This window comes from Pseudomonas oplopanacis, from assembly GCF_057128725.1.
In genome coordinates, this window is record NZ_JBSKHV010000001.1 from 624,400 (window position 1) to 852,845 (window position 228,446).

General features: G+C 58.6%; 208 protein-coding genes, 9 tRNA genes, 1 other RNA gene and 3 pseudogenes (2 of these 221 only partly in view). 92 read left to right on the plus strand and 129 right to left on the minus strand.

All coding sequences use genetic code 11. From position 1 onward, the window contains the following. From ACWKV5_RS02965 to ACWKV5_RS02975, 3 genes are all read left to right on the plus strand, one after another. Positions 1-310: the end of an asparaginase gene (locus tag ACWKV5_RS02965; RefSeq protein ID WP_123434415.1), read on the plus strand. The gene continues 779 nt to the left of window position 1, outside the view; only the last 310 of its 1,089 coding nucleotides appear in the window; its start codon lies off the left edge, out of view; its stop codon occupies positions 308-310. Positions 311-479: 169 nt separating this feature from the next. Next, on the plus strand, positions 480-770 hold the full coding sequence (locus ACWKV5_RS02970; RefSeq protein ID WP_483840103.1) for a DUF1654 domain-containing protein: 291 nt from the start codon (positions 480-482) through the stop codon (positions 768-770). 4 nt (positions 771-774) lie between these two features. Beyond that, the gene (locus ACWKV5_RS02975) at positions 775-1,464 is read left to right on the plus strand and encodes an endonuclease (protein ID WP_483840104.1); all 690 of its coding nucleotides are present in this window, start codon (positions 775-777) and stop codon (positions 1,462-1,464) included. 67 nt (positions 1,465-1,531) lie between these two features. Here the strand turns inward: ACWKV5_RS02975 and ACWKV5_RS02980 are convergent, their stop codons facing one another. Next, complete coding sequence (locus ACWKV5_RS02980) at positions 1,532-1,897, minus strand: SPOR domain-containing protein (protein ID WP_483840105.1); 366 nt, start codon at positions 1,895-1,897, stop codon at positions 1,532-1,534. 250 nt (positions 1,898-2,147) lie between these two features. Between ACWKV5_RS02980 and csrA the strand changes: the two genes are divergently transcribed. Beyond that, positions 2,148-2,342 (plus strand): carbon storage regulator CsrA, encoded by a 195-nt coding sequence (csrA, locus tag ACWKV5_RS02985; protein ID WP_007938114.1) that lies wholly within the window; start codon positions 2,148-2,150, stop codon positions 2,340-2,342. A 189-nt stretch (positions 2,343-2,531) separates the two neighbouring features. Here csrA and ACWKV5_RS02990 read toward each other — a convergent pair whose 3' ends face one another. After that, positions 2,532-2,987, minus strand: a complete 456-nt coding sequence (locus tag ACWKV5_RS02990; protein ID WP_483840106.1) for a DUF2214 family protein — start codon at positions 2,985-2,987, stop codon at positions 2,532-2,534. A 457-nt stretch (positions 2,988-3,444) separates the two neighbouring features. Between ACWKV5_RS02990 and ACWKV5_RS02995 the strand changes: the two genes are divergently transcribed. After that, the gene (locus ACWKV5_RS02995; RefSeq protein WP_483840107.1) at positions 3,445-4,197 is read left to right on the plus strand and encodes a carbonic anhydrase; all 753 of its coding nucleotides are present in this window, start codon (positions 3,445-3,447) and stop codon (positions 4,195-4,197) included. A gap of 62 nt (positions 4,198-4,259) precedes the next feature. Here ACWKV5_RS02995 and ACWKV5_RS03000 read toward each other — a convergent pair whose 3' ends face one another. After that, positions 4,260-4,454, minus strand: a complete 195-nt coding sequence (locus ACWKV5_RS03000) for a hypothetical protein (RefSeq protein ID WP_483840108.1) — start codon at positions 4,452-4,454, stop codon at positions 4,260-4,262. Positions 4,455-4,516: 62 nt separating this feature from the next. After that, the gene (locus ACWKV5_RS03005; RefSeq protein ID WP_483840109.1) at positions 4,517-4,939 is read right to left on the minus strand and encodes an RDD family protein; all 423 of its coding nucleotides are present in this window, start codon (positions 4,937-4,939) and stop codon (positions 4,517-4,519) included. A gap of 461 nt (positions 4,940-5,400) precedes the next feature. Here ACWKV5_RS03005 and ACWKV5_RS03010 point away from each other — a divergent pair, with 461 nt between their 5' ends. Then, complete coding sequence (locus ACWKV5_RS03010) at positions 5,401-5,610, plus strand: hypothetical protein (RefSeq protein ID WP_483840315.1); 210 nt, start codon at positions 5,401-5,403, stop codon at positions 5,608-5,610. 602 nt (positions 5,611-6,212) lie between these two features. On the opposite strand, the gene ACWKV5_RS03015 is transcribed toward ACWKV5_RS03010, so the two are convergent. From ACWKV5_RS03015 to ACWKV5_RS03030, 4 genes are all read right to left on the minus strand, one after another. Beyond that, on the minus strand, positions 6,213-7,388 hold the full coding sequence (locus tag ACWKV5_RS03015; protein WP_483840110.1) for an alginate O-acetyltransferase AlgX-related protein: 1,176 nt from the start codon (positions 7,386-7,388) through the stop codon (positions 6,213-6,215). A gap of 9 nt (positions 7,389-7,397) precedes the next feature. Next, complete coding sequence (locus tag ACWKV5_RS03020) at positions 7,398-8,834, minus strand: MBOAT family O-acyltransferase (protein ID WP_483840111.1); 1,437 nt, start codon at positions 8,832-8,834, stop codon at positions 7,398-7,400. Between the two features lie 93 nt (positions 8,835-8,927). Further along, positions 8,928-9,440, minus strand: coding sequence for a lysis system i-spanin subunit Rz (locus ACWKV5_RS03025; protein WP_483840112.1), 513 nt, complete (start codon positions 9,438-9,440; stop codon positions 8,928-8,930). Further along, complete coding sequence (locus ACWKV5_RS03030) at positions 9,437-9,970, minus strand: glycoside hydrolase family 19 protein (RefSeq protein WP_483840113.1); 534 nt, start codon at positions 9,968-9,970, stop codon at positions 9,437-9,439. Before ACWKV5_RS03030 ends, ACWKV5_RS03025 begins: the two co-directional genes overlap by 4 nt. A 141-nt stretch (positions 9,971-10,111) precedes the next feature. Between ACWKV5_RS03030 and ACWKV5_RS03035 the strand changes: the two genes are divergently transcribed. Beyond that, positions 10,112-11,149, plus strand: coding sequence for a class I SAM-dependent methyltransferase (locus ACWKV5_RS03035; RefSeq protein WP_483840114.1), 1,038 nt, complete (start codon positions 10,112-10,114; stop codon positions 11,147-11,149). A gap of 80 nt (positions 11,150-11,229) precedes the next feature. Here ACWKV5_RS03035 and ACWKV5_RS03040 read toward each other — a convergent pair whose 3' ends face one another. The 6 genes from ACWKV5_RS03040 to ACWKV5_RS03065 form a co-directional block, all read right to left on the minus strand. Continuing rightward, a complete protein-coding gene (locus ACWKV5_RS03040; protein ID WP_483840115.1) occupies positions 11,230-11,607 on the minus strand; it encodes a tail fiber assembly protein in 378 nt (125 codons plus the stop codon). A 12-nt stretch (positions 11,608-11,619) separates the two neighbouring features. Beyond that, the gene (locus ACWKV5_RS03045; protein WP_483840116.1) at positions 11,620-12,228 is read right to left on the minus strand and encodes a gp53-like domain-containing protein; all 609 of its coding nucleotides are present in this window, start codon (positions 12,226-12,228) and stop codon (positions 11,620-11,622) included. A gap of 3 nt (positions 12,229-12,231) precedes the next feature. Then, a complete protein-coding gene (locus ACWKV5_RS03050) occupies positions 12,232-12,822 on the minus strand; it encodes a YmfQ family protein (RefSeq protein ID WP_483840117.1) in 591 nt (196 codons plus the stop codon). Positions 12,823-12,831: 9 nt separating this feature from the next. Then, positions 12,832-13,644: a baseplate J/gp47 family protein gene (locus tag ACWKV5_RS03055; protein ID WP_483840118.1), complete on the minus strand. Its 813-nt coding sequence runs from the start codon at positions 13,642-13,644 to the stop codon at positions 12,832-12,834. A 12-nt stretch (positions 13,645-13,656) separates the two neighbouring features. Then, entirely contained in the window at positions 13,657-13,851 is a 195-nt protein-coding gene (locus ACWKV5_RS03060; RefSeq protein ID WP_483840119.1) for a hypothetical protein, read from the minus strand. A gap of 94 nt (positions 13,852-13,945) precedes the next feature. Beyond that, positions 13,946-14,758: a hypothetical protein gene (locus ACWKV5_RS03065; RefSeq protein WP_483840120.1), complete on the minus strand. Its 813-nt coding sequence runs from the start codon at positions 14,756-14,758 to the stop codon at positions 13,946-13,948. Between the two features lie 50 nt (positions 14,759-14,808). On the opposite strand from ACWKV5_RS03065, the gene ACWKV5_RS03070 reads away from it, so the two are divergent. After that, positions 14,809-15,732 (plus strand): DNA cytosine methyltransferase, encoded by a 924-nt coding sequence (locus tag ACWKV5_RS03070; RefSeq protein WP_483840121.1) that lies wholly within the window; start codon positions 14,809-14,811, stop codon positions 15,730-15,732. Here ACWKV5_RS03070 and ACWKV5_RS03075 read toward each other — a convergent pair. After that, positions 15,716-16,522, minus strand: a complete 807-nt coding sequence (locus ACWKV5_RS03075; RefSeq protein WP_483840122.1) for a hypothetical protein — start codon at positions 16,520-16,522, stop codon at positions 15,716-15,718. The genes ACWKV5_RS03070 and ACWKV5_RS03075 overlap by 17 nt on opposite strands. Positions 16,523-16,612: 90 nt before the next feature. Between ACWKV5_RS03075 and ACWKV5_RS03080 the strand changes: the two genes are divergently transcribed. Further along, positions 16,613-17,119 carry a DUF4406 domain-containing protein gene (locus ACWKV5_RS03080; protein ID WP_483840123.1) on the plus strand — a complete coding sequence of 169 codons (507 nt, stop codon included), beginning with the start codon at positions 16,613-16,615 and terminating at the stop codon, positions 17,117-17,119. 7 nt (positions 17,120-17,126) lie between these two features. Here the strand turns inward: ACWKV5_RS03080 and ACWKV5_RS03085 are convergent, their stop codons facing one another. Then, positions 17,127-17,558, minus strand: a complete 432-nt coding sequence (locus ACWKV5_RS03085; RefSeq protein WP_483840124.1) for a hypothetical protein — start codon at positions 17,556-17,558, stop codon at positions 17,127-17,129. Positions 17,559-17,665: 107 nt separating this feature from the next. Between ACWKV5_RS03085 and ACWKV5_RS03090 the strand changes: the two genes are divergently transcribed. The 5 genes from ACWKV5_RS03090 to ACWKV5_RS03110 all read left to right on the plus strand — a co-directional run bounded on the left by ACWKV5_RS03090 (position 17,666) and on the right by ACWKV5_RS03110 (position 20,643). Continuing rightward, positions 17,666-18,034, plus strand: a complete 369-nt coding sequence (locus tag ACWKV5_RS03090; protein ID WP_483840125.1) for a hypothetical protein — start codon at positions 17,666-17,668, stop codon at positions 18,032-18,034. Continuing rightward, on the plus strand, positions 18,031-18,435 hold the full coding sequence (locus ACWKV5_RS03095; RefSeq protein ID WP_483840126.1) for a hypothetical protein: 405 nt from the start codon (positions 18,031-18,033) through the stop codon (positions 18,433-18,435). The genes ACWKV5_RS03090 and ACWKV5_RS03095 overlap by 4 nt, the downstream gene beginning before the upstream one ends. A 308-nt stretch (positions 18,436-18,743) precedes the next feature. Continuing rightward, positions 18,744-19,238 (plus strand): hypothetical protein, encoded by a 495-nt coding sequence (locus ACWKV5_RS03100; RefSeq protein WP_483840127.1) that lies wholly within the window; start codon positions 18,744-18,746, stop codon positions 19,236-19,238. Between the two features lie 35 nt (positions 19,239-19,273). Beyond that, complete coding sequence (locus ACWKV5_RS03105) at positions 19,274-19,507, plus strand: hypothetical protein (RefSeq protein ID WP_034134173.1); 234 nt, start codon at positions 19,274-19,276, stop codon at positions 19,505-19,507. Then, positions 19,507-20,643, plus strand: a complete 1,137-nt coding sequence (locus tag ACWKV5_RS03110; RefSeq protein WP_483840128.1) for a tyrosine-type recombinase/integrase — start codon at positions 19,507-19,509, stop codon at positions 20,641-20,643. The genes ACWKV5_RS03105 and ACWKV5_RS03110 overlap by 1 nt, the downstream gene beginning before the upstream one ends. Before the next feature lie 98 nt (positions 20,644-20,741). Here ACWKV5_RS03110 and ACWKV5_RS03115 read toward each other — a convergent pair. Then, a tRNA-Val gene (locus ACWKV5_RS03115) sits at positions 20,742-20,818 on the minus strand. A gap of 183 nt (positions 20,819-21,001) precedes the next feature. Here ACWKV5_RS03115 and ACWKV5_RS03120 point away from each other — a divergent pair. Further along, positions 21,002-22,285 carry an NAD(P)/FAD-dependent oxidoreductase gene (locus ACWKV5_RS03120; RefSeq protein ID WP_483840129.1) on the plus strand — a complete coding sequence of 428 codons (1,284 nt, stop codon included), beginning with the start codon at positions 21,002-21,004 and terminating at the stop codon, positions 22,283-22,285. 49 nt (positions 22,286-22,334) lie between these two features. Here the strand turns inward: ACWKV5_RS03120 and ACWKV5_RS03125 are convergent, their stop codons facing one another. The 24 genes from ACWKV5_RS03125 to truA all read right to left on the minus strand — a co-directional run bounded on the left by ACWKV5_RS03125 (position 22,335) and on the right by truA (position 46,422). Then, on the minus strand, positions 22,335-23,306 hold the full coding sequence (locus tag ACWKV5_RS03125) for an XdhC family protein (RefSeq protein WP_483840130.1): 972 nt from the start codon (positions 23,304-23,306) through the stop codon (positions 22,335-22,337). Between the two features lies 1 nt (position 23,307). Next, a complete protein-coding gene (locus ACWKV5_RS03130; protein ID WP_483840131.1) occupies positions 23,308-24,543 on the minus strand; it encodes a c-type cytochrome in 1,236 nt (411 codons plus the stop codon). Between the two features lie 2 nt (positions 24,544-24,545). Continuing rightward, positions 24,546-25,085 (minus strand): (2Fe-2S)-binding protein, encoded by a 540-nt coding sequence (locus ACWKV5_RS03135; RefSeq protein WP_046026867.1) that lies wholly within the window; start codon positions 25,083-25,085, stop codon positions 24,546-24,548. Continuing rightward, positions 25,078-27,909, minus strand: coding sequence for a xanthine dehydrogenase family protein molybdopterin-binding subunit (locus ACWKV5_RS03140; protein ID WP_483840132.1), 2,832 nt, complete (start codon positions 27,907-27,909; stop codon positions 25,078-25,080). The genes ACWKV5_RS03135 and ACWKV5_RS03140 overlap by 8 nt, the downstream gene beginning before the upstream one ends. Positions 27,910-28,172: 263 nt before the next feature. After that, a complete protein-coding gene (locus tag ACWKV5_RS03145) occupies positions 28,173-28,955 on the minus strand; it encodes an IucA/IucC family C-terminal-domain containing protein (RefSeq protein WP_483840133.1) in 783 nt (260 codons plus the stop codon). Beyond that, entirely contained in the window at positions 28,952-29,743 is a 792-nt protein-coding gene (locus ACWKV5_RS03150; protein WP_483840134.1) for an ABC transporter ATP-binding protein, read from the minus strand. The genes ACWKV5_RS03145 and ACWKV5_RS03150 overlap by 4 nt, the downstream gene beginning before the upstream one ends. A 12-nt stretch (positions 29,744-29,755) precedes the next feature. Continuing rightward, positions 29,756-30,787 carry a FecCD family ABC transporter permease gene (locus ACWKV5_RS03155; protein ID WP_483840135.1) on the minus strand — a complete coding sequence of 344 codons (1,032 nt, stop codon included), beginning with the start codon at positions 30,785-30,787 and terminating at the stop codon, positions 29,756-29,758. Beyond that, on the minus strand, positions 30,780-31,769 hold the full coding sequence (locus ACWKV5_RS03160) for a FecCD family ABC transporter permease (RefSeq protein WP_483840136.1): 990 nt from the start codon (positions 31,767-31,769) through the stop codon (positions 30,780-30,782). Before ACWKV5_RS03160 ends, ACWKV5_RS03155 begins: the two co-directional genes overlap by 8 nt. Further along, a complete protein-coding gene (locus ACWKV5_RS03165) occupies positions 31,766-32,710 on the minus strand; it encodes an ABC transporter substrate-binding protein (protein ID WP_483840137.1) in 945 nt (314 codons plus the stop codon). The genes ACWKV5_RS03160 and ACWKV5_RS03165 overlap by 4 nt, the downstream gene beginning before the upstream one ends. A 2-nt stretch (positions 32,711-32,712) precedes the next feature. Beyond that, complete coding sequence (locus ACWKV5_RS03170; RefSeq protein WP_483840138.1) at positions 32,713-35,136, minus strand: TonB-dependent siderophore receptor; 2,424 nt, start codon at positions 35,134-35,136, stop codon at positions 32,713-32,715. A 67-nt stretch (positions 35,137-35,203) separates the two neighbouring features. After that, complete coding sequence (locus ACWKV5_RS03175; protein ID WP_483840139.1) at positions 35,204-36,154, minus strand: FecR domain-containing protein; 951 nt, start codon at positions 36,152-36,154, stop codon at positions 35,204-35,206. Next, positions 36,151-36,660 (minus strand): sigma-70 family RNA polymerase sigma factor, encoded by a 510-nt coding sequence (locus tag ACWKV5_RS03180; protein WP_483840140.1) that lies wholly within the window; start codon positions 36,658-36,660, stop codon positions 36,151-36,153. The genes ACWKV5_RS03175 and ACWKV5_RS03180 overlap by 4 nt, the downstream gene beginning before the upstream one ends. A 320-nt stretch (positions 36,661-36,980) precedes the next feature. Beyond that, positions 36,981-37,057 (minus strand) — tRNA-Asp (locus tag ACWKV5_RS03185). 92 nt (positions 37,058-37,149) lie between these two features. Next, positions 37,150-37,226 (minus strand) — tRNA-Asp (locus ACWKV5_RS03190). Positions 37,227-37,279: 53 nt separating this feature from the next. Then, positions 37,280-37,355 (minus strand) — tRNA-Val (locus ACWKV5_RS03195). Between the two features lie 225 nt (positions 37,356-37,580). Then, complete coding sequence (locus tag ACWKV5_RS03200) at positions 37,581-38,357, minus strand: SDR family oxidoreductase (RefSeq protein WP_483840141.1); 777 nt, start codon at positions 38,355-38,357, stop codon at positions 37,581-37,583. Further along, complete coding sequence (locus ACWKV5_RS03205) at positions 38,354-39,565, minus strand: O-succinylhomoserine sulfhydrylase (protein WP_483840142.1); 1,212 nt, start codon at positions 39,563-39,565, stop codon at positions 38,354-38,356. The genes ACWKV5_RS03200 and ACWKV5_RS03205 overlap by 4 nt, the downstream gene beginning before the upstream one ends. Before the next feature lie 67 nt (positions 39,566-39,632). Beyond that, positions 39,633-41,138: an amidophosphoribosyltransferase gene (gene purF / locus ACWKV5_RS03210; RefSeq protein ID WP_046026886.1), complete on the minus strand. Its 1,506-nt coding sequence runs from the start codon at positions 41,136-41,138 to the stop codon at positions 39,633-39,635. Positions 41,139-41,179: 41 nt separating this feature from the next. Further along, positions 41,180-41,740, minus strand: a complete 561-nt coding sequence (locus tag ACWKV5_RS03215) for a CvpA family protein (protein WP_046026887.1) — start codon at positions 41,738-41,740, stop codon at positions 41,180-41,182. A gap of 99 nt (positions 41,741-41,839) precedes the next feature. After that, on the minus strand, positions 41,840-42,493 hold the full coding sequence (locus tag ACWKV5_RS03220) for an SPOR domain-containing protein (RefSeq protein WP_483840143.1): 654 nt from the start codon (positions 42,491-42,493) through the stop codon (positions 41,840-41,842). Beyond that, positions 42,477-43,784, minus strand: coding sequence for a bifunctional tetrahydrofolate synthase/dihydrofolate synthase (folC, locus tag ACWKV5_RS03225; protein WP_483840144.1), 1,308 nt, complete (start codon positions 43,782-43,784; stop codon positions 42,477-42,479). The genes ACWKV5_RS03220 and folC overlap by 17 nt, the downstream gene beginning before the upstream one ends. Then, the gene (gene accD, locus ACWKV5_RS03230) at positions 43,781-44,701 is read right to left on the minus strand and encodes an acetyl-CoA carboxylase, carboxyltransferase subunit beta (RefSeq protein ID WP_027921583.1); all 921 of its coding nucleotides are present in this window, start codon (positions 44,699-44,701) and stop codon (positions 43,781-43,783) included. The genes folC and accD overlap by 4 nt, the downstream gene beginning before the upstream one ends. 209 nt (positions 44,702-44,910) lie before the next feature. Beyond that, positions 44,911-45,534, minus strand: a complete 624-nt coding sequence (locus ACWKV5_RS03235) for a phosphoribosylanthranilate isomerase (protein WP_483840145.1) — start codon at positions 45,532-45,534, stop codon at positions 44,911-44,913. A 63-nt stretch (positions 45,535-45,597) separates the two neighbouring features. After that, positions 45,598-46,422, minus strand: coding sequence for a tRNA pseudouridine(38-40) synthase TruA (gene truA / locus ACWKV5_RS03240; protein WP_483840316.1), 825 nt, complete (start codon positions 46,420-46,422; stop codon positions 45,598-45,600). 187 nt (positions 46,423-46,609) lie between these two features. On the opposite strand from truA, the gene ACWKV5_RS03245 reads away from it, so the two are divergent. After that, positions 46,610-47,269 (plus strand): M24 family metallopeptidase, encoded by a 660-nt coding sequence (locus tag ACWKV5_RS03245; RefSeq protein ID WP_483840317.1) that lies wholly within the window; start codon positions 46,610-46,612, stop codon positions 47,267-47,269. Positions 47,270-47,363: 94 nt separating this feature from the next. On the opposite strand, the gene ACWKV5_RS03250 is transcribed toward ACWKV5_RS03245, so the two are convergent. The 7 genes from ACWKV5_RS03250 to leuC all read right to left on the minus strand — a co-directional run bounded on the left by ACWKV5_RS03250 (position 47,364) and on the right by leuC (position 56,769). Beyond that, entirely contained in the window at positions 47,364-49,988 is a 2,625-nt protein-coding gene (locus ACWKV5_RS03250; RefSeq protein WP_483840146.1) for a FimV/HubP family polar landmark protein, read from the minus strand. 208 nt (positions 49,989-50,196) lie between these two features. Then, the gene (locus tag ACWKV5_RS03255) at positions 50,197-51,207 is read right to left on the minus strand and encodes an aspartate-semialdehyde dehydrogenase (RefSeq protein ID WP_483840147.1); all 1,011 of its coding nucleotides are present in this window, start codon (positions 51,205-51,207) and stop codon (positions 50,197-50,199) included. A gap of 254 nt (positions 51,208-51,461) precedes the next feature. Continuing rightward, positions 51,462-52,574 carry an aspartate-semialdehyde dehydrogenase gene (gene asd / locus ACWKV5_RS03260; RefSeq protein WP_027921588.1) on the minus strand — a complete coding sequence of 371 codons (1,113 nt, stop codon included), beginning with the start codon at positions 52,572-52,574 and terminating at the stop codon, positions 51,462-51,464. A gap of 66 nt (positions 52,575-52,640) precedes the next feature. Further along, positions 52,641-53,723, minus strand: coding sequence for a 3-isopropylmalate dehydrogenase (leuB, locus tag ACWKV5_RS03265; RefSeq protein WP_483840148.1), 1,083 nt, complete (start codon positions 53,721-53,723; stop codon positions 52,641-52,643). Positions 53,724-53,789: 66 nt separating this feature from the next. Further along, on the minus strand, positions 53,790-54,557 hold the full coding sequence (locus ACWKV5_RS03270) for a class I SAM-dependent methyltransferase (RefSeq protein WP_483840149.1): 768 nt from the start codon (positions 54,555-54,557) through the stop codon (positions 53,790-53,792). Between the two features lie 137 nt (positions 54,558-54,694). Further along, the gene (gene leuD / locus ACWKV5_RS03275) at positions 54,695-55,339 is read right to left on the minus strand and encodes a 3-isopropylmalate dehydratase small subunit (protein ID WP_483840150.1); all 645 of its coding nucleotides are present in this window, start codon (positions 55,337-55,339) and stop codon (positions 54,695-54,697) included. Positions 55,340-55,350: 11 nt separating this feature from the next. Further along, positions 55,351-56,769, minus strand: coding sequence for a 3-isopropylmalate dehydratase large subunit (leuC, locus tag ACWKV5_RS03280; protein ID WP_483840151.1), 1,419 nt, complete (start codon positions 56,767-56,769; stop codon positions 55,351-55,353). Between the two features lie 147 nt (positions 56,770-56,916). Between leuC and ACWKV5_RS03285 the strand changes: the two genes are divergently transcribed. The 3 genes from ACWKV5_RS03285 (at position 56,917) to ACWKV5_RS03295 (ending at position 62,982) form a co-directional block, all read left to right on the plus strand. Continuing rightward, a complete protein-coding gene (locus ACWKV5_RS03285) occupies positions 56,917-57,807 on the plus strand; it encodes a LysR family transcriptional regulator (protein ID WP_483840152.1) in 891 nt (296 codons plus the stop codon). Positions 57,808-57,890: 83 nt separating this feature from the next. Next, positions 57,891-61,169: a sensor domain-containing protein gene (locus ACWKV5_RS03290; RefSeq protein ID WP_483840153.1), complete on the plus strand. Its 3,279-nt coding sequence runs from the start codon at positions 57,891-57,893 to the stop codon at positions 61,167-61,169. A gap of 121 nt (positions 61,170-61,290) precedes the next feature. After that, entirely contained in the window at positions 61,291-62,982 is a 1,692-nt protein-coding gene (locus ACWKV5_RS03295; protein WP_483840154.1) for an Hsp70 family protein, read from the plus strand. Here ACWKV5_RS03295 and ACWKV5_RS03300 read toward each other — a convergent pair. The 12 genes from ACWKV5_RS03300 to gltX all read right to left on the minus strand — a co-directional run bounded on the left by ACWKV5_RS03300 (position 62,979) and on the right by gltX (position 72,432). Further along, positions 62,979-65,681 carry a DUF805 domain-containing protein gene (locus ACWKV5_RS03300; protein ID WP_483840155.1) on the minus strand — a complete coding sequence of 901 codons (2,703 nt, stop codon included), beginning with the start codon at positions 65,679-65,681 and terminating at the stop codon, positions 62,979-62,981. The two genes, ACWKV5_RS03295 and ACWKV5_RS03300, sit on opposite strands and share 4 nt — an antisense overlap. Continuing rightward, a complete protein-coding gene (locus tag ACWKV5_RS03305; protein WP_483840156.1) occupies positions 65,678-66,373 on the minus strand; it encodes a DUF1266 domain-containing protein in 696 nt (231 codons plus the stop codon). The genes ACWKV5_RS03300 and ACWKV5_RS03305 overlap by 4 nt, the downstream gene beginning before the upstream one ends. 188 nt (positions 66,374-66,561) lie before the next feature. Next, the gene (locus ACWKV5_RS03310; protein ID WP_483840157.1) at positions 66,562-67,008 is read right to left on the minus strand and encodes an Hsp20 family protein; all 447 of its coding nucleotides are present in this window, start codon (positions 67,006-67,008) and stop codon (positions 66,562-66,564) included. A gap of 120 nt (positions 67,009-67,128) precedes the next feature. Beyond that, positions 67,129-68,088, minus strand: coding sequence for a tRNA dihydrouridine synthase (locus tag ACWKV5_RS03315; RefSeq protein ID WP_483840158.1), 960 nt, complete (start codon positions 68,086-68,088; stop codon positions 67,129-67,131). A 71-nt stretch (positions 68,089-68,159) separates the two neighbouring features. Beyond that, positions 68,160-68,609, minus strand: coding sequence for an acyl-CoA thioesterase (locus tag ACWKV5_RS03320; RefSeq protein WP_483840159.1), 450 nt, complete (start codon positions 68,607-68,609; stop codon positions 68,160-68,162). A gap of 48 nt (positions 68,610-68,657) precedes the next feature. Continuing rightward, positions 68,658-69,491: an alpha/beta fold hydrolase gene (locus tag ACWKV5_RS03325; protein ID WP_483840160.1), complete on the minus strand. Its 834-nt coding sequence runs from the start codon at positions 69,489-69,491 to the stop codon at positions 68,658-68,660. 31 nt (positions 69,492-69,522) lie between these two features. After that, the gene (locus ACWKV5_RS03330) at positions 69,523-70,062 is read right to left on the minus strand and encodes a TetR/AcrR family transcriptional regulator (protein ID WP_310260239.1); all 540 of its coding nucleotides are present in this window, start codon (positions 70,060-70,062) and stop codon (positions 69,523-69,525) included. Positions 70,063-70,246: 184 nt separating this feature from the next. Beyond that, positions 70,247-70,322 (minus strand) — tRNA-Glu (locus tag ACWKV5_RS03335). An 80-nt stretch (positions 70,323-70,402) separates the two neighbouring features. Further along, a tRNA-Ala gene (locus ACWKV5_RS03340) sits at positions 70,403-70,478 on the minus strand. A gap of 52 nt (positions 70,479-70,530) precedes the next feature. Beyond that, positions 70,531-70,606, minus strand: a tRNA-Glu gene (locus ACWKV5_RS03345). Positions 70,607-70,685: 79 nt separating this feature from the next. Beyond that, a tRNA-Ala gene (locus ACWKV5_RS03350) sits at positions 70,686-70,761 on the minus strand. Positions 70,762-70,950: 189 nt separating this feature from the next. Beyond that, on the minus strand, positions 70,951-72,432 hold the full coding sequence (gene gltX, locus ACWKV5_RS03355; RefSeq protein ID WP_219095866.1) for a glutamate--tRNA ligase: 1,482 nt from the start codon (positions 72,430-72,432) through the stop codon (positions 70,951-70,953). A 219-nt stretch (positions 72,433-72,651) separates the two neighbouring features. Here gltX and ACWKV5_RS03360 point away from each other — a divergent pair, with 219 nt between their 5' ends. Further along, positions 72,652-73,701 (plus strand): HlyD family secretion protein, encoded by a 1,050-nt coding sequence (locus tag ACWKV5_RS03360; RefSeq protein ID WP_483840161.1) that lies wholly within the window; start codon positions 72,652-72,654, stop codon positions 73,699-73,701. Further along, on the plus strand, positions 73,691-75,241 hold the full coding sequence (locus ACWKV5_RS03365) for an MDR family MFS transporter (RefSeq protein ID WP_483840162.1): 1,551 nt from the start codon (positions 73,691-73,693) through the stop codon (positions 75,239-75,241). Before ACWKV5_RS03360 ends, ACWKV5_RS03365 begins: the two co-directional genes overlap by 11 nt. Positions 75,242-75,360: 119 nt before the next feature. Here ACWKV5_RS03365 and uvrB read toward each other — a convergent pair whose 3' ends face one another. After that, positions 75,361-77,376, minus strand: a complete 2,016-nt coding sequence (gene uvrB / locus ACWKV5_RS03370) for an excinuclease ABC subunit UvrB (protein ID WP_483840163.1) — start codon at positions 77,374-77,376, stop codon at positions 75,361-75,363. Between the two features lie 338 nt (positions 77,377-77,714). Here uvrB and ACWKV5_RS03375 point away from each other — a divergent pair, with 338 nt between their 5' ends. Both ACWKV5_RS03375 and ACWKV5_RS03380 read left to right on the plus strand, forming a co-directional pair. Further along, positions 77,715-78,911: an amino acid aminotransferase gene (locus ACWKV5_RS03375; protein WP_483840164.1), complete on the plus strand. Its 1,197-nt coding sequence runs from the start codon at positions 77,715-77,717 to the stop codon at positions 78,909-78,911. 234 nt (positions 78,912-79,145) lie between these two features. Then, positions 79,146-79,346, plus strand: a complete 201-nt coding sequence (locus ACWKV5_RS03380; RefSeq protein ID WP_483840165.1) for a hypothetical protein — start codon at positions 79,146-79,148, stop codon at positions 79,344-79,346. On the opposite strand, the gene ACWKV5_RS03385 is transcribed toward ACWKV5_RS03380, so the two are convergent. Beyond that, positions 79,343-79,573 carry a hypothetical protein gene (locus ACWKV5_RS03385; protein WP_483840166.1) on the minus strand — a complete coding sequence of 77 codons (231 nt, stop codon included), beginning with the start codon at positions 79,571-79,573 and terminating at the stop codon, positions 79,343-79,345. The two genes, ACWKV5_RS03380 and ACWKV5_RS03385, sit on opposite strands and share 4 nt — an antisense overlap. Positions 79,574-79,801: 228 nt before the next feature. Between ACWKV5_RS03385 and ACWKV5_RS03390 the strand changes: the two genes are divergently transcribed. The 11 genes and pseudogenes from ACWKV5_RS03390 to ACWKV5_RS03440 all read left to right on the plus strand — a co-directional run bounded on the left by ACWKV5_RS03390 (position 79,802) and on the right by ACWKV5_RS03440 (position 90,092). Further along, a tRNA-Asn gene (locus ACWKV5_RS03390) sits at positions 79,802-79,877 on the plus strand. A 933-nt stretch (positions 79,878-80,810) separates the two neighbouring features. Then, complete coding sequence (locus tag ACWKV5_RS03395) at positions 80,811-81,476, plus strand: methyl-accepting chemotaxis protein (RefSeq protein ID WP_483840318.1); 666 nt, start codon at positions 80,811-80,813, stop codon at positions 81,474-81,476. A gap of 12 nt (positions 81,477-81,488) precedes the next feature. Continuing rightward, on the plus strand, positions 81,489-81,857 hold the full coding sequence (locus ACWKV5_RS03400) for a response regulator (RefSeq protein ID WP_027921610.1): 369 nt from the start codon (positions 81,489-81,491) through the stop codon (positions 81,855-81,857). A gap of 22 nt (positions 81,858-81,879) precedes the next feature. Beyond that, positions 81,880-82,206 (plus strand): STAS domain-containing protein, encoded by a 327-nt coding sequence (locus ACWKV5_RS03405; protein WP_483840167.1) that lies wholly within the window; start codon positions 81,880-81,882, stop codon positions 82,204-82,206. Between the two features lie 23 nt (positions 82,207-82,229). Then, the gene (locus tag ACWKV5_RS03410) at positions 82,230-84,437 is read left to right on the plus strand and encodes a chemotaxis protein CheA (protein WP_483840168.1); all 2,208 of its coding nucleotides are present in this window, start codon (positions 82,230-82,232) and stop codon (positions 84,435-84,437) included. Between the two features lie 194 nt (positions 84,438-84,631). Beyond that, positions 84,632-86,056, plus strand: a pseudogene (locus tag ACWKV5_RS03415) (PAS domain S-box protein); the annotation flags it as partial. 138 nt (positions 86,057-86,194) lie between these two features. Continuing rightward, positions 86,195-87,076: pseudogene (locus ACWKV5_RS03420) on the plus strand (methyl-accepting chemotaxis protein); the annotation flags it as partial. A 12-nt stretch (positions 87,077-87,088) separates the two neighbouring features. Continuing rightward, complete coding sequence (locus ACWKV5_RS03425) at positions 87,089-87,619, plus strand: chemotaxis protein CheW (protein WP_483840169.1); 531 nt, start codon at positions 87,089-87,091, stop codon at positions 87,617-87,619. A gap of 105 nt (positions 87,620-87,724) precedes the next feature. Further along, positions 87,725-88,534, plus strand: coding sequence for a CheR family methyltransferase (locus tag ACWKV5_RS03430; RefSeq protein ID WP_483840319.1), 810 nt, complete (start codon positions 87,725-87,727; stop codon positions 88,532-88,534). Further along, positions 88,531-89,050, plus strand: a pseudogene (locus ACWKV5_RS03435) (chemotaxis protein CheD); the annotation flags it as partial. The gene ACWKV5_RS03430 and the pseudogene ACWKV5_RS03435, both read left to right, overlap by 4 nt. Then, the gene (locus ACWKV5_RS03440) at positions 89,022-90,092 is read left to right on the plus strand and encodes a protein-glutamate methylesterase/protein-glutamine glutaminase (protein ID WP_483840170.1); all 1,071 of its coding nucleotides are present in this window, start codon (positions 89,022-89,024) and stop codon (positions 90,090-90,092) included. The pseudogene ACWKV5_RS03435 and the gene ACWKV5_RS03440, both read left to right, overlap by 29 nt. A 21-nt stretch (positions 90,093-90,113) precedes the next feature. On the opposite strand, the gene sorB is transcribed toward ACWKV5_RS03440, so the two are convergent. From sorB to ACWKV5_RS03455, 3 genes are all read right to left on the minus strand, one after another. Next, positions 90,114-90,761, minus strand: a complete 648-nt coding sequence (gene sorB / locus ACWKV5_RS03445; protein ID WP_483840171.1) for a SorB family sulfite dehydrogenase c-type cytochrome subunit — start codon at positions 90,759-90,761, stop codon at positions 90,114-90,116. 9 nt (positions 90,762-90,770) lie between these two features. Further along, complete coding sequence (gene sorA, locus ACWKV5_RS03450) at positions 90,771-92,030, minus strand: SorA family sulfite dehydrogenase catalytic subunit (protein WP_483840172.1); 1,260 nt, start codon at positions 92,028-92,030, stop codon at positions 90,771-90,773. A gap of 250 nt (positions 92,031-92,280) precedes the next feature. Further along, entirely contained in the window at positions 92,281-93,798 is a 1,518-nt protein-coding gene (locus ACWKV5_RS03455) for a nucleobase:cation symporter-2 family protein (protein ID WP_483840173.1), read from the minus strand. A 256-nt stretch (positions 93,799-94,054) separates the two neighbouring features. Between ACWKV5_RS03455 and ACWKV5_RS03460 the strand changes: the two genes are divergently transcribed. Next, complete coding sequence (locus ACWKV5_RS03460; protein WP_483840174.1) at positions 94,055-94,336, plus strand: BrnT family toxin; 282 nt, start codon at positions 94,055-94,057, stop codon at positions 94,334-94,336. 3 nt (positions 94,337-94,339) lie between these two features. Further along, on the plus strand, positions 94,340-94,672 hold the full coding sequence (locus ACWKV5_RS03465) for a BrnA antitoxin family protein (RefSeq protein WP_483840175.1): 333 nt from the start codon (positions 94,340-94,342) through the stop codon (positions 94,670-94,672). A 33-nt stretch (positions 94,673-94,705) separates the two neighbouring features. Here the strand turns inward: ACWKV5_RS03465 and ACWKV5_RS03470 are convergent, their stop codons facing one another. Both ACWKV5_RS03470 and ACWKV5_RS03475 read right to left on the minus strand, forming a co-directional pair. Then, entirely contained in the window at positions 94,706-95,533 is an 828-nt protein-coding gene (locus tag ACWKV5_RS03470; RefSeq protein ID WP_483840176.1) for an arylamine N-acetyltransferase family protein, read from the minus strand. Positions 95,534-95,644: 111 nt separating this feature from the next. Beyond that, a complete protein-coding gene (locus ACWKV5_RS03475) occupies positions 95,645-96,439 on the minus strand; it encodes an exodeoxyribonuclease III (RefSeq protein WP_483840177.1) in 795 nt (264 codons plus the stop codon). Between the two features lie 177 nt (positions 96,440-96,616). Between ACWKV5_RS03475 and ACWKV5_RS03480 the strand changes: the two genes are divergently transcribed. Together ACWKV5_RS03480 and ACWKV5_RS03485 are read left to right on the plus strand one after the other, a co-directional pair. After that, positions 96,617-97,201, plus strand: a complete 585-nt coding sequence (locus ACWKV5_RS03480) for a GNAT family N-acetyltransferase (protein WP_483840320.1) — start codon at positions 96,617-96,619, stop codon at positions 97,199-97,201. A gap of 175 nt (positions 97,202-97,376) precedes the next feature. Continuing rightward, positions 97,377-97,682, plus strand: coding sequence for a hypothetical protein (locus tag ACWKV5_RS03485; RefSeq protein WP_483840178.1), 306 nt, complete (start codon positions 97,377-97,379; stop codon positions 97,680-97,682). A gap of 47 nt (positions 97,683-97,729) precedes the next feature. Here the strand turns inward: ACWKV5_RS03485 and ACWKV5_RS03490 are convergent, their stop codons facing one another. The 4 genes from ACWKV5_RS03490 to ACWKV5_RS03505 form a co-directional block, all read right to left on the minus strand. Beyond that, positions 97,730-99,136, minus strand: coding sequence for a DUF1254 domain-containing protein (locus tag ACWKV5_RS03490; RefSeq protein WP_483840179.1), 1,407 nt, complete (start codon positions 99,134-99,136; stop codon positions 97,730-97,732). Between the two features lie 141 nt (positions 99,137-99,277). Further along, the gene (locus ACWKV5_RS03495; RefSeq protein WP_483840180.1) at positions 99,278-100,849 is read right to left on the minus strand and encodes a sensor domain-containing diguanylate cyclase; all 1,572 of its coding nucleotides are present in this window, start codon (positions 100,847-100,849) and stop codon (positions 99,278-99,280) included. A gap of 65 nt (positions 100,850-100,914) precedes the next feature. Further along, positions 100,915-101,706 carry an aldolase gene (locus ACWKV5_RS03500; RefSeq protein ID WP_483840181.1) on the minus strand — a complete coding sequence of 264 codons (792 nt, stop codon included), beginning with the start codon at positions 101,704-101,706 and terminating at the stop codon, positions 100,915-100,917. 18 nt (positions 101,707-101,724) lie between these two features. After that, entirely contained in the window at positions 101,725-102,429 is a 705-nt protein-coding gene (locus ACWKV5_RS03505; protein ID WP_483840182.1) for a haloacid dehalogenase type II, read from the minus strand. Positions 102,430-102,537: 108 nt separating this feature from the next. On the opposite strand from ACWKV5_RS03505, the gene ACWKV5_RS03510 reads away from it, so the two are divergent. Both ACWKV5_RS03510 and ACWKV5_RS03515 read left to right on the plus strand, forming a co-directional pair. Then, a complete protein-coding gene (locus tag ACWKV5_RS03510) occupies positions 102,538-103,386 on the plus strand; it encodes a LysR substrate-binding domain-containing protein (RefSeq protein WP_483840183.1) in 849 nt (282 codons plus the stop codon). A gap of 99 nt (positions 103,387-103,485) precedes the next feature. After that, on the plus strand, positions 103,486-103,953 hold the full coding sequence (locus tag ACWKV5_RS03515) for a hypothetical protein (protein ID WP_483840184.1): 468 nt from the start codon (positions 103,486-103,488) through the stop codon (positions 103,951-103,953). Positions 103,954-103,987: 34 nt separating this feature from the next. On the opposite strand, the gene ACWKV5_RS03520 is transcribed toward ACWKV5_RS03515, so the two are convergent. After that, positions 103,988-105,739 carry a L,D-transpeptidase family protein gene (locus tag ACWKV5_RS03520; RefSeq protein WP_483840185.1) on the minus strand — a complete coding sequence of 584 codons (1,752 nt, stop codon included), beginning with the start codon at positions 105,737-105,739 and terminating at the stop codon, positions 103,988-103,990. Positions 105,740-105,820: 81 nt separating this feature from the next. Between ACWKV5_RS03520 and ACWKV5_RS03525 the strand changes: the two genes are divergently transcribed. Further along, the gene (locus ACWKV5_RS03525) at positions 105,821-106,525 is read left to right on the plus strand and encodes a murein L,D-transpeptidase catalytic domain family protein (protein ID WP_483840186.1); all 705 of its coding nucleotides are present in this window, start codon (positions 105,821-105,823) and stop codon (positions 106,523-106,525) included. Between the two features lie 201 nt (positions 106,526-106,726). Continuing rightward, positions 106,727-107,512 carry a transporter substrate-binding domain-containing protein gene (locus ACWKV5_RS03530; RefSeq protein WP_483840187.1) on the plus strand — a complete coding sequence of 262 codons (786 nt, stop codon included), beginning with the start codon at positions 106,727-106,729 and terminating at the stop codon, positions 107,510-107,512. 67 nt (positions 107,513-107,579) lie between these two features. On the opposite strand, the gene ACWKV5_RS03535 is transcribed toward ACWKV5_RS03530, so the two are convergent. Then, complete coding sequence (locus ACWKV5_RS03535) at positions 107,580-107,798, minus strand: hypothetical protein (RefSeq protein ID WP_483840188.1); 219 nt, start codon at positions 107,796-107,798, stop codon at positions 107,580-107,582. A 286-nt stretch (positions 107,799-108,084) separates the two neighbouring features. On the opposite strand from ACWKV5_RS03535, the gene ACWKV5_RS03540 reads away from it, so the two are divergent. Further along, the gene (locus tag ACWKV5_RS03540; RefSeq protein WP_483840189.1) at positions 108,085-108,690 is read left to right on the plus strand and encodes a transglycosylase SLT domain-containing protein; all 606 of its coding nucleotides are present in this window, start codon (positions 108,085-108,087) and stop codon (positions 108,688-108,690) included. Between the two features lie 73 nt (positions 108,691-108,763). On the opposite strand, the gene ACWKV5_RS03545 is transcribed toward ACWKV5_RS03540, so the two are convergent. Next, positions 108,764-109,423: a hypothetical protein gene (locus tag ACWKV5_RS03545; protein WP_483840190.1), complete on the minus strand. Its 660-nt coding sequence runs from the start codon at positions 109,421-109,423 to the stop codon at positions 108,764-108,766. Positions 109,424-109,603: 180 nt separating this feature from the next. On the opposite strand from ACWKV5_RS03545, the gene dusA reads away from it, so the two are divergent. Beyond that, positions 109,604-110,599, plus strand: a complete 996-nt coding sequence (gene dusA / locus ACWKV5_RS03550; protein ID WP_483840191.1) for a tRNA dihydrouridine(20/20a) synthase DusA — start codon at positions 109,604-109,606, stop codon at positions 110,597-110,599. Between the two features lie 59 nt (positions 110,600-110,658). On the opposite strand, the gene ACWKV5_RS03555 is transcribed toward dusA, so the two are convergent. Next, the gene (locus ACWKV5_RS03555) at positions 110,659-111,492 is read right to left on the minus strand and encodes an undecaprenyl-diphosphate phosphatase (protein ID WP_483840192.1); all 834 of its coding nucleotides are present in this window, start codon (positions 111,490-111,492) and stop codon (positions 110,659-110,661) included. A 497-nt stretch (positions 111,493-111,989) separates the two neighbouring features. Here ACWKV5_RS03555 and ACWKV5_RS03560 point away from each other — a divergent pair, with 497 nt between their 5' ends. The 4 genes from ACWKV5_RS03560 to ACWKV5_RS03575 all read left to right on the plus strand — a co-directional run bounded on the left by ACWKV5_RS03560 (position 111,990) and on the right by ACWKV5_RS03575 (position 115,981). After that, on the plus strand, positions 111,990-112,730 hold the full coding sequence (locus ACWKV5_RS03560; RefSeq protein ID WP_483840193.1) for a winged helix-turn-helix domain-containing protein: 741 nt from the start codon (positions 111,990-111,992) through the stop codon (positions 112,728-112,730). Positions 112,731-112,759: 29 nt separating this feature from the next. Next, complete coding sequence (locus ACWKV5_RS03565) at positions 112,760-113,521, plus strand: EAL domain-containing protein (protein WP_483840194.1); 762 nt, start codon at positions 112,760-112,762, stop codon at positions 113,519-113,521. 28 nt (positions 113,522-113,549) lie between these two features. Further along, entirely contained in the window at positions 113,550-114,224 is a 675-nt protein-coding gene (locus ACWKV5_RS03570) for a winged helix-turn-helix domain-containing protein (RefSeq protein WP_483840195.1), read from the plus strand. 362 nt (positions 114,225-114,586) lie between these two features. Further along, a complete protein-coding gene (locus ACWKV5_RS03575; protein WP_483840196.1) occupies positions 114,587-115,981 on the plus strand; it encodes an undecaprenyl-phosphate glucose phosphotransferase in 1,395 nt (464 codons plus the stop codon). 178 nt (positions 115,982-116,159) lie between these two features. Here the strand turns inward: ACWKV5_RS03575 and ACWKV5_RS03580 are convergent, their stop codons facing one another. From ACWKV5_RS03580 to galE, 6 genes are all read right to left on the minus strand, one after another. After that, positions 116,160-118,238 carry a YjbH domain-containing protein gene (locus tag ACWKV5_RS03580; RefSeq protein WP_483840197.1) on the minus strand — a complete coding sequence of 693 codons (2,079 nt, stop codon included), beginning with the start codon at positions 118,236-118,238 and terminating at the stop codon, positions 116,160-116,162. Next, the gene (locus ACWKV5_RS03585; protein ID WP_483840198.1) at positions 118,235-118,996 is read right to left on the minus strand and encodes a capsule biosynthesis GfcC family protein; all 762 of its coding nucleotides are present in this window, start codon (positions 118,994-118,996) and stop codon (positions 118,235-118,237) included. The genes ACWKV5_RS03580 and ACWKV5_RS03585 overlap by 4 nt, the downstream gene beginning before the upstream one ends. Further along, on the minus strand, positions 118,993-119,658 hold the full coding sequence (locus tag ACWKV5_RS03590) for a YjbF family lipoprotein (protein WP_483840199.1): 666 nt from the start codon (positions 119,656-119,658) through the stop codon (positions 118,993-118,995). Before ACWKV5_RS03590 ends, ACWKV5_RS03585 begins: the two co-directional genes overlap by 4 nt. Before the next feature lie 14 nt (positions 119,659-119,672). Beyond that, positions 119,673-120,782: a polysaccharide biosynthesis/export family protein gene (locus tag ACWKV5_RS03595; protein WP_483840200.1), complete on the minus strand. Its 1,110-nt coding sequence runs from the start codon at positions 120,780-120,782 to the stop codon at positions 119,673-119,675. An 87-nt stretch (positions 120,783-120,869) separates the two neighbouring features. Beyond that, positions 120,870-121,109, minus strand: a complete 240-nt coding sequence (locus ACWKV5_RS03600; RefSeq protein WP_483840201.1) for a hypothetical protein — start codon at positions 121,107-121,109, stop codon at positions 120,870-120,872. Between the two features lie 136 nt (positions 121,110-121,245). Further along, on the minus strand, positions 121,246-122,268 hold the full coding sequence (gene galE / locus ACWKV5_RS03605; protein ID WP_483840202.1) for a UDP-glucose 4-epimerase GalE: 1,023 nt from the start codon (positions 122,266-122,268) through the stop codon (positions 121,246-121,248). 308 nt (positions 122,269-122,576) lie between these two features. Between galE and galU the strand changes: the two genes are divergently transcribed. After that, positions 122,577-123,410, plus strand: a complete 834-nt coding sequence (gene galU, locus ACWKV5_RS03610; protein WP_483840203.1) for a UTP--glucose-1-phosphate uridylyltransferase GalU — start codon at positions 122,577-122,579, stop codon at positions 123,408-123,410. Between the two features lie 71 nt (positions 123,411-123,481). Continuing rightward, positions 123,482-123,889, plus strand: coding sequence for a mannose-1-phosphate guanylyltransferase (locus ACWKV5_RS03615; protein WP_483840204.1), 408 nt, complete (start codon positions 123,482-123,484; stop codon positions 123,887-123,889). Positions 123,890-123,893: 4 nt separating this feature from the next. On the opposite strand, the gene ACWKV5_RS03620 is transcribed toward ACWKV5_RS03615, so the two are convergent. From ACWKV5_RS03620 to ACWKV5_RS03655, 8 genes are all read right to left on the minus strand, one after another. Then, positions 123,894-125,030 carry an SGNH/GDSL hydrolase family protein gene (locus ACWKV5_RS03620; protein ID WP_483840205.1) on the minus strand — a complete coding sequence of 379 codons (1,137 nt, stop codon included), beginning with the start codon at positions 125,028-125,030 and terminating at the stop codon, positions 123,894-123,896. A 13-nt stretch (positions 125,031-125,043) separates the two neighbouring features. Further along, a complete protein-coding gene (locus ACWKV5_RS03625; protein ID WP_483840206.1) occupies positions 125,044-126,081 on the minus strand; it encodes an acyltransferase family protein in 1,038 nt (345 codons plus the stop codon). A gap of 12 nt (positions 126,082-126,093) precedes the next feature. Continuing rightward, a complete protein-coding gene (locus ACWKV5_RS03630) occupies positions 126,094-127,197 on the minus strand; it encodes a hypothetical protein (RefSeq protein ID WP_483840321.1) in 1,104 nt (367 codons plus the stop codon). Beyond that, positions 127,197-128,417, minus strand: coding sequence for an MATE family efflux transporter (locus tag ACWKV5_RS03635; RefSeq protein ID WP_483840207.1), 1,221 nt, complete (start codon positions 128,415-128,417; stop codon positions 127,197-127,199). The genes ACWKV5_RS03630 and ACWKV5_RS03635 overlap by 1 nt, the downstream gene beginning before the upstream one ends. Continuing rightward, positions 128,414-129,526, minus strand: coding sequence for a polysaccharide pyruvyl transferase family protein (locus ACWKV5_RS03640; RefSeq protein ID WP_483840208.1), 1,113 nt, complete (start codon positions 129,524-129,526; stop codon positions 128,414-128,416). The genes ACWKV5_RS03635 and ACWKV5_RS03640 overlap by 4 nt, the downstream gene beginning before the upstream one ends. Before the next feature lie 15 nt (positions 129,527-129,541). Continuing rightward, positions 129,542-130,624: a glycosyltransferase gene (locus ACWKV5_RS03645; RefSeq protein ID WP_483840209.1), complete on the minus strand. Its 1,083-nt coding sequence runs from the start codon at positions 130,622-130,624 to the stop codon at positions 129,542-129,544. A gap of 105 nt (positions 130,625-130,729) precedes the next feature. Continuing rightward, positions 130,730-132,958 (minus strand): polysaccharide biosynthesis tyrosine autokinase, encoded by a 2,229-nt coding sequence (locus tag ACWKV5_RS03650; RefSeq protein WP_483840322.1) that lies wholly within the window; start codon positions 132,956-132,958, stop codon positions 130,730-130,732. Positions 132,959-133,002: 44 nt separating this feature from the next. Beyond that, positions 133,003-133,443, minus strand: a complete 441-nt coding sequence (locus ACWKV5_RS03655) for a low molecular weight protein-tyrosine-phosphatase (RefSeq protein WP_027921658.1) — start codon at positions 133,441-133,443, stop codon at positions 133,003-133,005. Between the two features lie 271 nt (positions 133,444-133,714). Between ACWKV5_RS03655 and ACWKV5_RS03660 the strand changes: the two genes are divergently transcribed. Then, positions 133,715-134,686 (plus strand): glycosyl hydrolase family 5, encoded by a 972-nt coding sequence (locus ACWKV5_RS03660; protein WP_483840210.1) that lies wholly within the window; start codon positions 133,715-133,717, stop codon positions 134,684-134,686. A gap of 19 nt (positions 134,687-134,705) precedes the next feature. Here ACWKV5_RS03660 and ACWKV5_RS03665 read toward each other — a convergent pair whose 3' ends face one another. Then, positions 134,706-135,110 (minus strand): hypothetical protein, encoded by a 405-nt coding sequence (locus tag ACWKV5_RS03665; protein ID WP_483840211.1) that lies wholly within the window; start codon positions 135,108-135,110, stop codon positions 134,706-134,708. A gap of 284 nt (positions 135,111-135,394) precedes the next feature. Here ACWKV5_RS03665 and tal point away from each other — a divergent pair, with 284 nt between their 5' ends. Continuing rightward, the gene (gene tal / locus ACWKV5_RS03670; RefSeq protein WP_123434332.1) at positions 135,395-136,321 is read left to right on the plus strand and encodes a transaldolase; all 927 of its coding nucleotides are present in this window, start codon (positions 135,395-135,397) and stop codon (positions 136,319-136,321) included. A gap of 73 nt (positions 136,322-136,394) precedes the next feature. Here tal and rssC read toward each other — a convergent pair whose 3' ends face one another. Further along, entirely contained in the window at positions 136,395-136,877 is a 483-nt protein-coding gene (gene rssC / locus ACWKV5_RS03675) for an anti-sigma factor antagonist RssC (protein WP_007943680.1), read from the minus strand. Further along, the gene (gene rssB, locus ACWKV5_RS03680) at positions 136,877-138,058 is read right to left on the minus strand and encodes a two-component system response regulator RssB (protein WP_007943679.1); all 1,182 of its coding nucleotides are present in this window, start codon (positions 138,056-138,058) and stop codon (positions 136,877-136,879) included. The genes rssC and rssB overlap by 1 nt, the downstream gene beginning before the upstream one ends. A 276-nt stretch (positions 138,059-138,334) precedes the next feature. Here rssB and ACWKV5_RS03685 point away from each other — a divergent pair, with 276 nt between their 5' ends. Continuing rightward, positions 138,335-138,634 carry a PilZ domain-containing protein gene (locus tag ACWKV5_RS03685; RefSeq protein ID WP_483840212.1) on the plus strand — a complete coding sequence of 100 codons (300 nt, stop codon included), beginning with the start codon at positions 138,335-138,337 and terminating at the stop codon, positions 138,632-138,634. Positions 138,635-138,693: 59 nt separating this feature from the next. Here ACWKV5_RS03685 and ACWKV5_RS03690 read toward each other — a convergent pair whose 3' ends face one another. Beyond that, entirely contained in the window at positions 138,694-139,383 is a 690-nt protein-coding gene (locus tag ACWKV5_RS03690; protein ID WP_483840213.1) for an MlaA family lipoprotein, read from the minus strand. Positions 139,384-139,584: 201 nt separating this feature from the next. Between ACWKV5_RS03690 and pcrP the strand changes: the two genes are divergently transcribed. Together pcrP and ACWKV5_RS03700 are read left to right on the plus strand one after the other, a co-directional pair. Further along, positions 139,585-140,205, plus strand: coding sequence for an HAD superfamily inactivated hydrolase PcrP (pcrP, locus tag ACWKV5_RS03695; RefSeq protein ID WP_483840214.1), 621 nt, complete (start codon positions 139,585-139,587; stop codon positions 140,203-140,205). Between the two features lie 109 nt (positions 140,206-140,314). Beyond that, positions 140,315-140,578, plus strand: a complete 264-nt coding sequence (locus ACWKV5_RS03700; protein WP_483840215.1) for a DUF4404 family protein — start codon at positions 140,315-140,317, stop codon at positions 140,576-140,578. Between the two features lie 172 nt (positions 140,579-140,750). On the opposite strand, the gene queF is transcribed toward ACWKV5_RS03700, so the two are convergent. Both queF and copI read right to left on the minus strand, forming a co-directional pair. Further along, positions 140,751-141,581: an NADPH-dependent 7-cyano-7-deazaguanine reductase QueF gene (gene queF, locus ACWKV5_RS03705; RefSeq protein ID WP_483840216.1), complete on the minus strand. Its 831-nt coding sequence runs from the start codon at positions 141,579-141,581 to the stop codon at positions 140,751-140,753. Positions 141,582-141,642: 61 nt separating this feature from the next. Then, positions 141,643-142,167, minus strand: coding sequence for a copper-resistant cuproprotein CopI (copI, locus tag ACWKV5_RS03710; protein WP_483840217.1), 525 nt, complete (start codon positions 142,165-142,167; stop codon positions 141,643-141,645). Between the two features lie 155 nt (positions 142,168-142,322). Here copI and ACWKV5_RS03715 point away from each other — a divergent pair, with 155 nt between their 5' ends. Both ACWKV5_RS03715 and ACWKV5_RS03720 read left to right on the plus strand, forming a co-directional pair. Continuing rightward, complete coding sequence (locus tag ACWKV5_RS03715; RefSeq protein ID WP_483840218.1) at positions 142,323-143,003, plus strand: heavy metal response regulator transcription factor; 681 nt, start codon at positions 142,323-142,325, stop codon at positions 143,001-143,003. Beyond that, positions 143,003-144,352 carry a heavy metal sensor histidine kinase gene (locus ACWKV5_RS03720; protein ID WP_483840219.1) on the plus strand — a complete coding sequence of 450 codons (1,350 nt, stop codon included), beginning with the start codon at positions 143,003-143,005 and terminating at the stop codon, positions 144,350-144,352. Before ACWKV5_RS03715 ends, ACWKV5_RS03720 begins: the two co-directional genes overlap by 1 nt. Positions 144,353-144,474: 122 nt before the next feature. On the opposite strand, the gene ACWKV5_RS03725 is transcribed toward ACWKV5_RS03720, so the two are convergent. The 3 genes from ACWKV5_RS03725 to ACWKV5_RS03735 form a co-directional block, all read right to left on the minus strand. Then, complete coding sequence (locus ACWKV5_RS03725; protein ID WP_483840220.1) at positions 144,475-145,719, minus strand: lipoprotein-releasing ABC transporter permease subunit; 1,245 nt, start codon at positions 145,717-145,719, stop codon at positions 144,475-144,477. A gap of 62 nt (positions 145,720-145,781) precedes the next feature. Further along, complete coding sequence (gene lolD, locus ACWKV5_RS03730) at positions 145,782-146,465, minus strand: lipoprotein-releasing ABC transporter ATP-binding protein LolD (protein ID WP_483840221.1); 684 nt, start codon at positions 146,463-146,465, stop codon at positions 145,782-145,784. Positions 146,466-146,472: 7 nt separating this feature from the next. After that, positions 146,473-147,723 (minus strand): lipoprotein-releasing ABC transporter permease subunit, encoded by a 1,251-nt coding sequence (locus ACWKV5_RS03735; RefSeq protein WP_123434322.1) that lies wholly within the window; start codon positions 147,721-147,723, stop codon positions 146,473-146,475. Positions 147,724-147,817: 94 nt separating this feature from the next. On the opposite strand from ACWKV5_RS03735, the gene ACWKV5_RS03740 reads away from it, so the two are divergent. Together ACWKV5_RS03740 and ACWKV5_RS03745 are read left to right on the plus strand one after the other, a co-directional pair. After that, positions 147,818-148,396 carry a PilZ domain-containing protein gene (locus ACWKV5_RS03740; protein WP_027921674.1) on the plus strand — a complete coding sequence of 193 codons (579 nt, stop codon included), beginning with the start codon at positions 147,818-147,820 and terminating at the stop codon, positions 148,394-148,396. Between the two features lie 14 nt (positions 148,397-148,410). Then, positions 148,411-149,133 (plus strand): glycerophosphodiester phosphodiesterase, encoded by a 723-nt coding sequence (locus ACWKV5_RS03745; RefSeq protein WP_027921675.1) that lies wholly within the window; start codon positions 148,411-148,413, stop codon positions 149,131-149,133. Positions 149,134-149,175: 42 nt separating this feature from the next. Here ACWKV5_RS03745 and sthA read toward each other — a convergent pair whose 3' ends face one another. Together sthA and ACWKV5_RS03755 are read right to left on the minus strand one after the other, a co-directional pair. Then, positions 149,176-150,570, minus strand: a complete 1,395-nt coding sequence (sthA, locus tag ACWKV5_RS03750; RefSeq protein ID WP_007907752.1) for a Si-specific NAD(P)(+) transhydrogenase — start codon at positions 150,568-150,570, stop codon at positions 149,176-149,178. Between the two features lie 208 nt (positions 150,571-150,778). Continuing rightward, positions 150,779-151,768 (minus strand): FAD:protein FMN transferase, encoded by a 990-nt coding sequence (locus ACWKV5_RS03755; RefSeq protein ID WP_483840222.1) that lies wholly within the window; start codon positions 151,766-151,768, stop codon positions 150,779-150,781. 216 nt (positions 151,769-151,984) lie between these two features. Here ACWKV5_RS03755 and tcuC point away from each other — a divergent pair, with 216 nt between their 5' ends. After that, positions 151,985-153,283 carry a tricarballylate/proton symporter TcuC gene (gene tcuC / locus ACWKV5_RS03760; RefSeq protein WP_483840223.1) on the plus strand — a complete coding sequence of 433 codons (1,299 nt, stop codon included), beginning with the start codon at positions 151,985-151,987 and terminating at the stop codon, positions 153,281-153,283. Between the two features lie 139 nt (positions 153,284-153,422). Here tcuC and ACWKV5_RS03765 read toward each other — a convergent pair whose 3' ends face one another. Then, positions 153,423-154,886 (minus strand): glyceraldehyde-3-phosphate dehydrogenase, encoded by a 1,464-nt coding sequence (locus ACWKV5_RS03765; protein WP_140667082.1) that lies wholly within the window; start codon positions 154,884-154,886, stop codon positions 153,423-153,425. 363 nt (positions 154,887-155,249) lie between these two features. Here ACWKV5_RS03765 and mfd point away from each other — a divergent pair, with 363 nt between their 5' ends. From mfd to ACWKV5_RS03780, 3 genes are read left to right on the plus strand one after another with little or no spacing between them, the layout of a single operon-like run. After that, entirely contained in the window at positions 155,250-158,699 is a 3,450-nt protein-coding gene (mfd, locus tag ACWKV5_RS03770) for a transcription-repair coupling factor (protein ID WP_483840224.1), read from the plus strand. 10 nt (positions 158,700-158,709) lie between these two features. Beyond that, entirely contained in the window at positions 158,710-159,276 is a 567-nt protein-coding gene (locus ACWKV5_RS03775; protein WP_483840225.1) for a CsiV family protein, read from the plus strand. Between the two features lie 11 nt (positions 159,277-159,287). Continuing rightward, positions 159,288-161,981 (plus strand): SNF2-related protein, encoded by a 2,694-nt coding sequence (locus ACWKV5_RS03780; RefSeq protein WP_483840226.1) that lies wholly within the window; start codon positions 159,288-159,290, stop codon positions 161,979-161,981. A 140-nt stretch (positions 161,982-162,121) separates the two neighbouring features. Here the strand turns inward: ACWKV5_RS03780 and ACWKV5_RS03785 are convergent, their stop codons facing one another. The 3 genes from ACWKV5_RS03785 to ACWKV5_RS03795 form a co-directional block, all read right to left on the minus strand. Next, the gene (locus ACWKV5_RS03785; protein WP_483840227.1) at positions 162,122-162,859 is read right to left on the minus strand and encodes an S-methyl-5'-thioinosine phosphorylase; all 738 of its coding nucleotides are present in this window, start codon (positions 162,857-162,859) and stop codon (positions 162,122-162,124) included. 12 nt (positions 162,860-162,871) lie between these two features. Next, a complete protein-coding gene (gene nagZ / locus ACWKV5_RS03790) occupies positions 162,872-163,882 on the minus strand; it encodes a beta-N-acetylhexosaminidase (RefSeq protein WP_310260441.1) in 1,011 nt (336 codons plus the stop codon). Between the two features lie 158 nt (positions 163,883-164,040). Then, the gene (locus ACWKV5_RS03795) at positions 164,041-164,748 is read right to left on the minus strand and encodes a TetR/AcrR family transcriptional regulator (RefSeq protein ID WP_483840228.1); all 708 of its coding nucleotides are present in this window, start codon (positions 164,746-164,748) and stop codon (positions 164,041-164,043) included. 229 nt (positions 164,749-164,977) lie between these two features. Between ACWKV5_RS03795 and lexA the strand changes: the two genes are divergently transcribed. Continuing rightward, complete coding sequence (gene lexA, locus ACWKV5_RS03800; protein WP_007944149.1) at positions 164,978-165,586, plus strand: transcriptional repressor LexA; 609 nt, start codon at positions 164,978-164,980, stop codon at positions 165,584-165,586. A gap of 10 nt (positions 165,587-165,596) precedes the next feature. Further along, positions 165,597-166,070, plus strand: a complete 474-nt coding sequence (sulA, locus tag ACWKV5_RS03805; RefSeq protein ID WP_483840229.1) for an SOS-induced cell division inhibitor SulA — start codon at positions 165,597-165,599, stop codon at positions 166,068-166,070. Between the two features lie 106 nt (positions 166,071-166,176). Here sulA and ACWKV5_RS03810 read toward each other — a convergent pair whose 3' ends face one another. From ACWKV5_RS03810 to ACWKV5_RS03840, 7 genes are all read right to left on the minus strand, one after another. Next, on the minus strand, positions 166,177-166,410 hold the full coding sequence (locus tag ACWKV5_RS03810; RefSeq protein WP_027921686.1) for a hypothetical protein: 234 nt from the start codon (positions 166,408-166,410) through the stop codon (positions 166,177-166,179). A gap of 152 nt (positions 166,411-166,562) precedes the next feature. After that, positions 166,563-167,087 (minus strand): DUF6586 family protein, encoded by a 525-nt coding sequence (locus tag ACWKV5_RS03815; protein ID WP_483840230.1) that lies wholly within the window; start codon positions 167,085-167,087, stop codon positions 166,563-166,565. A gap of 141 nt (positions 167,088-167,228) precedes the next feature. After that, entirely contained in the window at positions 167,229-169,856 is a 2,628-nt protein-coding gene (topA, locus tag ACWKV5_RS03820) for a type I DNA topoisomerase (protein WP_483840231.1), read from the minus strand. Between the two features lie 114 nt (positions 169,857-169,970). After that, on the minus strand, positions 169,971-170,207 hold the full coding sequence (locus ACWKV5_RS03825) for a DUF1653 domain-containing protein (protein ID WP_007953059.1): 237 nt from the start codon (positions 170,205-170,207) through the stop codon (positions 169,971-169,973). Between the two features lie 99 nt (positions 170,208-170,306). Next, positions 170,307-171,482: an acetyl-CoA C-acyltransferase FadA gene (gene fadA / locus ACWKV5_RS03830; protein WP_007944141.1), complete on the minus strand. Its 1,176-nt coding sequence runs from the start codon at positions 171,480-171,482 to the stop codon at positions 170,307-170,309. A 32-nt stretch (positions 171,483-171,514) separates the two neighbouring features. Continuing rightward, positions 171,515-173,662, minus strand: coding sequence for a fatty acid oxidation complex subunit alpha FadB (gene fadB, locus ACWKV5_RS03835; RefSeq protein ID WP_027921690.1), 2,148 nt, complete (start codon positions 173,660-173,662; stop codon positions 171,515-171,517). Between the two features lie 538 nt (positions 173,663-174,200). After that, the gene (locus ACWKV5_RS03840) at positions 174,201-174,638 is read right to left on the minus strand and encodes a hypothetical protein (protein ID WP_010456364.1); all 438 of its coding nucleotides are present in this window, start codon (positions 174,636-174,638) and stop codon (positions 174,201-174,203) included. A 104-nt stretch (positions 174,639-174,742) separates the two neighbouring features. Here ACWKV5_RS03840 and ACWKV5_RS03845 point away from each other — a divergent pair, with 104 nt between their 5' ends. Then, positions 174,743-175,180 (plus strand): universal stress protein, encoded by a 438-nt coding sequence (locus tag ACWKV5_RS03845; RefSeq protein ID WP_483840232.1) that lies wholly within the window; start codon positions 174,743-174,745, stop codon positions 175,178-175,180. A gap of 183 nt (positions 175,181-175,363) precedes the next feature. On the opposite strand, the gene ACWKV5_RS03850 is transcribed toward ACWKV5_RS03845, so the two are convergent. After that, on the minus strand, positions 175,364-177,283 hold the full coding sequence (locus ACWKV5_RS03850; protein WP_483840233.1) for an ATP-binding cassette domain-containing protein: 1,920 nt from the start codon (positions 177,281-177,283) through the stop codon (positions 175,364-175,366). Between the two features lie 213 nt (positions 177,284-177,496). Here ACWKV5_RS03850 and ACWKV5_RS03855 point away from each other — a divergent pair, with 213 nt between their 5' ends. Continuing rightward, complete coding sequence (locus tag ACWKV5_RS03855) at positions 177,497-179,425, plus strand: transglycosylase SLT domain-containing protein (RefSeq protein WP_483840234.1); 1,929 nt, start codon at positions 177,497-177,499, stop codon at positions 179,423-179,425. 70 nt (positions 179,426-179,495) lie between these two features. Here the strand turns inward: ACWKV5_RS03855 and ACWKV5_RS03860 are convergent, their stop codons facing one another. Next, positions 179,496-181,280 carry an ABC transporter transmembrane domain-containing protein gene (locus ACWKV5_RS03860; protein ID WP_483840323.1) on the minus strand — a complete coding sequence of 595 codons (1,785 nt, stop codon included), beginning with the start codon at positions 181,278-181,280 and terminating at the stop codon, positions 179,496-179,498. Positions 181,281-181,533: 253 nt separating this feature from the next. Between ACWKV5_RS03860 and ACWKV5_RS03865 the strand changes: the two genes are divergently transcribed. Beyond that, entirely contained in the window at positions 181,534-181,713 is a 180-nt protein-coding gene (locus tag ACWKV5_RS03865) for a PA1571 family protein (RefSeq protein WP_027921696.1), read from the plus strand. A gap of 114 nt (positions 181,714-181,827) precedes the next feature. Here ACWKV5_RS03865 and pdxB read toward each other — a convergent pair whose 3' ends face one another. After that, a complete protein-coding gene (gene pdxB / locus ACWKV5_RS03870) occupies positions 181,828-182,970 on the minus strand; it encodes a 4-phosphoerythronate dehydrogenase PdxB (RefSeq protein ID WP_483840235.1) in 1,143 nt (380 codons plus the stop codon). A gap of 335 nt (positions 182,971-183,305) precedes the next feature. On the opposite strand from pdxB, the gene ACWKV5_RS03875 reads away from it, so the two are divergent. Further along, the gene (locus ACWKV5_RS03875) at positions 183,306-184,715 is read left to right on the plus strand and encodes an MATE family efflux transporter (protein WP_483840236.1); all 1,410 of its coding nucleotides are present in this window, start codon (positions 183,306-183,308) and stop codon (positions 184,713-184,715) included. Here the strand turns inward: ACWKV5_RS03875 and tusA are convergent. Continuing rightward, a complete protein-coding gene (tusA, locus tag ACWKV5_RS03880) occupies positions 184,712-184,963 on the minus strand; it encodes a sulfurtransferase TusA (RefSeq protein WP_007945068.1) in 252 nt (83 codons plus the stop codon). The two genes, ACWKV5_RS03875 and tusA, sit on opposite strands and share 4 nt — an antisense overlap. 106 nt (positions 184,964-185,069) lie before the next feature. Then, positions 185,070-186,143, minus strand: coding sequence for a 23S rRNA (cytidine(2498)-2'-O)-methyltransferase RlmM (gene rlmM, locus ACWKV5_RS03885; RefSeq protein ID WP_483840237.1), 1,074 nt, complete (start codon positions 186,141-186,143; stop codon positions 185,070-185,072). Positions 186,144-186,353: 210 nt separating this feature from the next. Here rlmM and acnA point away from each other — a divergent pair, with 210 nt between their 5' ends. The 3 genes from acnA (at position 186,354) to ACWKV5_RS03900 (ending at position 191,708) form a co-directional block, all read left to right on the plus strand. Continuing rightward, entirely contained in the window at positions 186,354-189,095 is a 2,742-nt protein-coding gene (gene acnA / locus ACWKV5_RS03890) for an aconitate hydratase AcnA (RefSeq protein ID WP_483840238.1), read from the plus strand. A 152-nt stretch (positions 189,096-189,247) separates the two neighbouring features. Then, on the plus strand, positions 189,248-190,039 hold the full coding sequence (locus tag ACWKV5_RS03895; RefSeq protein WP_483840239.1) for a lysostaphin resistance A-like protein: 792 nt from the start codon (positions 189,248-189,250) through the stop codon (positions 190,037-190,039). A 103-nt stretch (positions 190,040-190,142) separates the two neighbouring features. Beyond that, positions 190,143-191,708, plus strand: coding sequence for a methyl-accepting chemotaxis protein (locus tag ACWKV5_RS03900; RefSeq protein WP_483840240.1), 1,566 nt, complete (start codon positions 190,143-190,145; stop codon positions 191,706-191,708). Between the two features lie 204 nt (positions 191,709-191,912). On the opposite strand, the gene ACWKV5_RS03905 is transcribed toward ACWKV5_RS03900, so the two are convergent. After that, the gene (locus ACWKV5_RS03905; protein ID WP_483840241.1) at positions 191,913-192,590 is read right to left on the minus strand and encodes an alpha/beta family hydrolase; all 678 of its coding nucleotides are present in this window, start codon (positions 192,588-192,590) and stop codon (positions 191,913-191,915) included. Between the two features lie 98 nt (positions 192,591-192,688). Between ACWKV5_RS03905 and ccoN (ACWKV5_RS03910) the strand changes: the two genes are divergently transcribed. From ccoN (ACWKV5_RS03910) to ACWKV5_RS03995, 18 genes are all read left to right on the plus strand, one after another. Beyond that, positions 192,689-194,113, plus strand: a complete 1,425-nt coding sequence (gene ccoN, locus ACWKV5_RS03910; RefSeq protein WP_140667107.1) for a cytochrome-c oxidase, cbb3-type subunit I — start codon at positions 192,689-192,691, stop codon at positions 194,111-194,113. A gap of 10 nt (positions 194,114-194,123) precedes the next feature. Then, complete coding sequence (ccoO, locus tag ACWKV5_RS03915) at positions 194,124-194,732, plus strand: cytochrome-c oxidase, cbb3-type subunit II (RefSeq protein WP_483840242.1); 609 nt, start codon at positions 194,124-194,126, stop codon at positions 194,730-194,732. A 3-nt stretch (positions 194,733-194,735) separates the two neighbouring features. Then, positions 194,736-194,936 carry a cbb3-type cytochrome oxidase subunit 3 gene (locus ACWKV5_RS03920; RefSeq protein WP_483840243.1) on the plus strand — a complete coding sequence of 67 codons (201 nt, stop codon included), beginning with the start codon at positions 194,736-194,738 and terminating at the stop codon, positions 194,934-194,936. Further along, positions 194,933-195,886, plus strand: coding sequence for a cytochrome-c oxidase, cbb3-type subunit III (gene ccoP, locus ACWKV5_RS03925; protein WP_483840244.1), 954 nt, complete (start codon positions 194,933-194,935; stop codon positions 195,884-195,886). The genes ACWKV5_RS03920 and ccoP (ACWKV5_RS03925) overlap by 4 nt, the downstream gene beginning before the upstream one ends. Positions 195,887-196,368: 482 nt before the next feature. After that, positions 196,369-197,811, plus strand: coding sequence for a cytochrome-c oxidase, cbb3-type subunit I (gene ccoN, locus ACWKV5_RS03930; RefSeq protein ID WP_483840245.1), 1,443 nt, complete (start codon positions 196,369-196,371; stop codon positions 197,809-197,811). Beyond that, entirely contained in the window at positions 197,811-198,419 is a 609-nt protein-coding gene (ccoO, locus tag ACWKV5_RS03935; protein WP_054054085.1) for a cytochrome-c oxidase, cbb3-type subunit II, read from the plus strand. Before ccoN (ACWKV5_RS03930) ends, ccoO (ACWKV5_RS03935) begins: the two co-directional genes overlap by 1 nt. A gap of 5 nt (positions 198,420-198,424) precedes the next feature. Continuing rightward, positions 198,425-198,610 (plus strand): CcoQ/FixQ family Cbb3-type cytochrome c oxidase assembly chaperone, encoded by a 186-nt coding sequence (locus ACWKV5_RS03940; protein ID WP_003175465.1) that lies wholly within the window; start codon positions 198,425-198,427, stop codon positions 198,608-198,610. Next, positions 198,607-199,590 (plus strand): cytochrome-c oxidase, cbb3-type subunit III, encoded by a 984-nt coding sequence (gene ccoP / locus ACWKV5_RS03945; RefSeq protein WP_483840246.1) that lies wholly within the window; start codon positions 198,607-198,609, stop codon positions 199,588-199,590. The genes ACWKV5_RS03940 and ccoP (ACWKV5_RS03945) overlap by 4 nt, the downstream gene beginning before the upstream one ends. Before the next feature lie 175 nt (positions 199,591-199,765). Continuing rightward, positions 199,766-200,020 carry a type II toxin-antitoxin system Phd/YefM family antitoxin gene (locus ACWKV5_RS03950; RefSeq protein WP_483840324.1) on the plus strand — a complete coding sequence of 85 codons (255 nt, stop codon included), beginning with the start codon at positions 199,766-199,768 and terminating at the stop codon, positions 200,018-200,020. Further along, positions 200,020-200,430: a PIN domain-containing protein gene (locus ACWKV5_RS03955; RefSeq protein ID WP_483840247.1), complete on the plus strand. Its 411-nt coding sequence runs from the start codon at positions 200,020-200,022 to the stop codon at positions 200,428-200,430. Before ACWKV5_RS03950 ends, ACWKV5_RS03955 begins: the two co-directional genes overlap by 1 nt. Positions 200,431-200,636: 206 nt before the next feature. Next, a complete protein-coding gene (ccoG, locus tag ACWKV5_RS03960; protein WP_483840248.1) occupies positions 200,637-202,052 on the plus strand; it encodes a cytochrome c oxidase accessory protein CcoG in 1,416 nt (471 codons plus the stop codon). A gap of 11 nt (positions 202,053-202,063) precedes the next feature. Next, positions 202,064-202,603, plus strand: a complete 540-nt coding sequence (locus tag ACWKV5_RS03965; protein WP_123434286.1) for a FixH family protein — start codon at positions 202,064-202,066, stop codon at positions 202,601-202,603. A gap of 57 nt (positions 202,604-202,660) precedes the next feature. Continuing rightward, positions 202,661-205,111, plus strand: a complete 2,451-nt coding sequence (locus tag ACWKV5_RS03970; RefSeq protein ID WP_483840249.1) for a heavy metal translocating P-type ATPase — start codon at positions 202,661-202,663, stop codon at positions 205,109-205,111. Positions 205,112-205,135: 24 nt separating this feature from the next. Further along, positions 205,136-205,354, plus strand: coding sequence for a cbb3-type cytochrome oxidase assembly protein CcoS (gene ccoS / locus ACWKV5_RS03975; RefSeq protein WP_027921715.1), 219 nt, complete (start codon positions 205,136-205,138; stop codon positions 205,352-205,354). After that, positions 205,347-206,030 (plus strand): sulfite exporter TauE/SafE family protein, encoded by a 684-nt coding sequence (locus ACWKV5_RS03980; RefSeq protein ID WP_483840250.1) that lies wholly within the window; start codon positions 205,347-205,349, stop codon positions 206,028-206,030. The genes ccoS and ACWKV5_RS03980 overlap by 8 nt, the downstream gene beginning before the upstream one ends. 191 nt (positions 206,031-206,221) lie before the next feature. After that, on the plus strand, positions 206,222-207,604 hold the full coding sequence (gene hemN / locus ACWKV5_RS03985) for an oxygen-independent coproporphyrinogen III oxidase (RefSeq protein WP_483840325.1): 1,383 nt from the start codon (positions 206,222-206,224) through the stop codon (positions 207,602-207,604). A gap of 139 nt (positions 207,605-207,743) precedes the next feature. Beyond that, positions 207,744-208,478, plus strand: coding sequence for a fumarate/nitrate reduction transcriptional regulator Fnr (gene fnr, locus ACWKV5_RS03990; RefSeq protein WP_483840251.1), 735 nt, complete (start codon positions 207,744-207,746; stop codon positions 208,476-208,478). A gap of 80 nt (positions 208,479-208,558) precedes the next feature. After that, positions 208,559-209,107: an adenine phosphoribosyltransferase gene (locus tag ACWKV5_RS03995; RefSeq protein ID WP_027921719.1), complete on the plus strand. Its 549-nt coding sequence runs from the start codon at positions 208,559-208,561 to the stop codon at positions 209,105-209,107. Between the two features lie 115 nt (positions 209,108-209,222). Here the strand turns inward: ACWKV5_RS03995 and ACWKV5_RS04000 are convergent, their stop codons facing one another. The 5 genes from ACWKV5_RS04000 to dnaX form a co-directional block, all read right to left on the minus strand. Further along, a complete protein-coding gene (locus ACWKV5_RS04000) occupies positions 209,223-210,371 on the minus strand; it encodes an acyl-CoA dehydrogenase family protein (protein WP_483840252.1) in 1,149 nt (382 codons plus the stop codon). 183 nt (positions 210,372-210,554) lie between these two features. Then, entirely contained in the window at positions 210,555-211,157 is a 603-nt protein-coding gene (recR, locus tag ACWKV5_RS04005) for a recombination mediator RecR (RefSeq protein WP_483840253.1), read from the minus strand. A gap of 65 nt (positions 211,158-211,222) precedes the next feature. Continuing rightward, positions 211,223-212,257 carry an NADP-dependent oxidoreductase gene (locus ACWKV5_RS04010; protein ID WP_483840254.1) on the minus strand — a complete coding sequence of 345 codons (1,035 nt, stop codon included), beginning with the start codon at positions 212,255-212,257 and terminating at the stop codon, positions 211,223-211,225. Between the two features lie 259 nt (positions 212,258-212,516). Continuing rightward, a complete protein-coding gene (locus tag ACWKV5_RS04015; RefSeq protein WP_027921723.1) occupies positions 212,517-212,855 on the minus strand; it encodes a YbaB/EbfC family nucleoid-associated protein in 339 nt (112 codons plus the stop codon). A 66-nt stretch (positions 212,856-212,921) separates the two neighbouring features. Then, positions 212,922-214,991, minus strand: a complete 2,070-nt coding sequence (gene dnaX, locus ACWKV5_RS04020) for a DNA polymerase III subunit gamma/tau (protein ID WP_483840255.1) — start codon at positions 214,989-214,991, stop codon at positions 212,922-212,924. A 143-nt stretch (positions 214,992-215,134) separates the two neighbouring features. On the opposite strand from dnaX, the gene ACWKV5_RS04025 reads away from it, so the two are divergent. Continuing rightward, a complete protein-coding gene (locus ACWKV5_RS04025; RefSeq protein WP_483840256.1) occupies positions 215,135-215,884 on the plus strand; it encodes a substrate-binding periplasmic protein in 750 nt (249 codons plus the stop codon). 140 nt (positions 215,885-216,024) lie between these two features. Here ACWKV5_RS04025 and ACWKV5_RS04030 read toward each other — a convergent pair whose 3' ends face one another. From ACWKV5_RS04030 to ACWKV5_RS04060, 7 genes are all read right to left on the minus strand, one after another. After that, positions 216,025-217,725 carry a putative bifunctional diguanylate cyclase/phosphodiesterase gene (locus tag ACWKV5_RS04030; protein WP_483840257.1) on the minus strand — a complete coding sequence of 567 codons (1,701 nt, stop codon included), beginning with the start codon at positions 217,723-217,725 and terminating at the stop codon, positions 216,025-216,027. A 311-nt stretch (positions 217,726-218,036) separates the two neighbouring features. Beyond that, an RNA gene (ffs, locus tag ACWKV5_RS04035) (signal recognition particle sRNA small type) lies at positions 218,037-218,133 on the minus strand. A 160-nt stretch (positions 218,134-218,293) separates the two neighbouring features. Further along, complete coding sequence (locus ACWKV5_RS04040; protein ID WP_483840258.1) at positions 218,294-219,460, minus strand: zinc-binding metallopeptidase family protein; 1,167 nt, start codon at positions 219,458-219,460, stop codon at positions 218,294-218,296. A 209-nt stretch (positions 219,461-219,669) separates the two neighbouring features. After that, entirely contained in the window at positions 219,670-222,027 is a 2,358-nt protein-coding gene (ligA, locus tag ACWKV5_RS04045; RefSeq protein ID WP_483840259.1) for an NAD-dependent DNA ligase LigA, read from the minus strand. 213 nt (positions 222,028-222,240) lie between these two features. Next, positions 222,241-223,095 (minus strand): cell division protein ZipA, encoded by an 855-nt coding sequence (gene zipA / locus ACWKV5_RS04050; protein ID WP_027921742.1) that lies wholly within the window; start codon positions 223,093-223,095, stop codon positions 222,241-222,243. A gap of 258 nt (positions 223,096-223,353) precedes the next feature. Continuing rightward, the gene (gene smc, locus ACWKV5_RS04055) at positions 223,354-226,842 is read right to left on the minus strand and encodes a chromosome segregation protein SMC (RefSeq protein WP_483840260.1); all 3,489 of its coding nucleotides are present in this window, start codon (positions 226,840-226,842) and stop codon (positions 223,354-223,356) included. 2 nt (positions 226,843-226,844) lie between these two features. Further along, positions 226,845-227,504: a GntR family transcriptional regulator gene (locus tag ACWKV5_RS04060; RefSeq protein WP_483840261.1), complete on the minus strand. Its 660-nt coding sequence runs from the start codon at positions 227,502-227,504 to the stop codon at positions 226,845-226,847. Between the two features lie 267 nt (positions 227,505-227,771). On the opposite strand from ACWKV5_RS04060, the gene xdhA reads away from it, so the two are divergent. Next, positions 227,772-228,446, plus strand: partial view of a xanthine dehydrogenase small subunit gene (xdhA, locus tag ACWKV5_RS04065; protein WP_483840262.1) — the start only. Its footprint extends 780 nt past the window's final position; 675 of the gene's 1,455 nt are visible here — the first part of the coding sequence; the start codon lies at positions 227,772-227,774; its stop codon lies beyond the right edge, outside the window.

Below are 228,446 nucleotides of genomic sequence, written 5' to 3' on the forward strand. Positions count from 1 at the left end.
CACGGCGTACAAGGCACTGGCTCAGTCCGGCGCCAAGGCGATCATCCACGCCGGCACCGGCAATGGCTCGGTGTCCTCGCGCGTCGTTCCGACCTTGCAAGCCCTGCGCAAGGATGGCGTGCAAATCATTCGTTCGTCCCACGTCAACGCAGGCGGTTTCGTACTGCGCAATGCCGAACAGCCTGACGACAAATACGACTGGGTGGTTGCGCACGACTTGAACCCGCAAAAAGCCCGCATCCTGGCCATGGTTGCACTGACCAAGACCAACGACAGCAAAGAACTGCAACGGATGTTCTGGGAATACTGATTCGCCCTCGCCTGACCGGTCCTGGTCGGGCTCGCTCTTGACCACTCGTCAGCGTTGACGAGTGGTTCACGCCCCAGGCAAAACTCCGATAAAAGTTTTCCCCTCTTCCTACACCAAACGGTAAAAACCGCTGTCAGAGGATTTTCTTGAATTTTAAGCAGTTGCGAAAATGCTTACAGTTAAATACTGTATGCACGTACAGCTTAATAAGGATAACCCTGTGGCCACCACCCCTGCTTCTCCTGACACCTATGCACGCATGGGTCTGCGCGTTCAGAAAATCATCAATTCCCCCACCGCTCAAAAAGCCAAGGCAGCACTGATCTTCCGCCTGCCGGACGAACCGGTGGATGAGTGGGAGCAGTTGCTCGAAGAAATCGATGAGAACGACAACGTCACCCTCGCCTATCGCGACGATGGCGGCGTGCAGATTTTCTGGGTTGTGCCGAAGGAAGATTGAGTCAATGAGTGTCCGCTGGTTTGCTTTGCTGTTTTTGTTCGTCACTTTCGGAGCTCTGGCTGGCGCCCCACGCACCTTCAGCGAAGCCAAAAAAGTCGCCTGGAAACTGTATGCACCGCAATCCACCGAGTTCTATTGCGGCTGCAAATACACCGGCAACAAGGTGAACCTGGCTGCCTGTGGTTATGTGCCGCGCAAAAACGCCAAGCGCGCGTCCCGCATCGAGTGGGAGCACATTGTCCCGGCGTGGCAGATCGGCCATCAACGCCAGTGCTGGCAGGCCGGTGGGCGCAAGAACTGCACCCGTTACGATCCGGTATTCCAGAAGGCCGAAGCCGATTTGCACAATCTGGTGCCGAGCATTGGCGAGGTGAACGGCGACCGCAACAACTTCAGTTTTGGTTGGCTACCGGCGCAGACCGGTCAATATGGCTCATGCCTGACCCAGGTCGACTTCAAGGCCAAGAAGGTCATGCCCCGCCCTTCCATTCGCGGCATGATCGCCCGGACTTATTTCTACATGAGCAAGCAGTACGGCTTGAAGCTGTCGAAACAGGATCGCCAACTGTACGAGGCCTGGAACAAAACCTATCCGGTTGAAGCCTGGGAACGTCAGCGCAACCAGAGCGTGGCGTGCGTCATGGGTCGCGGTAACGAGTTTGTCGGGCCGGTGAACATGAAAGCCTGCGGCTGATTGCCCGCAGGAAAGTCAAAAGGCCTCGGTGTAAAACCCGAGGCCTTTTGCTTTTCCAGCCACTGCGTTATTGAGCCGCAGGATGCTCAATTACCAGCAATTCGACATTCTGTTTCTTGGCCCGCACCAACGCCGCAGCCACTTCTGCCTGCTTGGCCTCCGCCTCGGCTTTTGAACTGAATGGCCCCATCAGAATGCGCGTCTTGCCGTTTTCCACGATGACGTTGGAGACGAAGCTGTGTTCAATCAGCCAGCCACTCAGATCACTCACCGCCTGGGGTGTTTCGCCTCGCACTTCGAGGTCCCATTGCGGCCCGCTTGTCGCTGCAGGAGCGGAAACGACTGCCGGCTTCGTTTTTTGAGCGTCAACACCCTTCCCTTCACCGCATCCAGCCAGCGCCAATACAGCAATTACCAAGACCATTTTGCGCACAACGGTTCCCTCTGAATGCCAAAAGCGGCGATTTTAACATTCATGAATACTTCCCGAGTGCCGCAAAATGGGCACAAAACAACGAGATTGATGGTTGCGGCCTCTGTATAGTTACGCCTTGGGAATTAATGCAGCATCTGCGCGTCAGAAAGAGGCACCCAAACTGTGAGACTTCGCACTAATCTATACATACCACCGACCTCTGCACTGTTCGAATCAGGTGCCCTACAAAGCAATCAAGGAGAAGACCATGCTGATACTCACCCGCAAAGTCGGTGAAAGCATAAATATTGGTGACGACATTACGATCACCATTCTGGGCGTGAGCGGCCAGCAAGTCAGGATCGGCATCAACGCCCCGAAAGACGTTGCAGTGCACCGTGAAGAAATTTATCAACGCATTCAGGCTGGCCTCACCGCGCCAGACAAGCCACAAACCCCCTGAATCCTGTTGCAGTCAGTAGCCAGCCCGTTCGCCCCGAACATCGGCTGGCTAAAGATTCGAGCGCCGCAATGCCCGCCGGCTCGCTCACCCTCTCCCGCCAAAAAATGAAGCCGATACTACCGGCATGTCCCATGCCATGGCTGTCAGACGTTTCCGAATAAACCCGAGGAAGTACGTGATCGCACTCGGCTAACCAAAGATTACCCCGCGCGCCATTCCCGTCGCCGCGATAACCATCAGCAACACTAGCAAGCCTTCGACATGACTGAAACGAGCAAACAGTTTTGCCCGACCGGTATCGATCGTCGCGCCACGCCCCAGTGCAATCCGCCATTTGATCAGCGCCACCATCGGGGCAATTTCAAGCAGCAGGATCAGCACGAAAAGCGTCATCTTGAGGTGGAACAGTGGCTGATGAAGGTAGTAATCGGTGCCTTTCTCGTACCCGCCAAAGGCTCGCATCCCCCCGGTAATCAGGAGGATGACTGCAGAGATTCCCCACAGGTTATCGGCCATCAGCACGCGACGAGCTTCCCCTGTCCCGGCCGCCAGGCGACTGAATGCCGTGCCTCGGGTCAAAACCGCCCAGAATGCCAGCACAACAGCCAGCAAATGAATTGCTGCAAGAGACCAATGAACCAGCATCGATGTACCCCCATCAGACCGAGTTTGAGTATGGCCAGACAGTAGTAGCCCAAAAAACCGAGGGTTGCCCGATTCGGGCGGGTATACGAAGGGGGCAGGACAAATTTCAGGCAAAAAAAAATCCCAAGCAGCTGATGGAAGCTTGGGACTTAAAAATGCATAAACCGTGGTGGTGAACGCGGGGCGATAATATCCCAGCAACTCACTTGTAACAATATATTTTCGACCACCGGTTGGTTAAAAAAAACCGTAAGCCATTAAATATCCACACTTTTTTCATGGGACATGAGTAAGACTCTGGCTAAGCAAAACCATCGCGAACCAAACCAACAGACCTGAAAACAGCACCAGAAACATTACGTCACAGACCGGCTAGACTCCACCACACAAGAGCTGAAGGCTTCTGAAAGCACTCGCTTTTGACAGCAAGCCCCCCTTTCACCTGAGTACACAAGCCATGTGTGAATCATGTGATTCAAAACCGCTTCAAAACGCGGGTGGTCGCCGTCAGTTCCTGAAGTATGCCGGCCTCGGTGCAGGCGCCCTGCTACTGGCTGGCGCCCTGCCTGACCAACTCCTCCAGGCCGCCGAGAAAACGGCGGCGCCCCCAAAGCCGCAAAACTCAATCAACCCCGACATGGCCCTTCAAAGGCTAATGGAGGGAAACGAGCGGTATGTTTCCGGCACCTCCAAGACCCATGACTTCAAGGCTGAACGAGAAGCCCTGGTCACAGGCCAGAACCCGTTCGTGTCGGTACTCAGTTGTTCTGACTCTCGTATCGCTCCCGAGTACGCTTTTGACACTGCCCGGGGAGATCTTTTCGCCATACGTATCGCCGGCAACTTCGTCACTGACGAAGGTTTGGCCAGCCTCGAATACGCAGTCGCGGTGCTTGGTTCACCACTGATCCTCGTGCTCGGGCATGAAGACTGCGGTGCGATTAATGCGGGTATCAAAGCGGTAAAAGATCACACCGTTTTTCCTGGCCACATCCCGAAACTGACTGAGGCACTCAAGGGCTCTATCGAGACGGTACTCAAGGAACCTGGGAGCCTTCCCGCTAATGCGGTAGCGCAAAACGTCAAAGACTTGGTCAAGCGACTAAAAAATGCTTCCCCCCTGCTGACTGACGCCCTCAGCAAAGGCACGCTGAAAGTAGTGGGCGGCGTTTATCGCCTGGCAACCGGAAAAGTAGACCTGATCGCCTGATTCGAACAACGGTCTTTGACATAGCCAGACGTGAAAAGCCCAGCGCAATGGCTGGGCTCTGGTTACCTTCTGTTTTCCATCATCTTGTCTGCGAGCGCCTTGGCTCTTTCGATCAACAGGTTCTGCCTGTCTTCGTGAGTAGCCCCACCCACGACCGGCGCCGTCAGGTTGCTCTCCGCAATCAACGCAGCGCAGAAGTACTGATCCCAAACAGCTCTGCCTTCAGATGCCTGTCTTTTCATTTCGTCGGCGATCATATGCGGCTCCTTTTGATGAGGTAGCACCGCCAGTTTACGCCTCAATTGCTGCAAACCGCCTCTTACCTGGATCGAATCACGATCGTAGAAGCGAGCATATCGCCGAGTCGTTTTCGCGAACCAAAGAATATAAAGATCCAGTCAAAAATACTCAGGAACGGCGTGGTGATATTGCGCACAAATGATTGATAAAGATTGCAGTTAAGGTAGCTGCGCTCATCAATCACGGACATACCCAGCAATTTTTTACCAACACTTTGACCATTGGGCATTGCATCGGAAAACAGGTAATAACCCGCACCCGCGCCCAGCGCCAGGATGCCGACCACGGTGGGTGGCAGACCTATGAAGTCGCCCATTCGACCGGCAAACAGGAACAGAAAGAAAGTGATGAGTGAGTCAATCATTTGCCCTCCCCACCGACGCCCCAAGCCTGCCAGGTTTTTTGGCTTTTGATATTCGTTTTGAATGTTGCTGACTTCCATGCGTGAGCGCCTGTTGGTTTTTGGTTACAGGCGTATCGGCATCAGGTTAGCAACATTTAATTGCTCATCAATAAAAAGGCTGAGATTGGAGGTGAGGCGAGGAAAAGGTGTAGCGAGGTGGGGATTACAAAAATTTTGTAATCCGCGACAACAAAAAAGGGCCCACCTTTCGGTGAGCCCTTCTAGACCGCCCAGCAGAGCGGATTTTGTTTGGTAGGCGCGATTGGACTCGAACCAACGACCCCCACCATGTCAAGGTGACCCCGAAACCCATGCAAGCATATGATCTATAAAGAAAAATAGGTGTTTTAAAACAGGTAAAAAACCGCAGTACCACTCTATAAGAATCAACAACTTAGCGTTGTATATTCCTACAGTGCTTCCCCTCTCCGGCGTCCTGCCAAAGTTCTCCCGCCACTCATTTCCACTGCTACGCTGTCCCCTTCCACGGAGAATTCGCGATTCCAAATTCAGACCTGCTCCCTTCCCTGCTGTTCAAGATCAACGAAAACCAACTCGCCCTTGAGGCAGCCATCATGGAACTGACACTTTGGGTAGAGCAGCGCGGTGCGACCGAGGTCGGTGGCAATGTGCGAGGCGCCTTGGAAACGATCGACAAGAACGAAGAGTTTATCAAGATGACTCTCGCGGTACTCATAACGCCGGATTGATCGGCCCCCCGGACCTGAGGGGATGGTGTTCAACCCGCTCACCAAAAAATACAAAAAATGCTCATAGCCACGCCGATGGTAAATATTCCAAATCCACACACGACACTAAGAAAAAGCGAGTGCTTAACCATGGCTCGAAACTCCGGTTCCGTCATCAACGAATCATTGAGTGTGAGCACCTGAGCAATATCCACGCCAGTGGGAGTGGACAGGTTTAGGACCAACGATTTTGATGATAAATCTCTTCAGTCGTGATGAATTCCCCAACTATGGGGGTTAACCCATCCTATATTTTGGGGTCCCCCGAACCTTACCAGCTCATTTTCACCGTTCCGGGCGGTCAATTGCGGCATCAAAGCCTGGGATGCCGTATAGAAATCAAGCAAGGCCTTTACAATCAAGGCCTTGATCCACAAAAAGACCATAAAAAGCAGCGCCTTTTGCGACTCTTTAGAACCCAATAAACATTGGTCCAAACGGTTGCGTTTTGGGGAAGAATTCTCGCTGAAAATCCCACCTCCGGCGTTCTGCCGACCGAGCACAATCACACATCCCTGCACCACTACGACTGCGCATAGAGGCACCCTGACCGCTGCCGCAGCTCATTTCAGATCAAGGTCAGCCATCACGTTCATGGAGTTGCGAGCTCCTGTCTCGATTACCACAAGCACGACCGCGTCAGGCTTAAACCTCTCGATGAGATCCGTACGGAAAAATCCATCCTGCACATGCGCCATCACGATCGTATCGAAGTGCTCCTTGAGGAACGGGAGGAGCTCGGTAGTAAACGAGTCTCTGAGGAGAAGGATCGTTTTCCCTGTGTTGGCATTTGTGTGAAGTACTTGCGGCGCCATCCAGCTGTGGCTGTCGCTCAAGTACGTAGTTTTATTTCGTTCATGAGGAAAGGCTTTCACGAAGGAAACACGGTCATGTGGAACAAAATCCGAGATACCAAGCATCAACGATAGATCCCTGGGAATCATGGCATGCGGAAGCACAGACGGACTAAAAGCAGACAAGGGTAATGGATACATCCCTAAGAAATCTTTAGAAATCCTCGTCATTAACTGTGTGTAGCCAAGATAGGCACCTAAACCCGTCCAGTGCGTATCGTATTCGTCATAGAGTTTCTGACTACCCTTCTCCCTTAACATCAGTGCACGCGGATCTATGATCTGATCGTACCCTGCAGCCTTGGAAGCGTTAAGTATTTCATCAACTTCAGTGTTAACTCTGACGCTAGGCATCCATTTAGGTCTGTGCTCGGGATAAATATCCTCCTTGACAGGCGCTATCATTACGTAAAATTTTGTATCCCTGCGCTTCAAATACTCCACACGTTGACGTAGCCCGTCCACCCAGTAGCCAATGCTTGCCTTATCGAGCATCAACTTACCTGACATGATTGCCATATGGGTGCTGTCGTCATAAAAAAGCCATCCATTCTGGCCGACTATTATCTTATTTGAACCTGAATACCCGAGCTTATACCTGAAGTAATTCAAGCCGGATATCAGGTATGTACGAAGTGGAAACCGATCCATTGCAAACGAATCAAGTTGAGCCGGCAGTACAGACCAATCCGAGATGCTTCTTGGAACTTCAGGAGCTCCAGCCAGCACTCTATTCTCTGCAATATCAGGCTCATTAATATTAAGCAAAGGGAACAAATGGACCGCAGCGATTATCGCCACCACACAGGCAATTAGTGACCACCATTTATGAGCAGACGCTGCCTGCTCCGACACCAAGGCATTGCTAATAGAAGCATCGTTCATTTTAGCGCCTCAGAATCGAAAGTATAGGAATGGGTTCAATGTGCTACTGGCAAGTAGAAACATACAAAAAACCAGGCCGCCCATTAACATAAAGGTAGGTAACGCATGAACGTCCGCAGCATCACGCCCATGCATGCCAGGCTCCGTAGAGCCGCTGACTCTACTCATCTTAAACAACCCACAGATCCACGGCATCACCGGGAATGAAAGGATTGAGCCCACAATTAACGCCAGGACTGTTTCAGGAGTCATCCAGACCATATAGGGTTGCCACGCAGGCTCCCGAGCACCAAAACCCACAAGAGCCTTGATAATCACCCATGCCTCGTCAAAGCTGTTAGCTCTGAAATATACCCAGCCAACCATTACCACGGCCATCGTGTAGGCTCGTGTAAGAATGACCGGGGAGACATCGAGAACGCGCTTTAAGAAAACTCTTTCAAGCACTACGAACAGTCCGTGAAACATACCCCAAAAAATGAATGTCCAAGCCGCACCATGCCAAAGGCCGGTTACGAAAAACACAATTAACAGGTTTCGAATTGTGGCGACTTCCCCGCCACGACTCCCACCCAGTGGGATATAGATATAATCTCGAAACCAAAACGAAAGCGACATATGCCACCGCCGCCAAAATTCTGTAATCGACTTTGCAGAATATGGATAATCGAAGTTCTTGGGAAACCTAAAACCCAGCATAAAGGCTAGGCCAATTGCCATGTTTGAATAACCGCAAAAATCAAAGTAAATCTGCAATGTATATGCAAGAGTTCCTATCCAAGCAATAGCTGTGGTCACTCCCGTAGGATCAAGGCTAAACAGGTGATCCGCAGCGGGCGCAACAGAGTTGGCAATCATTACTTTCTGGCAAAGGCCAACGATAAAATATTGAATACCAAGGCCGATTTTATCTGCACCTACTTTCCTGCTGTGCAGCTCGCCTTCGATATCTGTATAGCGAACAATAGGACCAGCCACCAAGTGCGGAAACATCATCACATAGGTCGACAACCTAACAATACTGTTTTCCGGAGCGATTGTTTTCCTATGGACTTCTACCAGATACGATACCAATTGGAAAATAAAAAAGGATATGCCCAGCGGCAAATGCACACCAAGATGCGGAGATTCAAACCCTATGACCTTCGATAAAATATCTACCAGAAACTGGCTATATTTAAAAAAACCAAGAACTACTAAGTTTGCTACAACAGCCCCAGCGAGCAGCCATACCCTGCTTCGCCCAGAGGATTCACCTATTTTTTTTCCGGCCCAAAAGTTCATTGCTAGCAGCGCAATTAGCAGAAAGAGGTATAGCCCCTCCCCCCAAACATAAAAAATTGCACTTGCCGTTAGCAGAACGGCATTCTTAGCCCCCGTCAAATAATAGAGCAATAGAAAAACTGGCAGAAAATAAAATATGAATACAACCGAACTGAAAACCATTACCTGGGCATTCCATTGTCAATTTTCGCGCAAATTTATCACAAAACTGTACGGTTCTCTCAACATAAACGAGCCTCACCATAGATAAGCGACTCAGCGACACACACTCTCGACATACGACTGCAAAGCTTTCAGGGCTGCTTGGTCGGCGATGATTCCTGCGCGGATTGAAAGAACAGTTGATCCAGCAGCTGCAGAGAGTTCGAAGGTGCTTGCATCGCCCAGGCTGGCGCCGACGGCGGTACCGGACAGGTTGGTACCACCGGCACTACAACTTCCCGCGAGGCGCATCCGGCGAGCGCCAGAAACGATATCAGTGCGGAGCTTGTCATTTTCAGCGAGCGCATGGGTCTTGTCCTCTTGGGCCTTTTGATCGAGAGCGGCAAGGGCCTGTTCTTGGGCCTGCTGCTTTTCCAGTGCCTGGCGCGCCTGAACGGTCGCGCCATTGGCAATCGTAGTCATGTCGGCCTGATGAGCGACGGCCTGATCTGAGAGTTCTTTATCGTACTTGTTGGCCTGCCACTGCCACGCACCGGCCGCCCCACAGCAGATCAAAACCAGTGCGAGCGCCAACAAACCAAGCAACTTTGCGACTTGAGCGTTCATTGCAGCACCTTCAGCGCAGCGCTATAGAACGCCTGGCGTCCTGCCAGGCCGTTCGTGCCACCGTTGATGCGACGGGTAATGGTTACGAATGATCCAGTGTCTGCCAGCGTGTTCAGCCCTTTGGTCGCCCAGAACCAGGCTGCCGACATGCAGGCGTAGTGCGGTTTCTCCAGCAGCTCTGGTTGGCTGATTAGGTCCGCGCCCAGCGCCTCGCCGCACGCCGCGTAGTTCGCCCGGCCAGTGATCTGGATCAGGCCCCGTCCGCGGTACTTGAGGCCATCGCCAGCCACAGTATTTCCAAGGTCGTTGCGCCCTTCGTATCCGACCTGCTGGGCGGTCGGCCCCCAAATTTCGCGCACGTAACGCAGCTGGCCTGACTCATGACCGACCTGAGCGATGAATGCAGCTACGCGCTTTTGACCAATGATCTGGAAACGGTCCATGGCCGTATTTAGGGCTGGTGCAAAAACGCCGGCTTTGGCGCCGGCGTTCGGGAGGATCTGCAATAGCTGCTGTTGCGTGATGGGCATGCTTTTCTCCAGACAAAAAATGCCCGCTCAATGGCGGGCACTCAAAATCGTTGTATTGGCAAAAAAGGAATTGTTCTGCTTAGCTAACGGGTTATGCAAATTTGATTTATTGGAAAATTATTCAAAGGAAGAAGCCCCCTGATGCTATCCCTCCTGGCAGCTGTTAAGCGTGTGATAAAAAACGATACGAACTGGGCTGCTGGTTTTTTTACCACTCATCTAATCGATCTAGGCTCGACCGACGTTCGTCTGCGCGGCATCCAGATGCCAGAGCCCGAGGTGGGAGAGGAAAAAATAGGGCTATCAGAACAGTTTTTAGCCAACGCAGAGCAATACCATGCGCGGTACTCCGCCAGTGACGACTCGACTATGCATTTCCGCAACGCACTCGCAGAGGCGGACTGGAAACCTTCTGAAAACCTGACAATCTTGGACATCGGGACCGGCTCGGGCGCCAACTCGGTAATCCCGTCACTTCGGATATTCGAAGGGTGCAAGATTGTAGCAACTGACCTTTCCCCGGACTTGCTGGCATTACTCCATCACTATCTTGAAAGTGAAAAACTGAGTTCACGAGTTGCATGCATCTGCACGGACTCTATGAACAATCACTTCAAGGATGGAGCGTTCGACGTAGTTATTGGGTCCGCCATACTGCACCACCTAATCGACCCTGAGGCAGCTATTCGTACCGCATTCAAGGCGTTGAAACCTGGCGGCATTGCAATGTTCATCGAGCCGTTCGAGGGATTTTCATTGTTGGCGCACGCTTTCAATCGGATCATGTCTGATGCAAATGAAAGCGACCGACAACTTCCCGATAATGCTCGATCCTTCCTCAAGGCTATATGCATCGACCTTGACGCAAGGAAAGGAACCGACAAGAGCGATATAAAATTTCGCTACATGGACGACAAGTGGTTGTTCACGCGCACCTATATCGATGCGACCAGCCGGAGAGCAGGTTTTAAGAGCGCGAGAATTGTGCCTTACTTGACGCCAGATGCATCGCGGCACTATCGGAGTAGCACCGAGATCCTAATGCGTTGTAGCGGCCTTGATCCACAAGCATTACTGCCAGCATGGGCCTGGGAAAACATTGATAGCCTTGACCGACTTTTTTCCCCAGAGATGAAACGCGATGCTCTTCTCGAAGGGACAATAATACTTCATAAATAACAGGCCTAACATCAAACAATATAAATTGTCCCCCTATTTAGCTGGCCAACTTCTTTCACCAACCTAATCTTTTTTAACCGTTACAGTCGAACCGGCCATTCAATCCCATTCGGAAATCTTGGCTGTGCAGGCACATCCCGCAGCGCTTGGCGATATTCCTTAATCGCTGCCAGAGATGCCGCGCTATGGGGATAGTCCTGCATCACCAAGTAATCCGTTTCCATGAGCAGCGTGTCGCGCTCCCCGCGTGCTATTGCCGCTAGCTCTTCAGTGGTTGGGGTTGGAGCATCAGACAGGACTGGGTAGCCATCCTTATTACAGGTAATGACTAGCCCTTGTGACGCCCCTTGAAGTATCGATTTGTAGTCATCAGTGGCAACTTCAACAGCATCTAAAGGAAGATCCTCGAAGAGAGCGCCATCATAAAAACCCTTTGCGATTTTGCTGTAGTACATCATGCGATTACCCTCTTAACGGCCGATTGCAAGCCAAAAAATGCCAATAGCGACAGCAGCACCCGAACCGTTTGACGCAAAAAAACTTCCATTTGCCAATCCTGCACTTGCAGTCACAATTGCCGGAGTAACCACAGAGGCATTGGCAGAACCAGACGCGTGCACAACCACATTTGGAAACGCCGTTGGCCATGTAACAAAAACGCCACCGCCAGCCGAAGTGCTCGCGCTACCCCACTGAAAGATAAAGCCACCCAGCCAGCTTGGAAGCGCGACGTATCCGTTTGCACCAATATTGAAAGACACGCCCTTTCGTAATTTTTTCGGCGTGACGATAGTGGAATCATCGACGCCTGCATCCGTCAGAGTTTGCGTTGCAATTTTGGATACGCCCGCAACTAACTCTGTCGCCAGTTTTCCTGCGATACCTTTGATGGCTGCTAACAGTTGGTTCTGAGTCCCTTTTACTGGCGCAATGGACTGATCAGAGAGGACGCTAACAATTTCCTCTTGAACATCGTTCGCCCAGTCGTCAGTGACCATGGTGGCTTGGATGCCAGCAACCGGGTCTCCGTCCGTAAATCGGTTGTCAACAGTGGCGCCAGGACCATCAATTCTGTGCATGCGTCATTCTCCATACGCGAAGAGCGCGATCGTGTGCGCGGGCTTCAATTGATTTAATTTGCATTCGAGGGTGTCGTTGCCCCAAGTTCTCAGCCGCTCGCCAACCGCCGATTGACCAACTCGAAAGCTGGTCACGGATACTTCTGGAGCCCTGACCAACCATGTGAAAGCCCAGGCGCCGTTGGTGAGAGCTTCACTGACCCGCGAGCGACCAACCCTGAATGGTCTGAAAGTTTCGATCGTTACCGTGTAGCCAAGGGCTGCGGCGATCTCAACAAAGTAAGCAGCGGACTGGCCGCCAGTGCTGGTGAGCTTTGCCAGTAACGCGTTTTTCCGTCCCTGGAGCGTTTCTTCCAATACTCCAGAACATTTGTCCGGCAGCCCCGCCACGCGCTCCCAATCACCGAGCAATTCGTTTGTGCTGGCAGGGTTTGCCTCGACCGGCAGGGCTTCGCCTCGGCCGTCTACGCGGGCCAGCTCGATAGACATACCGTCGAGTAGGTCATGCAGTTTGGTCCCGGCTTCCCTAGGGAATGCCTGACCGGGAGGCAGCAGCGTTTTTAGCTGCTCCAAGTAGTCGGCAGCTGTCGGCATTACGCCTCCTTAAAAGCTGGAGAAGGTGATTGTTCCAGGAACGGCCATATGCCCGATGGAATGAGCTACGTCGGCAGTCGGAGACGTGATGGCGTTATCGGACTCGCCCGCTGCTGTAGAAACCGCTTCCCGGAGTCGGCTGATCAGGATCGGGCCTCCCGGCTTCGAGTCTCGGACAATCAAGTCCGCGACTTCGGCCCGAACAGCGGCCTGCTCTGCAGCAGTGTTCGGGGAAAGCTTCACCGTCATGTTGAGCGGGTCGGCGATTGGCGCAGCTACAAACACTTCAGCGGTCACGGGACAGCGAGCATTGATATAGGCCTGCACCTCCGCGACCTTTGTTGGATTCGGAATGATGTTGGTCTCACCGTCGCAGACGAATAGAACGGTTACGGTGCCAGCACCCATTTGCAGCGGATAAACCCAGACCCGCGTAACACCAGGCACTTCAAGCGCCCACAGTTCGTAGTCGGATTCAGCTCCGCCATGAGGTGGTTGTCGGATTCGTTTCAGCAACCGACTGAGAAGTTGAGGGTCGGTTTCAACGTCAATCCCCCCATCAATCGCGGTTGCGGCTGATCCAGTCGATTGCACGCCTGCCACGGGCGACAGAAGAAAAAGCGGTGTGCCGGCTGAAGCGTCGCCAGCGGCGCCCGCTTCAACTGCCACTACCGTCGGCTGCAGCGTTGTGCCGGTGAATGTGCCGTCTGCCAGCATGCGATATTGCACACCGTCCTGGCGCTGGAGAATCGTCCCAGCAGGCAGTGTTGAAGTAAGTATGTCAGGCCGGGTGACCGGCCTAATCACTGTCGCATCAGTCACGGAGGGCGGCGCTTAACCCAGCCGTAATCTCAGTTCCATTAAATAATCACCGGCGGCTCCTCGCCGCTCAAGACCACCAGGCGCATCAGCTCTCATTAGGGACGCAAGCGCCTCTTCAATTGCAACATCGGAAAACGTTGTTCCGGATCGTTTCAGCACTGCCAGTAGCAGGTGCTCAATAGCATCTATTTGTGCTTGGTTCGACATTCGTACTCCCCTAATCCGGCCCATGCCGGGCCGAACACAAATACCTCACCCCAACGAATCACGCCAGTCCGCGAGAAGACAAAGAAAAATTTTCTTAAGGCTTGTCGATGGGAACGGCAATCTCGTTACATTTTTTAATGACGGCAGCAGCCTGCTGGATACCCGCGTCGTCCGTCGAGGCACCGGAAATAGTGTGATGAATTTCAGTTATTATCTTTTCTTCAAGCTCCTCTATCAGATAGTGATAACTCGAAGCGCCAAACTTATCAATGAAGTCAGTTTGATGTGGAAGCACAAGCTTTAACACTTCTGACGTTTTCTTAAAATCAAGAACATCTGCCCCAAGCCCATGCTTTATAGAAAATGCGCGCATGACAGCCTGCATCATTACAGTCGCGTATGCGGAATAAGATGCCCACAACATCGGTGAAACGAAAGGACGCGCCTTTGATGGAACAATCTGAGTTTTCAAAAATTGGGGATCTATCTGCTCATCTAGAATCTCGACAAGTTTACGGATATTTGTATCGTGCTTAGCCGCCTCCGCCACTACTTCGAATTTTATAACCGACATCCAAATAGATACAATCTTAAATGCACCTAGGGACACTACTGAAGCCCACAACTCATCACAGGCTTCCATTCTTTTTTTGTCCAGCAACAACTGCCGGCTTGATATGGCTGAAAGAGCTCCGCTTCGCAACGCAGTAATTTCCACCTCATTACTTCGTAGTTTTGCCTTGAAAGACTCTTCTGACTTCCGCAAATCAAACTTATAACTTTCAAGCAAATGGGCATATTCGCTTTCAACCGACTTCGTCAGCCTTGTAATTATCAAGTTCCTAGCAAGCCAAAGCACTAAAGAAACCAGAGCTGCTGACCCTCCAATATTCAAAAGTATATCCATGCGTGCGCCCCCCAAATGTGAATTCTCAACTATATCCGGGAGATTCCCTCATGCCCACAGCAATCGATTTGTTCGCCGGTCTCGGCGGATGGTCTACCGGTGCCCGCAATGCCGGGATCGACGTCATCTGGGCCGCCAATCACTGGCCTGTCGCGGTTGAGTGGCACAGCGCCAACCACCCGGACGCCATTCACATCTGCCAAGACCTGCATCAGGCGGACTGGTCGAAGGTGCCGGCCCACGACATCATGCTTGCTTCGCCTTGTTGCCAGGGGCATTCGAAGGCGCGAGGCAAGAAGTCCGGTAACGCTCAGCACGACTCGTCGCGCTCGACAGCCTGGGCGGTTGTATCGGCCGCCGAATTCCACCGGCCTGAAGTGGTGCTGGTCGAGAACGTCGAAGAGTTCACGGACTGGGCCCTGTACCCAGCGTGGTCGCAGGCTATGGCCGCGCTCGGTTACATGCTCGCGCCGCATGTCGTTGATTGCGCCGATCTCGGCGTACCACAGCACCGCGTTCGCCTGTTTCTGGTCTGCACCCGAAGCAAGGCGCCGCTGAACCTTCAGCTTCACCAGCGCCGGCATGTTCCAGCCTCATCCTTCATCGATTTCGACGCGGGCAAGTGGAGCAAGGTCGAGAAGCCAGGCCGCGCTGAATCGACGCTGCTCCGCGTGAAGAATGGCCGGGAGCGCTTCGGTGATCGATTCATCATGCCCTACTACGGATCAGGCTCGGGCCTGACTGGTCGCAGTTTGGAGCGCCCGATCGGCACCATCACCACCCTGGACCGGTGGGCCTTGGTGCGCGGCGACGAAATGAGAATGCTGTCGGCGAATGAGGCACTGGCCGCCATGTCGTTTCCAGCCGACACGAAGCGGCCGGACAATCATCGGCTCACCATGCACATGGCCGGCAACGCGGTACCGCCACTGGCCGGACAGCGAATTATCGAGGCCCTTAAGGCTGCTGCGTAGAATCAGGAGAAAAGAGCCGTTGTAGCCTCGGCGGGGCATAAGAAATTACGGGGCACGAAGAAAGATCACGAGCAAAAAAATAGTTTGAAGACCGGCTTATCGCAACTCTATTTACAACGGCAACTTCATCCCTAGTAATAATGGAGTTCGGCTGATCCGCCATAAGTGCAACTGTAGGAGCCAACGGAATAATCATCATATCTTCGAAGCAATCGGGAACGATAAATTCACCATCAACAGTTCGAATTATCCCCCACTGCATGTTCATATTTGATTGTAGAAACGAATCCATGTATCTCATCACATGAATTCCTGCGGCGAATCGGCCCGGCATCACGCCGTCTCTGAAGAATATGGTGTGATGCTTTTCCAGAAGTTCTTGCTGATCGACAGTTAAAAATTCACCAGCAATGCCGTTCACGGATATGTCATCTAATCCGTGCATAAGGAAACGATGCCTGGTTCGCCATAGCGAATAAAACTCTTCAACCACTCGTTTCTGAAAGTGCCCTATGACGGTTACAGCACCTGATTCAATCCCTCTGACTAACGCTTGAAATTCGTCTTCGATCTGCTTGCCAATAAATGCTTCTGTTCTTTGATCCCAAACTCTCTTAGCACAAAAAAACTCATTAGAAGATCTCAGCGGAATAACTTTCCCTTGACTCTTGCTAAAGACAGAAACGAATCCATTGGAATCATAAAATCTTTCGATACTCGCTCGTGGAAATACATGTTGTTTGATAGTTAGGTTATGAGGATTTCCTTTCTGAGGCTTTTCGTACTTCATTTCCTTTTCACCTTCTGCCTAGCTAATCGCTCACTCTAGCTGATTCCTCAATACCCCACCGCCCGGGCATGCCCCGGCATAGGACGCCCCATGCCCACCGAAAACCGAAATCACCCTGAAGATCATGCCGCGATTGAGCAGTTGCACCAGCAATACGTCGGCAAGATTGAGCGCTTCTCTGATGAGTTAATGGTGTTTCAAGACGCCGCCTATGCGATGGGCCTGGATCGTGGCGCAGAGTTGACCAAGGCACCTGGCGTGACACTCGCCGCTGCCCGCGCCAACCACCTGTACCTGGCCGGGCCCATGACGGGCTTCGAAGACTTCAACTTCCCCGCCTTCAACAAGATTGCGGCCGATCTGCGTGTACGGGGCTACATCATTGAGAACCCTGCTGAGCACGGCGTCATAGAGGACGCTGAATGGGCTGACTACATGGACTACGACCTGACACGCCTGGGCCTATGCGGAATGGTCGCGGTCTTGCCCGGGTGGGAAAACTCGAAAGGTGCCCGACTCGAAGTGCACATCGCCCGCGAGCTCGGAATGCCGGTAGTGAATGCCCATGATCTGGTATCGATGGAGATTGCAGGATGAGCGAGATTCACTCTGAATCTAAATCCGCCTGGATGCGGGCAGCAACGCTAGGCGCCCAGTTTTGGCCAGTAATTTGATACGTTGAACGCTTTTTGCTGACGACTCGAATCGAATAACTCTGTGCTGTTGGCGTCACTGGCGTAACGAACAACCCGACAACTTCTCCCCATGTAGCCATGCCAGCAGGTGCTTCAGATTTAATCACTCCTGCATCTTTATTCATTTCGACTATCGCCAAATTTGTGCTCATTGCGCTTACGGAAGATTTCCAAACCTCATTGTAGGTTTTATTGGAAACATTAACGGTAATGCCAGTATCAGAAGGTTGAAGTCCTTCAACTGTGGAACACGCAGAAACGCTAAGGATCACAGCACCGCAGGCTAAAGCCTTTCCGAACACATTAATCACGATAAATTCCTTGTTGAAATGCTCAATCAATAGGGAAGTAAATCCAGCAACCAAAGCGCCCTAGAAGCTTCGCAGAAATCTTAAAAAAATCCACCCTCCCCTCCAAAGTCAGCCGCTATAGCGGCAAGGACGAAGTCATGCCTGAAGAAAGTGATTTGCCCTGGTCTGGAGACGGTCCGCCGCCCGTTGGAACGGTTTGTGAAGTCGATGGATCAGCCGGCGAATCAGGGTTTGGTTCATGCACCATCCTCTACTCATCGAGCAATGTGGTGGTGTGGCAATACATCGGAACTGATTTCGACAACTGCTCGTATGTCGGCGAGCGCGAGTTCCGCCCGAACGGCGCTACCGCCGAGCAACACCGGCAGAACCTTGCGCGCGAGTTGTTCGAAACGATGATCCCCAACGAAAACCATCGCGTGCCATGGGCAGGCGTTAACCAGCAGTTCAGGGATGACTTCCTTCGGGCCATTGATGCGGGCTACCGCAAAGAGGTACAGCCATGAGCCGTAGCGGATACAGCGACGATTGCTGCGGATGGGATCTGATCTGCTGGAGGGGCGCCGTCAAGTCAGCGCTCAGAGGCAAGCGCGGGCAGGCCTTCCTGGCTGAACTGCGCGATGCACTGGACGCCATGCCGGGCAAACGCCTGATCGCCGACTCTCTGGTGGTTGAAGGCGAGTTCTGCACCATCGGCGTGGTTGGGGCAAAACGCGGCGTGGATATGGCAGCGCTCGATCCGGATGACCGAGAAGCCGTAGGTGAGGCGTTTGGCATCAGCCCCGCCATGGCTTCGGAAATCGTTTTCATGAACGACGAGGGAAGCTGGCAGGCAGAGACACCGGAGCAGCGATGGGTGCGCATGCGCAAATGGGTCGAGTCGAACATCAAGCAGGTGACGCCATGATCGCCCTCGCCTGGTTCGCCTACGTTTACTGCTACAAGGGGCCTCGGTGAAACGGGGAAACTCAATTATTCTTCTGTATCCATCCAACCAACAATAATGTGCTCCCTGAGACGAATAAGCCAAACGCCAAGTAACCGACCCTCCCGTCTCTAAGCAGTTGGTTCAGGCAAACGCCGAGTCCGAAAATAGCCAATAGACCCCCAGTGATAATCATTGGGTTTCGAATCGCCTTATCCATCGCCACCTCCCGCTCAAGATCTATTTCATTAAACCATATACCTGCCGGTGAACGGCGGGCGAGGAATCCCATGCCTGCAAACTGCGAATACAGCATGACCCGGGGCGATGCCGTCGAACTGGCTGGCATTGCTCAATTCGATTTGGCAATGCGCCGTGAGGCGCTCACCGGTTACCTGCAAAGAAACGGTTCGCTGCGTCTGGTCGAACTCCTGGCCCAGTTTATCGGCATGGCCAACTCGGTGGCAGCGAACTGCGCGGAGATGAGCGACCAGGTGCTGATCGAGGAATGCGGTGTGCATCCCGACAAATTCACCAGCGTGAATCTTCCAACCATCATCGGGGCCTGCCAAGGCGTCCAGATCGCCAGCAAGTGCGATCCGAAAGGCGCGTGCCATGGGTGCGCCTACAGGTTGGGATCAATTGCCAATCAGTCACCGATTACTACCGGCGATGCCGAGTTCATGGCTCACGACCGAAAAGGCTTCATGTGCCACGCACACCTGGATGAACAGGGCGAGCCCACGAAGTTCTGCGTCGGCCATGCCAAAGCAGCCACCCAATAACCACCTTCTGCCGCCACGCGGCGCGGAGCATCATCATGGCAAAAGTTCTGGCCCAAATTACGGTCAAGTTGCCGCGCCTCATGGAGGCAGGCGAATACAGAAAGCTGCGTTACGTAGGCGGCAAACCAAGTCTGCAACAGTTGAAAAAATGGATTGAGGAAGGCGAAGTGATTGGAGAGGTAAAAGGCGGAATGTATTTCGTCGATGTTCAGGCCGCGGTGATGGGTTCAAGCGACCCACTGCTGGCCAAGATGCTGGAGATAGGCTGATGGCTGCCCGGCCGCGCACGCTTCAAAACAGGAAGCTTCCGCCAAACCTTTACCCAAACGGAAAGTATTGGCGGTACCGCAACCCCGTCACCGGAGTGATGACCAGCATCAACCGCCCATTGGAAGAGGCAATCAAACTGGCTCGGGCTGCCAACCTGAAGTTCGCGGAGCTGGTGGTTGATGACGGTTCGCTTCTTGCCCTCCTGACTGGTGACCGACTGCCGATCGTGAGCAACCTGCTGCAGCGCTTCACGGATGAATGGTTGGTGGATAAGGGATATGCCGCACGCACGCTCGAGGAGATCAAGTTCAAGGTTGAGCGATATCGGCAAGACCTGGGCGATCGGCTGATTGGGCAAATGGACGTGCTGGCCATGGCCGAATACCTCGACCAGTTCAGCAACAACGCCTACACGAAGCACCGCGGTCTGTGGGTCCAGATCTTCGCCTTCGCTGTGGCCAAGGGCCTGGCAGAACGCAACAACGCCGAACTGACGCTGGTGAAGAAAGAGGCGGAGAAGAAACGCCAGCGGCATACGCTCGACGGACTGAAATCGATCATCGACGCGGCGACCACCCCGCCTTGGCTAAAGCGCGCGATTCGCCTGGCACTCGCCAGCCTTCAGCGGCGTGAGGACATCGTCACCTGGTTGAAGTCTGCTGCCGACATGGACAAGAACACGCTGACGGTGTCACCCGGGAAGACCCAAGGCTATGACAATCCAGTTCACCTGAAGATCACCATGGGCGCGGCGCTGCGCGAGGTTGTCGGTGAGTGCATGCGATCGCCGATCGTATCGCCGTACCTCATCCACTACAAGCCCAAGGCCCGGCGCCGGGAACAGATCGACGCAAAGGACCACTGGACTTCGGTGACCCCAGACTACTTGACCAAAGAGTTCAGCAAGGCCCGGGATGCAGCGCACGCCTACGACCATGTGCCGGCCGGTGAGCGCCCCACTTTTCACGAGATTCGCGCTTTAGGGGCATGGCTTTACGAGCAGCAGAATTTCCCACAGGAATACATTCAGGCTTTGATGGGGCACGCGGACGAGAAGATGACGAAGCACTATCAAGAGGGGCACGACGAAAAGAAGATCGAGTACCTGGAGGTGGGCGCCGAATTGGCGTTCTGAGGTGGGGGTTTTGCAAAAGTTTTGCAAATCGCAGAAGGCAAAAAGGGGTCACCGTTTCCGGTGCCCCCTCTAGACCGCCCAGCAGAGCGGATTTTGTTTGGTAGGCGCGATTGGACTCGAACCAACGACCCCCACCATGTCAAGGTGGTGCTCTAACCAACTGAGCTACGTGCCTGCTGTGAGGCGGCATTCTACGGAATTCCGGAGGGGTGTCAACACCTTTTTTCGAGCTAACCCTATGAATATGCAAAATATTTAATTTTGCGGCTTCGACGAAGATTTTCCGGTAGCTGGCGGTCGATTTTTAACTCGGGTAGGATCAAGGCACTCGTAAAATATATTAAACAGAGGCAGCAGGATGGCGAACACTCCCTACCCAGAGTCCTATTACGCCGCATCGGCCAATGCGGTTCCGCCGCGCCCGGCTTTGCAGGGTGAAGTAGAGACGGATGTCTGCGTGATCGGCGCCGGTTACACCGGTCTGTCCTCTGCCCTGTTTCTGTTGGAGAACGGTTTCAAGGTAACGGTTCTGGAAGCGGCCAAGGTTGGTTTTGGCGCATCGGGTCGTAACGGCGGTCAGATCGTCAACAGCTATAGCCGCGATATCGATGTGATCGAGCGCAGCGTTGGTCCCAAGCAAGCGCAGTTGTTGGGGCAGATGGCGTTCGAGGGTGGGCGGATCATTCGTGAGCGGGTCGCCAAATATAATATCCAGTGCGACTTGAAGGACGGCGGTGTGTTCGCGGCCATCACGTCCAAGCAGATGGGTCATCTGGAATCGCAGAAGCGCCTGTGGGAGCGTTTCGGTCATACGCAGCTGGAGCTGATGGATCAGCGTCGTATCCGTGAAGTGGTGAATTGCGATCAATATGTCGGCGGCATGCTCGACATGAGTGGCGGGCACATTCATCCACTGAACCTGGCGCTGGGCGAAGCGGCGGCCGTCGAGTCGCTCGGCGGCACTATTTATGAGCAGTCGCCAGCGGTGCGCATCGAGCGCGGCGCGAGTCCGGTGGTGCATACGCCAGAGGGCAAGGTCAGGGCCAGGTTCATCATCGTGGCGGGCAATGCCTACTTGGGCAATCTGGTGCCGGAACTGGCCGCAAAGTCGATGCCTTGCGGGACACAGGTCATCACCACCGAACCGCTGGGCGAGGAATTGGCGAACAACCTGCTGCCGCAGGATTACTGCGTCGAGGACTGCAATTACCTGCTCGACTATTACCGTCTGACGAGCGACAAGCGGCTGATCTTTGGTGGCGGCGTGGTGTATGGCGCGCGGGATCCGGCGAACATCGAGGCGATCATTCGACCGAAGATGCTCAAGGCGTTCCCGCAGCTCAAGGACGTGAAAATCGACTACGCCTGGACCGGCAATTTCCTGCTGACCCTGTCGCGTCTTCCGCAGGTCGGACGGATCGGCGACAACATCTACTATTCCCAAGGTTGCAGCGGCCATGGCGTGACGTACACACACCTGGCGGGCAAAGTGCTGGCCGAGGCGTTGCGAGGTCAGGCGGAGCGTTTTGATGCGTTTGCTGATCTGCCGCACTACCCGTTTCCCGGCGGACAATTGCTGCGCACACCGTTTGCGGCGTTGGGCGCCTGGTACTACGGGCTGCGGGACAAATTCGGATACTGATACAAAAAAGGGGCCGCTGAATGCGGCCCCTTTTTTGTAGGAGCGGTGTTTACAGCTTGTCCCGTTCAATGCCGCTGCGGATTCGCAGAATGTCGGCGAGTACCGCAAGGGCGATTTCAGCCGGTGTCTTGCTGCCCAGGTTCAAACCGATTGGCGCATGAATTCGCGCCAGCTCGGCCTCCCCCAGACCACCAATCCTGCGCAACCGCTCAAAGCGCTTTTGCGAGGTCTGCATGGACCCCATCACACCGATGTAAAACGCCTCGGTGCGCACCGCTTCCATCATCGCCAGGTCATCGATGCGCGGATCGTGGGTCAACGCCACCACCGCCGTGTCGCTGTGGCAACCGCCGTCAGCAATGAACACCGAGGGCAACTGACGACGAATCTCGACGTTTTCCAGCACCACGCCTTCCAGCACCTCGTCGCGCGGATCGCAAAGAATCACTTCGAAACCCAACCCGACGGCGAACTCTGCACACGCCTGCGCAACCGAGGAATACCCGGCCAGCAACAAGCGCTGGGCCGCACCGATCCGCACGCGCACCCGGTCGATCTCACGCTCGATGCGCACGCCCTGCTCGCGATCATCGAACAGGCTGCGCGCACCGCTGGCCAGATCGACTTCGCGGATCAGCCGACGCTGACCCAACAGCGCCGATTCCAGTTCTCGCAGATGCGCCTGAACCTCGCAATCCGGCTCAAGGTTCTCCACCAGCACATCGAGCACACCGCCACAGGGCAAACTCACCCGAGAGCGCGGATCATCCCCCTCGCCATAACGCACGACGCTGACCGCCTCCAGAAACGCGCCCTCGGCGACTCGCTCGAGAAAGTCCTCCTCGACACAGCCACCCGACAGCGAACCGATCCATTGCCCGTCAGCGTTCACCGCCAGCAGCGAACCCGGCGCACGCGGTGCCGAGCCGTAGGTGGCGAGCACCGTGCACAGCCAGACGCGCTGGCCGGCCGACGACCATTGCAGTGCCCGGCGCACGACTTGCAGATCGAGATGCTGCATGTCAGTGCGCCTTGTGCTCGAGCGGCGGCGCATCAGCCCGCAACTTCTGCACGTCGCTCACCGCCAGATCTGCCGGCTGACCACCCCAACCCTGACGCAGGTAGTTCAGCAGATCCGTCAGTTGCTCGTGACTGAGCTTCTCGGCGAACCCTGGCATCGGCTGCATGTGTTCGAACCCGGCAAACTTCTGCTCGCCGATACCGTCGTCGATCACCCGCACAAGGTTGCGTGGATCTTCCAGGCGCAGCGTGGTGTTGCCGCGCATGGCCACCGCGATGTGCGGCTTGCCCTCGCCACCGACCGCGTGGCAACCGGCGCAGACGTTCAGGTATTCCTGACGGCCGCGTTGGGCGCTGGCCGTGAGCTTGTCCAGCGGCACGTCAGTCAGCACCTTGGCCTGTGGCGGTTGATCGCCGAGCAGGAAGGTCGCCATCGCCGCGAGGTCCGGGTCATTGAGGCCCTGGGTGCTGTTGTGGAACACCGGGAACATCTCGTTGAACATCGTGCCCTGGGCGCTCATGCCGTGCTTGAGGAACGAGCTCAGGTCCTGATGGTTCCAGCCGCGAGCCGCCAGGTCATTGGCCAACAGGCTCGGTGCCAGATAGCCATTGAGCAGGCCGCCGGTCAGGCGCTTGTCCTGTTGCATCGCACCCGGCAAACCGCGCGGGGTGTGGCATTCGCCGCAGTGACCGAGCACGTCGACCATGTACTGGCCGCGCTTGAAAGCATCGCTTTTACCCTCGGTGGACGAAAGCTGCACGTCCTTGCCGTAGAGCATGTTCCAGCCCATCAGGCCCAGGCGCACGTTGAACGGAAAGCTCAGGCTGGTGACCGGTGCTGCACGCTCGATCGGCTCGACGGTTTTCAGGTACGCGTGAATCGCATCCGAGTCGTCACGCGGGATCAGGTGATACGAGGTGTACGGCATTGCCGGGTACAGGTTGGCGCCATCGCGGCGCTTGCCTTCGGTCAGCGCGGCGAAGAATTCGTCATCGTTATAGAGGCCGATGCCGTGCTCTTTACTCGGGGTGATGTTGGTGCCGTAAATCGTACCGAACGGCGAGACAATCGGCAGACCGCCCGCGTACGGCGCGCCACCCGGCGCGGTGTGGCAGGCCATGCAGTCAGCGGCACGGGCGAGGTATTCGCCGCGCTTGACCTGATCTTCCGCGTGCGCCAGCAACACCGGCGCAGCCAGACCGACCGCCAACGCCAGGCGGGAAAGTAGTTGCTTCATGCTTAACCCTCCTTGACCAGGCCGAGATCGGTCAGCACGTTGCGCGTTGCGCTGTAGTAACGCACGTAGCCTGTGCAGCGGCAGATGTGGTGACCGAGGCTGTCCTCGATGACTTTTTCCAGCTGGCTTTTGACGATCGGCTGACGCTGCAGCTTCTCCACAAGCACCGTCGCGGCATTCACAAAACCCGGTGCGCAGTAGCTGCACTGGAAAGCAAATTCGTCGACGAAGCGCTGCTGGATCGGGTTCAGCTCAGTGACTTTGCCTTCCTCGTCGCGTTTCGCGTGGCCTTCGATGGTCCGCACTTTTTTGCCTTCAAAGTAATGCGCGCCGGTGATGCAGGTGCGCACTTCTTCGCTGGTGCCGTCCGGGTTATCGACGATCACCACGCAGGCGTGGCAGATGCCTTGGCCGCAGCCCAAACGCGAGCCGGTTAGGTTTTTGTATTCGTGCAGATAATCGATCATCGGCAGGTCATCAGGGATGTCCACCGGGCCGACGGATTGACCGTTGAGGGTCAGTTGAAGCGGACGGTTAGCCATTGAGGGCCTCCTTGATGCGTGCAGAAGTGATAGGCAGGTCGCGGACCCGTTTGCCGATGGCGTGTGCCACAGCGTTACCGATGGCACCGACCACCGGGATCATCACCACTTCGGCGATGCCCTTCGATGGATCGCTCGGCGACAGCGGCGGCAGGATTTCAGCCGTCTGCTTCCAGACCGCCACGTGGCGCGCCATCGGCAAGCGGTAACGGTTGAAGTTCCAGTCACCCTCCCCCGGCCCGCCTTCGTACAGCGGCATCTCTTCCATCAGCGCATGGCCGATGCCCATGGCGATCCCGCCTTCGATCTGGCCCTTGACCAGTTCTTCCACCAGCACCCGACCGCACTCGACCCACGAGTGATGGTTGAGCACTTGCACTTCGGCCGAACCTTTGTTGACCTTCACTTCCACCAGCGTCGCGACCGGGCTGTAGTAAGTCACCGCCGCGTTGTTCAACTGGGTGTCCGGGTAGTGCACGTTCTGGCGATCCAGCAGGTGGAAACCGGCGCTGTTCATTTGCGCCTTTTTCACGCTCGGTGCGCCATCGCCGTACTTGACTGCCAAGCCGTCGAGCGGCAGACGTTCACGCACGCCGTCAATGCTGAACTCGGCCTCGGCCCAGCTCCAGCGGTTGAAGCCGTGCACGGTCGCGCCGGTGACCAGGCCCTTCTCGTGAGCGTGCTTGGCCAGCTGTTCAAAGCTCAGCGGCTGCATGCCGTTGGCGGTGAGTTTGCCGTCGACCCAATGTGCATCTTCGCGACGCACCACGTAAGGATTCGCCGAGCCGCCGTAAGGGCCCTGGCTCCAGATCTGCAACGCCGCCGGCCACAAACCGTGGTTAAACAGCACGCGCGCCGCTTCACGGGTGGCGTGGCTGAAGTAGTAGGCGGAGTTAGTGGCCGACGACGCCGACGCGATCTTGCCAACCCAGCGCGGGTTGCGCAGCAGGCTGTCCTGTTCGGCCTGACTCATGATGTAAGGGTTGCCGCCGCTGATCAGCTGCAACTCTTTCCATTCGGTCTCGCCAGTCTTCACTTCCGTCGCCGCGATGCCGAGGAAATCGGCCACAACCAAGGCTTGCGAGGTCGACATGCCGGTGCCGATTTCGATACCGATGTGGCGCAGGGTGATGTGCCCTTGAGCGGTGAATTCGATGCTCGCCATCGGCGCTTCGGAGCCCGTGCCGAAGTCTTTTTGGCAGATGCCGAAACCGATGCCGTACCAGTTATCCGGATCCTGCGCTTCGCGCTGCTTTTTGATCGCGGCGCGGTTTTTCCAGACGTCGTGAACGGCGGCTTTGTCGAGAATCTCGTGCAAGCGCAACGCACCCGCCGGCACTGCGCCTTGGGTGTTTTTCATGCCCGAGAGCATGGCGTTTTTCTTGCGCAGGTCGATGGCGTCGATGCCAAGGCGATCGGCAATTTCGTCGACCATCATCTCGGTGGACGCCATGCTTTGCAGGGTGCCGTAACCCCGCATCGAGCCGGCTTCAACGGCGCGGGAATGATAGGCGGTAACCTGCAAATCGTTCTGCGGCATGTAGTAGATCGACTGCGCGGCCGTGGCGCCAACGGCGGCCACGGAGGGGCTGTAGTTGACTCGGCCACCGCCGTCGACGCTCATTTCGGCGCGGAAAATCTTGAAGCTGTGATCGGTCTTGTCCACGGCCAATTGGTAGCGGATGTCGAACGGATGACGCTTGATGCCGCTCTGGAATTGCTCATAGCGGTCATTGGCCAGACGCACTGGCACACCGGCGCCATACAACGCCGCGAGGGCCGCGTAGTAGACGAAAATGTTGTGGTCTTTGGAACCGTAACCCACGGTGTAACCCGGGTGCATGTTCAGGTTCGCCAGGCCGAAGCGCGACGGCGCGATCATTTTCGCGGTCTCGGTCGCTGCCTCCAGTGGGCACTGGGTCGCCACCACGAAATGCAGGGTCTTGGTCGCCGGGTCGTACCAGCCGTTGCCGTTGTCCGGCTCCATCGCGGCGGGTTCGATCGATGGGGTTTTGTAGCGCTCGTCGAACACCAGCCAGTTGTCTGGCGGCGTGTCGATCTGCTGTTTCATGCGATCGGCGTAGAACAACCCACGCTCGGTCAGATTGCCGTGCAGGTTCGGTTGGGAATTCCACACCGGGCGACGGTTTTTCAGCATCGGGAACAGGATCGAATCCTTGAGGCTGGCGAATTCGTCTTCGTCCGCCGAGGTCGCCCCGCCCACACGCACATAGCGGAAGCTGCCGTAAGGATCGCCTTCGTAGAACGGCACTTGAGCACCGTAACGAATCGCTTTGTCATTGAATTTGAGTTTGGCCTTGGCCTGGCGGAAACGCTCGAAGTCGTTCCAGATCAGAATGGCCACCGGGTGACCGATGAACATCGGCACCTTGCCTTCCGGCAGCAACGGATCCGGCGCGTGCTCTTCCGGGAAGACGATGCCGTCTTTCTCCAGGTCAGCGGCGGTGACGATGCGGTCAGGCTGCAAGTCGGCGCCAAGCCACGACAGGTCCATGCCCGCGTAGATGCGGTCGGCCTTGATGGTTTTCAGCAGCATGGCGTGGCCTTGCTGCTGCGGCCAGCCCGGCATGTCCTTGGCGCGGATGTCGCGGGCAAAGACTTTGCTGCCGCAGACCTTCGACAAGGCATCGTTACGCGAGCGTGCCTTGCCGTTGTTGCCGAGCCATTGCTCGGACGGCACGGTCACGCTGTTTTCCATCAAGGCGGCGAGCGCCTGACTGCTGAGCGGCGTGAGCGTCACGCTCACACCTGCCACCAGCCCGCCCTGAAGGAACGAGCGCCGGGATATTTCACGGTTGGACATGGATCATCCTCTGGGCGGTTATGGGCCCGCCCTTTTGGTTACGTACTGGAATTCTTGAGTCTAGCGGAAGCCCTTTTTGACGATGCAAAGGGCTGAATTTGCCAGCGCAAAGCTGACCGAAAGGTTAAGTTTATAGACTTAAACCCTTACGGCAAACAAAAAACTGACCAGCGAATCAAAAAACTGCGACTTTGCGACGCAGCCGATCGATGAACCGTTCCAGAGCGGGCTGACCCGTCAGTGGCGAGGGATGACCTGGTAACTCATCGACATTTCCCCGGACGCAGCAATGGGCAGGTCGAACAGTATTCAGCGGGCTCGGTGGCGAGGTAGTAGAAGCAACAGGTTCGGCGAAAGCGAATGCTGCGTTGACCGTCGTCCAGCAGCGTGGGCGGTCGGCGGAAATGGCTCAACGGGTTGTAGTCGAGGCCGAACAGCGCGGGCTCGGCGTGTGTCAGCAGCCAATTGAAATCCGCTTCACAGCGCTGACGCACTGACAGGTCATCGATTTTCGCCATGCGCTTTTCATACAGCGAATACACGCGCACCGCCGTGTTTTCCCAGAGGATGCGTCGGGAAACACCCGTGACTCGGTTGAAGGTTTGCCACAAGGGTTTCAGCAGTCCAGCGAACAGCCCCTGCACCAACGCGTCCCGCCAGGCCTCGCGTTCATTGGCCCCGTACGTCAACGGCTGACCGTGATGCAGCGGCATCGAAGACGTCCACAGCCCGCCATCGTGGCCGTACTCAATCACCGTATTGTCGAGCGTCAGCAACAGCCCTTTGTCATACACCGACATTGCATACAAACACGCGCCGGTCGCCAGAAACGACAAGCGCTTGCCCAGCAGCGAGGCCGTGATCGCCCGGGTCGACGAGCCGATCACCGGGCCCAGGAGGTCCAGCAGTTGTTCGCACACGCCCTCCTGCAACAAGTCCCGGGCCACCAACGAATGCACCGGATCACGCTCGTCGCTGTCCTTGAGCCGCAGTCCACCGGACAACACCGCCCATTCCGACGCCGTGAAATAACGCGCCAGACTCATTGCGGTAATTCCCGGCCAAACGGAATACACAAGGGCGTCCCGAAGAATGGATCGGGAATGATCCGGCAGTTGAGGTCGAACACGGTTTTGACCAGGGACTCGGTCAACACCTCATCGGGTCTGCCCTGGGCAAACGCCGTCCGGTTATGCACCGCCACCATGTGGTCGGCGTAACGACAGGCCAGGTTGAGGTCGTGCAGCACCATGATGATGGTTTTGTTTTCGAGCCGGTTGAGGTCGCGCAACAGGTCCAGCACTTCGATCTGGTGCGCCAGGTCGAGGAACGTGGTCGGTTCGTCGAGCAGCACGATGCCGGTGTCCTGGGCCAGGGTCATGGCGATCCACGCACGCTGGCGTTGCCCGCCGGACAATGCGTCCACCGGTCGATCCGCCAGGGCCTGCAAACTGGTTTGCGCCAGTGCGCGGTTGACCATGGCTTCGTCTTGCGCCGACCACTGTTGCATCCAGCTCTGATACGGGTAACGTCCAAGCGTCACCAACTGCCGGACGGTGATGCCCTCCGGCGCGCTGGGGGTCTGAGGCAAAATGGCCAACTCCCGGGCCACCGCCGCCGTGGACTTTTGCTGGATATCCACACCGTTGAGAATCACCGAGCCCTGCTGTGGTTTCAGCAGTCGGGCGAAGGATTTGAGCAAGGTGCTTTTGCCGCAGCCGTTGCTGCCAATCAATACCGAAATCTTGCCCTTGGGCAGTTGCATGTCCAGCGCGTCAATAATCACCTGGCGCTGATAACTCAGGGTCAGGCCGCGACTTGCAATCGACGTCATACGTTGAATTCCTTAATGACGTTGTTTAATCAACAAATAGAGAAAAAAGGGTGTGCCCAGCACGGCGACAAAAATGCCGGCCGGCAGATCCAGCGGCAAAAACAGTACACGCCCGACCAGGTCGGCCAGCACCACAAGGTTCGCCCCGACCAGCGCCGACATCACCGCCTCACCGCCAAAACCCGGAGCCACCAGACGCTTGGCAATGTGCGGCGCAATCAACCCGACAAACGCAATCGCTCCACCCCAGGCAATCGCCGCACCGGCCAATGCCACACTCACCAGCAACAAACCGGCGCGTAACCACTGCACGCGCACACCGATGCCCCGGGCCAGAGCGTCATCCAGTTGTTGCACCCTCACCTGTCGGGCCAACAGCACCAGCAACGGCAAAATACCCAACAACCAGCGACCCAACGCCAGCGGTTCCGGCCAACTGGCGCCATACACACTGCCGGTCAGCCAGACATAAGCCGACAGGGTCGTGGTCAGCGGGCTGAAGACCAGAATGAAGGTGGTCGCGGCGGTCAACATCGCGCTGATGCCGACGCCTATCAACACCAGTCGCAGCGGTGACGCCCCCTGTTTCCACGCCAGCAGATAGATCGCCAATGCCGCCAGCCCCGCACCGAGCATTGCCGCCAACGGCAGATACTGTTGGCCCAGCGCGACAGAGAAAAACGACAAATACAGCACCGCCGCCGCACTGGCGCCGCTGGTGATTCCCAACAAGTCAGGTGACGCCAGCGGGTTGCGGATGATGCTTTGCAGAATCAACCCCGATACCGACAACGCCGCCCCCACCAACGCGGCCAGCAGCATGCGCGGAAAGCGCAATTGTTCGACGATGAAGGTCAGGCTGGCGTCCTGATCCGACAGCAATATGCGCAACACCTCAAGCGGCGACAGCATGACTTTGCCCAAGGACAGCGAGCCGAGCATGATCAGCGCCGTCACCAGTAACGCCGCCAGCAACCGCCACAACGTGGCAACATTGATCCGCCGGGAAAACCCGCTACGGCGCCAGGTCAGGACCTTATCCATAACGACTTCCACGTCGCGCCAACAGAATGAAAAACGGTGCGCCGAACAACGCCGTCATCACGCCCACCGGCACTTCCTGAGGCAGGATCAACACCCGCGACAAGGTATCCGCCAGCAGCAGGACAATCGCGCCGAGCAGCGCGCACCCGGGCAGCAACCAGCGATGATCGATGGACAACCCTTTGCGCACCATGTGCGGCACCAGCAACCCGATAAACCCGATGCTGCCGGCCAATGCCACGGCACTGCCCGCCAGACAGACCACCAGCACGCTCATCAGCAGCCGGATCAAACCGGTTCGCTGACCCAGGCCGGTGGCGATCTCCTCGCCTGCGTCAAGCACGTTGACCTGCCCCGCCAACAACATCGCGCCGAACAACCCAAGTACGCCACACAACAGCAATGGCGCGGCAACCGACAGACTGCGCTCGGTCAGCGAGCCGGCCAGCCAGAACAGCACCGTATCCAGCCCATCCTGATTGACCACCAGCAACGCCTGGCTGAACGCGGAGAACAACGCCGCCATCGCCGCACCCGCCAGCACGATGCGCAATGGGCTGAGACTGCCCTGCCCCATGTTGCCAATCAGCCACACCAGACTGCCAGCGACGGCCGCGCCGAGGAACGCGCACCACAGCCAGGCATCCGGGGATGACAGGGAAAACAGCGAAGAACACAGGATGATAAAAAACGTCGCACCGGCGTTGATCCCGAACAACCCGGGGGACGCCAGCGGATTGCGCGTCAGCGCCTGCATCAAGGCGCCTGCCACTGCCAGACTTGCGCCCACAGCCATCGCCATCAAGGTGCGCGACAGGCGCGTGGTGGTCACCAACACATGACTGACGCTCAGCGGATCGGGATGCACAAACGCGACGGCAATGTCCGACAACGGAATCCAGGTCGCGCCGACCGCCAGGCTCAGCACGCCGCTGATCAGCAACACGACGCCAGCCATCCACAGTTTCAAACCATTGCTCATGAGGCCACATCCGCCGTGACCAGCCGCGCAACGTCATCAAGCATCAGGTTAGCTCCCAGCATTCCGCCCGACAGGCTCCAGGCCACGCCATCGACCCGCCACACCTGTCCCTGTTGCGGCGCACGCATTTGCTGCCACAGCGGATGCCGCACCAGGCTTTCATAGTTGCGCTGTACGGCCGGTTTCTCGGCGCGCAGGAAGACAAAGAAAATGTCGGCATTCACCACCGCCAGACTCTCCTTGCTAGTGAGTTTGATCGATACCCCGTTCGCGGCCCGACTGGCCTCGCTCCAGTCGAACCCCAGCTCGGTGATCACCGAACCTGGAAAACTGGCCGGCAAATAACTGCGGATATGGTCCTCGCGGACATCCAGAATCGATACCGTGGGCGGCCAGCGGCCAGCAAACTTCTGCTGCAGTTGCTGGCGCAGTTGCGCCGTGCGCAGGTGCCATCGGTTCAACACCTCGTCGGCGCGCTGCTGGCGGTGCAAGGCAACGCCCATCAGCGCCAGGGTCTTTTTGAACTCGAAGACTTCCTCCAGCATCACCACCGGGGCGATCTGCTTGAGCAACGGTGCGATGCGTTCATGGCGAAAGCGCGAGGCGATGATCACGTCCGGCTTCAGCAGCGCGATGTCCTCAAGGCTCGGCTGGGTCTCCAGCCCGACATGGGGCACTGGCTCAAGCGCCGACCGCAGATAGCGATAGGTGGGCTTTTCACTCCAGGAGTCGACGATGCCGCACGGTGTGATGCCCAACGCCACGGCGCTGTCGGTGGCGCCCTGAAACAGCGTGATCACCCGCAGCGGCGCGGCCTCGGTCTGCGCCCACGCCGAAGGAGCAAACCTGAGTGCAAGCACACCCAACGACAGGCGCAGCAGCGTACGCCTCGAAGGTGTGTTGATGTGTTCGTTCTTGAGCGGGCCCGACAGGCTTGGCATGCTCAGAAGTCGACCGTGGCCGAAAGGAGGTAGGTGCGCGGGGTCGCGAGCGTCAATCCAGGCTCGCTGTCATCCGAAGCCCCGGCAGAACTCCAGTAGCGCTTGTCGGCTACGTTCTCGACATTGGCACGCAGGGTAATGTTCTTTTCCTCGACCTTGAAGGCGTAGCGCGCGCCGACATCGAAACGCGTCCAGGCATCGATTTCCTTGTCATTGGACTGGTCCAGATACTGCGAGCTGGAATAGATGCCGCGGCTGGTCAGGGTCAGGCCTTGCACGCTCGGCACGTCCCACTCGGCGCCCAGGCTGACGTTGTATTGCGGCGTCGCCGGCGCGCGGTTGCCGTCAAAGGTGCCGTTGGCGGTGTTGGTCAACTCGCTGTCGATGTACATGACGCCGCCGAGCAGGCGGAAGCCTTTGAGCGGCTCACCGAACACACTGACTTCAACACCGTTGTTTTCGCGCTTGCCGTTCGGGCCGAACACGCGCGTGGTGGCGTTGGTCTCGTAGGCCGGCTGCTTGATCCGGAACACCGCGGTGGTGATGGCGAACGCCCCCGCGTCGTACTTGGCACCGACCTCGACCTGCCGACTGATGAACGGCGGGAAGATCTCGTCCTCGTTGATCGAAGTCGACGGCGCAATCTTGCCCTGGCTCAGGCCTTCCATGTAGTTGGCGTACAGCGACAGCTTGTCGGTCGCCTTGAACAGGATGCCGCCCGACGGCGAAACCTTTTCCTCATCGTAGGCCGTGTCGCCTTTGACATCGTCCGTCCAGTCGTCAACCTGCACGCGCTGCCAGCGAGCGCCGAGGGTCAGCAACACGCGGTCATCGAAGAAACCCAGCGTGTCGGCCAACGCCACGCTGCTGGAGCGGTTCTCGGTATACACCTTCGAATCGAATCGCGTGGGAATGTTGGGCGTCCGTGTTTCCACGGGGTGGTAGATATTGCTGGGCGCGGCGGCATAACGGGCGCCGCCGTTTTCGAAGTCCATGTAGAAGTAGCTGGCAGCCAAGTTGATTTCATGGCTCACCGGGCCGGTATGAAACCAGTTGCGCACACCGGCATTGGCCGTCCGGACATTTTCGTCACGGGTGAAGTCACGTGGAAGAACGCTGAAATCGCCCGCGTTGTTGGTGACCGCGACGGCGTGCCGGAGAAAGTCATGATCACTCTTGCGCGCGCCCACACCGCCGTACAGCATCACGGAATCGCTGACATCGAATTCGCCGGCCACCGTCCCGAAGGTGTCCCTGGTACGCGCTTTGCTCCATGGCTGCGCATAGTTGTGGCGAACGTCGCTGGCATGCGGTACCTGCGCGCTGGCGCCCACTTGCACGCGCTCCTGCGGGGCGTCGGTATCACGCTCGGTATGCCCGACGTCGGTCGAGAGCCGCAGTCGTTCACCACGAAAATCCAGGCCCAGCACAGCCATGTCGCGATCGACACTCTGGTGATCCCATTCAGTGTCGCCAGACTGCTTCACGCCGTTGAAACGAACACCGAACATGCCATCTTCACCAAAGCGCCGCCCCACATCCACGGCCCCGCCGATCTGGTTGTCGGACGCATAGCTGGTGGTGAACGAAGTGATGGGCGCGTCGGTGGCGCGCTTGGGCACCACGTTGATCCCGCCACCCACGCTGCCCCGCGGCGAGATGCCGTTGATCAGCTGGCTCGGCCCTTTGAGGATGTCGACGCGGTCGGCCATTTCCATGTCGATCGTGTACGTCGGCAGGACACCGTAGAGACCGTTGTAGGAGACATCGCTGTTGAACAGGCTGAGCCCGCGAATGGTGAACTGCTCATACCGCCCGCCAGCCGGGTTGGTAGCGCGAACCGAAGGATCGCTGGCGATGAGGTCGCCCAAGGTACGAGCCTGCAGGTTTTTCACCGTTTCACTGGTGTAGGTGGTCTCACTGAACGGCGTTTCCATGAAGTCTTTAGAGCCCAGCAAGCCTTGCGACCCACGGCGCGCGACTTGCCCACCGGCATACGGATCACCATGCGTCGTGTCCGCAGCCGCGAAAATCGAGGTGGCGCCCAGTTGCAGGGTGCTGCCTGTTGGCGCCGGGGTCAGCATATAAGCTTGCTCGCCCACCGGCTGCAGTTGCAGACCGGAACCCTGAAGCAGCTGGGCAAAGCCCTCCTCCACCGCAAAGTCACCGGAAAGACCGGGGCTGGTGCGCCCGCTCACCAGTCCTGGCTCCACCGACAGATTGACGCCAGCCAGCCCCGCGAAACGGGTCAACGCAGCGCCGAGGCTACCGGCCGGCACCTGATAGCTGCGGCGCGACGCGTCTTCGGCCCAACCGGCAGTCATGAACAATGGACAGGCACTCAGGCTCAATAACAGACTCAAGTGCAACAACGGGCGCAACCTGGATGGAGCCAGATGCGTACTCCCAGGCATCACGAGGGGCATTGAGAATCTCTCTGATTTCGTTTCACTTGCCTTGAATGACAAGCGACACGAAAAAAGGGGACACGCTTTAAACACTATTTTTGCGCGACACCAGCGTGACCCAATAACGCGTACGCGAATGCACCTCCAGCGGCAAGCTCGCCTCCAGCAGCGCCAGGATGCGATCAGTGTCTTCCAGGCGAAAACTGCCGGTGATGCGCAGCGATTCCAGTGCTGGCTCCCAACGCAACACACCCGGACGATAAGTGCTGAGTTCGCGCAGAAAATCCCCCAAGGGTTGGTTCTGCGCCATCAGCACACCGTCACGCCAGCCTGGGGCCAGCACGTCGAATGGTTCCACAGCGCTGGCACCGGCCGCTTGAAGGCTGACTTGCTGGCTGCCGAGCAACGAAAAGACCGGCCCGTGCAGAGGCTGCAGCTGCACCGAGCCTCGAAGCACTGACACCTTGCAGCCCACCGGCCCCTGACGAACGCACACTTCGCTCTGACTGACGATCACTTGCCCGAAGCGCGTGAGGATTGTCAGCGGCGAAGTCCCGGGCACATTCAGCGCGATTTCGCCTTCCAGCAGTTTCAGACGCCGGTTCTTCAGGTCGATATCGACGGCACTGGCCGTGTTCAGTTGCACAGAGCTGCCATCAGCCAACTGGATTTTTTTGCTTTCCCCTGTGGCGGTGCGCAGGTCCGCACTCCAGACATCCAGAGGCAATTGTCGACTGATCAGCCACGCGGTCGGCACCAGCGCCACCGCCCCGACGGCGCGCTTGAGCACCGTGCGTCGACTGGCTTGCGGCCGGTCCAGGCTGGCCATGGCCAGGGCCGATGGCAGGTCGGCAAAGCGTTGACGCAAGAGTTGCGCTTTCTGCCAGGCCTGCTCGTGACTGGAATGGCTATCGCGCCAGCACTGCAACTGCGCCCGATCCCGCTCGTTGGCGTAGCCGGATTCCATGAGGGCCAACCATTGTGCGGCGGCCCGCACGACTTGTCGGGCTTCAGCCGAAGGTGCCGAACCGCTCACAGTTCCACCAGCAGGCAATGTTCATAGGCTTGAGCCATGTAGCGCTTGATCGTGCGTTCCGAGACTTGCAGTCGCTCAGCGATCTCTTGATAACCCAGGCCTTCCAGCTGACTCCAGAGAAACGCCCGTCGGACCGGCCTCGGTAATCCATCGAGCAATTCGTCGAGGGCTTGCAGGGTTTCCAGCAGAATCCAGCGCTGCTCGGGGGACGGTATGCAGTCCTCGGGCAGCAACGCCAATGCATTGAGGTAGGCCTGCTCCAGGCTGCGACGTTTATAGAAGTTGGTCAGCAGCCGCTTGCCGACGGTTGCCAGGTAGGCGCGAGGCTCCTGGAGGTCGGCGATGCGCTGGGTGCTGGCGAGTAAACGCACGAAGGTATCCTGGCTCAGGTCCGCCGCATCGCAACCATTGCTCATCCGTCTTCTCAACCAGCCTTCGAGCCAGCTCCGGTGATCGCGATACAGGTCGTGGAAGGTTTGCTCAGGCGGCATCGCTGCATCACTCATCTAAAGAAAACCCTGCGCGAAGAAATATTTTAAATGCGACTCATTCTAATTAGTGTTGTGAGTTCAAACCAAGCCCTTTGTGTGAGTTACACCCGGTAAATGCTTGAATTTTTGAATGACAGGCAGGTAGTTCGGCCGCGCAGGCACCAGTACATCGGGGCTGCGGGTTAATTGAGGGGAAAAGAGAAAAAGCCAAATCGCAGACACAAAAAACCCCGGTCTTTCGACCAGGGTCTTTGCTATCGACTCAAAGTAAGCACTGGCATGACCAGCGTCTTTCTTTGTAGCTCCAAGGCGTTCAGTGGGCCTTGAAGCAGATATGGCGCAGCGGACGGGACTCGAACCCGCGACCCCCGGCGTGACAGGCCGGTATTCTAACCGACTGAACTACCGCTGCGTATCGCTTTGGACTTTCATCCAAGTAACTCGTCTGATTGAAAACTCAGAAGCTTTTCAATCTCGAACCAGATAAATCTGACTCGGAAAATATGGCGCAGCGGACGGGACTCGAACCCGCGACCCCCGGCGTGACAGGCCGGTATTCTAACCGACTGAACTACCGCTGCGCGTCGGTGGAGGCATTTCAGCCTACCTCTTGCTTTCGCAAGTATCTCGGAAGTGGTGGGTGATGACGGGATCGAACCGCCGACATTCTGCTTGTAAGGCAGACGCTCTCCCAGCTGAGCTAATCACCCGTTTGCATCTCCGAGGCCGCGAAATTTACGCAGGTACCGAACCTAAGTCAATAGCAGGATTGAAGTTTTTCTGAAAAAGACAAAACTGTGTCATTCCGCCCCCGGGTCGCAAACCGTCAGACCGCTTTCGCGAGCAGGCTCGCTCCTACAGTGGACCGCGTTTGTGCGACCAACTCGATCTGATGCGGGAGCGAGCCTGCTCGCGATGAAGCCAATGCCTCAGCGCTATTCGCTGTAAATCATCTTCTTGGTCATGCCACCGTCAACCACAAACTCCTGGCCCGTGACGAACCCGGCATTCTTGGACAGCAACCAGGCCACCATCGCCGCGACGTCTTCAACCGTCCCTACCCTGCCCGCCGGATGCTGGGCATGATCGGCGTCGGTCAGTGGCTCGGCACGCCGCACAGCAGGGTCACGGGTATCGATCCAGCCCGGACTGACCGCATTCACACGGATTTCCGGCCCAAGGCTGATCGCCAAGGCGTGAGTCAGCGCCAACAGCCCGCCCTTGCTCGCCGCATAAGCCTCTGTGTCGGGTTCCGACTGCCCGGCGCGGGTCGAGGCCAGGTTGACGATCGCACCGCTGTGCGCGCGCAGATACGGCGCACAGTGCTTGGCCAGCAACATCGGCCCGCTGAGGTTCACCGCCAACACACGATTCCAGTAAGCCAGATCGAGGCTTTCCAGGGTGATGTTGTGCGGATCGGCCACCGCGGCGTTGCACACCAACGCATCCAGGCGCCCGAACTGCCCCAGCACCTCGGCAACACCCAGTGCCACCTGCCCTTCGTTCGAGACGTCCATGGCGATAAACCAGGCATTGTCGCCCAGCACCTTCGCCACTTTCGAACCCCGCACCCGATCCAGGTCGCTCAGCACCACCTGCCAGCCTTCGCTGATCAGCCAGGCCGAGATTCCCAGACCGATGCCGCGCGCCGCGCCGGTGACCAGAGCAACACGACCATTGGACCCGGAGGTCGGCGTGGACAACTCGATCACAAGGCAGCCAACCCGCGCGCCAGGTCGGCTTGCAGGTCAGCCACGTCTTCCAGGCCGACCGCAATGCGGATCAGGCTGTCACGAATGCCCGCGGCTTCACGCTCTTGCGGCGCCAGACGGCCGTGGGAGGTGGTGCTCGGGTGCGTAATGGTGGTCTTGGTATCACCGAGGTTGGCCGTGATCGAAATCAGTCGGGTCGCATCGATAAAGCGCCAGGCGCCCTCTTTACCACCTTTAACCTCAAAGCTGACCACCGCGCCGAAACCTTTCTGCTGACGCTGGGCGAGTTCGTGCTGCGGGTGGCTTTTCAGGCCGGCGTAATGGACTTTCTCGATGCCGTCCTGCTGCTCCAGCCACTCGGCCAGTTGCTGGGCGTTGGCGCAATGCGCCTTCATCCGCAGATTCAGGGTTTCGAGGCCCTTGAGGAAGATCCAGGCATTGAACGGGCTCAAGGTCGGCCCGGCAGTGCGCAGGAAACCGACGACTTCTTTCATCTGTTCGCTGCGACCGGCGACGACACCGCCCATGCAACGGCCCTGGCCGTCGATGAACTTGGTTGCCGAGTGCACGACGATGTCCGCGCCCATCTTCAGCGGCTGCTGCAGCGCCGGGGTGCAGAAGCAATTGTCGACCACCAGCATCGCGCCTTTGGCGTGAGCGATTTCAGCCAGCGCGGCGATATCCACCAGCTCGGCCAACGGGTTGGATGGCGACTCGACAAAGAGCAATTTGGTGTTGGCCTTGATTGCCGCGTCCCAACCGGACAAGTCCGCCAGAGGCACGTAATCGACTTCGATACCGAAGCGCTTGAAGTACTTTTCGAACAGGCTGATGGTCGAACCGAACACGCTGCGCGAAACAATCACATGATCGCCCGCGCTGCACAGGCTCATCACCACCGCCATGATCGCGGCCATGCCGGTGGCCGTGGCCACGGCTTGCTCGGCGCTTTCCAGCGCGGCGATGCGCTCTTCGAACGCACGCACGGTCGGGTTGGTGTAGCGCGAGTAAACGTTGCCCGGCACTTCACCGGCAAAGCGTGCCGCTGCGTCGGCAGCGGTACGGAAAACGTAGCTGGAAGTGAAGAACATCGGATCACCGTGTTCGCCTTCCGGCGTGCGGTGCTGACCGGCGCGTACGGCCAGGGTATCGAACGCTACGCCATCGAGGTCGCTGTCCAGCCGACCGGCATCCCAATCCTGACTCATGCTCTCACTCCTTAACTTTATTCTTGATCAGTAGATACAAAACCGGCCCCTCAGGGCCGGTAGAAACTCAGTTGTTGTACAGATCGATGATCGCACTGACTGCCTGCGTCTTGACCTTGGAGGCATCGTTACGTGCCTGCTCGATCTTGTTCAGGTAAGCCTCGTCGACGTCGCCGGTGACGTATTGGCCATCGAACACCGCGCAATCGAACTTGTCGATCTTGATCTTGCCGCCACCGACCGCTTCGATCAAGTCAGGCAAGTCCTGATAGATCAACCAGTCAGCGCCGATCAGGTCGGCAACGTCCTGGGTCGAACGGTTGTGGGCGATCAGCTCGTGAGCGCTCGGCATGTCGATGCCGTAGACGTTCGGATAACGAACGGCCGGTGCGGCGGAGCAGAAGTAGACGTTTTTGGCGCCGGCTTCGCGAGCCATCTGGATGATCTGCTTGCACGTCGTGCCGCGAACGATCGAGTCGTCCACCAGCATCACGTTCTTGCCACGGAATTCCAGTTCGATCGCGTTGAGCTTCTGGCGTACGGATTTTTTCCGTGCGGCCTGGCCCGGCATGATGAAAGTCCGGCCGATATAGCGGTTCTTCACGAAGCCTTCGCGGAACTTGACGCCTAGGTGGTTCGCCAGCTCCAGGGCCGCGGTGCGGCTGGTGTCCGGGATCGGGATGACCACGTCGATGTCGTGCTCAGGACGTTCGCGCAGGATCTTCTCGGCGAGCTTCTCGCCCATGCGCAGACGAGCCTTGTAGACAGAAACGCCGTCAATGATCGAATCCGGACGCGCCAGGTAGACGTGTTCGAAGATGCACGGGGTCAGGGACGGGTTGGTCGCGCACTGGCGGGTGTGCAGCTTGCCGTCTTCAGTGATGTAGACCGCTTCGCCTGGTGCCAGGTCGCGAATCAGGGTGAAACCGAGCACGTCCAGGGAGACGCTTTCGGAGGCGATCATGTACTCGACGCCTTCGTCGGTGTGACGCTGGCCGAAGACGATCGGGCGGATGCCGTGCGGGTCACGGAAACCGACGATGCCGTAACCGGTCACCATCGCCACGACTGCGTAGCCACCGACGCAACGGTTGTGCACGTCAGTCACAGCGGCGAACACGTCTTCTTCGGTTGGCTGCAACTTGCCGCGCTGGGCCAGTTCGTGCGCGAACACGTTCAGCAGGACTTCCGAGTCGGAGTTGGTGTTGACGTGGCGCAGGTCAGATTCGTAAATCTCCTTGGCCAGTTGTTCAACGTTGGTCAGGTTACCGTTGTGCGCCAACGTGATGCCGTAAGGCGAGTTGACGTAGAACGGCTGAGCTTCGGCCGACGTCGAGCTGCCTGCGGTCGGGTAACGCACATGGCCAATGCCCATGTGGCCGACCAGACGCTGCATGTGACGCTGATGGAACACGTCACGCACCAGGCCGTTGTCCTTGCGCAGGAATAACCGGCCATCATGGCTGGTCACGATACCGGCAGCGTCCTGGCCGCGGTGCTGGAGGACGGTTAGCGCGTCATACAGCGCCTGATTGACGTTCGACTTACCGACGATACCGACGATGCCACACATGCGACGCAACCCCTACTTAATGGATCTGAACTGAACAACACTCACTGAGGCGTTTTGGCCATCGGCAAGAGTTGCTCCTTGAACGGTATCTCAGCGGGTACGCTGATACCGCTGGCAAGCCACTGACTGCTCCACCCGAGAATCAGGTTTTTGGACCAATCTGCAACCAATAGAAATTTTGGCACGAGCTGTGACTCTTTCCACCACCCGTCCTGCTGTACCGGCCCCAGGCTCAACAGCCCGACCGCCACGACCACCAGCAATACGCCACGCGCGGCGCCGAAGGCCATGCCGAGGAATCGATCGGTCCCGGATAGCCCGGTGACGCGAACCAACTCGCCGATAAGATAATTGATCATTGCGCCTACGATTAACGTGGCGACAAACATGATGGCACAGCCCGTGATTACACGAGCCGACGGTGTTTGAATGTATCCGGCGAGGTACTCGGACAATGAACCACCGAACATCCAGGCAACGGCTCCTGCGATGATCCAGGTCACCAGCGACAGTGCTTCTTTGACGAAGCCGCGGCTCAAACTGATCAATGCGGAGATGGCGACGATTGCAACGATCGCCCAGTCAACCCAGGTAAATGGCACAGTGCAGCCTACAGACGGATAAGGCGGCGCATTTTAGCAGAGCGCAGGGATATCGGTAAGCTGCGATTGTCAGTGCTTTTCAAATCGGCGTGATAGTTTTTACCCGCGCTCAGGCTGGAAACGCACGACGAAGCCCTTGAGCTTCTTCTGGCGGTCCAGCAAGTCACGCAAACGGTCGGCTTCGGCGCGCTCGATCAGCGGACCGACAAACACTCGATTCTTGCCATCAGAGGATCGGATGTAAGCGTTGTAACTCTGACTGCGCAGGTCTTTCTGCAGGCTTTCAGCACCTTCTCGGCTCGAAAGACTCGCCACCTGAACCGACCAGCTGACCGACAGGCCGTTGGCGTCGATACGGCTTTGCGTGGTGTCAGGCTTGCCCGGCGCGGCCGCGATCGGCTGCGTCGGTGGCGTCGTGGACTTCGCGGCTGGCGCAGGAGCAACAGGCTTGGCAACAGGCGCAGGTGCTACAGGGACAGCCGTCGCAACGGGTGCCGTCGGCGCTTCTTGCTGAGCGATTTCATCGTCACTTGGCACCGGCTCTTGAGGCAGCGCTTGCGGCTCAGGCACCACGACTGGCTCGACCTGCACTTGCGGCACCGCCGGGGCATGCGGTGCAGTGGGGGCGTCGACCACCACCTGACGCTGCTCATCCTGACGGGAAAACAGCATCGGCAGGAAAATCACCGCCAGTGCCACCAGCACCAGCGCGCCAACCATGCGTTGTTTGTAGGCCTTATCCAGCAATGCCATTTGCCGCTTCCTCCGTGGAGCGCCGGGCCAGCCATTCAAGGGCCTCGGCGACACAATAAAATGATCCGAACAACAGAATTTCGTCGTCGCTCGTCGCCAGCGCGCTCTGCCCTTCCAGGGCTGCCGCCACGCTGTCATAGGACGTTACCGATGCGCCAACGTTCTGCAACGCAGCCTGCAAATCGGCAACCGGTCGCGCTCGCGGGGAATCCAGCGGCGCAACGGCCCAGTGCTGGACACTAGCATTCAATTCACCGACAACACCATCCAGATCCTTGTCAGCCAGCAAACCGAACACCGCCAACCGCTTGCCGACCGGTGGTCGACTGGCCAGGCGCCGTGCCAGATATTCCGCCGCATGCGGGTTATGCCCTACATCCAGCAGCAGGTTCAAACGCTTGCCCTGCCAGTCAAACTGACGGCGGTCGAGACGCCCCACCACCCGCGTCGCTTTCAGCGCCTCAATAATCTGCGCATCGACCCACGGCAACCCGAGCAGCAGATACGCCTGCAACGCCAGCGCCGCGTTTTCCATCGGCAGATCAAGCAACGGCAGATCGCGCAGTTCGACCATACGCCCTTGAGCATCCAGGCCGCGCCACTGCCAGTTGTGATCGGTCACGCCGAGGTCAAAATCGCGGCCACGCAGGAAAAACGGGCAAGCCAGCTCGCGCGCCTTGTCCAGCAGGGGTTGTGGAGGATTCAGATCGCCACAGAGCGCAGGCGCGCCCTGACGGAAAATGCCGGCCTTTTCAAAGGCCACGGACTCACGGGTATCACCCAGATAGTCGGCATGGTCGACGCCGATGCTGGTGACCAGCGCCATGTCGGCATCAACCACGTTGACCGTGTCCAGGCGCCCGCCCAGGCCGACTTCCAGCACCACGGCATCAAGCCCGGCCTGCTGGAACAGCCAGAATGCCGCCAGGGTGCCCATTTCGAAGTACGTCAGGGACGTGTCGCCACGGCCGGCCTCGACAGCCGCAAAGGCTTCGCACAGCTCGGCGTCAGTGGCTTCGACGCCATTGACCTGCACCCGCTCGTTGTAGCGCAGCAGGTGCGGAGAGTTGTAGACACCCACGTTCAGGCCTTGCGCCCCCAGCAACGAAGCCACGAATGCGCAGGTAGACCCCTTGCCGTTGGTGCCGGTGACCGTGATCACCCGAGGCGCCGGCTTGCCCAGTCCCATGCGGGACGCTACCTGTTGCGAGCGCTCCAGGCCCATGTCGATGGCCGAAGGGTGCAACTGCTCAAGGTAGGCGAGCCACTCGCCAAGGGTACGCTCGGTCATATGTTCGCAGGTACCGGCGGAACCACGATCGGCTCGATTGGCGCGGCGACGAATTTCGGCGTCGGCAGGCCCATCATTTGTGCCAGCAGGTTGCCCAGACGCGGACGCAGCTCCTGACGGTGAATGATCATGTCGATCGCGCCGTGTTCCAGCAGGAACTCGCTGCGCTGGAAGCCTTCCGGCAGTTTTTCACGCACGGTTTGCTCGATCACGCGCGGACCGGCAAAGCCGATCAGGGCTTTCGGCTCACCGACGATCACGTCGCCAAGCATCGCCAGGCTGGCGGAAACACCACCGTAGACCGGGTCGGTCAGCACGGAGATGAACGGAATGCCTTCTTCACGCAGACGCGCCAGTACCGCCGAGGTCTTGGCCATTTGCATCAGGGAGATCAGGGCTTCCTGCATCCGCGCGCCACCGGAAGCGGCGAAGCAGATCATCGGGCATTTGTTTTCCAGGGCGTAGTTGGCGGCGCGAACAAAACGCTCACCGACGATGGCACCCATCGAACCACCCATGAAGGAGAATTCGAACGCCGACACCACGACCGGCATGCCCAGCAAGGTGCCGCTCATGGAGATCAGTGCGTCTTTTTCGCCGGTCTGCTTCTGGGCAGCGGTCAGGCGATCCTTGTACTTCTTGCCGTCGCGGAATTTCAGACGGTCAACCGGCTCCAGGTCCGCACCCAGTTCGGCACGGCCTTCGGCGTCAAGGAAGATATCAATGCGGGCGCGCGCGCCGATACGCATGTGGTGGTTGCACTTGGGGCAAACGTCCAGGGTCTTTTCCAGTTCCGGACGATACAGCACAGCCTCGCAAGACGGGCATTTGTGCCACAGACCTTCAGGCACCGAGCTCTTCTTGACCTCGGAACGCATGATCGAAGGGATCAGTTTGTCTACTAACCAGTTGCTCATGCTTTCTTTCTCCAGTACCGGCGGCCCGAACGCTCTGGTTCGCAGCCCCGCGTATGCCCTTGAGCTAAATTCATGTGTGTGGCGATGGTCGGTGGATGGCCGGGTCAGCGAAACGCGACCTGCGTACAACCCATCAACCCTCAGCCGTGCCTGCTTTGTGCAGCGCAGTGCATTTTGGGACGGCGGCAGTCTGCCAGCCGTCACATCCTCTATGTACTAGTGCGTACAGCCTTGATGAACGCTTGAATCTTTGCGTGATCCTTGATGCCCTTGCTCGCCTCTACCCCACCGCTGACATCCACCGCATAAGGCCGGACCCGGGCAATCGCCCCGGCGACGTTATCGGGGGTCAAGCCGCCCGCCAGAATGATCGGCTTGCTCAAGCCTTGCGGTATCAGAGACCAGTCGAAAGCTTCACCGGTTCCGCCCGGCACACCTTCAACGTAGGCGTCGAGCAGGATTCCGCTGGCACTTGGGAACGCATCGCAGGCTGCCGCGATGTCGTCTCCGGCCTTGACCCGCAGTGCCTTGATGTATGGCCGGTGCCAGCTTTCGCAATCGACGGCCGTTTCGTCGCCATGGAACTGCAACAGGTCCAGCGGCACGGCATCGAGCAATTCGCCCAATTCGCAGCGGCTGGCGTTGACGAACAAACCCACGGTGGTGACGAACGGCGGCAGCGCCTTGATGATGTCGCGCGCCTGCTGGAACGTCACGGCCCGCGGGCTCTTGGCGTAGAACACAAATCCGATGGCATCGGCCCCGGCCTCGACCGCCGCCAACGCATCTTCTATGCGGGTAATCCCGCAAATCTTGCTGCGAACGGCTGACATGTCGATAAATCCTCAGGGCAATTCCGGGAAAGTCCCGGATGGTAACAAATGCGTTCGAGGGCGTCAGCCGTCAAGTTCCGTGAAACCGGTCAGGAAGTGTGGGCCGATGTAACGCTCGGGCAATTCGAACTCGTCACGGTACTCGACCTGCACCAGATACAGGCCAAACGGATGTGCCGTGACCCCGCCGGAACGGCGAATGCGGCTTTCCAGCACGTCCTTCATCCACTCCACCGGGCGCTCGCCGGCACCGATGGTCATCAGCACGCCGGCAATGTTACGCACCATGTGGTGCAGGAACGCGCTGGCGCGAATATCCAGCACGATCATCTTGCCGTGACGGGTGACGCGCAGATGATGCAATTCCTTGATCGGCGATTTGGCCTGGCACTGCCCGGCACGGAACGCACTGAAATCATGCGTGCCGACCAGGTACTGCGCGGCCTCGGCCATGCGCTCGACGTCCAGCGGGCGGTGGTTCCAGGTGATTTCTTCGTTGAGGTGCGCCGGGCGGATCTGATCGTTGTAGATCACATAGCGGTAACGCCGGGCAATGGCCTTGAATCGCGCATGGAAATGCGCCGGCATGACCTTGGCCCAACTGACGCTGACGTCGTGCGGCAAATTGATGTTGGCACCCATGACCCAGGCCTTCATCGACCGTTCGACCTGGGTATCGAAATGCACCACCTGGCCACAGGCATGCACGCCCGCGTCGGTTCGCCCGGCGCACAGCAGCGACACCGGTGAGTCGGCGACTTTGGACAAGGCTTTCTCAAGGGTTTCCTGCACCGTGAGCACACCGGAGGCCTGGCGCTGCCAGCCGCGATAACGCGAGCCTTTGTATTCAACGCCCAATGCGATCCGGTAAAAGCCGTCGGCCGCCATTTCTGCGGCCGGATTATCTATATTTGCCAAGGGGTGCAGCCTGCTGATCTACGCAAAGGCGGGCATTATAAGGCCGCCGGACCGAGACGCCAGAGGCCTGTGTCTTTTGCGCCATTGCATCGCACCGGCGGTCTTCGCTATATAGAAAATTACACAATGAAAAAAAACACACTACCGAGACCTGATGATGACCGCGATTCTCAAAGAAGCCGTCGGCCCGGCTTATAGCCTGGAAGGCATGCTCCACGCCAAACGCAAGACCTGGGAAGCCATCGATGAAATGGCCCGGCGCATCGCACCCGGCATGCGCGAATCCGAAGCCATGTCGATGAGCCTGCAAGTGCTGAACGAACTGGGCATGGACCGGATCTGGCACCCGTCGAAGATCCGCTTCGGCGAGAACACCCTGAAAACCTTCAAGCAACCCTCCGAAGGTGATCCGGTACTGGCCGAGAACGATATTTTCTTTATCGACCTCGGGGTGGTCTGGGACCGCCATGAAGGCGATTCGGGTGCGACGTTCATTGTCGGCGACGACCCGGAAATGAAGGCGTGCGCGGCGGCAGCAAAGACCTTGTTCGATCAGGTTCACGATTACTGGCGCACCCATCAGGTCGCCGGTCCCGAGCTGTACCGCTATGCCGACGAACAGGCGACGGCGATGGGCTGGAAGTTGAACCTGGAGATCAAGGGACATCGGGTCAGCGATTTTCCCCATGCGATCTATCGGGCCGGGGATCTGGGGAATTTCGAGGAATGCCCGAATGTCGGGTTATGGATTCTGGAAATCCAGATTGCGCACCCTACCCGGCCGTTTGGGGCGTTTTATGAGGATTTGCTGTCCTGATCCGAAATAGCCATCGCAAGCAGGCTCACTCCTGCATTGAAACAAAAACGGCAGCCTCAATGGGCTGCCGTTTTATTTACTGCTGACGGATCACTCAAGCCAGACGCGAAAGCATTTCCTTGGCTTCGCTCTTCTGCCCGGCATCACCCTCGGTCACCACCTCATTGAGGATGTCCCGAGCGCCGTCGTTGTCGCCCATGTCGATGTAGGCCTGCGCCAGATCGAGTTTGGTAGCGACTTCATCTGTACCGGAGAGGAAGTCGAAGTCCGGCTCATCCGCTGCCGAAGCCATGGCGTCTTCTGCGGTGAAACGCGGCTCGCCAATGCTCTGGGACAGACGATCCAGTTCGGCGTTGACGTCATCCAGTTCTGCTTCAAAGTCATCCGGAACATCAGCGACGACAGGCTTGGCCGGGGCCGGGGCCGCGTCCATTTCATCGGCCAGCGACAGGTCAAAATCGGCAGGCAATTCCAGATCGTCCTGTGGCACTTCAGGCGCAACCGGAAAATCTTTCACGCCTTCGTCCAGATCCAGCAGGAAGTCGTCTTCAGCGAGAATCGCCGGCGACGGCTGGGCGCCCAGGTCCATGTCCAGATCGAAGTCCGACAGGTCGTCGAGGTTTTCCTTGATGTCGGTTTGCTGCTGCAGCACCGATTCAAAGCTCAAATCGTCATCCAGCGGGAACTCGTCCAGCTCGGTCGACGCGTCTGCCTCAGGCGCAACCACAGCCGGGGAAGCGGCTTCCAGGTCGTCGAGGCTCAGGTCGAACGCGCTGTCGAAGTCGTCATCGGCTGCGGCCGGTGCTTGCGGCTCGTCGAGCAGCAGGTCCTTGACGTACTGCGCATCCAGTTCCGCGGCGATGGCTGCGGCGGCCAGCCCACTGGCGGCAACCACGGCCATGGCCGGGAAGCGCGTCTTGAGTTTTTCGACCTGGGCGAAGTTGTCACCGTTAGCGACCAGTTGGCGCTCCTGACCCACGAACGCGTCACGGTCGCCCTGCTGACCGTAGACTTCCATCAGCTTCAAACGCAGGTCACTGCGCTGCGGCTCTTGCTTGATGCCATCTTCCAGCAACGCGGCAGCCTGGTTCAGACGCCCCGCAGCAATGTGCGATTGCGCCTTGGCCAGCACGTCGTCATCACGCTCGCCAGCCGGCGACACCAGAGGCGCCGCAATGGGCGTAGTCATCACAACCGGTGCAACCACGGGTGCAGGCGTCGGCGTGGGAGCAGGTGCTGGCGTCGGCGCAGTGGCGAGCTTCACGCTAGGCGGCGGCACTTCCAGACCTTCGAAGCTGCTTTCCGGCAGGTCGTTGTCAAAGGACATGTTCTGTTCTTCAGACAACGCACGGGCCATGCGCAGGTGTTTCTCGGCTTCTTGCTGGGCTTTGCGGCGACGTGCCAGCAACAGCAGCAAGAGCGCCAGCACCACCGCACCGCCACCAATCAAACCCAGCAGGATCGGGTTGGTCAGCAGTTCGTTGAACTTCTGGTCGTCGGAGACCGCTGGCGTCGGCTCGATTGGCGGCTCGGCAGGTGCCGGTGTCGCTTCAGGTGCCGCCGCCGGAGCAGGCGCTACCTCAGCCGGTGCCGGCGCAGGGTTTGCTGCCAATTCAGCCGACATGGCCGGAGCAGTCGCTGCAGCAGGTGCACCCGCCGCGCCTTCGGCTTGCATCTTGGCCAGTTGATTGTTCTTCAGCTCGATCAGTTTTTGCAGCTTGTCCAGCTGGCTTTGCAGATCGGTCATGCGGCTTTTCAGTTCAGCGTTGTCACGACGGGTCGTGTCGAGGCTTTCCTGGGTCACAGCCAACTTGTTGCTCAGGTTCTTGGCATCGCCTGCGGCGCCTTTACCACTGGCCTTGCCGGATTCGGCAGAGACCAGGCTCAGTTTGTCCTTGGCAGGTTCTGCACTGGTGGCGTCAGCACGACCGCGCTTGGTGGCATCAAGCTGTTGCTGCCCGGTGCCGGGTTTCGCCACATAACGACGACCCTGGCGCCACGCGGTGTTCTGCGCGGCCACTTCTGCGATTGCCTTGGGTTGCGGCAGCGTGGTGGCTTGCGCCTGATCCGGCATGCGCAGCACCTGACCGGTTTTCAGCCGGTTGATGTTGCCGTCGATAAAGGCATCCGGGTTCAGCGCCTGGATGGCCAGCATGGTTTGCTGAATCGAACCACCGTTGCGCGCCTTCGCAGCGATTTCCCACAGGGTATCGCGCGGCGTAGTGGTGTGTTGAGCCGGGTTGGACGCGCCGGTCACCGGAGCCGTAACGTTTGAAGTCGGCGCTGGCTGCGCAGCCGCTTCAGCGGTCTGCGGCGAGAATTTGGACGGATCGAGCAGTACGCTGTAATCGCGCAACAGGCGACCGTTAGGCCACATGACCTGAACCAGGAATTTCACCATCGGTTCGGACAAAGGCTTGCTGGAGGTCACACGCAGGATGCTTTTACCGCTGGCGTTGAGCACAGGGGTGAAGGTCAGGTCATTGAGAAATGCCTGGCGGTCGACACCGGCCTTGGCGAAATCTTCCGGCGAGGCCAGGCTCGGCACCACTTCGGCGGCCGTAAGGTCCTTGACGTCGAGCAGCTCGATTTCCGCCACCAGGGGTTGGTTCAGCGTCGACTTCAGGGTCAATTCCCCGAGCCCGAGGGCATGCGCCATACCGGATGACAGCGCCGAGGCGGCCGCAATTGCTAACACCAGTTTGCGAACTTGAACCATAGCCTCATCCTTTGTTTGAACATTCCTCGGCCAGCGAGAAGGTATTGATAGTCGCTGCCGTAAGGCATTGCGCGCGGCGTCGAAGTGTCATCGCGCGCGATCATTTCTTGCCTGCCCCGGAAAGACCCGTCGGGTGGCTTTCCTTCAGCAGTGCGGCCAAGCATAGCGCCCGGCTAGAATCATTCTGTGAATTGTTGCCAAGTATCTTTTACAGCAGGTCTTTTATCAACAATTCAGCCACCTGCACAGCATTGAGCGCGGCGCCTTTGCGTACGTTATCTGACGTCAGCCACAAATTAAGTTCCGACAGGTCGTCGACACCGCTGCGAACCCGACCGACGTACACCACGTCCTGGCCCACCGCGTCACCCACCGCGGTCGGATAATCGCCGGCCTCAACCAGCTCGATACCGGGTGCATCTTCCAGCGCCGCGTTGACTTTCGCCAGGTCGACAGCGCTCGTTGACTGCAAGGTCACGCTAAAGCTATCGCCAAAAAACACCGGGGCTTGAATGCAAGTGATGGAAATCTTTAATTGAGGCTGCGAAATGACCTGACGCAACTCACGCACGAAGCGTTTTTCCAGCAGTGTATGGCCCTGCTCATCCGGTTTGCCGACCTGTGCCAACAGGTTGAACGCCATTTGCCGATCGAAGAAAGTCGGCTCCAGCGGACGCACGTTGAGCAGCTCGGCAGTTTGCCGGGCCAGCTCTTTCACCGCTTCGCGACCTTGGGCGGAGACCGCCAGGCTGGCGGTGACGTTGACCCGCTGCAGATCAATAACCGAAAGCAACGGCGCCAGCACCACGGCCAGGGTGGTGGCCGACGGGCTTGGGCTACCGATCAGGAAAGGCTTTTTCAACGTCGTGAGGACTTCGGCATTGGCTTCTGGCACCACTTGCGGCGCCTGGTCGGCCGGCAAAGCGCCAGACAAGTCGATCACCGAGCAACCGGCAGCGGTCGCGCGTGAGGCGAAACTGAGCGTCACCGCCGGGCCGGCTGCGAAAAACACCAACTGGACTTTGCTGAAATCGAATTCATCAACTTCCCGCACCCGCACGTTCTTGCCTCGAAACGGCACCGAATGGCCGGCCGATTCGCTGCTGGCCAGCAGGTGCAAGTCGCCGACCGGGAAGTCGCGTTCTTCAAGAATCTGCACGAGCGTTTCGCCGACAGTACCGGTGGCGCCGACTACGGCGATATCAAAGGACTGGCTCATGGTTCTACCTCAGGCGAAACGGGGGGAGCGGCACTTTACCGGGTGGGTGGCGTGCAGGCAATTCGGCTGGGATCTGCGGTGCCTGGACTGACGCCTTCGCGAGCAGGCTCGCTCCCACATTAGACCGCGACCCACTGTGAGAGCGAGCCTGCTCGCGAAGGGGCCGGTACAGACAACTCATCGACATCAGACCACCGGGAATAAAAAAACCCGCACCTCTTTCAAGGTACGGGTTCTTTCATTGCTTCAACCGATCAACGCTCAAGCAGAATTCGCAGCATGCGACGCAGCGGTTCGGCCGCGCCCCACAGCAGCTGGTCGCCGACGGTGAACGCACCGACGAATTGCGAACCCATGTTCAGCTTGCGCAGACGGCCCACCGGCACGTTCAGGGTGCCAGTGACTTTCGTCGGGCTCAGTTCCTGAATGCTGATGTCGCGGTTGTTCGGCACCAGTTTGACCCAAGGGTTGTGCTGGCTGATCAGCCCTTCGATGTCGGCGATCGGTACGTCTTTGTTCAGTTTGATGGTCAGCGCCTGGCTGTGGCAGCGCATGGCGCCGATGCGCACGCAGATGCCATCGACCGGGATCGGGCTCTTGAAGCGACCAAGGATCTTGTTGGTCTCGGCCTGGGCCTTCCACTCTTCGCGGCTCTGACCGTTCGGCAGTTCCTTGTCGATCCAAGGGATCAGGCTGCCAGCCAGCGGTACGCCGAAGTTTTCGGTCGGGTACGCTTCGCTGCGCATGGCTTCGGCCACACGACGGTCGATGTCGAGGATCGCGCTGGCCGGGTCGGCCAGTTGATCGGCGACAGCGGCGTGGGTCGCGCCCATTTGCTTGATCAGTTCACGCATGTTCTGCGCGCCGGCACCGGAGGCCGCCTGATACGTCATGGCGCTCATCCACTCGACCAGACCGGCTTCGAACAGACCGCCCAGGCCCATCAGCATCAGGCTGACGGTGCAGTTGCCGCCGATGTAGTTCTTGGTGCCCGCATCCAGCTGCTGGTCGATGACCTTGCGGTTGACCGGGTCCAGGACGATGACCGCGTCATCCTGCATGCGCAGGCTGGAAGCGGCGTCGATCCAGTAACCCTGCCAGCCGGCTTCACGCAGCTTTGGGAACACTTCGCTGGTGTAGTCGCCACCCTGGCAGGTCAGAATCACGTCGAGGGTTTTCAGCTCTTCAATGCTGTAAGCGTCCTTGAGCGGAGCAATGTCCTTGCCCACGGACGGGCCTTGGCCACCGACATTGGAAGTGGTGAAAAACACCGGCTCGATAAGATCGAAATCCTGCTCTTCCAGCATCCGCTGCATGAGCACGGAACCGACCATACCGCGCCAACCGATCAGACCTACACGTTTCATCGCAACTACACCTTCTTGAAATGTGGGCCGCTGCTTTGTATTGAATTTCGCAGCGGGCCCGAGAGATTACAGATTCCGCAGCGCGGCGACTACTGCGTCGCCCATTTCCTGCGTACCGACTTTAGTGCAACCCGCCGACCAGATGTCGCCTGTGCGCAGGCCTTGGTCCAGCACCAGGCTCACGGCTTTCTCGATGGCATCGGCTGCAACCTGCTGGTTGAAGCTGTAACGCAACATCATCGACACCGACAAAATGGTTGCCAACGGGTTAGCGATGCCCTTGCCGGCGATGTCTGGTGCCGAACCGTGGCAAGGCTCGTACATGCCCTTGTTGTTGGTGTCCAGGGACGCCGACGGCAGCATGCCGATGGAACCGGTGAGCATCGAGGCCTGGTCGGACAGGATGTCGCCGAACATGTTGTCGGTGACAATCACGTCGAACTGCTTCGGTGCACGCACCAGCTGCATGGCGGCGTTGTCGACGTACATGTGGCTCAGCTCGACTTGCGGGTAATCCTTGGCCACTTCCTCGACGATTTCACGCCACAGCTGGCTGGACGCCAATACGTTGGCCTTGTCCACCGAGCACAGCTTCTTGCCGCGCACCATGGCCATGTCGAAGCCGACGCGGGCAATGCGGCGGATTTCGCTTTCGCTGTACGGCAGGGTGTCGTAGGACTGACGCTCGCCGTTTTCCAGGGTACGGGTGCCGCGTGGCGCGCCGAAGTAGATACCGCCGGTCAGCTCACGGACGATCAGGATGTCCAGGCCGGCGACGATTTCCGGCTTCAGGCTCGACGCTTCGGCCAGTTGCGGGTACAGGATCGCCGGACGCAGGTTGCCGAACAGGCCCAGTTGCGCACGGATTTTCAGCAGGCCGCGCTCAGGGCGGATGTCACGCTCGATGGTGTCCCATTTCGGGCCGCCCACGGCACCCAGCAGCACAGCGTCGGCAGCGCGGGCGCGCTCCAGGGTTTCGTCAGCCAATGGCACGCCGTGCTTGTCGATGGCGGCGCCACCGATCACGTCGTGGCTCAGCTCGAAGCCCAGGGCGAACTTGTCGCTGGCCAATTCCAGCACCTTGACCGCTTCGGCCATGATTTCCGGGCCAATACCGTCACCTGGGAGAATCAGAATCTGCTTGCTCATGCTTTCCTCATGTCATCAGTCGGTGCGCCCCTGGGGCACACCCGGAAAAATTCTATCGATCGGTGGCTATCTTTCTACAAACAGCACCAGTACATCGGTACTGAACGAACCATCGGCCTCAATCTCGAAATATTCGCGCACTTCGTTGCCCATCGACTGCTGCAATTCGCGGATGGCGGCACGCATCACTTCAGGTGTACGCATGCGCTCAACCCAGGAGGTGTACTCCAGACGCAGGCGTTGGCGCGTAGTGCTTCGGGTATGCAACCCCGCTTCGCTGACCTGACGCAACCACTCGCCGGCGGAATAATCGCGCACATGGCTGGTGTCGCGCAGCACTTCGACGCTTTGCAGGTAAGTGTCGAACAACGGGCTGCCCGGTGACAACACGTCGACGAACGCCGCCACGCCGCCCGGCTTCAGCACTCGACGCACTTCCCGCAGCGCCAGGCCGAGATCGCTCCAATGGTGCGCCGAATATCGGCTGAACACGAAGTCGAACTCACCATCGGCGAACGGCAGGCGCTCGGCGGCACCGAGGACCGTCGATACATTGCTAAAGCCACGATCAACGGCAGCACCGGCGACCACGTCGAGCATTTGCTGCGACAGGTCGTAGGCCACCACTTCCTTGACCAGCGAGGCCACGTGAAAACTCACGTGACCGGCACCGCAACCCAGGTCCAGTACCCGAGCATCGCCCTGCCCGGCCAGTTCGGCCTGTAGCAGCGCGAATTCGGTACCTTGAGCGTGAACGGCGCTGCTCAGGTAGGCCGAGGCCTGTTCACCGAATTGCTTTTGGACTACCTGGGTGTGCTGGGCGGTGCTGGTCATAGTTATGTCCTGATATTTGTGTTGTCTGATCTGCCGTCTTCGCGAGCAGGCTCGCTCCCACATTTGTAATGCATTCCAAGGTGGGAGCGAGCCTGCTCGCGAAGAGGCCCGCCATGACTACATCAATCTCGAATCAATCAAGCGTCGCGAAACAACCAGGGCTGGCTCGCCCGGTGCTTGGCTTCAAACGTCGCAATCGCTTCATGGTCCATCAACGTCAGGCCGATATCGTCCAGGCCGTTCAACAGGCAATGCTTGCGGAACGCATCGATCTCAAACTTATGCACCTTGCCATCCGGACGGGTCACTGTCTGGGCTTGCAGGTCGACCTGCAACTGGTAGCCCGGATTCGCTTCAACCTGCTGGAACAGTTCATCAACCTCAGCGTCGCTCAAGATGATCGGCAACAAGCCGTTCTTGAAGCTGTTGTTGAAGAAGATGTCGGCGTAGCTCGGCGCGATGATGCTGCGGAAACCGTATTCTTCCAGTGCCCACGGCGCGTGTTCACGGCTGGAGCCGCAACCGAAGTTCTCACGGGCCAGCAACACGCTGGCGCCTTGATAACGTTCGGCGTTGAGGACGAAGTCCTTGTTCAGCGGACGCTTGGAGTTGTCCTGATACGGCTGCCCCACATCCAGGTAACGCCACTCATCGAACAGGTTCGGACCAAAACCGGTGCGCTTGATCGACTTCAAGAATTGCTTCGGGATGATCTGGTCGGTGTCGACGTTGGCACGATCCAAAGGCGCGACAAGACCAGTGTGCTGGGTAAAAGCTTTCATGCTGCGCTCCTTTAGATCAATTCACGGACGTCGACGAAACGACCGTTTACAGCAGCGGCGGCGGCCATCGCCGGGCTGACGAGGTGGGTACGACCACCGGCGCCCTGACGGCCTTCGAAGTTGCGGTTGGAGGTCGACGCGCAGTGCTCGCCGGACTCCAAACGGTCCGGGTTCATCGCCAGGCACATCGAGCAACCCGGCTCGCGCCATTCAAACCCGGCTTCAAGGAAAATCTTGTCCAGGCCTTCGGCTTCGGCCTGCGCCTTCACCAGGCCCGAGCCCGGCACGACGATGGCTTGCTTGATGGTCGACGCGACTTTGCGGCCCTTGGCGATGACGGCGGCGGCGCGCAAGTCTTCGATCCGCGAGTTGGTGCAGGAACCGATGAACACGCGATCCAGCTGAATGTCGGTGATCGCCTGATTGGCGGTCAAACCCATGTATTTCAAGGCGCGCACGATCGAATCGCGTTTGACCAGGTCCATTTCCTTCGCCGGGTCCGGCACGTTCTGATCCACGGCCAAAACCATCTCAGGCGAGGTGCCCCAGCTGACTTGCGGCTTGATCTGGGTCGCGTCGAGCTCGACGATGGTGTCGAACTGGGCGTCTTTATCCGACACCAGGTCCTTCCACGCTTCGACGGCCAAGTCCCATTCCGCGCCTTTCGGGGCGAATGGACGGCCCTTGACGTAGGCTACGGTTTTTTCGTCAGCAGCCACCAGGCCTACGCGAGCGCCGGCCTCGATGGACATGTTGCAGATGGTCATGCGGCCTTCAACGGACAAGTCGCGAATCGCGCTACCGGCGAACTCGATGGCGTGGCCGTTACCGCCGGCGGTGCCGATCTTGCCGATCACGGCGAGGACGATGTCCTTGGCAGTCACGCCGAACGGCAATTGGCCTTCGACCGACACCAGCATGTTCTTCATTTTCTTGGCGACCAGGCACTGAGTGGCGAGCACGTGCTCGACCTCGGAAGTGCCGATACCGTGAGCCAGGGCGCCGAATGCACCGTGGGTCGAGGTGTGGGAGTCGCCGCAGACCACGGTCATACCGGGCAATGTCGCGCCCTGCTCCGGGCCGATGACGTGGACGATGCCCTGGCGAATGTCGTTCATCTTGAATTCGACGATGCCGTATTCATCGCAGTTGTCGTCGAGGGTCTGAACCTGCAAACGCGAGACCTGGTCGACGATCGCTTCGATGCCGCCCTTGCGCTCCGGGGTGGTCGGTACGTTGTGGTCCGGGGTCGCGATGTTGGCATCGATGCGCCAAGGCTTGCGCCCGGCCAGACGCAGGCCTTCGAAGGCTTGCGGCGAGGTCACTTCGTGGATGATGTGACGATCGATATAAATCAGCGCAGAGCCATCGTCGCGCTGTTTGACCAAGTGCGAATCCCAGAGCTTGTCGTAGAGCGTTTTGCCGGCCATCAGACGGTTCCTCATCAGCTTGTTTCTATGCCCCGGGCCTTGAACGTTTCAATAACCCTTTGGCTTGTGAGGCTGATCCTAGGGGGTTACATTAAATAACTCAAATTCATATTTTTTATGCTTTGGATAACCAACTGGAATACAACAATGGATCTGGCCAACCTCAATGCCTTTATCGCAATTGCCGAGACCGGCAGCTTCTCCGGCGCCGGCGAGCGGCTGCACCTGACCCAACCGGCCATCAGCAAACGCATCGCCGGGCTGGAGCAGCAATTGAAGGTGCGTCTGTTTGATCGCCTGGGCCGCGAAGTCGGCTTGACCGAGGCCGGCCGCGCCCTGTTGCCACGGGCCTATCAGATTCTGAATGTGCTGGACGACACCCGACGCGCCCTGACCAACTTGACCGGCGAAGTGTCCGGCCGCCTGACCCTGGCTACCAGTCACCACATCGGCCTGCACCGTTTGCCGCCCTTATTAAGGGAATTCACCCGGCGTTACCCACAAGTGGCGCTGGATATCCAGTTCCTCGATTCGGAAGTGGCCTACGAAGAAATCCTCCATGGCCGCGCAGAACTGGCGGTGATTACCCTGGCGCCAGAGCCCCATTCGCTGGTCAAGGCGACACCGGTGTGGGACGACCCGCTGGATTTCGTGGTCGCCCCGGAGCATTCGCTGATCAGCAACGGCCCGGTCACCCTGGCCGACATTGCCCTGCACCCGGCGGTTTTCCCCGGCGGCAACACCTTTACTCATCACATCGTGCAGCGATTATTTGAGGCGCAGGGCCTGACGCCGAACATCGCCATGAGCACGAATTATCTGGAAACGATCAAGATGATGGTCTCGATCGGCCTGGCCTGGAGCGTGTTGCCGCGTACGATGCTCGATGATCAGGTTGCACGAATACCTTTGCCGGGCATACAACTGACTCGCCAGCTAGGCTATATCTTGCACACCGAAAGGACGCTATCGAATGCGGCAAGGGCTTTCATGGCTTTGCTGGATGCACAACTCGATTTGCCAGGGACTCATGGCTAACGTGTGCTACGCCTATATAGCCGCGAAACTATAGCCGCGAAACCCTGCGCTTAACGCTCATTTCCGCCCAAGGCCTGCTGCCAATGCCGAAATCTGTTGACCGTGTTCCGCCGATGCCGCGTATCCAGGCGCTCGACCCAAAAAGGTCCGAGCTGAGTTGGGAAAGCGCGCCACAATTGCTCGCCGCCCTCAACGGCGCGCGGTTGGGGGCCTGGTATTGGGACATCGAACGTGGGCAGATCAGCTGGTCGCGGGGGACTCAGGCACTGTTTGGTTTCGATCCGCACCTGCCATTGCCCGAGGACCTGGAATACCTCGATTTGCTGCCGCCGGAAGACCGGGCGAAAACCGTCCGCGCGTTCCATGCGGTGATTGCCGGCGCGCCGCTTGAGCAAGCGATGCACCATCGCATCCGCTGGCCCGATGGCAGCCTGCACTGGCTGGAAATCAGCGGCAGCCTGCTGCCGGACAAACACGGCCGGCCACGCATGATCGGGGTGATCCGCGAGATCACCCATCAGCGCCAGCGCGAACAAGCCCTGAGCAGCTCGGAAAAACGCTTCGCCACGCTGTTTCACCTGTGCCCGAACATGGTGTTGCTGACCCGCCAGGAAGACGGCCTGATCACCGAAGCCAACCAGTATTTCGAAAGCCTGTTCGGCTGGTCTGTGCAAAACGCGATAGGCCGCACCACGCTGGAACTGGGCCTGTGGGTGCACCCGGAACAACGAGCCAAACTGGTCGCTGCCACCAAGGCCAAAGGCGAGTTGATCAGCATGGAGGTGCAGTTTCGCGCCAGCAACGGGCAGGTCCTCGATGGCATCCTCAGCGCGCAAAAAGTCGAACTCGAGGGCCAGCCGTATCTGCTGAGCACCTTCCTCGACACCACCGAACGCAAAGTCGCCGAACAAGCCCTCAAGGACAGTCAGGAACGCCTCGATCTCGCCCTGGACTCGGCGCAGCTTGGCACCTGGGACTGGCACATTCCCAGCGGCATGCTCTACGGCTCTGCGCGGGCCGCGCAATTGCACGGACTGGAAGCCAAGCCGTTCCATGAATCCTTCGATGAATTTTTTGAAGGCGTACCCGGTGAAGAGCGCGACACCATGCGCGACGCCTACCGCAGCCTGCGCGAAGGCCCGGCCGGCAATTATCAGCTGACCTACCGTGTACAACTGCCGGACGGCAGTTCGCGCTACCTGGAAAGCCGCGCCCGCCTCTACCGCGATGAAAACGGTTTCCCGCTGCGCATGGCCGGCACCTTGCTCGACATCACCGATCAGGTTGAGCGCGAACAAAAACTGGTGGCATCAGAAGAGAAATTCGCCACGCTGTTCCAGGTCAGCCCGGACCCGATTTGCGTGACGCGCCAGGACACCGGCCAGTTCATCGAGATCAACTCCAGCTTCACCCAGACCTTCGGCTGGAGCGCCGCCGAAGTGATTGGCCGCAGCGCCGACGAGATTGGCCTGTGGGACGCCTCGGCAAAAAGCCTGCAACGAATCGAACAGGTCATCCGCGAACAAGGGCTGAACAATGTCGCCATCGTCGCCCAGCACAAGGACGGGCAATCGCTGACCTGCGTGATTTCCAGCCGCCAGATCAACGTCGATAACCAACCCTGCATCGTCACCACCTTGCGCGACATCACCCAGCAACAACGCTCTGAAGCGGCGCTCAAGGCCAGCGAAGAGAAATTCGCCAAGGCGTTCCACTCCAGCCCCGACGCCATCACCATTACCGAGCGCGACACCGGACGCTACCTGGAGGTCAACGACGGCTTCTGCCGCCTGACCGGCTATCGAGCGCAAGAAGTGGTTGGTCGTACGGTGTATCAAGTGGGCATCTGGGCCGAAGAGAAACAACGTTCGGCGTTGCTCGCCGAGCTACAACTCAAGGGCCGGGTGCATCACCAGGAAATGCTCGGGCGCAATAAACGCGGGGAGTTGCTGACCGTCGAAGTCTCGGTCGAGCCGATCACCCTCAACGAAACCGCCTGCCTGTTGCTGACCGCCCGCGACGTCAGCCTGCTGAAAAACGCCGAAGCGCAAATTCGTCACCTGGCCTACCACGACCCCCTGACCAACCTGCCCAACCGCGCGCTGCTGATGGATCGCCTGAGCCAGCAGATCGCCCTGCTCAAGCGCCATAACCTGCGCGGTGCGCTACTGTTCCTCGACCTCGATCACTTTAAGCACATCAACGACTCCCTCGGTCACCCGGTCGGCGATACCGTGCTGAAAATCATCACGGCGCGGCTGGAAGCCAGCGTGCGCATGGAAGACACCGTGGCGCGGCTGGGTGGTGACGAATTTGTGGTGCTGCTCAGCGGCCTGGAAGGTTCGCGCAACGAAGTCAGCGCCCAGGTCCGGGAACTGGCCGACACCTTGCGAGAACTGTTGTCAGAACCGATGTTCCTCGATGGCCAGCGCCTGCAAGTGACGCCGAGCATCGGCATCGCGCTGATTCCCGACCACGGCTCGACCCCGACCGACCTGCTCAAACGCGCCGACATCGCGCTGTATCGCGCCAAGGACTCGGGCCGCAACACAACGCAGATGTATCACAACACCATGCAGAAGGCCGCCAGCGAACGCCTGCGCATGGAAACCGATCTGCGCCTGGCCCTTTCACGGGGTGAATTCCATGTGCACTACCAACCGCAGATCGACGCCCGGGGCAATCGCATTGTCGGCGCCGAAGCGCTGGTGCGTTGGGACCACCCCGAACTCGGGCCGCAATCACCGGCCGAGTTCATCAAGGTGTTGGAAGACAGCGGACTGATTCTCGAAGTCGGCACCTGGATCATCGATGAGGCCTGCGGGGCTTTCAAGAAACTGGTCGCCAAAGGCCTGGTCAACCCGCTGAGTTTCAGCCTGTGCGTGAACATCAGCCCAAGGCAATTTCGGCAAACCGATTTCGTCGAACGCATCGAACACAGCCTCACCAGCCACGGCTTGCCCTGCTCGCTGCTGAAACTGGAAATCACCGAAGGCATCGTCATCCAGAACCTGGAAGACACCATCAACAAAATGCGTCGCCTGAAAAAACTCGGCGTGAGTTTCGCGATGGATGACTTCGGCACCGGGTACTCCTCGTTGACCTACCTCAAGCGTTTGCCGGTCGACACATTGAAGATCGATCAGTCGTTTATTCGTGACGCCACGACTGATCCGAACGACGCGGAAATCATCCGCGCGATTGTCGCCATGGCGCGGAGTCTGGAGCTGAAAGTGATTGCCGAAGGGGTGGAGACGGCGGAGCAACTGGAGTTTTTGCAGGGCTTGGGCTGCCATTTCTACCAAGGGTATTTGCATAGCCGGCCGTTGCCGGTGGAAGAGTTTCAAAAACTCCTGAAATAATCAGGGACGGGGCACTGATGCACCGAACGATGGAGATGTTCGGTAACAGATGCCCCAATTGCCAGCTTTTCTCTCAACCTGTACGGTCGCGTTTTTTTGTACCGCCTCAAAGAGATCAACCATGCAGGATGCAACCCTTCCCCGCCCGGCCTTGCTGGGTATCGACCTTGGGACCACCAATAGCCTGATCGCCGTCTGGCAGGGTGGTCGGGCACAGTTGATTCCCAACGCCCTCGGCGATGTCCTGACTCCATCAGTAATCAGCCTTGATGAGGACGACAGCATTCTGGTGGGCAATGCTGCCCGCGCACGCCTGACCACCCACCCTGGACGCACAGTGGCAGCGTTCAAGCGGTTCATGGGCAGTGACAAAAAGTTCGAATTGGGCGGGCGGCAATTCAGCCCAGAAGAACTTTCTGCGCTGGTGATCGGCTCGCTCAAGCAAGATGCCGAAGCCTGGCTGGGCCACCCGGTGCACGAGGCGGTGATTTCAGTGCCGGCGTATTTCAGCGACGAGCAACGCAAGCGGACGCTGTTCGCCGCCGAACTGGCCGGCCTGACCGTATCGCGTCTGATCAACGAACCGACCGCTGCCGCCATGGCTTACGGGCTGCATGAGCAGAAATTCGAGCGCACGCTGATTTTCGACCTGGGCGGCGGTACGTTCGACGTGACGGTGCTGGAATATGCATTGCCACTGATCGAAGTGCACGCCTCCACCGGCGACAACTTTCTCGGCGGCGAAGACTTCACTGCCGCGCTGTTGCAGGCCTGCCTGAAACACTGGCAACTGACCCCGGCAATGGTCGATGCGCAAAGCATGGCCAGCCTCGGTGATACCCTTGAGCAGCTCAAATGCAAACTCGGCGAAGGCACTCAACACCTGAGCTGGCGCCACGCCGACAAAACCTTCGAATGGTCACTGGACGAAGCGGCGGCGGTAAAAGTCTGGGAACCGTTGCTGGCGCGCTTGCGCGCGCCGATCGAACAAGCGCTGCGCGATGCCCGACTCAAGCCCCGCGACCTCGACAGCCTGGTGCTGGTCGGCGGCGCCACGCGCATGCCGGCGGTGCAGCAAATGGTCGCCACGCTGTTCGGGCGCCTGCCTTACCGGCATCTTGATCCGGATACCATTGTTGCGCTGGGAGCGGCGACGCAAGCGGCGTGCAAGGCGCGCGACGGTGCGGTTGAAGAGTTGATTCTGACGGATGTCTGCCCGTATACGCTGGGGATTGCGACCATGCGTGGCGAAGACATCAAAGGTGCCTTCTCGCCCATCATCGAACGTAACACCATCATTCCGACGTCAAGGGTGGAGCGCTATTACACCACCCAGCCTAAGCAATCGCTGCTGCGCATCGCCGTGTATCAGGGTGAACGGCCGTGGGTTTGCGACAACATTCTGATTGATGCTTTCGATGTGACGTTGACGCCCACTGAACACATCCAGGAGCTGGACGTACGCTTCAGCTATGACATCAACGGTTTGCTCGAAGTCGACGTCACCCTGCTCGAAACCGGCGAGCGTCACAGTCACAGCATCGACCGCAGCCCCACCGGTCTGGACGAGCAAGCGCGTCGCGACAGCCATAACCGGCTGTCGACCCTGAAAGTCCATCCACGCGATGCGCTGCCCAACCGCACGTTGCTCGCCCGTCTGGAGCGAGCATGGATGCAAAGCCTCGGCACGCAACGCGAGCACATTGCCGAATGGCTGCACAACTTCACCACCGTGCTCGGCGGCCAGCAACCCTCGGAAATTGCCAGCCATCGCTCAGAGCTGAACAAGGCGCTGGATCAACTGCGTCTCTAACCGTTGAGCCGCCGCAAGGCAGCCTGCAAGCCGCCGGACAGCATTTCGGAATCGCCGCTGTCCGGCGGCACACCATAGCGGTTGGGCAACTTGTCACCGGGAAAGCCGAACAGCAGCAACGGCAGGAATGGCAGAACCGGCGTCAGCGCCATGAAGATCAGCAACGTCGGAATGCCCCGGCCCATGTCGTGCAAGCGGCGCAGAATAGCGCCGAACACCAGCAGCACGCCCAATAGCAGGATAAGAATGCCTGCGCCCGTAGTGCCACTGATCAGCCCTGCCACCGGCGCAATCACCACACACCCCAAGACCTGAGCGATAAAAGCCTTGCGCCCCAACCGCGAGCCTAGACGCCAGATCGCTGTCGCCGGTACCGGCTGCACATCGCTTTTCGCCAGCAGTAATCGTTCCGACCAGGACAATATCGCGCAAAGGGCCAGGCGCAACCCGACACTGTTCTGCGCATCGTCCTTGCCCTGTTGCAGTTGGCGCAGGACGCGCGTTTTCGGCACCCCGGCAGCGCCATAGCGAATCAAGCCCTTGAGCGCATCCAGCGCTTCATACGCCAGCAGTTTGTCGACACCAAAATCGGTCAGCACTTTGCGCGGCGGCCACACCGGTTCGCCTTTGATCAAACCGTCGCGGAAGCCTTCGAACCAATCGTCTTCACAACTGACCGCCGCGATCGATTGCAACAATGCGCGATGCTGCTCGGCACTCAGGCTCGGGTCGTGATAGAGCACGCCCCAGAACATCATCAAACCCAGCAAATCGTCGCCACAGGCAGCACGATCGCTTTCAAGGCAGGTGTAAAGCAGGGTATTGGCCGGTAACCGCGTGCTGTCGAGTGCCTGCTGTACGCTGAACAATTGCTGCACCAAAAAGCCATGTACCGGGTCATTGCCTTGCAGCCATCCGAGCAAACCATCGCAACTGCCCTGCTCACGCTGCAAGCGCCGCAACAAAGGTTGCAGGCGACTCAAGGGATGGGCGGGATTGAAAGGTAGGCGCTCCACGCACTGCGCATCAATCATTTGCAGCCAGCGTTCGGGCTGGTCCAGCAATGCCAGCAAGAACAGGGTCTGCGAGTGCCACTCCCAAGTGGCCTCACCCAGCCCGACCGGCGGCAACTGAATCCCGCGCCGGCTTAACTGCAGAATCAAGTCGAGTTCGGACAAGTCGCAGTCGTCTTTGACCGCTGCCAGCTTGAACGCGTCTGCCAGTCGTTCCAGCGCAGCGTCGTTGTAAGGCCGCAAGCGACGCAGCCACAGCCGACAGACCTTGTGCGGCTCGCCGTCGGTCAGCACCTGCGGCAATGGCCGTGAACCTGAATCCGCTTCGCCGAAAGCACTCATGGCCAGCGCAATCGGTGCCTCGCCCAGCCAGCGCAGGTGTTGCTCAGCCTGATATTTGAACCCGCTCATCACCAGGCTTTCGAGGGCATCGATCGGCAGCGGTGCATCCACGATCTGCTGCAACAACGCCGTATCACCCCGATGCAGCGCCCAGGCGTGGCGATACAGATGCAGTAATCGGCTGTCGGCATTTTCGCCCAGCAATTGCGCGAGCAATGGCAGGTCATCACCGCTCATGCGCCAATCGACAAAACTTTGCGCAAGGCTCTCAAGCTTCAACCGTCCGACACCCAGCCAACGGTTCAGCGTCTCGGGGTGTTGTGACGGACAGCCATACACCTGGGCGTCATCGCCAAGATCCTCTGGCCAGTCCAAAATACCCTGCAGGCGATCGAATGCCTGAATCAGCAGGGGCAGAAAAGTCGGCTGGCGCTTGGCACACAGCTCCAGCAGACGACTTTCCGCCATCGGATGGCGATGCTCGTTCCACAGCCTGATCCAGCACGGCAATGCCTGATCGTCCCGCCACAGCAGACTGTTCTGGCACGCCAACAGGTAAAGCCAGTCGACATCATCCGGTGCGGCAAGCTGCTGTTCGATACAGCACTGCAAAAACATCGGCCCGCCAATACCTGCCTGAGTGAACTGCACCAACAGACGCTTGAGAAACGCGGCATCATCCGGCAACGGCAGACAGGTATGCTGACTGGCGAAGTCGGCGAACTCTTGAAGTGGGCGCTGGTTGAAGATGAAGTCGAGGCTACGGGCGTACCACAGCGATTCAGTCTGGGCTGCCTCAGACCATGTGCTCATCAGATCCGTATCAAACGGGTCCGGCGTTTCGATTCGCTGGAGAAAGACCCCCACCTGATGTGCGTCGTCGAAGCCCAGATCCAGCAACTGTTGATCCCAGGCCATACGTTTGGCCAACAGATTCGCGCAACGGTACGACAACGGACCGGCGTCGGCCATCCGGTGGTACAGGCCCCAGCTGACTTCATCGAGCACGTCCAGCGACAGCTCATCCAGCCCTCGGACAAAGGCCTGCCACGCGGCGAAATTGAACCGGCGCGCGGGATCATCCAGCAGCTCGCAGAACTCCCCGAATACCGGAGGGACCTCAACCACAGGCTGCTCAGAGGCTTGGGACTGGTACTCGTCCTCGGGCTCTTCTTCTTCGTCCTCTCGAGCCAGGCGCATGGCCTTTTCGTAGGCCATGCGCAGCGCCTGAAAGCCTTGCGGGTCGGTCTCCGGGTGATGCGCTGGCAAACGTGCGCGGTAGGCATTGCGGATCAGGTTTTCGTCAGTGGTAGGCTCGATGCCCAAGCGAATCCAGCAACTCATGACCAGTCGAACTCCTTGAGCGATGCCGGACGTGACGGCTGATCAATTTCCATGTGCCACGGTAAATCAGCCAGAAACTGAGGAATGTTCTCGGCAAGGCCGCGGGCAATCCGCACATTAAGGGCATTGGCGCCTTGTCGATCGAGTTCGCGCGCAAGCTCATCGTCGCTGGCGCTCAGGCACGACCAAAAGGTCCGGCCCACCACAAAACCGTCGAAGTAAGCCATCCAGCTACCGTAGTGAAATTGCGCTCTGAGGGCCAAACGACTGTGCAGCCAATTGCTTTCGTCCAGATCGACCCACTGATTGCGCACCGCACAACGCAATAGAAAACCCATGCGGCCATAGTCCCAGGACAAAATCCCGCCCGGCCCGCAACTGCCGAACGTGCGACTGGCAAACTCATGCAGGATGCGTTCGCGGGGACTCAGGTCGTCGAGCAAAGCCTGCCATTCACTCGGCAGACAGCGCTGCCACGCCAGATAGGCCGCGCTGAGGTGCTTGGCATGGCCGTCGTCGGTCATCCGCTCGAGCATGTCGAACAATTGCCCACGGTCATCGATACCCCAACTGTCCTGCAGATCGATGTAGCGATCATTGCAGAACGCGGGGTCGTCGTAGCTGGCGCCGGTATTGATCGCCGCCATGGGTGCAGACAGGGCGCACAGCCAGCGCTGTTGAATCTCGTCCATGAAAAAAGGCTCCAGGCCGACCGGTGAGGAATGGAGGTCGGCAAAACTGCGGCGGATTGTAGAGAAACCGCCGCCAGCGGCAAAGTCGCACAGCGGTTTTCTTGCGCGCACAAAAAAGGCCCCGACGTATCGGGGCCTTCATTCAGCGGCTCATCGCCCGTTCAGACGATTGTGTTGCGGCACATGACTCAGTGCTGCAACGCCGGTTTCTGCGTCCCGTTGATCGGGATGCGTTTGGCTTTCGCCTCTTCCGGGATCACCCGCAACAGGTCGATGCTCAGCAGACCGTTGCTCAGATCGGCAGCCTTGATCTCGATGTGATCGGCCAGGCGGAAGGACAGCTTGAACGCACGCTGGGCGATGCCCTGGTGCAGGAAGGTCACACCTTCGTTGGCATCACGCTTGCCGCCACTGATGGTCAGCACACCTTTCTCCACTTGCAGGTCCAGGTCTTCTTCCTGGAAACCGGCTGCGGCGACGACGATGCGGTATTGATCATCACCGTGTTTTTCCACGTTGTATGGTGGGTAGGTGCTGCCTGGCTCGTTGCGCAGGGCGGTTTCGAACAAGTCGTTGAAACGGTCGAAGCCTACCGAGGAACGGAACAGAGGGGCCAAGGAAAATGCAGTAGTCATGGGTCAAATCTCCTGAAAACAATCAGCAAGGTTTTTTATCTCCGCGACCCGAATTCGGCATCGCGTAACCCTTAGATAGGGACCGCTGATAGCATTTCAAGAGACTTTTTTCAGATTTTTTTACGCCGCTTCGGCGACTGTCAGACCGAGCAAACGGCTGACTTGATCCAGCTCGGTCTCACGCCGCAGCACGGTAAACAACTCCACTGCTTCGGGATAATTGCGCGTCAGCATTGCCAGCCATTGCTTCAAGCGACCCGGCGATTGGCGGGCTGTCATCTGCGCCTTGGCTTGCAGCCAGAAGTCCTGGATCAGCGGCAACAGCTCGGCCCAGGTCATCTCGACCACTTCTTCACCGGCTCGCGCTGCCGCGATTTGCCGGGCCAGGTCCGGGCGCGAGACCAGGCCGCGACCGAGCATGATGTCTTCGACGCCGCTGATCTCGCGGCAACGACGCCAGTCTTCGACGCTCCAGATGTCGCCATTGGCAAACACCGGCACCTTGACCACCTCTTGCACGCGCGGGATCCACTCCCAATGCGCTGGCGGTTTGTAGCCATCGGTCTTGGTCCGCGCATGCACCACGATGTGTGCTGCGCCGCCTTCAGCCAAAGCCGTGGCACAGACCAGCGAACCGTCGGGGCTGTCGAAGCCCAGACGCATCTTGGCCGTCACCGGGATGTGCGCAGGCACCGCGCGACGCACGTGCTCGACGATTTCGTTGAGCAGTTCAGGCTCTTTGAGCAACACCGCGCCGCCACGGGATTTGTTGACGGTCTTGGCCGGGCAACCGAAGTTCAGGTCGATGACTTCAGAGCCCAACTCACAGGCCAGCGCGGCGTTTTCTGCCAGGCACACTGGATCAGAACCGAGCAGTTGCACACGCAGAGGCACGCCGGACGCGGTGCGGGCACCGGTCAGCAGTTCGGGACCGAACTTGTGGTAGTAGGCAGGCGTGAGCAACTGATCGTTGATCCGGATAAACTCGGTCACGCACCAATCGATCCCGCCCACACGGGTCAGCACGTCCCGCAGGATGTTGTCGACCAACCCCTCCATGGGCGCCAAAGCAATTTGCATGAAAAACACACTCGACGAAAAACGTGCGGCAGTTTACTGGATTGCGCGGGGAATCTGCAGAACATCCCACATTAGATGTTGGTCGTATCTAACATTTGTAACGCCGGGCCGTAGCCCTCGATGAACTCCGGCGGCATGCGCTTGGGCTTGCCGGTCGACAGTTCGATGCAGACGAACGTGGTTTGTGCGCGCAGTAACGTGGTGTTGTCGCGCGGGCGTTTCAACTGGAAGTGTCGGGTCATTTTCAGGCGCTGATCCCAATCGACGATCCAGGTCGCCAACTGCAACTCATCATCTTCGTAGGCGGCGGCCAGGTAATCGATCTCGTGCCGCACCACCGCCATCGCCCTGTCCAGTCGCCGATATTCGACCAGATCAAGGCCCAGACGCTGCGAGTGGCGCCAGGCGCAACGCTCGAGCCATGTCACGTACACCGCGTTATTGGCGTGACCCAGCCCGTCGATGTCCTCGGCGCCCACTTGCAGATCAATGATAAATGGCGTTGCCCGATCCCAGCTCATGCCCCACTCCCGGTCAGATAATGTCGACCGGGGCAGTGTAACGGATGCTTACGCCGATTGGCGCGATTGCAGGCTGCGACCGGCCAGGAGTGATAACACGCCATCAATGACCCGGGGATCGGCCAGCACTTTCTGATGGCCGCCCTCTTCGAGACGCAGCAAGCGGCTGTCAAACCAGGCTTCGTGGATCAGTTGCGATTCCTTGACCGACACAAAGCAGTCATCTTCGGCATGGACGATCAGGCCCGGCATGTCGAGCTGATAGTGCGCCACGTCCATCGCTGCGGCGCGCATGCCGACGTCTTTCTCGACCTGACGGATGAAGGCCGAACGCGCCTTGGGCGGCAGTCGCACGTACTTGGCAAAGCCACGCAGCACGCCGAGAATCCGCGCCGGAGCGGCGATGGTGACCAGGGTTTCGGTGCGCAAACCCAATTGGACGGCGAGCATCGCACTGGCGCCGCCCATCGAATGACCGATGACCGCTTGCAGCGGCGGCAATTCGGCGGCGGCTTCGAGCATGGCCCGGGCAAACAGCACGACGTTCGCCTCTTCACCCGGTGAACGACCATGCGCGGGACCATCGAGGGCGACCACGCTGTAACCCGCATCGACGAGTGCAGTGATAATGCTGGCGAACTGCGTCGGCCGCCCTTCCCACCCGTGCATCAGCAATACGGCAGGGCCTTGACCCCAGCGCAGCGCCGAGAGCCCAAAGCGCAGCGTGATACGTTCGGACTTCGCCAGCAGCGGCAACTCCCAATCACGCGGAGGCAGTTCTCGCGGGCTCATGAATGCCAGTCGCATTCTGCTCGCGACCAGTTGTGGTGCGAACCAGCCCAAGGTGCCATTAACGCCACGAACCCACTTCAACGTGCTCATCGCTCTCACTCCTCAGGCCAATGCCTTCAGGTCACAGCACCGCCGATTTGGCGGCGCGCAGCAATCGATCGGACAACTCTCCCGGCCCCAGCGCGCGGGCCAGCGCCAAACCACCCACCATCAAGGCCATGTCAGCCAAGGCTTTGTCAGTGTCTTCCGGGCTGGCCGCCAACTGCGCGACCATCATTTCCACATGCTCATTCAGTGCGACACGAAACGCGTCCGGCAGCCGCCCCAACTCGCCGACCGAAGCCGGAATCGGGCACGCCGACTCAGAAGAGTCACGGTGTTTACGCGACAGGTAAAACGCCGCCACCAAGGCGCGACGCTCTTCGCCGGTCAACTCGGCATCCATGTCGGCGATCAGGCCTCGACGGTGACCGAGCAACTGCTGGAACGCTTCCAGCATCATTGCGTCCTTGCTTTCGAAGTGCGCATAAAAGCCGCCGACGGTCAGGCCGGCTGCGCCCATCACTTCGCCAACGCTCGGTTCTGCCGGGCCGCGCTGAATCAGCGCTGCGCTGGCAGCCTTGAGGATGCGTTCGCGGGTTTGAGCTTTTTTATCGTTCATCGTTGCCTCCGAATATTACGACTAGAATATTATTCTCATAATAATTTTTCGCAAGTCGTGGATGTGACCGCTGGTCTGAAGAACAGTTTGAAAGAAATTGGGGGATTTGGCCAAACGCCAGACAAACAAAAGGGCCATTCAATAATTGAATGACCCTTATAAAATCCCGCAGAGCGGGTAATCGTGGCGTCCCCTAGGGGACTCGAACCCCTGTTACCGCCGTGAAAGGGCGGTGTCCTAGGCCACTAGACGAAGGGGACGCAAAACCTTCTATACAACTGATCAGTGCTGAGAGCTGATCGATTCAAGGCCGGTGTGGCCAGACCTTGAACTGTAAAATTGGTGGAGCTAAACGGGATCGAACCGTTGACCTCTTGCATGCCATGCAAGCGCTCTCCCAGCTGAGCTATAGCCCCGATTTATCGCCTGGCGGCGGAGCAGCATCTTGCGACACTGCTTCTGTAAAACTGGCGTCCCCTAGGGGACTCGAACCCCTGTTACCGCCGTGAAAGGGCGGTGTCCTAGGCCACTAGACGAAGGGGACGCAAACCCTTCTATACAACAGATCAGCGCTGAGTGCTGATCGCTTCAAGGCCGGTGTGGCCAGACCTTGAAGTGTAAATTGGTGGAGCTAGACGGGATCGAACCGTCGACCTCTTGCATGCCATGCAAGCGCTCTCCCAGCTGAGCTATAGCCCCTCATCGCTGAGGACGGGGCGAATCTTAATGGCGGATCGAAAAGCTGTCAAACTTATTTTTAAAATATTTCAAAGTTTTTTGCCGACATAACAATCACTTACCGCCCTCCCCCCGGAAAATCAGGGGGAGCGCCGAAGATCGCGATCAAATGATCGCGCCCTTCGGCGGTTGCTGCAGGGTCAAACGTCCTCAGGCGATGTTGCCCAAGAGTTTTTCCCATTCCTTGTTTTCTTTCTTCGACACGCCGCCCAGCAGGTCAATCGCCTGACGCAGACGGAAACGAGTCAGGTCCGGACCGAGGATTTCCATCGCATCCAGCACCGACACCGAGCTGGCCTGCCCCGTGATCGCCGCGAACATCAGCGGCATGGCGTCACGCAGCTTCAGTTCCAGCGATTCGACCACTGCCTGAATCGTCGCGGTGATGCTGTCCTTTTCCCACTGACGCAGGCTTTCCAGCTTCCACAGGATCAACTGCATCAACTGACGAACCTGATCGCCCGACAGCTTCTTGGACTCGAACAGCTTGGCATCCGGATTCACACCACCGGCAAAGAAGAACCCGGCCAGCGGAGCCACTTGGCTGAACGTTTCAACCCGGCCCTGAACGTGCGGCGCGATCTTCATCATGTACTCAGGGTTCAGCGCCCAGGTTTGCAGGCGCGAAGCGAACTCTTCCACTGGCAGGTCACGCAACCACTGGCCGTTGAGCCAGGACAGCTTCTCGACGTCGAAAATCGGTCCGCCCAGCGAGACACGGCTCAGGTCGAAATTGTCGACCATTTCCTGCAACGAGAATTTCTCGCGCTCGTCCGGCATCGACCAGCCCATGCGCCCCAGGTAGTTGAGCATCGCTTCCGGCATGAAGCCCATACGCTCGTAGAACGTTACCGAGGTCGGGTTCTTGCGCTTGGACAGCTTGCTCTTGTCCGGGTTACGCAGCAGCGGCATGTAGCACAGCTCCGGTTGTTCCCAGCCGAAGTACTCGTAAAGCAGGATCAGTTTCGGTGCCGATGGCAGCCACTCTTCGCCGCGCAGGACGTGGGTGATGCCCATCAGGTGGTCGTCGACCACGTTGGCCAGGAAGTACGTCGGCAGGCCGTCGGTCTTCATCAGCACTTGCATGTCCATGCGATCCCACGGGATCTCGACGTCGCCACGCAGCATGTCCGGCACCACGCACACGCCTTCGCTCGGCACTTTCATGCGGATTACGTGAGGTTCGCCAGCGGCCAGCCGGCGCGCGACTTCTTCCTTGGACAGCAACAACGCACGGCCGTCGTAACGCGGGGTTTCGCCGCGAGCCATTTGCTCGGCGCGCATCTGGTCCAGTTCTTCGGCGGTGCAGAAGCACGGGAAGGCATGGCCCATTTCAACCAGTTGCTGGCAATACTTCTGATAGATATCGCCGCGCTCGCTCTGACGGTAAGGACCGTGCGGGCCGCCGACGTCCGGGCCTTCGCTCCAGTCGATACCCAACCAGCGCAGAGCGTCGAAAATCTGCTGTTCGGACTCGCGGGTCGAACGCAACTGGTCGGTGTCTTCGATCCGCAGGATGAACTCACCGCCATGCTGCTTGGCAAAGCAGTAGTTGAACAAAGCGATGTAAGCGGTACCTACGTGGGGGTCCCCGGTAGGCGATGGCGCGATGCGCGTGCGGACGGTGGTCATGGCAAGTCTCGAATGAAGATAAATCAAAGGGCGAATGGTAACAGGCGATACCCGCCCGGCTCCAGTGAGCAGGGCATTTAAGCCAAGTTTGCGCCTACAACGCGCGTATCCCCGGGTGAATGGCCGAATATCAGCCGATGGCATTTACCGCTTGTCGGCTGTATGACAGATTCACCAGCTGATAACTTTCCTTACAATTTCTCGACTACAGTCTGCCCCATGCCTGCCCAACTCAAGCGTCGCCTGTTTATTTTCCTGTTGCTCGTCCTGCTGATTGCCGGGGGTTTCTTTGCCCAGTGGTTCTTCAAGGGACGGTTTTATGAAAGCACCGACAACGCCTATGTCCAGGGCGAGATCACCCGTGTCTCGAGTCAGTTGGGCGCGCGCATCGACCAAGTACTGGTGCACGACAACGAGCACGTCGAGAAAGGCCAGCTGCTGATCAAGCTCGAAGGCGCCGATTTCGACCTCGCCGTCGACCGCGCCAACGCGACACTCGCCACCCGCCAGGCCGAACGCCTGCAAGCGCAAAGCAAACTGACCCAGCAATCGAGCCTGATCGCCGCCAGCGAAGCGCAGGTCGCGTCCAGCCAGGCCAGCCTCGGCCGCTCGCTGATCGATTTGACCCGCGCCCAGACCTTGCGCAAACCCGGCTACATCTCGGAAGAACGGGTGACCACCCTCTCCGCCGACAACCACATCGCGCGCTCGCAAGTGGCCAAGGCCCAGGCCGACGCACAGGGCCAACGCCAGCAGGTCAACGCCCTGAATGCCGAGATCAAGCGCCTCGACGCGCAGATAGCCAACGCCAAGGCCGACCTCGCACAAGCCGAACTGAACCTGACCCGCAGCGAAATCCACGCGCCGATCAGCGGCCTGATCGGCCAGCGCGCTGCCCGCGAGGGCCAAGTGGTGCAGGCCGGCGCGTATTTGCTGTCGATCGTCCCGGACCAGGACATCTGGATTCAGGCCAACTTCAAGGAAACCCAGATCGGCCACATGCAGCCCGGCCAAAGCGCCGAGCTGACCTTCGACGCCTACAGCGACACGCCGATCAAGGCACGCGTCGACAGCCTGTTCGCCGCGTCGGGCGCGCAGTTCAGCCTGTTGCCACCGGACAATGCCACCGGCAACTTCACCAAAGTCGTACAACGGATTCCGGTAAAACTGACGTTCGACGCGGACAATCCGCTGCGCGGCAGGATCCGCCCGGGCATGTCAGTCACCGCCAAAGTGAACATCAAAGACGCCCCTGGCGATGGCCGGTGATCAACTGATCCGCCCGGTCGGCGAACCGACCCGGCGGGACTGGATCGCAGTCATGAGCGTGATGCTCGGCGCCTTCATGGCCGTGCTTGATATCCAGATCACCAACTCCTCGCTCAAAGACATTCAGGGCGCCCTGTCGGCCACCCTGGAGGAAGGTTCGTGGATTTCCACCTCGTACCTGGTGGCGGAAATCATCATGATTCCGCTGACCGCCTGGCTGGTGCAATTGCTCTCGGCGCGGCGACTGGCGGTGTGGGTTTCACTGGGATTCCTCGCCTCCTCGCTGCTGTGTTCCATGGCGTGGAGCCTGGAAAGCATGATCGTCTTCCGCGCCATGCAAGGCTTTACCGGCGGCGCGCTGATCCCGCTGGCGTTCACCCTGACGCTGATCAAACTCCCGGAACATCACCGCGCCAAAGGCATGGCCATGTTCGCCATGACCGCCACCTTCGCGCCTTCCATCGGCCCGACGCTGGGCGGCTGGCTGACCGAGAATTGGGGCTGGGAATACATCTTCTACATCAACGTGCCGCCGGGCCTGATCATGATCGCCGGCCTGATGTATGGCCTCGAAAAGAAGGAAGCGCACTGGGAGCTGCTCAAAAGCACCGATTACATGGGCATTCTCACCCTTGGCGTCGGACTCGGTTGTTTGCAGGTGTTTCTGGAGGAAGGCCATCGCAAGGACTGGCTGGAATCGAACCTGATCGTAACCCTGGGCAGCATTGCGCTGATCAGCCTGATCACCTTTGTGATCGTGCAGTTTTCCAAGCCCAACCCGCTGATCAACCTCGGCATCCTGCGCAACCGCAACTTTGGCCTGTCGAGTATTTCCAGCCTGGGGATGGGGGTCGGGTTGTACGGCTCGATTTATCTGTTGCCGTTGTATCTGGCGCAGATCCAGAACTACAACGCCCTGCAGATCGGCGAAGTGATCATGTGGATGGGCGTGCCGCAGCTGTTTCTGATTCCGCTGGTGCCCAAGCTGATGAAGTACATTTCGCCGAAGTGGCTGTGCACGCTGGGATTCGGCTTGTTCGGGCTGGCGAGTTTTTCATCGGGGGTGCTGAACCCGGACTTTGCCGGACCGCAGTTCAATCAGATCCAGATCATCCGCGCGCTCGGCCAACCCCTGATCATGGTCACTATTTCGCTGATCGCCACCGCGTACATCCTGCCGCAGGACGCGGGCTCGGCGTCGAGCCTGTTCAACATCCTGCGCAACCTCGGCGGCGCGATTGGCATCGCCCTCCTCGCCACGCTGCTGGATGCGCGAACCAAGACCTACTTCGATTACTTGCGCGAAGCCATCGTGCCGAGCAATCCACAGGTGGCCGAGCGGCTGGCGTCAATGGCGGACCGGTTGGGCAATGAGACGGCGGCGCTGGGGAAAATCAGTGAGATTGCGCATCAGCAGGCGTCGATCATGGCTTACAACGATGCGTTTCACTTTGTCGGGATTGCGTTGGGGGTGAGCATGCTCGCAATCTTGCTGACCAAGAAATTGCCGGAGGGGATTAAGGCTGGGGAAGCACACTAGTCAAGACCTGCGGAGCTCAGGCGACCGTTTTCGCGAGCAGGCTCGCTCCCACAAGGTTCAGTGTAATCCCTGTGGGAGCGAGCCCGCTCGCGAAGAGGCCATCCCAGGCACTGCAAAATTCAGACAGTGATCAACCGCTCCCGCAACTTGCCAATCTCATCACGCATCTGCGCCGCCGCTTCAAACTCCAGATCACGCGCCAACGCGTACATCTTCTCTTCCAGGGCTTTGATACGCTTGGCGATCTCACCCGGCGAGCGCAATTCCGCTTCGTACTTGGCGCTCTCCTCGGCAGCCTTGGCCATGCCTTTGCGCTTCTTGCTGCGCGAGCCTGGCACGGTGGCACCTTCCATGATGTCGGCGACGTCCTTGAACACACCCTTCGGCGTGATGCCGTTGGCCAGGTTGAAAGCGATCTGTTTGTCGCGACGACGCTCGGTTTCGCCGATCGCCCGCTCCATGGAACCGGTGATGCGATCAGCGTACAAAATTGCCCGACCATTGAGGTTACGCGCCGCCCGGCCGATGGTCTGGATCAGTGAGCGCTCGGAACGCAGGAAGCCCTCCTTGTCCGCATCAAGAATCGCCACCAGCGACACTTCCGGCATGTCCAGGCCTTCGCGCAGCAGGTTGATCCCCACCAGCACGTCGAACGTACCGAGGCGCAAATCACGAATGATTTCGACCCGCTCCACGGTGTCGATGTCCGAGTGCAGGTAACGCACGCGAACGCCGTGGTCGGCCAGGTAATCGGTCAAGTCTTCGGACATGCGCTTGGTCAAGGTCGTGACCAGCACCCGCTCTTCGAGCGCGACACGCTTGCCGATTTCCGAGAGCAAGTCGTCGACCTGGGTCAACGCCGGGCGGATTTCGATCTGAGGATCGACCAGCCCCGTCGGACGCACAAGCTGCTCAACGACACGCCCCGCATGTTCCGCCTCGTAATTGCCGGGCGTCGCCGAGACGAAAATCGTCTGCGGGCTGATGCTTTCGAACTCGTCGAAACGCATCGGCCGGTTATCCAGCGCCGACGGCAGGCGGAAACCGTATTCCACCAGCGTTTCTTTACGCGAACGGTCGCCCTTATACATGGCGCCAACCTGCGGCACGCTGACGTGGGATTCGTCGATGACCAGCAAGGCGTCGGCCGGCAGGTAGTCGAACAACGTCGGTGGCGCCTGGCCCGATTCACGGCCGGACAGGTAGCGCGAGTAGTTTTCGATACCGTTGCAATAGCCCAACTCGAGGATCATTTCCAGGTCGAAGCGCGTGCGTTGCTCCAGACGCTGGGCCTCAACAAGCTTGTTGTTGGTGCGCAGATAATCCAGACGCTCCTGCAACTCGACCTTGATCCCTTCGACGGCACCGAGCAGGGTTTCTCGTGGCGTTACGTAGTGGCTTTTCGGATAGAACGTGAAGCGCGGCAGCTTGCGGATCACTTCGCCGGTCAGTGGATCGAAGGCTGACAGGCTCTCGACCTCGTCATCGAACAGCTCGATGCGGATCGCTTCGAAGTCGGATTCGGCCGGGTGGATGTCAATCACATCGCCACGCACGCGGAAGGTCGCACGGGCGAAGTCCATGTCATTGCGGGTGTATTGCAGGTCCGCCAGGCGACGCAGCAAGGCGCGCTGATCGAGTTTGTCGCCGCGATCCACGTGCAACACCATCTTCAAATAGGTTTCCGGGCTGCCCAGACCGTAGATGCATGAGACGGTGGTGACGATGATCGCGTCTTTGCGCTCCAGCAACGCCTTGGTCGCGGACAGACGCATCTGCTCGATGTGGTCGTTGATCGATGCATCCTTCTCGATGAAGGTGTCCGACGACGGCACGTAGGCTTCGGGCTGGTAGTAGTCGTAGTAGGAAACGAAGTATTCGACGGCGTTGTTCGGGAAGAACGCCTTGAACTCGCCATACAACTGCGCGGCCAGGGTCTTGTTTGGCGCCAGCACCAGGGTCGGACGCTGCACTTGCGCGATCACGTTGGCGATGCTGAAGGTCTTGCCGGAACCGGTCACACCGAGCAACGTCTGGTGCGCCAGCCCGGCTTCGATGCCCTCGACCATCAGGCGGATGGCTTCCGGCTGATCGCCGGCGGGCTCGAAGCGGGTGACTAGCTGGAATTCAGACATTCGATACCCCTGGGGTCGCGCCTGTCCGGCCAAACCGGACAGCAACGAGAAAGACCGCAAACGACCGACGTCGCCCGAGGAAAAAACTGGATTGTGCTCAATGTGGAGTCGATTGCCTGCTCTTTCAAGGCAAACGTCCTACATCCCGTGAATCCTTTGACGACGGCAATCGACTAACGGTCGAAAAATAATCGGAAAAACTTAGCTGAAAAGCCGAAACGGCTGTCGCCATCGGTCGCCGATGGCCTCTATACTAGCTCCCCGTTTGTGCACCGCTCTAGTGCATTCGGCTGGAGCGCCACACGTCCCTCCACTCTCCATTCAGAGCCGCCGCAAAAATGAGCCTGTTCTCCGCTGTCGAAATGGCACCACGCGATCCAATCCTGGGCCTCAACGAAGCATTCAACGCCGATACCCGTACCAACAAGGTCAACCTGGGAGTCGGTGTTTACTGCAACGAGGAGGGGAAAATTCCACTCCTGCGCGCCGTTGTCGAAGCCGAGACGATTCGCGTCGCTCAACACGCTTCCCGTGGCTACTTGCCAATCGACGGTATCGCCGCCTACGACCAGGCTGTGCAGAAACTGCTGTTCGGCAATGACTCGCCACTGATCGCCGCTGGCCGCGTCATCACCACCCAGGCTGTGGGCGGTACCGGTGCGCTGAAAATCGGCGCCGACTTCCTCAAGCAACTGCTGCCGAACGCCGTCGTGGCGATCAGTGACCCAAGCTGGGAAAACCACCGCGCCCTGTTCGAAACCGCTGGTTTCCCGGTGCAAAACTACCGCTACTACGACGCCGCGACCCACGACGTAAACCGCGTCGGCCTGCTCGAAGACCTGAACGCCCTGCCCGCAGGCTCGATCGTTGTGCTGCACGCCTGCTGCCACAACCCGACCGGCGTGGACCTGAGCCCGGCGGACTGGAACAACGTGCTGGAAGTGGTTAAAGCCAAAGGCCACGTGCCGTTCCTCGACATGGCCTACCAAGGCTTTGGCGACGGCATCGACGAAGACGCCGCCGCAGTGCGCCTGTTCGCTGAATCGGGCCTGACCTTCTTCGTATCGAGCTCGTTCTCCAAATCGTTCTCGCTGTACGGCGAGCGCGTTGGCGCCCTGTCGATCGTCAGCGAATCGAAAGAAGAAAGCGCGCGCGTGCTGTCGCAAGTCAAACGCGTGATCCGCACCAACTACTCCAACCCGCCAACCCACGGTGCAAGCATCGTCGCCGCTGTATTGAACAGCCCGGTATTGCGCGCCCAGTGGGAAGAAGAACTGGCTGAAATGCGTCTGCGGATTCGCGGCATGCGCATCCAGATGGTCGACACCCTGGCAAAAAACGCCCCGCAGCGTGACTTCAGCTTCGTCGGCCGTCAGCGTGGCATGTTCTCTTACTCCGGCTTGACGGTTGAGCAAGTCACCCGCCTGCGCACCGAGTTCGGCATCTACGCCCTGGACACCGGCCGCATCTGCGTGGCGGCGTTGAACCAGAGCAACATCGACGCAGTGACCAAGGCGATCGTTGCGGTGATCTGAGTCATCGAGTAGTAAAAAAAACGGGAAGCCCTTGGGCTTCCCGTTTTGTTTGCTTCAGATAATTCCCAGCGCAGCGAACGAGCGCTCTAGACTGCACGCAGATCAAATGTGGGAGCGAGCCTGCTCGCGAAGTCGTCGTGTCAGACAACATCAATGTTGAATGCAATGCCCCTTCGCGAGCAGGCTCGCTCCCACAAGTTTTGTGTACACCCGAGAATTCTGACGAGAACCCACATGAAAAACGATGACCTACGCGCCGACCGCGATGAGCTGGACGACTTCGTCCCTCGCACCCCGGCCAAACGCGGGAATAACCTGGTACTGCAAGTCGCTGCGGGTGTGTTTCTCGGCGGCCTGGCCTTGTGGCTGGTGCAACTGGCCGCCACAACGCTCTACGCCAAAATGATGCTTGGCACTTTTACGTTCGGCGGTTAAGCCAGTTCAGTAGCACGCTGGCTGGCGGCGTCGTCATAGGCGACATAGAGCGACTCGGCAATCTGACTCTTGATCGCCTTGGCACTCTCCAGGCCCAGAACAAACCCTTCAGCCTTGCCACCGGCACGGTTCAGATCCTCGACCGTGCCGGCCTGCGTGATTGCGTCGAGCAGTTTTTCGGCGTGAGGGCCGACACCTTTGGGCAAGCTGATCTGAGCGATGCTCATGCGAACACCCCGTTGGTGTGAGGTGCAAGGATTGAATGGTTCATGGCGCATACCTGTTTCGGCGAATGGCCGGTAGCGCGTGTGACCACTTCCGGGCAGCCATGGTAGACCTCTGGGACGATTCTGGTAACCGCCCACGGTCGATAAACCACCGTCTGTCCCGACGAATCGCTCAAGTTGCTATCAGGCGCTTGACTTCTCTTTTTGAATCAGTAACATAGGCGCCATTCCGCGATAGCTCAGTTGGTAGAGCAAGTGACTGTTAATCACTGGGTCCCTGGTTCGAGTCCAGGTCGTGGAGCCATCTAGATACACAAAAAAGGTCAGCGCTTAGCTGGCCTTTTTTTGTGCCTGTTTATTGAGTTATCCAACTCGCCCCTGCGCTCCGCCCTTCCCCGCAATGCAATTAACAACCCCTCGCAGTCACGCTGAAAATTAGCAACCAGCACTAAATAAAACATTGGCTGACGCGGTTGCTTCCTTGCAAAAGGGTGGCCTACTGCTATCGTCCAAGACAGCAACAATTTGTATTAGTTCCAAAGCAATATGACCTGTCGCCAGCGATGGCCAAGCCGTTGAATTTGCAACGATTCAGCTGCAAGCACAGGGGCAGGCACTTCGCTATCGGTGACACATTTTGCCGCTCGAATGGAGCGATTTGAATAAGGACCAGCGCTTGTCTTCCTATGACTTTGACCGCAATTATTCCTCCGTTCGACCTGATTTCACCCCCTTGATTTGGCCCGTCCTGGCCATTGCCTCGGGCGGTGCTGTGTCGCTACTGGCCTTTGCCGGGATGGCAGCACCGCAAGTGACGGCCGCCCTGATTCTGCTCGCCTGCGGCGGCGGTGCCAGTGCCTGGATTGTCCGCGTTCAGCGCAAGCTATTCGACCAGGCACTGAGCCACGCCCATGCCAGCAGCCTGAGCCAACATCAGGCCGCCAGTGCCGCGTCCGCAGCCAACGGTCTGGAGGCCGTGTGCCTGGAAGCGGTGCCGATCTGGACCAAGCAGATCGAGAACTCCCGCAGCCAGACCGAGCAGGCCATCGTCACGCTGAGCCAGCGCTTCTCAGGCATCTACAGCAAGCTGGAAGAAGCCGTGCAGACTTCGCAGCAAGCGGCTGAAGGCCTGGCCGGCGATGCCCAGAGCGGCGCGGTGGTGGTGCTCGCGCAGAGCGAAACGGAACTGACGCAGGTGGTCAATTCCCTCAAGGCCACGCAACTGAGCCGCGACGAGATGCTGGAACAAGTGCGCAGCCTCACCGACTACACCGGCGAACTGCTGAGCATGTCTAAAGAAGTTGCGGCGATTGCTGCGCAAACCAATCTCTTGGCGCTGAATGCCGCGATTGAAGCCGCTCGAGCAGGCGAAGCCGGCCGTGGTTTCGCCGTGGTGGCCGATGCCGTGCGTAGCTTGTCGAGTCTCTCCAGCGACACCGGGAAAAAGATGTCGGCCACCGTCGGCATCATCAACAGCGCCATCACCCGACTGGTCGAAGTCGCCGACAACACTTCGGCGAATGACCAGCACTCGGTCTCCGCCTCCGAAGCCAGCATTCAACATGTACTGGATCGTTTTCACAGCATTACCCAGCGCCTGTCGGGCTCTACCGAGTTGCTGCAGCAAGAGAGCGTCGGCATCCGTGACGAAATCAGCGAGGTCCTGATCGGCCTGCAGTTCCAGGATCGCGTCAGCCAGATCCTCTCCCATGTTCGCGACAACATGCAGGCCTTGCACCAGCACTTGCAGAACGGCCAGCGCAATCCGGATCAATTGGAACAGATCGATGCCCGTGCCTGGTTGGCGAGCATGGAGCTGACCTACGCCACCGATGAGCAGCGACAAATCCATCACGGACACAGTTCCAGCGCCGCCAAGGAACAGGAAATCACTTTCTTCTAGCAGGAGAGCAGCATGGCTAAAACCGTAATGGTCGTCGACGATTCCAGCAGCGTACGCCAGGTGGTCAGCATTGCCTTGAAAGGGGCTGGCTACGACGTGATCGAGGCCAGCGATGGCAAAGATGCGCTGACCAAGCTGAACGGACAGAAAATCCACCTGATGATCAGCGATGTGAACATGCCCAACATGGATGGCATCACGTTGGTCAAGGAGGTGAAGAAGCTGGCCAACTACAAGTTCACCCCAATCATCATGCTGACCACCGAATCCCAGGAAGCGAAGAAACAGGAAGGCCAGGCTGCCGGGGCCAGGGCCTGGGTGGTCAAGCCTTTCCAGCCGGCACAGATGCTGGCCGCCGTCGCCAAACTGATCCTGCCTTGATCGACCGAGCCCGGAGGCGAGCATGAACATCCGCGTAGCCACACTGAATGGCCTGTGCCAGTTGCATATCGAAGGCGAGATGAACATCTATACCGCGGCCGAATTCAAGGCACAGCTATTGCCCCACCTGGCCGGGCCTGGCGAGCTGGAAATCGACCTGTCCCAGGTCAGCGAGATGGACGGCGCCGGCATGCAGCAGCTGTTGCTGGCCAAACGCGAAGCCACGCGCGTCGGCACGACCTTGCGCCTGGCTGGGCACAGCCGCTCGGTATTGGAAGTCTTCGACCTGTGCAACCTCGCCGCTTTCTTTGGCGACCCTCTGGTTATTTCCAACTCGGCCGCTAGCTGACCTCAGCGCAAAAGGAATTCAGCGTGAGTATAAATCTCGATCAAGCCCTGCAAACCTTCATCGCCGAAGCCCGCGAACTGCTACAGGATATGGAAGAGTCGTTGCTGCGACTGGAGAGCGAACCGGGCGACAGCGACACCCTGGGCGCCATCTTTCGAGCAGCGCACACCATCAAGGGGTCGGCCGGGCTGTTCGGCCTGGAGCCGGTTGTTGGCTTCACTCATATTGTCGAAGACGTGCTCGATCGTGTGCGTGACGGCGCGGTCGGTATCAATAGCGAATTGGTCGCCCTGCTGTTGGAATGCGGCGACCACATGCTGGAGCTGGTCAACGTGGTTGCCGCCCAAGGCGGTCAGCTGGATACCCCGGCACAGACTCGGGAAAGCGGCCTGCGCCAACGCCTGAACACCTACCAGGTCATCACGCTTTCGCTGGAGCCATCCGCCACTGCCGTTGCGCCGTTCAATACCGATTATCTGACCGAGGTTTGCGCGGATGACAGCGTGGCCTCCGACCTCTGGCACATCTCCCTGCGCTTCGGCCAGGAAGTGTTGCGCAACGGCATGGACCCGCTGTCGTTCCTGCGCTACCTCAACAGCCAGGGCGAGATCGTCCGCATCTCTACCCTCGCCGATGGCATGCCGCAGGCCGATGCGATGGATGCCGAAGCCTGTTACCTGGGCTTCGAGATTGACTACCAGTCCACGGCGGACAAAGCAGCCATCGCCGAAGCCTTCGACTTCGTGCGCGACGATTGCCTGATCCACATCCTCCCGCCGCACAGCAAGATCGCCGAATACATCGAGCTGATTGATCGACTGCCAGAAGATGCGGCCCGTCTGGGAGAGCTCCTGGTCAGCAGCGGCGCCCTGACCCCGCAAGAACTGGAAAAGGCCCTGCACGAACAAAGCGCCCCTATCGAAGCAAACACCCCGGCTGCCCCCCTGGGCGAGATCCTCGTCGAGCAGCGTTCGGTGACGCCCGCACTGGTGCAGGCTGCCCTGAACAAGCAAAGCCAGATTCAGGAGAGCAAGAACAAAGAGAACCGCTACGTTCGCGTGGATGCGGACAAGCTGGACGAGCTGATCAACCTGGTCGGCGAGCTGGTGATCGCGGGAGCCGGCGCCAACCTGCTGGCTCAGCGCAGCCACAACGACGCCTTGCAGGAAGCCGGTTCCCGGGTCTCAGGCCTGGTCGAGGAAATCCGCGACAGCGCCCTGCGCCTGCGCATGGTGCCGATCGGCGACACCTTCAACCGCTTCCAGCGGGTGGTGCGCGATGTCAGCCTCGAATTGGGCAAGGATATCGATCTGCAGATCAGCGGCGCCGACACCGAGCTGGACAAGACCGTGGTGGAAAAGATCGGCGATCCCTTGATGCACTTACTGCGCAACGCCATGGATCACGGCATTGAATCGCCCGAGGTTCGCCAGGCAGCGGGCAAACCGCTGACAGGCACGCTGAGCCTCAACGCCTACCACGACTCCGGCAGCATCGTCATCGAAATCGTCGACGACGGCGCCGGACTCGACCGCGAGCGCATCCTCCACAAGGCCCGCGAGCGCGGCCTGCTCACCGCCACCGCCACACCGTCCGATCAGGACATCTACAACCTCATTTTCGAGCCGGGTTTCTCTACCGCGGCGACCGTCACCAACCTCTCCGGCCGTGGCGTCGGCATGGACGTGGTCAAGCGCAACATCACCGCCCTGCGCGGCAGTGTCGACCTCGACAGCCAGGCTGGCCGAGGCACCCGGGTGCGAATCCGCCTGCCACTAACCCTGGCGATCATCGATGGCTTTCTGGTTGGCGTCGGTCAGGCCACTTACGTGGTGCCTCTGGACATGGTGCAAGAGTGCCTGGAGTTGACCGACGAAGATCGCCAAGCCACCCGCGAGCGCAGCTACCTGAACTTGCGTGGCGAAGTGTTGCCGCTGGTGTACCTGCGTGAACAGCTCAACGCGGAGGGCAGCCCGGGCCGGCGCGAGAACGTAGTGGTGGTGCGTTGCGGCGAGCAGAAAGCCGGTTTGGTGGTGGACGAATTGCAAGGTGAATTTCAGACCGTGATCAAACCGCTGGGCAAGCTGTTCAGCGCCCTGCGCGGCATCGGCGGCTCGACCATTCTGGGCAGCGGTGAGGTGGCACTGATTCTCGATGTACCGAATTTGCTGCAACAGGTCACCCAACAACAGGCACACACCCACCTGCAACCGGCGTTGGCTGAAGCCTGAATACCAACTTGAAAAACACCGTTGATGAACGTGCAAAGCGCCGATTCAAGGGGAACTGACGCGTGTCGAACAAGGGGCGCATGACTGACCTGCTCAATAACATCTGAAGCGATGCAACAGGCCACAGAATAAAAAATTGAACTTCATTGGGAGTTGTCATGAATCAGGCTAATCAATCAATGGTCACCCGTTTTATGAATCGATTCAGCTATAACCAGGAAGAACGGCTTAAAGAGCAAGCGCTGTTATCGGATTTAAAAGGGCAAATTGACGCGCTCAACAAAGCACAGGCCGTCATTGAGTTCTCGCTCGATGGCAGAATTTTGCACGCCAACGACAACTTCTTGAACACGCTGGGCTACACCCTGGCCGAGATCAAGGGCCAACACCACAGCATGTTTGCCGATCCGGCCTACAGCGCTTCGCCTGAATATCGCCTGTTCTGGGACAAACTCGGGCGTGGTGAATTCGATGCCGGCGAGTACAAACGCATCGGCAAGGGTGGCAAGGAAATCTGGATACAAGCCTCCTACAACCCGATCATGGACACGGACGGCAAGCCCTTCAAAGTCGTCAAATACGCGACCGACATTACCCAGAGCAAGTTGCAGGCCGCCGACTTCGCGGGCCAACTTGGCGCCATTGGCAAGGCGCAAGCGGTGATCGAATTCTCGCTCGACGGCAAGATTCTGCACGCCAACGACAACTTCCTGAACACGCTGGGCTACACCCTCGCCGAGATCAAAGGGCAACATCACAGTATGTTTGCCGACCCCGCCTACCGCGCCTCGACTGAATATCGTCTGTTCTGGGAAAAGCTTGGGCGCGGTGAGTTCGATGCCGGCGAGTACAAACGCATCGGTAAAGGTGGCAGGGAAATCTGGATACAAGCCTCTTACAACCCGATCATGGACATGAACGGCAAGCCCTTCAAAGTCGTCAAGTATGCGACTGACATCACCCAGAGCAAGTTGCAAGCCGCCGATTTCGCCGGCCAACTCAGCGCCATCAGCAAGGCACAAGCGGTGATCGAGTTCTCGCTCGATGGCAAGATTTTGCACGCCAACGACAACTTCCTGAACACGCTCGGCTACACCCTGGCCGAGATCAAGGGCCAACATCACAGTATGTTTGCCGACCCGGTCTACCGCGCCTCTGCGGAATACCGCGTGTTCTGGGACAAGCTCGGGCGCGGTGAATTCGATGCCGGCGAATACAAACGCATCGGCAAAGGTGGCAAGGAAATCTGGATACAAGCCTCCTACAACCCGATCATGGACATGAACGGCCAGCCCTTCAAAGTCGTTAAATATGCCACCGACGTGACGGCGCAGGTCAATGCCAACAACATGCTGGTACAGGCGGTAGAGCAAGCCCAGCATGTCACTTCGGCGGCGAAGGATGGCGATCTGAGCCAACGCATCCCCCTGGAAGGCAAGAGCGGCCCGATTCAGGTGCTGTGCGCCGGCGTCAACTCGCTGATGGAAACCACCGGGGTCATTTTCTCTGACGTGGGACGACTGTTTGGTGCCATGTCGCAGGGCGACCTTGAACAACGTATCACCCGCGAATATTCGGGTGTCTTTGGCCAGGTCAAAGACGATGCGAATGCCAGCTGTGACGCACTCTCGAACGTCATCGAGGACGTCAGTCGTGTTTTCAGCGGGCTGGCCAATGGTGACCTTGGACAGCGCATCACGCGAGAATCGACCGGTATCTTTGCTCAGGTCAAAGACGACGCGAATTCCACGGCAGAGAAGCTGACCACGATTATCGAGGATGTCAGTGCCGCGGCTGACGCGTTGGTCACCGCCTCCGAACAGGTCAGCGCTACCGCCCAGTCCATGAGTCAGGCCACCAGCGAACAGGCGGCCAGCGTCGAGGAAACCAGCGCGTCGATCGAGCAGATGAGCGCGAGCATCAATCAGAACACCGAAAACGCCAAGGTCACCGACGGCATGGCCAGCAAGGCCTCCAAGGAAGCCACCGAGGGCGGTGATTCGGTACAACAGACGGTCGCCGCGATGAAACAGATCGCCCAGCGCATCGGCATCATCGACGACATTGCCTACCAGACCAACCTGTTGGCGCTTAACGCCGCCATCGAAGCGGCGCGGGCGGGCGAGCATGGCAAAGGCTTTGCCGTCGTCGCCGCCGAGGTACGCAAGCTCGCCGAACGCAGCCAGGTGGCAGCGCAGGAGATCGGTCAGTTGTCCTCCAGCAGCGTGGAAATGGCTGAGAAGGCCGGCAAACTGCTCAACGAAATGCTGCCCTCGATCAACAAGACCTCGGACCTGGTTCAGGAGATCAGCGCAGCGTCGGAAGAGCAATCTTCCGGGGTGGCACAGATCAACACGGCCATGAACCAACTGAACCAGATCACCCAGCAAAATGCTTCCAGCAGTGAAGAACTGGCGGCCACCGCCGAGGAGATGAGCAGCCAGGCCGAGCAACTGCAACAGGCGATGAGCTTCTTCGCCCGCGAATCCGATGTCAGCGACAGCCCGCACAAGGCGGTCGCGCACAGGACGCAGGCGCCGGGCAAAAAACCGCCATTACCTCCCAAGCACCTGCCCCACCGGGCGGCCACTCACTACGCGCTCAGCAACGTCGCAGAAGCCGAATTCACTCGGTTTTAACGGGAGGTCAGCATGGGTGCACTGATGAATACAAATCGACCCGAGGCCATCCACCAGGAGGAAGCGCAGTACCTGACCTTCCTCCTGGGCGGCGAGATGTTTGCCATCGGCATTCTCGGGATCAAGGAGATCCTCGAGTACGGCAACATCACCAGCGTGCCGATGATGCCCGCCTTCGTCCGTGGGGTGATCAACCTGCGCGGTGCGGTGGTGCCGGTGGTGGACCTGTCGGCGCGGTTCGGCCGGCAAAAATCCGATGTTACCCGGCGTTCGTGCATCGTCATTATCGAGGCCGACTCGGACGCCGGCACTCAGGATGTGGGGCTGATGGTGGATGCGGTCTCGGCGGTACTGGAAATCCCCGCCGGTGAGATCGAACCGGCGCCCAGTTTCGGCGCGCGGATACGGTCCGACTTCATCAGCGGCATGGCCAAGGTGGCCGGCAAGTTCGTCATCGTCCTCAACGCCGACCGCGTGTTGTCGGTCGACGAGATGGCGAAGTTGTCCGAGGTCGGCGCACTGGCGGACGCCGCGTCGGGCTAGCGGCCCGGCCGGCTGATCATCGACCCTGGTCGAGGCGCGTGGTGCGCCTCGACCTTGATCGATTGTGCATTGCAACGTCGTTCCCGGACCTGGCAAGGATGTTTGATCGTGAATGCAGAAACGCTCAAGGATAGCGAGTTCAAGCAGTTCCAAAGCTGGCTGTATCGTGCCGCCGGCATCAACCTGAGCCCCGCGAAAAAAGCACTGGTTGCCGGGCGCTTGTCCAAACGTTTGAAGCACCATCAACTGAACAGCTACGGCGACTATTTCCAGATGATCATGGGCCATGGGTCCTCTGCAGAATTGCAGATTGCCCTGGACTTGCTCACCACCAACGAAACTTATTTCTTCCGCGAACCCAAGCATTTCGATTTCCTGCGCCAGCAGGTTTTACCCAAGGTCGCTCCGGGCAAAACCTTCCGTTTGTGGAGCGCCGCCAGCTCTTCCGGCGAGGAACCCTACAGCCTGGCCATGACCCTGGCCGATGGCCTGGGCAGTACCCCTTGGGAAATCATCGGTTCCGACATCAGCAGTCAGGTGCTGGCCAAAGCCCGCACAGGGCACTACCCGATCGAGCGCGCCAGCCACATTGCGCATCCCTTATTGGCCAAGCATTGCCTGAAGGGAACCGGCAGTCAGGAAGGCACGTTCCTCATCGAACGTAGCCTGCGCAGCCGGGTGCACTTCATGCCGATCAATCTCAACGAAACACTGCCCGATATCGGCGAGTTCGAAGTGATTTTCCTGCGCAACGTGATGATCTATTTCGATCAGGAGACCAAGCGCAAGGTGGTCGCGCGCATGCTGCCACGGCTCAAACCCGGTGGCTATTTCATCGTCAGTCATTCGGAAAGCCTGAACGGCATTACCGATGCCCTGAAACTGATCTCACCCTCGATTTACCGCAAACCATGAACAGCCCCCTCGGCAGCAATGAGATTTTCCTGCAGCCCGGCGAGTTCTATTTCGACGGTGCGGCCACCCGTATTCGCACACTGCTGGGTTCCTGCGTCGCCATTACCCTGTGGCACCCGGCGCGCATGATCGGCGGCATGTGCCACTACATGCTGCCGAACCGGCAGAAGCCCGGCGGGCCACTCGACGGCAAATATGCCGACGAGGCCATGGCGCTGTTTCTGCTGGAGGTGGCCCGCCACCACACGCGGCCCGAGGATTACCAGGTCAAGCTGTTCGGCGGCGGCACGATGTTCCCCGGCTACAGCGAGGAAAACAGCGTCGCCCACAGCAATATCAACGCCGCACGCCAGTTGGTCACGCGCCATCATTTGCGCCTGAGCGCCGAGGATTTAGGACGCAACGGGCACCGCGACGTGATCTTCGACATCAGTAGCGGCCATGTCTGGGTCCGCCATCAAGACTTGAACAAGAGCGAAAAGCGCCTATGAAAAAAATCAGGGTTCTGCTGGTCGACGACTCTGCCGTGGTACGCCAGGTAGTGCTGGCGCTGCTGGAGCGCGAGCCGGATATCCAGGTGATTGGCGCCGCCTCCGACCCTCTCTTCGCCATGGACAAAATGGCCAAGGAGTGGCCCGACGTGATTGTGCTGGACGTGGAAATGCCGCGCATGGACGGCATCACCTTCCTGAAGAAAATCATGGCCGAGCGCCCCACTCCGGTGGTGATCTGCTCAACGCTCACGGAACGAGGCGCGGAAACCACGCTCCAGGCCCTTGCTGCCGGGGCTGTGGACATCATTACCAAGCCCAAGGTCGGCCTGAAAGGTTTCCTCGAACAATCCTCCGCCGAGCTGGTGGCGGCAGTCAGGGCCGCCGCGCAGGCCAACGTCAAGCAACTGGTCAGGAACGCCGCAGCGATTACGCCGGTGGGCGCCAAATTGAATGCCGACGCCATTCTGCCGCCTTCCAGCGGCCAGGCCATGGCGCAAACCACGGAGCGGATTGTCGCCATCGGCACTTCCACCGGTGGCACCCAGGCACTGGAATTAGTGCTGACAGCGCTGCCACGGGTTTCCCCGGGCATCGTCATCGTGCAGCACATGCCGGAAAAATTTACCGCCTCGTTTGCTGCGCGCTTGAACACGCTGTCGCAGATAGAAGTGCGCGAAGCGAAGAACAATGACCGGGTGATTCCCGGCCTGGCCCTGATCGCCCCCGGCGGCAAGCACATGCTGCTCAAGCGCAGCGGCGCCTACTACCATGTCGAGGTTGTCGATGGCCCACTGGTCAACCGTCATCGCCCTTCCGTGGACGTGCTGTTTCGTTCGGTGGCCAAGTTCGCCGGGAAAAACGCCACCGGCATCATCATGACCGGCATGGGTGATGACGGTGCCCGTGGCTTGAAGGAATTACATGAGACCGGCGCACGCACCTACGCTCAGGATGAAGCCAGTTGCGTGGTGTTTGGCATGCCCAAAGAGGCGATCAAATTGGGTGGAGTGGATCGGGTGATCGCTCTGGACGACATCCCCAGAGCGATCACCAATGGCAGGTAACGCGCGTTGTTGACAGGGAACTTACTGCTGCAGGATGAACGTGCTCAGCGTGTGCAGATCATCCGGGCTTAACTGCGCGAAAGGCGGCATCGGAATGTCCCCCCATTTGCCGGCGCCGCCGTGTTGAATGCTCGACGTGACCTTGGCCAGTGCCTGCGGGTCGTTGGCGTACTTGGCCGCCACCTCGTGATAGGCCGGGCCTACGATCTTGTGATCGAGGGCGTGGCAGGACAGACAAGCGTTGCCCTGTAGCAAACCCATTGCATCGACTTTGGCCACGGGCGCTGCCGGAGGCTGGCTTGCCGATGGGTTCGAGGCTGCCTGCACCTCGGCATCGTTCGCATGGGCACTGCCGTAAGTGACCGCCAGGTAAGCGCCGATAATGCTCACATCCTGATCGCTGATCGGCGCCCCGTACACGTGCTGCATCTTGCCCGCTTCACCCGTCCATTGCGCCAGGCTCATGCCGGGAGGCTGGAAGCTGATGTAATCGGCGGAATGGCAGGTGGAGCATTTCTGCTGGGCCAGTTGATAGCCAGGCAGCGCACTGGGTTTGAACACCGCCGTTTCAGGCGGCAGCGTGATCGAGAGCGGCGCTGCGCCAACCAGGCCAATCCAGCCAACCTGAGCCGCGCACAGCAAAGTGGTCATGCGTTTCATGAGTTTCATGCGGGCCCCTCAGGCGACAGTCACGTGGCTGGTTTCTACGACGTGGCGGCGGTAGCCGGCCGGGTTCCAGTCGGCTTGCAGCGGCTGCGTCTCGCCCGCACTGTTACTGGCTCGCACCATCAACTGCGTGGCGCCCTTGCTGGTAAAGGTGATCGGCAGCGTCCACTCCCGGAAGGAGAAGCGGCCAAGGTCCTGACCTAGCTTGGCTTCGCGCCAGCTCTTCCCGCCGTCGATGGAAATTTCCACCTTGTTCACGCCTGCGCCGCCGTCGAACGCGATGCCCTTGAGCACCACGCTTTTTTTCAGCGGCAATACATCGCCATGTTTAACGCTGGTGATGAAGCTGCGCACCGGCAGTTTGGAAATCGGCTTGGTTTGCGCCGCCGTGGTGCCGGGGGCGATGCAGAAACAATCGTTGTCCGGCACCCGGTAACCTTTGGCCATGAAAAAACCGTCGTAGGTGTGGTCGACGACTTCGATCTCGCTCAGGTGCTTGACCCAGTACGTACCGAAATACCCAGGCACCACCAGACGTATCGGGTAACCATTGAGGAATGGCAGATCTGTGCCGTTCATCGACCAGGCGATCATCGGCTCACCGTCCATGGCATGACTGATGTCCAGCGCCTTGATGAACTCCGGCGTGCTTGGCAACACGGGCTTATCGAGCCCACGGAAGGTCACCTGTTTGGCGTCGGTTTTCACACCGGCCTTTTCCAGTACCACCTTGAGCGGGACACCCACCCAGCGCGCATTGCCCATTGAACCGTTGCCCAATTGCGCGCCGAACACACGCGGCATCGAGAAGCCGCGGCTGTTACCCGAACATTGATTGACGGCCACCACTTCAACCGGCTCGGCGAGGGCTTTCAACTCCGACAGGGAGAGGGACAGCGGCGTGTTGACCGAGCCCTTGATCGTCAGACGGTAGGTGTCCGGATCGATGCTGGTAGGGAAATTGGCCAAGTGATAACGCACGAAAAAGGCGTCATTGGGTGTGATTGGCCCTTCATTGAAAACAGGGAACGGCGTCTCAAGGTGCGGCGGGCGGGTGGTCACCAGGGTCAACGGGCGCTTTTGCGGGTATTGCACCAACGGCCTTGGGCCGGCAGCAAAGGTGACTTCTTCGGCGGTTTCGTCGGCGACCTTGGTTTTGTCGGCTGCCTTGGCAAGGCTTGCCAACGGAGATGCCGCAAAAGCCAGGACGAAGGCATCGCGTAGAACACGCCGGCGGCTCGGCTTGCTGTTGTCTATAAAACTGAACTTCATTCTGCGCTCTCTATAATTGTTTTACTGAGATGCAACTGACCGCTCTCCCCCACCAGGCTTGATGTGAAAACGGGGTTTCGCAGGGAAACCAGTATCGTCACGAGCACGCCGACTGCTTTTCATTTGACGTCAGTGACTTCACATTTGACGACAAGTCCTCTTGGCCCGCACCGTCGCCAGAGCGTAGTCCAGGCAATAAAAAAGGCGTCCCGAAGGACGCCTTTTTCATATTTCCATGCCTTGAGTGTTGTCAGACATGTTCACTGCTTTTCGCCTGCGCTGCACGCGGTTCGCCATGTCCATGGTCCGCCTCCACCACCGGGATTTCTTTCCCGTCGCAATCATGCAGCTTGCCTTCGCTGAAGTAATCCCCTTCACGCAATGCTGCCAGATCCTGGTAACGCAGCACCCGTTCAGTACCGGCCGCGAACACCGACTGCTGATCCGAGTTACCGGCCGTGAGGTGGTTGAAGGTCAGGTTCAGCACAATGGCCATGATCGCTGACGAGCTGATGCCCGAGTGGAAAATGGTCGCGAACCAGCTTGGGAAGTGATCGTAGAAGTTCGGTGCAGCAATCGGGATCATGCCGAAACCGATGGAGGTGGCGACGATGATCAGGTTGACGTTGTTGCGGTAATCAACCTTGGACAGGGTACGAATACCGCTGGCCGCCACGGTGCCGAACAGCACAATACCGGCGCCGCCGAGGACCGACGTCGGCACTGCAGCGATGACCCGGCCCATGAAGGGCAGCAAGCCGAGGATCACCAAAAACAAACCGCCCGTGGCAACCACGAAGCGGCTCTTGATCCCGGTCACCGCCACCAGCCCGACGTTCTGGGCGAAAGCGCTTTGGGTGAACGAACCGAAGATCGGCGCGATCATGCTCGACAGCATGTCGGCGCGCAGGCCGTTACCCAGGCGCTTGGAGTCGACTTTGGTGCCGATGATTTCACCGACGGCGAGGATGTCCGCAGAGGTTTCCACCAACGTCACCATGACCACGATGCACATCGACAGGATGGCGGCGAAGTGGAAGGTCGGCATGCCGAAATGGAACGGCGTCGGGAAGCCGAACATCGGGCCCTGGGTGACAGACGAGAAGTCCGCCATGCCGAGGAACACCGCGATGACTGTGCCGATGACCATCGCCAACAGAATCGACAACCGGGAGATGGTCGCGCTGCCGATCTTGCTCAGCAGCAGGACCAGCACCAGCGTCACCGCCGCCAGACCGATGTTCGCCATGCTGCCGAAGTCCGGCGCATGGCTGTTGCCGCCCATGGCCCAGCGTGCCGCCACCGGCATCAACGTCAGGCCGATGGTGGTGATCACAATGCCCGTGACCAGCGGCGGGAAAAACTTGGTGATGCGCGAGAACACCGGCGTGATCAACAAGCCAATCAACGACGCGGCAATCACCGCACCGAGAATCGACTGAAACCCGCCCTCCCCGCCACTGCTGACAATCGCCACCATGGTCGCGACGCCAGAGAACGACACGCCCTGTACCAGCGGCAACTGACAACCGAAAAACGGTAAACCAAGGGTCTGCAGTAACGTCGCCAGCCCCCCTGCAAACAATGAAGCAGCAATCAACAATCCGATGTCCGCCGGCGAGAGCCCGGCCGCCTGACCAATGATCAAAGGCACCGCAACGATGCCGCCGTACATGGTCAGAACATGTTGCAGGCCGTAAGCCATATTCGCGCCGATCCCAAGGTTTTCATCCTCGGGCCGTTGGTGTGAAACATGGGGCGTTTTCATAGTTAGGGGGTTCCCTGGTTTTTGTTATGCGCACACTGTATGCAATACTCAGGACAAATGTCTATAGAGTTGTATACAACCCATCGGTCAGATTATGGACAGGTGTCCATTCAGGCGTTATCTGTGCGGCTTGCTGGCTCCTCAAAATTTTTGAAATACATCGTTATCACCGGTTTACCCATTCCCCACTAGGCTTCTGCATTCCAAGCGACCGCCGGCACGGACGCCCCTCGCTTATACATATAAAGTATGCATAATGAAGTCATTCGAAATTCAGTTTCACAAGGCAAAAAACGCAGCCAACAAATTAAAGCACCAAGGCATCAGCCTTTCAGAAACGGAGCCGGTTTTCTATGACGAGCGAGCGCTTGCGTTTCAAGACCTCCACCATGATGAAGAAAGGTGGGTCATCATGGGAATGGATGCCAAAGGTCGCCTGTTGGTCGTTGCGTATACCTATCGAGATCCGAATTTCGTCCGAATCATTTCCGCGCGCATCGCTACCAAAAACGAGTGTCGCCGGTACATGGAGGATTGACCGATGAAAGATGAATACGACTTCAGCAATGCCAAGCGTGGTGCCATAGCCACCAGCAAAGGCAAAACCCGAATCACCATCATGCTGGATGATGCCGTCATAGAGGCGGCTCGCTCCCTCGCCGAGAGCGAGGGTTTTGGCTATCAGACGGTGATCAACAACACCTTGCGTCAGGCGTTGCTCAATCACCGGGAAACACCCGTCGAGCTCGATCAGCGCACGGCTGTGGGGAATGCCCGGCATTTCAAGGAAGGGATAACCCCTGGCGAGCTGAAGAACCTCGAGAAAAAACTGACCGAGGTCCTCAGTGAAATTCATCGGGTGATGGCGCCTTGAACGCGCCGCTGTGAAGCCTCAAAAAACACTGGCTCAGCTTGGGCGAACCAATTGCTCAAGCCGCCGTTTCAACTGTGCATTTTCCGGCACCCGAATCCCGAACTCGTCCTGCAGTACCCCGACCAGCTCGTCCACATCCACCACCTGCCGCCGTTCGCTTTCGCGACCGACCCGGTGTATCGCAAAGCTGCCGTTGTTCAGCGTACGGCGCCAGCCGTCTCCGGTCCGGGCAACCATCAGCTGCCGCGCAAATGACGATTCGGGATGGGTCGAGACGTACCAGTTACCGACGGTGTAGTCGATGTCTTCCTGACGCTGCAGGTCAAAAATGTACATCGGGCGCCACTCGCCACTGACGTTGGCCCGCAAGGTGTAGCCATCTTCATGGTGTTCTATGCGATACGGTTCATGCAGTGTGAGTTGTTCAGCGTCGGTATCGAGTATCAGGGGTGCGGTGGGGACCATGCCGCCGAAGCCCACATCGGTGATGTAGCGCACGCCGTCCAGCGTAACCAGGCTCAAGCGGTGCGTACGCGCAGTCCACGCGCCTTCGGGTTGGCCCATCACGACACGGCCGCTGATGCCGCGAGCATCGAAGCCCAGTTCCTGGAGCAACGCCAGGAACAGGTTGTTGAGTTCATAGCAGTAGCCACCGCGACCGTCGAACAGGACTTTCTGCTCGATGGATGGCAGGTCTATCAGCACCGGCTCACCCGACAACGTGGTGAGGTTTTCGAACGCGAAGACACCGGTATGGCGCAGTTGCAGCTGACGCAGTGTTGCCAGGGTCGGCGCCGGGGGTGCATCGAAGCCCAGACGCTGCAGATACAACGCAAGGTGGGTCAGGCGTGGCTCGCTCATTGCTCAGTCCTTATGCATGGGCCGCGGATCTCTCCGCCGATGGCCGACAGGTATAAGGGATAAGGTGCTTCAACTGACAATTGATTTAGCCAATCAACCCACTGGCCAATATCAATGTCGCTTACGCGAACTCACACGAATCCACGTCGGCGCGTGATCGCTGGCATGCGGCTCATTGCGCACCCAGGCATCGACCCCCGCCTCTTGCAGATAAGGACTCAGCGCCGGGTTCAGCAACAGGTGATCGATACGCAGCCCGGAATTGCTCTGCCAGTGTTGGCGGAAATAATCCCAGAAGGTGTAAAGCCGATCCTCGGGATACAAATGACGCAGGGAGTCAGTCCAGCCCTGATCCAGCAAGCGTTGATAACACGCGCGACTTTGCGGTTGCAGCAACGCATCCTTGAGCCAGGAGCGCGTGTTGTAGATGTCCAGATCGGTGGGCACCACGTTGTAGTCACCCGCCAGCACCACAGGGTGCTCGCTGCTCTGCAGATCCTTGGCATAGGCGATCAGCCGTTCGAACCACGCCAGTTTGTAATCGAACTTCGGCCCCGGCTGCGGGTTGCCATTGGGCAGATACAGGCACCCCACCAGCACGCCGTGCACCGCCGCTTCCAGATAGCGACTGTGGGTGTCCGTGTCGTCACCCGGCAAACCGCGCCGGCTCTCCAGCGGTTGCGCATCTCGCGCCAGAATCGCCACACCATTCCACGACGACTGGCCCTGCCAGATTGCACCGTAACCGGCCGCTTCAAGTTCGGCAGCCGGAAATGCCGAGTCGACCGACTTGAGCTCCTGCAAACACGCGATGTCCGGTTTTTCCCGTTCCAGCCACGCCAACAAGTTGGGCAGGCGTGCGCGCAGGCCGTTGACGTTGAAAGTGGCGATTTTCAGGTTTTTCATGGTCCGAGGCTCGCAACGGATTGGCGGTATCCGGTTGTGACCCGATTGCGTGGCGACAGTTGCCGTGATCAGCACAGCAGGCGATTAAAGGTGTCAGTGCCGCACTTGCCAATCGACGACGGCTCCCTTGTAATGGCGCGCGCCCCCGCGTTTTTTTTTCCCGAGAAGGCCTTGAACATGGACACCCTGGACGGTCAACGAATCAGCCTGCGGCCCCTGCAATTCAGTGATGCCGCCGCGCTGCTCGATGCCGCGCAGGACGGTGAGCTGTGGAACCTGACGGTCACTGTCGTGCCCTCCCCGACGACCGTCGACAGTTACCTGAAAAAAGCCCTGGATGGCCGCGATGCCGGCACGGTCCTGCCGTTCGTCATCGTGCTCAACGACAGCGGCGAGGTAATCGGTTCAACACGCTTCTGGAAAATCGACCGACTCAACCGCAAGCTGGAAATCGGCAGCAGCTGGATCAGCGCGAGCTGGCAGAAAACCTTCGTCAACACCGAAGCCAAGTACCTGATGCTGCGCCATGCCTTCGAGGTGCTGGACTGTGTGCGGGTGCAATTCACCACCGACGAGAACAACCAGGCATCCCGTCAGGCAATTTTACGGCTGGGTGCGCAACAGGAAGGCATCGTGCGCCACGAACGGATCATGCCCGACGGCCGCAAGCGCAACTCGGTGCGGTTCAGCATCATTGATGACGAATGGCCGGCGGTGCGGAGTAATCTCGAGCAGAAACTGGCCGGATACAGCCCTCGCTAACACCTCAAAACTCTGTAGGAGTGAGCCTGCTTGCGATGGCGTCAGGTCTGTTGAAGCTGAGTTGGCTGGCTCCCTCACACCTTGAGCCGGGGTGACCACTCGTCATCCAACCGGCACCAACCACCCCGTCCTTCGCACCAATATCAGGTAACGACTCATCTTTTGGAGACGGACCATGATGACCAAAAAATTCACGTCGCTGATACTTGCAGGCTTGTTATGCACCGCCTCGGCAGCCACGTTTGCAGCGTCCAACGACGGTACCGGTTCGACCGGCTCTCAGTCCGGGACCAACAGCGGCTCGGGCATGTCTACCGACCACACCCCCGGCACGCCTCCAGCCGGGAGTAACACGGATTCGGGTGGCGGCTCTGGAACCGGGACTAATGGCGGCGCCAGTGGTTCGGGTTCGGGCGCAGGCGGCGGCACCGGGGCGGCGGGTGGCGGAACCGGAGGTGCGGGGGGTGGAACAGGCAGCTGAACGAATAAAAGCAGGCCATGAAGTGGCCTGCTTTCGTTACCCGCCCATTACATGCGCTTGACTGCTGGCGGGTTCCACTTGCCGTTCAACGCCTCGGGTTTCGGACCGTACAAGCGCATGGTCAGGTTGAACGCGCCTTTGGGAGCGGGCAGCCAATTGGCCTCTTGGTCCTTGCCGGGGCTTTCGTTCTGGAAGTAGATATCCAGAGAGCCATCGGCATTGGTCTTGAACGGCATCCAGCTACTGACCGCAAAACGGTTGAGTGAATTGCCCACCTGAAACCCTTCCGGATCGTACAAGGTGATCGACCAGAAAGCGTTCACCGGCGGCGCTTCGCCTTTATCGAAATGCAGCACGTACTTGTTGGCCCCGTCGAGCGGCTTGCCCTGGTCATCGCCCATGTTCAGAGGATAAATCGCATCCTCGGGCAAGTTAGCCCCCAGCCCGACCTGGGCCACGATTGCGCGTTTAAGGTAGTAGTTGCCATAGACGCCCATGGTGTCGGTGTTCATCGACCAGCCATTGACCACGCGAGCGAGGGTTGCCACCTTCCACTTCATCAGCGTCTGCGCTTCATCAGGCACGGTCTGCAGTGCGGCTTTCACGGCCGGGTCCAGCGCCTCAACATTGAACGATTTGCCTACTTCAATACCAATGCGCTGCATCTGCGCCAGGATCGGCTGGTCGGTGAGGTGTGGCGGATGCACTTTGAGCAGCTCGGCAGCGTAGGCAAAGTAATTGGCTGCCGACATCGTATCGACCAGAATCTTCGGCGGCGTTTTCATGTCCACCGTCGGGTCGATTTTCACGGTAACCGGTTCGGCTTTTTTACCCAGCTGCGACAAAGGCGTCACCGTGTAGCCCGCCTGAATGCTGTGCACCGCTGCGTAGTCAGCTTCGCCATCGGTCTTGGTACGACCGATGATCCAGACGAAAGGCGTCGGCGCCGGCAAATGGTTCAATCCGGCCGGGACTGTTCCGGTCCAGCCCGGCGGGGTCACCAGAAACTGACTGGCCTGCGTACCGGTCGTGCGCCAACCGGGCGAGGCAAATACGTCGCTCCACATGTCGAGCATCGGCAACAGATAAAAACGCCCCGCGGTGTCCGGTGCGGAAATCACCAATGGTTCCTTGGTCAAGTCGAGCCAGGCGATGGAATACAACGTGTCGAAGTTCGCGCGCACGACCCCTTTGAAATTTGCCGGCGGGTACTGCGGCACGCTCACAAATGTGTTCATCGGGCCTTTACCAAACTCCTTGCCGGGTTCGATATTGGTGAACTGTTTGCGGGTGATGTCCATGGTCAGCAGCGGATAAAAATACAGGTAGGCGTCGACGCCAATGGCGTGTGCCTCTTCGGGCGTGACTTTCGATTGAGCCTGGCTGGCCAGTGGAAAAACGGCGGCAGCCGCGAGGGTTAGAGCAACGGCTGTCAATGCTTGAGTGATCAACATTTAGGCGATCGTCCGTGCGTTGGGGAGCGCTGCCGGGCTCGGCAGGGCTAACGGAACTCTAGACGATCGATTCAGCCAGAACTGACAGGCGGACGGCCGGTTGCCGGGGTGTTGCAAGACTGAAACAACATGGCGGGCGACTCAACGATCAGAGCGCAACAGCGCCTCCACGCCCCCTTCCATCGACAACACGCAGGCCCGGTTACGCCCCGAATGCTTGGCCTGATACAACGCCGCATCGGCGCGTTCGATGAACACTTCAAGGCTGTCGCGCCCGGTCGGTATGAACGCGTAACAGCCCAGACTGACCGTCACATAACCCGTGGGCGAACCGCTGTGGGTGATGTTCTTGTCCATGACGCTACGGCGGATTTGCTCGGCAATCGCCAGCGCGCCATGAATGTCGGTGTTGGGCAGCAACACGGCGAACTCTTCACCGCCATAACGCACCGCCAGATCGGCCTTGCGATGGCAGCAACTCTTCAGCGCTCGCGCCACCTCGGCCAGGCAATGGTCACCGGCGACATGGCCGTAGGTGTCGTTGTAGCGTTTGAAGAAATCGATATCGAGCATGACCAGGCTCAACGAACTCAACTGCCGGGCACCGCGCGCGAACTCGATGTCCAGTGCCCTTTCGAACAACCGACGGTTAGCCAGGCCGGTCAGGCTATCGTGAGTGGCAATCAGCTCCAGCGCTTCTTGCGCCTTGCGCAAATCAGCCTCGATCCGCTCACCGTCGCGCACTTGATGAATGAACACCCAGCCGAACAACCCCACGCCCAGGATCACCAGCGCCACGATGACACTGGATTGAAACGCCGTGTCGTACCAGCCCTTGAGCACCGCGTCCCGCGAGGACGCTGCGGAAACCACCAGTGGATAACCTTCCAGTTGACGATAGCCGTACAAGCGGACGATGCCGTCCACGACCGAACCGATCATCGCGTTGCCGGCCGGTGCGTTTGGCAGCAGGTTCTGGAAGATATCGCCCTTGGCCAATGACGTGTTGATCAGCGACTCCACAAAAGGCCGTCGCGCCAACAGTGTTCCATCGCTCAGGGCCAAAAACATCGCGCCCTTGTCATCGATGTTGAAGCTTTTGAAGAATTGATCGAAGTACGCCATCTTGATGCCGGCCAGCAGCACGCCCTGAAACTTGCCGTTCTTGTCGTTGATGCGTTTGGACACTGGAATGATCCACTCGCCATTCTGCCGACTGCGAATGGCCGGCCCGATGTGCGCGACCGACGACACGTTTTGCTGGTGAAACTTGAAGTAGTCACGATCGGCCACCCCCGCGCCCCGGGGCAAGTCCTCAAACGACGTCACCACCCACTGCCCCTGTTTGTCGAACAGGAAAATCCCGTGCAACTGGTCCAGCGACAGCACCCTGCGGGCAAAGGTTTTCTGCAAGCGCGGCCGTTGTGCAGTGCCATAACCGTCGGCTTGAATCCAGTCCACCAGGCTGGTCAGCACCAGGTCGGCTTTCATGAAGGTGTCTTCAGCCTGCTGCGCCATGGCCCGGGTCAGGTTCGACGACGCCACTTGCGCCTCGTCCAGATCGTGGCTGCGCGACTGCTCCAGTTGCAGGTACAACAAAGCACAAAGGCACAGGCACACCGTCGCGATAAACAGCACCGATGCTGTCAGCAGCGGCAACCGTTTCAACGCGCCGCCGGGGGCGTGATGCGGGTCGTGAAGAGGGATAGGCAAAAGCTCGTCCTGTAAGGGTAAGGCGTGGGCGAAGGCCCAAAACCCTTATTTTTTGTGAGCTTAGTCTACGCCGTGGTGTGGGGCAATTGTGCTTTGGACAGACGCCGCATCGCACTTTCCAAATGTGCACGAGCACTCTCGGCATCGCCCAAGCGCATTTGCTCATACGCCCGTTGCGCAATTTCGTGGGGCACCGGTTTCAGTTCACGCTGAGTGGCCATCGCCAGCAACTGCACCTGCGCGGCCCGTTCCAGGTAATACAGGTCGTCCCAGGCCTCGGCGATGGTCGGCCCGGCGACAATCACTCCGTGGTTCTTGAGAAACAAAATGTCAGCGTTGCCCAAGACGCCGGCAATCCGGTCGCCTTCGGATTCGTCGAGGGCCAGGCCGTTGTAGTGCTCGTCCACCGCCGTGCGACCGTAGAACTTCAAGGCAGTCTGGCCCAGCCACAACAGCGGCGCCCCCTCAAGCAAACACAACGCTGTCGCATGCGGCATGTGCGTGTGAAACGCGACTTTCACCCTCGGCAACTGTTGATGCAGCCGCGCGTGAATGTAAAACGCGGTCGCTTCAGGCTGCCCTTCCCCATCCACGACATTGCCGTGAAAGTCGCAGACCAGCAGATTCGCCGCCGTCACCTCGGCAAATGCATAGCCGTAAGGGTTCACGAAAAACACATCATCACGGCCTGGCACCATCGCCGAAAAATGATTGCAGATGCCCTCCTCCAATCCGTGAAGCGCCGCGAGTTGAAAACACGCCGCCAGCTCCGACCGGGCGGTGATGACGGCTTCGCTGTCCAGATTGAGGTCGGCATAACGCGCCGCACGAGTGGAGCCTGCAAGGGTGTGTGCCATGACAATGACTCCGTATTTTTACCAGCCGAGGGAGGTGAACAAGGGCACGACCTGATCCAGCGTGTTCAATATCGCGTCAGGCTGATAGTCCGGCAGTAACTGCCGCCCGGTGCCGCGATCGATCCAGACGCACCGGAAGTGCATGTCGCGGGCGGCGGTGTGATCCAGCGTCGGGCTCGCGCAAATGTGCACCACTTGGTCACGACGCACGCCAAGCTGTTGATGAGCGTAGTCAAACAGCCGCGGATCCGGCTTGTAGGCGCCCGCCTGCTGGGCCGTAATGACCCGGTCGATATGCCCGCCAAGTTGCGCGACGTTGCCGGCGATGATGTCGTCGTCGGTGTTCGACACAATGCACAGCTTGAAGCCCATCGCCTTGAGTCGGGCGAGCGTCTCGATCACTTCGGGGAACGGCGGCATCTGCGGGATGGCCGCGGCCAGTCTTTGGCTGTCCTCTGGACGAGACGCCAGCCCCAATTCTTCCAGCGCGAGTTGCAACCCCTGCGTACTCAACTGGCGAAACGAGCGATGCGGCGGAATTTGCTCAAGACGATGTTCATGCCGGTCGTACACCTCGATCAGGCGCTGGGCATCGACGCGGTGATCGCCCTTGTCACGCAAAATCTCGCCGACCACGGCGTTGAGGCCTTCGTCCCACTGAATCAGCGTGCCGTAGCAATCGAAGGTCAGCCATTCGGGGCGCGGGGTGTTGTTGAGTGTCATGTTCGTCTCCTCTGAAAGGTGATCCTCAGACTACGAGCCGTAGGCGATAGTGTGAAATTAAATTAGTATCGACTACTCAGTTGAAAAACAAATATGAAGAGGTGCGCCATGCTCGATCTTGAATTGCTCAAGACCTTCGTCTGCGTGGTCGATGAAGGCAGCTTCACCCGCGCCGCCGAACGCGTACACCGCACGCAGTCCACCGTCAGCCAGCAGGTGCGCAAACTGGAAGAGCTGGTCGGGCATTCGCTGCTGCTTCGCGACCGGACCGGGCAAAACGTCAACGTCACCGAACACGGCGAACTGCTGATTCACTATGCCCGGCGCTTGCTGGCCTTGTCGTCGGAGGCCGTTGAAGCGCTGTCCAGCGAGCTGGATCTGGAGATCCTGCGGATCGGCGTGCCGGAGGACTTCGATGCGCGGCGCATGGCGTTGATCCTCGCCGGCTTCAACCGCGCTCGGCCAGAAGCCCGACTGGAAACGGTCAGCGGCATGAGCACTGATCTGAAACAGAAACTCGCCTCCGGTGAAATCGACATCGCCCTGATCAAACGCGAACCCGACAGCGGCCCGTGCTGGGCGGCATGGCCCGAGGCATTGGTATGGGTGAAAGGCGTAGACGTGGATTCGGCCCATGGCGTGTTGCCTTTGGCACTGTTCCCGCAGGGGTGCATTTATCGCCAGCGCGCCATTCGATCGCTGGATGTGGCGCAGCGGCCATGGCGGGTTGCGTTTGGCAGCCACAGCTTGACCGGGATTCAGGCGGCAGTGGCGTCGGGGTTGGGGATTTCCGTGTTGCCGGCGTCGGCGGTGTTGCCGGAGCACCAGGTGTGTACCGATTTGCCTGCGTTGCCGCCGACGGAATTGGCGTTGATCAGTCGTGAGGGCGCACTGACCGGGTTGCAGCGCGGACTTGTGGAGTTTTTGCGGGGAGAATTGACGGTCCTGCCGGCCTGAAAAGATTTGTCACGCTTGTAGGGCAGGCATGACCCAAGGCAAGACCCGGATGGCGTTGGAGGCGCTACGCTTACACTTACATCATGACAAGGAATCGAAATGAGTAAGGCAGACGAGCTCGCCACGAAGTTGAAACACACCGGATCCACCCACGCCGATCAGGCGATCGACAGCTGGCCGAGTCAGGTTTACGAGCTGTATCACAAGATCGAGGGTTGGCTGCATCCGTTGACCGAGGTGGGATTGGTCCTGCGGCGTAATCCCACTCATGTGTTCGAGAGCAGTCAGGACGGGGAAACGTTCGACTATGCCATCGACCAACTGCTGATCGAAGGTAATCGCCACACCCTGACGTTCGACCCGGTCGCCCGTTTCACTGTGGATGGCGAGGGACGCGTCGAGGTTCATTCCAAAGGTAAAGAACTCGCCCTGTTGCGCACCGTGGACGAGCACGGCGAGACGCATTGGTGGCTGCAAACGATTGAGCAGTCCGCTGAGCAAGCCGATGCGGTGGCACTGACCGAGCACACCTTGCTGGCGGCGGTGCAAGAAGGATTGGGGCTCTAGACCACCGCCACTTAAGGGGAATGAGCGGTGTCCCCTATTGCACACCCGGCCCCGACGCTACCACCGAACCCGTCGCCGCACGCCAATCCATCGCTGGCACGGGCGCGGGCCGATTCAGCGCCTGCAACACCGGGGCGTCATAACCATACACATCAGGCTTGAACGCCACTCGCCCGTCACTCTCCAGGTCCACCGTCCAATACGCCAACAACACCGGCACTTTCACGGGAAGCCGGATGTTCTCGGTCTTGCCATTGGCCAATTGTTTCTGAATGCCGGCGCTGTTCCATTTCACCGGATCGTTGAACAGCAGCTCCACCAGTTGCAGCGGGTTCTCGACCCGAATGCAGCCCGAACTGGTCGCCCGGACAGTTTTGGCAAACAACTCGCGGTGCGGCGTGTCGTGGAGGTAGATCGCATAGTCGTTGGGGAAGCGGATCACCACCTGGCCCAGCGAGCTGTCAGGCCCCGCATCCTGACGCAGGGTCAGCCCGCGTGCATTGCTCCAGTCAACGGTCGACGGATCGAGCACGTTGCCTTCTCGATCCAGTACGCGTATCCGGTTGGAGGCCAGGTAGCCTGGATTGGCCTGGACTTTTGGTATCACGTCTTCCTTGAGGATCGTCGGCGGCACCGTCCAGGTCGGGTTAAAGGTGATGTAGGTAATTTGCGCCTGAAAAATCGGGGTATTGCGCGCCGTTTTACCCACTTGCACCCGGGAGCGCCAGATCGGTTGGCCATCGCGGTACATCGCCACCTTATAGCCGGCGATATCGACGATAACGAATGTGCCCTGCAGTTTGTAAAGCAGCCAGCGCGCCCGCTCCATGTTCACCCGCACCTGGTCGATGCGCGCCTCGACGGGCACATTCAGAGCCGCCAGGGTCGTCGCCCCCGCCATACCATCCGCGCCAAGGTACTGCTCGGTCTGATACTTCTTCACCGCTGCGGTGACGGCGCCATCGTATTTCGTACCGCGGATCAACCGCGGATCGAGAAAGCCTGCCGCGACCATCCTCGCGCGCAACTGTGCGACAGCGGGCTCGTCCATGCCGGGCTTGAGGGAATGATCAACAACCACTTTCGGCCAGCCACCCCGATCCCGAATGCCGCGCAGTTGAGCCAGGGCCTGACGCAAACTGACGTACACCGCCTCTTGCGGGGGCGCCTGGGCGAAAGCACTCGCCACGTCGTGATTGTCGAGCGCAGCGAAGAAGGCGTTGATGTCGTCACGGGGATCGACGCCGTTCGAATCAAAATTCCAGTGATTGTCCAGCCGTGCCGGGTCGACCTTGCCGCGCCGCAATTGCAGCAGCGCGGTAATAAAGGTGTGAGTGGTGGCGATATCAAACGCTGCACGCTGCTCAGTCGAGGCGGTCAGGGTTTGCACCGAAGGTTGAGTCCGGACAATTTCATCTATACGAAAATCCGCCGGGTTCAAACCGTCGGCCTGGAGGTTGTTCAGGCTTTTGATCAACTGTGCGACATCGCTGTCGTTGGTCCACGCCGCGCGATAGGCGCGATGGGTATAAAAATCCATGACCAGACGACTGACATCCACCCGCCGATAGCGTTTTGAAGTGAGCAAGGGAGGGAATGCGGTTTTCAATGGCGCAAGCGTCGCCTGAATCGTTTGAGCGACGTTGTCGTCCGCTGCGGCATCCATCACGGCGCTCGGCGCAGTTACCGGCTCAATCGGCGAAGTTTCGGCGACCGCTGCACCGCTGATCAGAAAGCCCATAAAAAACATGCGGCTTATGACGAATAACCTTGTTAATTGCACCATGGATAATCCTTAATCTCCCGCATTCACTCGCTAGCTTCCCACGCACTGCTAGACTCGAACTTAACATGATGAGACATCTATATGGCGCTACTACGTTTTGGCCTTCCATTGGCGGCCCTGCTACTGACTGCAATGTCCGTACCGTCAGCCTACGCCGATTCGCTGGCCGCCGCCCTCGTCAAAGCAGCACCCGGTGCCGACGCTAAAGTCATTAACCTGGCCGTCCGCGCTTCACAATGCAGCATCGCTCAAGGCGCAGCCCCTGTCCAAAGGCTTGCGATCATCGACTATTCCCTTCCTTCGACCGAACAACGGTTGTGGGTGTTCGACCTTAAAAAACGCAAGTTGCTGTTCCATGAACTGGTTGCCCACGGTCGAAACAGCGGCGAGAACATGGCCGTCAACTTCTCCAATCAAAACGAAAGCTTCGCCACCAGTCTCGGCTTGTACCGGACACAGTCAAGTTATGTCGGGCAAAACGGTTACTCGCTGCGCATGGAAGGCCTGGAACCGGGTTTCAACGATAACGCCTTTGACCGGGCGATCGTGATTCACGGCGCGCCCTATGTGAATCCAATGCTGGCTCGGGTCAATGGCCGTATCGGTAGAAGTCTCGGCTGCCCGGCAGTCAGGCCGGCGATTGCGCATCGGCTGATTGATTCGATGAAAGATGGGCAGCTGTTGTTCTCTTACTATCCGGATCAGCGCTGGTTGAAAACCTCTTCGTATATCAACTGCGGCAGTGGCACGGTCGCGTCGGCGTCCAAATCCACTGTCCGCAAGTAAATACCGCGCGCCCCTCCCCCTCAGTCTTTTGAAAGGCAGCCCTCGTTAGCCTCGCCGTCAACTCCACGTTGACGGGCCGGGCTCAGCGGCATGCATCCACGATTCAAACCTCTGGATTGTATTTAGTGTTTATTATCCGTTCGGGGACGGCTCTGCGTTAACGCGGGGCTGATGAGAATCCATCAAAAAAGTCCGAGAACAATGAAGAACATAAAAAGCACAATGATGCTCGGTGGTTTGTTCGCTCTATCGTTTGGCGTTCAGGCAGAACCCTCGCATCTGGACAGCGTCATCCAGCAAGGCCAACTTCGCGTATGCACCACGGGTGACTACAAACCCTATACCTCCAAAGCCGAGGACGGCGAATACTCAGGCATCGACATCGCCATGGCCCGCTCACTGGCGGACAGCCTCGGTGCCAAAGTTGAATGGGTGCCAACGACCTGGAAAACCCTGATGCCGGACATGCTGGCGGGTAAATGCGATATCGGCATGGGCGGTATCTCGGTGACCCTGGAACGGCAGAAAAAAGCCTTCTTCAGCACCACGCTGGACGTCGACGGCAAGATCCCGCTAGTGCGTTGCGAAGATCAGGCGCTGTACCAAACCATCGAGCAAATCAACCAGCCTAAAGTGCGACTTGTTGAACCGGCCGGTGGGACGAACGAAGCGTTTGTTCACGCCTTCCTGCCCAAGGCGCAACTGAGCCTTCACGACAACGTGACCATCTTCCAGGAACTGCTGGATAAGAAGGCTGACGTGATGATCACCGATGCTTCGGAAGCGTTGTACCAGCAGAAACTCAAACCCGGTTTGTGCGCAGTGAACCCGAGTCAGTTCATGCAGTACGGGGAAAAAGCTTACCTACTGCCGCGCGACGACATCACCTGGAAGGTGTATGTCGATCAGTGGCTGCACTTGGCCAAGGTGACGGGCAGTTACCAGAAGGTTCTAAGCCAGTGGATAGCAACGCCCGAGACTAAATAAGCCGCTAGTTACCGCCCCCCCCCATATCAGGCAAAACGCAAAACGGCGGAATCACTTCCGCCGTTAGTTAATCGTCGTGCAACAACCCCGAACTGTACTCGCCGAAGCTGTTGCCGAGCGCACTGCCATGGAAATTCATCTTGGTGGCGTTGTTGGTCGGCCCTGGACCAAAACCGGCAGACGGCAAAGTGGCTTCCGAGTATTCGCTGTGGGTGCTTGCCCCCGAACAGGCGCTCAACAGCACTGCACCACCGATTAGCACGACTTTAAAGAGATTCGAGATCATTTTTCAGTTCCCTGTGGGATGGAGGGCGCGGTGATGCGAGGTTGAGTTGTCATCCTAGGCTGCAATTTCGGTGGGAATTATGAAACTTCGCAGGTCGACAGCGTTGGTTCAGGTTGGATGTTTTGGCCGGTTCAACGGTCGCAGAACGTTACAAAGCCAATCGCCTGACGGGTGACCCCATCCAGCCAAATGACATCAGACGTTGCTAGCGGTGCTTTGCTCCATGTGAGCCATGAGCAACGAAGATGGGCAGACCTCGCCCTTACTCTTTTTCGAGACACGATGAATGAAGCAATGGCGAACATGGCTACTCATATTGATGCTGCTGACCTTGACGGGCTGCGCAACGCCACCACCCAAAGACCAGAACAACCTCTGCAATATTTATCGTGAATACCCTGACTGGTATGAAGACTCGCTGAAGATGCAGGAAAAGTGGGGCACGCCTCAACATGTGGCGATGGCAATCATGAAGCAAGAAAGCAGTTTTATTTCCGATGCCTTGCCACCTCGCGACTACCTGTTGTGGGTTATCCCTTGGGGCCGAGTCAGTTCCGCCTACGGTTATGCGCAAGCGCAAGACCCGGTGTGGGGCGAGTACAAAAACGGCACCGGAAATGGCGGCTCGCGTGACAACTTTGACGACGCGATCATGTTCATAGGCTGGTACACAACCGGCACCCAGCGCCAACTCGGAATCTCCAAATGGGACGCTTACAACCAATACCTGGCGTACCACGAGGGCCGTGGGGGCTATCGTAACGGCACCTACCTCGGCAAGCCTTGGCTCATGCAGGTTGCGCGCAAAGTAGAACAACAATCACAGAGTTATAATTCGCAGCTCAAGCTTTGTCGTCAGGCGCTGGAAGATGATCGTAGTTGGTTTTTTTGAATTGGGCACTTGACGAGTGTGTACGAGAAAAGGGGCAGACCTATTTAATTCGTCTGCCCCTTTTAGCACTCAATCAGAATGCCTCAACCGGCTTCTTCGCCGCCTGAATAATCTTGTTAGCCTCTAACCGCGGAAACGAAAACCGAATCAACAACCCCGCATCAGCCCCTTCCCCCGCAAGCACCAACTCAGCAGACCTCGTGTTATCAGGCGAAGCATTCAACGCGCCAATCGCATTCGACTGCCCTTTGGCATTCACACCCTCCAGGAACGTATAGGTCAAATTCCCAGAGGTCAGGCCGACCTGTTCAAAGTTGGCTAACTTCGCGGTCAACTCGTCTTTGCTGCTCACTTTCTTCGCGACTTCGACCACATCCAGCATCGACTTATCATCGGTCATGGAAACCAATGTGAAGGTCTTGGAAAGACCTGCGATGGCCTTGCCATACAAATCCTGATCGAACGGGCTGATCAACGACACCATGATCAACTTGTTACCCGAGAACACCAACGCCACGGTGAATTTCTCTTCGAGGAAGTCGACGTCGTCGATGCACCTTGCCGTCCCGCCGACATCTTCAGAGCAGTCGTAGTAACCCGAGGCTTCGGTGTAGTTCACGAGGGGGGATTGATAGACGTAGTTCTTGAAGAGCTTTTCTTCGGCGGCGGCGCTTTGCGCAAATACAAAAATGCTGGCGGTAACAAAAGCCAGTGATGCAATTTTCTTGAGCATGGGATCCCTTCCTCGAACAGCTTTGTAATTAGTAGCCAGATGCTATCAGTCCGCCTAATAACTGTCTCGCTCAATACCTTTTCCGGCATCCGGAGGATTAACCTCGCACGACTCGCCTCAACCCAACCAGCCCATTCCTGATAAACTCCGGTCTTTCGCCCCACCGATTCCAGACCCCCAATGCCCCCAATCACTGCCGCACCCGCCCCGCTCTCCCGCCGCTTCTCCGTCGCACCGATGATGGACTGGACTGACAGACACTGCCGTTTTTTCCTACGTCTATTGTCGAAAAACGCCCTCCTCTACACCGAAATGGTCACGACCGGCGCGCTGCTCAACGGCGATCACGATCGCTTCCTCCGTCACAACGAAGCCGAACACCCGCTCGCCCTGCAACTCGGTGGCAGTGTCCCGCTGGACCTCGCCGCCTGCGCCCGCATGGCCCAGGAACACGGCTACGACGAGGTGAATCTCAATGTCGGCTGCCCGAGTGACCGGGTGCAGAACAACATGATCGGCGCGTGCCTGATGGGGCATCCGCAGTTGGTGGCCGATTGTGTGAAGGCGATGCGCGATGCGGTGTCGATTCCGGTGACGGTGAAGCACCGCATCGGGATCAACGGACGGGACAGTTACGAGGAGCTCTGCGATTTCGTCGGCACGGTTCGGGATGCCGGGTGCACGAGTTTTACGGTACATGCGCGGATTGCGATTCTGGAGGGGCTGTCGCCGAAGGAGAACCGCGACATTCCGCCCCTGCGTTATGACGTAGCGGCGCAGTTGAAGACGGATTTTCCGGAGCTGGAGATTATTCTCAATGGCGGAATCAAGACGCTGGAGGCCTGCCACGAACATCTGCAGACGTTCGACGGCGTGATGTTGGGCCGCGAGGCCTATCACAATCCTTATGTGATGGCTGAGGTGGATCAGCAACTGTTCGGCAGTACGGCGCCGGTGATCAGCCGCGCCGAGGCGCTGGCACAGTTACGGCCTTACATTGCCGCGCACATTGATGCGGGTGGCTCGATGCACCATATCACCCGGCATGTTCTCGGATTGGGCACTGGGTTTCCGGGGGCGCGCAAGTTTCGGCAGTTGTTGTCGGTGGACATTCACAAGGCTAAAGAGCCTTTGGCGTTGCTGGATCAGGCAGCGGAGTTACTTGAGGGGCGCTAACGGTTAGCGATTGGCGAGTGAAGCAACCAGGCTGGATTTCCCGCAGCCTGGTGTATGTGTCAGAGCGCTGCTGCCTCAGTCCAGTTGACCCAGCCAAATGCCCAGGTTGCCAGGATCAACAAACCAAATACGATCCGGTACCAGGCGAATACGGCGTAACTGTGGTTGGCGATGAACTTGAGCAAGCCGCGCACAGCGATCATGGCGAACAAGAACGCCGTGATAAAACCCAGGGCAAACACTGGCAGGTCGTCGGCCTGGAACAGGTCTCGATACTTGTAGCCTGAGTAGACCGCGGCACCGACCATGGTCGGCATGGCCAGGAAGAACGAAAACTCGGTAGCGGCCTTGCGCGACAGACCAAACAGCAGCCCACCGATAATGGTCGATCCAGAGCGTGAGGTGCCCGGAATCATTGCCAGGCACTGTGCGAAGCCGACCTTCAGGGCGTCGGTCCAGCGCATATCATCAACATTGTCGACATACACCACATGTTCACGCCGCTCTGCCCACAACATGATAAAGCCACCCACGACCAATGCCACTGCCACGGTGATGGGATTAAACAGATATTCATGGATCTTATCGGCGAACAAAACGCCCAAGACAACGGCCGGCATAAAACCGATGAGCAAGTTCAAAGTAAAACGTTGTGCATTACGTTGAGTTGGCAGGCCCGTGACGATCTCGAGGATTTTCCGACGAAACTCCCAGACAACCGCCAGGATTGCACCCAGTTGAATGATGATATTGAAGGCCATCGCCCGCTGACCGCCGAAGTCGAGCAAGTCCGCAACAATAATCTGATGCCCTGTACTTGATATTGGCAAAAACTCTGTCAGCCCTTCGACCACACCTAAAATCAATACCGACACAGTAGTCCAAAAATCCATCAATCCTCCCCATCGACAAAAACACATCCACTGACGTGCTTTTAATGCATCGCTAAAGAGAAATTAAAACGCATTCAGCTGCGCATTAAAACCCTATGTTAATTATTGTCCACCACTACAACTAACAACCCTGATGTTATACAGAGATCAATGCTAGTTAGTTCAGCACCAAAGAAAGCTCAAACTGACATGTCAAGTAACCCAGTGCTGATCATTCATAACACTCACCCACAAAGTCACTCAGCGACTGCGTTAACCGGCAGCACAGCGTATCGAGCTGGAAAGGCGGGACAACAAACCAAGCGATGGCACAATGACACTCTTTTGCCAGCCACCATCAATCAGACAGGAGCGCAATGATTCCTAACAAATTAACCAGCAATGTTAAAAAAAATGTGATGCCAGTGAGAAAATCCCATGAAATGTTACCAATTGTCAGTCACGGATGAGAATCAGTGCTTTAACATCCAAATGTCAGCACCCAGCCGAGTCAAAGCATGATGCTTACAGGGAAAATAACGACTACCAGCCACAGTCACGCGAAGGAGGTGACCGGTATTCTCACCATTGGGCGGACCCAAACATTAGTGGAGGGCTTTAAGACTTTAGTAGCAAGCCACGTCCCGAATGATATACCTGTTGATACAATGTGCTACAGCAACTCTTTCAGAAAAAATCAAGACTCTCATTCGTACCGAGCAGTCTTCATTGTCATTGACAGCCCTCAGGCGTTTGTTGAAAGCCTTGCCCTCGTTGAAAATATGCGTGCTGACAACCATGCACTCATTATTTTTGTAGCGATCACCGGTAGAGGCACCTATAACAAGATGAAATATTATCTTGCCGGGGCCGACTATTGTATTAAGTTTGGTACTTTGACTGACGAAAACTCGGACGTGCTTTCCGAGTTTTTTAATAGCGCGGAATGGCAGAAGCAGCACAATTTGCTCCTGGACCCCACTCGCATGTGCCTGATTGGAGACTATAAAAGACTGGATGTATCGTTTCCGGAAATGAAGATTCTAGAAGCATTTTCCGGCACAAAAAACCAAATATTGAGCCACGATGAAATCGCCAGAATCATGGGGCTTAATATTAATTTTTATGACCCAAGGGCCTTGGAAAAGTCTATCAGCCGCCTTCGCGGAAAGATAAAAGGGCTGTATGGCACGAATGCCATTCAAAGTATTCGTGGTCATGGATATCGTTTAATCAGGGGTCTGATCTCGACCGCCTGATGATTAGTATGCAAGGGAGTTATTGCAGTATGAACGCAACGGGGAGCGCGTCTCACATCTATCGTGCGAGTCATTATTTGTCTCGACAATTGATCCTCACTCGCGATGACTGCCCATTTGGCAGCGAGATCAGAATACAGTTTGACGACAGTCAAGCTCCGCCCGCTCGTGCCTCCTGCGCGCCACCGATGCAGCAGATGAGTGGCATCTACAGTGAGGTACTGATGCAGACCCGACTGATTGCCCTTTCGCTAAAAGACCGCAACGTCTCCAGCGAAAATAAATACCTGAGCCGACGATTTGTTTGCGTAGGGCAATCAGATCTCGCCAGTCCTGCACTCACCGAAGAGTTGATCCAGTGCAACGATGCGCTGAGCAATTTTGGCCAGACACTGGCTGTCGCTCTTAATGAACTGCCTCTTTCGGCGGTGAGTTTCATCGACAAGAAGAAAATCCTCAACAACATCTATTTATTGAAAGATCATGGGATAGAAATCGCTTTCGACGGTTATGACATCCACGACGAAAGTATCGAGATCTTTACCACCCTGAATCTATTCGACTATATAAAGATCCCCCTTTCAACCCTAGACTTTGACCTTAAACAAACTGGCAATCCTGAGTTATTCAATCGACTCCATGAACGCATGACCATGCTGACTCACACCACCAAAGTCGCCTTTATAGCCGACAGAGTCGAGCAAGCTGCCAGTCATATACTGGCACGCGCGTTGCCCTTTGATTACTTCCAAGGGAGCCATTACTCCCCTGCCGACATCCTTTTGAATTAAACCGAAAGTACACTTCAGGAGAGAAGACATGGAAAGCAGCACAACCCTCCCCAGAAAATATTTTGTCGTCGTTACTCACAGCTCGGCATTACAACTTGAGCTTGAAGAGTTGCTGTCGAACGAGCGATACAACTCATTTGGCACCGCACAGGCAAAAATGTTTGTCGAAGGTGTTTCCCCACCCTCTTCAGCCCCTAAACTCATGGAGTTTTTCTCCCCTCACCTGGACAGCATTGTTCCGTCTGTTATCAAACGTGATACACAGCGTATGCTGTCGTCTTTCGAATCCGAGTGGCGAACAGCCCAGCCCGACACGCGGTTCAGTAACAGCAACTCTCATATAGCTGAAGCCTCGGACGCCATGTATAGGGCGGCCAAACCACTCAACTCCCATACAGAGGCCTGGCGGCTGAGCAACAGCAACGGTGCATTGATCAAAGATGACATCGAGGTTGTCTTGACTGGCCTTGAGGCCACGCTGGTCAAAAAAATGCTCAACCATGAGGATCGTGTCGTCAGCAAAGATGATCTTATTCGGAGCATCGGCAGAGAGCCCGAACATTATCGCGGTCTCGAAATGTGCCTTAGCCGACTACAGGAAAAGTTTAAAAATGCCAGTAATGGCGAACGCCTGTTCCGAGCGGTCAGGAATCGAGGTTATTGCCTGATACAAAACATCATTCGAGGAAAAAGCCTCACCTGAACAAACGCAATGATCCTGCGGTAGTGCATTACAAAAATAAGAAAGCACACTATTTCACACTTCCCCCTGCGCCCTCGCCGCTCAAACACCCCCTCCCAGAAACACCTCACCACCCAACTTACATTTATCGACTATTTCTAACACCACGCCCATCAACATTAACAACCAATGGCACTAACCCCCCGTTAGAAGTCGTCAGACAGCCCACATCTCAATAAATTAATCTATTCACTGGCGAGCGCACCGCATAGTGGCATTTCGCTCACCAATGCTTTGCCATCTTATAAAAATAATAACGTTTGCTTCATAAACTTTGGCTGTTGTCTGTCGACGCGCGAATGGACGTATTTTGGGGATATCGCATGGTTAACAATCTTCGTATCAATCGAAATACCCACCTCAAAGGATTGACCTTCTGGGGACAGTGGGCATTGGGTCAGGGCTTTGTAGTTGCCCTGTTGTTTTCATTGGTTTATTACCACACCGGAACGGTAGAGTTCTATTATCGAGTCTGCGCAATTCTTACTGTGCTTGCTTCGGTTCCCGCCTATACATGGTGCGGTGTCTATGCAAAGAAAGATAACTATCTGACGGGCTTGGGACGTTTGTTCATGGGTTGGTCAATGACATTGGCCGCGTTAGCCTGTGTGGCGTTTATCTGTAAGGCTGACGAACTGTTTTCTCGTCAACTTATCCTGGTATGGGCCGCCTGCGGCTACATCGGGCAAGCGCTGTTGTACATTCCGCTGCACGGGTTCTCGCAATACTATCAGCGGTCGCTTCAAAGCGAGCACAAGACCCTGATCGTAGGTACTGGCGAGTTGGCATTGGGATTGGCCCGCAAACTGCGCAGCCTGGAGCATTTCCCGCTGGTGGGCCTGGTCAGCACGGACACCACGCTTCCGCCCGCGCCGGGTTCACCGCGTATCGTGGGCCCGCAGGAGCAACTGCTGGAGTTGATCGAAGCCCATGACATCCGACGTTTGTACATTACGCTGCCCCTGAGTGAAGCGGCAAAAATCGAGGCCATGTATATCGATTTGTTGGGTGCCAACGTAGACGTGGTCTGGGTGCCAGACTTGAACAGTCTGACGCTGCTCAATCACTCAGTAAGAGTCGTGGACGGCTTGCCGGCGATCTACCTGAATGAAAGCCCGTTGACCAGTCAGCCCACCGCTGCACTGAGTAAAAGCCTGCTGGAAAAGAGCGTGGCGTTGTTGGCCATTGTCCTTCTAAGCCCACTGCTGTTGATCATTGCCTTGGCGGTGAAACTCAATTCGCCAGGCCCGGTGTTCTTCAAGCAGGACCGGCACGGCTGGAATGGCAAGGTGATCCAAGTCTGGAAGTTTCGCTCGATGCGCGTGCACGATGATCATGAGGTCAAGCAGGCCAGTCGTAACGATTCGCGGATTACCCCGGTTGGGCGTTTTATCCGTCGCACTTCGCTCGATGAACTGCCGCAACTGATCAATGTGCTGCAAGGCCACATGGCGTTGGTCGGACCCCGTCCGCACGCCGTTGCACACAACAACTACTACTCCGGGAAGATCCTCGCCTACATGGCCCGTCACAGAATCAAACCGGGGATTACCGGGCTGGCTCAAATCAACGGTTGCCGCGGCGAAACGGACACCCTGGACAAGATGCAGAAACGCGTAGAGATCGACCTTAAGTACATCAATAACTGGTCGTTGTGGCTGGACCTGAAGATCCTGGTGAAGACTCCCTTCACCTTGCTGTCCAAAGACATTTACTGATGGCTTGAAAGTCGGACACAAGCAACACGACAAGGGGACGCAAGTCCCCTTTTTCATGGGCCTCTTTCAGGTAGCAATGCTGATTCAAGAGCGGGATAGCGCAGAGAACTCCGCGCCAGGTCTTGCAGTTGATACGGTGCGATCTACAGCGTCAGTTGCGCAGTAGATCGCCCGCCTTTCACTCGGTGATCTTGTCGAAGTTGCGATAGAACAGGTCGGTGTCACGGCTCTCGGTCATGGCGTGCAGCGAGTAGCTGCGATTGAGCCGTGCACCACCGTCCCGGGTCAGCGGTGACCAGACGATATTGGCGCGACGCATCGTCGACATACTCATCATTTCGTCGAACGGAATGGAAATGTAAATACCCTTGTCGAAACTGCCTTCGCCATATTCCGCGCTGGTTGCGGTGGTCATCGTGGCCCAGGCCCCGAATTTCACACCATTGTTGAACTGCCGTGATAAGTCGAGTGTGGCGCCCCAATCCCGCGCCAGATAACGGCCGACGCTGACAGCCGCCTGAGCTTCGAAAGGCAGGTCGGTATAACCGGTGATATGGCCGGTAACGGTCGAGTAATCCCGCAGGCCAAAACCTTGGTCAAACTCGCGCTGACGCACGTAGTTCAAGTCCGCGCCGACAGACCAGCCCTCTCCCATTGGACGGAACAGCACCTCACCGCCAACACCGGCAAACATCGATTCCAGGTAGCCACCGTAGACCATGCCATACAGATCTTTATCCAACTGCTCGGCATGACTGAGCTGGAACATCGGCATCGTCACATCCGAGGTCGTCAGGTACTTGCGTAGGTCCGTCCGCACCCGGGGCAAGCCACTCGGCGCGTCGTAGGTGAAATTGTCGTAATTGTTCACCAGATTGGCACTGAGTAGGCCGCTCCACCAGGTATTGCGCGTGAAGCGGTACTCGGCGTCTGCATCGGCAGTCAATTGATAGAGCAAACCATCAGGGCCACCGACGTTCTGTTTGTAACCCAGCCCAAGCCCATAGTTGAAAGGTTTGAGCGTCCCGGTATAGAGCGTGGTCTCCCGGTGCGGCACCGGCGCATTGACCTCGGTTGTACGGTGCAGGCTTCGAAGCGGCTCTTCATTGTTGACCACTTCGCGAAAGGTTTCGCGAGGCACACTGGTTTCATCCAGCGGCATGTCGTAGCGCTTGTTTACCAAAGTAAACCAGTCGATATCGTCATTGACGCTGTTGTCCAGAATCCGGCTGGCGCGGCCGACCGCTTTTGCCGAATAGAAATAAGTCGACTGCTCGCCGTACACCAATAATTCTGAGCCGCGCTGGGCAATACGCTCAACGTTGTAGCCTGCGTTTTGCTGCAGTCGTTGGGAGACATTGGCCCAGTTGACCTGATCCGGCGCGGTGGTCGGTGCATGCGCCGGCAGACGCTCCGAGGGTGGATCGTAGGTCTTGGCGGGTGCCTTGCGGCTGACGAAGTTGGTGTGCAGGGTGATGCCGAACATGGCGGTATTGCCGCGTTCCCAGCCAGCGCTGAGATCAACCGAATCGGTCAACTTGAACACCGCGCCGATGTTCACCGGCGAGTCCTGCTTGATCTGGTTGTCCTTCGGCTCATTCTTGTAGTCGTTGCCTTCGTACTCGAGTTTCAGGCTGAGCGGCTCCCAGGGTGTCTGGTAGGTCACGCCGCCGAACAACGAAGGTCGTCCACGGAAGTAGGCGTTGGTATTGACGTCGCCGGTGCCCTCGCTGGCTGGCCGGGTCTTGAAGCGATCATCCACCCAGCCCAACGGGTTATCGAAATCGCCGCGATTACCCAGGTAACCCCAGGCAACCCCTGCGCTGAAATCGAAGTCGTCATAGCGCTTGTTGGCGACTACGAACTCGCTGGAGAACAGACCCGTACCACCGATGTCGCGAAACCCCACGGCCAACTCGGGCGCCCAGTGGCTTTCTTGCCACAGGCGCAGCTTGAGGTCCACGGCCTTGTCTTTATAGCTCTGGTCGCCACTCAGGGACTCGGGGCCATATTTGCGGTTGGTGATCGCGGTATAGCGAAACGAGCCTTCCAGCCACTCAAAGGGCTGCAAGGACACGCTGTAGCGGCTATAGGGGCTGGTTCGGCTGGCATTTACGCTCAGCTCACCGGCCGGCGCCATTCGGGCCGTCGGCGTCTGCATCAAGCCCACGCCGCCGAAATCATTCTGGGTAAATCGCGGCTCTCCATGAGCCAGACCACAAGGCAACAACAGTACTGCAGCAAAACGTAAATTCAAGGAACCACCCCAGCCAGTTGTGTGGCAAGAAATTCGGCCAACTGCTGATTCAGTTCAGGTATAGGCGGACTAAGATCATCGTTTTTGACAGGGACCAGGATTTTGCTGCCAGCCGCAGGCACCTGCCCGCTCTCGCGATTCCACGGCGCAATACCAACCCGGCGAGTGACGCCATCGGGCTGAATGATCCACAGGTAATCGGCTTCAGCATCGGCCAGCGGCGAACACCCTTGCAGGTAATCACGCGCCTCCTGCATCGCGCGATACGCGAGCCGGCACGGTTCCGCCACAGCGCCCAGCACTTCAACCACATCGGAGCGCATCGGGTAGATCAGGCTGTCGCCGTCAGCTACGCGGAAATTAAGCGCGAACCCGACCTCGACCGAAACCGGGTCCAGCACGGCCACCTGGCGCCCCGTGACAGGCCAATGGCTGACTTGCTCGTACAACCGCAACGCCAGCGCCGCCCGGCTCGGTCGATCCAGGAGCAACGCGGTACGCTGCAGCACTTTCAAATCGAACAAGACGCCGGCTTTAAGCCGCGTCTGCTCTTCGAGCAAGGGCCTTCGCAGCCAGGCCGCCGCCAGCCAATAGCCTTCAGGATTAGGTTGCGCGACGCGCATCACATCCAGCACACGAGCACCGGGTTGCAGTTCCACCAACCCCGGATTTCGCACATCGCCACTGACGGAAACTGCTGCGCTCACACCGCTGGAGATCAACCACAGGCACGTCCATAACACCTTGGGAAACTTCAACGGACAGTCCTGCGTTCAGAGGTCAGCTGAACGATCGTTACCCTGAGTTGCGCAGTCAGTTGCTGCTCGCTCTGCAGGATGAAACCGTTCTGCGGATTGACCCAGTAATGATTAGTTGCGTGCAGACCAATAGCCGGTGCATCAATACGTTCATCGACACGCATCACAGCGTATTCCTTGTCCAGAATCCTGATGGTTTCCATGGGGTGTCGCGTGAAGCGACTGTTCACGGCAACCCCCACTTCATAGCCGTGATAGAGATCGATCCAGCGCTGGCTGGTGTAGCCATCGGGCAGTGAATGCAGCCCTTGCTTGAACGGCGAGACTGCTGCAAAACGGGTCCCGTCCAGATCCCCGTCGAAGCCCAGTCCGACACTGCGAACGGCCAGGCCATCGCGCAACAACAGCACCTGCTTGCCGGACGCGACCCAGTACTGCAAGTCACCGCGTTCACGCACCATCGCCAACACCCCTACGCCGGAAGGGGTGGTCAGTTTGAGTTGGGGGTAGCGAACTTCGGCGACTTGCGCCGGGGTCAATTCCAGGTCATCAGGCCCGCCGGCCACGGCTTTGAAGTTCGCCAGCGTGGCCTTCATCAGCGGGTTACATCCACACAACAGCAAGGCCGCCATCAAGCAGACGCTAACTTTCAACGTTCTCACAGTTGGACCAGACCTTATCGGGAGTTAGCTTCGCTTAAGTTGTTTTGTGCGGCAGCGCCCATGCCCAGAATCGAGGCCGATGGCACCAACTGACTGATGAAGCGGTTCCAGCGAGTGACGTTGGCAGGGCCCACATAAACAATGTCCTGGGGGCGAACATCGAAGTGAGTGGCGAGTGCCATGGCGGAAGGCGACTCGGCTTGCAGCTGATAGATTTTGGCCGGTTCTACGTCGAGGTTTTCTACACCCCGGATGACGTACACGGCGTTACCGTTAGAGGTGGTCTGGTTCAACCCGCCTACCGAGCCAATCACGTCGGAAAGATTCATCGTGCGGGTCTTGAACGTCAACGCGCGTGGCTGATTGACCTCGCCCATGACATAAATTTTCTTGCTGTCGTTGTACGGCAGGTACAACTGATCGCCGCCTTTGAGGTAGACCTTTTGCAACTCCGCGTTCTGTTGATTGAGCGCATCAAGATTCAGCGGATACACCCGGCCGTTTCGCGTCAACAGCAACCCGGACAAGTCAGCATTAAGCGGGTCAATGCCGGCGGAACCCAAGGCTTCGACAACGTTGAGCGGATTGGTGGAAATCGCTTGCGGACCGGCTTTCAACACGGCACCCGAGACCACCACTTTCTGACTGGCAAAACGCAACACCGCGACATCCACTTGCGGGTCCGAGATGAAGGTCGACAACTTCTCGGCGATGTCGGATCGCAGTTGCTGGATGGTCTTGCCGGCGGCCTGGACTTCTTTGATGTAGGGGTAGTAGAGCGTGCCATCGGAGCGAACAAGACGGCCGTTCGCATCGATCTGCTGTTGTGCCCCTGACGGTGCTGTCAGCTCGGGGTGATCCCATACCGTGATGTACAAGACATCATTGTTACCAATGCGGTATTCGGCGGGAGTGGTCAACAACTCGGGGGGCAGTGCCTCATGGACCTGTGTTGCCCTGTCCATGGCGATGAGCTTGGGGGTGATCGGAATCAGCTCGACCCGACTGCTTTCGCTGGCCCCTTCGCGAGTGATATCACTGGTGCTCAGATGTTGCCCCGGTGAAAACATACAACCTTGCAAAGCAATACTTGCCAGCATTAAAAAAGGAACACTACGAATCATAATGGCACTACGCTATTCAAGGGCAAACCCAAAACAAGATCGCCCAGTGTTAGCCGGGCAATCTTGTATTACACGTGCGAAATTTTCTTAGTTACTGGTGCCGGTTGTCCCGGTAGTACCCGTGGTGCCGGTGGTCCCGCCATTGGAACTTCCACCGCTGTTGGACGCTGCCACTGCACCGGCAACCAGCGCGGTGCTGGCCAATACAGCTTGTCCAGCCGTCACGTCACCGACAACTTTGGTATCCAGCGTGAGGGCTTCTTCTTCGACCGCGAGTACCCAGCTGCTCATCATGGACAACAGGGCTATTACCATCATCTTTTTCATATCAAACTCCTTCCTGCGAGTTCTTTATATCTACGGACTTGCCGGATGGGTTGCCAGTCAATTTTCCCGACCATAATTAACATCACGTCCTGATATAACAGTTCAGCAGAAATACAAGCGGTTGAAGGCCCGTCTATCAGCCTTGATCGGCGTATCCGCGAGGATGATTCGATTGCCAACGCCAGGTATCCGTCATCATCTCCTGCAAATTCCGAGTGGCCTTCCAACCCAGTTCTTTCGCCGCTTTGGAGGGATCGGCCCAACACTCGGCAACGTCGCCCGAACGGCGCGGCATCACGCGATAAGGCACCGCCCGGCCCGAAGCCTGTTCGAATGCCCGCAGTACTTGCAGAACGCTGTAACCGTCACCGGTACCCAAGTTCCAGATATTGATCCCGGTGCGCGTCGAGATCGTCTGCAACGCCTTGAGATGCCCGTCCGCCAGGTCCACGACGTGGATGTAGTCGCGCACGCCGGTGCCATCGACGGTGGGGTAATCGTCACCAAATATCGACAACTCCTGCAGACTGCCGACGGCAACCTGACTGATGTAAGGCACCAGGTTATTGGGAATCCCGTTGGGGTCTTCTCCCATTTGCCCACTGGCGTGAGCGCCGATCGGATTGAAATACCGCAACAGCGCGATGCTCCAGCGTGGCTCCGCCGCACACAGGTCATGCAGTACGTTTTCGATGATCAGCTTGGATTGCCCGTAGGGGTTGGTGGGCGTGCCCGTCGGAAAGTCTTCACGAATCGGCATCTGCTCAGGCGCGCCGTACACCGTGGCCGATGAACTGAACACCAGCCGGAAAACCCCGGCCGCCGCCATGGCCTGACAGAGTGTAATACTCCCGCACACGTTGGATTCGTAATACTCCAGCGGCTTGCGCACGCTCTCGCCCACGGCTTTGAGGCCGGCAAAATGCAGGACCGCATCAATGGAATGCGCCTGGAAAATCCGGTCCAGCAAGGCTCTGTCGCACACGTCCCCATGAATCATCAATGCGGACTTTCCGCAGATGGCTTCAACCGCATGCAGGGCTGCATCAGAGCTATTGCTCAGGTTGTCCAGCACAACCACTTCGAAGCCCGCTTCAAGCAGCGCAAGTGTGGTGTGAGAGCCGATATAACCGGTTCCACCCGTTACCAGAATCTTCATAGAGCGGTCCATAGTGGGGTATTGAAGTATTCAACTGCGCGCCACGATTAAAACTATTGGCGCACGCAATAATTGACGCCAATGACTTATTAGCACTTCACAAGAACCGACACTATTAATAGACACCGACTAAAACTAACTGAACACAGGCAGGCCCGACAACTAATAACATTTACCCCATTCTGCGCATGCCATTAATTGCCATCAAACCATGTCTCAGGTATTAAAGTACAACCACCGTAAAACATCCAAACTCACGGCCACCGTCTTTTGTGTGACTGTGAACAATGTCTTTCCAGGATATATCTATGATTCGTAAATGCTTGTTCCCCGCCGCCGGCTATGGCACGCGCTTCTTGCCTGCTACAAAAGCAATGCCGAAGGAAATGCTGCCGATCGTCAACAAGCCTTTAATCCAATACGCCGTTGAAGAAGCACGGGACGCTGGTTTGCAGCACATGGCCATCGTCACCGGTCGGGGCAAACGCGCGTTGGAAGACCATTTCGACATCAGCTACGAACTGGAACACCAGATTCGCGGTACCGAGAAAGAAAAGTTTCTGGCCGGCACGCGCGAGCTGATCGAAACCTGCACCTTCGCCTACACCCGCCAGGTCGAAATGAAAGGCCTGGGGCACGCAATTCTCAGCGGTCGTCCCTTGATCGGTGACGAACCTTTTGCCGTGGTACTGGCGGACGACTTGTGCCTGAACCTGCAAGGCGACGGCGTACTGGCGCAGATGATCAAGCTCTACAAAAAATTCCGCTGCTCGATCGTCGCCATTCAAGAAGTCCCGCGGGATCAGACTCACAAATACGGGGTGATCGCCGGCGAGCTGATTTCCGATGGGATCTACCGCGTCAACAGCATGGTAGAAAAACCAGCCCCTGAGGACGCACCGTCCAATCTGGCAATCATTGGCCGGTACATTCTGACCCCGGATATTTTTGATCTGATCGCCGATACCCAACCCGGTAAGGGCGGCGAAATCCAGATCACCGATGCGCTCATGAAACAGGCACAAAACGGCTGCGTGCTGGCCTATAAGTTCGAAGGCTTGCGCTTCGATTGTGGTGGTGCAGAAGGTTACATCGACGCCACCAACTTTTGTTATGACCAGCTGTATCTCAAGGGCCTTTAACCAGGCGACCCAGCCCGATCACTGCTCACCTTGCGCAGCCCTCGTCACACTCTTCACCCAGGCAGGCCACTATGACCACTGCAAAACGCTCGGTAGACACCGAATTGAAAGCGAGCAACTTCGGAATGATGGCCTGGCTGTCAAAAGCGCCGTCGTTGTCCTTCGACACGGCTGCCTGGCTGGGCACACCCCTGCTGGTTGAGCGGATCGGGGTATTCCCCTCTTCGGGCGATATCCATCGCCCGATCAGGGACCCTATTTCCCTCTTGGCTCACCTGAAATGTCTGTATGCCGACCAGGCCCTGGATGTCGATGAACGCGACGGGCTTAAAGTGATTTTCAACGAGTGGCGATTCCGGGTTCGCATCCGCTACAGCGACCCGGCAATCGTCATCAATGTTGAAACGCGGTGTGATCCAGGACTCATGCCTGTGAAAACCGCCGAGCTGCTGAGTCAGCTGGAACACTTTGAACGGTGAGGGATTACTTTGAAGCGGCACCGCAGGGTGGCTCACCAACAAGCAGTCGATAGAAGTAATCGGCGATAAGCCGACCTCCCGAACCCGGGATGGGGTGAATCTTGTCCGGGCCGATCAAGGGGGTGGGTCCGTTGCTGGCGTAGCGTTTGAAGTCAGAGCCGAACGCACACTGCAAATTCCAATAGGCTATGTTCTGCGAACGCGCCCACGGTTCAAGTACCTGGGCATATTCCGTCATCGGATAGGCACTGGAACGTGTTGTGTCCTCGCGCAAGATTAAATTGACGCTCGCCGCGGGATGAACCTCGCGAACCATCCGCACCAAGCCTTTCATGTTTTCCAGATAGTCCTTGGGCTTTACGCCAAACCCCTGGTCATTGCCACCCAACATAATCAGGTAAACATCTGCCGGTATCTTTGAAACGACGGCCTTCCACTGGGCCTGCCATTGGCTGTCGCTTTTATAGAAGTCAGCGGAAGCGGCGCCCGAAGCAGCAAGTTTTGAGACCCGGACACCGCCACGGTCATTGGCCATCCACAGGCCAAACAATGTCGGAGCACCCTTCACCACTTCGAGCCTTAACGCCCAATCATCAGTGGTGGGGACACTTAATTGCACTTCCTGAACCCCGGAACCCGCCATCGTCAAAGACTGCCACGTGTCAGAAGGTGTCCACCGATACCTCATCTCGCTGGTTTTACCGTTGCCCAGGTAGAGCAGTTTGGCTTGGCCAATGGACGTATTGATCACGGCCGTCTGCTTAGCATCGATCTCAATGTAAGCACCCGCCTGCCCGGTAACCGTGCGACTGTCCGGACTCGCTTGCCCGAGACTGGAAACGTCCCAGTCACCACCGAAGTACTGCTGGTTACTACGGGTGTACTTGAAGTTCGTACCACCCAGCGCGGTGCCGTGGTTAAACCCGACATAACCAGGCCCGGCGAAACCGACGTCTTTTGCCAGGCGCTGAGTGAGGTCATTCAGATAAAAGTCCTGCCCGGCGCTGTAACTGTCGCCAATCACCGAGATGTCCAGCACCTCCCCCGATTTATCCTTGCCCAGGCCGGAAAGGCGTTCGCTTGAACTTCTTGCCTCGATAACCGGCGTCGAAACGGGACGTGCATCATCGATATAAACCATTGGCCTGATTCCTCTATTTGGCGGTCAGGAGTGAGACACCTTCAGCCCCTTTTTTGCGGCTCGCCCGCTCGCCCAAAAACAGGACAGAGGTCAGGGTGAAACGGCTAAAAACATTCGATAACAGCACCGGCCCCAACAACCCGCACAGCACACCGCCAAAGACCAGGACGCTTTCGTCCGTGACACCCAAGCGACCCAACGTAAACCGTGAACTGGCGGCAAACAGTACGTGAAAGAGGAATATCGCGTAGGAGTATCCACCGAGCCAGATCAGCACTTTCGAGCGCATGTCGGTCGACAGTAACGCGACGCAGGACATACAGCCAACGAGCAATCCGACCAGGCTCCTGCGATCGACAATGAGTTCGCGATCCACAGCGGCAATGTAGAGCAGCGCGACCGATATCAAGATGAACACCACGGGCCCGATCACTTTCAGCGATCGCTTTAAAGCGTCGACATTCTCGTGGCAAATCATCCCCGTCACGAAAAACGGCAGCAGATAAATAGCACCGTTGATGCCAAACGCGTCGACCGGAACAAGCGGCATCAGGAACACTGCTGCGGAAAACAAAAACAACAGGTACAGGCGCGTCGGCGTCTGTAGCAGACCGCGCCACTGAAGAAACCCGACAAACATGAAGATGATAAAAACCGCCTGCAAAAACCAGAAGTGGTTAACCGGCAGGTAAAACGACAACAAGGCGTCCATCAACCCGACGTCCTTGTTTACCCCCGGCGCCACAGCCTGCAGCACCGAAAATGGAACACCGACAAAGAACAACGGCACGATCAACCGTCTGACCTTGCCCAGACAGTATGCAGAGAAGTCATTGCCTCTGATTTTGTAAATGGAATAGATATAGCCCGATATAAAGGTGAACAACGGCATCCTGACGTACACCATCGAGTCCGCCAGGATTCGGAAAGGTGATCCCAGGTCGATTTTCAGTCCACCTCCGAGCGGCCCTATCACGTGATAGAGCACCAGCAGCAGGCACGCCAGGCCTCTGAGCGTTTCTATTTCCAACGACTTTTTCTTGCTTTGCATAAACCACAAACCTCAGTTCAAGACGCTTGAATCAACCGACTCAGGTTTTTTTGAGCGCAACTGCAACCCCAGCCCCAGAAACAGGACCGGCACCACCATGGAGAAATGTCGGGCAAACGAGCCGAAGTCAGGCTCGAACAGCCCCTGCACCAATAAAAAGGACAGTGGGATAGCAATAAGCTCTTTGACTTTCGGTTCGATGAGCGAGCCCTTGTAGTGACTCGACGTCATCATTTTGAACATCAGCAATGAGGTCATCATCATCAGGACGACAAAGATGATCTGCCCCAGGCCCGATAAAAGTATTAACTCCACCGGGAACGACAACCTGAAAAAGATGCTCATCGAATCCACGGCCTGCGATACGAAATCACCGCCGTTGATCCATGACACGATCAATGACTTCGAGCCCTCCTCGCCCAGCGTGCGCTGTTCATTGTTACTGGCCCGAATGGACGAAACCGAATAGCCGACCAGCACCTGAATCGCTGTTGCAATCGCCAGATAGAACGCGAACAACATCAGGAAGAAGCTGAAACGCGACACATGCTTTTTCATCACACACACGCCGACCCAGACCAGCGAAAACAAGATCCAGTAAGGCCGAATCAGCACGCCGTAAAACAGCGCGGACAGAAAGAAGCCTGCTCGGTATCGCTTCGAAAATGAAAAAACCAGAATGGCAATTACCGCCACCGAGACAATGATTTCCTTGGTCAGGTTATCGAGGAAGAACGACCGCACCACGCCCCACAAACACAAGGTCAGGAAAATCGTTATCGGTATTCTTCTGAAGATAAAGATCGGGATCGACGTCAGAAACAGATTGCACAGCATCCCGTAGGCCCAGGCATTGGTAAGGTTTATCCCGGTGGGACGCAGCAAGTAAGCCGAGCACTCGTAAGAAGACCGGTCTGGCGAGAAGGGATTCCAGAAGTTGCAGTTGTCTGAACGAACGTATGACGACCACAACGTCATCGCATCCGGACCTGGTTCGCGGTGCATCAACAGTGGCATCGCAATGGACAGGAACAGGCCACAGAACAAAATCAGGAACGAGATCGACGAGTCGAGTTTTCGTCCACGAAACTCTATGGAAGGCAGAGACAAAGCCATTACAACGCCCCCTTCGCCCGGGCAAATCTGGTTAGCACAGCGATAACGACCAGTTGCACCGTAATCGAGAAGACGTTCCCCCACGCCGCGCCATAAATTGAATGATGTTTAATGAGTACATAGCTGACAGGCAGTGAAACCATCAGGCATATCGCCGCACTGGCCAGCGACACCCGACTGTTCTTCGACGCAATAAGACCGCCCCATACGATGTCGCCGACAGCCCGAAGGGCAAAGGAAAAAATCAGAATGGATAAAATCCTGTTATCCGGTCGTGGGACTGCCACGTCCACGTAATCGAGCAGGACATTGAAGAAGGCATAAATCAGCACCGCCACCGCGCCGGAAACGATAAGGGAGCGCAACACCCATTGATTCAGGAACAGTTGCCGGACTGTCAGCGCCTGTTGATTATTCTTGTAGCGCTTGGCAAGTACCGGAATGCCGACGACGGCAACAACCGCATAGGACAGCGCTTGCAAGGTGTTGGCCGCAGACCAGGAATACACGTACTTGCCGAGACTTGCGTACGGTTCAATGTCCAGAATAAGAAAACGCTCGGCGTACTGACTGAGTGCGATCAGGCCGCCCCCCAGGTAAAAGGGCAGCCCTGCTCGCCAGACCGAAACGGTGGTGACGACACTGGCTTCCCGCCCCTTGTGAACGTTCACCACAATCAAGTAACCCGCCACGATGACCAGCAGGTTGGTGACCACCCAAAGCCAAAGAACACTGGCGATGCTGGACACTACGCCCGTCATCAATCCTGCGACAGCAAGCAACGCCCAGAGCCCGGTTTTTATGAAAAACAGTACCGCGCCCCAGTTGGCTTTTTGCGCTGAAAAAACAAACGAGTTTATTTCGAAGGAGAGATGCTCGGTGAGCAGCAAAAGTGTGACGCAAGCGATCAACGCGGCACTCGCCTGCACATCGCTGAAGAGCGAGTACAGGGCGACCGTGACCACCGACAACAACAAACCAACGGCCAGGTACAGGACCAGTACCCTATCGACGACGAGCCGCGAACTACCCCCGACGCTGATCAGCCGGTTGATTTCAGAACTGAACCCGACACTGTAGAACTTCGAGGCTATCAAGGAGGCTGCGACTACAACGCCGTAAAAGCCCAATGCGTCATAACCCAGATAATGAGTGATGGCCAACACCAGCAGAAACTTTGCGCCTAATGCACCTCCCCGCAGCAACAAGCGAAATATCATCGAACAATCCCTTTGATGATATTGTCCATCTGCACCGTTTTGGCTTCGATATCTTTACAGGTGTCCGTGAGGTTCTTGCCAAATCGGGTGAGCGCGTTGGGGGCATAAACCGTGTCGATGATGGTGTCGACATTAATGTCGCCCCCGTTGATCACCCAGTCTTCCACGCCCATGTCCTGATACGCACCGAAGCCTTTGCGTTCATAACTGATATGGAAAGCCGGCACACCGGAGAGGAGTGACTCAATCGCCCCGTGCAACCGTACGGAAATAACCAGGTCTGGCTGATACTTCGCCAGTGTAGCCTTCAAGGGCAACAGGTCTTCGGTAATGCCGAGCTCCCGGTAGAACGCGCCATCGTCGTTGCCGCGCACAGCACTTTGCACAGCGCAGACCACTTTGCTTTTCGACCTTAGTCTCTGCAACAGAAGCTTCAGGTTGGCAACGTAAGCAACTTTCTTCTCTTTGCTCCATTCCGGCGGCTTGCGTAAAACAACGCAGACCACAGCTGGAGATGCCGCACAGCGGGTGAACTTGGGTTGCACCAGGATCTTTTTCGCTAATGCCTGAACCGCCAGGTCTGGCGCCCGGTAGACATTTTCGTGGGACTGAAAAATAGCTGACGATCTGTTGTCCCTGACAAAGACCGCATCAGCACTGGCGTAGTGCTCGACAATTTTGCTGCTCTCGCCATGGAACGGACCGATACTTTGCGGGAGATAAACCGACGGCACCTTGCTCAGGATTGCCGTTTCAAGTTGTTTGGCATGACCCAGTTTCAGTTTGATATGTTCGAAGGCGCTTTTTGAGCGCATGTACCCACCGCCTACCCCGACGATCAGATCGGTGGTTTTCAACAGATCGGCAAGGGGCGCGTAGGACTGGTTAAGAAAAATCGCCTCTTTCACCCTTCCGAAACCTTTAGCCGCCATGACCGGTGCGTCATACCGTTTATATGGGAGATAACTGAACGACTGCGGATCTGACGCAACTACGTTGATCAAAGTGTCTGCACCAAAGTTGCGCAGCACCATGGCGATTGCCAAATCCACGAGAAGCCCATCACCGGAGTTGGACGCGCTGTAGCCATGCAAAATAGTTACGTTCATGATCTTGATTTCTACTTAATAAGTTTGAGCGGAATACACGTCATAGGTTTGCTGGATCATCAACGTTGCGCTGAACTGTTCGCGCACTTTCTTGCGGCTTTCAGTGCCGAGCTCCAGCAGCTTTTGTTTTTTGATATTCAGCAAAATACTCGCAAGCGCCTGATAGTCGCCGGTCGAAAACAGGTAACCCGTAATGTTGTCCGTCACCAGTTCAGGCAGCGATGTGCAGTCACTGGCGATCACCGGCACGCCCATGGCCATCCCTTCGAGAGGCACCATGGCAAAGCCCTCCCAGCGACTTGGCACAATCAGGGCATCCGCGGTTTTATACAGTTCATTAACTTCAGCTGGCGTCACCCAAGGCAGGTATTCCACGGCGTCAATATCGGGGCACTCGACGGTGTCTTCGTTGACCGCACTGCCAACGACAGTGAGTCTCAAGTCGGTTCGCTCGACTTCAGCGAACGCCTTGAGCAACAGATCGAAGCCTTTCTGGTAGTCCAGTCGACCGACAAACAGAAGATGAATGTCCGTACTGTCGCTGGTCTTGCTCTCATCACTTTTATAGTGAATACCGTTGTAGATCAGCTTCATACGGTGACGATCAATACCAAATGACGCGGCTTTATCCATCTCATACTGACTGACACAGATAATGACATCGGTCACTTTCTGCAAAACCCGCTCAATCAGTGAATACACTTTCTGTTTGACGGGAGAACTCTCCATCAAGAAGGAAAATGCGTGCGGGCAATATACAATTTTCGGTGACCGCCAAGGGCGCATGACCAGACAGACACACCGGCCGATCACCCCGGAGAACGTGCTGTGCAAGTGCACGACATCCGGTTTTTCCTTGAAAATCACACCGGCCAGTTTCCAGGCGAACCGCAACAGGGACATGACATCGCGCTTGTTCCGGGAAAAGGTCCTGATGTTTTTCTCATCAATACCGTGCAGCTCTTTCTTCTGATCGAACGGAACCAGATATACCAGTTCATACTTCAGTGCGTGGTCTTGCGGGGGAGTCGATATCGTACGGATGACCGTCGCAACACCACCTTTGATTGTTTCCGCCACGTGCAGTATTTTTTTCATAATCCACCTATCTCCATGAACTTAGTCGCAGGCAAGCAGCGTTAAAAAGTGGTTAACGATCGTTAAACCACTCTCAACTCGATTGCCCGGTAGATAGAACGCACATCAGGACTTGTCAGAGGCGTACTCATAGTTGTAATAGCCATAACTGCCATTACCGTAATAGCTGGACGCGCGTTTCTCGACGCCGTTAAAAATGGCGCCCTTCAACTCGATACCGTTTTGCGCAAATCGACGTATTGTCAATTCGATCTCTTTGGCAGGATTCACACCAAAGCGCGTCACAATCAGATTAATCGCGGCTTCACGTCCCACGATGGCTGCATCTGTCACGGCCAGAAGCGGTGGCGTATCGATGATCACCACATCGTAGAGCTCGCTCAGTTCTGCCAGCAGCTCTCTGAAGTTGGCATGCATCAACAGCTCTGATGGATTAGGCGGTACCTGCCCGCGACTAATGAAATGCAAGTTATCCGTTTCAACTCTATTGATCGCCTGTTCGATACTGCAGCGCTTAGTTAATAGATCGGATAAACCATTGGTGATCGGAGTCGCCAGGGTCTTGTGCAGATGACCTTTGCGCATATCGGCATCGATCAGCACGACCCGCTGCCCGCTTTGAGCAATGACCGCAGCCAGGTTCGAGGACACAAAAGTTTTGCCCACCTGCGGACTCGGCCCGGAAATCATGATCCGGTTGTTGGTCGCATCCAGCCCCGCAAAATGCAAACAGGTTCGCAGGCTGCGTATCGACTCGATCGACAGGTCCGTGGGATTACGCAGGGCCAACAGAAAAGACTGGTTGTTGACGCCGTCGCCCAGCCGAAGTTTTTTGCTGTCTTCTTCCCGCTGCAAATCGCTGTAGGGAATGGACGCATAAACGGGCAGCCCCAGCTGTTCGATGGCTTCTGGCCCCTCGAGTCCTCGGCTCAGGGATTTACGCACCAACACCAAGGCAACACCGACAAAGGCGCCGAGGAAAGTTGCAATGAGAACGATCAGCGCTTTGCGTGGTTTGACCGGGTTGGTGGTATCGACGTCGGCGGTATCAATCAACCGCGCATTGCCGACCGCCCCTGCCCTGATGATGTCAAGCTCCTGGGATTTATTCAGCAACTGGGTATAAATCTGTGTCGCCACTTCCACATCACGAGTGAGGTTCAACAGTTCCTGCTGCGTTGCGGGAAGATCCTGGACCTTCTTCTCCAAACCATGGCGCTGTTTGCTCAAGTCCCCAAGTTGAGCCATCAAGGCGCGGTAGGCAGGGTGCTCTCGGGTGAACTTTCGATCCAGGTCCGCTTGCTGGAGCTTCAAATCGGAGATGCGCGTATCCAGCACCACCATCTGTTCCAGAACGGACTTTGTTTCGAGTGAGATGTTTACGGTATTGCCGCGGGTTTGGTAGCTGTTCAGCGCGTTGCTGGCTTTGACCAGATCCTCTTTGACTTGAGGCAATTGCGCCTGCAGGAAGTCCAGGCTCTGGGCCGCCTCGGCAGAGGTGCGCTGCACATTCTGCTGTACATAAAGAGTTGAGATCTTGTTGAGGATCTTCACCGCCAAGGTGTAGTCGGTGCTGGCAAGGGCTAAGTTTATAATGCCCGACTCTTTACCTTGCTCGGAGACATCGAGAGCGTCCTGGTAATTCTGAATGGTGACAATCCGTGGATTGCGAACCACTTCGAATTTAGTGCCCGGATTCGCGGCCATGAGCGCGACAAGCACCTCGACCCCATTTTCTACTACTGCGTTGCCTGTAGTGCCGGCGACCAACAAACCGCCACTGTCATCGTAGAGCTTGAAGCGGTTCTGCTCTTCAGCCACCAGGGTCAGTTTTTTACCCAGCAGTTCATCAGGCAGCTTGAGCTTTTCGATATCGAGACGCTCGCCACCCCAGGCATAACTGCTCATACCCAAGCGCGCAGGCGAAACACTTTCCGTCGGGGTGCTCTTGTATCGCCGCGCGATAAAACCGCCCACGACAGGAAAGGTGTGGGGCGTTATCACGATATCCAGGCGCAGGTCATCGACGGTTTTACCGATGACCGCGCGGGACTTGATAATTCCGATTTCGGTCGCCGCCGGGGATTGGCCGCCCAGCATGCTGCTGATATCCGAAAACCCCAGCATGTCGTTCTTTTTCGGTTCGACCTGTACCAACGCGTTAGCCAGATACACGGGTGGCGATAGTATCGAATAGGCGGCGCCGGTCACCATAAACGCACCGGTGATGGCACCTATCAACCATTTATGATCAATCAATGTGCCCAGTAAGCCGAGAAGATCAATCTCGTCTCCCTCTTTATCCCGGGTGCTGACTACTGACGGTAACTGCATAAGGTCTATTCTTTTACCTTGAATACTAATCTGAAAATCATCCATCAACGTCCGAGGCGCTGTGCCCATGAGCAAACAGCATCTTCAATCAATGCATGAGCATGGACAAAAGCAGCTTTTCCTTGACGATACGGGTCCTTTATTTCGCGCTCACTCTGCCACTTGCCCAGAAGAAACACTTTGCCCCTCGCGTGCGAGGCAATATTCAGCACGCCTTTTACATGCTCTTTTTCCATGACCAGAATCAGGTCTGATTCATTAACAATCGCAGGCGTAATTTGCCGCGCTTTAAACCCTTGGGCAGCGCGCCCCTTTTCTTCGAGAACAGAAAGTGCGTTGGGCTCCATAGACTCGCCCACCCGCGCGTCCAGCCCCGCGGAGGTTACCGAGATATCCGAAGGCTCCAGCGCATTGCGCAGCAACATTTCAGCTGTTGGACTTCGGCAAATATTGCCAACGCATACAATAAGGATCTTTCTGAACAAGGCTACTCTTCCCGTGTAGTGTCGAATCGGCCAATGTGTAGCGGGGATATGAGTGAACCGATAAGATCGGTCCCGCATTCAGAGATGGATCGATCATGGAAATACAAGGATATTAAATACCACGACACATAAAAAACGCCCAACCAGAATAGCCGGACCAAAAATAACGACAGCAATCGGTGCAATATTTTTTCGACTAAAAATAACAATGATGCAGCGACAATAGCGAATTGATGATATGGCTGTAGTATTCGCCTCTCAGGAATTAGACATGACCTTAACGTGTTTTCGATGTATTACAGCTTCAACACTATTGATATTCGGCGCATTCAATCACGCTAACGCCAGCCAGGTTTTTCCAGCCTTGGCAGAGGGCAACAAAACCATAGGCGTTCAGGTAAAGATTCAAAATTTTTCTACCACCGATGCCCGGCAAATCAAGGATTCCGGCTTCGGATTCGTGCGTTTTGGCGTATGGACCAACAGCTTGAAAAGCCCGGCGTACCAGAATCAGATCAATGAAGCGTTCGCTGCCGCCAAATCCGCCAACCTGCCGGTATTGATGACCGTTCGCTCAACCAAAGCGTTAACCGGCAAATCGAAAAGCGGTGACGATGAACTCGCCAGCGCAGGTGTGGCATTCGCAAACTCAGTCATAGACCTGGAAAACACCTACAGCACGCAGCTTGTTGCCATTGAAATATGGAATGAACCGGACCTGCCAAAATACTGGCCCACACAGGATTTTGAAGTAACCTTTGCGCCGTTCATGAGCGCGGTGTGCAATGGGTTACAAAAGCGCGATCATTCAACACCGCTGATCGGGTTTGGATTCGCACGTGCGCCCACCACAGGCTCCAAGTCGACCGCAGCACTGACTAAAATCATTGCTGAGCATCCGAAATGCCTGAGTGCTGTCTCCTATCATCCCTATGGCATGTCGGGTACCGAGATCAACACTGCCCAAGCATTTATTCTCAACAACTTTCATGTACCCGGCGTGATTACCGAATGGGGAGTGCCATCGCTCAGTTCCATCGGCGGAACAACCGGACAGGCCACACGCATCACCAGATTCATTACCGACGTCAAACAACTGAACATACCGCTGACCTCTCTTTACGAATGGAAAAACAGCGACTCAGGCAGCAATGATCGTGAACGAAGTTTTGGATTGAAGTCTTCTGATGGCAACTCCAAACCAGCGGAAGCGGCTGTCAAGACGCTATTAAAGGCACAATAGCGGATAACTGCCTCCGCGATTAAGGGAGGTTTTTGTTCTTATATTCGGAATAACTCGTCGCGTCGACCGCCAGTGAGGCTTCCACCAGCACTTCCAACAATACGACTTGCGCTTCAATGCGCAGGTCTTGCTGACGTTGTTGCGCGTCGTTCATTTGCTCCTTCATTACGCGGGTGACCTGAGAAGGCGTGCTGTGTTTCACTCGCTGCAGCCAACCGGGGATATTTTTTGCGGCTTTAACCTTTCCCATTGCAACCACGCCCTGCAAATTATCCGGGTGGTTATCTTTTGAAACTGCCATCAACTCTTCAAATACTTCGGTGAGTTTCTTCAGGACATAACCCAGGATTAAGTCATCGAAGGCCTCCACATTTCCAGACACCTGCTTCCCCTGTGAAGTCATCTTCCCGTCCGACGCATCCATTTATCAGCAGCACGTTACACGGCATCCGGGCCTCACTATTTGACATATTATAACGGCGGGATCCGACCCTTTTTAACAGCTCCCTCCTCTCAAGATATGGCGTCAGCGGTCAGTTACCTTGAACCTGTGCCCGGTTTTGGCATCGTATTAACCGACACCGTGCCCCGCCATTCAAACAGCCGTTTTCAGGTTGTTGCCGCTGGGGCCATTGATACGTACATGCGCCCTTGAGTGGCTGTCAGCGCTCGGGTAATGTCATTAGACCCACAGGACAGAGCACGCCCATGACTTCCAAACTGGAACAACTGAAACAAATGACCACCGTGGTTGCCGATACCGGCGACTTCGAAGCGATCGCTCGCGTTAAACCGGTGGACGCCACCACTAACCCTTCCCTGCTGCTCAAAGCCGCGGCGATTCCTGCCTATGCCGAATTGCTGAACGCCTGCGTTCACGATTGCAAAGGCGATGTGGGCCTGGCCAGCGACCGTTTTGGCGTTGCGGTCGGGCAAGAGATTCTGAAGGTTGTACCGGGCCGCATTTCCACTGAAGTGGATGCGCGCCTATCGTTCGACACTGACGCCGTATTGAAGCGCGCGCACCGTCTGATCGAGCTGTATGACAAGGCCGGCATCGGCCGTGACCGCGTGCTGATCAAGATTGCCTCCACCTGGGAAGGCATTCGTGCGGCAGAGACACTGGAAAAAGAAGGCATTCAGACCAACCTGACACTGTTGTTCTCGTTTGCTCAGGCAGCCGCGTGCGCCGATGCAGGTGTGTTCCTGATCTCGCCGTTCGTGGGCCGGATTTACGACTGGTACAAGAAAGCCAACGGCAACGACTACACCGGCGCGGATGATCCGGGCGTGCAGTCGGTGACCCGTATCTACAACTACTACAAAGCCAATGACTACAAGACGGTGGTGATGGGCGCGAGCTTCCGCAACCTGAGCCAGATTGAGCAATTGGCCGGTTGTGATCGCCTGACCATCAGCCCGGACCTGCTGGAGAAGCTGGCAGCGGACACTGGCAAGCTGGAGCGCAAGTTGGCGCCTGGGCATGCCGGCGAGGCGCGTTTGAGCTTGAATGAAGCGCAGTTCCGTTGGTTGTCCAACGAAGACGCAATGGCCACCGAGAAACTGGCTGAGGGCATTCGTCAGTTTGCTCGCGACCAGGAGAAGCTTGAGGCACTGCTGCAAGCCAAGCTGTGATTTGAGTTAGCGCAATGCAAAAAGGGCGAACCCTGGTGGGTTCGCCCTTTTTTGTGCCCGTTACTTCAAGCGATCAGTGACGCTCCAGCGCATTCACCAGGTCATGGAACGCTTCGCGATTGTGGTCATTGAGGCCCATGAGGATTTTGTGGGCTTCAAGAACCTTGATCCTCACCACTTCCTCGGACTGGTCCTGGTCTGGCAAGTCGTCCAGGCATTCCGGGCAAGGCACAGGCTGGTCAACAATGTTGAACACTTGCTCGAAGCCCATGGATTCGAGCAGCCGGGTGATGTCTTCGTGGGTGGTGACGACAGTCGGCAGCAGGCCGACTTTCTGCCGCGACAGGATCGACAATTTGGCCAGCAGGCCAAGGGTGGTGCTGTCGATGCTGCGGGTTTCGGTCAGGTCGATCACGATCGCATTGAAATTCAACGCGGTGAAGATCCGATCAATAGTCGCATCCAACGCCGAACACAGGGTCAGGCGAACTTCACCGACGAATTTCAGGACGAAGGTGCCATCCTGCTCGGCGAACTGGATTCTACCGGTACTCATTAAAGATTCCTGCTCAACACCAAAAGGGCGATATCATCCGGCATCTCCCCAAGCGTGGCCAATCCAAAAACCTGCCGCAGCCCATCCAGGGTGCCGCCCGCAGCCTTGACCCGTTGGGGCAACGCCGCTTCTTTTTCTTTGAGTGTGGGTTCTGGCAAAAGGTCCAGAATGCCATCAGACATCAGCGTCAGACTGAACGTCGGCGGCAGCTCCAGTACGTGATCTTCGTAGGTGGCTTCATTAAAGAGGCCCACCGGCAGACCGCGCCCTTCCAGATAACGAACACTGTCTGGCGTGTACAACACTGGCAACGGCAAATGACCGCCGATGCTATAGGTCAACAAACCTGTCTCCTCGTCGATGACTCCACCGACCATTGTGACGTGTTTACCCAGCTTACAACTGATCAGGCCTCGGTTGATATGACCAAGGACCTCTGAAGGCTTGAATTCCGGCAATGTACCGCTGCGCTTGGATTCGAACAGCAAGCGCGTGGTCATGAACTTCAGCAGCACGGTAACGAACGCTGAAGAAGCGCCATGCCCGGAAACGTCTGCCAGGTAGAAGGCTACCCTACGCTCATCGACCCGAAAGTAGTCAACGAAATCACCCGACAGGTACAGCGACGGGATGATCTGGTGCGCAAACTGGAACTCGTCGATGGTCCAGGGGCTGACCGGCAGCATGTTCATCTGCACCTGGCGACCGGCATTCTGGTCTTCCTGGAGCAGGTTCAGGCTGGCGGCGAGCTCACGGTTGGCCTTTTCCAGCTTCTCGCGGTAACGCTGGTTTTCCAGCAGCAGGCGCGCACGATCCAGGGCCCGGCGCACGGAATGCTCGAGCACGGCCAGATCTTCGAGAGGTTTGATCAGGTAATCCGCCGCGCCCAGGCGTAGCGCCTCGACCGCGTCGTTCATCACGCCGGCACCCGAAACCACAATCACCGGCGTTTGCGGGGACCGTTCGGTAACCTGGCGAATGAGTTCGAGTCCGCCCATCTGCGGCATGCGCAGATCGCAGATGACCAAGTCGGGCTTGTCTTGCTCGAATACCTGAAGACCCTGTTGGCCATTGCTGGCCTGCAGGACACTGAAACCACTGTCTTCCAAATAGGCCGCGAGACTCGCGCGCACTACCTCGTCATCATCGATTATCAGCAGCGTGGCACTGGTTTTTGGCATGTGGGCAAACGGCGCCAGAATTAGGTTGGCGTAGCAGGCACGGGTTTTAGCCCGGCTCACACTACTGGATTCGCTTTCTAGCCTCTCTATTGCACCGTTTTCGAGCGTTTGCCCTACTCACCTGTACACCAGAGGTGCCCTTCTAAGGCGCAGACGGTACTCCCATCCGAGAGGCGTTTCAAGCTCACGCCGATGGTCGCTTGGCGTCTTTACTTGTCAAATCACCGGGAGTTATAAGAACAGACAATTCCGTAACCCAATGGAAGGATCGAGCCCATGAGTCAAACCGGTCGGGACTACAGCGAAAAGCGCGATTTCATCCGCATGCGAGTCGATGCCGATGTGTCGTTGATTCATGAAGGTGATGAGGTGCCAGCCGTCTGCATCGACCTTTCCAGCAGTGGCATGCAGGTTGAAGCGAAGCGTGTGTTCAAGGTGGGTGACCGGCTCAACGTGCGCATCGATTCCGATCACGCCGCATTAAAAGGCCTTGAGGCCGACACCGAAGTGGTGTGGGTGAAGCCTTTGGACGGTGAAGGCCAGAAACTCGGGCTTACAATCTTGAAGATGAAATAAACCGGATCCAAACGAAAGAAGGCGGCCATGGGCCGCCTTCTTCATTTTATCGGTCGAGATTAAAAATCGTCTTCAACCTTGCCGTCTTTGACTTTGAATTCGCGGTTCTGCAAGTACGCATTGCGGATGAAGGTGTACTTGTCGCCGGTGATCAGCTTCTCGCTCGACAGCAAGCTGGCGCGCGTGTCGACGATGTTCAGGCCGAAGACCGAGTTACGCACCGGTACATCGTTGATGTACGGATACGGGCCGGTATAGCCGTCGACGTACTTGGAAGGCGCATCACGCAAGGTGCTTGGGCCCAACAGCGGCAGCATCACGTAGGGGCCGCTACCGACACCCCAGTAGCCGAGGGTTTGACCGAAGTCTTCGTCGTTACGATTCAGGCCCATCTTGGTGCCCACATCGAAGAAGCCCAGCAGGCCGAACGTGGTGTTGAAGATGATACGTGCAGTGTCGGTGCCCGCCGCGGCCGGTTTGGCCTGCAGAATGTTGTTCACCAGGTTGGTGACGTCACCGACGTTACGGAACATGTTGTGGATGCCGTCTTCCAGAAACTGCGGCGTGATGAACTCATAGCCCTGAGCCACAGGCTTGAGCGCATACGTATCGACCACATCGTTGAACTTGAAGATCGGACGGTTAACGCTTTCCCAAGGATCGTCTTCCGAAGCAGCCTGAGCCACAAACGGAACCAGCAACACGCTGGCACACACAAAAAGCTGAGCGAGATGATTGCTCCAGCGCATAGAAAAACTCCTTGGATTTTTACCGGCGCGGGCACTTGGCCCGGGCGTTAAGCTGGCAAGTATAAGACGGAAAAGCCGGTTTAGGCAGCCTCGCGCGTATTTGCCTGAAGATGAATCATCCTGATTGAGAGCGCTTCACATCAATGTCACTCAACTGTCACTGACGCCGCATAGCCTTGTCACTATTTCAGGGACGCTCCTATGCCGCACGCCGAAACCTTGCCCGTTGCAGCACCCAGCTTGACCGCCGTCCTGTTCGGCCTCAGTGGTTGCCTGGTGGATTTCGGCGCCCGGACGCGGCAACACGGGGCTTATTCTGCCGAGCACGCCGAGGCTACTCCTGGCGCGCTGGACAGCCTGAGCAGTTTGCAGCGCCAGCAAATTCCCTGCGCCTGGCTTGATGAATTACCCCCCGCCCTCAGCCATTCCCTGGCCGTCACCCTGCCCTCCTGGATCACTTCGTCGCAACATCCCGCAACAATCAACCCATGGCCTGCTCCGAATGCTTGCTGGCAAGCCCTGATGGCGTTGAATGTCGAACGCCTGGATGGCTGCGTGCTGGTCAGTGGCGAACCACGGTTGCTGCAATCGGGGCTGAACGCCGGATTGTGGACGATTGGCCTGGCGTCCTGCGGATCGCTGTGCGGTCTCGCACCCGGCGAATGGCACGCATTGACCCAAAAGGAACGCGAGCACTTGCGCGGAAAGGCGACGATGCAGCTATTCGGGCTGGGCGTGCATTCGGTGATCGATCATCTCGGCGACCTCGACACCTGCCTGGCCGATATCAGCCTGCGCCGGCTCAAGGGCGAAAAGCCCTGACCGAGATCATGCAGGTTGCGCGCAAGTGGATTAATCTAAAGGTCAGCCATAGACCTTTGGCGCGAGGCTGCGGTCTATGCCAGTGCCTATCGATAAAAGGAAGAACGCCATGCCTGCCCGCGAACTGCAAGACCAGCTCAATACTCTGCGCGAGCAATTGGAACAGAATCCACCGCTGTCCGAAGCCGAGCGCGAAGACCTGCACGCGCTGATGCAACAGATCGAACTGGAACTTGAACTGGAAACCAAAACCAAGGATTCGAGCCTGGCTGACGGCGTCAACCTGGCCGTCGATCGCTTTGAACTCGAACACCCGGTCATTGCCGGCACCTTGCGCAACATCGCGCAAACCCTGGTCAACATCGGGATCTGAACCCGTCGGATACAAAAAAGCCCCGCTAGCGATAGCGGGGCTTTTCATATCCGGGGGGGTTGCAATGCAATCCCCTGTGGGAGCGAGCCTGCTCGCGAAGGCGGAGTATCAGTCACATAAATATTGAATGTGCTGGCGCTTTCGCGAGCAGGCTCGCTCCCACATTAGATCTTCACTGGCGGACCAGGCGGTGGTTCGGCAGTTGAACGGTTTCGGTACTGCGGTACGGGTTGATATCCAATCCACCACGGCGCACATAACGCGCATACACCGTCAACTTCTCCGGCTTCAGCAGGCGCTGCAAGTCGAGGAAAATCCGCTCCACGCACTGCTCATGAAAGTCCGAGTGCTGACGGAAGCTCACGATGTATTCCAGCAAACTCGCGTGATCCAGTGCCGCGCCACGGTATTGCACCGCCACGCTGCCCCAGTCCGGCTGACTGGTGACCGGGCAGTTGGATTTGAGCAAATGGCTGTGCACGCTCTCTTCCACGATGCGCGATTCATCGCAACGCAGCAGTTCCGGACGCGGATGTTCGTAGTTGCTGACGCTGATGTCCAGGTCGTCGATGCACACACCCGGCAACGCAACCACGCCTTCGGCTTCAACGTCCTTGAGACTGCGAATGCGCACGCCAACCGGTTTACCGGCAGCCGCCGACAGGTCTTTCGCCAGCGTCGCTTCGAGGCTCGCCGTATCGGCAAACGGCGTCTGGTTCAGCGAGTTCAGGTACAGCTTGAACGACTTCGATTCGATGATGTTCGGCGAATCCGCCGGGATGCTGAACTCGCCAATCGCCACCACTGGCTTGCCGGACGGCAACAGCCACGACAGCTCAAAGCAGTTCCAGAAATCCACGCCTTGATATGGCAGGGTCTCAGCCGTCAGCCCCAGCTCGGCCCATTTCGCGGTACGCGGAATCGGGAACAGCAGGGACGGCGTGTAAGTGGCGATGTATTCGCTGGATTTGCCCAGCGGCGAGTGTTCGGCTGCGGGATGCATGGCGGAAACCTGACTGAAGAATCAGCGGATTCTACCAGCCTTTGCGCCCGCCATTGAGTGCTTACTGACTGACAGTCAACTTGCCGACCATGCCCGCCTGATAATGGCCGGGGATGTTGCAGGCAAATTCCAGGCTGGTGGCCTTGGTGAAGGTCCAGGTCAGCTCGGCGGTTTTACCCGGCTCGACGAGGACGCTGTTCGGGTCGTCGTGTTTCATCATTCCATGATCCATGCCCGCCATCGAACCGTGGTCCATTTCCTTCATGCCTGTAGGCGTCAGCATGCCACTCTGTTGCATCTGCAACATTTCCTGCTGGTGTTTGGCATGCATCGCCGCGTCCCCCAGGTTGAATTCATGCAGCAACTGGCCTTTATTCACCAGCACAAAACGAATGGTCTCACCGGCCTTGATATCGATCGCCTTGGGGGTGAACGACATGTCGCCCATCACCACTTCAATACTGCGAGTCGCCCTGGCCGCCGCAGCGGGCTGGCCGAAGTCATAGGTATGCGCCGGGGCAGCCCATACCGGCGAACTCAACGCCAACAGACACGCCACCCGCAGCAAAGATTTGCGCAAAAACATCGTCGTACTCCAACAAGATAAGGTTCAGCCTGTGGAAAACTCTAAACTGCGGCCACTGCCCGCAACCTGACAGCCAGATTACAACTTTGTCAGGTTGACCTGTCATAACGCTGCCCACGGTATAAAGCGTTCGTTCCATTTGCCCAGAGTCGCCCATGAAATTGCTGATCGTCGAAGACCAACCGAAAACCGGCCACTACCTGCGCCAGGGCCTGACCGAGGCCGGTTTCAACACCGAACTGGTGGCCGACGGCAGCACCGGGCAACAACTGGCGTTGAGCGGCGACTACGCATTGTTGATTCTCGATGTGATGCTGCCCGGTCGCGATGGCTGGCAGATTCTGCAAGCGGTGCGCAGTGCCGGCCTCGATACGCCCGTACTTTTTCTGACGGCGCGTGACGCGGTAGAAGACCGGGTCCATGGCCTCGAACTGGGTGCAGACGATTACCTGGTCAAACCGTTCGCCTTCTCGGAACTGTTGGCCCGGGTCCGCAGCCTGTTGCGTCGCGGCAGCGCCTCGCCACAGGAAACCAGCTTGCAACTGGCCGATTTGCGCCTGGACCTGATCCGCCGTCGCGTTGAGCGTAGCGGCCAGCGCATCGACCTCACGGCCAAAGAGTTCGCCTTGCTGGAAATGCTCCTGCGCCGTCAGGGCGAAGTCCTGCCCAAATCGCTGATCGCCTCTCAGGTCTGGGACATGAATTTCGACAGCGACACCAATGTGATCGAAGTCGCGATCCGTCGTTTGCGCCTTAAGATCGACGATGAATTCCCCAACAAGCTGATCCATACCGTGCGCGGCATGGGTTACGTCCTTGAAGAGCGTATCGCCTGATGCGGCGTCTTTCGTTGAGCAGCCGCCTGGCATTGCTGTTTGCGGCCTGCACGGCGGTGGTTTCGCTGTTTGCCGGGGTGTTGTTCAGTCGCGCCAGCGAGGCACACTTCGTCGAGCTTGATCAGCAATTGCTGGACGGCAAGTTGATTGGATTGCGCCGGGCGCTTCACGACATTCAATCCAGCGAGAGCGAAACCAGACTCGCGGATGAATTGAGCCGCCAGGCCGATCTGTCGCTGCGTATTACCGGCAGCGATGGCCAGCGCTGGTATGACAGTTCGACGCAGCTGCCGGACAAGCTGCCGCAAACACCCGGCTTATCGACCCTCAACAACGGCGGCACCGACTACCGAGTGCTGAATGCGCCGTTGTTTGTCGACAAACCTGATTCCCCACAACTGACCTTGTTGCTGGACATCACCCATCACCAGCACTTTCTGCAACGCATGCAGCATCTGATCTGGCTGACCGTGGGGTTGTCAGCCCTGGCCACCGCCCTGCTCGGCGCCTGGGCGGCGCGCAGTGGTTTGCGTCCGTTGCGGCGCATGAGTGCGGTTGCCCGTGGCGTGTCGGCGCAATCACTGAATGCGCGCCTGCCGGAAGAGAACATGCCGCCAGAACTCGCGGAATTGGCCCACAGCTTCAACGCCATGCTCGGACGCCTTGACGACTCTTTTCAACGGCTCTCGGCGTTCTCCGCGGACATTGCCCACGAACTGCGCACGCCACTGTCGAACCTGCTGACCCACACGCAGGTCACCCTCACCCGCCCCCGACCCATCGAGGATTACCGCGAGGCGCTGCACAGCAACCTCGAAGAACTGCAATGGATGGCGCAACTGGTCAACGACATGTTGTACCTGGCCAAAGCGGATCACGGATTACTGACGCCCAAGCGCGAAGCGCTGGAACTGGCGGAGGAAGTGGATCTGTTGCTGGAGTATTTTGCGCTGCTGGCGGAAGACGCTCGGGTGACGCTCACGCGGGAAGGCAACGCGCGCCTGGAGGGTGACCGCAGCATGTTGCGCCGGGCGCTGTCCAATTTGCTGGACAACGCGTTGCGGTTCACGCCGGCCGAGGGTGAGGTTCGGGTGCGGATTGTCGAGCAGGCCAAAGGATTGAACCTGACGGTTGAGAACAGTGGCGACGGGATTGACGGGGCGTTGCTGCCGCGACTGTTTGACCGGTTTTATCGGGCCGATCCGGCGCGCCAGGAAGGTAGCAGCGAACATGCGGGGTTGGGGCTGGCGATTACGCAGTCGATCGTGCGTGCCCATGGCGGGCAGATCCGTTGCGAATCGGGGAATGGGTGGACGCGGTTTGTGATTGAGTTGCCTAAAAAGGATTGAGGACAGCAGGAATGGCCTCTTCGCGAGCAAGCTCGCTCCCACAAGGTTCGGCGTCATTCACAAATGTGTGATCCAAGCCGATCAAGGTGGGAGCGAGCCTGCTCGCGAAAGGATGTTACGGCTTACGAATACCGCAACGCATGAGCCGGCTCAATCTTCGCCGCACGCCAAGCCGGATAGACCGTCGCCAGGAAGCTCAAGATAAACCCCGCCGAGCAAATCAACAGGACATCCCCGCCCTGCAATTCCGAAGGCAGGTTGCTGACGAAATACACATCAGAACTGAAAATGTGCTGACCGCTCACCCGCTCGATCCAGCCCACCAGTTCACTGACGTTCAACGCCGCAATCACGCCCAACACGCCGCCGATCAAGGTCCCGACAATCCCGATCACGGTGCCCTGGACCATGAAGATCGCCATGATCTGCCCCGGCGTGGCGCCGATGGTGCGCAGGATCGCGATGTCCGCGCCCTTGTCGTTCACCACCATGATCAGGGTCGCGATAATGTTGAACGCCGCCACCGCGACGATCATCAGCAACAGCAGGCCGATCATGGTTTTTTCCATTTTCATCGCGCTGAACAGACTGCCCTGGGTGTGGGTCCAGTCGTCAGCCTTGTAGGCAGCCCCCAGACCGCCGGCAATGTCGCTCGACACTTGCGGCGCGGCGTACAGATCCTTCACCGCCAGGCGCACGCTCTGCACCTGATTCGGCTCCCAATGCTGCATCTGCGCGGCATCGGCCATGTGGATCAACGCCATCGAACCGTCCAGCTCAGCCCCGACCTTGAACACGCCAACCACGTTCAGGCGCTGCATGCGCGGAGTAATCCCGCCCGGGGCGGTGCTGACTTCCGGCACGATCAGGGTGATCTTGTCGCCGACGTTCAAACGGAAACGCCGCGCCGTGATCTCGCCAATCACTACGCCGAACTCACCCGGTTTCAAGGCATCCAGACGCCCCTGAACGATGTGCTTGGCAACGATTGACACCTTGCCTTCCAATGCCGGATCGACGCCGCTGACCTGGATCGGCTGCATCGAGCCCTTGTAAGAGAGCATGCCTTCCATCTCGGTGAACGGCACGGCCGCCGTGACTTCCGGATTTTTCATTGCGGCCGCTGCAACCGGCTGCCAATCGTCAATCGGATTCACGCCGACGATGGTCGCGTGCGGCACCATGCCGAGGATCCGCGAGCTCATTTCGCGCTGAAAGCCGTTCATCACCGACAACACCACGATCATTGCCAGCACACCGAGGGCGAGGCCGATCATCGAGGTCATCGAGATGAAGGAAACAAAGCGATTGCGGCGCTTGGCGCGGGTATAGCGCGCGCCGATGAAGATCGATAACGGTCTGAACATTCGCTGGGCACCGTATAAAAATAAAAGACCCGACGTCCTTCAAGACGCCGGGTTTCGGTCAATCAGATGGGTGTCAGGCAACCTTCCTGCAAATGCAGGACGCGATCCATCTGGCGAGCCAGGTTCATGTCATGGGTCACCACCAGGAACGCGGTGCGCATCGAGGTGCTGAGTTCCAGCATCAAATCCTGAATACCCTGGGCGGTGTGGGCGTCGAGGTTGCCGGTCGGCTCGTCGAGCATCACCAGGCCTGGCTTGTTCACCAGGGCACGGGCGATGGCAACGCGCTGACGTTCGCCGCCGGACAATTCGGACGGTTTGTGCTCCAGGCGATGGCCCAGACCTACCCGCTCCAGCAATGCCGTGGCGCGCTGACGGGCTTCCGGAATCGCGGTCTTGCCGATCAGCAACGGCATGCAGACGTTTTCCAGCGCGGTGAATTCCGGCAGCAAGTGGTGGAACTGGTACACGAAGCCGAGGGAACGGTTACGCAGCAGGCCGCGGTTCTTCTCGCTCAGTGCCGACAGTTCTTCACCGTCGAGCCAGACGCTGCCCTTGGTCGGCGTATCCAGGCCGCCCAGCAGGTTGAGCAAGGTACTTTTGCCCGAACCCGAGGTGCCGACAATCGCCACACGCTCGCCCGGGTGCAACTCCAGTTGCAGACCGGCCAGCACTTCCACCGACTCCGGGCCTTCCTCGTAGGATTTGCCCAGGTTGCGGCAGCTCAAGATTGCTTTATCACTCATGCCCGACTCACTCATAACGTAGCGCCTCCGCAGGCTGGGTGCGCGCGGCACGCCAGGCTGGATACAGGGTGGCGAGGAAACTCAGGACCAACGCGGCGCCGCAGACCATCAAGACGTCCTGGCTCTGCACTTGCGACGGCAGGTAATCGATGAAGTACACGTCGGCGTTGAGGAATTTATGGCCGATCACACCTTCGAGGGCCGAGATCGCGGCACTGACGTTCAGCGCGGCGAAGATGCCGACCACGGCGCCGATCAGCGTACCGACCACGCCGATGACGGTGCCCTGCACCATGAAGATCGCCATGATCGTGCGCGGCGTGGCGCCCAGGGTGCGCAGGATCGCGATATCGCCCTTCTTGTCGTTCACCACCATCACCAGCGTGGAAATGATGTTGAACGCGGCAACAGCGACGATCAGCAACAACAGCAGGCCGATCATGGCTTTTTCCATGCGGATCGCCTGGTACAGGTTGCCGTGGGTGCGGGTCCAGTCACGGGCGTAATAACGATCTTCGCCCAGCTGTTGAGCGATGCTCCACGCGGTGCGCGGCGCCTGGAACAGGTCGTCGAACTTCAGGCGGATGCCCTGCACCTGATCCGGCTTCCAGCGGTGCAGCCTGGCCAGGTCCTGCAAGTTGGTGATGCCCAGATAACCGTCCAGCTCACCGGCGCCGACATGGAAGATGCCGACCACGGTAAAGCGTTTCATGCGCGGGAACATGCCGGCCGGGGTCACGGTGACTTCCGGCGCGACAAACGTCAGCTTGTCGCCGAGGGCGGCACCAAGCTTGGCCGCGGCCTTGTCGCCGATGACGATGCCGAATTCACCCGGCACGAGATCGTCGAGTTTGCCCTGCTGCATGAAGTTATCAATGATCGAGACGTTGCGCTCCAGCGCAGGATCGATGGCATTGAGCAGGACTTTGGAAACTTTGCCGTTGTTGGTCAGCAAACCCTGCATCTGGGTAAACGGCGCCACGGCCGTCACCTGCGGGTTCTGCTTGACCTTGGCGGCCAGGCTTTGCCAGTCGCTGATCGGCTCACCGGACTCGATGGTCGCGTGAGGCACCATGCCCAGCACGCGGGTGCGCATCTCATGATCGAAGCCGTTCATGACCGACAGCACCACAATCATCACCACCACGCCGAGGGCGAGACCGATCATTGAAGTCAGGGAAATGAACGACACAAAATGATTGCGACGCTTTGCACGGGTATAACGCGTGCCAATAAATACGAAGAGAGGTCTGAACATGTCGGGGCTTGTTCGGAGGGAAAAGGAACGTCCTTGTGGCGGGGGTCGATAACCAGCTTTACACTCAGACCACCGCCGCTACCATGGGTTCGCCATGTCGACATTAGATGAAGAAGATCGCCGCGAATACTACCGTATCGAGGATACGATCGCACTGGAAATTCGGACCCTGTCCGCTCCCGAGGCCGCTGGCCTGGAAGTGTTGCAGGATGCTTCTCCACTGTTCAACTTGCTCAGCGAGCTGCACCTGAGCGAATTCGAGTCGCAACACCTGCTACGCCAGATCAGTGAACGTGACCGCAACCTCGCAGCGTTCCTGAAATCCCAGAACAAACGCATCGATTTACTCAGCCAGGTGATCGCAATCACCGTGCTCGGGCAGATTGGCGAGCCGCAGCCGGTGATCATTTCCGAAGGCGGTATCGACTTTCAGTACCCGACGCCGATCGCCGTGGGCGCGCACCTGTCGGTCAAGCTGGTGTTGATGCCGCAAGCCCTTGGCCTGTTGCTGCGAGCCCGCGTCACCCATTGCGACCGCAAGGCGGGTGCCTTTGACGTCGGCACCGAGTTCGAACGCCCAACCGACGCCCAGCGGCAGTTGCTGGCCCGCTACATTTTGCAGAAGCAGGCCCAGGAACGTCGACTGGCCCGCGAAAACGAATCAGGCATTTAATTTAAGGAAGAACCGTGACCCTCATCTACGGCCATCGCGGCGCCAAGGGCGAAGCACCGGAAAACACCCTGACCAGCTTTCAGGAATGCCTTAAACACGGCGTGCGCCGTTGCGAACTGGACCTGCACCTGTCCATGGACAACGAGTTGATGGTCATCCATGACCCGACACTCAAGCGCACCACTGACCGTCGCGGCAAAGTCGTCGAACATACGGCGGCCGAGCTGGTGACTTACGACGCACGCAAGGGTGGCCCGGGCTGGATCAAACCCTGCCCGATTCCGACGCTGGAAGAATTGTTCGAAAAGTGCGATTTCGATCACTGGCAGCTGGAAGTCAAAAGCGCTTCACGCACCCGCGCCGCGACAACGGTGCTGGCGATTCGTGAAATGGCCCAGCGTTTCGGCCTGCTCGACAAGGTCACGATCACCTCGAGTTCACGCGAAGTGCTCAAGGCTGCGCTGGACCTGGTGCCGGATGTGTCTCGCGGATTAGTCGCCGAATACGCCTGGCTCGACCCGCTGAAGGTCGCGCAAAGCTATGGCTGTGACATTCTGGCGTTGAACTGGACGCTGTGTACGCCGGAACGCCTGCAGAAGGCGCAGCGTCAAGGGCTGCATGTGTCGGTGTGGACAGTCAACGAGCCCGCGCTGATGCGCAGACTCGCCGACTTCGGCGTTGACAGCCTGATTACAGACTTTCCCGGTTTGGCCAGCGCCACGCTCGAGAATTGCTGAAATCGGTCTCCCCGGCCGGCTCAGGCCACCGGCCGGAGCCGCTCAAAAAAGCCGGTTGAGGCCATCGTATGCCGCTACCCGATAGGCTTCAGCCATGGTCGGGTAGTTGAACGTCGTGTTGACGAAATACTTCAGGGTGTTCAGTTCGCCCGGCTGGCTCATGATCGCCTGACCGATGTGCACGATCTCCGACGCCTGATAACCGAAGCAGTGAACGCCCAGCACTTCCAGGGTTTCGCGGTGGAACAGGATCTTCAGCATGCCCTGAGGCTCACCCGCGATCTGTGCACGCGCCATGCTCTTGAAGAACGCCTTGCCCACTTCGTACGGCACCTTGGCCTGGGTCAGCTCCTGCTCGTTCTTGCCGATCGAGCTGATTTCCGGAATGGTGTAGATGCCGGTCGGCACGTCATTCACGAAGCGCCAGCTGTTGTTATCGACGATGCTGCCAGCGGCCGAACGGCCCTGGTCATGCGCGGCACTCGCCAGGCTCGGCCAGCCGATCACGTCACCGGCACCGTAAATGTTCGGTACGCAGGTGCGGTAGGCTTCGTCGACTTCGATCTGGCCACGGCTGTTGACCTTCACGCCGATGTTTTCCAGACCCAACTGGTCGGTGTTACCGGTACGGCCGTTGCACCAGAGCAAGGCATCGGCCTTGATTTTCTTGCCGGACTTGAGGTGCAGGATCACACCGTTGTCCACGCCTTCGACGCGGTCGTAGTCTTCGTTGTGGCGAACCGTGATGTTGTTGTTGCTGAAGTGGTAGCTCAACGCCTGGGAAATTTCCGAGTCGAGGAAGCTCAGCAATTGACCACGGTTGTCCACCAGCTCAACCAGCACACCCAGACCACTGAAGATCGACGCGTATTCGCAACCGATCACGCCAGCGCCGTAAACGATGAGTTTGCGCGGGGTGTGGCCGAGGCTGAGGATGGTGTCGCTATCGTAGATACGCGGGTGGTGGAAATCGATGTCCGCCGGGCGATAAGGACGCGAACCGGTGGCGATGATGATGTGCTTGGCCACCAGCTTCTCGACCACACCGTTGGCGCAGACCACTTCGATGGTTTGCTCGTCGGCGAAGCTGCCGGTGCCGAAGAACACGTCGACGCGGTTACGGGCGTAGTAGCCGGTACGCGAAGCGACTTGTTTGGAAATGACTTTCTCGGCGCTTTTCAGCACGTCCGGAAACGAGAACCAGCGCGGCTCACCAATGGCCCGGAACATCGGGTTGGTGTTGAACTGCATGATCTGCCGGACCGAGTGACGCAGTGCCTTGGACGGGATGGTACCCAGGTGGGTGCAGTTGCCGCCGACCTGGCGACGGCTATCGACCATCGCCACCTTGCGCCCTGCTTTGGCGGCGTTCATTGCCGCGCCTTCTCCCGCCGGGCCGGAACCCAGCACCACCACGTCGTAGTTGTAGACAGCCATGCGTACTCCTCAGAACAGGCCGCGGCGCCATCGGCACCCTGCGGCTAAATCACGCCGATCTGTGGCGTGAAGGAACAATTTGGGGCCAGTGCAGAACCCGGACACAGTCTATAGAAGCGTCAACGCCGCGCACATTAACCCTTGGTCGCGTCGTAGGCTAGTTTTGCCTGCACTACAACGCCAGTCTTCATTGCTTGAATCATTGCCATCACTCAGCTTTGCCGCCACTGAGGCGTTCAAAAGCCTGATTGGTTCGTGTGACGAAACCTGTATCGGCACGAATCACAAAGAATGCACCAATGTCATGTGCCTGGGCATAGTCCCAACCCCGTTCAGGGCCGAGAATCAGCAACAACGTCGATAGTCCATCGGCCATCAACGCTGAAGGATGAATCACCGTGACTGACGCCAGGGTATGTAGGATCGGTGCACCGGTGCGCGCATCGAAGGTGTGGGAATAACGCCTTCCGTCCTGCTGAAAATAGTTGCGGTAATCGCCGGAGGTGGAAACGCCATAGCCGTCCACCGCGATAATTTTTTGCGCAACCTGCTGATCATCCCGGGGTTCTTCGAGGGCAATTCGCCAGGGTAAACCGTCGAGTTTCCTGCCGGCAGCCTTGAGCTCGCCCGTGGCTTCGGCGAGGTAATCGTGAATTCCCATGGCTTCGAGCCTGGCGGCAATGGTGTCGACGGCATAACCGGCGGCGATGCTGTTGAAGTCGACTTCGACGGCGGCATCCTTGCACAACTGATCGCGGTCGATGCGCAGGTGTTGGTAACCGACGCGTTGCCGCACTTCGGCCAGTGCCTGAGCGCTCGGGACTTTTTCCTCACGGGCCTGCGGGCCAAATCCCCAGAGATTGAGCAACGGTTCTACTGTCAGGTCGTAGGAACCTTCGCTTTGCTCTGACAGCTGTTCACCGACGCGAATCAATTTGAGGATCGACGCCGGCATTTTCTGACAGCGATTAGTGGGGAGATCGTTGAAGCGTTCGATATCGGAGTCGCTGCGGTAGGTCGACATTTGTTGATCGACGTCAGCGAGGATCTTTTCGACTTCGGCCTGGACGTCTTTTGGGGCGGGAAGACCTTCGCGGCGCACGTATTTGATTGAATAGGTGCTACCCATGGTCGGGCCGCCGAAGGTTTCCAGGCTGTCGCCGTTGCCACAACCGCACAAAACGCCGGCCAGAACCACAAGTGCGCCCCATCGTCCAGTTAACAAATCTTCATCTCCCCTCTAAACCGCGCCCGCCATTATGGGCCTCAGAGCGCAGGAGAGCGAGGTCTGCCAGCGCCCGCCAATCAAACGTAAACCTGTGGGCGAGCCTGCACACGATAGCGGTGACAGGACTTACGACCGCCACACACAGGTGCAGCGTTTTCAAACAAGATCCAGCGTGAGTGCCTAGAAATGTCTTCCAATACGAGCAACGGCAAAGCAATTTTTCGCGTCGTCAGCGGAAACTTCCTGGAGATGTTCGATTTTATGGTCTACGGCTTCTACGCCACGGCCATCGCCAAAACCTTCTTCCCTGCCGACAGCGCTTTCGCTTCCCTGATGTTGTCACTGGCGACTTTCGGGGCCGGCTTCCTGATGCGTCCGCTGGGCGCGATTTTCCTCGGCGCCTATATCGACCGTCATGGTCGTCGCAAAGGCTTGATCATCACCCTGGCCATGATGGCCGCCGGCACGGTGCTGATTGCCTGCGTGCCAGGCTACGCCACGCTGGGCGTCGCGGCCCCGCTGATCGTGTTGTTCGGTCGACTGCTGCAAGGCTTCTCGGCCGGCGTGGAATTGGGCGGCGTGTCGGTGTATCTCGCCGAGATTTCGACGCCTGGTCGCAAGGGCTTTTTCGTCAGTTGGCAGTCCGCCAGCCAACAAGCCGCGGTGGTGTTCGCAGGCCTGCTGGGCGTCGGCTTGAACCACTGGCTCAGCCCGGAACAAATGGGTGACTGGGGCTGGCGCGTGCCGTTCCTGATCGGTTGCATGATCGTGCCGGTGATCTTCGTGATTCGACGTTCGCTGGAAGAAACACCGGAGTTCCAGGCGCGTAAACACCGCCCTACCCTGCGGGACATCATCCGTTCGATCAGTCAGAACTTTGGCATTGTTATCGCCGGCATGGCATTGGTGGTGATGACCACCGTGTCGTTCTACCTGATCACCGCTTACACCCCGACTTTCGGTAAAGCCGAACTGCATCTGTCGGACCTGGATGCGCTGCTGGTGACGGTGTGCATCGGCTTGTCGAACTTCTTCTGGCTGCCGGTGATGGGTACCGTGTCTGACAAGATCGGACGTAAGCCCCTACTGTTGGCGGCGACGATTCTGGCAATCCTCACCGCTTATCCGGCCCTGTCGTGGCTGGTGGCGAACCCGAGCTTCAGCCATTTGCTGATTGTCGAATTGTGGCTGTCGTTCCTGTATGGCTCGTACAACGGCGCCATGGTGGTGGCACTGACCGAGATCATGCCGGTAGAGGTTCGTACGACCGGGTTCTCGTTGGCCTACAGCCTGGCGACGGCGACGTTTGGCGGGTTTACCCCGGCGGCGTGTACGTATCTGATTCATGTGCTGGACAACAAGGCTGCGCCGGGGATCTGGCTCAGTGGTGCGGCGGTGTTGGGGTTGATCGCGACGCTGGTGTTGTTCCGGGGTAATCGTCATGAGTTGCGAACTGCGAAGGCGGCAGTGGCTGGCGGCGCCTGATAGAAAGCCATCGTCGGATCGCCGCCCGGAGCGAGCCTGCTCGCGATGAGGCCGGCACAAACAACACACCAACACCTGACAAAGCGCACAAACAAAAACGCCCCGACCTAGGTCGGGGCGTTTCATGTGTTGCTAACGCTTAGCGCGGGAACGCTGGCGGGTTTACACCGGCCATGTCTTCCATCACGCGTACCACTTGGCAGCTGTAACCGAATTCGTTGTCGTACCAAACGTACAGAACAACGCGGTTGTCTTGGGTGATGGTCGCTTCAGCGTCCACAACGCCTGCGTGGCGCGAGCCAACGAAGTCGGTGGAAACCACTTCCTGCGAGTTGACGTAGTCGATTTGCTTATGCAGATCGGAGTGCAGCGCCATGTAGCGCAGGTACTCGTTCATCTCTTCGCGGGTGGCGGCTTTCTCAAGGTTCAGGTTGAGAATGGCCATCGACACGTTTGGCGTTGGAACGCGGATCGCGTTACCGGTCAGCTTGCCAGCCAGCTCAGGCAGTGCCTTGGCAGCAGCAGTGGCAGCACCGGTCTCGGTGATGACCATGTTCAGCGCGGCGCTACGGCCACGGCGATCGCCCTTGTGGAAGTTGTCGATCAGGTTTTGGTCGTTGGTGTACGAGTGAACCGTTTCAACGTGACCATTGACGATGCCGAACTTGTCGTTCACAGCTTTCAGCACCGGCACGATGGCGTTGGTGGTGCAGGAAGCGGCGGAAACGATCTTGTCGTCAGCGGTGATTTCACCGTGGTTGATGCCGTGAACGATGTTCTTCAGCTTGCCTTTACCCGGCGCGGTCAGAACAACGCGGTCGATACCCGGGCAAGCCAGGTGTTGACCCAGGCCCTCGGCGTCACGCCATACACCGGTGTTGTCCACCAGCAGCGCGTCTTTGATGCCGTACTGGGTGTAATCCACTTCAGTCGGGTTCTTCGCGTAGATAACCTGGATCAGGTTGCCGTTGGCGGTGATGGTGCTGTTGGCTTCATCGATGGTGATGGTGCCGTCGAACGGACCATGAACCGAATCACGGCGTAGCAGGCTTGCACGCTTGACCAGATCGTTCTCGGCGCCCTTGCGGACAACGATGGCGCGCAGACGCAAGCCGTCGCCACCACCGGTTTTCTCGATCAGGATACGTGCCAGCAGGCGACCGATACGACCGAAGCCGTACAGGACAACGTCGGTGCCTTTGCGCGCGGCAACGTTCTGCTGACCAACGACGTCAGCCAGTTCTTCACGGACGAACTGCTCGGCAGTGCGACCTTTGCCTTCGGCCTTGAACTTGACCGCAAGCTTGCCCAGGTCTACCGAAGCGGCGCCGAGCTTGAGCTCGCTCATCGCCTTGAGCAGCGGGAATGTTTCGTGGACGGACAATTCGCTGTCATCGGACTGACGATGACGGGCAAAGCGGTGAGCTTTGAGAATCGCAATGACTGAACGGTTGATCAGGCTGCGGCCATAGATCGAGCTCACCACGTTGTTATTGCGGTAGAGCTGACCGATAAGCGGAATCATCGCTTCTGCGAGTGCTTCACGGTCGATCCATTCACCAAGACACTGGTCGGGCTTCTGAGTCACGGGAACCTTCCACATGTAGGGGCAGAAAAAAGGGGCTACATTATGCCGCCGACTCCCTCCCGTAGCAATGCGCGCTTGTCGTGCGATCCGTAACATTTTCCTGTTCAAAAAAATCACGCTACGCCGAAGCCCAATAAAACCGGGGCTTCCAGCGCAGTCAATTTTTTGGAGACAACGCTACCTTGTCCGTAACCCTCCGTAACACTGGTTGGTTTTGCCACTACATAATCAGCAAATAACAGTAAAAAAGCGGCAGATTTTGTCTTTACCACTACATTTCACCAAACCTGCGTAATAGACACAGTCTGCAACTGACAGGCGGCACCCGGGGCCGCTACAATTACCGACTTTGTCGCAACGCTTGGAGCTCAACCTTCCGTGCCCGTTCTGCGTCTACCGCTTCTCCCTGCCGCGGCAGGTAAACAGCACTGGGGCAACTTGCCCGGTGCCGCCCTCAGCCTGGCCATCGCCGAGGCTGCCAGCGCTGCCAAGCGCTTTACCCTGCTGCTGACCGCCGACAGCCAAAGTGCCGAACGGCTGGAGCAGGAGCTGAGTTTCTTCGCCCCGGATTTGCCCGTGCTGCATTTCCCGGACTGGGAAACCCTGCCCTACGATCTGTTTTCGCCGCACCAGGACATTATTTCCCAGCGCATCTCGGCCCTTTACCGGTTGCCGGAGCTGAGCCATGGCGTGCTGGTGGTGCCGATCACCACGGCTCTGCATCGCCTGGCGCCGACCAAATTCCTGCTCGGTAGCAGCCTGGTGCTGGACATTGGCCAGAAGCTCGACGTCGAACAAATGCGTACGCGGCTTGAAGCCAGCGGTTATCGCTACGTCGACACGGTGTACGAGCATGGCGAGTTCACGGTGCGCGGCTCGCTGATCGACCTGTTTCCGATGGGCAGCAAACTGCCGTTCCGCATCGACCTGTTCGATGACGAAATCGAAACGCTGCGCACGTTCGATCCGGAAAACCAACGCTCCATCGACAAGGTCGACACCGTCCGCCTGCTGCCTGCGCGTGAATTTCCGCTGCAAAAAGATGCGGTCACGCGCTTCAAGGCACGCTTCCGTGAGCGCTTCGACGTCGACTTTCGCCGCTGCCCGATCTTTCAGGATTTGAGCAGCGGGATTACACCGGCCGGTATCGAGTACTACTTGCCGCTGTTCTTCGACGAAACCTCCACACTGTTCGATTACCTGCCGCAGGACACGCAAGTGTTTTCCCTGCCGGGTATCGAGCAAGCGGCGGAGAATTTCTGGAACGACGTGCGCAATCGTTATGAAGAGCGCCGCGTCGACCCGTCCCGTCCTTTATTACCGCCGGCCGAGTTGTTCCTGCCGGTGGAGGATTGCTTTGCCCGCCTGAAAAACTGGCCGCGCGTGGTAGCCAGTCAACAGGACGTGGAAACCGGTGTCGGCCGCGAGCGTTTCCCGGCGCGGGAGCTGCCAAACCTCGCCATCGAAGCCAAGGCCACTCAGCCATTGGCGGCGCTGGCGGGTTTCCTTGATGAATTCCCTGGACGTGTGCTGTTCACCGCCGAGTCGGCGGGCCGTCGCGAAGTGCTGCTGGAATTGCTCGAACGCCTGAAGCTGCGACCGAAAACCGTCGACAGCTGGCCCGACTTCGTCGCGAGCAAAGAGCGTTTGGCAATCACCATCGCCCCGCTCGACGAAGGCCTGGTACTCGACAATCCGGCCCTGGCACTGGTGGCCGAGAGTCCGTTGTTCGGTCAGCGCGTGATGCAGCGCCGTCGCCGCGAAAAACGCGCCGACGCCAACAACGATGCAGTCATCAAGAACCTCACCGAGCTGCGCGAAGGCGCGCCGGTGGTGCACATCGATCACGGTGTGGGTCGCTACCTCGGGCTGGCCACGCTGGAGATCGACGATCAGGCCGCCGAATTCCTCACGCTGCAATATGCCGAAGGCGCCAAGCTGTACGTGCCGGTGGCCAACCTGCATCTGATCGCGCGTTACACCGGCAGCGATGATGCCTTGGCCCCGCTGCACCGTCTCGGCTCCGAAACCTGGCAAAAAGCCAAGCGCAAAGCCGCCGAACAGGTGCGCGACGTGGCCGCCGAATTGCTCGACATCTATGCCCGTCGCGCCGCCCGCGAAGGTTATGCCTTCGAAGATCCGAAAGCCGACTACGCAACCTTCAGCGCTGGTTTCCCGTTCGAAGAAACCCCCGACCAGCAAACCACCATCGAAGCGGTGCGTGCCGACATGCTCGCGCCGAAGCCGATGGATCGCCTGGTCTGCGGCGACGTGGGTTTCGGCAAGACCGAAGTGGCAATGCGCGCCGCCTTCATCGCGGTGCACGGCGGTCGTCAGGTGGCGATTCTGGTGCCGACCACCCTGCTCGCCCAGCAACACTACAACAGCTTCCGCGACCGCTTTGCCGATTGGCCGGTGACCGTAGAGGTGATGAGCCGCTTCAAGTCGACCAAGGAAGTGAACGCTGCGGTCGCGGACCTCGCCGAAGGCAAGATCGACATCGTGATCGGCACGCACAAGCTGCTGCAAGATGACGTGAAGATCAAAAACCTCGGGCTGGTCATCATCGACGAAGAACACCGTTTCGGCGTGCGTCAGAAGGAACAGCTCAAGGCCCTGCGCAGTGAAGTCGACATCCTGACCCTGACCGCCACGCCAATTCCGCGAACGCTGAACATGGCCGTGTCGGGCATGCGCGACCTGTCGATCATCGCCACCCCGCCGGCCCGTCGCCTGTCGGTGCGGACCTTCGTCATGGAGCAGAACAAGAGCACGGTCAAAGAGGCCCTGCTCCGTGAATTGCTGCGTGGCGGCCAGGTTTACTACCTGCACAACGACGTGAAGACCATCGAGAAATGCGCCGCCGACCTCGCCGAACTGGTGCCGGAAGCACGGATCGGTATCGGCCACGGACAGATGCGCGAGCGTGAACTCGAACAAGTGATGAGCGACTTCTACCACAAGCGCTTCAACGTGCTGATCGCCTCGACCATCATCGAGACCGGCATCGACGTGCCGAGCGCCAACACCATCATCATCGAGCGTGCCGACAAATTTGGCCTGGCACAGCTGCACCAGTTGCGCGGCCGTGTCGGGCGCAGTCACCACCAGGCTTACGCTTACTTGCTGACACCGCCGCGCCAGCAGATCACCCCGGATGCGGAAAAGCGTCTGGAGGCGATCGCCAACACCCAGGACCTTGGCGCAGGCTTCGTGCTGGCCACCAACGACCTGGAAATCCGTGGTGCCGGCGAGCTGTTGGGCGATGGTCAGAGTGGGCAGATCCAGGCGGTTGGTTTTACGCTGTACATGGAAATGCTCGAACGTGCGGTGAAGTCGATCCGCAAGGGCGAGCAGCCAAACCTCGATCAGCCGCTGGGCGGTGGCCCGGAAGTCAATCTGCGCGTACCGGCATTGATTCCCGAAGACTATCTGCCGGACGTTCACGCCCGCTTGATTCTCTACAAACGCATCGCTTCGGCCACCGACGAAGAAGGCCTCAAGGACCTGCAAGTCGAGATGATCGATCGATTCGGCCTGTTGCCGGAGCCGACCAAGAACCTGATGCGCATCACGGCGCTGAAGCTGCAGGCCGAATTGCTGGGTATCAAGAAAGTCGACGGCGGCCCGCAAGGTGGCCGAATCGAGTTCGCGGCACAGACACCGGTCGACCCGCTGACGCTGATCAAACTGATTCAGGGCCAGCCCAAACGCTACAAATTCGAAGGGGCCACGATGTTTAAATTCATGGTGCCGATGGAGCGCCCGGAAGAACGCTTTAATACTGTAGAGGCGCTGCTTGAGCTCCTTATCCCGAAAACTGCTTGAAGGACGCCGCATGCGCCTGTTTCGCTCTCTGACCCTGCTGTTAACGCTGGTCGCACCCACGGCGTTTGCCGATGATCTGTATCAGATTGAAATGATTCTGGTCCGGCAAAACGCCGTACCCGCTATCGTCAGCCGCGCCGCGCCGGAAGACTGGGCCGCCGGCGCGCAGCCCATCAGCAAGGACAGCCTGCGTACGCCGAGCCTGAATGGCGAAGTGGAAAAACTCACGGCTAGCGCGGACTACACCGTGTTGCTGCACAAAGCCTGGCAACAAACGCTCGGCGAGCAAGACAGCAAAGTGGCGATCAGCGATGGCAAGGAACAATATGGTCAGTTCCCGATCGAGGGCACGTTAAGCCTGAAACTGGGGCGCTTCACCGACGTCGACGCCGATTTCTGGGTCAACCAGATTGACGGCAATGGCATGGTCACCGCCAGCGAACGCCTCAAGCAAGAAAGCCACACCAAGAACGGCCAGCTGAACTTCCTCGACAACGGCCACCTCGCCCTGTTGATCAAGATCACCTCGCTCACCGCCCCTGCGCCTCGGCCAGTCCCCGATGAAATACCGGACTGATTGAAGTCCCTATGACCTCGACCCTGAGCAAACCCCTGGGACCTTCCTGGGTCAGCCGATTCAAAGAACAGAGCCTGGAGCGTGGCCGCCGCTACGCACTGGAGAATCGTGTCAGGATCGTCGAGGTCGGTGACGCTACGATCACTGCGGCATGCGAAGGCTCTGGCGGCAATGTGTACCGTCAGACTATTCGCCTGCGCGAGTCAGCCAAAGCCACCTTGCTGATGGTCGATGCCACCTGCACTTGCCCGGTCCACAGCAACTGCAAACATTGCGCGGCAGTGTTGCTCAAAGTCCAGGAAACACTGGCCTACCCTGCGGCAGCCCAAGACGCCGAACTGCTGGAAAAACTCCAGGCCGTACTGGAAAACCGCGGGCCGAAAGCGCCTCCGCAAGTGCTTGTGGATAACGTGCAGCCGGTGCCTCGCCTGTGGCTGGCGAGTGTCGAGTTCAGTGCTTTCGAACCACGCAACGGCAAAATGCAGCGCTACATTCAACATCGCGCCGCACTGTCGTTCAGCTATCTGGATGAATACGTTGCCGGGCAGAAGAACACCGACATCCTGATCCGCCAGGAAACCCAGACGCTGCGGATAAAACGTCACCCGGATGTGGAGCAAACCTACAGGGAACAGCTGCGAATCCTCGGCTTCAAGATCGCCACCCGGCAAAGCAAGGCTTTGCCGGAAAGCGCCGGCGAGCTCTACGAGATGGTTAACGACAGCGCCTGGTTGACGTTCACCCTCAACGAATTACCGAAGCTGCGCACTCAGGGTTGGGAGCTGCAGATCGACGAAGATTTCGGTTTCGATTTGACTGCTGTGGACGACTGGTACGCCACCGTCGAGCAAGCGCCGGAACGCGACTGGTTTGATCTGGAGTTGGGGATCATCGTCAACGGCGAGCGGCTGAGTTTGCTGCCGATCCTGTTGAACCTGATGCGCTCGCACACTGAAATCCTCAACCCGGAACGCCTCGCCCGACGTCGCGACGACGAGCTGATTCTGGTGAACATCCCCAATCGGCCGAATTCCGAGTACGGCCCGCTGCAAGTCGCCCTGCCCTTCGGCCGCTTGAAGCCGGTGCTGGCGACGCTCGGCGAGTTCTATCTGCAAGAGCCCGGCGAAACCACCCTGCGTTTGAGCAAAGCGGACGCCACGCGCCTGAATCCGCTGGAAGACTTGCCGCTACTCTGGGAGGGCGGCGAACAAATTCGCACCTTTGCCCAGCGCTTGCGCGACATCAAGGACTACACGGCGACAGCACCTGAAGGTTTGAACGCGACGTTGCGTCCTTATCAGCTGGAAGGCCTGAGCTGGATGCAGTCGCTGCGGCAACTGGAAGTCGGCGGGATTCTTGCGGACGACATGGGCCTGGGCAAAACCCTACAAACCCTGGCGCATGTTCTGACTGAAAAAGCGGCTGGGCGCCTCGATCGGCCGTGCATGGTGGTGATGCCCACCAGCCTGATCCCGAACTGGCTCGATGAAGCAGCGCACTTCACGCCGCAACTCAAAGTGCTGGCGCTGTACGGCGCCAGCCGCAAAAAGCATTTCGAGCAGTTGGCTGACTACGACCTGATCCTGACTACGTATGCGCTGCTGCCCAAGGACGTCGAGCGCCTGGCCGCGCAGCCATTGCACGTGCTGGTACTGGATGAAGCTCAATACATCAAGAACCCCAACAGCAAGGCGGCCCAGGCGGCCCGCGAACTGAACGCGCGCCAGCGTTTGTGCCTGAGCGGTACACCGCTGGAAAACCACCTCGGTGAGCTGTGGTCACTGTTCCACTTCTTGCTGCCTGGCTGGCTGGGCGACGTGAAAAGCTTCAACCGCGATTACCGGGTGCCGATTGAAAAGCGTGCCAGTGAAGTCAGGCTTCAGCACCTCAATGGCCGGATCAAACCGTTCCTCTTGCGTCGGACCAAGGAACAGGTCGCGACGGAATTGCCGCCGAAGACCGAGATCATTCACTGGGTCGAACTCAACGAAGCCCAGCGCGACGTGTATGAAACCATGCGCCTGGCGATGGACAAGAAAGTCCGCGACGAGATCACCCGCAAAGGCGTGGCGCGCAGCCAGATCATCATTCTTGAGGCGCTGCTGAAGCTGCGTCAGGTGTGCTGTGATTTGCGCCTGGTCAACGATGCCGTCCTGCCGACGCGTGGCAGCACATCGGGCAAGCTCGACAGCCTGATGGAGATGCTTGATGAATTGTTTGAAGAAGGTCGACGGATTCTGTTGTTCTCTCAGTTCACGTCAATGCTGGCGCTGATCGAAGTCGAACTGAAGAAACGTGGCGTCGAGTACGCGCTGCTGACCGGACAAACCCGCGACCGACGCGCGCCGGTGAAGGACTTTCAGAGCGGCAAGCGTCAGATTTTTCTGATCAGCCTGAAGGCCGGCGGTGTTGGCTTGAACTTGACCGAAGCGGATACGGTGATCCACTACGATCCATGGTGGAACCCGGCGACGGAGAATCAGGCGACTGACCGGGCGTATCGTATCGGTCAGGAGAAGCCGGTATTCGTCTACAAGATGATTGCCCGCGGCACGGTGGAAGAGAAAATTCAGCACCTGCAGAAAGAAAAATCCGACTTGGCGGCTGGCGTGCTCGATGGACGCAAGACCGGGGACTGGAAGTTGCAGAGTGATGATATCGAAGCGTTGTTTGCGCCGTTGCCGGATAAGCTCGAAAAGCGCTGAGGTGTGCGTTGCCAGCTACATTGCCTTCGCGAGCAGGCTCCCACATTTGGATCAGTGTTTACCCAACATACTGGGAACACCACAAATCTACTGTGGGAGCGAGCCCGCTCGCGAAAGAGTCAACTCGGTATTACGACTGCTCAGCCTTTCAACACCCGCGCCAACGTCGACTTCACCTTCCCCATCCCGTCATGCAACGCCTGCTCGATCTCGGCCATGGTAATCACCGCCGTCGACTTGCCCGCCGCCGGGTTCACCACCAGCGCAAGGCACGCGTAATCCAGTTCCAGCTCACGCGCCAGTGCCGCTTCCGGCATGCCGGTCATGCCGACAATGTCGCAGCCATCACGATCAAGTCGCGCGATTTCAGCAACGGTTTCCAGCCGCGGGCCCTGGGTGCAGGCATACACCCCATGACTGCTGTAACCCACGCCTTCAGCCGCCAGCGCCGCGATCAATTGCTGACGCAGCTGCTCGCTGTAGGGATAGCTGAAGTCGATGTGGGTAACGTGCTCCAGGTCATCGGCGAAATAGGTGTGTTCACGGCCACTGGTATAGTCGATCAGTTGATGCGGTACGCAAAAATGCCCGGTACCCATCGCAGCATGAATGCCGCCCACCGCGTTAACCGCGAGGATCGCTTCGGCGCCCGCCTGCTTCAATGCCCAAAGGTTGGCCCGGTAGTTCACCTGATGCGGCGGCAAACGGTGCGGATGACCATGACGCGCGAGGAACAGCACTTCCTTGCCGGCGTATTCACCGATATGAACCTCGGCCGAAGGCGGACCGTAAGGCGTGTCCACCACCAGTGACTGACGAATGCTCAGGCCTTCGAGTTGAGTCAGGCCGGTGCCACCGATAATCGCGTAAACCGTCATAACGTAAAGTCCTTATTCAATCAGTTGAGCGTCTTTGAGCGCACCGACAGCCGCCAGCCAGCGCGGGTTCTGCCGGTATTCGGTATTGGCGTACGACTGGCCGCGCATCCGCGCAATTCGCTCGGACGGCTTGACCTTCAGGCGCTGGGCAGCGCTCAGCGCCAATTCCGCAGCGGCGCGGTCGTTGCACACCAGGCCCATGTCGCAGCCAGCGGTCAACGCAGCTTCGATACGGCTGGCGGCATCGCCCACCACATGTGCGCCGGCCATCGACAGGTCGTCGCTGAAGATCACGCCGTCGAATTGCAGCTCGCCGCGCAAGATGTCCTGCAGCCAACGACGGGAGAAGCCGGCAGGCTGGGAGTCGACTTGTGGGTAAATCACATGAGCCGGCATCACAGCGGCCAGCTGCTTGCTCAGTTTGGCGAACGGCACAAGGTCGTTGGCGCGGATCTCGTCGAGGCTGCGCTCGTCATTCGGGATGGCGACGTGGGAATCCGCTTCGGCCCAGCCATGGCCGGGGAAATGCTTGCCGGTGGCGGCCATGCCGGCGCTGTTCATGCCACGGATGAATGCGCCGGCCAGCAGTGCTGCACGCTCCGGATCACCTTCAAATGAACGGGTGCCGACGACGGCGCTGCGCTGGTAATCCAGGTCCAGCACCGGGGCAAAACTCAGGTCAAGACCGACGGCCAGCACTTCGGTGGCCATGATCCAGCCGCATTGCTCGGCCAGGTACTCGGCGTTCGGATTGTCGGCGATGGCACGCATCGCTGGCAGGCGAACGAAGCCTTGGCGCAAACGCTGAACGCGGCCGCCCTCCTGGTCCACCGCCAGCAGCAGATCGGGACGAATGGCGCGAATCGAAGCGCTCAACTCGCGCACCTGGCGCGGGGTTTCGATGTTACGAGCGAAAATGATCAGGCCGCCCACTTCGGGCTGGCGCAACAATTGGCGATCTTCAGCCGTCAGCCAGGTACCGGCGACGTCCACCATCAACGAGCCTTGCAGGCCAGCAGTCATAGAGATTCCTTGATAACGAGAAACCCGGCCCACACGTATTCGCCGCCTTGGGCAATGCCCGGCAGGTCGGCGATACAAATGGGGAGCGGGTTCAGAACGAGAGTCGGCATGGGCGGCTAGCTTAGCGGATGTCAGCTGCCGCGCCCACCCGTGTGCGGTTAAACCTTGGCGCCAGCCGGGGCTGACTTGCTGCGTGGACGCAGCTGCGCGGTGGCCATGGCCGTGTCGGTCACGCCGGTTTCCGCACGCATGCCTGCGGCCAGGAACGGCACCATCAGGCGCATCACTTGTTCAATGGAGGTGTTGACGCCGAAATCGGTCTCGGCAATCGCACGCAAGGCTTTGATCCCCGACATGCTGAACGCCGCAGCGCCGAGCATGAAGTGCACGCGCCAGAACAGTTCGATTGGTGGAATACGCGGCGCGGCTTCGTTGACCAGCATCATGTATCGACGAAACACCTTGCCGTACATGTCTTCCAGGTAACGACGCAAATGGCCTTGGCTCTGACTGAATGCCAGACCCAACAGACGCATGAAGATAGAGAGATCGTTGCCGCTGCGTGGTTGTACTACCAGGGCTTGCTCGACGAGGATTTCCAGCAGTTCTTCGAGCGTCGGCTTGTTTTCAGGCTTGGCCTGGCGCCGCTCGAGCTCTTTATCAAGGCTCAGGCAGAACGGACCTAGGAAGCGCGAGAAGACCGCCTGGATCAGCGCTTTCTTGGAGCCGAAATGATAGTTCACCGCCGCCAGATTGACACCGGCCTTGCTGGTGATCAGACGCAATGAGGTTTCAGCGAAACCTTTTTCCGCGAACAACTGCTCGGCAGCATCAAGAATGCGTTCAACGGTTTCCGACTGGGCCATGGCTACTCCGCCTGACAAACACTTGTTTGAAACATACGTTTCAGCCTGTGTATTGTCAAGCTTGGCCGTTCGTTTCGGGAATGGTCGGTCAGCTATTTAACCATACAACGGCGAAGCTTCAATCAGCGGGTCGATCGACCGTCCGGCGGTCGATAAAAAAAGGGGCATTGCCAAGACGCTTTCACTGTATATAATCCCAGTCACTGTATAAAAAGACAGAGCGACCACAATGCTAAAGCTGACGCCACGCCAAGCAGAGATTCTGGCCTTCATCAAACGCTGCCTCGAAGACAACGGCTACCCGCCGACCCGCGCGGAAATCGCTCAGGAACTGGGTTTCAAGTCACCCAACGCAGCGGAAGAACACCTTAAGGCGCTGGCCCGCAAAGGTGCCATCGAGATGACCCCGGGCGCTTCCCGCGGCATTCGTATTCCAGGCTTCGAAGCCAAGGCTGACGAGTCCACCCTGCCAATTATTGGTCGAGTGGCTGCCGGCGCTCCCATTCTGGCCCAGCAGCACATCGAAGAGTCCTGCAACATCAACCCTGCTTTCTTCCATCCGCGCGCCGACTATTTACTGCGTGTTCACGGCATGAGCATGAAGGACGTCGGTATTTTCGACGGCGACCTGCTGGCCGTACACACCACGCGTGAAGCCCGTAACGGCCAGATCGTGGTCGCGCGTATCGGCGACGAAGTGACGGTCAAGCGCTTCAAGCGTGATGGCAGCAAGGTCTGGTTGATTGCCGAAAACCCTGAATTTGCCCCTATCGAAGTGAACCTGAAAGATCAGGAACTGGTGATTGAAGGCTTGAGTGTCGGCGTGATTCGCCGCTAAAGGAGGCTTTATGCAGTTCCCACACACATCACAGCAAGCCCAACTGCCACTGTTCGAGGCATTCATGGCGCAACCCCTGGCGCCGATCCTGAAAGACGTGGTCGAGTCGCCTTGGAGCGCCGAGCCCGAAGTCTTCAGTGAGCTGTCGCTACGTGGTGCAGCGGGAAACTGCCTGAACCTTCTGGCACCGATTCTGAGGGAATTGAGTCAGGACCAGGACGCACGCTGGCTGACACTGATTGCCCCGCCAGCTAGCCTGACACAGGCCTGGCTGCGGGACGCCGGTCTCAATCGCGAACGTATCCTGCTGCTGCAACCTCGCGGCGCCCAAAGCGCCCAGCAGCTGACCTGCGAAGCCTTGCGTCTGGGCCGCAGCCACACAGTGGTCAGCTGGCTCAACCCATTGAGCACGGCCTCACGGCAACAGTTGATCAGCGCCGCCCGGACCGGGGACGCACAGAGCCTGAATATTCGATTGGGTTAACTGAGAAACTTAACTGACAAACAATGCGCGCCTTGATCTGCGCGAGGCTTCTCCAAGGATAGAGAAGCCGACCTGTAGCGTTGTCCGTAAAAACCGACGGGCGGGATCAATGAAGGACGCGAGTGCCCTGATCCTTTTCAAATTCGCCTTCAACCAGGCGTCCTGCCATCTGAACGCCGACGCTTAACATCGCTTTGGCGACTTCCACGTATTGGCCTTGCAGGAACGCCTTGGCATCCTCGGAGAAATCCAAAGTAACCAGAGAACCCTCGTCCTCGGCCCTGCGCAGCTCGATACGGCCGTCTGGTAACTCGACAATTTCTAGAAAGGACGTTGGCATAAAGGTCTGTTCTCCACGAAAGGCGGGGATTATATAGGCATCGGTCAGGCTTCGCTCAGCAAGTTGACCAGATGTCATGGCAATGAAATATCTTTTTGCACTCATCCCTGAGCGGACACCCTGTCGGAGCATCCGTCTTTGCGCTTAGTCCTTCAGCACTCGTTCAATCCTTCGCGAAACCGGATCGCCAGCCCTTTCAGGTTCTGACGCCAACTCTCCAGTTCTTCTCGGCTCAACTCTTCCGGCGCCTCTTCTGCATCCAGGTTAACGGCCAGGATCAGCGGCTGAGTTACGTCGCCTTTAGGCTTGTGCGGCGCGCGGGGTGGTTGAAACAACGCCGCATGGGCCGCCAACAACTTGGCCAACCAGGTTTCAGGGTTTTGTGCGAGCTCGACCATCTCCGCCATCTCAGGAATCGCGATGGATTCGAGGACTTCGCGAGTCAGCAACAGCTCAGCTCGAGGCGCATTGGCCTGCGGCAAGCGATAGAACCCGGCGATCTCATGGCACAGCCCCAGCAGGGCACCGTACAAGTGAAACAACGCCGATTCACGCCCAGCCTGGATCAGCGCCAGCGAGTTCATTGCCCGCCCCTCTTCGGCCTTGGCGAGCGCTTCCAGCGACAGGCCGGCGAAATAAATCTTCTGATTGGTACGGGTATAAAGTTCGTGGGCCATGACGGCAGCCTCCACAACGAAATAATTGCTTCACGCAGGTCAGACAGTGTCGTGGATCACCCGAGGCGACCGCAAGCACAAAACAAAAAGGCCGCATGAAAACCCGAGGGTTGTCATGCGGCCTTTTGTGTACAGCTCTTTTTAAGCCTTGGCTGCCGGACGCTTGTCTTCAACCGTCCACTTGCCGCCGTCGTAGTAAGCCTTCCAGCCAGTCGGCTTACCGTCGACTTCTGTCTGCACATACTGCTCTTTGGTCTTGCGGCTATAACGGATCACGGAAGGGAGACCGTCCGGGTCTTTCTTCGGCGCTTCGCAGAGGAAGTGGTACTTCGGATCGATCTCATCCTTGTGCGGCACAATTTCCATGACCAGCGGAGCACGAGTCTCGCGGTTTTTCGGGAATTGGCTGGCCGCCAGGAACAGGCCGGAAGCACCGTCGCGCAGGATGTAGGTGTCGTTGACCTTTTCGCATTTCAGCTCAGGCATCTTCACCGGGTCCATCTTCGGCGGCGCCGCGTCACCGCTCTTCAGCAGTTTGCGGGTGTTCTTGCAGGTCGCGTTGGTGCAACCGAAGAACTTGCCGAAACGGCCGGTCTTGAGCTGCATCTCGCTGCCGCACTTGTCACATTCCAGGCTCGGACCTTCATAGCCTTTGATGCGATAGGTGCCCTCTTCGATTTCGTAGCCCGAGCAATCCGGGTTGTTACCGCAGATGTGCAGCTTGCGCTTCTCATCGAGCAGGTAAGCGTCCATCGCCGTGCTGCAGATCGGGCAGCGATGCTTGCCACGCAACACCAGGGATTCCGACTCACCTTCGTCGTCCGCGGCGATTTCATCACCCGGCACCAGGTTGACGGTGGCCTTGCAGCGTTCTTTCGGCGGCAGGCTGTAGCCCGAGCAGCCGAGGAACACGCCGGTCGAGGCCGTACGAATCTGCATTGGACGGCCGCAGGTCAGGCACGGAATGTCGGTCATGACCGGCTGGTTGGCGCGCATGCCGTTTTCGGCGCTTTCGGCAACTTCGAGCTTCTTCTTGAAGTCACCGTAGAACTCGTCCAGCACGTTTTTCCAGTCGCGCTCGCCCTGGGCCACGTCATCGAGGTTCTCTTCCATGCCGGCGGTGAAGCCGTAGTCCATGAGGTTGGAGAAGCTCTCGGACAGACGCTCGGTGACGATGTCACCCATCTTTTCCGAATAGAAACGACGGTTGTGCAGCGCGACGTAGCCGCGGTCCTGGATAGTCGAAATGATCGCCGCATAGGTCGAAGGACGACCGATGCCGCGTTTTTCCATTTCTTTAACCAGGCTCGCTTCCGAATAACGCGCAGGCGGCTTGGTGAAGTGCTGGGTCGGATCAAGCTTGATCAGCTTCATCGCGTCGCCCTGAGCCATGTCTGGCAGCACATCGTCGTCGCCCGGCTTGGCGATTTGCGGCATGACACGGGTGTAACCGTCGAACTTCAGGATGCGGCCCTTGGCACGCAGCTCGAAATCGCCAGCACCCACGGTGACAGTGGTCGACAGGTATTGTGCCGGCAGCATCTGGCAAGCGAGGAACTGGCGCCAGATCAGCTCGTAGAGCCGCTCTGCATCACGCTCCATGCCCGACAGCTTGCTTGGCTCGGTATTGGCATCGGAGGGACGAATCGCTTCGTGAGCCTCTTGTGCGCCTTCCTTGCTGCTGTAGACGTTCGGGGTTTCCGGCAGGTACTTCTTGCCGAACTCGCCTTCAATATAAGTGCGCGCCATCGTCACGGCATCGGCCGAGAGGTTGGTGGAGTCGGTACGCATGTAAGTGATGTAGCCGGCTTCGTACAGACGCTGGGCCATCATCATGGTTTTCTTCACGCCGAAGCCCAGGCGGTTGCTCGCAGCCTGTTGCAACGTGGACGTGATGAACGGGGCCGACGGCTTGCTGCTGGTCGGTTTGTCTTCGCGCTTGGCGATGCTGTAGCTGGAAGCCTTGAGCTTTTCCAGCGCGGCCATGGCCTGGGCTTCGTTCAGCGGCTTGAAGGCCTCGCCTTTCTCACGCGCTACGTCAAAGCGCACAGTCGCGCCCTTGGCGGTGCCGAGGTCAGCGTGGACTTCCCAGTATTCTTCCGGGTTGAACGCACGGATTTCGCGTTCGCGCTCAACCACCAGTTTTACGGCAACCGACTGCACGCGACCGGCGGACAGGCCACGGGCGATCTTGGCCCACAGCAGCGGCGAAACCATGTAACCCACCACGCGGTCGAGGAAACGACGCGCCTGCTGGGCATTTACACGGTCGATGTCCAGCTCGCCCGGTTTGGAGAAGGCTTCCTGAATCGCCTTCTTGGTGATTTCGTTGAACACCACGCGCTTGTAGCGGCTGTCGTCACCACCGATGGCTTCGCGCAGGTGCCAGGCAATGGCTTCCCCCTCGCGGTCCAAGTCGGTTGCGAGATAGATGGTGTCAGCATCTTTGGCGAGCCGGCGCAGCTCTTCGATGACTTTTTCCTTGCCCGGGAGGATCTCGTACTTGGCTTTCCAGCCATGATCGGGATCGACACCCATGCGCGAGACCAGCTGCTTGCGCGCTTTCTCTTTCGGCGTGAGCACCGGACCTTCACCCGCGGCAGCCTTGCCGCGCTTGGCGGCTGGCTCTTTGCTGGCGCTAGCCGAACCGCTGGTGGGCAGGTCTCGGATATGGCCGATACTCGACTTCACCACGTATTGGTTACCCAGATACTTGTTGATGGTCTTGGCCTTAGCCGGGGATTCCACAATGACCAGCGATTTGCCCATGGATCAGAAAATTCCTGAATTCTAGAAGTGAAAGGCGGTTGGCGCCTGACGCGGCACCGCTATATATAGTGGCTACAAGGTGAGGTCAAGCGCAGGGTTTTGCGCGCACTCAGCTTATGGCTTCGAAAAAAGGCTCGGTTCGGCTTGCACCAAAGCAAAGCGTGGCACCTGTTCGCCGTCAACTTCGACCGACTCCAGGAACATGCTCAAGGGACGCACCCAAAAGCCGTAATCGCCATACAGGGCTTGGTAGAAGACTACTTCTTCTTCGGTTTCCGAATGCCGCGCAACACTGAATACGCGGTACTGCGGACCTTTGTAATGTTGGTAGAGCCCAGGTTGTATCGGCATGGTTTGGCCCTCACTCAAATCTTTTCAAAATAAAAACAAAAATAAATTCAGAAAAACAAAAACCGGGGCACTTGGCCCCGGCTTCCGTCAACGGATCGCTTAAACGCGTTCGAAGACGGTGGAGATGCCTTGGCCGAGACCAATGCACATGGTAGCCACCCCGAAGGTGCCGCCATTTTGCTTCATCACGTTCAACAGCGTGCCGGAGATACGTGCACCGGAGCAACCGAACGGGTGACCCAGGGCGATTGCGCCGCCGTGCAGGTTAACCTTCTCGTTCATCTTGTCGAGAACTTTCAGATCTTTCAGCACTGGCAGGGCCTGTGCAGCGAAAGCTTCGTTGAGCTCGAAGAAGTCGATATCGTTAATGCCAAGGCCCGCGCGTTTCAGTGCTTTTTGTGTAGCCGGTACTGGACCATAGCCCATGATTGCCGGGTCCACACCTGCCACTGCCATCGAACGGATCACGGCCATAGGCTGGATGCCCAGGTCCTGAGCACGCTGCGCCGACATCACGATCATGCACGAAGCGCCGTCGGTGATTTGCGACGAAGTACCTGCTGTTACGGTGCCGCCCTTCGGGTTAAACGCTGGCTTCAGAGCCGCCAGGCTTTCCAGGGTGGTTTCCGGACGAATGGTTTCGTCGTAATCGAACAGTTTCAGGAAACCGTTCTCGTCGTAGCCCTGCATCGGGATGATTTCGTCTTTGAACTTGCCTTCCAGCGTCGCCTTGTGGGCGAGCTGGTGGGAGCGCACGCCGAAAGCGTCCTGTTGTTCGCGAGTGATGCCGTGCATCTTGCCCAGCATTTCAGCGGTCAGGCCCATCATGCCCGAGGCTTTCGCCGCGTACAGGGACATGTGCGGGTTCGGATCGACACCGTGCATCATGCTCACGTGACCCATATGCTCGACGCCGCCGACGACGAACACGTCACCGTTGCCGGTCATGATCGCTTGCGCGGCAGTGTGCAGTGCGCTCATCGACGAGCCACACAGACGGCTTACGGTCTGACCGGCAGCAGTGTGCGGGATCTGAGTCATCAGGGACGCCATGCGCGCGATGTTCCAGCCCTGTTCCAGGGTCTGGTTTACGCAGCCCCAGATCACGTCTTCGACTTCGTTCGGGTCAACCTTGACGTTGCGTTCCAGCAATTTGCTGATCAGGTGCGCCGACATGTCTTCGGCGCGGGTGTTGCGGTGCATGCCGCCCTTGGAGCGGCCCATCGGAGTACGACCGAAGTCGACAATCACGACGTCTCTTGGATTCAAGCTCATAAAATTTCACTCTCGCTCAAGTGTTGGGACGCTTAACCGAAGAACCGTTGGCCGGTTTTGGCCATTTCACGCAGTTTTGCGGTCGGGTGGTACAGCGCGCCCAAATCAGCGTACTGGTCAGCCAGGGCAACGAACTCGGCAACACCGATCGAATCGATGTAGCGCAGCGCACCGCCACGGAATGGAGGGAAACCAATACCGTAGACCAGACCCATGTCGGCTTCGGCAGCGGTTTCGACGATGCCGTCTTCCAGGCAACGCACGGTTTCCAGGCACAGCGGGATCATCATCCAGTTGATGATGTCTTCGTCAGTGACTTCGCGCTGCTCGTAAACGATCGGCTTGAGCACTTCCAGTACCGATGGATCGGCAACTTTCTTCTGCTTGCCGCGCTTGTCGGTCTCGTAGGCGTAGAAGCCCTTGCCGTTCTTCTGGCCCAGGCGCTTGGCTTCGTAGAGCACGTCGATCGCGGTACGGCGGTCGTCTTTCATACGGTCCGGAAAGCCTTCAGCCATCACGTCGCGACCGTGGTGACCGGTGTCGATGCCGACCACGTCCATCAGGTACGCCGGGCCCATTGGCCAGCCGAATTTTTCCATGACCTTGTCGATACGGACGAAGTCCACACCGGCGCTGACCAGTTTGGCGAAACCGCCGAAGTACGGGAACAGTACGCGGTTGACCAGGAAGCCCGGGCAGTCGTTGACGACGATCGGGTTCTTGCCCATTTTCTTGGCGTAGGCAACGGTGGTGGCAACAGCCAGCTCGCTGGACTTCTCGCCACGAATCACTTCAACCAGCGGCATCATGTGCACCGGGTTGAAGAAGTGCATGCCGACGAAGTTTTCCGGACGCTTGAGGGCCTTGGCCAGCAAGGTGATGGAAATGGTCGAGGTGTTGGACGCGAGGATGGTGTCCTCTTTGACCTTGTCTTCGACTTCGGCCAGTACGGCTTGCTTGACCTTAGGGTTTTCGACGACTGCTTCAACCACCAGGTCCACGTGACCGAAATCACCGTAGGACAGGGTCGGACGAATGCCGTTGAGCACTTCAGCCATTTTCGCTGCGGTCATGCGACCTTTATCAACGCGACCGACCAGCAGCTTGGCGGCTTCAGCCAGGCCTTGCTCGATGCCGTGCTCGTTGATGTCCTTCATCAGGATCGGCGTACCTTTGGAGGCCGACTGATAAGCGATACCGCCACCCATGATGCCGGCGCCCAGTACGGCAGCCTGCTTCACGTCTTTGGCGATTTCGTCGTAGGCCTTGGCCTTTTTCTTCAGCTCCTGATCATTCAGGAACAGACCGATCAAGCTCTGCGCGGCAGAGGTCTTGGCCAGCTTGACGAAACCGGCGGCTTCGACTTCCAGCGCTTTATCGCGACCGAAGTTCGCGGCTTTCTGGATGGTCTTGATCGCTTCAACCGGCGCCGGGTAGTTCGGGCCAGCCTGACCGGCGACGAAACCTTTGGCGGTTTCGAAAGCCATCATTTGTTCGATTGCGTTCAGCTTCAGCTTTTCCAGCTTCGGTTGACGCTTGGCCTTGTAGTCAAACTCGCCGGAAATGGCGCGTTTGATCAGCTCAAGGGCCGCTTCCTGCAGCTTCTCAGGCGCAACCACTGCGTCCACTGCGCCGACTTTCAGCGCGTCTTCAGGACGGTTTTCCTTACCAGCGGCGATCCACTCGATGGCGTTGTCGGCACCGATCAGGCGCGGCAGACGCACGGTACCGCCGAAGCCTGGGTAGATGCCCAGTTTGACTTCCGGCAGACCGATCTTGGCCTTGGTGGACATGACGCGGTAATCCGCCGCCAGGCACATCTCCAGACCACCACCCAGGGCGATGCCGTTGATCGCGGCGACAGTCGGGACGTTGAGGTCTTCGAAATCGCTGAAAATCTTGTTGGCTTCCAGATTGCCAGCAACGAGCTCGGCATCAGGCAGCTTGAAGTTCTCGACAAATTCGGTGATGTCGGCGCCGACGATGAATACGTCCTTGCCACTGCTGACGATCACGCCCTTGATCGAAGCATCTGCCTTGATGGTGTCCACAGCCTGACGCAGTTCGTTCAGGGTTAGACGGTTGAACTTGTTGACGGACTCACCCTTGAGGTCGAATTTCAATTCGACGATGCCACTTTCAAGAGCCTTAACCGTGATGGCTTTACCTTCGTAAATCATCAACTGATCTCCACGATATGGAAGCTGAACAGTACACGTCGGACGCAGGCGAATGGCTCGGCAGGACGTTAAACGTCAATGCTACGCCAATCCACCCGGCACACCCTCCAACGCGATAGTCGGGATTCTGTAGGAGCGATCTGAAATACAAACGCTCAATTCATACGCCCGTTTGATTTGGGTACGCCACCTTCACGGAATTTCCGACAATTGTCAATCGCCCAAAATACGGGTTGAAACGCGACTTTGCGGTCACTTCCGTACTGCGAAGATCTTCAACACGCAGATGCATGTGAACTCATTCATAGAATCAATAGTTAGAAAAGTCGCCCTAATTCGCTGCAGCCCGCGTTTAACAAGCTACGCTGGCATGGACTTGAAGAAAAAAGATGAACGCGCGGGGCGAATGCCCGGCGTAAGATCAGCCCTACAGCGAATTACCGGCCTGCCTGGCCAACCCCAGCCCGATGATGATGTCGGGCTTTTTATTGCCTGTCTGTCCGCATTGCGCGCCCTTGCAGAGCGCAACGCTCTCATTTCACGCCAGCGCTTTGAGCACGGCGTCAATGTCCTGCAAAACGGTCGCCTCGCCCTTCTCGCCCCAATACAAGGTGATCATCTGCTTGTCAGCCTCGACCTTGTAGACATTGGCTGGCAATTTTTCGAAATGATTGAGCAAGGCTCGATCCTCACATATCTCCTGCCACTGATTCACCCACACACCCGGTGATTTTTGCCAGTAGCTCCAGCACGCCGGCTGATTGCCACGGCGCGGCCGATGATACTGCGCACACGGGCTCGGCGGCTCCTGGCTCAGCCAGTGCGGCCACTCCTGAGGCGCCAGCTGCATGGCCAGGCCGATGCGTCGCGCCTCCATTCGCAGGGCCATGCGCCCGCTCTGACCACGCGACGGTCGCAACCACGCCAGTGGACTCAACACCACCAGCAGGATTGACACCACTATCCAGACCGTCATATCTGTACTCCCGATTCTTGATGGGCGCTTTGGGTCACTTTGGAACCATTGCGCTTGAAACCAGCCATACTTACCAATATTGCAATCCTCAGGAGGAGCACCTCATGCCCTACAACCATATTCTGGTCGCTGTAGATCTAACCGAAGAGTGCGACCCTGTCATCCACCGCGCTCGCGAGCTGTCTGTGAGCAACGGGGCGAAGTTGTCCCTGGTGCACATTGTCGAGCCAATGGCCATGGCCTTTGGCGGCGACGTCCCGATGGACCTGTCACAACTGCAACAACAGCAGTTCGATCAGGCCAAGGAGCGCCTGGACCGGCTGATTGTGAAGTATCCGGAACTCTCCAAGGAATACAGCCACCTGACTTACGGCCAGCCGCGCCAGGAGATTCACCATCTGGCCAAGGAACAGACTTGCGACCTGATCGTGGTGGGCAGCCATGGTCGACACGGCCTGGCATTGCTGCTGGGCTCAACCGCCAATGACGTGCTGCACGGCGCGCCATGCGATGTGCTCGCGGTGCACCTGGTCAAACGCTAACCCTTTGTGGGAGCGAGCCTGCTCGCTAAGGCGCCCTGCCAGTCAACATTGATATCGACTGATACGACCTCATCGCGAGCAGGCTCACTCCTACAGGAGATCTACAGCGAGCAGTAGATCGCATTCCATACGAAAAGCCCGGCGCTCATCACTGAACGCCGGGCTTTTTTGTTACGGGATCAATCAGGCATCCAGTTCGGCCCAGCGCTCGACCATCACGTCCAGCTCGGCCTGCAACTGTTCCAACTGCGCAATCACCGCAGCCGTTTCGGCAGCAGGACGCTGGTAGAAACCGGCATCGGCCATTTGCGCTTCAACCGCCGCGATCTGCTGTTCCATGGCTTCGATCTGGGCCGGCAGCATTTCCAGCTCACGCTGATGCTTGTAGCTCAACTTCTTCTTCGCCAGCGGCGCTTCAGCAGTAGCAACGACAGGCGCAGCCTCAGCCGCAACCACCGCGGAGGTCAGGTCGGCTTTGCCGGATTTGCTCTCGGTCACGCCCAGCAGGCGCGGCGAGCCGCCCTGACGCAGCCAGTCCTGATAACCACCGACGTATTCGCGAACCTTGCCTTCACCTTCGAAGACCAGGGTGCTGGTGACCACGTTGTCGAGGAATGCCCGGTCGTGACTGACCATCAACACGGTGCCGTTGAAGGTCAGCAAGACCTCTTCCAGCAGTTCGAGGGTTTCAACGTCGAGGTCGTTGGTCGGTTCGTCGAGGACCAACAGGTTCGCCGGCTTGCTGAACAGTTTGGCCAGCAACAGACGGGCACGCTCACCACCGGACAGCGCCTTGACCGGCGTGCGGGCACGCTGAGGGCTGAACAGGAAGTCGCCGAGGTAGCTCAGCACGTGACGGCTCTGACCATCGATATCGATGAAGTCGCGACCTTCGGCCACGTTGTCGATCACGGTCTTTTCCAGGTCCAACTGATGGCGCAACTGGTCGAAGTAGGCCACGTCGATGCGCGTCCCTTCTTCCACTGTGCCGCTGGTTGGCTGCAGACCGCTGAGCATCAGCTTCAACAGCGTGGTCTTGCCGGTACCGTTGGCGCCGAGCAGACCGATACGGTCGCCGCGCGTCAGGACCATCGAGAAGTCCTTGATCAGGAACGGGCCGCCCGGGTGAGCAAAGCTCACGTTCTCGAGGACCATCACCTGCTTGCCGGACTTGTCAGCGGTATCTAGCTGAATGTTGGCCTTGCCAGTGCGCTCACGACGCTCGCTTCGCTCAACGCGCAAGGCTTTCAATGCGCGAACACGGCCTTCGTTACGGGTGCGACGGGCCTTGATGCCCTGGCGGATCCAGACTTCTTCCTGGGCCAGCTTCTTGTCGAACAGCGCGTTGGCGGTTTCTTCAGCGGCCAGGGACGCTTCTTTGTGCACGAGGAAACTGGCGTAGTCGCCGTTCCAGTCGATCAGGCCACCGCGGTCCAGCTCGAGGATGCGGGTCGCGAGGTTTTGCAGGAATGAACGGTCGTGCGTGATAAACAGCACGGCGCCCTGGAAATCCTTCAACGCTTCTTCAAGCCAGGCGATGGCACCGATGTCCAAGTGGTTGGTCGGTTCGTCGAGCAGCAACAGATCCGGTTCGGAAACCAGGGCCTGAGCCAGCAGGACGCGACGACGCCAGCCGCCGGACAATTCGGCGAGGGTCTTGTCGGCTGGCAACTGCAGACGGCTCAATGTGCTGTCGACCAGTTGCTGCAAACGCCAGCCATCGCGGGCTTCGAGGTCGTGCTGGACGTGCATCAGCTTGTCCAGGTCGGCGTCGGTGACGATGTTCTGGCTCAGGTGGTGATACTGCGCGAGCAGCTCGCCCACGCCGTCCAGGCCTTCGGCAACCACGTCGAACACGGTCCGCTCGTCGGCTACCGGCAATTCTTGCGGCAATTCGCCAATCTTGAGGCCAGGTGCACGCCAAACGGAGCCCTCATCGGGCTTCTGGTCGCCCTTGACGAGCTTCATCATGCTGGACTTGCCAGTGCCATTGCGGCCGATGATGCACACCCGCTCACCACGGGCGATCTGCCAGGACACCTTGTCCAACAACGGCATAGCGCCGAAAGCAAGGGACACATCGCTGAATTTGAGCAGGGTCATGAGCTTCTCCAAAAACCGGGCGCGCATTCTACCTGACTTGAGGCTTCAGAAGGCCGGCAATTTCACTCTCGAAGCACTCTGCATAACAAATGTTACGAACTTGGGCTGACAGGCCTGCAAAGCTTTCGCCCGTTGCTGGCAAAAGGCTAAGCTACAGATTATTCAGTGCGGGCAATCCCCGCACTTGTCATGATTTCTCTGCCCGGACGTCTCATGCGCAGTCGCCTTTTCAGTCTTTTATCTTGCCTGCTTCTTTCTGCCACTGCCGTTCAATCAGCCCAGGCGGTGGACCTGTCCACCCAGCGCCAATATTACGATGAAGCCAAGCGCGCCCTGGCCAAAGGCGATACCGGTCCTTACTTTCGCTACAGCCAGGCCCTCAGTGATTACCCGCTGGAGCCGTACCTGGCCTATGACGAGTTGACCGCTCGCCTGAAAACCGCCAGCAATGCCGAAATCGAGAAATTCCTCGCCGACCATGGTGACCTGCCGCAAGCCAACTGGATGAAATTGCGCTGGCTGCGCTGGCTGGCCGACCGCGGCGACTGGGCGACCTTCGTCAAGTATTACGACCCCAAGCTCAACTTCACCGAACTGGACTGCCTGAACGCGCAGTATCAGATTGGCCACAACCAGAAGGCCGAAGGCTATGCCAACGCCAACAAACTGTGGCTGACCGGAAAATCCCAACCGGCTGCCTGCGATGCGCTGTTCGGGCAATGGGCTGCCGAAGGTCAATTGACCGAACAAAAACGCTGGGAGCGCACCAAGCTTGCTGCCCAGGCGCGCAATTATCCGCTGGCCAACAGTCTGGTTAGCGGCCTGACCACCCTCGCTCCGCGCGGTCGGCTGCTGATTGATGTGGCGCAAAAACCCGAGCTGCTCAACCAGCCTTCGCGCTTCACCCCGGCTGACGAACCGATGTCCGACGTGGTCAGCCTCGGCCTGCGCCGCCTGGCCAAGCAGGACCCGGACAAGGCTATGGACCTGCTGGACGGTTATGCCAGCAGCATGCACTTCTCCCGCGATGAAAAAGTGGCAATCGCCCGCGAAATCGGCCTGACGCTGGCGCGACGCTATGATGCTCGCGCGCTCGATGTCATGACCAAGTACGACCCGGAACTGCGCGACAACACCGTGTCCGAATGGCGCCTGCGCCTGCTGCTTCGCCTGGCTCGCTGGGACGATGCCTATCAGTTGTCTCGCCGCTTGCCACAGGACCTGGCGACCACCAACCGCTGGCGCTACTGGCAGGCTCGCACCCTTGAGCTGGCGCAACCACAAAACCCGGAAGCGCAGACGCTGTACAAGAGCCTTGCCCGCGAACGTGATTTCTATGGTTTCCTTGCCGCCGACCGTTCGCAACTACCGTACTCGCTGCTCAACAAACCGCTGGTACTCAGCCAGGCCACTATCAACAAGGTGCGCAACACGCCGGGTATACGTCGAGCCCTGGAGTTCCACGCCCGCGGCCAGGTCGTCGATGGTCGTCGCGAGTGGTATTACGTCAGCCGTCACTTCAACCGTGACGAGATGGTCGCCCAAGCGAAACTGGCCTATGACCTGAAATGGTATTTCCCGGCGATCCGCACCATCAGCCAGGCGCAGTACTGGGACGATCTGGACATCCGCTTCCCGATGGCCCACCGCGAAACCCTGGTCCGTGAAGCCAAGGTCCGCGGCCTGCATCCAAGCTGGGTGTTCGCGATCACGCGCCAGGAAAGCGCCTTCATGGACGACGCCCGCTCCGGCGTCGGTGCCAGCGGCCTGATGCAATTGATGCCCGGCACCGCCAAGGAAACCGCACGCAAGTTCAGCATTCCGCTGGCCTCGCCGCAGCAAGTGCTCGACCCGGACAAAAACATCCAGCTCGGCGCCGCGTACCTGAGCCAGGTCCATTCCCAGTTCAACGGTAACCGCGTCCTCGCCTCCGCCGCCTACAACGCCGGCCCTGGCCGTGTGCGTCAGTGGCTGCGCGGTGCAGACCACCTGAGCTTCGACGTCTGGGTGGAAAGCATCCCGTTCGACGAAACCCGTCAGTATGTGCAGAACGTGCTGTCGTACTCGGTGATCTACGGCCAGAAGCTCAATTCGCCACAGCCGCTGGTGGATTGGCATGAGCGGTATTTTGACGATCAGTGATTCCGTTTTTACCCACTGACAAAAAAAATGCCCGCATCGGTTGATGCGGGCATTTTTTTGGGTGCTCGACTTAGTCGGTAACCGGGTCGATAACCGTGTTGTGCCCATCACTAAACTGCAACGCCGCCAACCGCGCATACAGCGCATTGCTCGCAATCAACGCCTGATGCGTCCCCACCGCCACCAGTTTCCCTTGGTCCATCACCGCGATCCGGTCGGCGTTTTTCACCGTGGCCAAACGGTGGGCGATCACCAGCGTGGTGCGGTTTTTCATCAGGCTGGGCAGGGCTTGCTGGATCAGGTGTTCGCTCTGGGCATCGAGGGCGCTGGTGGCTTCGTCGAGCAGCAGGATCGGCGCGTCCACCAGCAATGCGCGAGCGATGGCCAGGCGTTGGCGTTGGCCACCGGACAAACCGAGGCCGCCGTCGCCCAGATGCGTCTGGTAACCGTGAGGCATTTGCTCGATGAAGTCGTGGGCATAAGCGATCTTTGCCGCTTCCTGAACCTGAGCCAGGGTGGCGCCCGGATTACCGTAGCGGATGTTCTCTTCGATGCTGCCGAAGAACAGCGCAGGATTTTGCGAAACCAGCGCGAAGCAACGGCGCAGGTCGAGTGGATCGAGCTGGGTCAACGGCACGCCATCGAGCAGGATCTGCCCAGCGGCCGGATCGTAAAAGCGCAGCAGCAAGTCATACACCGTGGATTTACCCGCACCGGACGGCCCCACCAGCGCAAGGGTTTCGCCCGCGTTAATGGACAGATTCAAGCCGTCGACGGCGTAACTCTCAGGCCGCGACGGATAGGAAAAACGCACGTCCTGTAGCACCAGATCGCCCTTCACCCGCTCCGGCAAGGTCACCAGGCCGGAAGTTGGCGGCTGAATGATGTTTTCCGAGCGCAGCAATTCGGCAATTCGCTCAGCCGCGCCTGCGGCTCGCTGCAACTCACCGATGACTTCACTCAAGGTGCCAAAGGCGCTGCCGACGATCAGGCTGTAGAAAACAAACGCCGCCAGTTCACCGGCCGAGATCCGCCCGGCAATCACGTCCATGCCACCGACCCAAAGCATCACGCCGACAGCACCCAGCACCAGCACGATCACCAGCGTGATCAACCAGGCGCGCTGGAAGATGCGTTTACGCGCGGTGTCGAATGCCTGCTCCACGGTCACGGCAAAGCGCTGCTCATCCTGGACTTGATGGTTGTAGGCCTGCACGGTTTTGATCTGACCGAGGGTTTCGGAGACATAACTGCCGATATCGGCAATCCGGTCCTGGCTCAGGCGCGACAGATTGCGCACCCGCCGGCCGAAAATCAGGATCGGGGCAATCACCAGCGGCAATGCAATCACCACGATGCTGGTGAGTTTGGGGTTGGTGATAAACAGCAACACAATCCCGCCGATGACCATCAGCAGATTGCGCAGAAACAGCGACAACGATGAACCGATCACCGATTGCAGCAACGTGGTATCGGCGGTCAGCCGCGACTGGATTTCGGAACTGCGATTGTTTTCGTAGAACCCCGGATGCAGGTAAACCAGGTGATTGAACACCTGCCGGCGGATATCTGCGACCACACGCTCGCCGATCCACGACACCAGATAAAAACGCGCGAAGGTGCCGATCGCCAATCCCACCACCAACACCATGAACAAGCCGATGGATTGATTCAGCAGGTGCGGTGACTGGGTCATGAACCCCTGATCCACCAGCAGGCGAATGCCCTGCCCCATCGACAAGGTGATGCCGGCGGTGACAATCAACGCGAGCAAGGCGCCAAAGGCTTGCCAGCGATACGGCGCAAGAAAGCGAAGGGTCAGGCGGATCGCGCGGCGGTGACGGGCAGAGAGCATCGGGGTTATCCAGTACGCCATTGATATCGCCAGCCTACACGGCCAGCGGGTGAACTCTGTAAATCATAATGAGTCAGGTTAATTATGACCGGGACGACTAGCTGCTAGACGCTATTGGTCTAAAGTCCGGGTGGCAACGTACTTAAATATCTGGTGGAGTGGCGTTGCCGTTCGGGAAAGATCGCAGGGAGTTGTCATAGCCCGGTCACCTGAAGGTTCTAAAGTAAGCACACACCTGAAGAGGAGACAGGCCATGTCCTTGCAAAACAGCAGCGAAGACAAGATTCAAGTGATCCGCACACAGCCCGACCAGTCTCTGGGTTGCTCGATTATCGATGCCGATGGGCGTGAAGTACCGATCACTGAAGACATGATCCAGAAAGCGTGCAGCGAACTGGAAAAGCGATTGGTCAAGCCTGCCGAACAAGAGTGATATAGCCACCGTCTTCTTGACCCGGCCCTGGTTGGCCGGGTTTTTTATGGGTGCTTATCTGGAAATGGCGGTGCGGCTATCGCGAGCCTGCTCGCGATGGGGCCAACCCGGTGTTCAGATGAGCGAAGCCCCCAACGCCGCGACAATCCTGCGCAACTCAGCCGAATCCGCCTCAATCCGCACTTGCAATCCATCAATCTCCCGACGCGACGGGTAATGCTTGCGCAATGCATCAAACGCCGCACGCTGTTCGTTCACACTACCTACAAGACTGCGGCGAAAATCCGCATCGTCACGGCGCGGGTCGTACACGCCACGGCACAGCATGGCCAGCGCCCACGCCGGATCAGCCTGCGCATGCAGGGTCACTTGCGACAACCACGGCGCCGGCAGCAAATCACTCAGGCTGACCTGAGCCGGCTGTCCGAGAAACTCGCAATACGCCTGATAGATCTGCGCCGTCCCGCGCTGTTTGCCATCAAGGCTGTAACCGGCAATGTGCGGCGTCGCCAGCACGCACAGTTCAGCCAGCGCCACGTCGACCTCAGGTTCGCCTTCCCAGACGTCGAGCACCGCTTGCAGGTCTTCGCGCTCAAGCAGCACCTGCCGCAGGGCGGCGTTGTCGACGACTGGGCCACGACTGGCGTTGATCAGCCAAGTGCCAGGCTTGAGCTGGCCCAAGCGTTTTTTATCGAACAGATGCCAGGTCGACTGCGCGCCGTGCTTCTTCAAAGGCGTGTGCAGGCTGATGACGTCGCACTGCTCGATGATCTGTTCGAGGCTGACAAAATCACCGCCTTCAGCCGCCTGCCGGGGTGGATCGCACACCAGCACGTTCCAGCCCAGACCTTGCAGGACCTTGACCAGACGACCGCCGACTTCGCCGGCACCGACCACGCCATAGGTGCGCCGAGTCAGGTCAGCGCCTTCGATTTCAGCCAGGGTCAGCAGACTGCCGAGCACGTAGTCGACCACGCCCCGGGCATTGCAGCCGGGTGCGCTGGACCAGGTGATGCCAGCTTGCTGAAAGTAATCCAGGTCCAGGTGATCGGTGCCGATGGTGCACGTGCCGACAAAGCGCACGTTGCTGCCTTCGAGCAAGGCGCGATTGACGTTGGTCACAGAACGGACCAGCAGCACATCGGCGTGTTCGACGGTGGCGCGGTCGATGGAACGTCCTGGCACCCGGCGGATTTCACCGAACCCAGAGAAGAAGGCATCGAGCAGCGGGATATTTTCGTCGGCAACAATCAGCATGGCAGGCTCCTTTGGCGGATCGGCAGTGTAGGCGGAGAAGGATGAGATGGGCCAGCGGGCATTACACAACCCTTGACAGTCCCCTGTGGCGAGGGGGCTTGCCCCCGTTCGGCTGCGAAGCAGTCGTGAAGTCATTGCTGCGGTCTGTCAGGCAGACTTCGTATGCAGGTTTTGGGGCCGCTTCGCGACCCAACGGGGGCAAGCCCCCTCGCCACAGGGAATCTCGCAACGTCCGGAATGCGATTACAAATCCCTAACACAGGACTTTTCCTGACCACTGCGTCAGGGCGTAGAATGCATCGCTTTGCGCATCAACACCTTTGGACGTTTCGCCTTTGAATTCCGTGACCGACAGCCTTGCCGCTACCACCCTCACCCGCCCGGCCCGGGTTCGCCTGGAGCTGAAAAACCTGCTCACCCTGGCGCTGCCGATCATGATCGCGCAGCTGGCGACCACTGCCATGGGGTTCGTCGATGCGGTGATGGCGGGCCGGGTGGGGCCTCGGGACTTGGCGGCGGTCGCACTGGGCAACTCCATCTGGGTCCCGGTGTTTCTGCTGATGACCGGTACCTTGCTGGCCACCACGCCAAAAGTCGCCCAGCGCTTTGGCGCCGGCACCCACAGCGAAATCGGGCCGATTGTGCGTCAGGCACTGTGGCTGGCTCTGGTGGTGGGTTTGATGGCGACCGGCATGCTGTTCAGCGCCGAGCCGATCCTGCACATGATGAAGGTCGATCCCGAATTGATCGGCCCGTGCATGCAATACCTGCACGGCATCGCGAGCGGCTTGCCCGCCGTCGCCTTCTACCATGTGTTGCGCTGCTTCAGTGATGGCCTGGGCCGTACGCGTCCGGCGATGGTACTGGGCCTGTGCGGGCTGGCGTTGAACATTCCACTGAACTACATCTTCATCTATGGCCACTTCGGTGTGCCGGCCATGGGCGGTGTCGGCTGCGGCTGGGCCACGGCGATTGTGATGTGGGTAATGGCGCTGGGCATGGCCGGCTGGGAACGCTGGGCGCCGGCGTATCAGTCGAGCCAGTTGTTCAGCCGTTTCGACTGGCCGCAGTGGTCGGTGATCAAGCGCTTGCTGGGCATTGGCCTGCCGATCGGGATCGCGGTGTTCGCCGAGTCGAGCATCTTTGCCGTCATTGCGCTGCTGATCGGCAGCCTCGGCGCCACCGTGGTGGCCGGCCACCAGATCGCCCTGAACTTCAGCTCGCTGGTGTTCATGATTCCTTACTCCCTCGGCATGGCCGTGACGGTGCGGGTCGGCCAGGCCCTCGGTCGACAGGAACCACGCGAGGCGCGTTTCGCCGCCGGTGTCGGCATGGGCACGGCGCTGGCGTATGCCTGCCTGTCCGCGAGCATGATGCTGTTGCTGCGCGAGCACATTGCAGCGATCTACACCGCTGACCCGACGGTGATTCGAGTGGCCGCGATGTTGATCGTGTACTCGGCGCTGTTCCAGTTTTCCGATGCCATTCAGGTGACGGCAGCCGGCGCATTGCGCGGGTATCAGGACACGCGGGTAACAATGATCCTGACCCTGTTCGCTTACTGGGGGATTGGTTTGCCGGTGGGTTACGCACTGGGCCTGACCAATTGGCTAGGTGCGCCAAGTGGCCCGAGCGGGCTGTGGCAAGGTTTGATCGTGGGCTTGAGCTGCGCGGCGCTGATGCTGTCGATCCGCCTGGCGCGCAGTGCACGCAAGCGGATCCGCATCAGTCATTCGGCGGGTTAAGCGAGTTTCTTGCGGATCCAGTACAGGTAGGTGCCTGCCTCTTCGTGCTGCGCCACCAGTTCATGGTCCAGAAACACGCAGAACTTGGGAATGTCGCGACGGGTCGACGGATCGGTCGCGATCACCTTGAGCAGGCCGCCGGGCACCAGGTCGCGGATGTGCTGGTGCAGCATCATGACCGGTTCCGGGCAGTTGAGGCCGGTGGCGTCGAGGGTGCCGTCTACCGGCGTATCAAGCATTTCACTCATGATTAACTCCTGAAACTGGCCGGCATTGTCGGCTTTTAAAATCATCTGTGGTGGACACCGTACCAGTGGGAGCGAGCAGGCTCGCTCCCACATTGACCTGCCTGTTTCAGCGGGACTTGGGTTTCTTCACGTCCAGCCGACGCAGATGGCACGTCACTTCTTCCCGGTCGTGATACAGCTGTTTACAGCCGATCTCAACCCGAATGCCGCGCTCCTTGAAGCCCTCGGCGATGCGTTCCAGCAAGCGTTTCACTTCGGCATAGCGCTGTTTCATCGGCAGTTTGAGGTTGACCACCGCTTCCCGGCAATGCCCCTCGCCAATCCACTCTTCCAGCATCGCGGCGTTGCGCGCCGGTTTCTCGACGATGTCGCACACCATCCAGTCCACCGGCTGCCGGGGCTTGTAGGTAAAACCGTCGGCCATCAAGTGTTGCACCAGACCGGTGTCCATCAGGCTTTCGGCCATCGGACCGTTGTCGATGGCGGTCACCAGCATCCCGCGATTGACCAGTTGCCAGGTCCAGCCGCCGGGGGCAGCGCCCAAATCAACGCCGGTCATGTCGCTGTGCAGACGCTCATCCCACTGATCGCGCGGGATGAAGTGATGCCACGCCTCTTCCAGTTTCAGCGTCGAACGGCTTGGCGCCTCACGCGGGAACTTCAGGCGCGGAATGCCCATCGGCCACATCGCCGAATTATTCGACTCGGCCAGGCCCATGAACACTTCACGGCCACTCTTGAACGTCAGCAGCAGGCGCGGCTTGTGCGCATCCTCCACCAGTTTGCCGGCGGCCATCAGCGCCTTGCGCAGGTGACCTTCAAACTTCTTGCAGAAGTTCGACAGTTCCTTGCCATCGTTGGTGTCGACCATTTCCAGCCACAGGCTGCCGCACAGCGGAAAGTCCGCCATGTGCGCGAGGATCACGCTGATGCGGTCGGTTTCCGGCAGATCAATAAAGATTCCGCGCGCCCATTGGCGCGGGAAGATCAGCTCGGCGAAACGCTGGCCACGCATCAAGCGCTCAGCGCCGTCTTCTTCGGTGCAGATGAACTCGGCGCAGGCGCTGGCGGTCTTGGCCTTGGCATAACCAGCCACGTTCAGGCGGGCGGCGTGCTCGGCAATCTCGGAACAGACTTCGCCTTCGAAGCCCGGCCGGCAATGCATAAAGAGGGTGTTCATTGAATCTCCTGGGCAATCGGCAATGAATCGATGCGCAAACTTGCCCTGTAGCAAAGCCTGTCACGAAAACCGGCGCATGATAGCCGAGTTCGGAACCTCGGACTTCACCATAGAGTCCAGTTATTAGCCTTAACGTCCAAACAGGGCTAGGTTAAGAGCTCTGTCCGTCCCGTCAGCCCGTAGCCGTGCGGGCTCAAAGGAGTCATTTCAATGCCGTCCCTCGATAGCCTGAAAACCCTTAAAACCCTGCAAGTCGACGACAAAACCTACCATTATTTCAGTCTGCCCGATGCTGCCAAGAGCCTCGGTGATCTCGACCAGCTGCCCATGTCGTTGAAAGTACTGCTGGAAAACCTGCTGCGCTGGGAAGATGAAAAAACCGTCACCGGCGCCGACCTCAAGGCGATTGCCGCGTGGCTCAAGGAGCGTCGCTCCGACCGCGAAATCCAGTACCGCCCCGCCCGCGTGTTAATGCAGGACTTTACCGGCGTTCCCGCCGTGGTCGACCTGGCCGCCATGCGCGCCGCCATGGCCAAGGCCGGTGGTGACCCGCAGCGCATTAACCCGCTGTCGCCGGTGGACCTGGTGATCGACCACTCGGTGATGGTCGACAAGTTTGGCAGCGCCAGCGCTTTCGAGCAGAACGTCGACATCGAGATGCAACGCAATGGTGAGCGATATGCGTTCTTGCGTTGGGGCCAGAGCGCCTTCCACAACTTCAGCGTGGTGCCGCCGGGCACCGGGATCTGCCATCAGGTCAACCTCGAATACCTCGGCCGCACGGTCTGGACCAAGGACGAGGATGGCCGCACCTACGCGTTTCCCGACACGCTGGTCGGCACCGACTCCCACACCACCATGATCAACGGTCTCGGCGTGCTCGGCTGGGGTGTCGGCGGGATCGAAGCGGAAGCGGCGATGCTCGGCCAACCGGTGTCGATGCTGATTCCGGAAGTGATCGGTTTCAAACTCACCGGCAAGCTCAAGGAAGGCATCACTGCCACTGACCTGGTGCTGACCGTCACCCAGATGCTGCGCAAGAAAGGCGTGGTCGGCAAGTTCGTCGAGTTCTACGGCGACGGCCTCGCCGACCTGCCGCTGGCCGATCGCGCGACCATCGCCAACATGGCCCCTGAATACGGAGCTACTTGCGGCTTCTTCCCCGTGGATGACGTGACGCTGGAGTACTTGCGCCTGTCCGGTCGACCACCGGAAACGGTGAAACTGGTCGAGGCCTACTGCAAGGCACAAGGCCTGTGGCGCCTGCCAGGCAAGGAACCGATATTCACCGACAGCCTGGCGCTGGACATGACCAGCGTCGAAGCCAGCCTCGCCGGCCCGAAACGTCCGCAGGACCGTGTTTCCCTGCCCAATGTCGCGCAGGCGTTCACGGACTTCATCGACCTGCAATTCAAACCCACCAGCAAGGAAGTAGGACGCCTGGAAAGCGAGGGCGGCGGCGGTGTCGCGGTGGGCAACGCGGACCTGGCCGGTGAAGCCGATTACGAACACGGCGGTCAGACCTATCGACTGAAAAACGGCGCGGTGGTAATTGCCGCCATCACGTCCTGCACCAACACCTCCAACCCGAGCGTGATGATGGCGGCCGGCCTGGTGGCGAAAAAGGCTGTGGAGAAAGGCCTCAAGCGCAAACCGTGGGTCAAGAGTTCGCTGGCGCCCGGCTCCAAAGTGGTCACCGACTACTACAAGGCGGCGGGCCTGACCCAATATCTCGACGAACTGGGTTTTGCGCTGGTCGGCTACGGTTGCACCACGTGCATCGGCAACTCCGGGCCATTGGCGGAGCCGATTGAAAAAGCCATTCAGGCCGCCGACCTGACCGTTGCGTCGGTGTTGTCGGGCAACCGCAACTTTGAGGGACGCGTGCATCCACTGGTGAAAACCAATTGGCTGGCCTCCCCGCCACTGGTCGTCGCCTATGCGCTGGCCGGCACGGTGCGCATCGACATCAGCAGTGAGCCGTTGGGCGACGACAAGGATGGCAATCCGGTGTATTTGCGCGACATCTGGCCGAGCAGCAAGGAAATTGCCGATTCGGTGAATCAGGTCAACACGTCGATGTTCCACAAGGAATACGCCGAAGTGTTTGCCGGCGACGAGCAATGGCAAGCCATCAAGGTGCCGCAAGCGGCGACGTATGTGTGGCAGGACGATTCGACCTACATCCAGCATCCGCCGTTTTTCGACGACATCGGCGGCCCGCCGCCGGTGGTCAAGGACGTCGCCGGGGCCCGGGTGCTGGCGCTGCTGGGCGACTCGGTGACCACCGACCACATCTCCCCCGCCGGCAATATCAAGGCCGACAGCCCGGCCGGTCAGTACTTGCGCGACAAGGGTGTGGAACCGCGGGACTTCAACTCCTACGGCTCGCGTCGCGGCAACCATGAAGTGATGATGCGCGGCACCTTTGCCAACATCCGTATCCGCAACGAAATGCTTGGCGGCGAGGAAGGCGGCAACACCTTCTACATTCCCACCATGGAGAGAATGCCGATCTACGACGCAGCCATGCGTTATCAAACGTCAGGCACGCCGCTGGTGGTCATCGCAGGCCAGGAATACGGCACGGGCTCAAGCCGCGACTGGGCGGCCAAGGGCACCAATCTGCTGGGCGTGAAAGCCGTCATCGCCGAAAGTTTCGAGCGGATTCACCGCTCCAACCTGGTCGGCATGGGCGTGCTGCCGTTGCAGTTCAAACTGGACCAGAACCGCAAGAGTCTGAACCTGACGGGCAGGGAAACCCTGGATATTCTCGGGTTGACCGGCGTGGAGCTGACGCCGCGGATGAACCTGACGCTGGTGATCACCCGTGAAGATGGCAGCAAGGAAAAGATCGACGTGCTGTGCCGGATCGATACGCTCAATGAGGTCGAGTACTTCAAGTCCGGGGGGATTTTGCATTATGTGTTGCGACAATTGATAACAGCGTAACCGCCCGCTGCCACAGACACCGCCTTCGGGCGGTGTTTTTATTTGTGCCGCTAGCGTCCCATAATCCGCCGCCGCTTTTGCATGCCCAACACCACCCCCCCCTGTAGGAGGGCCGGGGTATGCCGCAGAATTTTGCCTAATAAGGATGCTCAATGATCGCCCTGCCATGGACCTACCTGGCCTTACTCTCCCTCGGCTTCGGCCTCGCCTTGACCTACGGCCAACTCAGCTGGATGGCCTTGATCACCATCGCCTTGCTGATCGCGGCCGGTGTTGCCGTCCGCCAACAAAAACTCCCGATTGCCCGCTACCTCGGCCACGGCCTGTTCATCATCCTGACCCTGGCGCTGGCGATGCACTTGCTCCCGGGCTTCTTCAACGGACGCGCGATCGCCCCTCAATACCTCACCGCTGATGCCGTGCCGTTTTCCATGTACCTGAATCAGGACAAACCGCTGATCGGCTTCTGGCTGTTATTGGTTTGCCCATGGATTGTCGGCCGGCGCTCCTGGCGCCTTGGCGTTTACGCCACCGCCCTCGCCCTGACGCTGAGTGCCGTACTGGCCTTGGGTGGCGCGTTGTTGCTGGGCATGATCAGTTGGGCGCCGAAGTGGCCGGATCAAGCCTGGCTGTGGCTGCTGAACAATCTGTTGTTGGTCACGGTGGTCGAGGAAGCACTGTTTCGTGGCTACTTCCAGGGTGGCCTGAGCCGTCGGTTCAAACACCTGCCTTACGGCGAAAACCTCGCGCTGCTGCTCGCGTCGTTGCTGTTCGGTCTGGTGCATGTGGGCGCTGGCTGGCAATGGGTGCTATTGGCGACCCTGGCCGGTGTCGGTTATGGCCTGGCCTATCGTTTTGGCGGTCTGGGTGCCGCCATTGCCACCCATTTCGGTCTGAACCTGCTGCACTTCACGCTGTTCACCTATCCGATGCTCGCGAGTTGAGGCAATGCTCGTTTTGCGACGCACCGCTGATTATTGAAAAATAATTTCAACTAATTCCTGGCACCGCCGACAACCTGTCAAAGCCTTGCGGATTGAAAAAGCCATGCGTAACAACCAGCCCATTACCCAACGCGAACGGACCTTCCCGGCACAGCAACGGTTGATTTCCACCACCGATGCCAAGGGCGTGATCACTTACTGCAACGACGCGTTCGTCGAGATCAGCGGGTACTCGCGTGAGGAGCTGGTCCGCGCACCGCACAATCTGGTCCGTCACCCCGACGTTCCGGCCGCCGTGTTCGCGCACATGTGGGGCACTCTGAAGCAAGGCTTGCCATGGATGGGCATCGTCAAGAATCGCTGCAAGAGCGGTGATCACTATTGGGTCAACGCCTACGTGACGCCGGTATTCGAGGGCAACCAGGTAATCGGTTACGAGTCGGTGCGGATCAAACCCACCACCGAACAGATCCAGCGTGCCGAAGCGCTTTACCAACGCATCAACCAAGGCAAGTCCGCCATTCCATCGACGGATAAATGGCTGCCGGTGCTTCAGGACTGGCTGCCGTTCATTCTGGTCAGCCAATTGAGCTTCATGATCGGTGCCACGCTGACGTCACAGTGGGGCTTTGCCTTGGCGGCCGGCCTGTCGGTGCCGTTGGGCCTGATGGGGTTGAGCTGGCAACAGCGTGGTCTCAAGCGCCTGCTGGTCCTGGCCGGGCAAACCACCTCCGACCCGCTGATCGCGCAGATGTACACCGACAGCCGCGGCGCCCAGGCGCGCCTGGAAATGTCGATCCTCAGTCAGGAAGCCCGCCTGAAAACCTGCCTGACCCGTCTGCAGGACACCGCCGAGCACCTGACCGAACAAGCGAAACAGTCCGATACCCTGGCGCACAACAGCTCCAGCGGCCTGGAACGTCAGCGCGTCGAAACCGAGCAAGTGGCCACCGCCGTCAACCAGATGGCCGCCACCACTCAGGAAGTCGCCAGCCACGTACAGCGCACCGCCGACGCCACCCAGGAGGCCAATCGCCTGACCGGTCGCGGCCGCGACATCGCAGGGGAAACCCGCGAAGCCATCCAGCGCCTGTCGGTGGTAGTGGGTGAAACCGGCCTGACCGTGACTCAACTGGCCAAGGACAGCGACGAAATCGGCGGCGTGGTCGATGTGATCAAAGGCATCGCCGACCAGACCAACCTGCTGGCCTTGAACGCCGCCATCGAAGCGGCCCGCGCCGGTGAAATGGGCCGTGGTTTTGCGGTGGTGGCCGACGAAGTTCGCCAACTGGCGCAACGCACCAGCGAATCCACCGGGCAGATCCATGCCCTGATCGCCAAGCTGCAGCAGACCGCCAGCACCGCCGTGCAAACCATGGAAGCCGGGCATCGTCAGGCCGAAGAAGGTGTGGCACGGGTACTGGAAGCGGATCAGGCGCTGGTGGGCATCAGCGAAGCGGTGGCCAACATCACCGACATGACCACCCAGATTGCGGCCGCGACTGAAGAGCAGAGTGCGGTGGCTGAGGAGATCAGCCGCAACATCAGCAATATCTCGCAACTGGCGGACCAGACCTCGGAACAGGCACAGAACTCGGCGCTGTTGAGTGAAGAGCTGACGAAAACGGCGAATACCCAGTATTCGTTGGTGGAGCGGTTTAATCGCTGATCGTTGTTGGAATGAAAAAACCCGGACAGTGAAAGCTTCCGGGTTTTTTGTTGCCAATTTGAAAGTGATGGTGCCAGTCCCGACCTCTTCGCGAGCAGGCTCGCTCCCACAGGGGGATCTGTTGTAAACACAAATTGGGGGTGTGCCGGAAATCAAATGTGTGCGAGCCTGCTCGCGAAGAGGCCCGGACAGGCACTGAAAATCTCACCGAAGGAATGAGGCAATCTTCTGCGCCGCAGCCCACAAATGCTGCTCATGGGTAAACCCCGAAGCCTTCAGCGGTTTCAAATCATGATCCCCCGCCACCAGCCACATCATCTCGATGCTCGGCGATAACACATACCGCTCGACAGCCTCGCGATTACCCAGCGCATCGCGCTCGCCCTGCACAATCAACGTCCGCGTCTTCAACCCCGCCAAATGTTCAACCCGAGGTTTTTCCGGTTTACCCACCGCGTAAAACGGATAACCCAGACACACCAACGCATCCGCCCCCAATTCATCCGCCAGCAAACTCGCCATTCTCCCGCCCATGGACTTGCCGCCGATGGCCAGTGGCCCAGTGACATGGCGTCGCACCACGGCATACACCTCACGCCAGCATTCCAGCAGTTTCGGCGCCGGATTCGGTGGTCGTTTACCGCCATCCACACGCCGTTGCGCCATGTACGGAAACTCGAAGCGCACCACGTTGACGCCTTGATCGGCGAGGCGTGCCGCCATGTCGTCCATCCAGCCGCTGTCCATCGGCGCACCGGCGCCATGGGCAAGGATCAGTGTCGGTGAACCCGGTTTCGAAGCAGCGTTCCAGAGCCATCCGTGTTCCCGCACGCACTGCGCCCATTGATCCCCGTCAATACCGGCCTTGTGCTGTTTGTCCATGCTTGCCTCGCTTTTAGTCTGCCTATAACTCCGGCCGAAGGGAGCGTCATTGCCTTGCGCAGACGACTTCACTTCAGCTGAACCGTGGATGGGGAACCATGAACACTTCTATCAGTACCGCCTACAACTACAAGGTGGTCCGCCAATTCGCCATTATGACGGTGGTGTGGGGCATCGTCGGCATGGGGCTCGGGGTTTTTCTCGCGGCCCAGTTGGTCTGGCCCGAACTCAACTTCAATTTGCCGTGGACCAGTTTCGGGCGGTTGCGCCCGCTGCACACCAACGCGGTGATCTTCGCGTTCGGCGGTTGCGCGCTGTTCGCCAGTTCGTTCTACTCGGTGCAACGCACCTGCCAGACGCAGCTGTTCGCGCCGAAAATCGCCGCGTTCTGCTTCTGGGGCTGGCAACTGGTAATCCTGTTGGCGGCGATCAGCCTGCCGCTGGGTTACACCAGTTCCAAGGAATACGCCGAGCTGGAATGGCCGATCGACATTCTGATCACCATCGTCTGGGTCGCCTACGCCATCGTGTTCTTCGGCACGCTGGCCAAGCGCAAGACCAAGCACATCTACGTCGGCAACTGGTTCTTCGGTGCGTTCATCATCACCGTGGCGATTTTGCACATCGTCAACAACCTTGAGTTGCCGGTGAGTTTCACCAAGTCCTACTCGGTGTATTCCGGTGCGACCGACGCCATGGTCCAGTGGTGGTACGGGCACAACGCCGTAGGCTTTTTCCTCACCGCCGGTTTCCTCGGGATGATGTACTACTTCGTGCCGAAACAGGCCGAACGCCCGGTGTATTCCTATCGCCTGTCGATCGTACACTTTTGGGCGCTGATCACCCTGTACATCTGGGCGGGTCCGCACCACTTGCACTACACCGCACTGCCGGACTGGGCACAGTCCCTGGGCATGGTGATGTCATTGATCCTGCTGGCGCCAAGCTGGGGCGGGATGATCAACGGCATGATGACGCTCTCAGGCGCCTGGCATAAGTTGCGCAGCGACCCGATCCTGCGCTTCCTCGTGGTGTCGCTGGCGTTCTACGGCATGTCGACCTTCGAAGGGCCGATGATGGCCATCAAAACGGTCAACGCGCTGTCTCACTACACCGACTGGACCATCGGCCACGTTCACGCCGGGGCACTCGGCTGGGTGGCGATGATTTCCATCGGCGCGCTGTACCACATGATCCCGAAAATCTTCGGCCGTGAGCAGATGCACAGCATCGGCCTGATCAACGCGCACTTCTGGCTCGCCACCATCGGCACCGTGCTGTACATCGCCTCGATGTGGGTCAACGGCATCGCCCAGGGCCTGATGTGGCGCGCAATCAACGAAGACGGCACGCTGACCTACTCCTTCGTCGAAACCCTGGTGGCCAGCCACCCAGGTTTCATCGTGCGACTGGTGGGCGGGGCGATCTTCCTCAGCGGCATGTTCCTGATGGCTTACAACACCTGGCGCACCGTACGGGCCTCGCAGCCTGCCGACGTCGCCGCTGCCGCGCAGATGGCTTGAGGAGTCCGCCATGAAACACGAAACAATCGAGAAAAACGTCGGCCTGCTGCTGTTGTTGATGGTGCTGGCCGTGAGCATCGGCGGCCTGACCCAGATCGTCCCGCTGTTCTTTCAGGACGTGACCAACAAACCGGTGGAAGGCATGAAGCCCTACACCGCCCTGCAACTGGAAGGTCGCGACATTTACATCCGCGAAGGTTGCGTTGGTTGCCACTCGCAGATGATCCGCCCCTTCCGGGCCGAGACCGAACGCTATGGCCACTATTCGGTCGCCGGTGAAAGCGTCTGGGATCACCCGTTCCTGTGGGGCTCTAAACGCACCGGGCCGGACCTGGCGCGGGTTGGCGGTCGCTACTCGGAAGACTGGCACCGCGCGCACTTGTACAACCCGCGCAACGTGGTGCCGGAATCGAAAATGCCGGCCTACCCATGGCTGGTGGCCAATCAGCTCGACAGCAGCCACACCGAAACCAAAATCCGCGCCATGCGCACCTTGGGTGTCCCGTACACCGACGCTGACATCGCCGGGGCAACGGCCTCGCTCAAGGGCAAGACCGAAATGGACGCCTTGGTCGCTTACCTGCAAGTGCTCGGCACCGCTATCAAGAGCAAGAGGTGAGCCATGGTCATTGAAATGAGCAGTGGAATGATCCGCGGACTGGGCACGGTCGTGGTGTTTGTGGCCTTCGTCGGCCTGACGCTGTGGGTGTTCAACAGCAAGCGCAACCCGGAGTTCGCCGAAGCGCGCCTGCTGCCGTTCGCCGACGAACCGACACCCGATGACGCCACCCAAGAACCTGAAACAAGGAGTACCCGGCCATGACCACCTTTTGGAGTACGTGGATCTGCGTACTGACTATCGGCAGCCTGATCGGCCTGACCTGGTTGCTGATCGGCACCCGCAAGGGCGAAACCAAGGGCAGCGTCGACCAGACCATGGGCCACAGCTTCGACGGCATCGAGGAGTACGACAACCCGCTGCCGCAGTGGTGGTTCATGCTGTTCGCCGGCACGCTGGTGTTTGCCGTGGGATATCTGGTTCTTTACCCGGGCCTGGGCAATTGGAAAGGCATTCTGCCGGGCTATGAAAACGGCTGGACCGGCGTGCATGAATGGGAAAAGGAGATGGACAAGGCCGACGCGAAGTTCGGGCCGATCTTCGCCAAATTCGCCGCGATGCCCGTGGAAGAAGTGGCCAAGGACCCGCAAGCGCTGAAAATGGGCGGGCGCCTGTTTGCGTCCAACTGTTCGGTGTGCCACGGCTCGGATGCCAAGGGTGCATTTGGCTTCCCGAACCTGGCGGACAGCGATTGGCGCTGGGGCGGTTCGGCCGACACGATCAAAACCACGATCATGGGCGGGCGCATGGCCGCGATGCCGGCCTGGGGTGAAATCCTCGGTGAGTCCGGCGTGAAGAATGTCGCCGCATATGTGCGTCACGACTTGGCCGGTCTGCCGTTGTCTGCCGACAGCGGCGCCGACCTGCAAGCTGGACAGCAACTGTTCAGCACCACCTGCGTAGCCTGTCATGGGGCACACGGCCAGGGCACTGAAGCCATGGGCGCGCCGAATCTGACGCACCCGGCCGGTTTTATTTACGGTACAAGCCTGGCGCAACTGCAACAGACCATTCGTCATGGCCGCCAGGGCCATATGCCGGCGCAGAACGAATTGCTCGGCAACGATAAGGTGCAATTGCTGGCCGCTTACGTGTACAGCCTGTCTCACGGTGCCGGCACCGAGCGTTTGCAGGCTCAAGGCAAGCAGGAATAATTCTCGACCGCTCTGCTGCCGCATTCTCCCGGATGCGGCAGTTCCCTGCCTCTTTGCGACCCATTGTCGCACCCTCCCCCCGCTCTTTCTTTCGGTTCACCAGATTCGGGTCTAAGCTTGCTCGGTGCGGACTGGCATGAGCCGGTTCCAGGTCGTTTTTAGCCGATGTGTTCGACGATTCTGTTCGATGACAAGCCGCAAAGGCTGGTAGATACCGGCTGTCGCGACAATTGCCGTCGGTCACCCGATCGTTGTGTTTGAACACACCCCGTTACAACTGACCGGACCCCCTCCTCATTTTCGTCCGCCGCGACATTTTGCCCTTGGGTGATTTTGTCCTTACGCGGCGCATGGAAAGGCCGCAGAATCAGCTTTTGAAAGCATTGACCCAGGTCATGGCGCGTTGCAATGACCCCCTGCTTTCTCCATACTTGCGGCCGATTTTTACTCCTAATAAAACACCCAAACCGTGGAACCTTAGAATGAGCACAGCAATCAGTCCGACTGCTTATAACTATAAGGTAGTCCGCCAGTTCGCCATCATGACGGTGGTCTGGGGGATCCTTGGCATGGGGCTCGGTGTCTTCATCGCCTCACAGCTTGTATGGCCGGAATTGAACTTCGGTCTGCCGTGGACGACTTTTGGACGCTTACGCCCGTTGCACACCAACCTGGTGATTTTCGCCTTCGGTGGTTGTGCACTGTTTGCCACTTCTTATTACGTCGTGCAGCGAACCTGCCAAACGCGACTGATTTCCGATAGCCTCGCGGCCTTCCACTTCTGGGGATGGCAAGCGGTGATCATCGGCGCGATCGTTACCTTGCCGCTGGGTTACACCACCACCAAGGAATACGCGGAACTGGAATGGCCCCTGGCTATTCTGCTGGCCATTGTCTGGGTCGTTTACGGTCTGGTGTTCTTCGGCACCATCGTCAAGCGCAAGACCAAGCACATCTATGTCGGTAACTGGTTCTACGGCGCGTTCATCGTCGTGACCGCGATGCTGCACATCGTCAACCACATGTCGCTGCCGGTCAGCCTGTTCAAGTCCTACTCGGCCTACTCGGGTGCGACTGACGCCATGATCCAGTGGTGGTACGGCCACAACGCCGTAGGTTTCTTCCTGACCACCGGCTTCCTAGGGATGATGTACTACTTCGTGCCGAAGCAGGCCGAGCGTCCGATCTACTCCTATCGCCTGTCCATCGTGCACTTCTGGGCGCTGATCACCCTGTACATCTGGGCCGGTCCGCACCACCTGCACTACACCGCACTGCCGGACTGGGCTCAGTCCTTGGGCATGGCAATGTCGATCATCCTGCTGGCTCCGAGCTGGGGCGGCATGATCAACGGCATGATGACCCTGTCGGGCGCCTGGCATAAGCTGCGCACCGACCCGATCCTGCGCTTCCTGGTCGTGTCGCTGGCGTTCTACGGCATGTCGACCTTCGAAGGCCCGATGATGGCCATCAAGACCGTCAACTCGCTGTCTCACTACACCGACTGGACCATCGGCCACGTACACGCCGGCGCCTTGGGCTGGGTAGCGATGATCTCGATCGGCGCGATCTACCACATGATCCCGAAACTGTTCGGTCGCGCCCAGATGCACAGCACGGGCCTGATCAACACGCACTTCTGGCTCGCGACCATCGGTACCGTTCTGTACATCGCTTCGATGTGGGTCAACGGCATCACCCAGGGTCTGATGTGGCGTGCAATCAACGATGACGGCACCCTCACCTACTCGTTCGTCGAAGCGCTGCAAGCCAGCCACCCTGGCTACATCGTTCGCGCCCTGGGCGGTGCGTTCTTTGCCAGCGGCATGCTGTTCATGGCCTACAACGTATGGCGTACCGTACGTGCCTCGAACCCGGCTGAAGCCGAAGCCGCCGCTCAGATTGCTGTAGTTGGAGCTCACTGATGAAGCATGAAGCAGTCGAGAAGAATATTGGCCTGCTGGCCTTCTTCATGGTTATCGCCGTCAGCATCGGCGGCCTGACCCAGATCGTTCCGCTGTTTTTCCAGGACGTCACCAACAAGCCGGTCGAAGGCATGAAGCCTCGTCCTGCGCTTGAAGTCGAAGGACGCGACGTCTTTATCGCCAACGGTTGTGTCGGCTGCCACTCGCAGATGATCCGCCCGTTCCGTGCTGAAACCGAACGCTACGGCCACTACTCCGTTGCCGGTGAAAGCGTTTGGGACCACCCGTTCCTGTGGGGTTCCAAGCGTACCGGTCCGGACCTGGCCCGCGTCGGCGGTCGTTACTCCGATGACTGGCAGCGTGCGCATTTGTACAACCCGCGCAACGTAGTGCCTGAGTCGAAAATGCCGGCCTACCCGTTCCTCGTGGAAAACAAGCTCGACGGCAAAGACACCGCCAAGAAACTGGAAGTCTTGCGCACGCTCGGCGTCCCTTACACCGACGAAGACATCGCCGGCGCCAAGGATGCTGTGAAGGGCAAAACCGAAATGGACGCGCTGGTGGCCTATCTGCAAGGCCTGGGCACCATCATCAAAAGCAAACGGTGATTTAGATGGATATCGGGATGATTCGTGGCCTGGGCACCGTTGTCGTGATGGTGGCCTTCATCGGTCTGGCGTTGTGGGTGTTCAGCCCCAAGCGCAAGTCGGAGTTTGAAGACGCGACCTTGCTGCCTTTCGCGGATGATCCCGAAGCCATCAAGCACGTCGAGCAAGCTTCTAGGAGTAACAAAGAATGACTACGTTCTGGAGTCTGTACGTCACAGTCCTCAGTCTCGGCACCATCTTCGCCTTGACCTGGCTGCTGCTGTCTACCCGCAAGGGTCAGCGCGCCGAGCAGACGGAAGAAACGGTTGGCCACTCCTTCGACGGGATCGAGGAGTACGACAACCCACTGCCAAAATGGTGGTTCATGCTGTTCGTGGGCACCATCATTTTTGCCCTGGGCTACCTGGTGTTGTACCCGGGCCTGGGCAACTGGAAAGGCCTGCTGCCGGGTTACAACTACCTCGATAACGAGAAGCAGACCGCGTTCGCCAACGGCCAGACCGGCTGGACCGGCGTTCACGAGTGGGAAAAGGAAATGGCCAAGTCGGACGCCCGGTTCGGCCCGATCTTCGCCAAGTTCGCGTCCATGCCTATCGAAGAAGTCGCCAAAGACCCGCAAGCCTTGAAGATGGGTGGCCGTCTGTTCGCCTCCAACTGCTCGGTCTGCCACGGTTCCGATGCCAAAGGCGCCTACGGCTTCCCTAACCTGACTGACGCCGACTGGCGCTGGGGCGGCGAGCCGGCCACCATCAAGACCACCATCATGGGCGGCCGTCACGCGGTCATGCCGGCGTGGGCTGACGTGATCGGCGAGCAAGGCGTTTCCGACGTCGCTGCCTTTGTCCTGACGAACCTCGATGGCCGCAAACTGCCGGAAGGCACCAAGGCTGATCCGGTTGCAGGCCAGAAGCTGTTCGCCGCCAACTGCGTGGCTTGCCACGGTCCGGAAGGCAAAGGTACGCCAGCAATGGGCGCGCCTAACCTGACCCATCCGGCCGCGTTCATCTACGGTTCGAGCTTCGCTCAACTGCAGCAGACCATCCGTTACGGCCGTCAGGGCCAGATGCCTGCGCAAGAGCAGCTGCAAGGCAACGACAAGGTTCACCTACTGGCCGCTTACGTCTACAGCCTGTCTCACGGTGAGAAGGCTCCGGCGGCAGACGCTCAGTAAAGCAAACGCTTGAAGCAACAAAAAACGGCCCCGCCAATGAAGATTGGCGGGGCCGTTTTGTTTAAGCCGTATTAACTACACGACCGGTGGTAGCGCCCCGCTTCGCTACCGCAGTTGCTTGGCAGCCTGGCAAGTAGTAACGTTTCTACAAAGAACTTTCAGGAGGGCAAATATGATGGTCATCACCACCATTTCCAGCCGCGAATTCAATCAAGACACAAGCAGTGCCAAAAAAGCCACGCGTCAGGGGCCGGTTATCATCACCGACCGTGGCAGACCCGCTCACGTACTGCTAAGCATTGAGGAGTACCAGAAACTGACTGGCAACAACGCAAACATTGTCGACTTGTTGGTGATGCCGGAAGCGGCAGACATCGAGTTCGAAACCGAGCGTGCCGTCATCACTCATCGACCCGTGGACCTGTCCTGATGTATTTGCTCGACACCAATGTGATATCCGAACTGCGCAAACCCCAGGCTGACGCCAATGTCGTGGCCTGGGCGAAAAGCATCATTACCCCACGCCTGTTTATTTCAGCCATTACGCTGAAGGAACTGGAGACCGGGGTCCTGCGAATGGAGCGACGCGATCCCGTACAAGGGAAAGTATTGCGCACGTGGCTGAAGCGACACGTAATCCCTGCTTTCGATGCCCGAATCCTGCCAGTCGATGCTGCCGTTGCATTACGCTGTGCCAGTCTGCATGTGCCGGACCGCGCCAATGAAAGCGATGCCCTGATCGCTGCGACCGCGCTGGTTCACGGGCTGACGGTGGTCACCCGCAACACAGGCGATTTTCAATCCAGCGGCGTTGCGCTGATCAACCCATGGGGTGATTGAGTTCGCCACCCCTGCAAAACCGGCCATAATTCACAAGTCAATTGATTCAAGTCATTACACCGTCCGTTGATTTCCACCAACGTGACCAAAGGTCGCACCCTTGTGCTAGAGCTTCAGGCGTATCATTGCGCCACTGCAACAGCCCTTTTTGACCGCGGTCGGCATGTACTGACCGGGGCATTTTTCCACTGCCGTGGGATGCAATGATGAGCAACCAGATTCCGGTACACGACGTCACTCCACCCGACAAGAACGCGAACAACAGCGTCGACCTCTACGCCTCTCGAGAAAAGATCTACACCCGCGCCTTCACTGGCTTGTTCCGCAACCTGCGGATGATGGGCGGTGCCTTTTTGTTTCTGTTGTATTTCGGCACGGTGTGGCTGAACTGGGGCGGCCATCAAGCCGTCTGGTGGAACCTTCCGGAGCGTAAATTCTTTATTTTTGGCGCAACCTTCTGGCCTCAGGACTTCATCCTGCTGTCGGGGATTTTGATCATCAGTGCCTTCGGCCTGTTCTTCATTACGGTCTACGCCGGTCGCGTGTGGTGCGGCTACACCTGCCCGCAGAGCGTCTGGACATGGATTTTCATGTGGTGCGAAAAGGTCACCGAAGGCGACCGTAACCAGCGCATCAAGCTCGACAAGGCGCCGATGAGCGCCAACAAATTCCTGCGCAAGCTCAGCAAGCATTCGATGTGGCTGTTGATCGGTTTTGTCACCGGCCTGACCTTCGTCGGTTACTTCTCGCCGATCCGCGAACTGGTGTTCGATTTCTTCACCGGCGAAGCGGATGGCTGGTCGTATTTCTGGGTCGGTTTCTTCACCCTCGCCACCTACGGCAACGCCGGCTGGTTGCGCGAGCAGGTGTGCATTTACATGTGCCCGTATGCGCGTTTCCAGAGCGTGATGTTCGACAAGGACACGCTGATCGTCTCCTACGATCCACGCCGAGGCGAGTCCCGTGGCCCGCGCAAGAAAGGCATCGATTACAAGGCCCAAGGGCTGGGCGATTGCATTGATTGCACGATGTGCGTCCAGGTTTGCCCGACCGGCATCGACATCCGCGACGGCCTGCAAATCGAGTGCATCGGCTGCGCCGCCTGTATCGACGCCTGCGACGCCATCATGGACAAGATGGAGTACCCGCGCGGCCTGATCAGCTACACCACCGAGCACAACCTGTCCGGGCAAAAAACCCATAAACTGCGCCCGCGCCTGATCGGCTATGCCGTGGTGCTGCTGGCGATGATCTCGTTGTTGATCACCGCGTTCTTCATGCGCTCGCTGGTCGGTTTCGACGTCAGCAAAGACCGCGTGCTGTACCGCGAGAACGCCGAGGGCCGGATCGAAAACGTCTACAGCCTGAAGATCATGAACAAGGATCAGCGCGACCACACCTACGTGCTGGAAGCCACCGGTCTGCCGGACCTCAAGCTGCAAGGCAAGCGCGAAATCAAAGTCGCCGCCGGGGAAATTTTCAGCCAGCCGGTGGAGCTGTCCAGTGCACCGGAACAACTGCCATCGAGCACCAACGAGGTGAAATTCATCCTCAAGGATGCCGATGACGACAGCGTTCATGTTGAAGCCAAGAGCCGATTCATCGGCCCACAAATTCGTTGAGAGAAGTGATCATGCCCGCAGCAACTGCCGCAAGTCCTTGGTACAAGCATCTTTGGCCGTGGATCATCATCGGGATTCTGGCCTGCTCGGTGACCCTGACCTTGTCCATGGTGACCATCGCGGTGAATAACCCGGACAACCTGGTGAACGACAACTACTACGAGGCCGGCAAAGGCATCAATCGCTCGCTCGACCGTGAACTGCTGGCCCAGACCCTGCTGTTACGCGCCAGCATGCATCTGGATGGCGTGACCGGCGAAGTCGACCTGCACTTGAGCGGCAACAGCCAACCGAAAACCCTCGAGTTGAACCTGATTTCGCCGACGCAACCGGAGAAGGATCGCAAGATCACCCTCGCCCACAGCGACACGGAACAGGGCCGCTACATCGGTCAACTGAGCGACAAGGTCGAAGGCCGCCGCTTTGTAGAACTGCTGGGCGTCGAGGGCGACAAGACCTGGCGCCTGTTCGAAGAAGAACAGGTCAGCCATGACAAGGACCTGCTGCTGGGCGATGAGCCGCTGCAAGGCGCGGAAGACCTGAAAAAGTAAAAGCCTGCGCTTCGCGCATCGCGATGAGGCCCTCCCGAACGATATAGACTCCACCTCATGACCACGCCAATCCCCTGCTACCACTGCGCCCTGCCCGTCCCGGCCGGCAGCCGCTTCACTGCGGCGGTCCTGGGTGAAACCCGCGAGTTCTGCTGCCCGGGTTGCCAGGCGGTGGCCGAGGCTATCGTGGCCGGTGGATTGGAAAGCTATTACCAGCATCGCAGCGAATCATCGGCCAACCCCGAAGCCTTGCCGGTCCAGTTGGTCGACGAACTGGCGTTGTACGACCGCGCCGACGTGCAAGCGCCGTTCGTGCGCCACGACGGCGACCTCGCCGAAACCACCTTGCTGATGGAAGGCATCAGTTGCGCCGCGTGCGGCTGGTTGATCGAGAAACACCTGCGCGGTTTACCGGCGGTGGCCGAAGCGCGCCTCAACCTGTCCAACCATCGCTTGCACGTACGCTGGGCCGACGCGCAATTGCCGTTGAGCCAGGTACTCAGTGAGTTGCGCCATATCGGTTACGCCGCCCACCCCTATCAAGCCGACCGCGCCAGCGAACAACTGGCCAGTGAAAACCGTCTGGCCCTGCGCCAACTCGGCGTCGCCGGGCTGCTGTGGTTCCAGGCGATGATGGCGACCATGGCCACCTGGCCGGAATTCAACATCGACCTCAGCCCCGAACTGCACACCATTCTGCGTTGGGTCGCGCTGTTCCTGACCACGCCAATCGTGTTCTACAGCTGTGCGCCGTTCTTCAAAGGCGCCATGCGTGACCTGCGCACCCGCCACCTGACCATGGACGTATCAGTGTCACTGGCGATTGGCAGCGCCTACCTCGCCGGGATCTGGACCTCGATCAGCGGCGTCGGCGAGTTGTATTTCGATGCCGTCGGCATGTTTGCGCTGTTCCTGCTGGCCGGTCGTTATCTGGAACGCCGAGCCCGAGAGCGTACCGCCGCGGCCACCGCACAACTGGTCAACCTGCTGCCCGCTTCATGCCTGCGCCTGAGCGCAGATGGCCAGAGTGAGCGGATCCTGCTCAGCGAATTGCGCGTCGGCGATCAGGTGCTGGTCCACCCTGGCGCGATTCTGCCGGCGGACGGCAAGATCCTCGACGGCCAGTCGAGCATCGATGAGTCGCTGCTGACCGGCGAATACCTGCCGCAACCGCGAACGTCGGGCGATGCAGTCACCGCCGGCACGCTGAACGTTGAAGGCGCGTTGACCGTGCAAGTGTTGGCGCTGGGCCAGGACACGCGACTGTCCGCCATCGTCCGCCTGCTGGATCGCGCGCAAGCCGAAAAGCCGCGCCTGGCGGAAATCGCCGACCGCGCCGCGCAGTGGTTTTTGCTGCTGTCGCTGATTGCCGCCGCCGCCATTGGCCTGTTGTGGTGGGAACTCGATTCATCGCGGGCCTTCTGGATTGTGCTGGCGATGCTCGTCGCCACTTGCCCGTGCGCCTTGTCCCTCGCGACGCCCACCGCGCTGACCGCCGCCACCGGCACGCTGCACAAACTCGGCCTGTTGCTGACGCGCGGCCATGTGCTGGAAGGCCTGAACCAGATCGACACGGTGATCTTCGACAAGACCGGGACCCTGACTGAAGGGCGCCTCGCTTTACGTTCAATCCGCCCGCTGGCCGCACTCGACAGTGATCAATGCCTGAGCCTCGCCGCCGCGCTGGAAAACCGCTCCGAACACCCAATCGCCCGCGCCTTTGGCCGCGCACCACTGGCCGCCGAAGAAGTCCACAGCACACCGGGCTTGGGGCTTGAAGGCCTGGTCGGCGGACAACGCTTGCGCATTGGCCAGCCGGGATTTGTCTGCGAACTCAGTGCTGCCGCCGTGCCTTCGATGCCCGATGAAGCGGGCCAGTGGCTGCTGCTCGGCGACAGTCAGGGACCACTGGCGTGGTTTGTTCTCGACGACCGTTTGCGCGCGGATGCCCCGGCGTTACTGAAAGCCTGCAAGGCGCGGGGCTGGCGAACTTTGCTGTTGTCCGGCGACAGCTCGCCGATGGTCGCCAGCGTCGCCGCCGAACTGGGCATCGACGAGGCGCGAGGCGGTTTGCGTCCGGACGACAAACTGCAGGTCCTGCAACAACTGCACAAGGAAGGCCGCAAGGTGTTGATGCTCGGTGACGGGGTCAACGACGTGCCGGTGCTGGCCGCGGCCGACATCAGCGTGGCGATGGGCTCGGCCACCGATCTGGCGAAAACCAGTGCCGATGCCGTGCTACTGTCCAACCGCCTCGACGCGCTGGTGCAAGCCTTCAGCCTGGCGCGGCGAACCCGCCGGGTAATCATCGAGAACCTGCTGTGGGCCGGGTTGTACAATGGCCTCATGCTGCCGTTCGCCGCCCTCGGCTGGATCACTCCGGTGTGGGCCGCCGTCGGCATGTCGATCAGTTCGTTGACCGTGGTGCTCAATGCCCTGCGCCTGACTCGCTTGCCGAGCACGCCGGCCACCCGCGCCACGCCAGAAACCCGCCCGCTGCCGGCCTGAGCCGCGCGGGCATGGAGTCCACCCATGCCAGCTCTTTACGTGATGATCCCGGCCGCGCTGCTGATCGTGGCCATCGCCGTCTACATCTTCTTCTGGGCGGTCGACAGCGGTCAGTACGATGACCTCGACGGCCCGGCCCACAGCATTCTGTTCGACGACCAGGACCCGGCCCACAAGGCTGCGGTCGACGAAGCCAGTGGCCATCCGGCCAAACCCGACGACAAGGCGCCGCCTCATGCTTGAATTGGCGCCACTGCTGGTGTCTGCGGTGATTCTCGGCTTGCTCGGCGGCGGCCATTGCCTGGGTATGTGCGGCGGCTTGATGGGCGCGTTGACCCTGGCAATTCCCAAGGAACAACGCAGCCGACGCTTTCGCTTGCTGCTGGCCTACAACCTGGGACGCATCCTCAGCTATGCCACCGCCGGCCTGCTGATCGGCCTGGCGGGCTGGGCCGTGGCCAACAGCCCGGCGGCGATGTTTATGCGGGTCATCGCCGGCTTGCTGCTGATCGCCATGGGGCTTTACCTCGCCGGTTGGTGGAGCGGGCTGACCCGTATCGAAAGCCTGGGTCGCGGCCTGTGGCGGCATATCCAGCCGATTGCCAACAAACTGCTGCCCGTGTCGAGCCTGCCCCGCGCCTTGCTGCTGGGCGCGCTCTGGGGCTGGCTGCCGTGCGGATTGGTTTACAGCACATTGCTGTGGTCGGCGAGTCAGGGCAATGCGTTGGACAGTGCATTGTTGATGCTCGCGTTCGGCCTGGGCACCTGGCCGGTGCTGCTCGCCACGGGCCTGGCGGCTGAGCGGGTGACGGCGCTGCTGCGCAAACGCAGCGTGCGCATGACTGGCGGGTTGCTGGTGATCCTGTTTGGCCTCTGGACCTTGCCGGGACCGCATCAGCATTGGCTCATGGGACATTAGATCGGCGGCGCGCCCTTCGCGAGCAGGCTCGCTCCCACAGTTGACCGCGTTCCAATGTGGGAGCGAGCCTGCTCGCGAAGAGGTCCTCACCACCGCCACAGATCCCGACCTTGATACAAATCAAGATGCCCCAACGCCTCGCCCCCTAGACTCGCCCACACTGCAAGCCTATCCGGGGGAACGCCCGCATGATGCTCGACGCCATTCGTTGGGACACCGATCTAATCCGCCGTTATGACCTGGCGGGACCGCGCTACACCTCTTACCCGACCGCCGTGCAATTCCACAATCAGGTCGGATCGTTCGACCTGTTCCATGCGTTGCGTGACAGCCGCAAAGCCCTGCGCCCGCTGTCGCTGTACGTGCATGTGCCGTTCTGCGCGAACATTTGCTACTACTGCGCCTGCAACAAAGTCATCACCAAGGATCGTGGTCGCGCCCTGCCCTACTTGCAGCGGCTTGAGCAGGAAATCCAGCTGATCGCCTGTCACCTCGACCCGGCACAGAAGGTCGAACAACTGCACTTCGGCGGCGGCACCCCGACGTTTCTCAGCCACGATGAACTGCGCCAGTTAATGGCGCAACTGCGCAAGAGCTTCAACTTGCTGGACGATGGTTCCGGCGACTACGGCATCGAGATCGACCCTCGCGAAGCCGACTGGTCGACCATGGGCCTTTTGCGCGAGCTGGGGTTCAATCGTGTCAGCATTGGGCTGCAAGACCTCGACCCGGCCGTGCAACGGGCGGTCAATCGCCTGCAAAGCCTGGAAGAAACCCGCGCGGTGATCGATGCGGCCCGGACCCTGCAATTTCGCTCGATCAACATCGACCTGATCTACGGTTTGCCCCGGCAGACGCCCGAGAACTTCGCCCGCACGGTGGACGAAGTGATCAACCTGCAACCGGATCGGCTCTCGGTATTCAACTACGCGCACCTGCCCGAACGCTTCATGCCACAACGACGCATCAACAGCGACGAACTGCCAACGCCGGCGCAGAAGCTGGAAATGCTCCAGCGCACCATCGAGCAATTGACCACGGCCGGCTACCGCTACATCGGCATGGACCACTTCGCCCTGCCTGATGACGAACTGGCGATTGCCCAGGAAGAATCGACCCTGCAGCGTAACTTTCAGGGCTACACCACCCACGGCCATTGCGATTTGATCGGTTTAGGGGTGTCCGCCATCAGCCAGATCGGTGATCTGTACTGCCAGAACACCAGCGACCTGGCTCAATACCAGAACACCCTGGCTACGGGTCAACTCGCCACCAGCCGTGGCCTGGTGTGCAACGCCGATGATCGGTTGCGGCGAGCAGTCATCCAGCAGCTAATCTGCACGTTTAGCCTGGAATTCGTCGAGATCGAGCAGGCGTTCAACATCGACTTTCGCGGTTACTTCGGCCAATTGTGGCCGCAGCTACTGACCATGGCCGATGACGGCTTGATCAGCCTCGACAACGAACGAATCACTGTGTTGCCGGCCGGTCGCTTGCTGGTACGTTCGGTGTGCATGGTGTTCGATGCTTATCTACAGCAGCTCAATCACCAACGATTTTCCCGGGTGATCTAATTCGTCATCGCCCAGTTACACAGGACTGCCAAACATCACGCTGCATCGTGGCGTGACAATATCTGCACAAACTGGCCGGAATGCCATCCCGTGGGTTACCCTTACGTCTTATGTGTGATTTCCCACAAGGATTGAAGAAATGTCCGAGCCAGTCAAACTGCGTGCTCATAACCAGGCCCATTGCAAGGATTGCAGCCTCGCCCCCCTGTGTTTACCGCTGTCTCTGAACCTGGAGGACATGGACGCGCTGGACGACATCGTCAAGCGTGGCCGCCCGCTGAAAAAAGGCGAATTCCTGTTTCGCCAGGGTGACACCTTCGATTGCGTCTACGCGGTGCGTTCCGGCGCTCTCAAGACGTTCAGCCTGAGCGACAGCGGTGAGGAACAACTCACCGGTTTCCACCTGCCAAGTGAACTGGTCGGTCTGTCGGGCATGGACACTGAAAAGCACCCCGTGTCCGCGCAAGCGCTGGAAACCACCTCGGTGTGCGAAATACCTTTCGATCGCCTCGACGAATTGTCCGTGCAACTGCCGCAACTGCGTCGCCAGTTGATGCGCGTCATGAGTCGCGAGATTCGCGACGATCAACAAATGATGTTGCTGCTGTCGAAAAAAACCGCCGACGAGCGCATCGCCACGTTTCTGGTCAACCTGTCCGCACGTTTCCGCGCCCGCGGCTTCTCGGCCAACCAGTTCCGCCTGAGCATGTCGCGCAACGAAATCGGCAATTACCTGGGGTTGGCGGTAGAAACCGTGTCCCGGGTGTTCACCCGTTTTCAGCAGAGCGAATTGATCGCCGCTGAAGGCAAGGAAATTCATATCCTCGACCCGATCCAGCTCTGCGCGCTGGCCGGCGGCTCTCTCGAAGGCTGATTTGTAACCATTGCGGCTGAGCGAAACGGTTCAGCCGCCGTTATACTGCGACGTTTGCAGCCTGCCAGGACACCTCGACGATGGTCTTCGACTCCTTCGACATCAAATCCCTGATCCGCCCCGTGATCGACTTCCCCAAGCCGGGCGTGATCTTTCGTGACATCACGCCGTTGTTCCAGTCGCCCACGGCTCTGCGCCTGGTGATGGACAGCTTTGCCCATCGCTACGTCGAAGCCGATTTCACCCACATCGGGGCGATGGATGCCCGTGGCTTCCTGATCGGTTCGGTGCTGGCGTATCAGTTGAACAAGCCGCTGGTGCTGTTTCGCAAGCAAGGCAAACTGCCGGCCGACGTGTTGGCCGAGGGTTACGCGACCGAGTACGGCGAAGCGTTTCTCGAAGTCCACGCCGACAGCCTGTGCGAGGGCGATTCGGTGGTGATGTTCGATGACCTGATCGCCACGGGCGGCACGCTGATTGCGGCGGCGAACCTGATTCGACGCATGGGCGCGCGGGTTCATGAAGCGGCGGCGATTATTGATCTGCCGGAGCTGGGCGGGTCGCAGCGGTTGGAAGATATGGGGATTCCTACTTTCTGCCTGACGCAGTTTGCGTTGACTGACAAGTAAGCGGTGCCTTCAAAATTCGCGAGCAGGCTCGCTCCCACCAGGGTTTTGTGAACACCACAAATCCAGTGTGGGAGCGAGCCTGCTCGCGAAGGCGTCAGTGGCAACACTTCAGGCATCAAAGCCCCATCTGCTTACTGATAATCTCGTTCATCACTTCCCGCGTCCCGCCCCCAATCGACAGAATCCGGTTATCCCGATACAGCCGCTCCACCAGGCTGTCGCGCATGTAACCCAAGCCCCCGAGAATCTGCACCGCATCATTGACGATCCGGTCCGCGGTGTCGGTGGCAAAGTTCTTGGCCATCGAAATTTCCTTGATCACACTCTGCCCCGCCGCCATCTTCGCCGCCTGGCGATAGGTGAACTCCCGAGACACTTCCAGCGCTGTCGCCATCTCGGCGAGGCGGTGCTTGAGCACCTGGAACTTGCCGATGGGTTTGCCGAAGGCTTCGCGCTGACGCGCCCATTTCAGGCTCTCCTCCAGCGCCAGCTGCGCGGTCATGTTGGCCATTAGTGCCAGCGCCAGCCGTTCACTCTGAAAGTTACCCATGATGCAGGCGAAACCCATGTTTTCTGTGCCGATCAGATTGCCCATCGGCACCCGGCAATCGTCGAAGAACAACTCCGCGGTGTCCGACGCCCACCAGCCCATTTTCTTCAACTGACGGCCGACCGTGAAACCGGGCGTGCCCTTCTCGATCAACAACAGGCTGATGCCGCCAAACCCCGGCTCGCCGGTGCGCACCGCGACGGTGTAGAAGTCGGCACGAACGCCGCTGGTGATGAAGGTTTTGCTGCCGCTGACGCGATAGAAGTCGCCGTCACGCACAGCACGGGTTTGCAGGTTGGCGACGTCGGAACCGCCGCTGGGCTCGGTGACCGCCAGGGCGCTGATCTTCTCGCCTGCCAGCACTTGAGGCACCAGGCGATCACGCACTTCGGGCCGGGCCCACTTGAGGATCGGTGGCAAGCCGATGTCCAGCGAACCCAAACCGGCCACCAGACCACCCGATCCACAGCGCATCAGTTCTTCGCTGGCCGCGACCTTGGCGAACAGATCACCTTCATGGCTGCCGCCCAGCGCTTCGGGGTAGCCAATGCCCAGGATCCCGGCAGCACCGGCCTTGAGGTAGAGCTCCCGGGGAAAGCTTTCAGCTTCCTCCCACTGATCAATGTCCGGAAGAATCTCACGCTCGACGAAACGCCTGACGCTGTCACGGACCAATTGGTGGCTGGGATCGAAGTATTCCTGAAAGGCAGGCATCGGCGAACTCCACTGAAGGTTCAGCGACGTTAACCGAGCGCTTGCTTGGTTTTCAACAGGATTGTGTGAATCAGATGGATCGCGTTGCGCCCTTCGCGAGCAGGCTCGCTCCCACAGGGGTTTCGTGAACGCCACAAATCCAGTGTGGGAGCGAGCCTGCTCGCGAAGGCGTCAGTTCAAACACTACAAGGCTATCGGCTTACGCCCGGCAAACGAATGCGCCAACGTCCCGCCATCCACCAGCTCCAGCTCACCACCCAACGGCACACCGTGAGCAATGCGCGAAGCAATCAACCCCTTATTGCTGAGCAACTGCGCAATGTAGTGCGCCGTCGCCTCACCTTCGACCGTAGGGTTGGTCGCGAGGATGACTTCGGTAAAGCTCCCGGCCTCTTCGATACGCGCGATCAGTTGTGGGATACCAATCGCTTCAGGCCCGAGGCCATCAAGTGGCGACAAATGCCCCTTGAGCACGAAGTAGCGACCACGGAAGCCGGTCTGCTCCACCGCATAGACATCCATCGGCCCTTCCACCACGCACAGCAACGTGTCGTCGCGGCGGGTATCTGCGCACTGCGGGCACAGGTCGTCTTCGGTCAGCGTGCGGCACAAACGGCAATGGCCCACCCCTTCCATGGCCTGGCTCAACGCCGATGCCAGTCGCGAACCACCGCTGCGATCACGTTCAAGCAATTGCAGCGCCATGCGCTGGGCGGTTTTCTGACCCACACCCGGCAAAATTCGCAGGGCATCGATCAGTTGGCGAATCAAAGGGCTGAAGCTCATGGGGAAACGTCCGACAAAACAACGAGACGCGGTTTATACCCGCGCCTCTCTTTAGCGTCAAATACTCAGTCTTGCGCGACCCGCACCACCAGTTTGCCGAAGTTGCGCCCTTCCAGCAGACCAATGAACGCTTCGGGCGCCTGCTCGAGGCCATCGACCACGTCTTCGCGGAATTTCACCTTGCCGTCGCGCACCCACGGCGCCATGGCACTGACGAATTCCGGCTGACGATCGCCGTAGTCGTCGAACACGATGAAGCCCTGGATTCGCACACGCTTGGTCAATAGTGTCCGTTGCAATTGCGGCAGGCGATCCGGGCCTTTCGGCGCCTCGGAGGCGTTGTAACCGGCAATCAGGCCGCACAGCGGAATTCGCGCCTTGGGGTTGAGCAGCGGCACTACTGCGTCGAACACCTTGCCACCGACGTTCTCGTAATAAATGTCGATGCCGTTGGGGCACGCCTGTGCCAGTTCCTCGGCGAAGTTCGGGCTTTTGTGGTCAACGCAGGCATCGAAGCCTAATTCGTCGACGACATAACGGCATTTTTCCGCGCCACCGGCCACGCCGACCGCGCGCAAGCCCTTGATCTTCGCCACTTGGCCGACCACCGAACCCACGGCACCGGACGCCGCCGCGACCACCAGGGTTTCGCCGGACTTGGGCTGACCGATGTCCATCAGGCCCATGTAGGCCGTCATGCCCGGCATGCCCAGCACGCCCAAGGCCATCGACGAGCTCGGCAACCCGGATGGCACCGGGATGATGTTGCGACCGTCGCTGATGCTGTGGCTCTGCCAGCCGGTGGACCCGACGACCACATCGCCTTCCTGGAATTTTGGATTCAACGAGTGTTCGACCCGGCTGACAGCGCCGCCGGTCATGACCTCGCCGATTTCTACCGGCGCGGCGTAGGACGGCGCGTCACTCATGCGACCGCGCATGTACGGGTCCAGTGACAGGTATAGGGTCTTGAGCAGGACCTGGCCGTCAGCGAGGTCCGGCAACGCTTCCCTTTCCAGGCGAAAATTCTCCGGCGTCGGCGCGCCAACCGGGCGGGACGCCAGGACGATACGTTGGTTGAGGGTCAATGCTTGTGGCATGTGAGCGTCTCCTTTGATCGATGAATTCGGCGGTATAGGGAGCAGACCTTTATGCGGGTGTCGCGTTCGATGTTTCTGCCTGAGACCGAGTCGACCTCTTCGCGAGCAGGCTCGCCCACAATGGAATGCGGTCACCTGTGGGAGCGAGCCTGCTCGCGAAGGCGGCCTCACATCCACCACAGACCCCAAAGGCAAAAACAAAAATGCCAGGCGCAATGCCTGGCATTTTTTTGTAGCTCATCCGACGCGCTTTAGCGAATCAGAATGGCAGCTTCATGCCCGGCGGCAGTTGCATGCCCGCGGTCATGCCGGACATTTTGTCCTGGCTGTTGGCTTCGATCTTGCGCACGGCATCGTTGACAGCGGCGGCGACGACGGCTTCCAGCATCTCTTTGTCGTCTTCGCTCAGGCCTTCAACCAGGCTTGGGTCGATGGTCACGCTCTTGACGTCGTGACGACCGGTCATCACCACGGTGACCATATCGCCGCCCGCTTTACCGATGACTTCGGCGTTGGCCAGTTCTTCCTGCATCTTGGCCATTTTTTCCTGCATCTGCTGTGCCTGCTTCATCAGGCCGGCCATGCCACCTTTCATCATGGGAATCACCTCAAAAGTACTTGGATTAAACAGCGTCCGATCCTTTTGACCGAACGCCTTCAGTTATTAGCCCTGACTGACCAGAGCGTCGACAGGTTCAATAGTATCGTTACGGATCACCGCACCGAACTGCTGCATCATTTGCTGGATGAACGGATCGCCGTGGATCGACTCCTCGGCCTCGCGCTGACGGTTGGCACGGCGCCGGGACGCTGCCTGGGCCGGGGTTTCCTGCTCAGGCTTGATCAGCTCCATGCTCAGGGTCAGCGTGCGCCCGTGAAACTGGTTCAGCGCATCGTTGAGACGACGTTGCTGGGTCGCGTTGAACAAGGCGCTGTGGGCCGGGTCCAGGTGCATCAGCCAGTGATCGCCCTCAACGGAAATCAGCGTGCAGTTGGCGGCAATACTGCCCGTCATGCCGGAAATCGGCAGCTTCGGGAACATTTCCAGCCATTGCAGCGCCAGACCGGTGGCCGGCATCGCAGCGGGTTCAGGCTCCGGTTCCGGTGCGGGTTCGGCGGTATGTTCGCTGGCCAGTTCATCAAGGTAACTGTAGGCCGAATCCATGTCCGGCTCGATGTAATCCTCGTCCAGCGGCGGTTCGTCATCCTGGTCCACGCCCGGCGTGGCGGCATCGACGTCGGCAACGGACGGTTCCGGGATCGGCGCAGCGGCCCACTCCGGAGCGTCCGGCACCACGCTGTCCGGCGTTGGCAACGGCATTGGCGGCAACTCGGGCTGCTCGCTGGCAGTTTCCAGTACCGGCTCGACGGCAGGTTGCTGCACGACCTCGGGAACGACCGGGTCATTCCACGGCAGGTCGACGACGGCTTCGACCGCGATGGGCTCGACCACTGGTTCCGGCACGACAACCGGCGCAACCGGCTCAGGTTCCGGCGCGGGAACTGGAGCGGCAACAACGGGGACAGGTGCAACTGCCGCAGCGACTACCGGCGCAACAACCGGCGCGGCAGCCACTGAATTTGCGGAATCAACTGTGGCCTGGCTGATCCCCACTGGCTTTAGCGGTTGCCTCGGGGCGTCCGCGGTGTCCGCAGGCCGGAAGGCCAGCATCCGCAGCAGGACCATTTCAAAACCACCACGCGGGTCCGGTGCCAGCGGCAAATCACGCCGGCCGATCAGGCCCATCTGGTAATAAAACTGTACGTCTTCGGCCGGCAAGGCCTGGGCCAGCGCCAATACCCGGTCACGGTCGCCGTGCCCGTTGTCGACGCCTTCAGGCAAGGCCTGGGCGATGGCGACACGGTGCAGCACGTTGAGAATTTCCGAGAGCACGCCGTTCCAGTCCGGGCCTTGTTCGGCCAGATGACGGACACCTTCGAGCAACGCCTTGGCGTCACCTTCGATCAACGCATGCAAAACGTCGTAGACCTGGCCGTGATCCAGCGTACCGAGCATCGCCCGCACGTCGGCGGCCATGACCTTGCCTTCACCGAAGGCGATGGCCTGGTCGGTGAGGCTCATGGCGTCGCGCATCGAACCATCGGCGGCACGGCCCAGCAGCCACAATGCATCGTCTTCGAACGGCACGTTCTCGACACCCAGCACGTGGGTCAAATGCTCGACCACACGTTCCGGCGTCATGTTCTTCAAGGAGAACTGCAGGCACCGCGACAGAATCGTTGCAGGAAGTTTCTGCGGATCGGTCGTCGCCAGGATGAACTTGACGTAGGGTGGCGGCTCTTCAAGGGTTTTCAGCAGCGCATTGAAGGAATGGCTGGAGAGCATGTGCACTTCGTCGATCAGGTAGACCTTGAAGCGCCCACGGCTCGGGGCGTACTGCACGTTGTCGAGCAGTTCACGGGTGTCTTCGACCTTGGTCCGGCTCGCGGCGTCGATCTCGATCAGGTCGACAAAGCGCCCTTCGTCGATTTCGCGGCACACCGAGCACTCGCCGCACGGCGTCGAAGTGATACCTGTTTCACAGTTCAGGCATTTGGCGATGATCCGCGCAATGGTGGTCTTGCCCACCCCGCGCGTACCAGTAAACAGGTAGGCGTGGTGCAGCCGCTGGCTGTCCAAGGCATTGATCAGAGCCTTGAGCACATGGGTCTGGCCGACCATTTCGCGGAACGAGCGCGGACGCCATTTACGTGCAAGAACCTGATAACTCATCGAAAACCGTCGCAACGAAGGAACAGAAGCGGCTAATGCTAGCGGAGCAAGGCCAAAATTGCATCCGGTGTGCTCGTCTAATCTGGCTAAGCTGCACTTTGGGGGCTTTTATCGGCTCGGGTTTCAGCTGTACCGGAGCGTTTATGCGTTGTGCCTTGGGGGCATTGCTGTGGATAAGTGTGAGCGTCGACGCTGCCGAAGCGCCGTTGCGCTTTGTCGTACCCGACAGCTGGGCGATGCCGATGGTGCAACTGGATCATGGCCGCCTGACCCAAGGCATTCTGTATGACGTGATGCTCAGCCTGGCCACTCAGGTGGGAGTGCCGGCGGAATTTCACGTACTGCCCCGGGCGCGGGTGCAAAACGCCATGGAACACGGTGAGGTCGATGTGCGTTGCTATGCCGCGCAGTCTTGGCTACCCAATCAGTCGGGCGACTACATCTGGAGCATCCCGCTGTGGTTTCAGCGTGACGTGCTGGTCAGTCAGCAAGATCCGCCCGCCCAGATGTTACCGGCGAACCTGTCACGCCAACCCATCGGCACGGTGCTCGGCTATTACTACCCAACGCTGCAACCGCTGTTCGATGCCGATCGCCTGCGCCGCGAAGATGCGCGCAATCAGGAACAAGTGCTGGAAAAACTCAATGCCGGGCGCTACCGCTATGCCGTGAGCAATCAATGGACATTGGACTGGTTCAATCAGCGCCTGCTGCCCGACCGGCAGTTGAAGGCGGTAGCGGTGTTGCAGGAACAGCATGTCGGATGTTACGTGCGCAACGACCCCAAGGTGCCGGTGCAGCGCATTCTGCGCACGTTGTTGCGGATGAAAATGTCCGGGGAGATTGATGACATCATCCGGCTTTATATCGGTGCGGAGCCAGGCACCCTCTAAGCAATTCATCTAATCAACACGGAACCCTGTGGGAGCGAGCCTGCTCGCGAATGCGGTATTTCAGTACCATCAATGTTGAATGTCAGACCGTTTTCGCGAGCAGGCTCGCTCCCACAGGGGATCAGTTGAGCGACAAAACCTCAGCCAACCTGATCCTGCATCTGCCATTGCGGCGGCACCACAAACCCCGCCACCCAGCCAGGCACGTCTTCTGGCGGCATCGGCCGGGCGATGAAGTAACCCTGGGCGACTTCGCAACCCAGTTTCAGCAATAACTCACCGTGCTCGACGCTTTCCAGCCCTTCGGCAATCACCTTCCGGCCAAATGCCCGGGCCAGACCAATAACAGCGGTGGTCAGCGCCAGGTCATCGCGATCCTCCAGCATGTCGCGCACGAACGTCTTATCAATCTTGATGGTTTGCGTGCGCAGGCGCTTGAGGTAGCTCAGTGACGAATAACCGGTGCCAAAGTCGCCCAGCGAAAACTGCACCCCCAGCGCCTGACAGGCCTGTAAACAGGCGCTGACGTGGTGGATATTCTCGATGGCCACCGACTCGATGATTTCCAGGTCAAGCATCTGCGCTGGAACCTCAGTGTGCCGAGCGAGTACCTGCTTGAGCCGGTCAACAAAATCTGCACGCTGAAAATGCCGCGCCGCGATGTTCAGGCTGATCGGCCAGCACTGCCCCGTCTGCTGCCAGCGGTGCAATTGCGCCAGGACCTGATCCATCACCCACTCGCCGATGTCGATGATCAGGTCCGTCTCTTCCACTGCGGGCAAAAAATCCCTGGCCCGGATCATGCCGTTTTGTGGATGCGCCCAGCGCAACAGCGCCTCGAACCCGACGACCTCACCCAGGCGCATGTTGACCTTGGGTTGGAAATGCAGACGCAACTCACCGGCGGCCAGCGCCTGACGCACGCGCTGGACGGTCTGGTGAGTCGCCTTGACCTCTTGATCCCGGGTGACGTCGAACAGGTGAAAACGGTTGCGTCCGCGCTGCTTGGCCACGTACATGGCTTGATCGGCGTGACGCAACAGGGTTTCAGCATCGTGATTGTCGAGGGGAAACAGCGTGACCCCGATGCTGGCGAACACGTGGACGTCCTTGCCATGCAGTACGTACGGCGCCGAAATCGCCCCCAGCGCCCGGTTCAGCGCCGCACGCAATTCCGGCAGATCACGCACGTGACGCAACACCAGCACGAACTCGTCGCCCGCCAGGCGCGCCACCACATCCTCGGCGCGCACAATGCCACGCAAACGCCTGGCCACCTCCACCAGCAACACATCGCCGCTGGCATGGCCGTAGCCGTCGTTGACCGCTTTAAACCCGTCGAGGTCGAGCATGCACACCGCCAGCGGGATGTCTTCCAGCCGGGAGAACTCCAGCGCCTGATCCAGCAGGTCCGAGAGGTACGCGCGATTGGGCAGCCCGGTCAGCACGTCATGTCCGACCCGCCATTGCAAGGTGTGCAGCAATTCGCGTTTTTCACTGATGTCGAACCGGATCGACAGGTATCGATCAACCCGCCCGGTGTCATCATCGAGCACCGGCACCATGGTGCTGTCGACCCAGTACAGGCTGCCGTCCTTGGCGCGATTGCAGATTTCGCCCTTCCACACGCTGCCCAGCGCAATGGTGCGCCACATCGCAGAAAAGAATTCGGAGGAATGCAGGCCGGAATTGAGCAGACGGTGATTCTGCCCGATCAGCTCTTCACGGCTATAGCCGGACACGGCGCAAAATTGGTCATTGACGTAGGTGATCCGGCCGCTCAGGTCGGTCTCGGAAAAAATCGCGGCGGCATCCACAGCCCTGCGGTACTTCTCATCCATGAATCAGGCTCGCTGTCGCTAGCGGAAGAATGGCGTGTCATCCCGGACGCGCATTTGATGGCCCTGCAAGACTGCAGATCAATCTGACTTGAACACCTCGCGCCAGTCTGACGAGGGTGCGCAATGCTGGCAGCTTGACCAGGCCTTGTCCAAGCCTTCGTGTAGCAGTGAATATCGGTGCATAAGTGAAATGGTCGTTCTGAAAACCGCAAACGACGAAAAACCACCCTGGAGATGATCCATGGCAGAGAGACAAAAATATTTTCAGATAGAAAACGCGAAAGAGGATTCGCGGTGCGTTATGGAGGCAACCCCACCAGCCACACCCCGGCACACAATGTTCCCGCTGTGGCTGCTGCCTTCCGGCTCTGACCAGGTTCACGGGTAATCGTTGCGGGGGGACCGATGGGGTCACCATAACGACGCTCACCTGACGGCGAGCCGCGCCATTGTACCTATCTGAGACGAAGTTACAACCGTTGGGGCGGATTAAAAAACATGAACGGCTTCAAGGACATGCAATCCCCTTGAATCCCCGCGCCACAGGCGGACGCCGTTTCGCCGATCGTTAGAGGTCCTGCAGCACCTCATCCGCCCTGCCGCCCTCTTGCTGGATCACCAAGTGAATGAAGTGCAGCTTGGCGATCACCGCCGGCGGCAGGACGAACGGGTAGAAATCCGGTTGGCCCATGCTGCGCGACAGCTCATTGAGCATGCCCGCCAACTCGATCCACGCATTGACGAACGACAGAAACGCCACCCCGCCGGGGTGCTGCGGGTCGTAAAGCGTGCTCGCCGGGAATGGCTGGTAATCGAAATCCATTTCCCGCGCGCTCATACCAAAGCCTAGAGCAGTGTCCACCGCGTCCATCATGTGCAGGTAATGCGCCCAGGTTTCCGCCCAGTCTTCCCACGGGTGCATGGTTGCGTAGGCGCTGACGCACTGTTGTTGCCAGTCGAGTGGCGCGCCTTGCTGGTAATGCCGCTCCAGCGCTTCTGCGTAGCTGGCGCGCTCATCACTGAACAGTCCGCGAAACGGTTCCAGCCAATGGCTGTTGGCGATCAGCCGGTCCCAGTAATAGTGCCCGACCTCATGCCGAAAATGCCCGAGCAACGTGCGGTAGGGCTCGTGCATTTGCACCCGGACCTGCTCGCGGTGGGCGTCATCGGCTTCCTTGATATCGAGGGTGATCAGGCCGTTGGCGTGACCGGTGGTCGGTGATTTGCCTTCGAGGTCAACACCGATGAAGTCAAACGCCAGGCCGGTTTCTTCATCGACGGTTTTGGGTATCACCTGCAAACCGAGGCTGACCAACTGCGCGACCAGACGCCGCTTGGCCGTTTCGACCTTGCGCCAGCGTTCGTGGTTTTCGGGAATCGACAGGTCAGGGATGGTGTGATTCAGGCTACAGGCGATGCAGAGCGCATCGTGATCATTGGCCGGGAGCAGCCAGTTGCACGCAGCCGGGGAATCGAGATTGGCGCAGCGGCGGAACACACCGGCTTGCGGGTCGGCGTCGAGCCGCCAGGTGTCGGTCTGCGCACCCGGTTGCAGCGAAGACAAGCGACTCTGTTCAGGCTGGTAGCCCAGCGCCGCCGAACAGGCCAGGCACTGGCTGTTGCGAAAGAACAGCGATTGCCCGCAGCGACACTGCCAGACCTTGCTGTTGCGCGAGCTGTCGCCCATGAAGGGCGCGGCGATGCGCGAGCTGAGCTGTTCGAAGAAGCGGTACATGGCGATCTCTCCCTGGGGCTTGCCAAGACTAGATCATTGCCACGCACAGATCGTTCCGGGTTTTGAATCACAAGTGTGGCGAGTGAGCTTGTCGGATCACCGCACCGTCCCGCTCGCCTGCGCAGCAGGCGCTAGCATCATGGGGACCGCTTCGTGCTCCAGCGGGACGATGCGGCGATCCGACAAGCTCCCTCGCCACAGGTTTTGTGTCAGATCGGGATGCCGTGCTGTTTCAGGAACTCGACGAACGCTTCTTCATCGAGCACCTTCAATCCCAGCTCGTTGGCCTTGGCCAACTTGGAACCCGCTCCCGGCCCTGCCACCACGCAATGGGTCTTGGCCGACACCGAGCCCGCTACCTTGGCCCCCAGGCTTTCAAGCTTGTCCTTGGCAACATCGCGGCTCATCAACTCCAGCGAACCGGTCAGCACCCAGGTCTGCCCGGCCAGCGGCAGCCCTTCGACGACCTTCTTCTCGCTCTGCCAGTGCATGCCGAAATCACGCAACTGCTGCTCGGCAGTCTCAGCGAGCTGGCGATTGTCCTCGACCGCAAAAAACTCGCGAACCGAATTGGCCTGCTTCTCCGGCAGCGCCTGGCGCATGTCCAGCCAGTCGGCGCTCATCACCCCTTCCAACGAACCAAACCGATCCGCGAGCTTCTGCGCCCCACCCGGTCCGACTGAAGGAATGTGCAGCTTGTCGAGAAATCCACCGAGCGTGGTGCTGGCCGCGAACTCCGCACCCAGCTCGCCCTGATCCTGAATCTGCAGGCCGTGCTTGAGCAGGTCCTGAATCACTTGCTGGTTATGCGCATCTTCAAAGAAGCTGTGGATCTCGTGAGCCACTTCCAGGCCGACGTCCGGCAAGTACGTGAGCACGTGTGGCAATGCCTGCTGAACTCGCTCCAGCGACCCCAGAGAACGCGCCAGCACCTTGGCCGTCTCTTCGCCGACATCAGGAATCCCGAGGGCGTAGATAAACCGTGCCAGGCTTGGCTTTTTGCTGTCCTCGATGGCGCTGAGCAACTTGTTGCTCGATACCTCGGCAAAGCCTTCCAGATCGACAATGTCGTCGAACTTCAGCGCATACAGATCGGCCGGCGAGCTCACCAGGCCTTCGTCGACCAGTTGCTCGACGCTCTTGTCCCCCAGGCCTTCGATGTCCATCGCACGGCGGGAAACGAAGTGAATGATCGCCTGCTTGAGCTGTGCACCGCAGGCCAGACGACCGACGCAGCGGTACACCGCGCCCTCGCTGACGGTCTCGCGGCCCTTGCTGCGCTTGACCAGTTGCGTGCGCTCGACCTGCGAACCGCACACCGGGCACTGCTCGGGAATGTGAACCGGCCGGGCATTGTCCGGACGACGCTCGAGCACCACTTGCACCACTTGCGGAATCACATCACCCGCGCGGCGGATGATCACCGTGTCGCCGATCATCAGACCCAGACGCGCGACCTCATCCATGTTGTGCAACGTCGCGTTGGCCACGGTGACACCGGCCACCTTGACCGGTTTCAAGCGCGCCACCGGCGTGACGGCGCCGGTGCGACCGACCTGGAACTCGACGTCGAGCAGCTCGGTGAGTTCTTCCATGGCCGGGAATTTGTGCGCGATCGCCCAGCGCGGTTCGCGAGCGCGGAAACCCAGCTCACGCTGCGAGGCGATGCTGTTGACCTTGAACACCACGCCGTCGATTTCATACGCCAGCCCGTTACGGCGCTCACCGATGTCGCGGTAGTAATCCAGGCACTCGTCGATACCGTGCGCCAGTTTCAGTTCATGGCTGATCGGCATGCCCCACACCTGGAGCTGCTTGAGATTGCCAATGTGCGTGTCGGCAATATCGGCCGAAATCTGGCCGATGCCGTAGCAGCAGAATTCCAGCGGGCGGTTGGCGGTGATCTTCGAATCCAACTGTCGCAGGCTCCCGGCCGCCGCGTTACGCGGGTTGGCAAAGGTCTTGCCGCCGACTTCCAGCTGGCTGGCGTTGAGCCGCTCGAAACCGGCCTTGGACATGAACACTTCGCCGCGCACTTCCAGAGTCGCCGGCCAGCCCGTGCCGTGCAGTTTGAGCGGGATGTTGCGCACGGTGCGCACGTTGACGCTGATGTCTTCGCCGGTGGTGCCGTCGCCACGCGTCGCGCCGCGTACCAGTACGCCGTCTTGATACAGCAAGCTGACCGCCAGGCCATCGAGTTTGGGTTCGCAGCTGTATTCCACTGCCGCACCGCCGCCGAACAGATCGCCGACCGGCAAGTCCAGGCCTTCCGTCACCCGGCGATCGAACTCGCGCATGTCGGTTTCTTCGAAGGCGTTGCCGAGGCTGAGCATCGGCACTTCATGACGTACCTGAGTGAACGCCGACAACGCCGCGCTACCGACGCGCTGGGTCGGCGAGTCGCTGGTAATCAGTTCCGGATTAGCCGCTTCAAGGGCCTTGAGCTCGTGGAATAAGCGATCGTATTCGGCATCCGGAATACTCGGCTCGTCCAGCACGTGATAGCGATAGTTGTGCTGATCCAGCTCAGCGCGCAGCTCTAGAATGCGGTTTTTGGCGGCGGTCATGGGTGTTCTCTCATAAAGCAAAAGAGCAGCCGAGGCTGCTCAATTCTTAAATACAGTAGCTTAAAGCTATGGACACTGTGGCGAGGGAGCTTGCTCCCGGTCGGCGGCGAAGCCGTCGTAAAATCAGCGCATGCGGTGTATCGGAATAAGGGCCGCTTCGCAGCCCAGCGGGAGCAAGCTCCCTCGCCACAAGAGCCCGCTCCGACTTTTGAATCAACGCTTCTGGGTCAACGCGCGGCGTTCGAACTCGACGATGCGCTGACGGTAATGCTCAATCGTCTGGGCGGTCAGCACGCTGCGCTGGTCGTCTTTCAGTTCGCCGTTCAGCTCCTGGGACAGTTTGCGCGCCGCAGCCACCATCACGTCGAAGGCTTGCTTTGGATGACGCGGGCCAGGCAGACCGAGGAAGAAGCTCACGGCCGGAGTGCTGAAGTGGTCGATGTCGTCCAGATCAAAAATGCCCGGCTTGACCGCATTGGCCATGGAGAACAGGACTTCGCCATTACCGGCCATGCTTTCGTGACGGTGGAAAATATCCATCTCGCCGAAACGCAGACCGCTTTCCAGAATGTTCTGCAACAGCGCCGGGCCTTTGAAACCGGCGGCGTCGCGGCAGATCACGCTGATCACCAGCACTTCTTCCGCTTGTGGCTGATCTTTTTCAGTGACCGCTGGCGAAGCTTTGGTGTCATCCGGGAAATCGTCGTCACGGCTGCTGAAGCTCGGGCCGCCATCCAGATCGAGGCTGAGGTTCATGTCGCCTTGCGACGGTTCGCCATGGCCACGCTTGCCGCGCTTGGAACCCGATTCACGCGGTTCACGGGCAGGCATGCTCACCGACGGCAGATCGTGCTCGTCCAGTTGCGGTTCTTTATGTGTGTCCAGCACACGGGGCGGGCCCAACAGCTCGGCGCTGGTGTCCTCATCCGGCAGATTAGACAAACTTCGGTCAAGACGGAATTTCAGTTTTCCCTTGCCGCCGCGCATACGGCGCCAGCCATCAAAAAGAATACCGGCAATGACAATAATGCCGATGACGATCAGCCACTCGCGCAGACCGATTTCCATGTAATCCCGTGCCTCTATAAAAAATGCTGAAAAATAAGGGGTTTACAACTCGTAAACCGCTTTAAAACGTGGCGCCAACTCTATGTTCTGACAGGCGTTTTGCCCACGTATACGAAAAATTGACATTAAACTAGCACGACCAAAGGCAACTTTACACCGTCTGTCACCATGGCTTTAGCGAATATGTCGATTGGCCAGCAAGTCAGGCCCGGTAAAAACATCCTACAGCCTCGTAATACCTGCCCTACAGACGCCGACTCAGGCATCCACCATCGCCATCGCCTCTTCGACATCCACCGCTACAAGACGCGAGCAGCCCGGCTCGTGCATCGTCACCCCCATCAGTTGATCGGCCATTTCCATGGCGATCTTGTTGTGGGTGATATAGATGAACTGCACCGTCTGCGACATTTCCTTGACCAGCCGTGCGTAGCGTCCAACGTTAGCGTCATCCAGTGGCGCGTCAACTTCATCGAGCATGCAGAACGGCGCCGGGTTCAACTTGAAGATCGCAAAAACCAGCGCCAATGCAGTCAGGGCTTTTTCGCCACCGGAGAGCAAATGGATGGTGCTGTTCTTCTTCCCTGGCGGCTGCGCCATGATCGTTACCCCTGTATCGAGTAGATCTTCGCCCGTCAGTTCCAAATACGCGCGTCCTCCACCGAAAACTTTTGGGAAAAGCGCCTGTAAACCGCCATTGATCTGATCAAAGGTATCTTTGAAGCGGTTACGGGTTTCCTTGTCGATCTTGCGAATCACGTTCTCGAGTGTGTCCAGCGCTTCCACCAGATCATCGTTCTGCGCATCCAGATAACGTTTACGCTCGGATTGTTGCTGGTATTCGTCGATGGCCGCGAGGTTGATCGCACCGAGACGCTGGATGCGCGCGGCAATGCGTTCGAGTTCTTCTTCGGCGTCCTTCTCGTTGGCCTCGGCTGTCAGCGTGGCAAGCACGCCGTGCAGGTCGTAGCCGTCTTCCAGCAATTGATCTTCGAGGGTCTTGCGGCGCACGGTCAGGGCTTGCCATTCCATGCGCTGGGTTTCCATCTGGCCGCGAATCAACTGCGACTGCTGCTCGGCCTGGTTACGCCGTTTTTCCGCATCACGCAGTTCACGGTCAGCGTCTTCCAGGGCGATCTGCGCGGTCTTGAGTTCTTCGTCGACGGTCATGCGCTTGTCGAGCAGCTCTTCAAGCTTCAGCCGCAACTCTTCCAGCGGCGCCTCACCCTCCTCCAGATTGAGGCTGAGCTGTTCGCGTTTTTCGGTCAGGCGCTCGGACTGCATTTCCAGCCGTTCCAGCGCCTGACGTGTCGAGTCGTGTTGTGCCTTGAGCGAACCGAGACGCACCGCCAATTGATGCGCGTGATCCTTGTGCTGCCGGGCTTCCTGGCGCACTCGATCGAGGCGCTCGCGCAAGCTGTCGCGCTGGGCCAGCAGCAATTCACGCTGCTCGGTGTCGAGCGCCATGGCGTCGAGGGCTTCCTGCAATTGCAGGCGCGCTTCGCCAATGTTTTCGTGTTCCAGCGCGCGCTGTTCGCTCAGTTCCGTGAGTTCTTCATCGAGGCGCGTACGACGCAGCGTCAGCTGTTCGGCCTTGGCTTTGCCGGCGGACAGTTGAGCTTTCAATTCACCTTGCTGGCGCGCTTCGTCTTGCAGCAGACGGCGCAAATGTTCGCGACCGTTTTCCTGCTGTCGCTGTTGCGCCCTGAGATTTTGCAGTTGGGTTTCCAGGGTTTCGACCGTGGCTTCGCGCTCTTCGCGCTCCTCGGTCAACCGCTGGATTTCCTGACCGCGCGCCAGTACACCGCTTTCGGCTTCGCTGGCCCGTCGCACACGTAAAAAGTGCCGACCGACCCAATAACCATCACGACTGATCAGGCTCTGCCCCGCGGTCAATTGACTGCGCAACGCCAGCGCCTGTTCAAGGCTGTCGACCGGCTTGACCTGCCCCAGCCACGGCGACAGATCGATCTGCGCCTCGACCTTGTCGAGCAAGCTGCCCGGCACGCGCACGCCATCAGTGGCCGGGCTGAGCAAGCGCAGATCGCCTTGGGCGAAACCGGCGAGATCGAAGTCGCCGAAGTCGTCGACCAGCACCGCTTGCAGGTCGGCGCCGAGCACGGTTTCCACCGCCAGCTCCCAACCCGCTTCCACCTTCAGGCCTTCGGCCAGACGCGGGCGATCCGTCAGATGCTGCTCACGCAACCATTCGGCGGTGCCGGTGCCCGGATCGAGCGCGGCCTGCTGCAAGGCTTCAAGTGAGGCGAGACGACCGTTGAGGCGCTGCAAATCGCCTTGCGCCTGCTGCTGATTGTGCAACGCGAGCTGCAATTCCTGACGCAGTTGCTCAAGGCGCTCGACCTGGGCTTCTTCGCTGGCCTGCAAATCTTCAAGCGTGGCTTCACTGGCGGCCAACTGCTCGCTGAGTTCCATAATCGCCGCGTCTTCCGGGTCCGCCGAGAGCAACGCGCGTTCTTCGCCGAGGCGCTTCTGACGGTCGGCCAGACGCTCCATGCTGGTTTCCAGCTGCTGGATGCGTGACTGCTGCACTTCGGATTGGCGACGCGGCTCGGCGGCGGTCAGGTTGAACGTGTCCCACTGCTCCTGCCAGCCGTGCATGGTGGTTTCGGATTCTTCCAGCGCAGCGGCGGCTTCTTCGGCGGCGGCGCTGGTGACTTCCTGCTCCGGGGTGAGCATGTCGAGCTCTTCGCCGAGGGTCAGCAATAGCGTGCGGTCGTGGCCCAGGTGCGATTCGGTTTCCAGGCGTGCGCGCTCGGCTTCTTTCAGATCGTCCTGCAACTGACGCAGACGCTGCTGGCCGTGCTGGATGCTCTGCTCGACCCGGGCGATGTCGCCGCCGACCGAATAGAAGCGTCCTTGCACCAGATTGAAGCGCTCCGACAGGTCATGGTGCCCGTCCCGGAAGCGTTCGATGGCGGCGTCGGCGTTGCGTTGCTCGGCGACCAGTGCTTCGAAGGTGACTTCCTGGTTGCCGATCACCGCTTCGCGCTGACCGACCTGTTCGTTCAGCGCCTGCCAGCGCAGGGCCGACAATTGAGCCTTGAGCTGGCGCTCTTCGCCTTTGTATTCCTGATACTTCTTCGCGGCTTCAGCCTGACGGTGCAAGCGCTCGAGCTGACGCTCAAGCTCTTCGCGCAAGTCGGTCAGGCGCGCAAGGTTTTCGTGGGTACGGCGGATGCGGTTTTCAGTCTCGCGCCGGCGCTCCTTGTACTTGGAGATGCCTGCTGCTTCTTCAATAAAGTTGCGCAGGTCTTCGGGCTTGGATTCGATCAGCTTGGAGATCATCCCCTGCTCGATGATCGAGTAGCTGCGCGGGCCGAGGCCGGTGCCGAGGAAAATATCGGTGATGTCGCGACGCCGGCATTTGGTGCCGTTGAGGTAATAAGTGGTCTGGCTGTCGCGGGTCACTTTGCGGCGAATGGAGATTTCCGCATAGGCGGCGTATTCGCCAAGCAGCGTGCCGTCGGAGTTATCGAACACCAGCTCGATGCTGGCCTGACTCACCGGTTTACGGCTGGTAGAACCGTTGAAGATGACGTCGGTCATCGACTCGCCGCGCAAGTTCTTGGCCGAGCTTTCGCCCATCACCCAACGCACGGCGTCGATGATGTTCGACTTGCCGCAACCATTGGGCCCCACCACTGCCGCCATGTTGCTGGGGAAGTTCACCGTGGTCGGATCGACGAAGGACTTGAACCCCGCCAGCTTGATGCACTTGAGCCGCACGCTTAAGCGTCCGTCAGGGCAGAAACCACCAGATCGGCGCTGCGCTGGGCATACGCCGTCAGCACTTCGCGGATCTGCGGAAAGTCACGGGCCAGCACGGCAGCGAGCAGGCGCTCGAACAGTTCGAGGAATTCGCTCATCGACGCCTTGCGCTGGTCCAGGGCGAGGAAATACGCGCGGCTCATGGCCGGCTGCAGATTCTCGACGGTTTCCTGCAAGTACGGGTTGTTGGCGAACGGGTACGCGGCGCGCATCACATTGAAGCTGTCGTCGACGAAGGTACGAATGTCCTGACGCTCGTAGCTGGCGGCCAGGCGTTGCTGGATCTGCACGAATGGCGCCATGTCGGCCTGGACTTTCCAGCCGTTGGCCACGGCGTTACCGAGCAGGATGTACAGCTCGCTCATCAGCGTGCACAGGCTCTGGACCTTGTGCGCCGTGAGTTCGGTGACATGGGCGCCCCGTCGCGGCAGGATCGCGATCAAGTGGCGACGCTCAAGAATCAGCAAGGCTTCACGGACCGAGCCACGGCTGACATTGAGTGCCAGCGTGACCTTCTGTTCCTGAATGCGCTCCCCGGGCTTCATTTCGCCGCGAATGATGCGTTCGGCGAGGTGGTGAGCGATTTGCTCGGCGAGGCTGTCCGGCGCCTTGAACGTCATGGTTGTCCTTCAAACTCTTCGATCTGCACAAGCGGCGCAGTGTAACCCACTTGATAGGTCATGGCGCAGGGCCCACTCGGCGGTTTTGGCACGATTCAAGCAAAAAAAGCAGGTGTGTGCGTGAGGGTCAATACTGAAGCAATGAGGTGTTTGCCGACAAAATGCAATTTCCTGACCTTTAAGTCAGAAAATCATTGACCGAAAAGTCAGACCTGCTAAATTCGGTTCAAGTCGGTTAACAACAATAATGAGTCTGCGAGGCCTTCCGTGATCCAGTTTTTACTTAACCAGGAACTCCGTAGCGAGCACGCCCTGGACCCAAACCTGACCGTGCTCAATTATCTGCGCGACCATGTGGGCAAACCCGGCACCAAAGAAGGCTGCGCCAGCGGTGACTGCGGCGCCTGCACCGTGGTGGTCGGCGAGCTGCAAACGGATGACGATGGCCGCGAACACATTCGCTATCGCAGCCTCAACTCGTGCCTGACGTTCGTGTCGTCGTTGCACGGCAAACAACTGATCAGCGTTGAAGACCTCAAGCACCAGGGCGAACTGCACAGCGTGCAGAAAGCCATGGTCGAGTGCCATGGTTCGCAATGCGGCTTCTGCACCCCCGGCTTCGTCATGTCGCTGTTCGCCCTGCAAAAGAACAGCGATGCACCGGATTCTCACAAGGCTCACGAAGCGCTGGCCGGCAATCTGTGCCGTTGCACCGGCTATCGGCCGATCCTGCAAGCCGCCGAACAGTCCTGCTGCGGCAAGCAACCGGACCAGTTCGATGCGCGTGAAGCCGACACTATCGCGCGCCTGAAAGCGATTGCCCCGACGTCCATCGGCGAACTCAACAGTGGCGACAAACGTTGCCTGGTGCCGCTGACCGTCGCCGACCTGGCCGACCTCTACGACGCTTATCCACAGGCGCGCCTGCTGGCCGGCGGTACG

Excerpts from the sequence above, each read along its gene's own strand:
- ACWKV5_RS03855 (WP_483840234.1), top strand. The coding sequence starts at position 177,497 with ATGCGCAGTCGCCTTTTCAGTCTTTTATCTTGCCTGCTTCTTTCTGCC.
- ACWKV5_RS04060 (WP_483840261.1), bottom strand. The coding sequence starts at position 227,504 with ATGACGTTCAAGGCGCCGGACAGCCTCGCCGAGCAAATCGCTCACCAC.
- ACWKV5_RS03500 (WP_483840181.1), bottom strand. The coding sequence starts at position 101,706 with ATGGCACACACCCTTGCAGGCTCCACTCGTGCGGCGCGTTATGCCGAC.
- ACWKV5_RS03160 (WP_483840136.1), bottom strand. The coding sequence starts at position 31,769 with ATGAGCAATGGTTTGAAACTGTGGATGGCTGGCGTCGTGTTGCTGATC.
- ACWKV5_RS03245 (WP_483840317.1), top strand. The coding sequence starts at position 46,610 with ATGACCGCGATTCTCAAAGAAGCCGTCGGCCCGGCTTATAGCCTGGAA.
- ACWKV5_RS02970 (WP_483840103.1), top strand. The coding sequence starts at position 480 with ATGCTTACAGTTAAATACTGTATGCACGTACAGCTTAATAAGGATAAC.
- truA (WP_483840316.1), bottom strand. The coding sequence starts at position 46,422 with ATGGCGGCCGACGGCTTTTACCGGATCGCATTGGGCGTTGAATACAAA.
- ccoG (WP_483840248.1), top strand. The coding sequence starts at position 200,637 with ATGAGCAACCAGATTCCGGTACACGACGTCACTCCACCCGACAAGAAC.
- ACWKV5_RS03045 (WP_483840116.1), bottom strand. The coding sequence starts at position 12,228 with ATGCACAGAATTGATGGTCCTGGCGCCACTGTTGACAACCGATTTACG.
- ACWKV5_RS03525 (WP_483840186.1), top strand. The coding sequence starts at position 105,821 with ATGGCGCTACTACGTTTTGGCCTTCCATTGGCGGCCCTGCTACTGACT.
- ACWKV5_RS04000 (WP_483840252.1), bottom strand. The coding sequence starts at position 210,371 with ATGCCTGCCTTTCAGGAATACTTCGATCCCAGCCACCAATTGGTCCGT.
- ACWKV5_RS03325 (WP_483840160.1), bottom strand. The coding sequence starts at position 69,491 with ATGAGCACGTTGAAGTGGGTTCGTGGCGTTAATGGCACCTTGGGCTGG.
- ACWKV5_RS03000 (WP_483840108.1), bottom strand. The coding sequence starts at position 4,454 with ATGATCGCCGACGAAATGAAAAGACAGGCATCTGAAGGCAGAGCTGTT.
- ACWKV5_RS03440 (WP_483840170.1), top strand. The coding sequence starts at position 89,022 with ATGAAAAAAATCAGGGTTCTGCTGGTCGACGACTCTGCCGTGGTACGC.
- galU (WP_483840203.1), top strand. The coding sequence starts at position 122,577 with ATGATTCGTAAATGCTTGTTCCCCGCCGCCGGCTATGGCACGCGCTTC.
- ACWKV5_RS03810 (WP_027921686.1), bottom strand. The coding sequence starts at position 166,410 with ATGCCAACGTCCTTTCTAGAAATTGTCGAGTTACCAGACGGCCGTATC.
- ACWKV5_RS03865 (WP_027921696.1), top strand. The coding sequence starts at position 181,534 with ATGTCCTTGCAAAACAGCAGCGAAGACAAGATTCAAGTGATCCGCACA.
- ACWKV5_RS03840 (WP_010456364.1), bottom strand. The coding sequence starts at position 174,638 with ATGACGGTCTGGATAGTGGTGTCAATCCTGCTGGTGGTGTTGAGTCCA.
- leuC (WP_483840151.1), bottom strand. The coding sequence starts at position 56,769 with ATGGCCGGCAAAACGCTCTACGACAAGCTCTGGGATTCGCACTTGGTC.
- topA (WP_483840231.1), bottom strand. The coding sequence starts at position 169,856 with ATGGGCAAATCGCTGGTCATTGTGGAATCCCCGGCTAAGGCCAAGACC.
- tcuC (WP_483840223.1), top strand. The coding sequence starts at position 151,985 with ATGTCTTCCAATACGAGCAACGGCAAAGCAATTTTTCGCGTCGTCAGC.
- ACWKV5_RS03110 (WP_483840128.1), top strand. The coding sequence starts at position 19,507 with ATGGCTGCCCGGCCGCGCACGCTTCAAAACAGGAAGCTTCCGCCAAAC.
- ccoO (WP_483840242.1), top strand. The coding sequence starts at position 194,124 with ATGAAACACGAAACAATCGAGAAAAACGTCGGCCTGCTGCTGTTGTTG.
- ACWKV5_RS03665 (WP_483840211.1), bottom strand. The coding sequence starts at position 135,110 with ATGGATGCGTCGGACGGGAAGATGACTTCACAGGGGAAGCAGGTGTCT.
- gltX (WP_219095866.1), bottom strand. The coding sequence starts at position 72,432 with ATGACCACCGTCCGCACGCGCATCGCGCCATCGCCTACCGGGGACCCC.
- ACWKV5_RS04030 (WP_483840257.1), bottom strand. The coding sequence starts at position 217,725 with ATGGATGAGAAGTACCGCAGGGCTGTGGATGCCGCCGCGATTTTTTCC.
- lolD (WP_483840221.1), bottom strand. The coding sequence starts at position 146,465 with ATGAGTGATAAAGCAATCTTGAGCTGCCGCAACCTGGGCAAATCCTAC.
- hemN (WP_483840325.1), top strand. The coding sequence starts at position 206,222 with ATGCTCGACGCCATTCGTTGGGACACCGATCTAATCCGCCGTTATGAC.
- copI (WP_483840217.1), bottom strand. The coding sequence starts at position 142,167 with ATGTTTTTGCGCAAATCTTTGCTGCGGGTGGCGTGTCTGTTGGCGTTG.
- ACWKV5_RS03970 (WP_483840249.1), top strand. The coding sequence starts at position 202,661 with ATGACCACGCCAATCCCCTGCTACCACTGCGCCCTGCCCGTCCCGGCC.
- ACWKV5_RS03570 (WP_483840195.1), top strand. The coding sequence starts at position 113,550 with ATGGAAAGCAGCACAACCCTCCCCAGAAAATATTTTGTCGTCGTTACT.
- ACWKV5_RS03645 (WP_483840209.1), bottom strand. The coding sequence starts at position 130,624 with ATGAAAAAAATACTGCACGTGGCGGAAACAATCAAAGGTGGTGTTGCG.
- fadB (WP_027921690.1), bottom strand. The coding sequence starts at position 173,662 with ATGATTTACGAAGGTAAAGCCATCACGGTTAAGGCTCTTGAAAGTGGC.
- ACWKV5_RS03360 (WP_483840161.1), top strand. The coding sequence starts at position 72,652 with ATGCCTGCCCAACTCAAGCGTCGCCTGTTTATTTTCCTGTTGCTCGTC.
- ACWKV5_RS03815 (WP_483840230.1), bottom strand. The coding sequence starts at position 167,087 with ATGGCCCACGAACTTTATACCCGTACCAATCAGAAGATTTATTTCGCC.
- ACWKV5_RS03120 (WP_483840129.1), top strand. The coding sequence starts at position 21,002 with ATGGCGAACACTCCCTACCCAGAGTCCTATTACGCCGCATCGGCCAAT.
- ACWKV5_RS03400 (WP_027921610.1), top strand. The coding sequence starts at position 81,489 with ATGGCTAAAACCGTAATGGTCGTCGACGATTCCAGCAGCGTACGCCAG.
- ACWKV5_RS03395 (WP_483840318.1), top strand. The coding sequence starts at position 80,811 with ATGCTGGAACAAGTGCGCAGCCTCACCGACTACACCGGCGAACTGCTG.
- ACWKV5_RS03180 (WP_483840140.1), bottom strand. The coding sequence starts at position 36,660 with ATGAGTGATGCAGCGATGCCGCCTGAGCAAACCTTCCACGACCTGTAT.
- rssB (WP_007943679.1), bottom strand. The coding sequence starts at position 138,058 with ATGCCAAAAACCAGTGCCACGCTGCTGATAATCGATGATGACGAGGTA.
- asd (WP_027921588.1), bottom strand. The coding sequence starts at position 52,574 with ATGAAACGTGTAGGTCTGATCGGTTGGCGCGGTATGGTCGGTTCCGTG.
- ACWKV5_RS03305 (WP_483840156.1), bottom strand. The coding sequence starts at position 66,373 with ATGGACGAGATTCAACAGCGCTGGCTGTGCGCCCTGTCTGCACCCATG.
- ACWKV5_RS03220 (WP_483840143.1), bottom strand. The coding sequence starts at position 42,493 with ATGGCATTGCTGGATAAGGCCTACAAACAACGCATGGTTGGCGCGCTG.
- ACWKV5_RS02990 (WP_483840106.1), bottom strand. The coding sequence starts at position 2,987 with ATGCTGGTTCATTGGTCTCTTGCAGCAATTCATTTGCTGGCTGTTGTG.
- ACWKV5_RS03465 (WP_483840175.1), top strand. The coding sequence starts at position 94,340 with ATGAAAGATGAATACGACTTCAGCAATGCCAAGCGTGGTGCCATAGCC.
- sulA (WP_483840229.1), top strand. The coding sequence starts at position 165,597 with ATGCAGTTCCCACACACATCACAGCAAGCCCAACTGCCACTGTTCGAG.
- ACWKV5_RS03860 (WP_483840323.1), bottom strand. The coding sequence starts at position 181,280 with ATGCTCTCTGCCCGTCACCGCCGCGCGATCCGCCTGACCCTTCGCTTT.
- queF (WP_483840216.1), bottom strand. The coding sequence starts at position 141,581 with ATGCATCCCGCAGCCGAACACTCGCCGCTGGGCAAATCCAGCGAATAC.
- ACWKV5_RS03615 (WP_483840204.1), top strand. The coding sequence starts at position 123,482 with ATGACCACTGCAAAACGCTCGGTAGACACCGAATTGAAAGCGAGCAAC.
- ACWKV5_RS03630 (WP_483840321.1), bottom strand. The coding sequence starts at position 127,197 with ATGGCTTTGTCTCTGCCTTCCATAGAGTTTCGTGGACGAAAACTCGAC.
- ACWKV5_RS03320 (WP_483840159.1), bottom strand. The coding sequence starts at position 68,609 with ATGAGCTGGGATCGGGCAACGCCATTTATCATTGATCTGCAAGTGGGC.
- ACWKV5_RS03015 (WP_483840110.1), bottom strand. The coding sequence starts at position 7,388 with ATGAACGATGCTTCTATTAGCAATGCCTTGGTGTCGGAGCAGGCAGCG.
- ACWKV5_RS03640 (WP_483840208.1), bottom strand. The coding sequence starts at position 129,526 with ATGAACGTAACTATTTTGCATGGCTACAGCGCGTCCAACTCCGGTGAT.
- ACWKV5_RS03685 (WP_483840212.1), top strand. The coding sequence starts at position 138,335 with ATGAGTCAAACCGGTCGGGACTACAGCGAAAAGCGCGATTTCATCCGC.
- ACWKV5_RS03980 (WP_483840250.1), top strand. The coding sequence starts at position 205,347 with ATGCTTGAATTGGCGCCACTGCTGGTGTCTGCGGTGATTCTCGGCTTG.
- ACWKV5_RS03020 (WP_483840111.1), bottom strand. The coding sequence starts at position 8,834 with ATGGTTTTCAGTTCGGTTGTATTCATATTTTATTTTCTGCCAGTTTTT.
- ccoO (WP_054054085.1), top strand. The coding sequence starts at position 197,811 with ATGAAGCATGAAGCAGTCGAGAAGAATATTGGCCTGCTGGCCTTCTTC.
- ACWKV5_RS03135 (WP_046026867.1), bottom strand. The coding sequence starts at position 25,085 with ATGGCTAACCGTCCGCTTCAACTGACCCTCAACGGTCAATCCGTCGGC.
- ACWKV5_RS03130 (WP_483840131.1), bottom strand. The coding sequence starts at position 24,543 with ATGAAGCAACTACTTTCCCGCCTGGCGTTGGCGGTCGGTCTGGCTGCG.
- ACWKV5_RS03480 (WP_483840320.1), top strand. The coding sequence starts at position 96,617 with ATGGACACCCTGGACGGTCAACGAATCAGCCTGCGGCCCCTGCAATTC.
- fadA (WP_007944141.1), bottom strand. The coding sequence starts at position 171,482 with ATGAGCTTGAATCCAAGAGACGTCGTGATTGTCGACTTCGGTCGTACT.
- ACWKV5_RS03140 (WP_483840132.1), bottom strand. The coding sequence starts at position 27,909 with ATGTCCAACCGTGAAATATCCCGGCGCTCGTTCCTTCAGGGCGGGCTG.
- rssC (WP_007943680.1), bottom strand. The coding sequence starts at position 136,877 with ATGAGTACCGGTAGAATCCAGTTCGCCGAGCAGGATGGCACCTTCGTC.
- ACWKV5_RS03600 (WP_483840201.1), bottom strand. The coding sequence starts at position 121,109 with ATGAAAAAGATGATGGTAATAGCCCTGTTGTCCATGATGAGCAGCTGG.
- ACWKV5_RS03530 (WP_483840187.1), top strand. The coding sequence starts at position 106,727 with ATGAAGAACATAAAAAGCACAATGATGCTCGGTGGTTTGTTCGCTCTA.
- ACWKV5_RS03005 (WP_483840109.1), bottom strand. The coding sequence starts at position 4,939 with ATGGAAGTCAGCAACATTCAAAACGAATATCAAAAGCCAAAAAACCTG.
- ACWKV5_RS03150 (WP_483840134.1), bottom strand. The coding sequence starts at position 29,743 with ATGACGTCGATTGCAAGTCGCGGCCTGACCCTGAGTTATCAGCGCCAG.
- ACWKV5_RS03575 (WP_483840196.1), top strand. The coding sequence starts at position 114,587 with ATGGTTAACAATCTTCGTATCAATCGAAATACCCACCTCAAAGGATTG.
- ACWKV5_RS04015 (WP_027921723.1), bottom strand. The coding sequence starts at position 212,855 with ATGATGAAAGGTGGCATGGCCGGCCTGATGAAGCAGGCACAGCAGATG.
- ACWKV5_RS03905 (WP_483840241.1), bottom strand. The coding sequence starts at position 192,590 with ATGGACAAACAGCACAAGGCCGGTATTGACGGGGATCAATGGGCGCAG.
- ACWKV5_RS03315 (WP_483840158.1), bottom strand. The coding sequence starts at position 68,088 with ATGCAAATTGCTTTGGCGCCCATGGAGGGGTTGGTCGACAACATCCTG.
- ACWKV5_RS03025 (WP_483840112.1), bottom strand. The coding sequence starts at position 9,440 with ATGAACGCTCAAGTCGCAAAGTTGCTTGGTTTGTTGGCGCTCGCACTG.
- pcrP (WP_483840214.1), top strand. The coding sequence starts at position 139,585 with ATGCCGCACGCCGAAACCTTGCCCGTTGCAGCACCCAGCTTGACCGCC.
- ACWKV5_RS03535 (WP_483840188.1), bottom strand. The coding sequence starts at position 107,798 with ATGATCTCGAATCTCTTTAAAGTCGTGCTAATCGGTGGTGCAGTGCTG.
- ACWKV5_RS03740 (WP_027921674.1), top strand. The coding sequence starts at position 147,818 with ATGTCGACATTAGATGAAGAAGATCGCCGCGAATACTACCGTATCGAG.
- folC (WP_483840144.1), bottom strand. The coding sequence starts at position 43,784 with ATGACCGAGCGTACCCTTGGCGAGTGGCTCGCCTACCTTGAGCAGTTG.
- ACWKV5_RS03405 (WP_483840167.1), top strand. The coding sequence starts at position 81,880 with ATGAACATCCGCGTAGCCACACTGAATGGCCTGTGCCAGTTGCATATC.
- sorB (WP_483840171.1), bottom strand. The coding sequence starts at position 90,761 with ATGAAACTCATGAAACGCATGACCACTTTGCTGTGCGCGGCTCAGGTT.
- ACWKV5_RS03365 (WP_483840162.1), top strand. The coding sequence starts at position 73,691 with ATGGCCGGTGATCAACTGATCCGCCCGGTCGGCGAACCGACCCGGCGG.
- ACWKV5_RS03505 (WP_483840182.1), bottom strand. The coding sequence starts at position 102,429 with ATGACACTCAACAACACCCCGCGCCCCGAATGGCTGACCTTCGATTGC.
- ACWKV5_RS03100 (WP_483840127.1), top strand. The coding sequence starts at position 18,744 with ATGCCTGCAAACTGCGAATACAGCATGACCCGGGGCGATGCCGTCGAA.
- ACWKV5_RS03950 (WP_483840324.1), top strand. The coding sequence starts at position 199,766 with ATGGTCATCACCACCATTTCCAGCCGCGAATTCAATCAAGACACAAGC.
- ACWKV5_RS02995 (WP_483840107.1), top strand. The coding sequence starts at position 3,445 with ATGTGTGAATCATGTGATTCAAAACCGCTTCAAAACGCGGGTGGTCGC.
- ACWKV5_RS03485 (WP_483840178.1), top strand. The coding sequence starts at position 97,377 with ATGATGACCAAAAAATTCACGTCGCTGATACTTGCAGGCTTGTTATGC.
- ACWKV5_RS03490 (WP_483840179.1), bottom strand. The coding sequence starts at position 99,136 with ATGTTGATCACTCAAGCATTGACAGCCGTTGCTCTAACCCTCGCGGCT.
- ACWKV5_RS03690 (WP_483840213.1), bottom strand. The coding sequence starts at position 139,383 with ATGCGCTGGAGCAATCATCTCGCTCAGCTTTTTGTGTGTGCCAGCGTG.
- ACWKV5_RS03165 (WP_483840137.1), bottom strand. The coding sequence starts at position 32,710 with ATGCCAAGCCTGTCGGGCCCGCTCAAGAACGAACACATCAACACACCT.
- ACWKV5_RS03560 (WP_483840193.1), top strand. The coding sequence starts at position 111,990 with ATGATGCTTACAGGGAAAATAACGACTACCAGCCACAGTCACGCGAAG.
- tusA (WP_007945068.1), bottom strand. The coding sequence starts at position 184,963 with ATGAGTGAAATGCTTGATACGCCGGTAGACGGCACCCTCGACGCCACC.
- ACWKV5_RS03895 (WP_483840239.1), top strand. The coding sequence starts at position 189,248 with ATGATCGCCCTGCCATGGACCTACCTGGCCTTACTCTCCCTCGGCTTC.
- uvrB (WP_483840163.1), bottom strand. The coding sequence starts at position 77,376 with ATGTCTGAATTCCAGCTAGTCACCCGCTTCGAGCCCGCCGGCGATCAG.
- ACWKV5_RS03955 (WP_483840247.1), top strand. The coding sequence starts at position 200,020 with ATGTATTTGCTCGACACCAATGTGATATCCGAACTGCGCAAACCCCAG.
- ACWKV5_RS03540 (WP_483840189.1), top strand. The coding sequence starts at position 108,085 with ATGAAGCAATGGCGAACATGGCTACTCATATTGATGCTGCTGACCTTG.
- ACWKV5_RS03845 (WP_483840232.1), top strand. The coding sequence starts at position 174,743 with ATGCCCTACAACCATATTCTGGTCGCTGTAGATCTAACCGAAGAGTGC.
- ACWKV5_RS03635 (WP_483840207.1), bottom strand. The coding sequence starts at position 128,417 with ATGATATTTCGCTTGTTGCTGCGGGGAGGTGCATTAGGCGCAAAGTTT.
- ACWKV5_RS03155 (WP_483840135.1), bottom strand. The coding sequence starts at position 30,787 with ATGGATAAGGTCCTGACCTGGCGCCGTAGCGGGTTTTCCCGGCGGATC.
- ACWKV5_RS03205 (WP_483840142.1), bottom strand. The coding sequence starts at position 39,565 with ATGAGTCAGGATTGGGATGCCGGTCGGCTGGACAGCGACCTCGATGGC.
- ACWKV5_RS03700 (WP_483840215.1), top strand. The coding sequence starts at position 140,315 with ATGCCTGCCCGCGAACTGCAAGACCAGCTCAATACTCTGCGCGAGCAA.
- ACWKV5_RS03255 (WP_483840147.1), bottom strand. The coding sequence starts at position 51,207 with ATGAGCCAGTCCTTTGATATCGCCGTAGTCGGCGCCACCGGTACTGTC.
- zipA (WP_027921742.1), bottom strand. The coding sequence starts at position 223,095 with ATGGAAATCGGTCTGCGCGAGTGGCTGATCGTCATCGGCATTATTGTC.
- ACWKV5_RS03765 (WP_140667082.1), bottom strand. The coding sequence starts at position 154,886 with ATGTGGAAGGTTCCCGTGACTCAGAAGCCCGACCAGTGTCTTGGTGAA.
- ACWKV5_RS03660 (WP_483840210.1), top strand. The coding sequence starts at position 133,715 with ATGACCTTAACGTGTTTTCGATGTATTACAGCTTCAACACTATTGATA.
- pdxB (WP_483840235.1), bottom strand. The coding sequence starts at position 182,970 with ATGCTGATTGTTGCCGACGAAAATATCCCGCTGCTCGATGCCTTCTTC.
- ACWKV5_RS03250 (WP_483840146.1), bottom strand. The coding sequence starts at position 49,988 with ATGGTTCAAGTTCGCAAACTGGTGTTAGCAATTGCGGCCGCCTCGGCG.
- csrA (WP_007938114.1), top strand. The coding sequence starts at position 2,148 with ATGCTGATACTCACCCGCAAAGTCGGTGAAAGCATAAATATTGGTGAC.
- rlmM (WP_483840237.1), bottom strand. The coding sequence starts at position 186,143 with ATGAACACCCTCTTTATGCATTGCCGGCCGGGCTTCGAAGGCGAAGTC.
- ACWKV5_RS03720 (WP_483840219.1), top strand. The coding sequence starts at position 143,003 with ATGCGGCGTCTTTCGTTGAGCAGCCGCCTGGCATTGCTGTTTGCGGCC.
- ACWKV5_RS03475 (WP_483840177.1), bottom strand. The coding sequence starts at position 96,439 with ATGAAAAACCTGAAAATCGCCACTTTCAACGTCAACGGCCTGCGCGCA.
- ACWKV5_RS03145 (WP_483840133.1), bottom strand. The coding sequence starts at position 28,955 with ATGAGTCTGGCGCGTTATTTCACGGCGTCGGAATGGGCGGTGTTGTCC.
- leuB (WP_483840148.1), bottom strand. The coding sequence starts at position 53,723 with ATGAGCAAGCAGATTCTGATTCTCCCAGGTGACGGTATTGGCCCGGAA.
- leuD (WP_483840150.1), bottom strand. The coding sequence starts at position 55,339 with ATGAAAGCTTTTACCCAGCACACTGGTCTTGTCGCGCCTTTGGATCGT.
- ACWKV5_RS03030 (WP_483840113.1), bottom strand. The coding sequence starts at position 9,970 with ATGCCCATCACGCAACAGCAGCTATTGCAGATCCTCCCGAACGCCGGC.
- ACWKV5_RS03300 (WP_483840155.1), bottom strand. The coding sequence starts at position 65,681 with ATGAGTTGCTGGATTCGCTTGGGCATCGAGCCTACCACTGACGAAAAC.
- ACWKV5_RS03060 (WP_483840119.1), bottom strand. The coding sequence starts at position 13,851 with ATGTCGAACCAAGCACAAATAGATGCTATTGAGCACCTGCTACTGGCA.
- tal (WP_123434332.1), top strand. The coding sequence starts at position 135,395 with ATGACTTCCAAACTGGAACAACTGAAACAAATGACCACCGTGGTTGCC.
- ACWKV5_RS03780 (WP_483840226.1), top strand. The coding sequence starts at position 159,288 with ATGACCTCGACCCTGAGCAAACCCCTGGGACCTTCCTGGGTCAGCCGA.
- ccoN (WP_483840245.1), top strand. The coding sequence starts at position 196,369 with ATGAGCACAGCAATCAGTCCGACTGCTTATAACTATAAGGTAGTCCGC.
- ACWKV5_RS03290 (WP_483840153.1), top strand. The coding sequence starts at position 57,891 with ATGCCGAAATCTGTTGACCGTGTTCCGCCGATGCCGCGTATCCAGGCG.
- ligA (WP_483840259.1), bottom strand. The coding sequence starts at position 222,027 with ATGACCGCCGCCAAAAACCGCATTCTAGAGCTGCGCGCTGAGCTGGAT.
- ACWKV5_RS03065 (WP_483840120.1), bottom strand. The coding sequence starts at position 14,758 with ATGGATATACTTTTGAATATTGGAGGGTCAGCAGCTCTGGTTTCTTTA.
- ACWKV5_RS03070 (WP_483840121.1), top strand. The coding sequence starts at position 14,809 with ATGCCCACAGCAATCGATTTGTTCGCCGGTCTCGGCGGATGGTCTACC.
- acnA (WP_483840238.1), top strand. The coding sequence starts at position 186,354 with ATGCCGTCCCTCGATAGCCTGAAAACCCTTAAAACCCTGCAAGTCGAC.
- ACWKV5_RS03775 (WP_483840225.1), top strand. The coding sequence starts at position 158,710 with ATGCGCCTGTTTCGCTCTCTGACCCTGCTGTTAACGCTGGTCGCACCC.
- ACWKV5_RS03545 (WP_483840190.1), bottom strand. The coding sequence starts at position 109,423 with ATGCTCAAGAAAATTGCATCACTGGCTTTTGTTACCGCCAGCATTTTT.
- ACWKV5_RS03965 (WP_123434286.1), top strand. The coding sequence starts at position 202,064 with ATGCCCGCAGCAACTGCCGCAAGTCCTTGGTACAAGCATCTTTGGCCG.
- ACWKV5_RS03380 (WP_483840165.1), top strand. The coding sequence starts at position 79,146 with ATGAAAAACGATGACCTACGCGCCGACCGCGATGAGCTGGACGACTTC.
- ccoN (WP_140667107.1), top strand. The coding sequence starts at position 192,689 with ATGAACACTTCTATCAGTACCGCCTACAACTACAAGGTGGTCCGCCAA.
- ACWKV5_RS03270 (WP_483840149.1), bottom strand. The coding sequence starts at position 54,557 with ATGACCAGCACCGCCCAGCACACCCAGGTAGTCCAAAAGCAATTCGGT.
- nagZ (WP_310260441.1), bottom strand. The coding sequence starts at position 163,882 with ATGACTGCTGGCCTGCAAGGCTCGTTGATGGTGGACGTCGCCGGTACC.
- ACWKV5_RS03455 (WP_483840173.1), bottom strand. The coding sequence starts at position 93,798 with ATGAAAACGCCCCATGTTTCACACCAACGGCCCGAGGATGAAAACCTT.
- ACWKV5_RS03595 (WP_483840200.1), bottom strand. The coding sequence starts at position 120,782 with ATGATTCGTAGTGTTCCTTTTTTAATGCTGGCAAGTATTGCTTTGCAA.
- sthA (WP_007907752.1), bottom strand. The coding sequence starts at position 150,570 with ATGGCTGTCTACAACTACGACGTGGTGGTGCTGGGTTCCGGCCCGGCG.
- ACWKV5_RS03735 (WP_123434322.1), bottom strand. The coding sequence starts at position 147,723 with ATGTTCAGACCTCTCTTCGTATTTATTGGCACGCGTTATACCCGTGCA.
- lexA (WP_007944149.1), top strand. The coding sequence starts at position 164,978 with ATGCTAAAGCTGACGCCACGCCAAGCAGAGATTCTGGCCTTCATCAAA.
- ACWKV5_RS03285 (WP_483840152.1), top strand. The coding sequence starts at position 56,917 with ATGGATCTGGCCAACCTCAATGCCTTTATCGCAATTGCCGAGACCGGC.
- fnr (WP_483840251.1), top strand. The coding sequence starts at position 207,744 with ATGTCCGAGCCAGTCAAACTGCGTGCTCATAACCAGGCCCATTGCAAG.
- ACWKV5_RS03385 (WP_483840166.1), bottom strand. The coding sequence starts at position 79,573 with ATGAGCATCGCTCAGATCAGCTTGCCCAAAGGTGTCGGCCCTCACGCC.
- ACWKV5_RS03425 (WP_483840169.1), top strand. The coding sequence starts at position 87,089 with ATGGGTGCACTGATGAATACAAATCGACCCGAGGCCATCCACCAGGAG.
- ACWKV5_RS03235 (WP_483840145.1), bottom strand. The coding sequence starts at position 45,534 with ATGTCAGCCGTTCGCAGCAAGATTTGCGGGATTACCCGCATAGAAGAT.
- accD (WP_027921583.1), bottom strand. The coding sequence starts at position 44,701 with ATGAGCAACTGGTTAGTAGACAAACTGATCCCTTCGATCATGCGTTCC.
- ACWKV5_RS03080 (WP_483840123.1), top strand. The coding sequence starts at position 16,613 with ATGCCCACCGAAAACCGAAATCACCCTGAAGATCATGCCGCGATTGAG.
- ACWKV5_RS03555 (WP_483840192.1), bottom strand. The coding sequence starts at position 111,492 with ATGGATTTTTGGACTACTGTGTCGGTATTGATTTTAGGTGTGGTCGAA.
- ccoS (WP_027921715.1), top strand. The coding sequence starts at position 205,136 with ATGCCAGCTCTTTACGTGATGATCCCGGCCGCGCTGCTGATCGTGGCC.
- ACWKV5_RS03900 (WP_483840240.1), top strand. The coding sequence starts at position 190,143 with ATGCGTAACAACCAGCCCATTACCCAACGCGAACGGACCTTCCCGGCA.
- ACWKV5_RS02975 (WP_483840104.1), top strand. The coding sequence starts at position 775 with ATGAGTGTCCGCTGGTTTGCTTTGCTGTTTTTGTTCGTCACTTTCGGA.
- ACWKV5_RS03375 (WP_483840164.1), top strand. The coding sequence starts at position 77,715 with ATGAGCCTGTTCTCCGCTGTCGAAATGGCACCACGCGATCCAATCCTG.
- ACWKV5_RS03105 (WP_034134173.1), top strand. The coding sequence starts at position 19,274 with ATGGCAAAAGTTCTGGCCCAAATTACGGTCAAGTTGCCGCGCCTCATG.
- ACWKV5_RS04040 (WP_483840258.1), bottom strand. The coding sequence starts at position 219,460 with ATGTACCGCTTCTTCGAACAGCTCAGCTCGCGCATCGCCGCGCCCTTC.
- ACWKV5_RS03330 (WP_310260239.1), bottom strand. The coding sequence starts at position 70,062 with ATGAACGATAAAAAAGCTCAAACCCGCGAACGCATCCTCAAGGCTGCC.
- ACWKV5_RS03090 (WP_483840125.1), top strand. The coding sequence starts at position 17,666 with ATGCCTGAAGAAAGTGATTTGCCCTGGTCTGGAGACGGTCCGCCGCCC.
- ACWKV5_RS03650 (WP_483840322.1), bottom strand. The coding sequence starts at position 132,958 with ATGCAGTTACCGTCAGTAGTCAGCACCCGGGATAAAGAGGGAGACGAG.
- ccoP (WP_483840244.1), top strand. The coding sequence starts at position 194,933 with ATGACCACCTTTTGGAGTACGTGGATCTGCGTACTGACTATCGGCAGC.
- purF (WP_046026886.1), bottom strand. The coding sequence starts at position 41,138 with ATGTGTGGCATCGTCGGTATCGTCGGTAAGTCGAACGTCAATCAGGCG.
- galE (WP_483840202.1), bottom strand. The coding sequence starts at position 122,268 with ATGAAGATTCTGGTAACGGGTGGAACCGGTTATATCGGCTCTCACACC.
- ACWKV5_RS04010 (WP_483840254.1), bottom strand. The coding sequence starts at position 212,257 with ATGCCACAAGCATTGACCCTCAACCAACGTATCGTCCTGGCGTCCCGC.
- ACWKV5_RS03625 (WP_483840206.1), bottom strand. The coding sequence starts at position 126,081 with ATGCAAAGCAAGAAAAAGTCGTTGGAAATAGAAACGCTCAGAGGCCTG.
- ACWKV5_RS03470 (WP_483840176.1), bottom strand. The coding sequence starts at position 95,533 with ATGAGCGAGCCACGCCTGACCCACCTTGCGTTGTATCTGCAGCGTCTG.
- ACWKV5_RS03310 (WP_483840157.1), bottom strand. The coding sequence starts at position 67,008 with ATGACTACTGCATTTTCCTTGGCCCCTCTGTTCCGTTCCTCGGTAGGC.
- ACWKV5_RS03075 (WP_483840122.1), bottom strand. The coding sequence starts at position 16,522 with ATGAAGTACGAAAAGCCTCAGAAAGGAAATCCTCATAACCTAACTATC.
- ACWKV5_RS03795 (WP_483840228.1), bottom strand. The coding sequence starts at position 164,748 with ATGGCCCAGTCGGAAACCGTTGAACGCATTCTTGATGCTGCCGAGCAG.
- ACWKV5_RS03510 (WP_483840183.1), top strand. The coding sequence starts at position 102,538 with ATGCTCGATCTTGAATTGCTCAAGACCTTCGTCTGCGTGGTCGATGAA.
- ACWKV5_RS03620 (WP_483840205.1), bottom strand. The coding sequence starts at position 125,030 with ATGGTTTATATCGATGATGCACGTCCCGTTTCGACGCCGGTTATCGAG.
- ACWKV5_RS03995 (WP_027921719.1), top strand. The coding sequence starts at position 208,559 with ATGGTCTTCGACTCCTTCGACATCAAATCCCTGATCCGCCCCGTGATC.
- ACWKV5_RS03515 (WP_483840184.1), top strand. The coding sequence starts at position 103,486 with ATGAGTAAGGCAGACGAGCTCGCCACGAAGTTGAAACACACCGGATCC.
- recR (WP_483840253.1), bottom strand. The coding sequence starts at position 211,157 with ATGAGCTTCAGCCCTTTGATTCGCCAACTGATCGATGCCCTGCGAATT.
- ACWKV5_RS03170 (WP_483840138.1), bottom strand. The coding sequence starts at position 35,136 with ATGCCCCTCGTGATGCCTGGGAGTACGCATCTGGCTCCATCCAGGTTG.
- ccoP (WP_483840246.1), top strand. The coding sequence starts at position 198,607 with ATGACTACGTTCTGGAGTCTGTACGTCACAGTCCTCAGTCTCGGCACC.
- ACWKV5_RS03565 (WP_483840194.1), top strand. The coding sequence starts at position 112,760 with ATGAACGCAACGGGGAGCGCGTCTCACATCTATCGTGCGAGTCATTAT.
- ACWKV5_RS03715 (WP_483840218.1), top strand. The coding sequence starts at position 142,323 with ATGAAATTGCTGATCGTCGAAGACCAACCGAAAACCGGCCACTACCTG.
- ACWKV5_RS03785 (WP_483840227.1), bottom strand. The coding sequence starts at position 162,859 with ATGACGGTTTACGCGATTATCGGTGGCACCGGCCTGACTCAACTCGAA.
- ACWKV5_RS03520 (WP_483840185.1), bottom strand. The coding sequence starts at position 105,739 with ATGGTGCAATTAACAAGGTTATTCGTCATAAGCCGCATGTTTTTTATG.
- ACWKV5_RS03035 (WP_483840114.1), top strand. The coding sequence starts at position 10,112 with ATGCTATCCCTCCTGGCAGCTGTTAAGCGTGTGATAAAAAACGATACG.
- dusA (WP_483840191.1), top strand. The coding sequence starts at position 109,604 with ATGCCCCCAATCACTGCCGCACCCGCCCCGCTCTCCCGCCGCTTCTCC.
- ACWKV5_RS03850 (WP_483840233.1), bottom strand. The coding sequence starts at position 177,283 with ATGACCCTGCTCAAATTCAGCGATGTGTCCCTTGCTTTCGGCGCTATG.
- ACWKV5_RS03040 (WP_483840115.1), bottom strand. The coding sequence starts at position 11,607 with ATGATGTACTACAGCAAAATCGCAAAGGGTTTTTATGATGGCGCTCTC.
- dnaX (WP_483840255.1), bottom strand. The coding sequence starts at position 214,991 with ATGAGTTATCAGGTTCTTGCACGTAAATGGCGTCCGCGCTCGTTCCGC.
- ACWKV5_RS04025 (WP_483840256.1), top strand. The coding sequence starts at position 215,135 with ATGCGTTGTGCCTTGGGGGCATTGCTGTGGATAAGTGTGAGCGTCGAC.
- ACWKV5_RS03725 (WP_483840220.1), bottom strand. The coding sequence starts at position 145,719 with ATGTTCAGACCGTTATCGATCTTCATCGGCGCGCGCTATACCCGCGCC.
- ACWKV5_RS03295 (WP_483840154.1), top strand. The coding sequence starts at position 61,291 with ATGCAGGATGCAACCCTTCCCCGCCCGGCCTTGCTGGGTATCGACCTT.
- ACWKV5_RS03825 (WP_007953059.1), bottom strand. The coding sequence starts at position 170,207 with ATGCCGATACAACCTGGGCTCTACCAACATTACAAAGGTCCGCAGTAC.
- ACWKV5_RS03940 (WP_003175465.1), top strand. The coding sequence starts at position 198,425 with ATGGATATCGGGATGATTCGTGGCCTGGGCACCGTTGTCGTGATGGTG.
- ACWKV5_RS03920 (WP_483840243.1), top strand. The coding sequence starts at position 194,736 with ATGGTCATTGAAATGAGCAGTGGAATGATCCGCGGACTGGGCACGGTC.
- sorA (WP_483840172.1), bottom strand. The coding sequence starts at position 92,030 with ATGAAGTTCAGTTTTATAGACAACAGCAAGCCGAGCCGCCGGCGTGTT.
- ACWKV5_RS03125 (WP_483840130.1), bottom strand. The coding sequence starts at position 23,306 with ATGCAGCATCTCGATCTGCAAGTCGTGCGCCGGGCACTGCAATGGTCG.
- ACWKV5_RS03050 (WP_483840117.1), bottom strand. The coding sequence starts at position 12,822 with ATGCCGACAGCTGCCGACTACTTGGAGCAGCTAAAAACGCTGCTGCCT.
- ACWKV5_RS03460 (WP_483840174.1), top strand. The coding sequence starts at position 94,055 with ATGAAGTCATTCGAAATTCAGTTTCACAAGGCAAAAAACGCAGCCAAC.
- ACWKV5_RS03095 (WP_483840126.1), top strand. The coding sequence starts at position 18,031 with ATGAGCCGTAGCGGATACAGCGACGATTGCTGCGGATGGGATCTGATC.